We start from the raw sequence: 230,686 nt of genomic DNA, 5'->3' as shown, positions 1-230,686 counted from the left end.
AATTATGAACTTCATAATTTCATGCTTAAAGCAGCAGAAATGCCGGAAACATTTTTAGTAAAAGCTTAAAAATATAATACATTCAAATATCAGGAGACTGTATCATAATCCATAATTTCCATTAAGATCTGTGATGTTAAGCTTGTCAAAACATCATAAGGGACATTTTTTATAAGTCCTTCGGCAAGCTCAGGATGACATTTCGGATTTATGATACAGGCTCTTTTTGCTATTACTTACCCTTAAATTTATCATGATCTATAATTTAAAGCACACCTTGTCAATTGGCTTTGTTATGCTGTTGCTAAACTTTAATGATGCAAGCGGGCAAGAAAACAATAAATCGAAATTAATTGATTCGGGTGCCGGCGTTTGGTTAAAAGGTGATTTGCATGTCCATTCCAGGCACAGTACAGAATCTTCCAATAACGCAGTAGCGAAAATTATCAACTTTTCGAAAGCTGTAAAAATGGATTATGTATGCATCACGGATCATGATAACCATGTCAATGGCGATGTAGCGCACCATACCTGGACCGATCCGGAATTTAAATCAGATACTTTGTTATTGCTGTATGGTGCCGAATGGACCACCACCAGGGGCCATGGAAATGTATTTTCAGCAAAGCCATATGATCATCAGCGACTGTTTGATGTAAGAGATCAACGTGATGTCAATATCGGCAAGGTTAAAAAATCTTTAAATATCCATTTATCAGCCAACCACCCGAGCGGTAAAGATAATTTTGGATTTTCTTACGATTTGGTGCAATCAATTGAAGTATGGAACTCGGCCATGTGGACTAAAAATGCAAATGCCATGATGATCTGGGATGATATGCTTTCTTCAGGGAGGATGATGACGGGTAGAGGAGGAAGTGATGCACACCACGGAACGCCAACCGCTTCAGAAAAACCAAGCCAAAATACCTATCAGGCAGCCTATAATTATATTGGAACGCCAACTACCTGGGTATATGCAAAGACACGAAGTTTGAGTGCCGTTGTTGATGCCTTAAACCATGGAAGGGTAGCTGTGAGTGCAAATCCAAATTCGCCACATATAGCTTTTTATGCCGATGTTACTGGAACCGGTAAATTCGACATGATGATGGGAGACAACACCGTTTCAACGGGCAAGCCAGTAAAATTTCAGATTCAGTTGATGGGAAACACTATACCTGGTGAAACCTATTCGGTTACGGTGATCAAAAATGGAAAGACATTTAATACCTATCAAATAAAGGGGGACGCTCCGGTTACTACCTTTACAGATGTTCCTGATTTAAAGGGAAGAACGTATTATCGGGTAACTGTAGAAGGTAAAGTAAATGATTATCCTGAGGTTCCAAAATCAATGGCATTAAGCGAGAAGATGGTAAGCTTGTCTAATCCAATTTACTTTAATTTTGATCCCAAATTCTAAAGTCTGATCAGAAAGCGCATAAGTTTATCCATAAACTGATAAGGTAAAAAAAAGATTTCGAAAAATAATAACAGATAAAAAGACTGACTTATTGATATGGGCACACTGGCTCAATGAAGATCAATTGATCGACCTAATGAGGCCGCCTGGCTCCTCATTCTTCACTATATTATATTTCGCTTGCAAATAAATTAACCGGCATCAAATATAATGATCAATCTAAAAGCCCGTTATATCATTGCGCTTTCCCGTTAATGAAAACAATAAATATTCAGTTTTGAAATGTAATTACTCAAAGCTTAAATAAATTTTTGTAAGCTTAATTTTTATTTTATGTATTTATTTTTCAGTAATTAAATGTATGATTAATATTTGCTTTTGAAGCTTCAAGCCTGGCGTGCTATGAGGATGGGAATTTGCCTCTTATGATGATATAATGAATTTATTTAGTCATTTACTCATTAGAAATGTACAAAATTGTAAGCCGAACAACCTTTAGGAGGTAAACATATTTGCTAGAAAATTAGTTAATCGATCCATTTATGAAATAGTGGATTGGCTAATTTTATATGAATTAAATGTTTATCTAACCAAAAAAAATTACATGAAAAAAAAACTATTCAGTGTATTTGCCATTGCACTTATCATGGCAGGTTGTTCAAAAAATGATATTGACAACGTAAAGCCACAAGATCTATCGGATAAGAACGTCAATGTTCAGGCAGATTCCTCAAAAAAGGCTACGGCAGAAGGAAACGCATCTATTGATGCATCAGCAGTACAGCAAACCATTAAGGGTTTTGGCGGGGCAAATATTGTGGCCTGGACAGGAGATCTGACCAGTGCGCAGAGAACTACTGCGTTTTCACCAACAAACGGTATCGGTTTAAGTATTGTTCGTGTACGTGTGCCTAATTCCAGTTCAGAGTTTGCTGCTGAAAAAGCAACTATCGATGCCTGTAAATCATTTGGCGGATCGGCTATTGCATCAGCATGGTCTGCACCCGCTTCCATGAAAACAAATGGCAGCATTGTTGGTGGTAAAATTAATACCGGTTCTTATGGTGCTTATGCGGCACATTTAAGTGCTTTTAACAGTGCCGTTGGCGGTCTCGCAGCCATTAGTCCTACCAATGAGCCAGATTATAAGGTCAACTATGAATCAATGGAACTTACTGCGTCAGAAGTTGCCGATTTCGTAGCTGCACAAGGTAGCAATTGTGGTGCCCCTATTATGGCACCAGAACCTTTTCAAATGAATCAAAGCTACATCAATACCTATCTCAGCAATGCCACTGCAAAATCGAAAACCAGTTTTGTATGCGGCCACATCTATGGTAAAACGCCTTACAACTTAGGGAATGTGGGCAAACCGGTTTGGATGACAGAACATTATACCAATTCCAGCATCAGCGGTGATGACTGGGCGAATGCCATGAATGCGGCCAAAGAAATACACGATTGTATGAATGCCGGCTGGAGCGCCTATGTATGGTGGTACATCAGAAGAAGTTACGGGCCAATGAGTGAGAGCGGAAATATCCAGAAAGTAGGTTATGTGATGGCACATTATGCCCGTTATGTGCGTCCGGGATACAGCAAAATTTCCTGCACTTCTAATCCAACACCAGGGGTTTACGTAACGGCCTACAAAAGCGGATCTAAACTGGTTATTGTAATCGTAAACCAAAATAACGCCGTCACCTACCAGACATTTGGTTACAGCGGAATAAGCGTTAGCGGATTTAACCGTTATGTTACCACCAGTACTTCTAATCTAGCTTCTAACAGCCTCACTGTTTCAGGTGGAAATTTTGGGATTAACCTGGCTGCTTCAAGCGTAACTACACTGGTATCTAATTAGTATAAAATCTATATTTAGTTTATTTCATTTTTTGCAACCCCGCCCTTTAGGTATCTTTCTTTTTAGAAAGGTACCTAAGCTGGTGCATGCGTTTCGCGAGGGAGAGATAAATAAAATTGTAGTAAGGCCAGGCAGAGATGTCGGGCCTTACTATTTATTTAGTGAAAGCTCACCGCTGTTCAATGATGTGTTTGGTCGGTTTGCTGGTGCCAGCCTGTGACTGGTGTTTAAATTTCTTATCAATTTAGACCCAGCTCATTAGCAGAATAAGAAGTAATTAGACCATAAACAAAATAGCGTATTATTCAGAGATAACAAATCAATAACATGTTGCAAAAAATCACTATTATTACGCCATTATTTTATGACTAATTTTATGCTTAGACATTGCTTCAATCGTATTTTAATGGCTTTTTGTTTACTCTTCAGTTTTATTCTGGTAAAGGCACAAGAAGTGGAAGAACCTAAAAATATCCCTGCAGAATGGTCCGAACCTTACCAGCCTTTCCGCATTGCAGGTAATTTATATTATGTGGGGACAGCCGATCTGGCTTGCTACCTGATTACTACACCAAATGGTAATATCCTTATCAATACCGGGCTAGCGGCTTCACTGCCTTTAATTCAATCGAATGTAGAAACGCTGGGGTTTAAATTTAAGGATATTAAAATCCTGCTGACCACGCAGGCGCATTATGACCATATGGGAGCCATGGCCAGGATTAAAAAAATTACGGGTGCTCAATTTATGGTGGATGAAAAAGATGCTTCTGTTGCTGCAGATGGCGGACGTTCGGATTATGCATTGGGAGGTCATGGCACAGCCTTTCAGCCCATTAAAGCCGATCGCTTGTTGCATAATGGTGATGTCGTGCGTCTGGGTGGCATGCAACTGGTAATGCTGCATCACCCCGGACATACCAAGGGTTCATGCAGTTTTTTATTTGATGTTAAAGATAAAGACAGGAGTTATAAGGTATTAATTGCCAATATGCCGACCATTGTTACTGAAAAGAAATTTTCTGAAATTACGGATTACCCAGACATTACTCAGGACTATGTTTATACCCTGGCCGCAATGAAAAAACTGAATTTCGATATCTGGCTTGCTTCTCATGCCAGTCAGTTCGAACTTCATAAAAAGCATCAGCCCGGGGATGCCTATCGCCCGGCATCATTTTTTGATAGAAAAGGTTATGATGAATTAATCAAAGAACTGGAAGAGGAATTAAATCAGAAAATCCATTAATAAGGCTTTTAATTGATCTGAGGATGACAAAAGCGCACAGGATTGTTATTCTTGTGCGCTTTTTGTTTTAAGGAACTGGTTAGAATCCTTTTATTAATTAAAGATTAATTTCTGTCAATCCGGTATAACCTTCCGCCATCCGTTACCGCATATAAGGCATTATCTGTACCTTGCGTAATGTCTCTGAAACGCTGTCCTTCGCTGGCAAGCAACCTTTCCTCACCGGTAACTACATTATCTTTAATAACAAGCCTTGCAATATGTGTAGCAGAAAGGGAGCAGATAAACAGGTTATTTTGCCATTCGGCGATGCGGCTGCCGGTATAAAAAACCATTCCACTTGGCGAAATGACCGGATCCCAGTAATACACGGGCTGTTCCAATCCGTTTTGTTGCTGGATGGCAGCACCAATGGCAGCACCGCTGTATTCAATACCATAGGTGATGGTTGGCCAGCCATAGTTTCGTCCACCTTGTAACCTGTTGAGTTCATCCCCGCCACGCGGGCCGTGCTCGCTCTGCCAGATGTCTCCCGTAACCGGATGAACTGCCAATCCCTGAGGGTTCCGGTGACCGATACTATACAGTTCAGGAAGTGCTCCACCCGTTGAAAAAACAGGGTTTCCTGTTGCTGCTTGTCCATTGGTATTAATGCGGATTATTTTTCCGAGTCCGGCAGTAACAGATTGTGCCAGTGGCCTGGTAGCCAGGTCTGAGCGTTCGCCGGTACTGACAATCAGGTTGCCTGTTCGATCAAAAAGAATACGTCCACCATAATGAAGTGTACCGTTATAGGCTGGCCCCGCACGGTATATAACGGTTGCATTTTCAATGCTTTGTTCATTTTGTGCTAATCTGCCCTTGGCTACTGAAGTTTGGTTACCCCCTGCAACATTTTCGGAGAATACCCAATAAACCATCCTGTTGGTGCTGAACTGGGGGTCGATGCAAAGCCCTAAAAGCCCTCCTTGTCCGTTGGCATTTACCGCCGGAAGTCCGGTGATGGCACTACTTAATGTTCCGCTTGTGGTGGCGATACGCAAGGTACCTGCCTTTTGGGTAATTAATAACCTTCCATCAGGTAGTGCGGTGATGCCCCATGGTGCAGTGAGCGCCGTGGATATAGCCGTACCCTGAATGGAAGTACCGGTACTTACAGCTGTGATTCTGGTTTGGCCTGCAAAAGCTGGTGTGTAACTGGTATTGGGCGGGTTGGTTTCTACACCAGGGCCAATTACGGAGCCTGTTTCCGGATCCTTTGAACAGGCAGCGGCCATCAGCATGCATCCTGCTAAGGCAATCAGGTTAAATTTTGTTTTCATGGTAGTGATTTTAGGTTTTCTGTTAATGATGATCTGATACCTGTTACAACCGATAGGAGGGTGGATTGGTTTTTCAGAATGACCTAAAAAATAAAAACAATTACGGATGCTTACGTTTTGAGCATCAGTGGCTTGCTGGCTGGGAAATGAAAAGGTTTGTCGTGCTAATATTGCTGAGCAGGTAAACATCAGTTCCCCGTCTAAAGTACGACAGGGAACTAAAATTTAAAAGGTTGATGATATTTAAAATGTTGCTGGATCAGGCAAGAGATTAGATTTTAACAAGTATTTGCTAGAGGTTACCTTATTGAAAAAGTTGAGGAGCAAAAAGTACCAGGTAATCGCGCCAGTTCGACCAGGTATGACCGCCTTCGCTTTCTACATAGGTATATTTTGCATTTATTCCGTCGAGTTTTTTTCTGTAATCACTTACCGCCTGATACAGGAAATCAGTTTTACCAATACCGATCCAATACAATTTTACACCGTTTTTAAACTGGTTCTGTAGTGTTGCATCCACATTGGCATAAACAGGTGATTCTGTTTTACCAAATGGCATGATGGCCGGAGAAAACAGGCCAACATAATCGAAGGTTTTTGGGTAAAACCTGGAGGTATGCAGGGAATGAAATCCACCCATTGATAAGCCTGCGATTGCCCGTTGTGATGGCTTTGCATTTACGCGGTAATTGCTTTCTACAAATTTGATAATATCGGGAAATGTTTCTTCCATTTTGCCATCCATGGTATGAGGCAATTGCATCGTAGGTTTATAGAAACCCTTTATATCTTCGCCTGGTGCAGCCTGCTGGGCTACATTGCCATTTGGCATCACTACAATCATGGGCTTTGCTTTACCTGCTGCAATCAGGTTATCTAAAATCTGAGGGGTACGGCCAAGTGCGGCCCAGGCTTCTTCATCGCCGCCCATGCCATGCAATAAATACAGTACCGGATATTTGGTTTTACCGGTTTCATATCCTGGCGGGGTGTAGATCGTCACTCGTCTTTCTATTCCGTTGCCAGGAGAATTGTACCACCTTTTGGCCACAGTACCATGTGGCACATCAGCCACTAAATAATTATCGGCCTTGCCACCGCCCACAATTAAAACATTTACTACTGAAGCTACATCCCTGATCTGGTATACATTGCTGGCATCTCTGATTTTTAAGCCATCTACTATAAAAGAATAGCTGTATAATTCCGGCTTAAGTGGCGAAGTGGTGTAGGTCCACAGGCCATCTGCCTGTTTTTTCATCGTAGCAATTCCAGGTGCAGCCAATAAATCGCCCTGTAATTCAACTTTTTTTGCCTGAGGCGCTGAGAGTCTGAATGTCACACTTTTATCTGCATGGATTTCTGGTGATGTAATTTCTTTCTGGTTGTTGAAGTTTAAATTCTCCTGGGCATAAGCGCCGAGAGAGGTGAAGAGGAGGAAATTCAATATTATTTTTTTCATATCCGGTAGGTTTATAGATGAGGCTATATCTTTTTTCGTTACACCGTCAATATACGAATCAGAATTGAAATAACAGTGTACTGCTTCGTTAGCACAATTAAAACTTAATTCATAAAACAAAGAACCCCTGCAAGTCTTTTCTTGCAGGGGTTCTTAAAATTTTATGGAGAGAAAATATAATTAGTAAACTTTCTTTACCCTGCTTTCGCCTGAACCGTAGTAAAAGTTAATGATCTTTTTATCACCCTTGTTAGGCAACGAGTAGTTTAAGCCCGTAATCAAATTTGAAGCGAAATTTAAATTTGAACTGTAATTTAAAATATATGAGTTTTGGCTAACATCATATACCGCGGCTTTTGAAAATAAACCTTTGGCATTTGCTACTAACTTCCCGGTAGCATCTCTTCTTAAATGCACAGACCCATATCCGCCTTCTGCAGAACTGGTCATTGCAATTTTTCCGGCACTGTTGGTGGTGGCGCTTAGCAGTGGCTGACTTTTGATAATATTACCGATAATATCAACCATTGTAACATCTAATTTTGTATTGGCATCAAACGTGCTTTGATTCAGGTCGTAATACACTCCATTATAGTAGTTGTAAGCATTTACGTTAAGGCGTTCCACCTGAAAGCCATCTGTAACAGCACTTAAATAAACAGTACTGTTTGTATATCCGTTTACCGGTATATAAAGTTCCCTTCCCAGCTTATCTTTTGGAAATTTCAGAAAGACAGGGCCAACAACACTAGGAATATTCACATTGGAAGCATTAACATTAAAATAGGTTTTAACAGTGGCTAAATAAGGTAATTGATAAGGAACTGCGACGGTACTGTCTTCTGTGCCATAGATGTATAATTTCTGATCAGCTTCAACCTGTGCAAAACTAAAGGTATATGCGCCTGGCGCAGCTGGTAATTTTAAGGAATAAGCACCCGTTGCTGTGGTATAAGTTGGAAATTGTACACTATAGGAACCATTAAAGCCGTTAGGAACAGATGTGGAAGCTGTAACCAATACATTTCCGCCAACCTTTTCAGGTGTGGTATTGGTTAAATCGGTTTCGATGTATAATGTCCCTGAAATTTCGTTTGAAAGTTCTGCAGTATTCCACAATTTTGCTGTCCCTAAAGTGATGTCCTTGCGCATAATTTGCGTGGCAGCATAGCCGGTTTTGGTAATTAAGAATGTACTGGTAGGAAACAAATACAAAGAAGAAAACGTTGCGATACCCTGTGCATTGGTTTTGCTGGAAAAGAGTTTGCCTTCTGATGAGACAATCACCTCAGCATCAACAACTGGTGCATTGGTTACTACATCAGTAACAGCTACGCTATAATCCTGTTTAGCAGCGGCAACGGCACTTGCACGGGCCAGACTGTCGTTCATTTTAAGTTGTTGAAGCGCAGCGGTATTTATAAGTTGTTGCAATGCGCTTGCACCTTTTTGTTTTAGGGTTTCTAAATCCAGCTCATGCTGATACTTCAGGTTTAATAATTCTTTCTGTGCAGCAATGGCATCTGCTTCTGAAAACTCATCTTTTGAACAGCCTGTAGCATAAAGCGCCAGGACAACTAAAAATAGTCTGGTAAATTTTAATTTCATATAATTGGTTCTTGATTAAGAATTTTTGGCTACTGTACCGGAATGATCAGGCCTAGTTTGGATATAAAAGAGTTGGATCTGATGTTGCTTCCGAAACCTACCTTCTCCATGTAAGAATAATTTTCTCTTGCAGGAGTTGCACCGGCTTCATATCTAAAGTCGAAGAGTAATTTCACCTTGCTAAACAGGGGTAAACGCAAATCTGCCCCAATAATCAGGTTTAGCCTATCCCGCTTATACCTGCCGGTAACATGCTCTGAATCTGTAACAGTGGTGATGACATCTTCCCCGGGAAGCAAGTTGCCGGTTTTTTGATAATGCTCCGTGACATTAAAGTTATAGGCATAACTTCCACCAGCATATAGGGCCGGTTGCCAGTCTTTGTTTAATGGAATCGTGTACTTTAACAATAAGGGAAAATTCAGGCTGTTTAAATATGCTGAACTGTTCTTTACATTTTTGGTACTAAAATCCTCGGGTAAACCATATCTGGTATCATCTTTAAAGCTCAATAGCTGGCCACCTTGTTGGATAAAGTTTGTCTCCAGCTGGATACTCCATTGCTGATAAACATTATAGGTGAACAAAAGGCCGGCAGTATAACCGGTATGGGTTCCGGTGTGAGGCTGACCATTGCTAAATTTATTTACTGTTAATCCACCAGCCACACCGATCTCAAATTTGGATGTATTGGTCTGAACTTTAGTGGTATCAATTTTATTTTGGGCGTAAACAGTATTGAATGATGCAAAAAGAATAGCTATACCTATAATGATAGCATGTAATTTACCAATTGCAGAAAACTGCAATTTAGAGGTGAGAGGGCGCATGAATTATTTTGTTTGGTCGCCAAAAATGGAAATTTATATGATAATCTACAAAATTTTTCTGAAAAAATTATTTGGTTTTGATTTAAATGACTGATTAGTAATACGATTTTGTTATTGGTATGCCTTGTTTTTTACTCATTGGTATGAAATATGCCGGCACTTTTGTGCACGAAAACACCATGAACCAATGTATCATGGTATTTAATTCCATGTTAGGCCTACTGATGTTGGTCATTTCTCTAGTGAACTTCCTTAAAAGGTTACACTTTTATCGAGTATTTACGGATGCATTTAAAAGATACATCACATTTCTGATCTGCATGTTAATACCACGCACGTTCACCTTTATGATAGGGCACACAACCCTCATAGCGGGTAGGAACCGAAACAAACCGCAGTGCTTCAGTTGCGCCAATCTCTGAATTGAAATAAGCCCAGAGGATCAGTTGTTTTAAACCGGTAAAGTAATGGTTTGGGGTGGCAACAAACTTCTCATTATCTTTTTTGCTTTCCCTGTCTTTCTGCTGTTTCTCTTTTTGAAAATTATAGGCCTGCTGATCCAATACTGTTAAAAAATTGTGTTTTTCTGCTTTACTGGCACTTAAAAATGGCTTTTTAAGGCTTTTTAAAATATCAGCATTAACTTGTGTCAGGCTTGTTAAAAATGTGGTTTGTTGTGCTTTGGTATAACAATCAGATACGATGGTATTAATTAAGGCACCCACATTAGCAGCCCTGGCACCCTGAGATTTAGCAGTTCCAGGTAAAATGGTTTCACCAAGTTCATTGAGCAAACTGATCTGGTTTTGGGATAATATGCCAATGGCTTTACTGTTTGGATAAGTAAAGCTACTAAGCAAGGCATCTGCACCGATCAAAGTTCCGCCGGTTAATATGGCGATTGATTTTAATAAATCTCTTCTGTCCATGTTCGTTTCCTTAAAGGTTTCCTTTTTTCAATTCCCTTACCGCAAAATCTGCAGCCCTTGCGGTAAGGGCCATATAAGTTAACGATGGATTCTGGCAGGCAGATGATGTCATACAAGCGCCATCGGTTACAAATACGTTCTTGCAATCCCATACCTGGTTCTGACTGTTCAATACGGATGTCTTTTCCGAAAGGCCCATTCTTGCCGTACCCATTTCATGTATACCATGCCCCATGGCGTGGCCGCTATCCCAGCTGCTGATGTTTTTAATACCGGCAGCTTCGAACATGGCTTTGAGCTCTTTCAAAATATCTTTACGCATTTTAATCTCATTTTCCTGCAGTTCGGCATCCATGTTTAAAACGGGAAGTCCCCATTTATCTTTTACCTGCTGGTCCAAAGATATTTTATTGCGGTGGTCGGGTAAAATTTCACCAAAGCCGGTGGCACCAATCGACCATCCTCCGGGTTCGGTAAGGGCCTCTTTGAAGGCACTGCCTATGCCCAGCTCGGGTATGTTGCTGCTCCAGCCAGTTCTGCTTGCACTGCCCTGAAAACCAAAACCCCTCAGGTAATCCCGTTTATCATCACCCATATTCACAAACCGGGGGATGTAAAATCCATTGGCTCGGTTTCCGTAATAATATTTATCCTCAAAACCCTCAACGGTTCCTGAACAACCAAGGTTATAGTGATGGTCCATTACATTATGGCCAAGCTCATTACTGCTGCTGCCCAGGCCGCCCGGCCAAATGTCCTTTGCCGAATTCATTAATACCCAGGCACTGTTTAATGCGGAAGCACAGAGAAATACAATTTTAGAATTAAACGTATAGGTTTGATTGGTTTCGGCATCAAGCACCTCTACACCCCTGGCTTTTTTAGTGTCTTGATCATAGAGGATCTGCGTAACAATCGAAAATGGCCTGATGGTTAAATTACCGGTTTTTAAAGCTGCAGGCAAAGTAGAAGATTGCGTACTGAAATAGCCGCCAAAAATGCATCCTTCCCAGCAACGGTTTCTGAACTGGCATTTGGTTCTGCCCGGAATGGCTGCGGTAAGGTTTGCCACGCGGCCGATAATTAAATGCCGTTCATCTTTATAATGTGCTTTTAGTCGTGCTGCTACGTCCTTTTCCACACAATTCAAATCCATAGGCGGGAGGAACATGCCATCCGGTAAATGTGCGAGGCCTTCTTTGGAACCGCTTATTCCTGCAAACTTTTCTACATAATCATACCATGGGGCTATATCTTTATAACGGATGGGCCAGTCGACAGCGATACCGTCTTTTTGATTGGCTTCAAAGTCGAGATCACTCAAACGATAGCTCTGGCGGCCCCAAAGCACGGAGCGGCCACCCATCTGATAACTGCGCCACCAGGTAAAGGGCTTGGTTTCTACATAAGGACTATCTTTTTCATTTGCCCAATAATCCATGATCGGCTCATGTGCTGCCCATCCACGATGGATAACAGGATAATTTTTTTGTTGTGCTACAGTTGTTTTACCGCGATGCGGAAATGAAAAAGGATCACCTTGCGCAGACTTGTAGTCTTTGATGTGTTCGAAATTCCTTCCACGTTCCAAAAGCAATACTTTCATTCCCTTTTCAGTTAGCTCTTTCGCAGCCCATCCACCACTAATGCCGGAGCCAACAACTATCGCATCATAAACCGTTTTGTTATTCATCATAGATATTTGGTTAACTATCAAATATAATATTCCTGAATAAAATACTGGTATAAAGGAAAAACTTTTTGTAAAGATTTAATTGTAAATAATAGGCTTCAGGTTAGTAAAACAAAACTGAAAATACAATATATTTAGTTTGTATAATTAAAGCTACAATTGGGTTCGGGTAAAAATTTAATCTGTGATAGAAAGTGATTTTAGTTCGATCCAATATTTTCCTTTTCTTTTTAAATTGATGTAAATATGCTTTTATGCGCAATTTGAAACGTTTTTGCTGAAACAAAAAAAAGTTTCCGTGAAAAATGTTTCAAGTTTTCGAAACAATTTTTCCCGAAACAAAAAAATGTTTCCAATAATTTTGTTTCGAAAATGGCGATTGGTATCAAAAATTTGATTGACATAGAAAAAATCAGGAAGCCATCAGGTTTATTGCAGACCTACATGGCTAAACTTACCAGCACAATAATATCATCGTAATTTTATGTCAAAAGGTTTCCGTCCACTCAATGCTAAAACGTGAGGTGTGTTAAATATCCTCGAACTTTGATGCAGTATGGAGGGGAAACCCAGGCAACTGAAAAATCAACTTAAATGATCAAAAAAATGGTTTTCAGTTCATCTGCAGCCTTTTCCTGAGGTACTTATCCGGAATTAAGATGTTAAGCAAGTGTATTTTAATTTGGGATGTTTACGTGATAATTTTTCCTAATCAGCAGCCGATAGATGGCAATACAACCAGGAATCATGGGAAGGATTGCGGTCCACATTCCAGGAAAATAATAATGTCCTGTGGTTTTGAAATAGAAATTAGGCATTTGCGGGATTGAGTTTCCATTAATGACAGTCGTAATGGAATGAGGATCATGCGGCAGTATTTCCGGTGAAAGGAGTGGAAAGATAAAATGAGTAAATTCTGCAACGCCGGGACCGATAAAGATAAACCAGGCCACAAATCCCGCGATATGAACTTTATAGTACAATCCGAGTGATGTAAGGGTATAAATGACTGGACCCACCAGTGCAAAGACCATCAAAAAGCTTTTTTCACTCCAGGAAATACCAAATAGGCGGCTCATGGCCGGTGCAAAGCCCATCAGGTACTCTTCTACAATGTGGATCTGTAAACCGGCTACGGTAAGAATGAAAAGCGGAAGGATCACCCCAGGTTCAACAGGGTTTTTCAGATAGGTTTTGTACCAGCAGATTAGTCCTATGAGGGCGGAGCCTCCCACAATTATTACGGGAGCCAGACCAATGGATAGATAACCCATAACCGGAGCAACAACTGTAAAAAGACATGCTGCTAAAAGGCTTATTGTCTGAGGAAAGGAAAGTGGAGTTTTCATCGCGATGTTTAATATGCGTGAAAGGTACATTGCTAAGCTAGCTCTGCATTTATCAAATGATAAAAACTACTTTATTCCCCTGATTCTGCTTAACGAAACCTGCGTAATTCCCAGATAGGAGGCAAGGTCTGCCAGGCTGATCCTTTGCAGTAATCTTCCGTGTTCCTTTAGGAAGTTATGATAAGCGCCCTGTGCTTTTTCTTCCAGGGTGCTGCTGATCCTGTCCATCATATTTACGGCGGCCAACGACACCAGTTTTCTGAAAAATGTTTCCACCGAATGGTAGCGGGCACAAAGTGCTTCCATATCATCGTGGTTCAGGCAGGTAAGTGTTGTAGCTTCTAGGCTTAAGATAGAATAGGAGGAAGGTTGCCGGGTCAGGAAACTATCCAACACGGTAAACATATTTCCTTCAGGAAAAAAGCGCATGATAAATTCGCGCGTTTCCGTATAAAAAAAGGTCTTGAGCAGGCCGCTGTCTACAAAGTAAATTCGGTTGCAGACAGTTCCTTTTTCCAGGATCAATTCTCCTTTGTCATATTGCTTTTTATACAATCTGCAAGCCAGGGCAGCTTTTGCATCCTCTTCCAGGTTGGCCAGCGACGCTGCGAAATCCAGGAAACTGGTGTTAATAGTATATTTGTTGGTATCCATGGCTTCAAATTACAGAATCTTTATGGCGCATAATAGGGGGTAATGATGAAATTCCATAGTCAGGCATTTATTTGGCCGTGTTTGTATCATTTCAAGAGGACTATGATTTTAAGGTGGTGGAAATACTCAATTTATAATCAAGCTGCAGTTAAAAGAAGAAAAAAAATATGAGTATTGCATCGCGGTTGCAACCTATAGCTTATTAAGCCGTAATCGTGCTCTGATTTCCCTTATCCAAGCTATTTTATCTGCGAGACTATCCTCTTTCCAGGTGATTGACCATAGAATAACTTGAATGCCCGGATAAATGAGGAATCGGATGTGTAACCCAAAATGGCAGCGATCTCCCCGATATTAAGCTTAGCATCCCTGATTAAGGAATCAGCATGCTGCATCCTTAATTCATGGATATAGCTGAACACCGTTAACCCGAAAATTTGTTTGAAGCCTTTCTTTAACTTAAATTCATTCAGAAGGAATTCCCTACTGATGCCTTCCAGGGTCAAAGCAGATAAGTAATTTATGGACAGGTAGTTTTTCACAGCTTTCAACTTATCAATGTCTATGTTGTTTAGTGATTTAACAGGTTGGTTGCTGTTTGTGGAGTAGGCATTCATGCAAAGTAAAATCAACTCCTTCACTTTCGATTTCAGATAGTTTTCTTTCAGGTTATTGGCTATTGGCGGGTTTTGTAAAAGTCGTAAGGCCGAAAATTGGAAAGCATTGGTATGCATAGGTGAATCAAAAACCGCAAAGCTTTTCATGTCCTCGCCCCGGGCTATTAATTCCTGGTATGGAGTACCGCATTCATGCAATACTTCATTAAAAAAAGAAGTTTTTAATCCAATGCACATATATTCGTACTGCTGTTGTTTAGGGAAAATAAAGGAACTGGTTGGGTTTATACAATTTAAAACATTGAATTGTCCTTGACGCATGGACTGATCCTTTGGCATGCCTGAAATGAAGGCACCAGAACTACCTGCGAGTTGAAAGTGCAGGCTTACATGTGTGTTATCCTGAAAATGGTTTACCCGGGTATCTTCATTAAAAGTACCATAGAAATTTAATAGGTCGAAATCTGTGGTCCTCAAACTTTTCGTTTGACAGCTAAAAACATCAGGCAGCGTTACTGATGAATCAGTTGTCATGATATCTGTAGTAAATTCTCTTTTAACTAAGTTTTTAAACTCATTTCCTGATAATTGGTACATAATCCGTTTTGGTATATTCTTAATCCTTTTTGGTATATCGCATTAAAATCATAAGCCGCAAATTGCTGACATGGAAATACCTACCAAAGATATAATAGATATCAGTACCTGGAAACGCAAGGCGCATTATAATTTTTTCAGCACGTTTGATCAGCCTTTTTTTGGCGTAACGAGTTTGATAAATTGTACAGAAGCATACCACTTTTGTAAAGCATACCAAATACCATTCTTTTTGTACTATCTGCATAAATCACTTTTGGCCGCAAACCACATTAAAGAGTTTCGGTACAGAATTGAGGCTGACGAAGTTGTTGAGTATAGCTTGATTTCAGGCTCCATTACCGTGTTAAGAAATGATGAAACATTTGGTTTTGCTTATTTTAATTACCACCGGGATTTTAAAATTTTTAGTCAGGAGACCAGGAATGTGATCATGCTGGAAAAAGCTGCGGTTGGATTAACCTTAAAGCCGGATGTGATGAATATGATACATTACTCTATTCTGCCATGCATAAATTTCACCAGCATGCAACATGCACAAATGCTTAAAGCGGGTGATCATGTTCCTAAAATCGTATTTGGTAAACTCTTATTTAAAGACGGGCAAGTGCTGTTGCCTGTTTCTGTACATGTACACCACGCACTTTGCGATGGCGTACATGTCAGCAAATTTTTATCAGCATTTGAACAAAGCATGCAAGTTACCGGTACCTGAATGTTTGATGAAATATGATAAGAAATTTATTATCATCAGTGTTTGAGAGCTTAGTTTAAGGATAGTTTCAATTGGTCCATTCGCACTTTCAAATGCCATCTGGGTATATTTTCTATTGCTGCCCGGCTGGCTGAATGGTGTTCAACATAATTGCTATTAATGATCACCATTTCTAATTTTAACGCCATATTGATAGAGTTCGTTGTAGATACCAAAGAATTGGGCCTCCTCTGTTTCCAGCAATGAGGTATTGATGAACATGATCACCGCCACTTCCTTTTTAAGATCAGAAAGCATGAAAGTCCTTACACCAAAGTCGGAGCCGTTGTGCCCGATCCTTTTTCCACCCATCTTGGTAGACCAGAAAATACCGGAGTTAAGTTGAGCTGGTGCTATATTTTCAGGCTTATGCGCGTCATCAAACTGAAACCGGAGCATCTCCTGCACCGTTTTCTCCCTGAGCACCTGTCTGTTTTGAAATTTTCCGCCATTTAACAAGCAGATAAAGAAGTGGGACAGGTCATTGACCGATGTACGTACGCCACCATCGGGATAAGTGGTCAGTCCGTAAAGTGGTATTCTTTTAATACTGCTATCCACCTGTTTCTGGTAAAGCCTGGCGTGCTTTTTCAGGTTGATCTCAGACAGGAACCATCCTGTATCATTCATTTTCAATGGCTTGAATAGATATTCCCGGCTGTAGTCGTTCAGCTTTTTACCTGTCTGCACTTCGATAATGTAACCTGCCAGGGCGGTCGCGATATTGGAATACTCCCGAAATGTACCCGGCCTGTGATTGATAAAATTTTCTTTAGCATAATGTGTTCCGCCAGGCAAAAAATAATTGCGCAGAAAATCTGCCAGCGTCTCCGGCGAATCTTTTCCGTTAACATATAAACTGTCGGAGTTATAAAAAGGGAACCTGTCATTCAGACCGGAGGTGTGGGTAGCCAGGTGACGCAAAGTGATTTTCTCTTTTGGAAAGAAAGGGTGATGAATCTTAAAGGGGAGGTAGGTATTGATATCTTCATCAAGGGAAAGTTTTCCCTGCTCCACGGCTTTCATCAGGCAGGCCCCGGTAATGGTTTTGGATACAGAGGCTATATTCATGACGGTTGATGTGGTGAATGGTATCTTGTTCTCCCGGTCGGCATAACCGTAGCCTTTAGACCAGGCGAGTTTTTTATCGATGATAATGGCTGCACCCAGGCCTACGAGCTGTGCATCACTCATTTTTTTCAGGATAACACTATCAATTGCATCGGTGGATTTTAAGGGTAATTGCTCAATCTGCTGCCCGCGGGCGGTTGCACTTATGAGCATGCCTAGCAGCAGGGAAATAATATAAATTTGTGATCTCATTCTGATGATTTTTGAAAATTTAGCTGAAAATCGAACAAAATAATTGGTCTGAAACATGGCCCTGCCGCAAAAGCCAAAATGATGTATAGAAACTGTTATTTAGCGAAATATTCCATTTCATCTGTGTATTTGCCGTTTTCAGGCTGGTTTTCGGTTATTCCGTCATGTTTATTCAGGATAAGCGGCCTATGTGTTATCTTTGGTTATGCCATTGATTGAAAGAATTGTTAAGTTCAGCCTGACTCACCGTTTTCAAACTCATGTCATCTTTTGGCTGATCGTCGCATTGCTTTTTATGAACCGGTATGATATGGAAGAATATAAGCAATTCGACAACATTATGTACCGTCAGATTTATTATATCTCCGTGACCATGCTGGCCTCTTATTTTCTGGCCTACCTGATCATTCCAAAATTAATGCGCTCAAAAAACTATTTTGAGGTGGTCGTCTTTTTTATTGCAGGTGCTTACCTCATTTCTGCCTGCTCACGGGCTGCGGTAATATATCTCCTGGAACCACTCATCAGAACACCACCTTTCGCACAGGAATCACTATGGCAGATCCTATCTGATATCCCCAAATTAGTAACACATTACTTTACCCTGTCATTCTCTGCGGCATGGGTATTCGCTTTTGTCAAACTGATCCGTGACCAGTACGTGGTTCAGCAACGTTCATTGATGTTGGAGAAAGAAAAGGCAGAAACGGAACTTAAAGCTTTGAGAAGTCAGCTCAATCCGCATTTTTTATTCAATACCTTAAACAACATTTATTCGCTGTCGCTCATGAATGCTCCGGTTGTTTCAAAATCGATTGCCGGATTATCCGAGATACTGGATCATGTACTTTACAGGTGTAATACGGCTTATGTTCCGCTGTTATCAGAAATTAAACTGATTGAGAATTATCTTGCATTGGAAAAGCTCAGATATGATGAACGGCTAAGGATAAGTTTTGATTATGTTACCGACAAAGCGGCCACTATCGCACCATTGATTTTATTATCATTTGTGGAAAATGCATTTAAACATGGTGCGGGTATGGATGCCGGCAATCCCTTTATTGATATTGATCTCCACCTGAAAAATAACCGCCTCCGTTTTAAGGTGACTAACAGTATTGTGGAAGAGAAGCCCGCAACAGGTGGGAATGGTCTCGGCCTGAACAATGTTACGCGGCAGCTTGGTCTGCTTTATCCTTCGCGGTATAAATTAAATATAAAAATGATCAACCATACTTATGATGTGGAATTGGAAATTGATCTTGTGGATGTATAACCTAATTGCTTTAACGCTATGAAAATAAAATGTCTTTTGGTTGACGATGAACCGCTGGCGATTAAGTTGTTACAGAATCACCTTGCGCAACTGGATGCTTTTGAAGTGGTGGCTACCTGTTCTACGGCAGTAAAGGCCCTGGAGCTGCTGAGAACTCTTGCGGTAGATCTGATGTTTCTGGATATTGAAATGCCCCAAATAAAAGGTATTGACTTTTTAAAAGGCTTAAAGGATCCGCCAGCAGTGATCATCACAACCGCATATCGCGAATACGCCATTGATGGTTATGACCTGGACATCATCGACTATCTGCTAAAACCCATTACGTTCGAGCGGTTTTTTAAGGCTGTTGACCGGTATCTGCGGTCGCGGAATGCTGAAAATCCTGTAACTGCTGTCGCAACACAAAATTCTTATTTATTTTTAAAATCAGGATTGAGAAGTCACCGATTAAATATGGCTGATATTTTATATATTGAAAGTATTAAGGATGATATACGGGTGGTTTATGAGAACAGTTCGATCAACATTAAATATAAGATCAGCGATCTGGAAACGGATATCAGGTTATTTTCGCTGTTGCGCGTTCACCGGTCGTTTATTGTCAATATGGCTAAGATGACCTCTTTTACCGCCAATGATATTGCGATCGGTAACAAAACGATACCCATTGGCCCGAACTATAAAGCGTATGTGCTCAGGAAGTTGCAGGAACTTCGGTTGAATTTGTAAACTTCAAAACCCAGAGTGAGTTCATTTAACATCGTTCCCAATATCTTGTCAGTTGTTCAGTTAAGATATGATCAACAGCTGTGCTAATGAATGCTGTTAATTATCGTTAAATATCTTCATATGTTTTTCTATTTAGCTATTTTGAACAAGTTTCAGTTTTAAATGATATACATGTATAAATTAATTTTTCTCTTGTTTTTTTTGATCCTGTCGAAGGATGGTTTTTCCCAGCATCTTACCTATAATAAAGGTGGAACAAAAGCAACAAATTACTTCGAAGAAATTCCTTATCAAGATATCAATGGCAAAATAATAGTAAAAGTAAGGATCAATCAGGTCGATTATAATTTTCTGTTCGATACAGGGGCTCCGACTTGCATCAGTCCGAAGATCCTGAATGCGATAGGTATTGAGAAAGGTAAGCGTGATCAGGTAAACGATGTAAATGGAAAGCGGGTATCTAGCCAGGCCGTAATTATTAAGGATATTGCTTTAGGCCATCTTAACTTCAATGATATACCCGCTGTTACAGGGGTGCCGGATTTTTTTCGATGCTGGAATGTTGATGGCATTATAGGGAGCAATTTGCTCAGGCATTCGATCATTGAAATGAACAGCCAGAAAAAAACCATCGTCATTACTGATCAGATTGGTAAACTTCAACTTGGTCAAAGGACCGGAATCAGCCTTTCTTTGGATACCATCCAAAGTTATCCTGTATTTAATGTGCAGCTATCAGACAAATCAACCATGCCGGTCCATTTTGATACAGGAGATAACGGCTTGCTTTCTCTTTCTGAAACATCAATGGAGCAGTTTAAAAAAGCAAAAGTTTATAAATCAATAACAAAGGGCTACGGCGCCAATCAGATAGGAGCATTTGGCATGGAAAAAAATAATCAAAAATTTTTATTGAAATTTCCGGTCCTTGACATCGATGAAATACATTTAAGAAATGTATTCACTGTAACCGGTAGAGGTTCAGGAGCAAGAATGGGCTCCAAAATACTCAATTATGGCATTGTGACGATTGACTTTATCAACCGGAGGTTTTATTATAAAGGTGACGACAAAGAAATAGACCTGGCCGAAAAGCAATGGCCTTTTCAGCCGGCATTTAGTAACAACAAAATGGTTGTAGGTATCGTTTGGCAGGAAGCAGGGGAGAGCGTAGCACCTGGGGAACAAATTGTCGAAATTGACGGTATTTCCTTTAAAGATGTTGATCTATGTAATCTGCTTATTAACAAGCCAATTCTTGAGGGGAAAGAACACGCAACGGTAACTATAAAATCTAAAAAAGGCGACCAGCGAAAATTAAAAATCGAAAAAAAATATTTTTAAGTGAAGAGATGCACAAAACCTGCACATATCAAGTTCTACTTATTTACTTTTAATACAAAGCGGCTATATCATCATTCATGTAGATTAAATTTGATGTTGAGCTTATCGAAACACTGTTAACGAGATGGTTTTACAAGTCTTTCGACAAGCTCAGGATGATATTTCAAATTTAGCATCCCGACCAAACTCCAGCCTGGTGATACCAATTTTATATACAATTATTGCTCAGCTTCTTTGCCCTTAAAGTGCGTAATTGATTTTTGCTGTCCGTCAGGCAGGCTGGGATCATAACGGTACACCCCCTTCAAACCGCCAAACCAGATATTGCCATCCTTAGCTTCTAAAATTCCGAAAAGCATTTTATCATTTGTTTTAATTTCGGTGACCATCGGTTTTTTATTTAATAAAGACTTTTCATCATAACGTGAAAGTACCCAATTCTGGCTCTTCGCACTTTCTGAACTGGTCCATATATTACCTTTTCTATCTTCGTAAATATAACCCACAAATTTTTGGGTAAAATTGGTAAATGTTTTGCCGTCATAGCGCCAAAGCCCATCGGCACCACCAAGCCAAATATGGCCTTTTTGATCTTTGATAATCGAACGAACATTTGAAAAGGGTTTGCCCTCGTTATTGTTGATCTTAGTGAATGTTTTCCCATCATACCAGTAGCTATGGCCCCTCGTAGCCAGCCAAAATTTTCCGGTATTGTCTTCAATGACCGCATTCACATCATGATTCATCCAGCTCACTTCAGGAAGTGACTTTTGGTAAACAGAAACATGGACAGAATCAGCCGCTTTAAAGGGAGGAGCCTCATTCATTTTAAAATTGCGAAAGGATTTTCCATTATAAAGACTTGCACCACCTTCAGTACCAAACCAGATCTGACCGGTTTTATCTTCATAAATATTAGTTACCCGATCATTGGCAAGCCCGTCTCTGGTGGTGTAATTTCGAAAAGATTTTCCATCATAGTGATAAACTCCTGAACCAATAGAAGCAAACCAAAAATTTCCCATTCTATCTTCGAGGATAGAAAAAAAGCGGGCCGGGCTAACCTTACCGGTGATATTGCTGAAAGATTTTCCATCGTATTTAATAACACCCGCCCATGAGGCCATCCAGATGTTTCCATGGCGATCTTGTTTGATGGTACGAACGATGCTGTTTGGGGCATGAGAAATGTTTAGCACTTTGGTTTCAATGACATCCTGAGCATCTTTTTTTTGCTGGGCCTGTACAGGTAAATAAATTCCGCCTGCCAGAATGATCAGCAGGCTGTAACAAAAGTTTCTGTTATTTTTCATCTTGATATAATTTTTTTTGCGGGATGAAGCCATCACTGGCAATCTTTATGATTATTTGTAGATGATGGTTTATTCCCTGTTAAAATTGATTCAGCGAAATTACTTTGGTATCTTTCCGTCGGCAGCATCAGGATTGTAAATAAAAATGTAAACTTTGTAAATAAAGGCTTGACAATATGCAACTTAGTCTAAAACCCCATTCCGGAAAACGCAAATACCTGTTCGCAGGAATATTTATATCATTTATTGCTGTGCTCTGTGCCGCTTTAAGTGTAACGGGGAATGATAGCTTCGACTTCGCCAGAAGGGAAATTTTACTCCGCAAAATCGGACATGAACTGCTTCTGCAGTCAGGCGACAGTACATCCAGGGTGCTTCCGGTAAAGCGAACCGGAGAAAATAATTACCAGATCAGGTTTGAACATGCGCTTAGTTTTCAAACAGATGCTCTGGTGAATATCAGCCGGCGTTGGCTGGATAAAGATCCGCTGGCCGGTGATTATGTGGTGAATGTACTGAATCGTGGCAACTCCAGCGTGGCCTATGGATATGCGATATCCAAAAATAAAAAAGATGATATAGTAGCCTGTATCGGAAGAAGGCAACCCAAAGCATATTATATGATCAATATTACATTCAAACCGGAAGGAATACGTACAACAAGGCATGTATACCTGCTCAGCAGTCTGCCATTTTTAGCCTTTTTTGGGTTTATCTTTTTGAGCGCCGTTAAGCCGCTTCGGGTTTTAACTCACCGTGAGCATGATGAAATGATCACTTTAGGCACCATGTTATTTGATGCGAAAAACCGGAAGCTCGTGATACATGGAAACACCATAGACCTGACCGGAACAGAAAACCGTCTATTGCGCATTTTTGCCTTGTCTCCGAACGAGACCATAGAGAGAAGCCGGTTGCAGAAAGAGATCTGGGAAGATGAAGGTATTATAGTAGGCCGAAGTCTGGATATGTTCATTTCAAAACTCAGAAAAAAACTGGAATCAGATCCTGATCTCAAAATTGTGGTGATACGCGGAAAGGGATATCGGCTTGAAGTTGATTCCCGGTACAGTTGAAGAATTATTTAAGCAGTAAAATATCAAATCACTTTAAATATGAATACTTCTCTCACGGGAGCATTGGAAGATGATCCGAATGAATTATCTTTAAACTATTTAGACTTATTAAATATAATGGTTTATATTTGCCATTCTGTATAAGCAACAAGCGCATTTGTGAAAATTTTTAAGGGTAATAAAAATGGTCAATTACTGAATCAAATTGATGATTCAAGTTTTCGCACCTTATTTGAACAGTTCTGGAAACCCTTACTTGCATTTTGTCAGCACCATATCCATCATGATGAAGTGGCGATGGATATTGTTCAGGATATCTTTTGTTCTCTCTGGCGGCGTAAAGATGCTCTTCATGTGGAAACCCGGATGGAATACTATTTATTTCGGGCAGCACGGATTAAAATCAGTGACTATTACCGTGAAAAATTTAAAAGGGAAAGCCAGAACCAGTGTCTGTTAGAAAATTTCTGCGAAAGCATCAACAATACAGAAGAAACTATTCTTTTTAAGGATCTGGATCATTTTGTTGATGGACTCGTGAACAGGCTGCCCTGCCGGTGCAAACAGGTGTACACGTTAAGTCGCAACAGTGGTTTGACTATACCAGAAATTGCAGAACAGCTTGAGCTTTCAGAAAAAACGGTAGAAGCACATTTAACCAAAGCATTGCGTTTTCTCAAAACTCATTTACATTAAGTGCCTATTTTAATTTTTTGTAACAGGAATAAATAGCCTTTTGTTGTCACAGGAGGGATAATTTATTGTGTAAAAATCAATATCAATGACAGTAGAATTTAATCGAAATATCTCCTGGAGGGATCGTCATTGAGGGAAGACTTTTTCAGCCGACAAAGTAATCTATCATGCTGGTAATCCTTGCTATAAAGATTGCTTCCTCGTTCCTCCTGGAAATGACGAGTTTTTTTTGGGAGTCTGTCAATGGTAGCCTTGGTCGATTGCTTTATTAATGCATTGAAATGGTCTTTGAATACACTCATACTGACATACGAAATAAGCTTTATTTTAAACAGGCTTTAACCAATAGCAAAAATTTTTTTTTTTAACTAAGGGTAAATCTCCCGATCTCCGACTTGTATTCTAAAAGCAGTTCATGTCGGTAGATCATCATTTGTTAGAAAAATATTGGGCGGGTTTATGTAACCCTGTGGAAAGGAAGATCGTAGAACAATGGATGCTGGATGGAAGTCCCGAAAAGCCGTATGAACTTCGTTCCTCAGAAGAAGAATTAAAAATAAAGGAGCAGTTGTGGCAACGTATTGCAGGAGCGCATCCGGAAGTAAAAGGCTATGATGAACCGGACAAGGTTATTCGAATGCCGGTATGGTATAAAAGAATATCGATAGCGGCAATATTTATTTTACTGGCAGGCTTGGGCTTATATCTGTCAAACAAACAATCACCTGCCGGTGCTTCATTCACTTATAGGGAAGTAATGCTTCCATATGGAAAAAAAGCCAGGATTACCTTAGCTGATGGCACCCTGGTGTACCTTAATGCAGGAAGCAGGTTGAAATATCCCGATCATTTTTCAAAAACGGAGCGAAGAGTGTTTCTGAAAGGAGAAGCCTTTTTTGAGGTGACTAAAAATCCAGACAAACCGTTCTACGTTCAAACTCAACATACCACTACACGCGTGCTGGGCACCCGTTTCAATCTTCAGAGCTGGGAAGGCTCTTTTGATCAATTGGCTGTAGAAGAGGGCAGGGTACAGTTAACAGCTGCCGGATGTATGGATACGCTGATTTTATATCCCAATATGCAGGGCACATTTAATGGTCATTCACTAAAGCAAACCACGATTAACAGTGCGCATATCGTGGCCTGGACCAAAGGTATCATGATTTTTAATGATCGTAAATTAAGCGAAGTTGCGGCTGAGCTGGAACGCTGGTATGGCGTTAAAGTTCACCTTCATGATCCGGCTTTGCTTCATTATAGGGTAAAGGCCCGATTTGATAATCCCTCACTGACTGATGTACTTCAGGATATCAGTTTTGCACTTAATATAAAATACAACATAAAAGATAAGGAGGTCACATTGTCCAGATAAGTAGATATTTAACATAAATACCCGGTGTACGCGTCGCTAAAGTTGTTCACCGGGTATAAGCAATGCACTATAATCAATCACATTACTTCAAATCAAAAATATGAACTTTTTGCTATTTAGCACAAGATTGTTTTCACGCATGGGGAAAACAATCATTTTAATTTTACTCACCATTTTAATTACCAAATCAGCTATGGCACAAACCACAGCTTTGAAAAAAAGAATCAGCATTCAGCTTAACAATGTCTCTATCGCCCAGGCTTTGCAAGAAATAGAAACCAAGGCAGGTTGCAGTTTTATTTATAGTCCGGATTTGTTGAATGCAAATAGAAAAGTGAACTTAACTTATCAAAATGCCACTGTAGAATCTATTCTTCATGGAATTTTTGGAGAAGAGATCAGGAGAATAGAGGTAAAAGGAAACCAGATTAACCTTCAGCCTTCAAATGGTAAGGGAACGATTAAAGGGCGGGTGATTACGAGCGACGGCCTAGCTGCGGCATATGTTAACATCGATATGGGCGGCAGCAAAATTCAGGCAGATGAAAATGGTCTATTTAGTTTTAATAACGTAGAAGTTGGAAGCTATATCATCACAGCCAGGTATGTTGGGTTAAAGGAGCAGGAACAGCGCGTTCAGGTTACTGCAAATGCTACAGTGGAAGTTTTATTCACTTTATATGAGGATATGCGGGCACTGCAAGAAGTGGTTGTGAATGGCGAGCGCGTAAATAGATTTGCAAACAAAACGACTGAATATGTTTCCCGTTTACCCTTAACAAACCTGGAAAATCCACAGGTGTATAGCGTAATAACCAAACAGCTGATGCAGGAACAGGTGGTGGTAACCGTGGCAGATGCCATACGCAATGCCGGGGGTGCCGTTTCTATCACCAACCCTTCTGGCGGTGTCAGCGCATATTTCAGGGGATTTGGAACCGGAATTAATGCCCGTAACGGCATGGAATCTACTTCAGACCGTTCTGCTGTAGATTTAGCGAACATCGAACGCATTGAAGTGATGAAGGGACCTTCAGGTACTTTATTTGGTGCGTCGGTTTCGTCCTTTGGCGGGGTTGTGAATGTGGTGACAAAAAAACCGATAGAAGCAAAACGTACGGAATTTAGCTATACTTCGGGGAGTTTTGGCTTAAACCGCCTTACACTAGATATTAATACACCGCTTGATCAGGAAAAAAAAGTGCTTTTCCGGGTAAATTCTGCCCTGAATCGGGAGAGGAGTTTTTTGGATTATGGTTTTAACAACACTTTTTTACTGGCACCAAGCATTACCTATCACGTCAATGAAAGGCTGTCATTAAATGTTGATGCAGAGTTGTTGCAGGTACATAATACGCAGCCGATGAACTATGTATTCCGATCTGCAGCCATTAAACAACCGAGCGATTTATTACTGGACTACCGGAAAACATTGTTTCATGACAATGTTGATGTTCAAAATTATGCGACACGTATATTTGCTGAAGGGGTGTATAAACTATCAGATAACTTTAAGTCGACTACACTGTTTTCTTTTGTTTCTGAAAATGTAGATCACAGTTATCAGCGTTTGGTGATTTGGTCTTCTCCCAGTAATGTAACCCGGGCTTCCTATGTGTATGGTCCGGTTTATAACGGATACACAAATATCCAGCAGAATTTTAATGGCAAGTTTAAAACAGGGAGTTTCACCCATAATCTTTTAATTGGTGCAAATTACCGTCATTATACTTCAAGTTTTCTATTTGCGGATATCCAGCCCATTGATCAGATTGACGTTACAAAAGCCTTCAAGCCAATTGTTAGCCAGCAAATTGATAAACTGGTAAGCTTTGCACCTTTTCCTTCCCCAACGCAGCAAACGGCCAGTGTTTATGCATCAGACATGATTAACCTGTTACCGCGTCTTTCGGCCATGTTATCACTGCGTTTGGATCGTTATAAAAGGCAGGCCGTTGAAGGTGATGAAGATGGTTATAATCAAACTTCTTATGCACCTAAATTTGGTCTGGTTTATGAATTGCTGCCTAAATCAGTTTCACTTTTTGCCAATTACATGAGTGGTTTCCAGAATGTTGCTCCGGTATCGCAGCCGAATGGCAGCCGGCAGGTTTTAGATCCCTTATTCGCTACCCAGGCAGAAGGTGGGATCAAAACAGAGCTTTTCGAAAAGAAACTCAGCTTTACCGCCAGTTATTACCGGATCAATATTGATAATGCTACCCGTTTGAATGAGGAGTTATTTACCATACAAGATGGGAAGCAATTAAGTAAGGGCTTAGATCTGGAACTGATTACGCAACCCGTTGCCGGTCTGAACATTTTGGCGGGATATGCTTATAATGATAATCGTATTGTTAAAGCAGCTCTGGATGCTAATATTGATGGAAATAAAGCTGCAAATGCACCTGAAAATGTAGCGAATTTCTGGGCTTCATATGTTTTTCAGAATCAATTTAAGGGACTGGGATTTGGTGCAGGAATGAATTATGTAGATAAAATGTACAAAGCTTCAGATAACAAATTTTTTATTCCGTCATACACCCTGGTTAATGCCGTAGTATTTTACAATAGGCAGGCCTGGGGCATACAGGTTAAAGCCAACAACGTTTTTAATAAAAAATATTGGGACAGTTGGGCAAATGCGCAGGCACCGGCAAATTTAGCGGCGAACCTTTCCTTCCGATTTTAAATGCGTGAATAGGCAACCAGGGTTTAATTCCCTGGTTGCCTGATTAGTATATGGACTTAAGAAAAAGACTAATTGCCATCCACTTATGGATCGGGCTGCTATCAGGGCTGGTTGTGATGATATTGGGATTAACGGGCTGTATCCTTGTTTTTGTCGATGAAATCAAGCCCCTGGTTTATGCAGACCGAATGCAGGTTTCACCAGCATCCGGCGAACCATTATCCATAACTGTAATGATGCAGAAGGCGCAGGAGATCTGGGGTAAAGATAAGCCGGTATCGGCCTTAGAGATTGATAATGATCCCATGCAAACATGGCATTTCAGGGCTTACCGGGAAAACAATACCAACGCTGGAAATTGGTATTGGCATGAGAAAAAGTTCTATGAATCCCTGTTTATGAACCCTTATACCGGTGAATTGGTTTTTCATGAACAGTCTGAATTTGAATTTTTCAGGATTATCTTGTATTTACACTGGAGTTTGTTATTAAAAACAGAACTGGGTCAGCCTGTTGTTGGCGTGGTAACCCTGCTGTATGTTATTTCCTTGCTCACCGGCCTTTATTTGTGGTGGCCAAAAAATAAAAAGGCCCGGCGGGTTCGGTTTTGGTTTAAGTGGAAGAAGAATACCGGTTTAAAACGCAGGAACTATGATCTCCACAATATTCTTGGTTTCTACGTGATGAGCCTGGGGCTGGTCATTGCCCTCACCGGAATGATGTGGGCATTTCCGATGCTGGATAGGGGACTGCAGAAGGTACTCAATTTGAGTGAAAGTTCGAACAAGACAAAAGTAGCGATGGTACATCGATTGCCTGAAAAGGCTGAAAGTAAGGGTTTAGATCTTATTTTTAAGGAGATCAAAAAGAAATATCCTACAGCAAAGGCCTACCATTTTTATTTTCCGGCTAGGCAGCTGTCAACAGTAATGGTGCTTGCCAGCTATGCTCAGACTTTTAAAACAGTTACGAACCGTTACGACGTGCTTTCAGGGCAATTGTTAGAAACCAGTAGGTTTGAAGACGAACGTATCGGTGAGCGATTCAGCGCAATGAATTATGATATCCATACCGGAAATATTCTGGGTTTACCCGGTAAAATACTTGCTTTCCTGGGATCACTGATTTCTGCATCTTTACCCTTAACTGGTTTTTTGATCTGGTACAACAAAAAGAAAGGCAAAAGCACTTAGCTGCTGTTTCAGGTGGGGGAAAGCAGTGCTTCTTTTTTTAGGAAAACAAATGCTATGGGTTTTTGATCCAAGCCATGTACTGCTCTAATCCTTTCCTTTGCGATTTCGCTTCAATCGCAGATCGAGCAAAAAAATATAGAGACCTTGCTAAGGGTAATCTTGCGTATCGTGATGCCAGGTTAGGCCTATGTAATTTAAAAGCCTTCAAATGCACCAATAGCTTTAGGAACAACTTGCTCTTTTTTCAGGATGGTTGCCTTTCTTTCGTCTGAAAGCAAAAATTTTCTGGCATTAACGTTTATTTAGGCAATCTTTTATGGAAGTTAAGGGGTTCCATTGTGTTAAGGCAGCCGGTTTGCCATCTTTGGTCTAACCTTCAGACTGTTAAATTCAATTCCAATTCACCGCCGTTTTAAGTGCTTTTGGATCCAAGAACGGAGCAAGCCATGATCAGCCCGCAGGGTGCCGGTTATGTTGAAAATTATATCAAATTCCTGAAAGCCGGATTATAGGCGTACCGGAAAGTTAAACTGGCGTTTTGTAGAAGTTAAGCCAGCATTTTTAGTTAGTTAATGATGAATAAGGGGGCAAGCTGGATGGCTTGCCACTTATTAACGTCGAAGCCTGCTGATATGAAGAATGTTCAGGATATAAATCTTTGATACAGGTGAGATCGATATTCAATTCAATGATTTACCTGCCAGCTTTTAAGTTTTTTCAGCTAATCAGGTACAGGCGCAAACATCCATTCATATGGCGTAGTCAATAGGGTAAAGCCAGTTATATTCGAGGTAAATCCGATCGTTTATGAGATCGGATAGGCGGTATCGCTTTTGGCTTCAGAGAGTACGAAAAAACTTTGTACAGTGGTTATATTAGGCAATGTTGCCAGTTTTTGACGATAGAAGTCGTGATAGGCATCCATATCACGGGTGGCAATTTTCAATACAAAATCGAAGCTTCCGGTCATTTGAAGACACTCCATTACTTCCGGAAATTTTACGACTTCATCTTCGAAGCCTTTAAGTGTTTCCGCGGCATGGTCATTTAACAGTACCTGACTGTATGCGATCAGGTTCCTTTCGATCTTTCGTCTATCCAGAATCACGACCGTCCGCTTGATGTAGCCTAACTTCTTTAGCCTTCTGATTCTTTCATGAATAGTGGCTACTGATTTATACAGCTGGCCTGAAAGCTGCTTGTGTGTGATGCTCGCATCCACCTGGAGAATTCTTAGAATTTCTTTATCTGTTACATCTAGCTCTGTCATATGATTATTGATCTGTTTAAAAGGATAAATGCCGGATTATTTTTGCAATGATCGAATGGCACGGAATCTCCGGTACATTTTATGCTTCTGTTGTATCCGGCCCAATTCATTATTAACATGAAACGTATGAACCGTTATCCATCACCGCAATATACCAAATACTCTTCGGATGAATCAACTATCTATTGAATTTCAAAATTTTACCGGCTGGATGTTTTTTTGATCCTTTTAATGTCATCATTCGCCAGCACTGACGCATTCCTGTTATGGATGAATTGCCTGTATCCATATCTATTATAAGATGACAGCCTGATCCTTAGGTAACAACATACTGCTGATGAATTCAAGCGTGAAGTCGATAGCCTCCACACTGGTCATTTTACTAAATGAAAACCGGATGGTTGCACCTGGAAGATCCTTCTTTAAGGCGGTGATCACGTGACTTCCACCATCATCACCGCTACTGCAGGCACTCCCGCCAGATGCGTAGATTCCTTTCCTGTCCATCAATGCCAACATTAAATCGGTATGAGTTCCGGCAGGAAAATTGACACTCAGAACCGTATAAAGTGAATTTTCTGAACTGTTGAAGCTGATATTTTTCGAGATAGCTTTAAGTCCAAGCCTCATTCTTTTGTTAAGAGATTTGATGTATGAATGATCATGTAAAAAGTTATCCATAGCCAAGGCAAGTGCTTTTGTAAAACCTATAATTCCATGAACATTTTCTGTGCCAGCCCGTTTCTTACGCTCCTGGCTTCCGCCATGGATAAGCGCACCGAACTTTGTTCCATCGCTAACATAAAGAATGCCTGTCCCCTTAGGGCCATGAAACTTATGCCCTGATGCCGAAGCAAAATGAACGCCATAGTCAATCAGGTTGATGGGGTAATGTCCTATGGTTTGTACGCAGTCTGAATGAAAAATTGCACCATGCCGGCGGGCAATAACGCCAACCGCCTCAATTTCCAGCAAAACACCTATCTCATTGTTCGCATGCATCAGGCTAACCAGGCATTTATGACCTTGTTTGGTATATGCTGCCAGTTGATTTTCCAGATCCGGGAGGTCAACTTCTCCCATCGCATTGAGCTTAACCAAAGAACAGCTGAGTTTATTGTACTGACAGTAGTGTTCAACAGTATGGAGCACAGCATGATGTTCTATCGGTGACGTAATGATGTGTGTGCAGCCCAGTTCATTAACTGCAGCCGCAATTGCTGTATTATTGCTTTCTGTTCCTCCGCTTGTAAAATAAATAGAAGTGGCTTTAACACCAAGCATTTCTGCAACCTGTTTTCTTGAGGATTCAATTGCCAGCCTGCTCTGTCTGCCCAAAGCATATATGGATGATGGATTTCCGTAATATTCCTCCATATAAGGGATCATCGATTCGAGAACCTTTGGGTCAAGCTGAGTCGTAGCCGCGTTATCTAGGTATGCAATTTGGTTCATTATGGGAAGTTTATGTTAAACTTATTTTAGCTTCACAAAATTGATGTTGTTGGCGTTCACAATCAATCACCTGTGAATTTTCCATGATTATTCCGGAAATCTGGGGTGATTTGACCCTTATGCCAGAATTTTATGAGGTTTGCCGGGCTGGAAGCATAAATTTTTCAGAATTATTTTTGATTTCAGCGGCATTTAAACAGGAAGTTGAGGCGAAGGCAAATCACCGTATGCCTGAAGCCAATAATACAGAAAGATATAGTTTAGAGCACGGCAGTGTCTAAGGGGCGTTCAAAATACTTTTCTACCTATCAGGGAAAAGACGACTAATTTTGTTCTGCCCAGCTGTAAAAACTTATTCGATAAAATTCGGTATTGGATGCTTTAAAATAGAGCATATGGGATACGGAAATAATCATATCTATGATTTGACTTTGCAATAGCCGTGGCGAAGAGGATGGTTTTACGTTCCACCAGAACCCAGTGGTGATTTGATAAAGAAGAAGATGACCTGTCAAAGTCGGGTAGGATGCTATTTAAATGGGTGTAGAAGAATATAATTTTAATTGAACATAGACCAAACCTAAACCTGTAACTTTTATCTGCAATTTCTATCTAAAAGGAAATTCATTCAACAATTTCATGAGATACTTTTTGCCGATTCTTTTCCTTTTCAGCAGCACCCTTAGCAAATCCCAAACTTTACCACAAAAAATAGATACCCTCATCAGTACTTATGCAAAGCTCAATAAGTTCAACGGCACCATTTTAATTACGAAATCCGGACACACTATTTTTGAAAAGGCATATGGATACCGCAATGCGGAAAAACATATTAAGGCAACAACAAATGATATCTTCCAGTTAGGTTCGCTGACAAAAAGCTTTACTGCTGTTTTGATTATGAAGCTTGTGGAAGAAAAGAAACTTAGTTTAAACACCAGGATTATCACATTTTTTCCCGCAGTCCATCCCGAAAAGGAAATCACCATAGCACAACTGCTGAACCATACATCGGGGATCCGCGAAGAGCTGCGGAATGCAGAATTCCGTGCTAAAGTATTATCCGGCCAGCGTGTAAGCAAACGGGAAATGCTCGGCCTGTATGCGGCCGAACCGCTGGATTTTGAACCTGGAACTGAATTCTCTTATAGCAATTCAGGTTATAATCTTTTAGGAATGGTTATTGAAAAGCTAACGGGAATGTCATACGGAGCAGCCATGTACCAATCTGTTTTTAAGCCATTGGGCATGAGCCATAGTGGTTTTGATTATGCTCAACTAAAAAGCAGCTTAAAAACAAAAGGTTATGCCTACATTTCTTCCACCCGCATTGTCCCTGCAAAAGTATGGGATGCCAGTACAACCTATTCTTCTGGCGGATTGTATAGCAACGCCAGAGATTTAGCGGTATGGAATAGGGCACTCAAAGAAAATAAACTGATTTCTGCCGCCAGCCTCAACAAATCTTACACGTCAGTAAAAGGAGATTATGGATATGGATGGTTTATAGATAGCGTGGCACATCGGAAGATGGCCTATCATGCAGGTAATGTGGAAGGTTCAACAAGCTACTTTTGCCGGATCCCGGAAGATGATATTTGTATTATCATGTTGATTAACCAAACCAGTACGACTATAGAAAGCATTGGTTCAAAAGTTATCGCCTTGTTATATGGCCAAAAATATAGCCTACCCAAACCAAAACAGGCGATCGCACTTACTACTGACCAGGTAGCGAAGTACGTCGGGAAGTATGATATTTCTGATGAGTATATCACTACCATTAGTTTAAAAGACAATCAGCTTTTCATTGCAACCAACCATAAGCCGCCGGTAAAGATGCTTGCCGAAAGTGCCAGCAGGTTTTTTATTGAGGATGCTAATATGAGTTTGATATTCAGCACTACTGCTGAAGGGAAAATTCAGCTGAGTATTCGTGACGGTTTGTGGAGTGGTGCGGGCGATAAGAAAGGAAATGATTGATTACAATTCGAATAGTTGCAGATGTAAATAAACAGCGCCACCGTGCCGTTGACTACATCAATAACCTTAAGGCATTTAATTATATTTTCACCATTTTTTATAAAAACGCCATTGACTGTTCCATCGCTATTTTTTGTAGAGAAAACTGTTGCATCCAAATCCATCAGGAAAAAATTATCTTCAGTTTTTGCCAGCAAATGAAGAAGAGGTATTCCAGACATTCTCAGAACCAATCCATTATCATATGATCTTTAGCCTTAGTGTCTATAGCATAGCAATTATAGACAGGAATTAGTGAAACCTGTATTGCCAGATAAATTTCCAGAAAATGGTTATTTGCGGAGATGGTCATGTAATCTTTCGAACACACTTGAATTTTGTAAAAGACGTCCGAAAACATGCCAGAGCTAATATCTCATTTATCAAAGTTGACCAGCATTGTGCCGATCTGATTATCCTCAATTGTGATGATTCTATAGCCAAATATCCGGTCATTAATCATAATGGATGGAACCGTCTTTTCTATTTGATAGGCGCATGCAGGAGTTGAATACTGGATAATATTTTGTTCGGCACATCTATCTTCCATATGATAGTGCCCGCAAAAGATAGTTACCTCATTTTTAAAGGCCAGCAACACCTGTTTTAATTCGTCACGTCTGCCCAGTGCTGCGCCAAGATGATCTATGGGCGTGGTGATTCCCAAAATTGGATGATGAATGAAGATAATCACTTTTTTCTCTGTCCTCAATTCGTTTTTAAACCAGGCCAATTGTGTACCGCTAATGGAATTTGAAGAAGTATCCAGATAGATGTACTTGTAATGTTCATCTTCCTGTGCATATTTTAGTTCTTGTGTATCATCTGTATCCTCATGGCGATAATATGTTGAAACTATTGCATAAGTATCATGGTTTCCCAGAATAATCCTGGGTTTAAGCCTATATGTATTCATGAGATCAAAGAAGTGCTGATTGGATTTTTCGGAACCAATATCGCCACCGAATACCACTTCAGAGATTCCTTTTTTTACAATGTCCTTCAGAACAGTCCGTAAATTTTCCTGATGCGCATCAGCCGCTTCACGGTAAACCATTTTTTCTGAACCAGACCCTTCATTTATCAGGAAAACCTGTTGCCCCAAATGTGTATCCGTTAAAAATGCTATCTTCTTCATGGTATTGTATCTCACTGAATAAACAAAAATAGGAGTTTCCCTATAAACGCTGATATGGAATAACTGAGGTGTTTTGATTTGGCAATTAACACAACATTAATTTCAATCCCTGGTTATACCAGGAAGTTTTATTTGTAGCTTAATTTACAAAAATGTAATAAAAGTTTAGGAAAAATTATTCACTCAATAACTGTTTTTTTTGCAAAAAAAATTCATAAAATAAAAAATACAGCTTCAACTATATGGACGAACGGATTATAAAAATGCAAAAAGATTTGAGGCTGCTAAAGTGGTATGCTTTAGGTATTACACTACTTTTTATCGGTGCATTGTTTTTTCTTTTACGCCTTCAGGAGTTAAACATTTTGAAGAGATATCAGTAGAAAGAATCAATATACTTGAAAAAGAAGGTAAGTTAAGGATGGTGCTTTCCAATAAAAGCCGGTCACCAGAGTTTCTTGCTTGTGGAAAAGGTTTGACGCCTCCTATACCAGGTGGATTAAGACCGGGCTTAATTTTTTTTAATGATGAGGGTACGGAGAATGGCGGGTTAGTATTTATGGGTGGTAAGGATAGTATTGGAAATTACAATGCTACAGGCCATTTGTCATTTGATCAATATAACCAGAATCAGGTAATTTACCTTCAATACTCAGATACGAATGGTAGTCAAAATACTGGGCTGCATATCGATGATTGGCAAAATTCACCTGATTTTTGGGATTGGCGAACGGCGTACAAGAAGGCTCAAAAACTTCCGGAGGGTAAGGAAAAGGAAGCACTGCTTAAAAAATTGATTGAGCCCAAAGCAGGCCACAGGTCAAATGCAGGTTGATTCAAATGGTAATGCACAGTTGAATTTTTTAGATCAGAAAGGAAAGGTAACATATCGTTTGCCAAGATAATCAATTTATCATATCAGCACATTTTGGAACGACACTTTTTTGCCAATATCATGATGATCGGTGCTGCAATGGCATTTCAGCAGAGGCATGCATAGGAAAGCAAAACTAGGCTGTATTTAAATCATGAAATAAGAGGCATGGTTTAACGGTTTGTGTATAGTTAGGTGGCGGATTTATAAGTACTTTACTTTTTGTTTAACGAGAAGATTATTAGATGTTAAAAACCTTTAATTAGCACAAAACCGCCGTTAACTATACACACTGTACCGCTTTTCTATTATTCAATTGGTATGCAAAAGTCAACAATTGCCTTTCTTTCCGGATGGTCATTAAAGTTGTTGTGATAAATCTCAAAAGGCTTTTTATCCGCTTTTTTATATCCATTTTCGTTCATCCATAAAAACAATCCCGTCCATGATTTCTCAAATTCATTCAGGCCAATTTCAAAACTACCTACAATAAATTTTCCTTTTTGAATTGAAGTTAATCCAATTTCGCCCTTTACTTCAACCGGTTTATTTAGCAAAATTGAAGCACTCCTTCTTACTTTGCTGGCTTCTGTAACCTTAAAACTGTTGTGGTAAATCGTAACCATTTTAGTTTGCGCATTTATCAAACCTTGAGGTGTAGCCCATTTCATTAATGTTTGATAGGCAGATTCAAGGTTCTGTGTTCCAATACTTGACACATAAGCCAAATCCATTTTTGGCATTTCTTTAATTTCAATTTTTGCATTCATGTTGATCCATTTTTTAAGGTTATCAATGATGCAAATGTATTTTTCATAGCTGGGATAGGCTTGTCCGTCCTTGCTTTCAAGTTGACAAATCTTGCTATGTCTATTCGGATTTTGCAGTTTAAATTCTGTTGGACTTATTCCGAAATACTTTTTAAAAGCTCTTGAAAATGAAGAATTATCACTAAATCCGTATCGATATGCTATCTCAGATGTTGTTATATTTTTATGCAACAGGGCCAAAGTTGATTTTTCTATCTTCTGTCTGTTTACGTATTCGTTCAATGTCTCACCTGTAATAAATTTGAAAATCCTATGAAAGTGGAAAGGAGAGAAAAAAGCAATTGCTGCAATTTTATTTAATGACAAATCAGCATCCAGGTTTTCATCAATAAATTCAAACACCCGGTTAATTCGATTTTGATAATCAGCTTGTATTTCTTGATCTGTGATGGTCATTTTTTTAAATGCTGTACAACTTATGCCGATAGTCTATAATATGAGGTATTTTCTATATGCCAAATCTAGAAATAAATCCTGCAACATTAAATTTAGGCGGCTTTTTATCACATTGTCCCATGGTGGATAGGCGCTAATTCTATGTTTTTCCTGTTTATTACTTCTAGTCATTATTCCCTTTTCTGCCAAAACAAATTTTGGAAAAATAGATTGCCCAAAGTCATTTTCGCTGCAATACTTATAAATCCAGATCATCTGATGTAATAAAAGGTTTAGTTATTCTTTCTTAAAGTAATGCCCCATTTATGCCTGTGGATTTCCTTCAAATAATACTTAATTTCGTGATATGAGTAACCTTAACCTACATTCGTCATTTTGGGAACTATTGCCGCTTAAAGGCCTAGGGCCGATACGGTTTTTGACGGATAAATCAATGCTGCAGACACATCACGAAGAACTCGGTTCGATCACGGCAGAAAAAAACGAAAATTTGCAGGAGCAGCAACAGCAACTATATGATACCTTTAATCAGTTCAGTGAATTTTTCAGTCAGGAGGATTTAAATAATGTACTTGAAGCAATGCAGGTGGTCGGAGATAGCCGGGATGATATCTCGAGGGTGTTCATGGATTCAGGAATATCACTGGAATATAAAGGCAATCAATTGGTGGAGGTTTTTGCTGACGACAGGGCGAAACGGCTTCATTTTCAGGGTATGCCCCTTTTTGCTTCAGACCCGACGCAATTGGTGATGTACATCAGCAAGCAATTAAAGGAAGTCCCTTGTATCAAGGACGAGGAAATTGCTTTCCCTGAGCACCATCTTTTTTTATTTTCATTCCTGAGTGAGCAGCCAGGTGGTGCATACCAGGAGGGGAAAAAAAAGGGTAGAACGGTTAGCTGGTGGAATACTGCAAGGCCATATGGTGAGGATCTATCTGCTTACCGTACTTTAGAACTGATTTGAGATCAGGTATTGGCGCAAGCAAAATGAGCTTCTTCCACAACAGGAGGTACATCCCCCTGAGTGTTTGAATACATGCACATCACTTGTTCAATTTTCTACTATTTTCAACGTACTGTTTTATGTCTACGAATTAGGGATAAAATCTTCCCTGTCAGTCGCTATGAGTATTCTCATCAATATAAAATAACCGATACTCAGTGAAAATGTTATCCGAATGGATATGGCCGGGCACTAATTTTCAAACGTATAACAGGATATATAAAAATAATGTTGAAGTGGCTGCTTTACGTTACCTTATTCACGGAGGATTTCTTTTTAAATGTGATTGTTCAGAGTCGATATTTAACAGTTCTTGTTTCTGAATGCAACTGATCGAAAACTCATCATCAAAAACCAAAATTTTGATTTGAACAATGGCATAAGTTTATGACAATAGGTTATGAAGAAATATTTTTTAGGAATGCATGTGACAATTATAGCCCAAACAGATTCAACCCTACCTTAATTATAATATTTTCTTTCTGGCCGCCCGTTCGGCATAATCATCATCACCAACAGCATCCAACCATACCGTGGCTCCTTTTTCCCTGCCTGTAAGGGCAACCTGAACAAATGCCGTATCCGGGCTGGCACCATGCCAGTGAGGAATGTTTGGCGGGCATTTTACTACATCACCCTTGCGAAGGATAATTTTTGATTTACCTTTTTCCTGATAATAGCCCACGCCATCCGTCGCTAATAGAATTTGTCCGGCTGGATGGATGTGCCATTTACTCCTTGCTCCCGGAGCAAAGGTCACATTACCAACTGCTGTTTGATTTATGCTGTCTGCATCTACAAGGGATTTTACCCATACATCTCCTTCAAAATTATAAGTTGTATTTTTATCGCCCCGGGGAAAGAGAAGTTCATTTTTCTGACTTATGCTTTCTGCTTTTTTATTGCCGTTACAAGCTACCAGAAAGATGACCACCAATGGCAGGATGTATTTCAGATGATGTTTCATATTCATTCTATTTAAAGGTTGGCCTGGTAAAATTCAGTCAATTTATTTACGGCCTGTGATACATATTGCGGTTTCCAATAGCTTTGTATGTGAGTAGCGCCTTCGATAACAAAAAGCTCCTTGTTTTTCGCTTTTGTTGCTTTAGGAAATGCCTCATCTGTCATGTACTTTGTATCTGCCTTGCTTCCAACGATCATGAGTAGGGGCTGCTCAATCAGATCCATATTGGATGTAGCATCCCAGGTCATTAAGTCAAGCAGACTGCTCGTGGTATACAAAAAGGTAGAATTTGGATGTGCATGCGTGCGATAATAATATTCATATCCTTCCCGGTAGAGGTCAGTAGGTATTTTGGCGATTTCTTCGTCTGTGATGCTTGCTACTCCGGCATAAGTTATTTTTTTTCCGGCAGCTTCCGCTGCACGTGCATGTGAAGCTTTCAACAAACGCTCCTGGATAGTGGCAACCTGAGAGTTCTGAAAGCCATTACGCCTTACTTCACCCGAATTAAACATACTTAGAGTCGCCACCGCCCTGAATCGTTTGTCAGACTGGACAGCCTTCAGCGTATAGCCGCCACCTCCACAGATCCCCAAAACACCCAGGCGGCTCGCATCAACACCTGGATACCGGGTGATAAAATCTGCCATGCCATGAATGTCTTCCATCCTGGAAGCTGGTTTATCTGTATGACGTGGTTCGCCACCACTTGCACCCTGGTAAGCGGCGTCGGCCGCAATGGTGATATAGCCTGCCTCTGCCAATTGCTGCGCATATAAACCTGCCGTTTGTTCTTTAATCCCACCATTTGGATGAGCCACCGCAACTGCCGGATATTTTTTTGATGCATCATAATTGGCAGGTGTATAAACGTTCGCAGCTATTTCAATACCGTTCAATTTATATTTCACCGGATGAACATTTACTTTTCCCTTTTCATTTTTTGTAATCGCTCCCTCGTATACCAGCATGTAGGGGTTTTGCTGTTTTCCCTTTTGACCGGATTGAGCACATACTACATCCGTAGCGCCCACTGAAATGGCCATTGCGATTATTGATGTTATTTTTTTCATCGTCTTCCTACTCAGTTTAGTTCTTACTTTTTAGCACTTCGCTCAATACCTGTTGTACCTCGGTGGCTTCATTTTTACCCAATTCTTTCTTGATGACTTCAGTAAAATGCTGTAGCTGACCGTCGCTTAGTCCCATATTGAGACAAATTTTCAGGTGCGACTGCAGCATTGGTTCAACACCTCCGATACCAGCTAGTACAGAAATTGTCGCTAACTCCCGCTGCATATAGTTGATGACATCCCTTTCAAAAATATCTGAAAACAGATGTTCTTTCAGAAATACCTCTATGATAGGGGCAAATGCAGCATAACCGGATTGGGTGGAGCCTTTCGGGGCGCCTAAAAGTGTATCTAAAATGGCTTTGCCCCGGTCATATTTGCTGCGCCCGTCTTTGATCGCTGAAGCTTCTCTGCCAGGTACATCATGAATTCCTTTGGCTTTACGCTCATCCAGCACAGTCATGAATGTTTGTAATCCCCTGATACTTCTGGGAAATCCGGCATATGCATAAACATGAACAATTATCTCTCTGATCTCCTTGATCGTCAATCCCTGATCCAGCCCTGCATTCAGTGCCGGTTTAAGTTTCTCTAACTCCCCCTTGCCGGTGAGTGCCGAAATACGGACAATTGCCTGCTGTTGACCGTTTAAAGTCTGCCCGGCTTTTGTTTGGGCATTTACAGCAGTGGATATAAGTACCGAGATCATCAGTGAGGTTAATGCCGGTATTATTTTAAATAGCTTCATAGGTAAATTATTATTTCATAATCAATCCTTTAATGATGTAAAGATCCGAAAGATTGATCAGATAGGAGTAGACGGGTTACGGAGATGATGACCAATATTACTGATCCAATTTCTTATCCTTTAGCCATTTGGACAGCTCATCCGCTACTTGCACATTATTAAGATCAGAAAATGGGAAATGGGTATTGCCTTTAATTTCAATTTCAGGTAGATGTATGACCTGCGCATCACCTCCATGCTTGTTTATGGCCGCTGCCCAGCGTTTTGCCATTTCCAATCCTGAACGCCAATGATCCATGTTCCAAACTGGAGTTGGCTCAGCGGCGATGTTATCACCATAGTACATTACAATCGATATTTTAGTCAGTTTATCAAAGTCTGACTTCGGTATTTCTACTCCCTTCAGTTCCCCAAAAAGTCCTGCAGATTTGATGGGATCTGGCAGTTCTCCTGCCGGAAACACAAAACCGCTATAGGGTTCGTAGGCTATGATGGCCTTAACTTTATCATTTTTAATGGCTGTTGTCCAACCGGGGCCACCTCCCTGGGAATGGGTGACTAAAATCCCATCGCCGATTTTGTTAAATAATTGTGAAACCGCATTAGCAACAACATTGCCATCGAAAGCGCCGGTGTTCGGGGTCATCTGCCTGTAAAACTGCTCCAGCGAGCCATTGTCCTTAGGGAATTGAACGCCGGGAAAATAATCCGGATAGTTGCCTATTCTGAACTGGGTAAACCAGAACTGCTCATCAGCGGTTGGCTTTACCTCAGCAGCGACAGTGCTTTTACCGGCTTCTCCGCGCCGGGGCTGATCCAATAAGTAAACACCATAGCCTCTGCGCAGGAAAATATTTTGAAAACCCTCCCTTCCGTCGGGGGTGGTTTCCCATGTTCTCTTAGACTGACCCGCACCATGCAGAAATACCAGGGGATATTTGTGTGCCTTCACAGGAATTTGATAAAAAACATAAGCATGGTCTCCATGAAAAGTTTGTCCCTGCGGCTTTAGTGCATTAGCTAACTCAAACTCACCAGGCTGTGAAACCTTTATGCCGCCAATGGCAAAACTTCCTTGTTGGCGAATGACTAACTCATTATGATCAACTCCGGCATTTATAATAGTACATGCTGACAATATTACCGATGTTATCACCACTGTTAATCCGACCTTTATCCTGATATTTCCTGCCTTCATTTTCATCGTTGATTGATTTTTATTTTTTATCGTGTTTACAACTATTTTTTTTCTTTGTACACCACATCAGATACCCGTTCAAGCCAAGTGGTTTTCCCTTTTTCAGTAGGTGAGGTGGCAATATAGGTTACCCCGGTTTCAGAAGTTGCTCCATGCCAGTGTTCAACTCCGGGCATACAACGGATGACCTGTCCTTTGCGCACTGTTTGTTTGGTTTTGCCTCTTTCCATGTAATAACCCACTCCTTCAGTAATAATTAAAATCTGTCCTCCGGGGTGGGTATGCCAATCCAATCTGGCACCGGGATCAAATATGGCCACAGAAGTACCATAGCTGAAAACGCTGTCTGCCGGCTGAAGCTCCGTAAGCCAGACATTACCTACATGATGGACATTTGGCGCCTTTTCTCCTTTCGGAAATATCGGCGTTTGCTGTGCTTTAACTGTAATACCTGCTAATGCCAGCATAATCAGTACATATAATTTTTTATTCATTTTCTTATTTTAAAGTCTACGCATAATTTGTTCTGTTTATTGAAATTACCCACCTACCATTTTTTGACTCTGCGCCGGGTAGCGATGTCCATGTATTTCAATCTGATTCAAAGCAGCCTGTATTTCAGTTAGTTCGATTTCAGTAAGACTGATGGCTGCCGCAGCAAGATTCTCTTCCAGTCGGGGTAATTTGGTTGTTCCGGGAATTGGCACTATCCATGGCTTTTGTGCCAGTAACCAGGCAAGTGAGATTTGTGCCGGACTGGCGTTTTGTTTTGATGCGATACTTCCCAGCAGGTTTACCAATGCCTGATTGGCTTTGCGGTTTTCCTCAGAAAAACGTGGTACGGTGTTTCGGAAGTCAGTGGTATCGAACCTGGTGTTTTCATCAATCCTGCCAGTTAAAAATCCTTTGCCAAGCGGACTAAACGGAACAAAGCCAATTCCAAGTTCTTCCAGAAGAGGGATTATCTCTTTTTCGGGTTCACGCCACCATAATGAATATTCACTTTGCAATGCCGCTATTGGCTGAACAGCATGTGCCTTACGAATTGACCCCTCACCAGCTTCAGAAAGTCCGAAGTGTTTTACTTTGCCCTCAGCAATCAGCTCTTTAACTGTTCCCGCCACCTCTTCAATGGGTACGTTCAGATCTACGCGATGCTGGTAAAATAAATCAATACGATCTGTTTTTAGCCGGGTTAAGGACGCTTCTGCTACCGCTCTTATTGTTTCTGGACGACTATCCAATCCTTCGCTGGTGCTGGCATTTTTAAAACCAAATTTAGTCGCGATAACCACTTCATCACGAAAGGGTGCAAGTGCTTCACCTAGAAGTTCTTCATTGGTATATGGTCCGTAAACTTCTGCGGTATCAAAAAAGGTCACTCCAAGCTGAAATGCCTTTTGGATCAATTCGATCGCCTTACTTTTATCGGCAGCCGGGCCGTAGCCAAAGCTCAATCCCATGCAACCTAATCCTAATGCTGATACTTCCAATCCACTTCCACCTAATATTCTCTTTTGCATAATCTCTAATGATTAAATTTTATTCACCTACTTTTCTTTCACCAAGCCATTTAACCATAGCGGGATCGCGATGGTCAAAAAACAAACTTTTCCCGGTATCCAGCGTAGCGATTTCTTGCATATCCTCTTCGCTTAACCTGAAATTAAAAACATCAAAATTTTCATTGATCCTTTCCTTTCGAACTGATTTCGGAATAACAACAATGTCGCGCTGAATCATCCAGCGAAGTATGACCTGGGCGACACTTTTGTTATGTTTACCTGCAATGGAGGATAGCAACGGATGGCTGAATATTGCGTTCTTGCCTTCTGCAAACGGTCCCCAGGACTCAATCTGCACGCCGTTTTCTTTTAAAAAAGCTTGTGTATCTGTTTGCTGGTTAAAGGGATGTGTTTCTACCTGGTTCACTGCCGGTACCACTTTGTTGTGTATAATTAAATCCATAACCCGGTCAGGATGGAAGTTACTTACACCAATAGCCTTTATTTTTCCAGACCCATAAATTCCTTCCATTGCCCGCCATGCCCCATGCACATCGCCGTAAGGCTGATGGATCAGGTAAAGATCGAGGTAATCCAGCTGAAGTTTTTTTAGTGATCTTTCAAAGGCCAGCTTAGCTTTTTCATAACCCGCATCTGAAACCCATAATTTAGTGGTGATAAAAAGTTCTTCCCTGGCAATTCCGCTTTCCTTTATGGCCTTGCCTACAGCTTCTTCATTTCCATAGATGGCCGCAGTATCAATTAAACGGTATCCTGCCTCAATTGCCTGTAAAACACTTCTCTCACATTCATTCAGGTCAGTTACCTGAAATACGCCAAATCCTAAAACAGGCATTTGCAGTCCATTATTTAATTTTACATGATTCATAACATTCATTATTAATGACAATACATCATAAGTTGTTTTTAATAACTAAACCCATTATCAGGTACAAAGTTCGTGTCTTAGAAACCCCAAACAGGTAGATAAATTACTGCTTATACTACCAATATTACTGATCGGGCTGCTGATGGTAAATTAACGTGGCAGTAATGATTAACTTTGATCAACAAATTTGAAAAATGTATGGAAAGAGAATTTAACTTTCAGACGGTCAGCGAATACAATGATTTCAATAATCATGAAACCGGTCATCCTTTGGTGAGTGTTATTGATTTTTCACAGGCAGCGAAAAGAACAGGATCAAAAATGCACTTTGAACTGTATTGCATTTTTTTGAAAGACGTAAAATGCGGCGATTTGAAATATGGTCGTCAGCATTACGATTACCAGGAAGGAACGCTGGTGTTCATCTCGCCCGGCCAGGTGGTTGACGTTGAAAACAAGGTAGACGAATACCAGCCAATGGGACACGGCTTAGTTTTCCATCCTGATCTGCTGCTGGGCACTTCATTGGGGAAAAGCATCAGTGATTACAATTTTTTTAGTTACTACACCAATGAAGCACTGCATCTTTCAGCAAAGGAGCGTAAACTGGTGCTTGATTTATTTGCTAAGCTACACAGCGAATTGCATCAAACCATCGACAAGCATAGTAAAAAAGTGATTGCCTCGGGGATTGAATTACTTTTGAGTTATTGTGAGCGATTTTACGACAGGCAGTTTATTACCAGGGATACGGTGAATAAAGGAATGCTCGAAAAATTCGAAGGATTGCTGAATGGCTATTTCAATTCAGAAAAGCCTTACACTATCGGACTACCCAGTGTGGCTTATTGCGCCGATGAACTACACCTTTCTGCCAATTATTTTGGGGATCTTATCAAAAAAGAAACAGGTAAGTCTGCCCAGGAATTTATCCAGGCCAAGATCATTGAAGTGGCTAAAAATAAAATCTTTGACAGCAGTAAGACGGTAAATGAAATCGCTTACGATTTAGGATTCAAGTATCCGCAGCACTTCATCAGATTGTTTAAAAAGCGCGTGGGCAGTACCCCGGCTGAATATAGAACCCTCAATTAAAGCACAGATCATGAAAAAACTAGTTTATGCATTGTTTATCCTCTTCGGAGGTGTTCAGTACGCTCATGCACAAGCGTCAACCGCAAATGTAGCTACGCCCACAAAAGTTGAACAGGAACTACTGGACCTTTCCAGAAAGAAATGGCTTTGGATGGCAGATAAAAATGTAGATTCACTTGCACTGTTATTTGATCCAAAAGCCATGTTCGTACACATGGGAGGCAGTTGGGGAACAACTCAGGAACTGAATATCATTAAATCAGGAGGCATTCACTACAAAAAAGCAGAGGTCTATTCGGCTTCGGTTAAAATCATCGACAATACTGCCATTCTATTAAACGACATCGATTTGATAGCTGCCTTGGGTAATAATGAGGTGATCAATCCTTTCATGGTAACAGAAGTATACATCAGAAAAAATGGCAAGTGGATTATGGGTTCTCTCACATTTTCTAAACTCTCCAGACCTGTGAAACTTAAACAATAAACTTCCACAGAAGAAGATGGAAAAAAACTGATTTTTTAACGTTTCCTTGCGTCTCCTGCTTTTTCTGACAATACTCTTCTTTGCTTCAAGAATTGCTATTCATCTATCAGTTGGCCGCTCATCAACCTAAAAATTCATGGCTATACATCAATGGATATGAACAGATTGACGAGATAAAACTTAGGTTGATGGGTGAGAAATCAAACAGCAAATTAATCTTTTTAAAAATACTTTCCATATTCGCCGGACAGAAAGCGAAACGTTTTTTCCCGAAACAAAAAAAGTTTCGGAAAAGAACGTTTCGGGTAGGAGAAACAATTTTACGAGAAACAAAAAAAAGTTTCTCCTGAATTTGTTTCTCTTCGAAATTGGCCGCTTCAGTCTAAAATTGTCTGCATAGAAAATTCCGCACTTCTCAAAAACCAGTATTATTGAAGATTTTATGTGCTAGCCGGGCTCGAACCAGCGTCCAAAAGAAAAGTATTCAAGTCTATTCCTCAACAATCAAAGAGGTCATCAGAAAGGCAATTTTAAATTCCTCAATAATAATTTAGTGTAGTGATCCATAGGTACAGGTGTTCGGAATCAACTGGCCGGCACAAACAATGCTACTTGAACAGGGTAAAATCACCTGCTTTATTTACGTATAATCACCTGTTTTTTAAATATTTAATAGGAATTTAAAACTATATGAATAGATTTAATTAACCACCTTTACAACCCCCTTGTGTAAACATTAAATGTAAACCGACAAAGGATAAGACAGAGGGGGTGGGAATGCATTTTAATCGTATAAACCTTAAACAAACAAGATATGACAGAGAAATTAAACCGTTTCGGCATGGGTGCACAATTTGTGCCTGCTGAAGCACTCGGGCTTGCAGAACTTGGCCCTTTAAAACAATTGGTAGGCGAATGGGAAAGCGTAGTCATAAATGGAACCGGCGGCGTTACACCAAGTGGATGGAATGTAATATCCGTACCGCACCCTGACGGATTTATTTTTGAGGTGATACCTTATAAAGAAAACCTGAAATTCTCCACCGTGGCTGTTAGCGCAGGGAACAGGGGGCCTGTTCTGAATGGAAAGGAATTTGATCAGCAGATATTCGGCCTGTTTTATGAGCAGCAGATCATCAGCGTATGCGATACCGACTTTTGCAACACCAGGGGCTTTGGCAATGGCCAGATCATACATGCTGAAACAGGTTTAATGCTTTTTATAACAAATTTTAACGGCGGCTTTGATATTGCCCGCTTAGGTACCATCCCTCATGGTAACGCGGTATTGGCGCTTGGTAAAGCTTTAACAGTACCTGCGCCGGATACGAATTTCTTCGAAGTGGCCTCTGCAGAATGCACGCATCTTGATGGCAGCCCGATTACGGCGCTTGGGTATAATGATAAGATCATCGGTGTTCCTCAGTTCCCTGGCTTTGCACAATCTGATCCGAATAGCTTCCTGAAAACAACACTTGATGGCATCGTAGGAAAAGGCTCCATTACCGATATGACGGTTCTTCCGATGTCTACCAAACACCCTGATGCCACGGGTGGAATTCTGAACATCCCGTTTATTCAAACCAATGTTACAGCAACATCCATGGATGCAATTTTTTGGATTGAAAACATCACCGGCGGCAGCGAAACGGAACTTCTGCAATACACTCAAACCATTAACCTGGTATTTCCGGCCACCGGCACGGTTGAACCTATCATTTGGCCGCATATCACCGTGAGTACCCTGAAGCGCATGCAGGGCGTATCCGAATTAGGAGCTGTGGAAAGCCTGAAAGCTTCTGCCGCTGAGAATGTAATAGACACTCCGGGCGTTCCGCAATTATAAGTTTGACAATTTGCAGCTATACAGATCAATTGTATTACCAAACTGATAATCCTACTGTTATTATGAAAGATCAACCTCAATACAGGTTATGGAAAGATGCGGATCCGGATGTAGCCATAGTAGGGGCGGGTATGTCCGGCCTCTATTCGGCTTACCGTTTATGCACCGGCACCACTACAGGCGAAATCCAGGTTGGTAGCTCACCAACTGCAAAACTCAAGGCTGTACATTTCAAAAAACAGCATTTAAACTAATATTAAAGCAGATTAATTTTTTAACTAAAAAACAAAACCCTCTTTACGGATTGTAAAGAGGGTTTGTGGGCCCAGCTGGGCTCGAACCAGCGACCAAAAGATTATGAGTCTTCTACTCTAACCAACTGAGCTATAGGCCCCGAAAAAACATTTGTTTTTTGCGAGTGCAATGTTACAAATTTGCATCCGCTTTTAAAAAACTTTTTTTCAAAAAATAACGTAAATGTGTCATCAATCTAATTTTCAGGTGATTGTATTGATAACTTTCAGGACGCACCTGATTGAGTAAGAAACAGGGAGCATAATCCACCAGGTCCGGATTTTGTTAAATGTTTAAAGGCTTGATTTTATTTAAATTTAACGTAGTTTTATATCCGGTATCACCCGTCATTTTTTTTTGTTTTCAAGAAGCAGAAAACTGCGTGAGTGAACCATAAAAAAAGATCACATTAGAGCACTATGTCCCAAGACTATAAACAATTGCAACTTGAGGTAGAAAAACAGGTTAGTAATTATTTTCATACCCATCATGATCCACGCCTGGTTTATCATAACCTGGAACACACCCGTGAAGTGGTCAATGCTGCGCAGCAAATTGCCAATCACTACCAGTTAAATGAAGCGGATTTTTTCACCATTACTGTTGCGGCTTATTTTCATGATACCGGCTATTTCGATGATGCATTGAAACATGAGGAAAAAGGAGCAGAGCTGGCCGAAAAATTCTTAAGCGAACACCAGGTGGGGGAAGACATCAAAGAAAAGGTTAAAAATGCGATTTTAGCCACCAGGATTCCACAAAAGCCTAAAAGTCAGCTCGACAAAATCATTTGCGATGCTGATTTATTTCACCTGGGCCTGCCCGATTTCCGCAAGAAAGGAAAGCTGATGCACAAAGAAGTTGAACTGATATACAAAAAAAAAATCAGCAAACTGGATTGGCGCAAAAGAGACATCCAGTTTATGGAGTCGCACCATTACCAAACCGACTATGCCGCCCTGTTGCTCAACGATCAGAAACAGGCGAATATCAGTAAGCTTAAAAGCAAGCTGACTGCACAGGAAGAAATCGCCACCGAACAGGAGGAACCTAAAAATTTTGCACCTTCATTGGTGCTGGATGATAAAGAGGGTAAAAAGAAAGGCAAAGGCGACCGGCCGGATAAAGGAATTGAAACCATGTTCAGGATTACCTCGGCCAACAACCAACGCTTAAGCGATATGGCAGATAATAAAGCACACATCCTGATAACGGTAAATTCCATCATGCTTTCACTGATTGTAAGTTTGTTGCTCAGAAGACTGGAAGACCACGGAAACCTGATTATTCCCACGTTTATCCTGCTCATGGTGAGTTTAACCTGTGTGGTGGTATCTATCTTATCTACCCGCCCGTCAATTCCACAGGGAGAGTTTACCCAGGAAGACATGGACAATAAGAAAGTTAACCTCTTGTTTTTCGGTAATTTTTATAAAATGAGCTTACCCCGCTATACTGATGGCATGATTCAGGTCATGAATGATAAGGACTTTTTGTATGGCACATTGATCACAGATGTCTATTCTCAGGGGGTCGTTTTAGGTCGGAAATATAAACTGATCCGCCTGGCTTATAATATTTTTATGTTTGGGTTAATTGCGGCGGTATTGGCTTTTGTTATTGCATACGCAGCTTACGGTAAACTTTAATGGCGCAAACTACAGAAACTGCTTTTTTCAACAGAGATCTAAGCTGGCTGAAATTTAATGAACGAATTTTAACAGAAGCAGGACGCAGCACGGTTCCATTACTGGAGCGGATTAAATTTCTTTCCATTTTTTCCTCCAATCTGGACGAGTTTTATCGCGTCAGGATGCCTGTATTACTGGCACTCGAAAAATTAAGCAATAAGGAAAATAATGATATTCATATTGAAGAAGACCTGCTGAGAAGTGCCAATCATTTAATTACCCGTCAGCAGCAGCAATATGGCAGAATCCTGCAGCTGGAGATTATTCCGCAGTTAAAAGAAAAGCAGATTAACCTGCTTTACGGACAGCCATTTCCACCGGAGATTCAAAAACCAGTTACCAGATATTTTTTGAGCCAGGTGATGGCCTTTCTTCAACCGGTTTACCTGGATCAGGAGACCAATTTTTTTCCTGCAAATAATGAGCTGTATTTCCTCATTACTTTAAAAAATGAGCATGAAACCAAGTCGGTAATTTTAAATATCCCATCCAATGAGTTGCCGCGGTTTTATAAAACAGAAGGGGAAAATGAAACTTTCGTGGTGTTTCTTGATGATATCGTACGGTTTCACCTGGATCGGGTATTTCCGTTGGATGAGGTACTGGGTTGTTTTAGTTTTAAAATTACAAGAGATGCGGAGATTGACCTGAAGGATGAGTATTCCGGAAATTTATCCGATCAGCTGGAAAAGCAGCTGATGAAGCGGGATTTGGGTTTAGCCACCCGTTTTCTGCATCAGCCGGGCATTCCTCCAAATGTTTTTGAGGAGATGACAAAGCTCTTCAACCTTAAAAAAGCAAACAGGGTAGAGGGTGGTCAGTACCATAACCTGAAAGACCTGATGGCTTTTCCGGTGAAAAATGATCAGCTTTTAAATGCATCATGGCGCAAAATCTGCAATACTGATTTCGTAGAAAAGACACTTACAGCAGCCATTACCAAAAAGGATATCATCATTCATACACCCTTTCAAAGTTATGATAGCGTGCTGCGGTTCTTCAATGAAGCCGCTATAGATGAAAATGTCAAGGAGATTTATGTAACACTTTACCGGGTAGCGAGCGATTCAAAAATTGTGAATGCCTTAATCAGTGCCGCTAAAAACGGGAAGAAAGTAACCGTTCTGGTGGAGTTGAAGGCCCGGTTTGATGAAGCGAATAACATCAAGTGGGCTAAAAAAATGAAATCAGTTGGAGTCGACATTATTTACAGCGTAACAGCCCTTAAGGTGCATGCAAAGGTAGCATTGGTAAAACGTGAAATAGCGGGCCGGATGCATTATCTGGGATTGTTTGCTACCGGAAATTTTAATGAAAGCACGGCTTCTTTTTATACAGACCATATCTTAATGACCGCCCATAAAGAAATGCTGCGCGAAGTGGAGTTATTGTTTATTTTTCTGGCAAAACGCATAAAGCCTGCTTCTGCTGATCTTATTCCTTTTCAGCATTTGCTGGTGGCCCAGTTTAACCTGCAGCAGGCTTTTCTTCAGTTGATTGAGCGGGAAATTGAACATGCCAGGCAAGGTAAACCGGCAACCATCACCATTAAAATGAATAACCTCGAAGAAAAGGTTTTAATCAATAAACTATACGAGGCATCGCAAAGTGGGGTAAAGATAGACATGTTTGTGCGGAGCATCTGCAGGTTGATTCCGGGGGTGAAGGGAATGAGCGAAAATATTACAGTTACCAGAATTGTAGACCGTTACCTGGAGCACGGACGGATTTTTATCTTCCATAACGAAGGTAAAAACGATGTTTATCTAGGGTCTGCCGACTGGATGAACCGGAATATTTACCGCAGGATAGAAGTTTGCTTTCCTATTTATGACGAGCAAATTAAAAAGGAAATCCTGGAAATTATCGAGATTCAAAAACAGGATAAGATGCAGGCTGTTATAATAAATGATCAAATGGAAAATGTTCCCGTTCAAACTGGTGAACCTGCCATTGCTTCACAACTGGCCATCTATCAATTTTTAAAAAACAAGTATTAAATTTTCATTTTATGAATAAGAATAAAACAAAACTAACCGCTATTATTACACTTTTCACCGTAGCATTTATCGGGGTTTCATGTGTAAACGGAAAGCATGATGATGAGGGAAAGAAGAAGGATAAAATGACAACAGAAAATGCTGTTTCCACTATTGAAAAAGCAGATTTTCCTTATGATCTGGCTAATCCGGTAAAATATAATATGCCACAGAATTTATTTGAAATTTCGGGCATTACTTTTCATCATGGAGATCCGAAACAGGTTTTTGCCATTCAGGATGAAGATGGTGATTTATTTCATTTGGGCTTAAATGATAAAGATGCACAATTTACCAAATTTGGAGGGAAAGGTGATTATGAAGACCTGGCGATCATTAATGATCAGGTAATTGTGCTTAAGAGTAATGGAGAACTGCATACTTTTCCCATTTCAAAAATTAATACTCCGGAAGTAGCTGACGTTATTAAAACAAAAGACCTGGTGCCAAAAGCTGAATATGAAGGTTTGGCTTCAGATGAGAAGGCTGGTATGGTTTATCTTTTAACCAAAGAAGTGAAAAAAGGTAAAAAGTCGGATACCGAAATATTTGCTTTTAAATTTAATGAAGGCACTTTTACGCCTGCAGGAACTTTTAAACTTTCTCATCAGGAAATTGCTGCTGCAGCAGGTACATCTAAAATGAATTTCCGCCCTTCGGCATTGGCCAAAAACCCGAAAACAGGAGAGTGGTATATCCTTTCTTCCATGAATAAGTTATTGGTGATAACTGACACCGACTTTAAGATAAAATCAACTCAAGCCTTAAAGGGAGATGCTTTTAACCAACCTGAAGGCATTGCGTTTGATCGGGACAATAATCTTTATATTTCAAATGAAGGTGGGTCTTTAGCTGCAGGAAATATTTTAATGTTTAAGGTCAGATAGCCTTTATTAAAATTAATTATCTTTATCTGAAATAACCCCTAAGCGATGATCAAAACGTTTACCCTATTTATTGCCTTCTTTCTTTTATTTGTTTTTAATTCTTTCGCTCAGGATGATGTTAAATACCGTGTAATTCTTTTCGGTGATGCCGGAGAAATGAATGCTGCCCAGATGCAGGATTTAAAAAATGCCGCCAAGCAGATTATTCCAAAAAAAACCACTGTGGTTTATCTTGGCGATAACATTTATCCCACAGGAATGGGTTTGCCTGGAAGTATTGAAGAAGAGGAGACAAAAAAAATATTACGGTCACAATTTGAACCCATGCGCAGTATGGGCGCAACCGTTTATTTCATCCCGGGCAATCATGACTGGGATAAATCCGGACCAGATGGTTTGGCGAAAATCAAAGCACAGGATGATTATTTAAAAGCGCAGAACGATCCATTGCTTAAATTAATTCCTGCGAACGGGTGTCCTGATCCGGTAGCCATCAACCTCACCGATAAACTCACCATCATTGCTTATGACAGTGAGTGGTGGCTATTTCCATATAAAAAATCAAATCCGGCAGGTGAATGTGATTGCAATACCAAAGATGAAGTGCTGGTACGCATGGAAGAACTGCTGGAACAGAATAAAAACAAGGTGATCTTATTGGCTTCACACCATCCATTTCAGAGTTATGGGCCACATGGCGGCTATTTTAATTTAAGAAATCACCTTTTTCCATTGACTTCCCTAAATAAGAATTTATATATCCCGATGCCGGTTTTGGGCTCGGTTTATCCTTTGTTAAGATCTACGCTTTTAAGTCCTGAAGATTTAAATCATCCGGCATACAAAGACATGATCAAATCTGTAAATGGTGTTTTTGGCGATTATCCGAATGTAACTTATGTGGCGGGTCATGAGCATGGTTTACAAATGATTAAAGGGAAACAACTGCAGATCATCAGTGGTTCCGGATCAAAGGTTTCGCCGAATAAAAAGGGCAAAAATTCCTTATTTCAGGAAATGCAGCAGGGCTATGTTATTGCTGATCAGTTGAAAAATAATGATATGCGCTATGCGTATTACATTTATTCGGATACCAGCGTTAAACAGGTTTACAGCTATATTAAAAAGTTTGCCGAAATTCCTTCAAAAATTAGAAATAGGGATAAGCCGCTTACAGCCGATAGTATTTTTGTACGCATTAAACCGGAGTACGATAGCGTAGGGCGTTTTCATCGGTATGTTTTTGGTGAAAATTACCGGAAGGAATATGCCGAAAGAACTAAAGTTCCGGTGTTGCATGTCTCAAAAATGAAAGGTGGCCTTAAAGCCACTCAACGCGGAGGAGGTAACCAGTCGCGCTCTTTAAGACTGGAAGATAAAGACGGTAAGGAATATGTGTTGCGTAGCATAGAAAAATACCCGGAGGTTCTGCTGCCTGAGGCCTTGCGGAATACCTTTGCAAAAGACGTAATTAAGGATAACATGTCTGCCCAGCATCCCTTCTCAGCTTTGGTTGTTCCTGACCTGGCAGATGCAGCTAAAATTCCACATACCAATCCGGTTATCGGCTGGGTTTCTCCTGATGATGGTCTAGGCGAGTTTGAATCTGCTTTTGCCAATACACTATGCTTATTCGAGGAGCGCGAGCCTGTAGGAGAATCAGACAGTTCACCGAAAATGGATAAAAAATTAACGGATGACAACGATAATAAATTAGATGGCCCGGCCTGGGTAAAGGCAAGATCACTTGATGTATTGCTTGGCGATTGGGACAGGCATGAAGACCAGTGGCGCTGGAAAGAAACCAAAACCAAAGATGGTTCAAATTATACACCTGTACCAAGAGACCGCGACCAGGTTTTTTTCCGTTCAGATGGTTTTTTACAACGTTTTACACAATCATCCTCTTTGCTCCCAATGATGCAGGGCTACGAACGCCCCATACAAAATATTAACTGGTTTTTATGGGAAGGCAGGGAAATCAGCAGCCGCTGGACCGCAAATATAACGGAAGATGAATTTAATCAGATAGTGAAAGATTTCTGCGCCAATTACAATGATGCCGTTTTTGAAAAGGCCTTGCGGAAACTTCCTGAGCCAAGCTATTCATTACATCATGACGAATTTTTAAAAAGGTTGCGTGAGCGGGTAGCCAGTTTGCCTAAACTGATGAATGATTACTATCATTTCTTTAACCGCATCGTTGATATAGAAGTAACCAATAAAAATGAGCGCATTAAAATCAGCGATACCAAAGAAAATGGTTTGCGGGTGAAGATTAATAAAATATCAAAAGAAGGCAATATAAAAGATGAATTGTTTGACCGGAAGTTCGATCCCAAAGTGACGAAGGAAATTCGGGTGTATATGCACAACGGGAATGACAGCTTAATCCTCGACAATAAAAATTCTGCCATTAAAATCCGGATAATTGGAGGCAAGGGGGAGAAATATTACGATTTTGCAAATAGCAATGGCAGGGTAAAATTATACGGTCGTACAGATAAGGCAACTTACGCTGGTAATGATCAGAATAAAATCAACAAAATTATTTCCAATGATACGGCAAACTTCAGTTACATCCCTAAAGATATGTATGTGCGGAGATCATATAATTTAAACGCAGGTTACAACAGGGATGATGGGATTTTACTGGGTTTAATTTACAAGCAAACCAATCCGGGGTTCCGTAAGCAACCCTGGGGCAATTCACAAACGGTTTCATTTTTGCATTCTTTCTCTACCAGGGCATTCCGTTTTAATTATAAGGGCGAATGGTTAAAAGCATTGGGTAAGGGAGATTTATTGGTAAACGGTTATGCTTTTGCCCCCAATAATAACCAGAATTTCTTCGGTTTAGGTAATGATACTCATTTTGATGAACATGGTGATGATATCCGCTACTACAGGGCCAGGTTTAACCTGTACCAGGTAGATGCAGCCATCAGGTGGCGTAAACCCAAATCAACCTTTTCTGTAGGACCCTCTTATCAGTATTATAAGTTCAACCGCGAAGATAACGAAGGCCGTTTTATCCTCAATGCTGATCAGTTGCACTCTGCAGATAGCTTAACGGTGCGTAACGAAAAAATGTTTGCCGGGGCGATTGTAAACTTCACCAATAACACCAGGGATAATGACCTCCTACCTACCTTGGGAAGTTTTGTAGATTTTAAATTGCTTGGCTATAAGGGTGTTAACCAATATTCAAATTCTTTCGGGCAGTTAACAGCAAGTATTGCCTTATATAAAAATTTAGACGGCAGGAAAAATTTTATTCTGGCCGATCGTTTTGGTGGTGGTGTAACGGTTGGAAAACCGGCATTTTATCAGGCCTTATACCTTGGTGGGCAGGGTAATCTTCAGGGTTACCGGCAGTTCAGGTTTGCCGGTGAACATATTTTTTACAATAATTTAGAGTTAAGGGCGAAACTGGGTGATTTGGTCAGTTATGTTTTACCCGGACAAATTGGCTTGCTGGGCTTCTATGATGTTGGCCGGGTTTGGCAACGGAATGAAGTGTCTACCACCTGGCATCACGGTGTAGGTGGTGGCTTGTATTTTGCACCGGCATCACTCACAGTTGTACGATTTGTAATGGGACATTCTTCAGAAGGATGGTACCCATACGTTTCTTTAAACTTTAGGTATTAAATTTGTAAAGCTTTAGTCAGGGGACCATCTCCAAGTATTACGTTATAAAGACCTATTATTAAAGGAAGAGGTAATATCTTTGTACTGAATAAGATAACTGTAAATATTCCAAGAAAGGAAATCCGTCATGAATACCAACGTAATTCAAATACATAAAAACGAATGTTTTAAGCATCAGATAGATTCGTCGCTTTCCTTTCGCCCGCTGGTGGAGTATTTAAAAGGAAGGTTGAAAACGGAGAAATCCGTAAAATCTGAGTTTTACAGGTTTCTGCTGGAAAAAATTGAGAAAGAGAAGTTACTCCTAAATAATATCAAGGCAAAAGATCTGGTTCAATATAAAGATACTTTAGAACTTATTTTTACCATCCTTACACCATTGATGGATAATGAGGATGATTTGTTCTGGGCCTTGAGTACCCCGGTTCCGGATGAAATTTTCTTCAGTACAAATGCATTTTACAATTTTTTTAAGGATCACGATCCTAAAAATAAGATTACCAAGGATAGCGAACCGGTTGAAAAGAAACAGCTTAAGTTTATTTATAATATTATTTTATTGCGCTTTTATAACTTTACCTCTGTAATTAAAAATGAAGTTATTTATGGACATGTAAATGAGAAAACCAAGCTTACGCAATATTACAACATTCAAACGGATACCAAGTTTGTAGACATCCAGTATAAAGGAGAACTTCCTGAACTTAATTTTGAAGAACTCGGAAAATATTTTCAGGAGGATAATGAACTGGAATACCTGCTGAAGCATTTGCCACTAAATGATTTTTCTTTCGATGGATTCAGTATCATTTCCATCACCGATGTAACGCTACAGCATGCTATTGATGGTATTCGTGATGCCCTCGTTAATCATGATTATCAGAATGATGCTTATACGCACGTTATCCAGGCACTGAAAAGCTTAAGTGGCGATGGCAACCTGGAATTTGGATTAATGCCATTTTTAACGGTAAATAACAAACTGGTTTTTGATCACCTGGAATTTTCTCAAAGCAAGCTGATCAATTCGGCAAAAGCTTCCTATGTAGAAGAAGAGGTGTTCTACTCCCTGGTTGATAAATATATGGAAAACCCCAAAGCCATTTTTGTAAGTTCCATTAATGATGAGCTGATTTTGAAAGATCCTTTCTTAAAGGTATTGAAAGAGGCGGGGGTATGTTCTTATTCTGTATTACCGGTTTATTATAATACCCAGCTGGCCGGTGTACTGGAGGTTTATTCTGATAATGAAGTAATTATTGATGATAGGTTATTGTCGAGATTGCGCCCGGCTATGCCTTTGATCGGGCAACTTTTCCAATATAATATCGAGGATTTTAATGCTAAAATGGATGAAGTGCTAATGGATAAATTCACGGCCTTACAACCTTCTGTACAGTGGAAATTTAATGAGGCCGTATGGCACTTTCTTCAAAAGAACAGCAGTAAAAACAAGATTAAAGAAATTGAAACGGTTACATTTAAACACATGTATCCATTATTTGGTGCCATTGATATCCGTAACTCCACCATTGAGCGGAATAAAGCTTTAAAGGATGATTTGAGTGTGCTGCTGGAGAGTTTAATACAGGCATTGAAAGCAATCAGGAAAGTTGTTTCCCTTGAAATTACAGAGAAAATTTTGTTTAACTGTAAAGACTGGACTAAAAGGATAGATCATTTGACTTCTTCAAATGAAGAGAGTCAGCTCAACGAATTCCTTGCTGCTGAGGTTTACCCTTTCCTTTCCATTATCAAGGCCAACTATCCGCAAACGGCTGAAATTGTAGATGATTATTTTAAGGTCATTATTCCTGAAACCGGGAGTGCTTATTCTAACCGCAGAAAGCTGGAAGTTTCCATGCAGATGATCAATACCGAGGTAAGCCAGTACCTGGAAAAATCGCAAGCCAACCTGCAGGAATCTTATCCTTGTTATTTTGCCAAGTTTAGAACAGACGGGGTGGAGTATGACATTTATATCGGGCAGGAAATTGCGCCGCAGAAACCTTTTGATTTATTATACTTAAAAAATATCCGCTTATGGCAGCTGACTTCAATGGTGGAGATTGCCAGGCTGTCCAAGGGTTTAATCGGAGAAATCCCTTTTCCGCTGGAAACGACTCAGTTAATTTTTATTCATTCAAACCCCATCGACATTAGTTTCAGGAACGATGAGCGAAGATTCGATGTAGAAGGTGCCTATAATATCCGTTATGAAGTGGTGAAGAAACGGATTGATAAAGTATTAATCAAAGGAAAGAATGAACGCCTGACCCAGCCGGATAAAATTTCAATGGTTTATTTTAATCCGGATGAAGCCAAAGAATATATGGAGTACATCAAATACATGCAGGTTCAGGGCTATTTTAATGATGATTTAGAACAACTTGAACTCGAAGAGTTGCAAGGTGTTTCCGGTTTAAGGGCATTGCGTGTGGGGGTTAAATACGTTGAACCTAAAAAGGAAACCGTAAAAAAATTAAAGGCGAAAGAACTGGAATCTATGGAGAAAGAGATTGCTTCCATAATGGAAAGCTAAATTCTTACTGTTTACCTTTTATTATAGTTTCAATTTACCATCTTTGAACAAATCAAAAGCTGTTTGATAATTGGCAATGCCTTCATTTATCATTTGTTTAGATAGCTGATGCGGTTTTTGTGTATTTTTCAATGGATTATACAAATAGGTATCAATCTTTCGGTGCGGACTGAGTAAAAGCAAACTATCGCCCTTCAGGTAGGCGAGTTTTTGGTAAGTACCTAAAAATGCCCTGGGCTGATAATGATCCGCCAGGACATTCTGACCATAAAATTCACTATCATAACTCCAGCCTAATAAATACCAGAGTGTTGGGAATAAATCAATCTGCGAAGTCATTTTACTGATATTCCTATTCGGCTGGTGGCTTAAATTTAAAATCATACAGGGAATCTGATATTTAGAAATATCAACCTCGTTTTTTCCGGCACTGCTGGCGCAATGATCTGCAACAATAATGATCACCGTATTTTTAAAATAAGGTCGTGTTTTTATCTTGTCGATGAATTTTCCAATGGCATAATCTGTATACCGTACGGCGGCTTCTCTTGTTCCTACGGGTAGGTTAATTTTATTTGCCGGAAAAGTAAAAGGCCTGTGGTTGGAGGTGGTCATGATGAAATCATTAAATAGCTGGTGCTGCTTATATTTTTCGTCGGCGTCCTTTATCGCCACATTAAAGATATCTTCATCACAAATCCCCCAGGCATTTTCAAAGGTTACTTCCTGGTCGGCAATTAATGTCCGGCTGCCCTGATAGGTTTCATCCAGTAATTTTCTTCCGCGGTCTACAATATTATAACCATTGTTGCCAAAGAAATGGTTCATATTGTCAAAATAACCATCTCCACCATAAAAGAAGGTATTGATATAACCTTTATCTTTAAAGACATGGCCAACAGTAAACAAGTTTTCGTTGTCATTTCGCCTGATAATGCTGCTGCCGGGAGTTGGTGGGATGGATAAGGTAAGTGCTTCCATTCCCCTCACTGTCCTGGTTCCGGTTGCATACATATTGCTGAAGAAAATGCTGCTGTCTGCCAGGGCATCTATGCGGGGAGTAAGTTGCTGTTTGTTACCATAGTGCGCTAAAAATTCAGCACTCAGGCTTTCCACCGTAATCATGATTACATTTGGACGGTAAGTGGAATCTGTACCCTTAATATTTCTTGAAATCGTCAGTCCGTTTTTAAAGCTTGTACCATTTTGTGCCAGTTGGTTTCTGACGATGGCAAAAGCCTTTTGGCCATCAATAAGCTGATAAAATTCATGGTAATTTAATTCATTATTTTTAAATGCCGCAAAAAAGGAATAAATACCAGCTTTACCGAGTTCATTGGCATAGCGGTTATTGCCCTGTTCTGCAGCACTGTTTTTTACAAAGAGTGAGAACAATATAGCTGTCAGCATCAGCGAAACAGTATAAACAAGGCGTTTTTTGAAAGGCATTTTACTTTCAGCATTTAAGCTGAAAATTTTTAACCTGTTAAACAGGTAGGTAATGATTAAGGCAATAGCGAGAATACCAGAAATTAAATAGGGAAGTGGGTAAGATTCATTAATGTTATGGACCACCTCATAGGTATAGATGAGGTAATCAACAGCGATAAAATTAAATCTGCTTTCAAATTCCTGCCAAAAGGTGATCTCGGCGAAGAACGAAAAAAGTGTTAGTATGACGAAGATAAAAAATATGGAATGCGTTAAAATGCTATTCCATTTCTGCCTGTAAAGGCGATCTGGAAGAAGCAATAAATATAAGGCATAGCATGAGGTCATGATCAAGGCTGTTCCGGCATCAAAAAATAAACCAACAGCATAGCACCTCAGGATTTCGAAAAAACTGAAATCAGCATGTGAAAAAGATAAGATAAGCAGGATGGTGCGGATAACAAAAGAGCAGGTTAAAAAATAGGCAATAAAGCTTAACAGAATTGAATACCGGCCTTTGATTAAATGGTTCATTGGGTTAATAATTTGCACAAGATACCCTTCAATTCTGAAGATTGTCTGAATGTTCAAAAAAAATGGCTTTCTGGAAAGTCAGAAAGCCATTTTTATGTGGGTATTTTTTGGTTAATATACAGCGGCAATTTCTTTACCTGTAGCCGTAATTTCAGTAGGTTTGATATTGGTTTTTAGTGCAGCAAATTTATCAATGGTAAGTTTTTGTGTGTTGCCCATCACTAAAGTATGAGTATCTGTTGAGCCACTTAATTTTAAATCGGCATCATCCTGAATTACGGTGTATAAGCCTTTTGAAATGGTATTGATTTCAGCATGTGCGTTTCCTTTTAAAAAGATTTGAAGATACAGTGAATTTAACTTGCCTTCAGTTTTAACTACTGCATTATCTGTAGCTTCAATTCTATAAATATCTGTTACATATACAATTAATTTTGCAAAAGTTCCATCAGTTGAAGTGATGCGGAGCATATCGCCGCTTTGTAAAATTTTTGCAGTGCCGGTATTATCTTCTGCATAAGCCACGCCGCTGTTTGCCCTTTGAATTAAGATAACTTCAACATTTCCTTTCACAGAAACTTTTTTAAAGCCATTAACAGCCGAAACTTTTAAAGGATGAGTTTCTGAAGCAGAAACGCTTGTTGAAAATACAGCTGTTGATAAAACGATGGCTGTTAATGTTGTTGCAATCAGGGTTTTGATTGAAGTTTTCATAATATCTTTTGTTTAATAATTTAATGTTAATTAATTGTTATTGAATTATTTAAGTAATTTATTTGTTTGTAGATAAGACGTAACGGACACCAAAACGTTGCAGACCATTTCTCGCTTTTATACCATTGCTGTAAAATTCTCGACGAACGGGCTTTAATTCAAGACGAAATTTTGGTGCTTCCTTTTACGGATTGTAAAAAAACGGGCAATTGGATTTTGAATACTTCCTTTTTCCTATATTTAAAAAAATATTCTTACAATCAATATGAAGAAAAAGGTTGTGCTTATTCAGGATAATAAAGAAATTCTTGAAATAATGGACCAGGTGCTGGAGGAGGAGGGATTTGATGTTACGGCATCATTAACGACCGATCCGGTTGAAAAAATAGATGAGATTGACCCTGATGTAGTAGTAGTGGATGACCACATTAAAGGTGAAAAGAAAGGGTCAGAAGTTATTAAGGACTTAAAATCTGACCCGGAAACAGAAGATGTATCTGCAGTGCTTACTTCCACATCCAATAAATTGCCAGAAGAAGCAAAGGAATGCAAAGCGGATGATTATATTGAAAAACCATTTGACATTGATCACATGATCAATGTGGTGAAAAAAAACTGCTAATTACCGGTTTAAGGTTGGCTCATAAGTGTCTGTATTCACCATTGCTTTTAATTCGTGTAAAATTTGATATAAACCAAAGTTTGTACGGTTCACATAAATAAAATGTTTTACACCTCTGGCCTGTTTAAATTCAGGCATTTTTGAAATCTTCTCACCATAAAGATATAGTTGCTCAAAAAATTCTGTTTTACTGAAATCAAACACCTTGCTGATATAAGGTTTTGCAAAGAGACTGATCATTTCCTTATATGCTTTATAGTAGAATTCTACCTGCTCTTCAGTATCATCGGTATGAATCATGTCTAGTTTTCTAAAGGCATCAATCGTTTTGGTTTTATCGTTGATTACATCTGTAGAAATGAGCGAGAAGAAAGGGTAATAGAAATCATTGGGCAATTCTTTAATGCATCCAAAATCAATGACACCCAGGTCTTCATCTGGCGTGATCATAAAGTTGCCGGGATGCGGATCTGCATGCACAGCACGAAGCTCATGTTGCTGGAAGTTATAGAAATCCCAAAGAGCTTGGCCAATTTTATTTCTCAGTTCCTGAGAAGGATTAGTTTTTAAAAACTCTTTTAAATGTAATCCATCCAGCCAATCCATGGTAATGATTCGCTTACCAGATAACTCAGGATAGTATTTAGGAAAAATTACGTGATCAAGGTTTTTGCAGTCTTCAGAGAACTGGATAGACCTCCTTACCTCAAGCTCATAATCAGTTTCTTCCAGTAAGCGTTCTTCAACCTCTTTAATATAAATATTTAATTCCCGCTCAGACATTCCCAATAGGCGGAAAGCAAATGGCTTTACCAGTTTTAAATCTGATGAAATACTGTCGCCAACACCCGGGTATTGAATTTTAACGGCAAGTTTTTTGCCATTGAGCGTAGCCTGATGTACTTGTCCGATAGATGCAGCATTGCTGGAATTCAGATTAAAGGTGTCAAAAATCTGCTCAGGTGTTTTGCCAAAGTTTTTGGTAAATGTACGCACAATTAAAGGCCCTGAAAGGGGAGGTGCATTGTATTGCGACTGGGTAAATTTATCTACATATGATTTTGGCAGGATATTTTTATCCATACTTAACATCTGCGCTATTTTTAAGGCACTACCCTTAAGTTCGCTCAGCGATTTATAAATATCAGTTGCATTATCTTCATTTAACTGATCTCTATCCATATCCGGATTAAACAATTTCTTTGAATAATGCTTGATATAGTTTCCGCCAATCTGAAAACCTGTTTTCACAAATTTTGCCGAGCGCTCTACTTTAGTAGTTGGAATACTCTGTTGTGTCTTCATTAATGATTATAATCCCATTTTTTCTTTAAACTTCCCGTTTCTGGAAAGAAACTTTCCATAATCAATCAGGTTATCAATAGGTGAATGCTGAAAAAGATCGAACGTAACGTTGATTCCCTTTTCAATGGCCTCATCGCTTTTCTCAAAGCCGTCACTGTCATCATTAATCCAAAAATTAAGGATAAATGAAAACTGAATCCAAAGGGCATCCTTATAACGTTTAGTTAAAAATTTACGTTCAGCCAATTCGCCACTTTCCAAGCCGTCATCAATAATTTCATGTGCAAAGTTCTCAAAAATTGGCTTTACACCCGCCAATATATCAGGTGTGGAAAATTTACCCCTATAATTTTTTAAACTATAAATAACAAAGCTTCGTTCGCTTTTCAGATTTTCCAGAAAGCTGTAAAAAAAAGAAAGCATTTTCTCACGCGAAGTATATTGTAGCCAAACTTCCTGCTCCTTTATTTTACGAATGGTTTCAAAAGTGAATTCAAACCAAATGGTTTTCTCTATACTTTCAAAAGAAGAAAAAAACTGATAAAATTCAGCTTCGGTAATTTTAATCTTCTTTGCAAAAGAATAAACCGTTTTTGGTTTTTCATCATGGGTTAAAACATAATCTATATATGCTTTTCTAATCTGTTGAGCAGTTGCCATATTATCGTTTATTTACAATAATAACGTTTTATTAATTTGCTTGTTTTATATCTTTTTAATTGTAGATCATTATTTTGTAATAATAGCTTTCAAAATATTTGAAAGTTGTTTTTTGACTAATTTAAATAGCAAATTAAAAATCAAAAGAAAATATTTTTAGTTTATATGCTAAATAAATTAGTATAATTGTGCTTTGGTATTTATTCTCATCAATATGATTCAGCTGAATGATTTTTTATACGGAAATATGGAATTTCCAAAGGTATTTGAAGCGCTTTTGCAAACAGATGCTTTAAAGCGTTTAGCTGGCATACACCAGAGCGGAGCAATTTTCCTGGTTAATCCATCTATTTGCCATTCACGTTTAGAACATGCAATAGGAGTAGCCATGCTGATCAAGAAAATGGGAGGAACTGAACTTGAACAAATTGCCGGATTGCTACATGATGTTTCGCATACGGCTTTTTCCCATGTAGGTGATTATGTATTTGAGTATGTTGAAGAGGATTACCATGAGCAGATTTTTGCTGAGGTGATCTATAAATCTGAAATTCCGGATGTGCTGCTTAAATATGGCTATACTGCTAATCAGATTATTCATGGTGTTTTTAATATTTTAGAACAGCCGATGCCATCGCTTTGTGCAGATCGTTTGGATTATACGTTGCGTGATGGCATTCATGGGGAAATCATTACCCGCCAGCGGGCCAAGCAGTTTTTAAATGCGGTGGTGCTGAGTAATGGTATAATTGCCGTAAATAATGATGCTGAAGTGCAATGGATCAATGAGACATTTAAAAAATTAAATGATGATGTATTTAAACTCCCGGTTCATCTCTATGCAAATGGAAAAATGACTGAACTGATTAAACTCTTCTTAAAAAAAGGATTACTTACCGAAAGTGATATGTTTAAAACGGATACACTATTGCTGAATAAAATCAGAACAACATATGAAGGGTATGAAGCCATAAAATCCATCAAACAATTGCGTGGACTTGCAGAATTTATCAGGCATGGCAAAGTTCCTGTGATTAAAGATAGGGCATTAAAAGCGTTATTGGTTTAGTATAAGTCATATTTCAAAAACAATATTACTTATTTTAGCGTATCTTGTTTAAAAATAATTTATGTCGACTATAGAAATCATATTAATTGGTGTTATAATCCTGTTACTTTTTGGCGGTAAAAAGTTGCCGGAACTGATGCGCGGAATCGGCAGAAGTATGAAAGCATTTAAAAATGCGAAGGATGAGCCTGCTCACAAATAATCAGCACGAAATAAACTTTTCTACTATTGGGGTGTTCTGAATGTAAACTCACCGCAATGGAAAATCAAAACAAAGATCAGGAAAAATCAACATTTTTTAAGCAAGCCCAGGAAAATCCTTCTACAGGTTTAAATGACTGGAATGACCGCCTGGATGAAAACTTAGAACCAGAAAAACAGGGCGATACTGCTGCAGATGATCGGGCAAAAGATTTCTCAGAAAAACTGGGCAGTGGTGACCAGTCAGATCAAGCCGGTAACTAATAATTTACCTATCGATTATTCACTTAACATGGAAAAATCATGTCTATATTCCTGTATATGACAGATTGATGAATAAAGTGCAGCTGCCTGGCAAGATACCAACCAGGATGAGAATGATGAGTCAATAACAATTATTTATCAGTTGGGTGTCTCGCCAATCGAAATAATGATGTCTGTATTTTATTAGTATTTGCCTGGAAAAAAATCGTCTCTAACCAATACCCAAATAAACAACTATAATTCTTTCCTTAACCTGGCCACCGGAATGTTCATCTGTTCCCGGTATTTGGCTACAGTTCTTCTGGCAATATTATAACCCCTTTCTTTTAAGATCTCAGTCAGCTTTTCATCGGCCAGGGGCTTGCGTTTATCCTCATTCCCAATACAATCTTCCAGAATTTTTTTAACTTCCTTATTGGAAACTTCTTCACCATTTTCAGTCTGAATGGCTTCAGAGAAAAATGATTTTAATAAAAATGTACCAAATTCGGTTTGAACATATTTAGAGTTTGCTACCCTGGATACCGTAGAGATATCCATGTCGATTTTATCGGCAATATCTTTTAAAATCATCGGACGCATTTTACGTTCATCAGCAGTTAAAAAGTATTCATACTGATAGTGCATAATGGCATTCATGGTTTTAAGCAGCGTCTGTTGTCTTTGCTTAATGGCATCAATAAACCATTTGGCAGAATCTAATTTTTGCTTTACAAACTGAACCGCTTCTTTTAGCTTTTTATCTTTTGAAGATGCTTTATCATAATGCTCAAACATTTCCTGGTAGGAGCGGCTTACTTTAAGTTCGGGTGCATTTTTGGAGTTCAGGGTTAAAATAAGGACGCCATCATTATTGCTGATGTGAAAATCAGGAATGATTTGCATTTGCTTAGTGGTTACCTGGTTGGCATCTCCAGGTTTTGGATTTAAGCGGAGAATTTCATTAACAACTTCTTTTAATTCCTCACTATCCAAACCCAGGCTTTTCTCCAGTTTGTCATAATGTTTGCGTGTAAATTCATCCAGGTAATTTTCAACCACATTCATTGCCTTTATGATGATCGGATTTGCCGGATCTTTCCTTTTTAACTGGATCAGCAGGCATTCTTTTAAATCGCGTGCACCAATGCCCGGAGGATCAAAGCTTTGAATCAGCTTCAGCATTTCCAGTACATCTTCCTCTTCCACCATTACGTTTTGTGAAAATGCAAGATCATCAATCATCGAGCCTAAGGGACGGCGTAAATAACCATCATCATCCAAACTTCCAATAATCTGTTTTCCGATAATAAAATCCTGATCTGAAAGGGGAACCAGGTCTAATTGTTCCTGAAGACTTTCGAAAAAAGTACTTTCTATTGCAATAGGTGTTTCCTTTTTCTCCTCATCATCATCGCCATTATTGTAATTGGTGCTGTAGTCATTGGTATTGTCATCCTGCAGATAATCATCTACATTAAACTCATCCGTATTATTATCTTCAGCCTGACTTTCAAATTCTTCCGGACCATCATTCAGGTCATCATATTCACCTTTTGGTTCTTCCTGCGTCATTAAACTCGGATCTTCCAATGCAGGATTTTCTTCCAATTCTTCCTTAATCCTGGTATCTAAAGCAACAGTTGGTACTTGCAACAATTTTATAAACTGGATTTGTTGTGGTGATAACTTTTGTAATAATTTTTGTTGTAAGTGTTGCTTTAGCATATGATATAGTAGAATGGCGTCAAAAATAAACAAATCATTTCAGATTTTTTTGGAATTACACCAAATGACTTGGTTACGGATTAAATTATTCGCTAAACGTTTGTATTGAGTTTAATGTTTGCTACTTTAGTAAATAAATTAAAACAGATATAATGGGCTTTGTAAAAGAATTTAAAGAATTTGCAATCAAAGGCAATGTTATGGATCTGGCTGTTGGTGTAATTATTGGAGGCGCTTTCGGAAAGATTATTGACAGTGTGGTTAATGATTTAATTATGCCGCTGGTTGCCGGAATCATCGGGAAACCAGATTTCAGCAATTTATACCTGGTATTAAGGGGGGCTGTACCAGAGGGTACTGCTTTAGCAGATGCGAAAAAAATTGAAGGGGCAGCAATTTTTGCCTATGGTAATTTTATAACAGTAGCAATCAATTTCATATTACTGGCTTTAGTTATATTTATGATGATTAAGGCTATTAATAAAATGAAACGTAAGGAAGAGGCTGTTGCTGCTGCACCAGTAGCTCCACCAAAAGAAGAAATGCTGTTAACTGAAATCAGAGACTTGCTTAAAGCAAAGTCTTAACATACATAGGGCTATATCATAAATTTGAAATGTTACCCTGAGCTCATCGCCAGCATATAATACCCCGCTTTCATAAAGGGGGATAAATAGCAGTAAATAATTATTGAACTTCAGGTTAATAGCTTCTTTTCAATTTTGGATCAGTGATGATGATGTAATCGCCTAAGTTGTTAAATTTTTCCCAATCTGGTTTTTCAAATGCAGGGTCTGAAAAGGCTGATATATTCAGGATCTTAATTTTTGGCGAATATTGCTGTAGTTTCGCCAGTGTTCCCAATTTTTCGTCACTGTGGAAACGGCCGTTAATGTGAAAGACTTTGATGCCTTTATTGGCATTGATAAATTTTGAAACAGACCAGGCCATGGTAGCGTCCCAGAAATTCTGCGTTTGATAAACTTTCATTGTGCCCATGCCGTGGCCACCCAATAATTGGTTAAATTTCTGATAATATCTGCCTGTTGCAGTATCTATTGGTAAGGGCGGCAAAAAGCTTAATGATGTTGCAGGAAATTTTTCAAGCACAACCAAGCCTTCTTTAGTAACGGCATTACTGTATCGGGCTGCAGCATTTCCTGTAATAACCTGTAATTTATTTGCTTTTGAATATTCAATTAAAGGCTTATAATCCTTATAATTCTCCCAGGCCCTGCCTTCTTTAATAAAGTTTTTTTCAGAAATTAAGCCAGCCAGAAATTCGTTCATGATCGGCTGAACATCAGTATGGAACATTTCCATACTAAGTGCTACTTGTTGTGGGTAGGTTTTGTTGAGCTTTTCAAAAATCTTTGCTTCCAGATCATGACCAACTGAATCATTATGCTCTTCGCCGAAAAATAATACATCCGTATTTTTCATGTCAGCAATAATATCATCAACAGAGATTACCTTTTGTTTTCTTACATCATATATTTTATAAGGCAAATTAAGGTTTTGTGCCTTCAATCCAATAGCAGCAGTTAGAAAAAGTAAGCTAAGTAAATATTTCATGGGCTCAAATTAAGAAATATTTTTTACCGATAGAATAAGGCTGTTCACCGCTGTTTAGCCATTTTTTATGGTGCAGGTATATTGAAGGACTTAATTTATCAACATCTTTGGTGTATAAATAGTAAGTAATCGAAATGGAAAACATCAATCATAATAATCGTCAGAATACTTCGGGTAGGGTTGTTGGCGGCCTCGTCATCGCGGCAATTGGCTTCATTTTTTTATTAAATAACCTTGGCTTGGATTTTCCGAGGTGGATATTCAGCATCTGGAGTCTGCTTATCGTATTGGGGATATATTTAGGTATTCGCCGGAATTTTAAAGGTATAGGCTGGCTGATTCTAGTTTTGATAGGTACGTATAATACCATTGATAGGATGGATTTTGATTTTGACCTTTCAAAATATGCACTGGGGTTTGGTTTGGTGATTATTGGTGCTTTTTTAATCATGAGACCTAATGATCGCGTTAAAGTAAAACGAAAAATGAAAGCTAAATTCAAAGATCAGTTCAATACTGCCGATACAAATGAAGAAGAATTTAAAACAGCTGATCAGCATGCTTTTGATCATGATGTTATAGATGTTGTGGCTGTGTTTGGAGGGAACAATCAAACGGTTTATTCTAAAAATTTTAAGGGTGGCGATATTTCAGCTGTATTTGGCGGCGCAGATATCATCATGACTCAGGCAGATTTTGCTGAAACGGCCAGTTTAGATGTTACGGCAATTTTTGGTGGGATAAAATTAATCGTTCCACAAAACTGGGCCATTAAATCAAATGTTACAGCAATTTTTGGCAGTGTAGAAGATAAAAGATCGCATTTAACGCCTACAGGTGATATTCAAAAAACCTTGATCTTAGATGGAACAGCAATGTTTGGCGGGATAGAAATTAAAAGTTTTTAAGGGATTCAAGGTATTGAAGCATAACATCTGATGGTGAACCAAGGATAAGTGATTTACCACCATTTACCATAAACGCATACTTTCGGCTTTTTACCAGGGCCGACTGCATTAAACTAATCATTACTAAACTAAACCAAACTGTTTTGACAACCAGACCTTTATCTATTCCGCAGATACAAAAGATCTCCTTCAGCTTTGCTATAGCGTGGACTATATTGTGTGCCATAGGGTTGCATTATGTAATTCACTTTTCATGGATAATCGCCTTTACTGATAGCGCTGTCAGTAATGTGCTTTTAGCAGCGGCCTGTATCGGAATCAGCAATATGCTGGGTTATTATCAGCCTAAAAATGAACGTATTCTTTATGTGCTCATTGTCAGTCTGGCTTTAACATTTGTGGTTATTTTCACGGCAAAGTATATCTTGTTTTATTTGTTCGCCGAATTTAAGGAATACAAGGAATTTTATAATTTTTCTTTTGCTTTCCGCGGACTGATTACATTTATGTGCCTCGGATGGTGCGCCATAGCCAATATTCTATGGTACCGGCTGGAAGAGCAAACAGAAACCCACGAACGCCTTACGGCTGCCAAAAGCCTCGCCAAAGAAGCTGAATTAAATAAGCTAAGGCATCAGCTGCAGCCACACTTTCTTTTTAATAGCCTGAATTCTGTTTTCGCTTTAACGATGATTAATCCTAAGGAAGCAGGTGTAATGATTACGAAACTGGCTTCATTCCTCAGGGGTACGCTTAAGCGTGATGATGAATTATGGGTTACGGTGGAGGAGGAGATGGAATATATTCAACTTTATCTTGATATAGAGAAAGTGAGATTCAGCCACCGTTTGAATATAGAAGTTAATGTTGCCGAGGATACGTTAAACTTAAGCCTGCCCGGAACATTGTTACAGCCTATTGTAGAAAATGCCATAAAATTTGGATTGTACAATACATCAGCCGGAATCACCATTAAGGTAGATGTTACTTTAGCGAATCATGTTTTATCCTTAAGGGTGCAAAATCCATTCGATCCGGAAATGAAGGCCGCTGGCGGAACGGGTTTTGGCTTAAGTGCCATCAAGCGGAGGCTTTATCTTTTATTTGCTAATCCGCACTTATTGCAAACAGAAATTGAGGCAAATAATTTATATATTACCACCTTAAAAATTCCACAAAAAAATGATCAGAGCGATACTCATTGATGATGAACCTTTAGCCAGAGATATTGTTAAGTTTTATCTTTCTGATCATACTGAAATAGAGGTGGTTGCAGAGTGTTGCGATGGATTTGAAGGATTAAAAGCCATTACGCTGCACCAGCCGGATCTTATTTTTCTGGATATCCAAATGCCTAAAATAAGTGGCTTTGAAATGCTGGAACTAGTAGATGATAAACCTGCAGTAATTTTTACCACTGCCTTTGATGAATTTGCAATTAAAGCTTTTGAGGTAAATGCTGTTGATTATCTGCTTAAACCTATTGATAAGGGCAGGTTTGAAGCAGCCATGAAAAAACTTCCCGGCCGGTTGAATCAACAGCAAAATACAGAAGCTGTTTTAGATGCGGCAGCTTTGAGCCCTGCGCAAAACAACAGGGTGGTGATTAAAAAAGATGGTGTAATCAAAATTATTCCAACAGCTGATATTAATTACCTGGAAGCCGATGATGATTATGTGAAAATGAATACGGTGGATGGAATTTTCTATAAAAATAAAACCATGGCCTATTTTGAGCAGACTTTAGATGCCGGTCAATTCATTCGTATACACCGTTCTTATATTATTAACCTGGCGCAAGTGACTAAGATAGAACTGAAAGAAAAGGATAGTTACGTGGTCTTGCTGAAATCGGATATCTGGCTGCCGGTAAGTAAAACGGGTTATGTGAAGCTGAAAGCAGCTTTGGGATTATAATTAGCGTATATTAAATCTTAAATGTTTTTAAAAACGGTAAGATTTAAACGGAATTAAAAATAAAAACTAAACACGCTTGCATTTGTAGAGAAATCACTTTATATTTGCACCTCTTAATTTTGAAATTAATAAGATAATATACAGTCATGAAAAGAACATACCAACCTTCGCAAAGAAAGAGAAGAAACAAACACGGCTTCCGCGAAAGAATGGCAACAGCTAACGGCAGACGAGTATTAGCATCACGTCGTGCTAAAGGAAGAAAAAGATTAACAGTTTCTGACGAACGCAAGCATAAAGCATAGTTTTTGATTGCTTTTCCGGATTCGGAATCGGCAGAGCAAAATCTGCAATTATCAATCAAAAATATATGTACACATTCAGGAAAGAAGAACGGTTATGCAGCAGAAAACATTTAGATCTGCTGTTTAAAAACGGTTCTTCTTTTTTATTATACCCCTTTCGCATTTCTTATCTTTTTTTGGATGAACCAGCAGGCATTCCTGCGCAGGTGGTTATCAATGTTCCTAAGAAAAGATATAAACGGGCGGTAGACCGTAACCTGCTTAATCGACGCATCCGCGAAGCTTATCGCCTGAATAAACAGGAATATTTTTATAATCAATTGTCAGCCGATAAAGGGTTGTTATTGTTTTCTATTCAATATGTAGGAAAACAGAAATATGAGTTTACCTTCATCCAAAAGAAATTAATTGCTACTTTCAAGCGTTTTAAAACTTTAATTCAGCCAAATGAAGTTGTTGAATAAAGCTTTTGCCTGGCTATTCTTAGGCCTGATTAGGATTTATCAATATGCCATATCCCCAATGCTTGGGGCAAACTGCAGGTTTACGCCAACTTGCTCGCAATATGGAATTGAAGCAATTCGCAAACATGGGCCATTTAAAGGCGGCTGGATGGCTCTGAAGCGAATTGGCCGGTGCCATCCCTGGGGAGAACATGGCCATGATCCGGTTCCTTAGCTGAGTTTATTGGTCAATGGTTAGTTGTTTATTCATTCACAAACTTCTGACTTAGGACTTCAGACTTTGGACTCCAAATTCCAAACTCAACACCTTCTTACATTTTTTAATACCTTTGCGATATGGCTAAAATACTCCAGATAGAAACTGCTACGCAGGTTTGTTCAGTGGCTTTATCAATTGATGGAAAAACAATTATACTGAAAGAGGAAAGCGGACAAAACCTACATGCCGCTAATCTGACGCTCTTTATTGAAGAAGTAATCAGGAAAGCTGGTTTAACTTATCAGGATGTGGATGCCGTGGCTGTTAGTAAAGGACCCGGATCATATACCGGATTAAGAATTGGCGTTTCCACTGCAAAAGGTCTATGCTATGCCCTCGAAAAACCTTTAATTGCCATTGAAACATTGGAAATGATGGCTGCCGGCTTTATGATGGAAAATCCTGCATACGAGGCGCTGATTTGTCCCATGATTGATGCCAGAAGAATGGAAGTTTATGCGGCCACATTTGATGCATCTTTAAAATTGCTGGAGCCTACTTCCGCAAAAATTATTGATGAAACCAGTTTTGCTGATTTACTGGCACAACATCAGGTTAGCTTTTTGGGTGATGGTGCAGCGAAATGTGCTGAAGCACTGAATCATCCAAATGCAGTCTTTCATCCATCCAACTTTAATTCTGCCCAATATATGTCGGCCTTAGCCTTTAATGCCTTTAATCAGAGTTGCTTTGAGGATGTAGCTTACTTCGAGCCTTTTTATTTAAAAGATTTTGTGGTGACCCAGCCTAAACCAAAAGTTTAATTATTTTCTTTTAAAGATAGAAAACAGGTTTTTAAAGAAACTTCCTTCTTGCTGATCATTGATTCCGGGTATTACATCACTAAATTGAGGATGGTTAACAACATTGCCAAACTTAATGCCTACCCCCATATAAACCGAAGCACCGTTAGGGCCTGTGCCTACATCTGCCGTTTTGTTGTAAATTCCTCTGGCCTGGTTAAAGGTTGAAAATAAATTATCGGTACCAGCAAAAAGTTCAAAGTTTGGGGTTTGATACTTCCCTTGCAGCCCGATCATTAGGATGTTGTTCAGGTTATAAACCGGGGTTACGCTGGCGGAGAAATTATTATAGATAATGGTGTTGACAAATGCAATATCACCCCCTTTATAAAATAGATTTTTTGAAACAACCAATGCCGGCTTATAAAAGCCATATCGCCGGGAAACATAGACGTCAAATTTGGCATTGGTAGCTGCTAAAAACTTTCCGCTTGGTCCGCCTAAAAATATATCTCTTATTTCCTGATTGTTGTTAGATGATTCATCATTCAGCTCATTAAGCGTTGTTGTCCGGTTGTTAATGGAATTATTGATGGTGCCGCTCCTCCACCAGATAAATCCTAAATCTTTAACATTAGCCATTAGGAACAAGCCCTTTTTTGTGGTATAATTTGTGCCGAAGCTTAATGATAAACCGGGGTTTTTGAAATTTGGGAAAAAAGTATTTTTGTTTATTTCATCAGTGTCTGAAAAGTTACTCGCATAGTTCCCATTAAAAGTAATGTCGAGTGAGTTTAATGCCGGATTTACGCGTAAGCTTGAACTGGTGATATCCAGTTTGTTGTATAAAATGCCACTCAATACACTCGCTTTTAATCCAAAGGCTAACCGTTTATTATAATTTTCTCTGTAGGTAAAACTGAATTGATGATAAGATTGCTGATAACCTTTTGTATTAAAAATTCCATTTAGCGGTGTAGCTGTAGGAAATCGATCATAATTATCAAATATGGCCAGTGTTTCGTTAGTGTAATCAATATGTGAATCTGTTCTTACCTGCCATGCTAAGCCTATTTCTTTCTGATATTTGTAAGATTTGAAAAGGCGAAAAGTTGCGACATAAACGTTGCTATTTAAGTAGAAGTGATTGATAGCGCCTGTACCTAGCGGAAGATTTCTGGTATCATTAACACCTTCCTGCGTTAACTTTCTGATGGAATACGCTGCTTCGCCAATATTGGCTGAATTGGCACCAAAATTTGGAAGAAAGAAATTTGATGAAAATTTTCGCGAAGAATCCAATGTGAAAGATTTTTGAGAAACGTTTTCGAAAGCATCAAACATGGTTCTGGTTCCAAATAAGGCATATTGTTGCGCGTTAGCAAAATAGCCACAGCCCATTAATGTGATGGTAAGTAGAAATTTCTTCATTTAAATTGGTTTTAGCTATCGCTTATTTAACGGGTACTTGCCGAATCTGACGGGTTCGGCTTGATGTATTTATTTAAAAGCATGTTTGTGATGAATTTGTTTTGATCAGCACTCATTTGATAATAAAAGCTGTCGAATTCTTTCCATCCGCTATCTGCTTGTAAATGTTGATAATACTTTAACAGAAGCTGACTTCTGAAGATATTCTTTGCGTTTTTCAGGTTAATATAAAAACCAATATTTGAAGTATTTGGTAACTGATTCAAGGCGTCCAGATAGGCTGGTTCCTGAATCAGTAATTTATTGTTTTTATAACTATTTAAAAAAGACTGAACGGTACTTGCATTATTGGCAATAACAAATTGATTATCAATAATAACATAATAAGGCTTTACAAAATTTTTAAAAGGTTCACCCAGGTAAGTAAAAAGAATATCAGCTGTTTTAAAATGTTTAATCTCTTCACTATAATCCTCACTTACATCAAATAAAAGTTGCTTTACCTTTTCGCCGTTAATCAATGAGATTGCAGCTAATTTTTCTCCGGTATTTAACTGAAAGGTGATAAATTGATTTTTTAGATATAACGGAAATATAGCGTTTAAATCTGTGCGGTATTCTGTTTTAACCTTCTTGATCAATACATTTCTTTTATCGGTTAAGTTTTTAAGTGTTTGCCAGCGGGCTAATTTTTGCTGCCAGGATTGGTAATTATCATAGGCATATATGGTGTAGCTTGCTGTACGATCGGGAATAATATTCTGAATATTGATGCTTTGAACAGGTATCTGCTCAAACAATTTTAAGTAGTTATCTGCCGACTTAATTTCTGTATTGCCATTAAACAAAATTTTCTCTTTGCTGAAATTATAATTCAAGGTAGCAAAGCTGTTTTGTGTTTTAAATAAGGCCATTTCGCCATTAATACTTCCGGCAATAATATTCTTTAATAGTAACGGTGCCTGATTGAAATTAATGTACAGTTGTGCCAGAATGTTTTTGTTTAGCAGCCTGGATTCTTTAATATAGGCTGTAAAAGGGTTATCATTAAGCCTGATTGCCGCATTTTTGATTAACTTTAAGGAAGTTGATACGGTTAAAACCTGATGTTGCATGCCCAAAAATACATTCAGGCTATCATTCACTTGGAGCGTATAAATATTTTTTTCTTTTACTACAGGCTTAACGATCGATTGAAGTTTGTTTTGAAAATTGATGAGCTCCTGATCTGACCTGATCTGTACAGTAATTAGAAAGTTGAGGGTTTGATTTGTATCGGGCAGTAGACTGATGTAAATCTCCTGGTCCTGCACAAAATTATTGATCAGCTTTTTATTAATAAAACTTTCTTTCAGTTGTTTAAGTAAGTTTGTCTTTTCTTCACCAATAGCTTGCTGTAAAAGGCTTTGTCCTGCCATAATTTCATAAAAGGCTTTATCATTCTGAAAGGAAAAAAGGATGGCCGCATTGTTGGTTGCAGATTGGAGGGCCAGGTCTTTGGCATCATTTTCAATCCCTAATTTAGAAAAGTATAAATAGGACATTGATGCCACACCCAATAACAATACGCTTACTAAAATTATGATTTTTCTCATCTGCTAGGCAACAAATTTAATTTATTACATTGATTAGTGAGAAGTTCTTGACCAATTTATTAATTTAGCCACTGCTTAGGGCAAAATACCTATGAATAAACGAATAATACTTACTGCGTCTTTTTTTGGACTAGTTGCTGTTTTGCTAGGGGCATTCGGTGCGCATGCATTAAAAGCTTTGGTTGATGCGTCAGCTCTGGAAATCTGGCAGAAAGGTGTGAGTTACCAGTTCTATCATACCTTTGCACTGTTATATTTATCAACCTTCGCCCGCTACAGGAATAAGCTCATCAACATTGCTTATTTTTGTTTTACCTTCGGCATTATCCTGTTTTCGGGTTCGCTTTATTTACTCGCTACGCGAAGTATTTTACAACTGGATTTTGTAAATTTAATTGGCCCTTTAACACCCATCGGAGGATTATTATTTGTACTCGGTTGGATCATGCTGTTTTTTGCTGCCTTTAAAGATAAATAATGGAAATTTTTGAGAACGATATTTTTACAGAGAGAGAAACACTTTTTGTGGAAGTGATTTTGCCTTTATCTTTGGCGATAAACTACACCTACAGAATTCCTTTCGATTTGAATGATCAGGTGGCGATAGGAAAAAGGGTAGTGGTTCAGTTCGGGAAGCACAAAATTTATTCTGCATTAATTTGCGCCGTATCTAAAAATCCACCTGCAGCTTACGAAGCTAAATATATCATTGATGTGATTGATGCAGAACCGGTTGTAACGCCCACGCAACTCAAGTTCTGGACCTGGATGACCAACTATTACATGTGTAATGAGGGCGATGTTATGACCGCGGCATTGCCAGCCAGCTTAAAGCTGGCCAGTGAAACCATCCTGATGCTTACGGAAGGTTTTAGTGAGGACGTAGTGCTCAATGAAAAAGAAGAAATGATCATTACTGCGCTTAAAGGGCAGGGAAAGTTAACCGTTAATGAAGTTTCCAAACTGCTGGGGCAGAAAACAATTTACCCCATTATTAATAATTTGTTGGAAAAAGACCTGATACTGGTGGCAGAAGAAGTGGTACAGAAATATAAACCATTACTTAAATCGTTCATTCAGTTAAACGATTTTTACAGCGACCAGGAAAATTTAAAACAACTTTTTAATGTTTTGGAGCGTGCGCCTAAACAACTGGATGCCTTGCTGGCTTATCTGAAGCTTCAAAAAACAAATCTGCCAATTTCAAAGGAGCAACTTTTAGAAGAGAGCAATTGCGGAGCAGGCGCTTTAAAAGCACTCACCGATAAAGATATTTTCGTGATTACTAAACGACCAGTAAGTCGTTTGGCTGCACATGATGAGGAATTTAGCGTAAATTTTAAGCTTAACGAAGCCCAAGAACATGCACTTTCGAAGATTAACGGCCACTTTAAGGAAAAAGATGTGGTATTGCTGCATGGCGTTACGGCATCTGGCAAAACCCAGGTTTATATTAAACTGATTGAAAAAATTATTCAGAATACAAATGGTCAGGTACTATTTCTATTGCCGGAAATTGCCCTTACCACACAGATTGTTGAGCGAATTAAGCGTTATTTTGGAAATGCTATTGGCGTTTACCACTCAAAATTTAATAATAGTGAAAGAGTAGAAATCTGGAATAAGGTTAGAACAGGTGCTTATAAGGTTGTTCTTGGCGCACGTTCTGCCGTTTTTCTTCCCTTTCAAAACTTGAAATTGATAGTCGTGGATGAAGAGCATGAGCCTTCATACAAGCAATATGATCCGGCACCGAGATACCAGGCGAGGGATGCTTCTATTTACCTGGCACACCTGCATCAGGCCAAGGTTATCCTTGGGTCAGCTACTCCATCTCTTGAAAGTTATTATAATGCTTTGCAAGGCAAATATGGCCTGGTAGAAATGAAGGAGCGGTTTGGTGGTGTGCAATTGCCTAACCAACAGGTGGTGAGTATTTCTGAAGAAACCAAGAAAAAAACTATGGTTTCCTATTTCTCCAGTGTGTTAATTAAAGATATTGACCTGGCACTTTCTAAAAAGGAGCAAATTGTTCTCTTCCAAAACAGAAGAGGATATGCAACCATTCTGATTTGTGCAACGTGCGGATATACACCAAAGTGTGTGAATTGCGATGTGAGTTTAACTTATCATAAAAGCAGTGGCAAACTACATTGCCATTATTGTGGCTACCAGCAAAGCAGTGTAAATATTTGTCCGGCTTGTGGCTCAGTACATGTTGAGCAAAAGGGTTTCGGTACCGAAAGGATAGAAGAGGAGTTAAAATTATTATATCCCGATATTTCTATTGCCAGGCTGGATATGGATAGTACCAGAACAAAAAACGGATTGCAACAAATTTTGAACGATTTTCAGGATAAGAAAACAGATATCTTAATTGGCACTCAAATGGTAGCCAAAGGATTAGACTTTGATAATTTAAACCTGATTGGCGTAATTAATGCAGACACATTGTTAGGTTATCCTGATTTCAGGGCTTATGAAAGAAGCTACCAGTTACTCGCGCAGGTAGCAGGTAGGGCCGGCAGGAGAGCTGACCAGGGAAGTGTATGTATCCAAACCTACGATGCCGGAAACCGGATTATTAAACAGGTGGTGGAGAATGATTATGAGGGTATGTATCATGATGAAATTGCAGAACGGGAGAGGTTCCTGTACCCACCGTTTTCAAGAATGATATTTCTCTACATCAAACATAAAGATGCACATGTGCTTGATCATGCCGCTCTTTCGCTGGCCAATATTTTAAAAGCAAAATTTGGAAAACGTGTACTTGGTCCGGAGCAACCATTGGTAAGCCGGGTGCGGAATCTCTATATCAGGCAAATCATTATAAAGGCAGATAAACATACCGCCATTCAAAAGGTTAAAGATGCCTTACGCGAGACCCTTACACAATTTAATGCCACGAAAGAATTTAAAGGTATTTTTATGCAGATTGATGTAGATCCTTATTAGTTTTTCCCATTTAAACTAAACTGTAAGCCTAGGGAAACCGGATTTAATAAAAACTCCCATTTTTTATAGGTGGTAACTGTTCTGGCTACACCACCGGTTCCAGTAATATCCTGCTTTTCGTAAGAATAATAAAAATCCAGATTGCTTTCTGCAAAGAAGTTTAGCTGTGAAATGATGTTTACTTTTAAACCGATTAATGGGGTAAGAACCAAACCATTTTTACTGGCATCAGCCGTTTGTGTAGCACTGTTTGTTTGTTGGTTTCGCTGTGCTATGGTTCCGGTAAAGCGGTTTGAACGATAACCTAGATCGAATCCAAAATAAGGCTGAACCCTGGAATAGTTAAAGTTTTTTTCAAAACCAACTTTAAAAGAATAATCGGTTACCTTTCCATAAGCGATTTCACAGGTTGCACAGGTATTATCAAACTGAATATCATTGCGGTAATAGGAACCGCTCACCCGGTAACTGATCTGGTTATCATTGAACTTAAGCATGGCACCATTTGCATAAGCCTTGGTGTAATCCTGTGTATTGGTTTGATTTAATATTTTAGGCAGTTGCATTAAACTAAAGGCACGGAAGCCTATGGTATAATTATAATCTGCTCCTGTTTGTGCAAATGAGGTGATGGAGATAAACAGTGCAAATAAACTAAGTAAGATTTTCTTCATATATGATATAATGATACTGATTTTCTTTAAAATTTGTTGATTCCAAAAGTAGAAATAATTCCGCACTTCAGTATGATGATTCAAGCAAACTTATCAATGGCATATTTAGCTTTTGATTTTCTGCAACTTAGGCTAATGTGGATTTCTTTATCTTGCATCACCATATAAAAAAGTTAATTTTGAGACTTCATGGCCTATAAATTTGTTGATAATTACCGAGAGCGTGGTGCGAGAAAGAAACTGGTAGAACTGTTAAGATCTCGCGGAATAGAGGATGAGCATGTATTAAAAGCAATGGGCAAGGTTCCCCGTCATTTCTTTTTTGATGAAACGTTCTGGAACCAGGCTTATAAAGATATTGCCTTTCCGATAGGAGATGGGCAGACCATTTCACAGCCTTACACCGTGGCTTATCAAAGTGAATTGCTACACATTAAAAAAGGCGATCAGGTATTAGAAATAGGAACAGGTTCTGGCTACCAAACTTGTGTTTTAATGGAACTTGGGGCCAATGTAGTTACGATAGAAAGGCAACAAAACATATATAACCGTACCATTAGGGTTTTGCCGGGCATGGGCTATAAACCAGTTTTTTGTTGTGGCGACGGCTCAAAAGGAGTGGCAGAACATGCGCCTTATGATAAGATTATTGTAACCGCAGGAGCGCCACTGGTTCCTGAAATTTTGTTAAAGCAGCTTAAGATCGGCGGGATTCTGGTTATTCCGGTAGGTGATGAAAAAACCCAAAAAATGGTTACGGTAATCAGGGTAAGCGAAACAGATTACGAAAAAATAGTACTGGATACCTTCAGGTTTGTACCTTTAGTAGGCGACCAGGCGTGGTAGTAGTTGAGTATTTAGTCCAAAGCCCTCAGTCTTAAGTCAATTTGGACTCAGGACTAAAGACTCCAGACTGGAAACTAACTATCTTTTCATCGCCCGGTCCAGCTCACGTTTGGTATCTCTGTCTTTAATGCTGTCACGTTTGTCAAATTCTTTTTTGCCCTGTGCCAAAGCGATTTCGATTTTCGCGAAGCCCCGTTCATTAACAAAAATACGAAGGGGTACAATCGTGTAGCCTTTTTCTTCGCCCTTTAATTTTAGCTTCCGGATTTCCTTTTTTTGCAGCAGCAAAGCACGGTCTCTTTTAATGTCGTGATGATAAAATGAGCTGTGGCTATATTCAGAAACATGGAGGTTTCGTACATAAAGGTTTCCACCAATAAACATGCAAAATGCATCAGTCATATTGGCTTTACCTTGCCTGATGGCTTTTATTTCAGTTCCAAGAAGTGCAATTCCGGCTACATATTTATCCAGTAAATTGTAATCGAAATAGGCTCTTTTATTTTTTATATTAATGTCGTTTTTCAAAGCTGATATTGTTATTAATTTTTGCAGCAAATGGCGCTACATTTATCCAGACTCATTTGCCGGGTTGCAAATATCTTAAAAATTGATGTGATATTTTGATATTATTCCATTTCGTCAACGGCTAAATTAACAATTAGAATGTTCATCTGTTTGTAAAAGCTGAAAGGAATTTGATTATCTTGCTCATAAATCAATTAAGTTTGGATTTAAATGTTAAAAATGAAAGTTAAAAGCTTCCTCCTAGTTCTTCTTATAGCCATTACCTATCAGGTTAAAGCGCAACAGCCTACTTTACTGCCTCAGTTTACCTTCTTTAAATTAGATGGTAAATCATTTTCTAATAAAGATTTAAAACAGGGCAAGCAAAATTTATTTATTCTTTTTGATTGTACATGTGAGCATTGCCAGCGGGAAATAAAGTCATTAAATGCCAATTATAAACTGTTCCAGAAGGCTAACATTTATCTCATTACCCTAGATGAAGCCTATATTATTCCTCAGTTTTTTGATACTTATGCAAAAGGATTAAACAAGAAACCCAATGTTACCGTGATGCAGGATAAAAACCATATGTTTATTCCGGCATTTCTTCCTAAGATGTATCCTGCCATGTACCTGTATTCACCTACCAATAAATTATTGGTTTATAACGCTGGTGACGGTGGCATTAAAAAAATCATGAAAGAAATTAATAAATGACCTTATCTGATGATAAGTACAGGGATGTTGACTTTATGTCTGACTGAATCAACCGTGGTTCCGAAAATCAGGTCTTTCAGGCCCTTGTGTCCATGAGCACCCATTACTAAAAGCTCCAGCTCATTTTTATTGCTGATTTCTGCAATGGCTTTTGCTGTGCTTCCAAAGCCAATAAACGGTGTGGAATCAAATCCCAAATCTTCCAGATTGACCCTGTATTTTTCCAGATTTCTGGCATCACTCTCTGTTTCATGATCCATCACATCCTGGCCATGATAACGGGCAGCAGCAGTTTCCACCACATGGATCAGGTAATAATGTGCATCTTTACCACCCTGAATAAGTGCATGCCTGATCGTATTGCCATCATTTTTAGAAAAATCTACGGCGATACCAATTCTGTTATAACTGATTTTTTCAATTTTACCAATGTCAAGGGCATTGCCATGAGGCACCATTTGCCTGTCGCGATTTTTCTTTTCAATCAGAGGATGGAAGAATACATACAAAAGCAGAAATACGATAAAAATTAATGCAGGTACGACAATAACATAAATCCACCAGTTGTTTGCGTCCTTTGCCCAACCACTTATTTCTTCTATAACTAATTTTACGTTTAATGCAATAATGGTTATCGCACTGGCCCAGGCTAGAACTTTTACCCAGGTTTTGATCGCGAAATCCTTCATCAGCTTTTTATCTGAATTGAAATGGATTAAAGGAATAACGGCAAAACCTAATTGTAAACTCAGCACCACCTGACTTAATACGAGTAAGCCTCCAAGTGCATCATCGCCATAATGTAAAATGGTAAAAAATGCCGGAATGATAGCCAATAAACGGGTAATCAATCTGCGTAACCAGGGCTGAATACGAAGATTAATGTGGCCTTCCATAATGATCTGACCTGCCAGTGTACCTGTAACAGTTGAGCTTTGTCCGGCGGCAATTAGTGCAATTGCAAATAGGGTTGGGGCTATATTTCCGAAGATATTGGAAAGCAGTTTATGTGCATCCTGAATCTCTGCCACCTCATGTAATCCATTTTTATAGAAGGCGGCGGCTGCCAGTATTAAGATGGCTGCATTTACAAAGAACGCCAGATTTAGGGCAACGGTCGTGTCAATCAGGTTAAATTTCAAAGCTTCTTTAATGCCCTTATTACTGCGCTCAATTTTTCTGGTTTGAACCAGTGAGGAATGTAAATAAAGATTATGTGGCATAACGGTTGCCCCGATAATGCCGATGGCGATATAGAGTGCATCTCCGTTGAGGACAGAAGGTTCAAATCCTTTTGCAATTTCTTTTAAAGAAGGCTCTACAATAAACATTTCCACCAGGAAAGAGATGCCTACAATAAAAACCATGGATACGATAAAACCTTCCATGGCCCGCATGCCTTTATTTAGTAAGAATAATAGTAGTATGGTGTCAAAAATTGTGATTGAAATTCCCCAGATTAAAGGCAGACCGAAGAGCAATTGTAAACCGATAGCCATGCCGATGATTTCTGCTAAATCACACGCAATGATGGCCGTTTGTGCCAAACCAAATAGCGGAATATTTGCCCAGCGGGGATAAGCCTGTTTAGAGGCCTGTGCCAGATCCAAACCCCTAACAATGCCTAATCTTGCACTGAGTGACTGAAGCAATAGCGCAATCAGATTAGACATCAGTAATACCCAGATCAGTTGGTAACCAAATTTACTTCCTCCGGCCAGATCGGTTGCCCAGTTTCCAGGATCCATGTAACCAACACTAATTAGATAGGCAGGACCAATAAATGCTAAAATTCGCCGCCAACCTTTTCTTTTACTGGTATTTACACTCTGATGTACTTCGCTAAGCGATTCAGTTTTTGCCATTACTGCTTGTTAAAATGTGTTTTGCTACTTCTCTACTGATGTTGATTTGCTTCCCGGCGATCAGGATTTCTACTGAACCATCGAAATCGGTAACATCACTGATCTCAATTTGTTTGCCGAGGGTTAAGCCCAATTTTTCCAGGTGCTTTAAAAAAGCAGAACTGTGCTGACTTACGCCGGTAATCGTGCCTTGATCACCAACTTTTAAATCGATCAGTTTGATAAATTGTGTTATCGCAAAGCGTCCGTTCTTATCTGGAATAGGATCGCCATGTGGATCTGACTTTGGAAAACCTAAAAATTCATCAAGCCTTTCTATCAGCGCAGTAGATTTAATATGTTCAAGTTCTTCAGCAACATCATGTACTTCATCCCATTTAAAATTAAGCTTATCCACTAAAAAAACTTCCCATAAACGGTGTTTGCGCACAATCTCGATGGCAGCATTTTTTCCTTTTTCGGTAAGGGTAACCCCCTGATACTTGATGTAATCTACAAAGCCTTTTTCAGCTAATTTCTTAATCATATCAGTTACAGATGCAGGTTTGGTTTGCATCTGCTCTGCAATGGCATTGGTTTGAACATTACCGGTTTTTTCTGCTAAGTGGTAAATTATCTTTAAGTAATTCTCCTCAGTGAAACTTTGCATTTATATTTATCTAATTATATTTTTAGGTAAATCTAAAAATAATTTATTAAAATTTATTAGATAAATTATGTTAAAATTTAGAATTTAATTTGGTTATGTTTGTGTTCTCAATACCTTTGAATTTATATGGCATCAGAATTAGATAAAATTGATTTTAAAATTTTAAGAATTTTACAAGAGAACGGCCGCATTACGAATTTGCTACTATCTCAGGAAATCGGATTGTCTCCAGCGCCAACACTAGAACGCGTTCGTAAATTGGAAACGGCTGGTTTTATCAAAAGCTATCATGCCCTGGTAGATGAAGAGAAACTTGGTTTAGGTATTAAAACTTTTATCCAGATCCAACTGGATTTTCATAAAAATAATACGATTCAAATCTTTTTGGATGAAGTGAATCAGATTAAGGAAATTACGGAATGCCATCACGTTACCGGGCAGGCAGATTTTCTTTTGAAAGTTTATGTGAAGGATATTAAATCGTATGAGCGTTTAATTATGGAGAAGATTAGTAAAATTTCTGTAGTTAAAACTTTTCAAACAATGATGATCATGTCGACTACAAAGAAGGAACCTATTGTGCCTTTGGAATATTAACTCCAAAAACTTAATTGCCAATCATTAAGCGAAGCAACTTAATAATACGGCTGGTCGTCATTGCGAACCGAAGGGTATGGCTTAGCAAATGGAGTGAAGCAATCTGATTCGTGAAAAGAGATTGCTTCCCCGAGATGTCGGGTCAGGCTGTCGTTCCTCCCCACAAAGACGATCATCTCGTGGATTCATCATTGCGAACCGAAGGGTAGGACTTAGTAAGGGAGTGAAGCAATATAATTCTTGAAAACAGATATCTTCGTCGTTCCTCCTCTTATTGACAAAATCAATTAAAGGAACTCCGAGATTAATTCATCAATAATTTCTGAAATTTCCCTTGCGTTTTGATAAACCATAAAATGTGTTCCATATTCAATTGTGAAATCAACCGTGGCACTTTTAGAATACAAAATTCGATCATGATTACCATGAATTTGAATCAGATTATCTGGTCTAATATTGTTTTTCCAGGTTATAATACTGGCGATTGCCCATTTTAAAAATACAGGGTCGGTATCTTGTATAATTTTGGTTAATAAGTTTTTTTCTTCAGTAGATTTAATACCAAAAAAGAAGTTTTGACTGAACTTGTTTGACGACTTCATTAGGTTTGGTGGAATTAATCTTATCAAATGGAGTTTGCCAGCCAATCTGTAAAGAAAAGGTAATTCGTTACTTAATATTGTACTTGATATGGCTATTGTCATTAAAGGTTTTAAAATCTTTGAAATTTCAACAGCGATCATTCCTCCAAATGAAACGCCAACCAATATAAATGGTGATGAGACGTCTATAATTTCACTCAATCGTTTTGCATAATCTGGAAGTGATTCTCTTTTTAATGGCACGATCCAATCTACATGAATGATACGAATCCGTTCATCAAGTTTAATTTTGGAGAAAATTCTTTTATCGGCACCTAAACCACTAATAAAATAAGCGTTCATTAAGCGGGCAATTTCCAGTCAATAGGTGTTAAGTTATTCTGGATCAGCAACTGATTTGCCTTTGAAAAATGTTTTGATCCAAAGAAACCATTATAAGCAGAAAAAGGAGAAGGGTGAGCCGCAGTGAGCACATAGTGTTTTTTCTGATCGATTAAGGAAGCTTTTTGCTGCGCATATTTTCCCCAAAGTAAAAAAACAAGGTGTTCACGCTTTTCAGAAAGGGATTTTATAATCTCATCGGTAAAGATCTCCCATCCGCGATTCTGATGTGAACCGGCTTCGGCGGCACGAACAGTCAGTGTGGCATTTAAGAGCAATACACCTTGTTCTGCCCAATGCATTAAGTTTCCGTGTGGTGGTGATTTAAAACCTTCAATATCAGTTTCTAATTCTTTGTAAATGTTTTTTAGGGAAGGTGGGATGGTCATGCCGCGTTGTACAGAAAATGAGAGGCCGTGCGCCTGACCAACTCCATGATAGGGATCCTGACCTAAGATAACCACTTTAACCTGGTCAAAAGGAGTGGTATTCATGGCCCTAAAAATATCCTGACCTTTCGGATAAACCGTTGCACCTTTTTCCTTTTCTTCCTTTAAAAAAGATTTTAGATTTTTCATGTAATCTTTCTCAAACTCTTGATCTAAAACGGCTAACCAACCGGTTTCTAATGCAGCAGACATAATGTATATATTAATTAAATTTAGGCTGATCTAAGTAAGATATTAACTCCAATCAGATTGAAATAGTTTATGATTTCTTTTTGTAAATAGCCAATAAATCTCCTTCGAGTGTTGTTTTCGGACCTTCAACAATTCTGCCCAATTCTATTCCTTTTTGATCATAAATAATAAATGTAGGAACCATTTTAATATCCAAACCATCTATGATTCCATTTTCAGCTTTCTTATTTCCGTCAACCGCAATAAATTCAATATTCTTTTCTTTAACATGTAACGCATCCATGATCTTCAAAAAGTTTGGAACATTTACCTTACTGTCTCCACACCAGGTACCAAAAACGATTTTTATTTTTTCCTTTTTAACCAGCTTTTTTAATTCAATCATGGTAGCAGCGTCTGGGGTATATGCTGCATACAATGGTTCGTACATCTCTTTAAATTCCGGAAAGGTAACCATGCCATCCCGGGTGCAGGCATTAATCAGAATATCTTTATTGTGAACCTGATCATGTATTTTTTTATTTATTTCTTGTGCGGAAACATTCATTGCGGATATGATTAATATAATAGTGAAGAGTTTTTTCATGTTAAAGAGGAGAATTGTTGTATGAGTGAAATTTTTAATGAAATTATTATTTTAAAAACTAATTTCTGCCATTTAAAAACGATATTTGCAAAAAAAAAATAATTAGAATAAAATTTATGCCAAATATTATCAGATTAATTGCGGGGTTTGCTTTACTGGGTGGCGCAGTAGCTTTATTTGTTTTTGGTTTCTGGCCTTGGGGCATCGTTTCTATTTTATTAGGCCTAATCGTATTGGTAACTTATTTCTTTAATGAAAACATGTTATTGGCACAATGGTTTTTAAGAAAAGACAATATGCCTAAAGCAAAAATGTTTTTGGACCGGATTACCAATTATGAAAGGCAGTTAATTAAAGTTCAGCATGGATATTACAATTTATTGGTGGGTTTAATTGAAAGCAGAACATCGCCAATGAAATCTGAAAAATACTTTAAAACAGCTTTAAGCTTAGGGATGCAGATGGATCACAACATTGCATTGGCTAAATTGAGCCTGGCCGGAATTGCGATGGCTAAACGTAATAAACGTGAAGCAACACTTTATCTTGCTGAAGCTAAAAAGGCCGATAAGAATAAGTTATTGGCCGATCAGATTAAACAAATGAAAGATCAGATGGGCATGATGGACAAACAGCAACAAGTTCGTTATCGTTAATTGATATTATATCAAGATTAAGGGAGCCAAATGTATTTGGCTCCTTTTTTTATGTTTATAAACGGCTTATTGATGTCATAATCTAAAAATAATTTTAGACGAGTCGAAATTATTTAATATTTTGGGGTTTTACCGGTACTCAATCAAATTATGGAATTATATTACTCCTTTTCGGTGCTTATTGTTTTAGCATCATTTTTTTCTTATCTAAATCTCCGATACCTCAAACTTCCATCTACCATCGGAATTATGATCATTGCGATGATCAGTTCAATTGTATTGGTTTTAACGGGTAGTTTATTTCCGAAAACTTTCGATCATTTTTCTACATTGCTTCAGGATGTTGACTTCACGGAGGTGTTAATGGGGGCAATGTTAAACTTTTTGTTATTTGCCGGTGCCATTCATATTAACCTGGTTGATTTAAGGGAGCAAAGGGCACCGGTGATTATATTCTCAACGGTAAGTGTTGTGATTTCAACCTTTGCTGTCGGTGCATTGGTTTTTTATATTGCGCCGTTCTTCGGTTTTAAAATTCCTTTCATTTATTCCTTATTGTTTGGTGCGCTTATTTCCCCAACTGATCCTATTGCCGTAATGGGTGTGCTTAAAGATGCCAATGTGCGTAAGTCACTGGAAACAAAAGTTGCTGGAGAATCTTTATTTAATGACGGGGTGGCTGTAGTAATTTTTGCTGTAATCCTTCAACTGGCACAGGGCAGTGATATTGATATCAGCGCGACCAATATTTCATGGTTATTAATTAAGGAAGCCTTGGGCGGCTTTGCTTTAGGAACTATTTTAGGTTTAGGGGCTTCCAATGCCATGCGGAAAATTGATGATTATAAAGTTTCGGTATTAATCACCCTTTCAGTGGTGATGGGTGGTTACCTCATTGCCCATTCCATTCATATTTCAGGGCCTTTAACCATGGTTGCCGCTGGGATTGTAATTGGTAACTATGGAAAGAGAACCGCCATGTCTGCCGTTACAAAAGATTACCTTAACAAATTCTGGGAACTGATCGATGAGATTTTGAATGCCATTTTATTCCTGTTTATCGGATTCGAACTGCTGATTATTCATAACATTACCGACTATTGGTTAATTGGTTTATGTTGTATCATCATTGTGTTGTTTTCCAGGTTCTTATCTATTTATATTCCGGTGGTGCTTATTCCGTTTAAAAATAAATTTAGCAGCGGTACCATTAAGGTTTTGGTTTGGGGAGGTTTGCGAGGAGGGGTTTCCATTGCTTTGGTTTTATCTATGGATGAAGGCCCGTATAAGCCTTTGTTGGTAGGGATAACTTATTTTGTAGTGGTATTCTCTATCATTGTGCAAGGTTTAACGGTGGGTAAACTGGCTAAGAGAGTGCTTTCTGTGGAAGAGGTTTAGTGTGTTTGATGTTAAGGATTTGGGATTCTATTTGCAATTTCATATCATAAAGCTTGTTAGCACAAGTTTGCTGTTATGAAGTATCTCTAACCTGTGGAATTTGGATGCTCGTTCACTCACGGCACTAAATCCCCGGATTGCTGCAATTACTTGTTCTTTAAAAGGAGTATACATACCCTTCGGATAAAAGATTCTGAATCCAGATGAGGAGGACGGGCGAGGGATATAAAAGATTTTGATTCAAGTTCATTTCTGAAATAGTTAAAACCAAATCAAAAAATATTTTGTAGTCTATAGAAAATATATATCTATGGCAACATCACAAGAAGGAAGTACTAATCATACTCAGGAAGAAGATAACATTCAGGATTTAGGGGGAAAAGAAGCTGTTGAAAAACTTAGAAACCTCGCAGAGAAGGCAGAGAGTTGTTTTTTCTGTACCAATATCAAAACGGGGGTGCCTCTATCAGTAAGGCCTATGGCCATTCAGCAGGTTGACGACGAAGGCAACCTTTGGTTCATGAGTTTAAAGGATAGTCATAAAAATGATGAAATTTCATCTGATCCGTTTACGCACCTTTTATTTCAGGCTGGCGCACATTCTGGCTTCGTGAATATTTACGGAATTTCAGAGATCAGCAGAGACCAGGCGAAAATAGATGAGTTATGGACTCCGCTACTTAAAACCTGGTTTCAGGGTGGAAAAGAAGATCCAAATATTACCCTGATCAAAGTTATTCCTTCTGAAGGTTATTATTGGGATACGAAAAACGGTGCTGCTGTTGCTTTCTTAAAAATGGCAGCCTCTGTAGTAACCGGAAAAACAATGGATGATTCAGTAGAAGGATCTTTAGATATCGACTAAAACTAAAATCATTCAAAGTTAAAGGTTAAAAGGTGCACGTTTAGGTTCAGCTCATATTTTAAGATTTTAACCAGAACTTGTAACCCGAAACCTTTAACTTATTTATCATCTAGGTTATCATAGCCTTCCAGCTCTTCTCTCTGAGATCTTTTGCTTAAGATATCGTCATCGTCATGCTGTGTTCTGGAGAAAAATAAGGCTTCAGCCTGGATTCTCTTGATCAGTTGGCGTACCAAAGTTAGATCAAATGCATCTTTACTTAGTTTGATGCAATATTCTCTTTCGTTAATTTCTAAACTTGAAGTATTCATATGGCAGTGATTTAGTTATCAATTGCCGTAAATATATAAAAGGCCTGCTAAACAGTTGTTAGCAAGCCTTTTAATTTTATGTTATGTTTTTGTTAAGATGCATTACCTCATGGTATACGTTTATTTATGTGAAAGGAATAAACCATCATCTGTTTTAGTTACTTTTAAAATACCTTTTGAAGTTAATGCTTTTAAAGTAGTATCCCATTTCTTGTTGCTCCAGTCGGCTAACTTACTTTTAATATCTGTTAAAAGATGTTGCTCATCTTCATTGATCAGTGAGTAAAGTTCTGTTTCCTCAGCAGTCATCTCAATTTTCTTTTTCTCCGGGCGCATTTGCGGGAAGAACAATACTTCCTGAATGGTACTCTGATTGGTCATTAACATCACAATACGATCGATACCAAAACCTAAACCTGAGGTAGGGGGCATCCCATATTCCAGTGCACGAACAAAATCATCATCCATGGCCATGGCTTCAGCATCACCACGATCAGCAAGTGTTAACTGATCCTCAAAACGTTCTCTCTGATCAATGGGATCATTTAATTCTGAATAGGCATTGCCAATTTCTTTACCATTTACAAATATCTCAAAACGCTCTACCAAACCTTCAGCTGAACGGTGTTTTTTAGCCAACGGGGTCATCTCAATAGGATAATCAGTAATGAAGGTTGGCTGAATTAAATTGGCCTCAACCTTAGCACTGAAAATTTCATCGACTAACTTGCCTCTACCCATAGTAGAATCAGTTTCAATGTCTAAATCTTTGCAGGTTTGAATAAGTTCATGTTCCGTCATGGCAGAAACATCTATACCGGTATATTTCTGAATGGATTCATACATGGTAAGCTTCTCGTATGGGCCTTCAAAGTTGATGTCATTTTCGCCCACTTTAACCACAGCAGATCCATTGGTAGCAATAGCTACTTTTTCTAAACATTCTTCTACCATAGCCATCATCCAGATATAATCCTTATAGGCTACATAAATTTCCATAGAAGTATACTCTGGATTATGTGTGCGGTCCATTCCTTCATTACGGAACATTTTCCCGAATTCATAAACACCATCAAAACCAGCAACAATTAATCTCTTTAAATACAATTCATTTGCAATACGCAAATAGAGCGGCATATCCAAAGTATTGTGGTGTGTGGCAAAAGGACGTGCGGCAGCACCACCGTGAATGGGCTGTAAAATAGGTGTTTCCACTTCCATCCAGCCTTGATTATCGAAATAATTACGCATCGAGTTAATCACCTTACTGCGCTTGATGAAGATTTGTTTGTAATCCGGGTTTACCGTTAAATCGACGTAGCGCATGCGGTAACGCAATTCAGGATTGGTGAAACCATCGTATACGTTTCCGGCATCATCACGTTTTACAATCGGTAATGGGCGCAAGGATTTAGCTAAAACCTTAAATTCGGTTACGTGTATAGAAATTTCTCCGGTTTGGGTGGTAAACACATAGCCTTTTACACCGATAAAATCTCCAATATCCAATAACTTTTTAAATACGGTATTATATAAGGTTTTATCCTCATCCGGACAAAGTTCGTCTCTTTTTAAATAAACCTGGATACGGCCCGTTGAATCCTGTATTTCAGCGAAGGATGCAGCACCCATGATATTACGGCCCATAATCCGGCCCGCTAAACTTACCGTCTTATAAGCAGTTTTATCTTTTTCGTAGTTTGCTAAAATATCTGCGGCAGTTACATTAATGTCGTAAGCCTCTGCCGGATAAGGCTCTATACCTAACTGACGTAATTGTTTTAATGATTCACGTCGTAATATTTCTTGTTCTGATAATCCTATACTCATTTCGGGTATTTTTTGCAAAAGTAATGATTTTGGAAATATAATCGCACCTGATCAAAATATTTCATTCACCTGATTCCATAAATAATACTGATCCGTTATTTTGACAATGTTGGCTTTTCCCGGAGGTAAAAAGTCAGGAAACCTCCACTTACTAATTGTTGATGCGTGATCTCATTTTTGCGCATGATTTTTCCATTTAACATAATCTTCGAAATGTAAATGGCATTTTGGGTTGATCTTACCGTTTTAATATTTAATTTTTTACCTGTATCGAAGGAAATGATCATTTGATTAAAAGAAGGACTGGTGATTTGATACATCCCGGAAACCGGATCCACAGGGTAAAATCCCAATGATGCAAATACATACCATGCTGACATTTGTCCTGCATCATCATTTCCACTTAAACCGCCTGCACCTTCATCATATTCTTCATCCAAAATTCTGGACACCTGTTTCTGTGTTTTCCAGGGACTAGAGGTATAGTTATATAAAAACGGAATCTGATGTCCGGGTTCATTTCCGTGCCAGTATTCTTTCTTTAAAAAAATAGAATCCAGTTCGTTTTCTAAACTTTTTTTGCCACCCATCAGCGAGATTAATCCGGGCATATCATGAGGTACATAAAAGGTGTATTGCCTGGGTGTTCCTTCTGTAATATAAGGTTCACGGTGATCGGGAAGATAGGGTTTGTACCAATTGCCATCGCTGTATTTACCTCTCACCATTCCAACTTCATTATCAAAAATATTTTGATAGTTTAATGATCTTTTGGCCAGTAAATTATAATCATTTACCTTTCCTAAGTCTTTCGCTATTGTGGCAAGTGCATAATCATCATAAGCATATTCCAGTGTTCTGCTTACCTGCTCCTTTTTGTGAAAAGCATGGGGAATACTGTCTTCCATTGGAATGTAGCCATATTTTAGATAGCTGTTGATACCGCGTCGGCCTTTACCATTCAGGTAATCTGCAGAATCCGGCATTTCAAAAGCATTTTGCCGCATTAAACGATAGGCTTCTTTTACATCATAATCCCTGATCCCTTTTTGATAAGCCGAAGCAATAAAGGCCGTGCTATGATCGCCGATCATGGCGGCAGTATAGCTATTCCAACAGGGGAAAATAGGAAGCCATCCGCCTTGACTTCCCTTCAATATTAATGAATTGACAAAAGAACTGGCCAGTTCGGGATGGAGCAATTCAACCAGCGGTAATTGTGCCCGGTAAATATCCCACATGGAAAAGTCATCGTAGTAGCTGCCTTTATTTAGCTGTTCTGTCTGATAGTTGCCTGCAAAGCGGGGATAGGTGCCATCAACATCATTAAAAAGCCTTGGATGTTGCTGGGCATGATACAAAGCCGTATAAAAGATTCTCTTCTTTTTTTCATTGCTGTCATTGATTTTAACTTGCGCTAAAGATTTTTCCCAAACTGCTTTGGTGTTTTTTCTTACCGCTTCAAAACCAGCAGAATTGATTTCTTTTTGGAGGTTTGCCTTTGCCGCTGCAATGCCGGTAAATGAGGTTCCTGAGTAAATTACGAGTTCTTCGCCCTTTTGAAGTTTAAACCCGGCGAATACGCCAATATCTTTTTTATTGCCGATGGATGGCTGATTTGAAACCGCTCCTTCAGTATAGGTGCCACTTACTGTGAATGTCCTTTTAATCTGAATAAAGAAATATCCACTGAAGCCGGCGGGTTGTCCCCAACCCTGATAAATCCGGTGCACCGGATTATAACCTGAGATTTCACCTTTTTTCTGATCAATTTTAATAAATCCTTTATGTTGATCACTGTTCGGGCTGATTAAAATATAAACACTGTCAGTTTTTAGTGCGGTAATCCTCATTACGCCACTGCGAAGGGTAGCTGTAATTTCGGTTTTAAGCTGATGTTTTGGCAAAATAATGCTGTAATAATCAGGCCTAGCCACTTCATTTTGATGGCTGTAATTATCAGCCACCTCATTCCACCTGGTTTTTAGTCGGCCTGAGGTGGGCATGATCGTGAAACTTCCATAATCTTGCGTACAGGAACCACTAATCCAGTGTGTAGCCCTGAATCCGTAAATTTTCCTGTTGTTATAATAATAGGGTGCAAGGCATTTTGTTTCTGTAAGCTGTGTTTGCGGCGTCCACTGGGTCATGGCGAATGGAGGCGCAACCGCGGGTATGGTATTCGCTAACCTTTCCGTTTTATCTTCGATATGTTGACTGGCCAATGTGGTACTGGCTGAAGTACCTGAAAATGGTTGTACATACTTTACAAGAGATGGCGTTTGGCTATAAGAGAAATAGCTCAAAAAGATAACCTGTAAGAAAACTATTAAAAGGATATTGATACCGTATTTAGTGCGATGTTTTTTTATCATGGTATTCAATACGGTATCTTTTTTTAATGGGTTAAATTACAAAGGAAAATGAGGTTATTGATGTGCTATAGCCATTAACTTACGGTATTTCTGGTACATTTCAATTGAAGTATTTACCGGGTTACCGATAGGTTGAACGGAATAATCTTTTCTCTGGTTTACCCATTTCCATTCCCAATCACTTACCTCTTCGTTAAATTTTTTAAGGTCTAAAGTTGTTTTTTCATTTAATGATTTTACTGCACGGTTAAAGAAAAGTTCCCATCGTGGTTTATAGAAATCATTTAATAATCCGCTCCATTGCCTGCAGGCGTATTCATTAAGCGGACTTTTCTTATCGCCCCAAAGCGTGATCAAGTCTTTAGCGTTGAATTCATACCGTGCCCTTTCTTCCGGATTCGTACCCCATTTTCTGGCTTCGCTTACCCATGGTCCAAGCAGGAAATCCTTTCTGGTGGCGAGTAGTTTATCCATATCTGTAATAAGCTGAAGAAAGTTTTGGCTTTCCGCATTAAACTTTTTAAGGTCTTTGTTCAGGTAAGCATCAACCACTTTTCTTTGAACTGAAAGTGCATAATTGGCCATTACCTGGCGGGTTACATCCACAATATCATATTGAAAACCATCGCTTTGTTTACATGTTGGTGCTGCTTTTACAAACTCATCCCAGGCTGGTAATAAATCACGCTCATTATAATTGAGTGTTGTTTTGGCCCAGCGCGTAAGTGAATCAAAAGTCGGCCTGGCCTGGATAATGGATTCCGCACCATCCCTTATGTATTTATTTTCAGGAACGGTATATACTGTTTTTCTTAAAATTCCCCAGGCTTTTAAGGCATTGGGGTTTTTGTTTCCGTATCTATTGAACACGAATTTTGGTAACCAGGTATTCAAATCAATAGGAGTGGATTGCCAGGTATTTTCCATCATCAGTTCATACAGGACAGGGTTTTGCTCAATGCCTTCCATCGTTAGGCCAATTCCCTTCATCTTCCCACTCTTTGGATCATTTAGGGCCTGGGCCGGAGCAGTGGCCACTACATCCATTCTACCAAACAGGTTAGTGTTTCCACCAAAATTATGGAGCATATTCCAGATCCAGGGCTTGCCATAAAACCCTGCTGTGCGTTTCCAAACCGGTTCTATTTCTGTTGCCAGATCAAGCAGAATCATCTTGTCATTTGGAACAGCTTTTAAGAGTGCTTCTGTTTGTGCCTCTTTCCAAAATTTTCTATCACTGTAAAAAAGCCATCCCTGCATTACCCAAACAGCTTTCGGATCTGCTGCCGACATGCCATCATATATTCTGGCGCTTAACTTACTCAAAAATTCAGGTTCGGCAGATGGCGGTTCATTTTCGTTGAAAGTATCTGCAGAGTAGAGGTGATCGGTACCTAACATTTCTGTTTGTTTTTGCAGGAATTTTTTTCCAATCATCGCAAACATCGGATCTTCTGAATCCAGAATGTACGTGTCAGCAAATCCATTGGTCCAGTTGGTAGCCTTTAGTTTAGCATTAGGGAACTTATTTTTAAATGCCGCTGGTACATGACCGGTAAATGCCGGTAATACAGGTTTCATTCCCAATGAACGTTCTCTGTTTAAAATTTTCTTTTGCAATTCGAAGTGGCTCTTCATCCATGATACCGGAAGCGGACCGCCCCAGCCATCTATATTACCCATCCAAAACCACGAAAAATAAGCTGGCCCGGTGAAAAAGCCTTTAAGCTCTTCATCCGAAAATCCCATTTCTTTGTAAAGTAAATACCAGGTGTATTCCTCACCAGTAATCGCCAATGGCATATTAATGCCATGTAAGGCCATCCAGTCGATTTCTTTTTCCCATCGTTCCCAATCCCACCAGCTCATACTGTAATTAAAAGTGCAGTAGTTCAAATAATACCGATATTCGTAAGGCGTTTCTTTTCTTACTTTTTTTGCAACCATCGGAAGCGTTTTAGGCATATTCATATTGGTGCCATTCCAGGTAATCTGGCAATGTGCATATTCGGTGAGGTAATAATAAAAGGCAGAAGCCAGGGCTACACCACTGCTTCCCCTTAAAATAATCTTCTTATTTCTGCTTTCTATTTCGAAAACATCCATTCCGTTCTTAGCAGCTATACTTTCAGTAATAAAGGAATTTTGTAATTTAGGTAGTACCCGTTGAATTAAGTGCTTAGCAGATTCAACATCATTTTGCGACCAACCTTGGCGGGAAGTCAGAATGAAAAGTAAGGCAGCGAATATAAATTTTAATTTCATGTTAGATTTTTAGGAACCACTTTTTATCGTAAAGAAATTTTAACAGTAATAATTGTACAAGCAAAACACCTGTCCATAAGCCCACTTGTTGCCAGGCCATTGGCATATCGCTGATGAGTCCTCCGAAAAGAAATTGTGATGTAGATTCAAAATTGAAAAGGCCATGTGCACAGATATAAATGAGAATGGAATTGGTACCTATCCAAACAAAAGGCATACTCCATTTTTTTAGTGACTTTACATCAATGATGTAATAGAAGATGGTGAAAAGTAAAATACTCCAACCGCCTGCAAAAAGGACAAAAGAACTGGTCCACATGGTTTTGTTAACAGGGAAGAATAATCCCCAGACTAAGCCAGCAATTAAGCATAAAGTACCGGCAATAAATAAACCTGCCAGCTTTTTGGAGGTATTTAAAAGAGGAGAGGCAGACTTGATAAAAGTACCAACAAAAATACCCATCATTGCAGAACAGATTGCAGGGATGGTACTGAGCAAACCTTCTGGATCATAAACCACCCGGTGCAATTTACCTGGTAATAACAACCTGTCTATATAGGCGGAGAGATTACCTTCTGGGGTTAAAATGCCACCGCCAAAATGCGGTACAGGCACGTAAACCATAATCAAATAGTAGGCTATAAGAATAGAAAAAAACCAGATGATTTGCTTAGGTAGTGAAAAATTGAGGTAAATTAATGCTGCAAAAAATGTTGATAGGCCAATTCTGGCCAGTACACTGGCAAACCTGGTATTTTCATATCCATTCCATTTAAATAAGCCATTTACAATGATACCCAATAAAATTAAGATCAGTGTTCGCTTTATTAAAGCTTTGTAGATGGCTTTTGATGAATGATTTCCTGCTTTCTTCTGGTCAAAATATTTCTGATAAGAGAATGGCATGGATACCCCCGAGATAAAAATAAAAAGCGGGAAAATAAGGTCGTAAAAGGTAAAGCCATTCCAGGGTGAATGGTGTAACTGATTGCTGATATTAATTAAGATCCGCTCCAACATAGATAGGTGCTCATTTGTAGCGATGGTCCAATCTTTAGGGTTTTGCACCAATGCGTATTTTTCTTTTACACCATTTGCCAATCCATGAAAAATGCCTTCGCCACTTACAATCCAGAACATGTCAAAACCCCTTAATGCATCCAGTGAAATTAACCGTTTGCTTTTCTGATCAGGTAATACTGCTGTGGTGATTGGTAAAGTGTCCATTTATTATTTTTTGATGAGGGTATTGTAGATGATATAACCTTCATCGTTAATTACTTGTACCCGTAATTGGTTATTGGTAACCGAAAATAACATGAAGCCATATTCTGAAGCCACCATTTGTGCATCGGGAATTAGTTTTACCGGAGTTTTTTCAGATGCTGCACCAGATATAAAGTGATGTGTTTTGCCTTCTGGTTTAAGGTATTGCAAGCTATGTTCATGACCGGTAAGATAAACATCTACGCCATAACGATCCAACATCGGTTTAAGCGAACTTCTAATGGCTTTGGTGTCATATCCATCTGTTCTGCTACCACCGGTATACATGGGGTGATGGCCAACCACAATTTTCCATTTAATAGAAGGATCTTTATCTTCCAGGGTTTTAGCCAGCCAGCGTTTTTGCGCAGTGGTATCCTGACCTTTTACATTAGGACCATACTCAGCATTTTTATAAAATTCCGGAATAAGGGGATTGGTATCTATAAACGCAACTAAAACCTGACTGTTGAGGTCGCCATTAATTGGGAATTTTTTGGCAAAGTAACGGGCGGGCATTTTCCATCTCCGGCTGATTTTTGAATAAGCTACCTGTGCGTCCGGATTAGATTTATAATCATGATTACCTAAAATTACATACCAGTCCCACTGTAATGAAAAATCAGTATAAATATCCTCAAATGAATACTTAAAAGATGGATCCTGCGGACTAATCACACCACTGGGATAGAAATTATCACCTGTAGAGATGATAAACTGTGCTTTTACATCAGCCGCAGTCATACCCATCTGTTTAGCAACCTGTTTTTGATGATCGGCGCCATTACGACCCCAATCGCCCATGGCAATAAAGTTTAAGGCAGCAGGTTCTTTAATTAATGATTTGGTTGTGATATTGATTTCTGCCGGAGATTTTGTTAAAACCTGTGCCTGTAATAAGGCAGAGGCAAATAGTGGGAAAAAGAAAAGTAATCGTTTAATCATAGAGATGAATTTGGGTAATTTTTCTGAGATAAGCTGTAATGAAGAAGAACTTTCTCTAAATAGTTTTCAGAGAAAGTTCTTTATCAAAAATTAAATTTAGTTGTAACCAGGATTTTGTTTAAGTTTAGGGTTTAAGATCATAGCTGATGCTGGAATGGGCATCAAACGATGGAAGGTTTGTGCATCGGTTTTAAAGCCCCATTTATCTTCATATTTCCCAAAGCGAATCATATCGTTCCGGTGCCAGCATTCCCACGACATTTCTCTGCAGCGTTCTTTATATAAATCTTCCAGCGTTAATGATGTCCAGGCTGGTGATGTGGTACGAACCGCTCTTAGTTGATTAACCAAAGATAATGCAGTCTGACCTAATGTAGGTGATGCACCTCTAAGTATCGCTTCAGCTTTCATTAGCAAAATATCAGAATATCTGAAAACCGGTACATCATTATTCTGGTTTCTGCTGGATGAGGTGCTGTCACAGTAAAATTTATTATTTCTGTATCCCATATTCCAGGCAATTTCATCATTTCCTGCGTCAAAAGGCCTCGATGCATCTCTTAGGGTAACATCAGGTGTGATATTCACCTGATAGGTAAGTGCAGCTGAACCATCAGAACCTGCATAAAATTGGTCATATCCTTTTTTTGTGGTAGGTACTGTTACCGGTGAGCCATCATAATAAGTCTGCAATCCCTTTATCCATTGTCCATTTCTTTTATCATTAGGATCATTGAAATTAGCATAATATTCAGGCAAGGTACTCATTGGTGCACTTGGCGTAAATTTTAAGCTGTATTTTTTCTGTAGGGAACGAGGCATGGAGTAACGCGAAAAAATCATGGTACCATTACTAAAACCCGGATCGAAAGGGATTGCGAATATAAATTCTTTGATTTGCGGCCCATTATCAATAAAGAACATCTTTTTAAAATCGCTTTCTAAACTATAAGGAGAACCTGAAGCACCAATAATGGCATCGCACATGGCTACCGCTTCATTGTATTTTGGTGTATTAATATAAACTTCTGCATTCAGGTACATTTTGGCCAGAATAGCATAGGCTGTATATTTATTCGGGCGGCCATAGGTAGCAGCTCCAACAACATTACTTAAATTAGGCAATACTTCTTTGAGTTCTGTTTCAATAAAGTTGAAAACTTCCAGGCGAGATTTGGTTTCAGGCGGCGTTGTTTGCCCGAAAGTGGTTACAACAGGAATATTGCCCCATAAATCCATCATCATGAAAAATGCCAGGGCTCTGGTAGCCCTAACTTCTGCTACTGCTGCTGTTTTTCCCTGAGATTCAGGCGCGTCTTTCAGTAAGAACAAGCTTTGATTTGCTTTACTGATGGTTGCGGAAAGCCACGACCAGCCACTATTCACATGGCCGTTATCCTTATTCCAGGTATGCTTATGATGGTTTTCAAATACGCCACCATCGTACCAGTTACCGCCCCTGGCCGGCATAATCGCTTCATCAGTACTTAAGGACTGCATAAAGAAATAATCGGTACTCCAGTTTTGGCGAAGCTGTACATATACCTGACCGGTTAGCTGTATAAAGTGTTGGTCTGTTTGAGGAAATGTTTCAGGCGTTAGCTGTGTTTCCACTTTCAAATCCAGTTTATGGCAAGATGTTAACAGGCTTAGAGATAAAGCTGTACCTGCTATGTATTTAATAAGATTTTTCATCTTTTGTATTTTTTAATTAAATGATACGTTTAACCCGAATAAAAATGTTCTGGTTTTAGGATAAAAGTTATTGGTATCTACCCCTGGAGCAGTACCGCCCTGGTTGATCTCCGGGTCGATGCCTTTATAGCCCGTAATTACAAACAAGTTATTAGCTGTAGTATACAAACGGATAGAATTTACACCAGGAATAACTCCCTTCTTAAAAGTGTAACCTAGTGTAGCATTATCCAGACGCAGGTAGCTTCCGTTTTCGATAAATCTGCTTGAATATTTATAAGAGTTGAAATCAGCTGTTGACTCATTTTCAACCTCTACAGGAATATTGGTGAATTGGGCAGTGCTCGGTCTGAATAAATCAGCACGTGTAACGTTCATAATTTTAACGCCTAATGCCGCTCTCATAAATACACTTAAATCAAAATTCTTATATCTGATATTGTTTGACCAACCCAATAAAGCTTTCGGTTGTGCATTTCCAAGAATATAATAGTCTGTTTTATTAAGCAGGTTCTGTGTTTTTATGTTTCCTGCAGCATCATAATACTGTGAAACACCATTGGCATTTTTACCTGCATATTTATAAGTGAAAAAAGTTCCGATTGGTTGGCCTGGCTTAAGTATTTGCAAGGTAGCACCACTTTGTCCTGCGCCGTCAGGAGAAACGGTAAGCCGATCTTCGATATTGAATCTACTATCATCAGATAAGGTGATGATTTTATTTTGATTATGTGCCAGATTAAATCCGGTAGTCCAGCTGAAGTTATCAGTGCTTACTGGTGTACCGTTTAAAACCACTTCAATCCCTTTATTACTCAGTTTACCCACATTGGCAGTATAAAGTGGCCCTGGATACAAGTTATTATCTACAGGAAATGTCAAAATCAGGTCTGTTGTTTTTTTATCATACACGTCTACTGATCCGGTTAATCTGCCATTAAATAGTCCGAAATCTAAGCCAAGATTGGTTGTAGCGGTTCTTTCCCATCTTAAATCAGGGTTTTCATTTTGGATTGCACCATAGGCACCTTCTCTTGGCGAACCGTTATAATAAAATTGTCCTACCTGTCCATAAATGAGTTTAGTAGTCAACGGGGCAAAACCAAGCGAGTTACCGGCAATACCATAACTACCTCTCAATTTAAGGGTTTTGATAACGCCTGCGTTTTTAAAGAAATTTTCCTGATCAATGTTCCATGCTGCACCAACAGAGGGATAATAGCCCCAAGTTTCATTTATTCCGAATACATTAGACCCATCTCTTCTGATCGATCCCTGAATGAGGTATTTGTTTTTATAATTATAATTTACCCTTGCAAAATCAGAAATCATCAAAATTTCCTGATACGTTACATTTGGATTAAAATCGACTCTAAAATCAGTTACCGCATACGGGTTTCCCAAACTTAAATTATTATAACTAACCTGGTTAATTGGAAAATTTGTAGAGGTAGCCTGAAAACCATCATTATTTAACGATTGCTGATAAGAATACCCAACCACGGCATTAATGTCATGGTCGCCAAATTTTTTATTCCAGGTTAAATACGTTTCTATAATTTTATTGGTGTTTTGATAGGCATTTCTTACTGCCAAACCATCTTTACCCACCAAGGTTACAAAGGATGGAGTTGCAGGTGGCTCTGGCGTATTTCTAACATTGTTATACCTGGAAGTATAAATGCTATTATAAAATGCACCGTAAACGTTTTGGCTATTCTGGTATGATGCTGAAACATCGTAAGAGAAGCCGAATGGTAATTTTAAGTTAACAGTTAAATTCCCTAAGATATTTTTATTCTTTAAGTTCTCTCTACCGTTTTCAAGCATAGAAACCGGATTGTAATAACTGGTCTGGATTAAGTTATCGAAATAAGACCCATCTGCATTCTTTACCGGCGATGTTGGCAGGTAGGTAAGCATTTGCGAAAGTACCGTATTGCGATACGGAACCAGATTAGCGTTGGTTATAGAATTGCTAATGTTCAATCCAATTTTTAACTTATCATTTAATGCTTTTTGTTCAATTCCGATGCGGCCGATAAATCTATTTAAATCACTAGTTTTAATAATTCCATCTTGTTTAAAATAATTTAAGCTGGCATTGTAAGTAGTCTTGTCGGTACCTCCACTTAAAGAGATATTATGATTATATGATAAAGCATCGCTTCTTTGAACCTCATTTTGCCAATTGGTATTGGCACCTTTATCATTTGCTGGGGTAAGGGCAGAATTGTTCTTTGCCAGAAATGCCTTCAATTGATCAGCATTCATCATGTCATATCGATTAGATACGTTTTCAATACCAAAGTACCCATTGTAAGTAATTTGTGTTGCACCTGCAACACCTCTTTTGGTGGTGACCATAATTACACCATTTGCAGCCCTGTTACCATAAATAGCGGCAGCGGCAGCATCTTTCAGTACATCGATTGAAGCAATATCATCTGGCGCAAGAATAGAAATATCTGCACCAACTACGCCGTCAATAACAAATAATGGCGATTGCGCACCTTCACGAAGGGTTGATGCACCACGCATAATGATTGCTGCATTTTGACTTGGATCTCCACTTCTGGTAATGTTTAATCCCGGTACTTTACCTTGTAACATCTGGCCAATATCACTAATTGCACCTTTATTTAAATCATCACCTTTAACCGTAGAGATAGAGCTGGTTAATGCTTTTCTTGAACTTTTACCATAACCTACTACCACCACATCAGTTAATGAAGCGGTTGATTCGGTAATCATTACCTGATAGGTTGACGGTGCACCTACGGTAAGTTCTTTTGTTTGGTAACCTAAAAAACTAAAAAGGATTTTATCGCCGGTTTTAGCAGAAATGCTAAATGAACCGCCGGCTCCTGTAGAGGTAACTTTTTCCGTTCCTTTTACGGAAACTGAAGCGCCAATAATCGGTTGGTTAGTGTTGTCTAATAAATTTCCAGAGATTTTTCGCTCTGATTGAGCATATGCAATATTAAAAGACTGCCCAATGAAAAATAGCAACAAAAATATGCTACTACGTTTTAAGCTGATCATTTTAATGCGCATGGTAGGGTAAAATTAAGTTCATAAATGGTTTGTTTTATTTGTTTATATTGTTTTTTACTTAAAATTTAATGGTAGCAGGCAGGTATTTTGCCACCAATGCCTGATAATACGGCTTTAACTCTTCCCAGCTTTTTTGGTTCGGGTTTTTGGAATACAAATCATATGGATTAAATAACCTTACCCATTTAAATAGCTCATGGTCTTTTTCATTCATCAGATGATCATAGGCATTTTCGCGGTGCTGCGCATAAAAGGAGTGGTAACGAAGCATATATAATCCCTGTTCCGGAAGGTATGGTTTCATCATGTGGTATACATATTCATCATGGCCCCACGACATATGCACCTGATCCAAACCACAGTTTTGGGTATATACACCCAGTTTGGTTTGATAAACGGGATTGTTAAAATCCGGATTTGCACTGAAAAATTCTGAATAAACAATTTTATCTGAATAGGCACAGCCCACCGGAAAGGTATCTCCAACCACTGCCCACTGTGGTTCACCATATAAGCAAAGTACTTTTCCCATATCGTGGATCAATCCCACTAAAACCATCCAGTCCGGGTGCCCATCATTGCGTATGGCTTCAGAAGTTTGTAAAAGATGCTGCATCTGATCTAAATCTGTATCCGGATCAGAATCATCAACGAGTTTATTTAAGAAATCAAAAGCACTCCAGATGGGCATTTCTTCTTTATCAAACTTCAAATAATCAGCTTTTTTCTGCTGCACAAAATCATAGGTTTGGTAAGTATGGTTCAACCGGTAAAATTCTCTTACACCATCTTTTTCAGTTTCTTCATAATTTCTGAACTGATCTTCCTTTTTATCTGCATTAATGCTGGTTGGATCAGGATAACGGACTAATAAATCTTCTTCCCATTGATCAAGGTTTTTTAAAGGATTGTGATCATCCTTCGAAACTATATTTTCGTTTCCCATAAGATTAGAAATGATTTGGTTAAATTTTTTATGGTATAAAATTGAGTTTTTGAATGCTTAAATTTTCATGATCAAGGGTTTTTATTTACTTAAACGATTACGTAAAATCAGATCAAACCTACTAGTAAGGAAATTAATTGTTAGATAAATATTGTTGAATTTATGGTTAGTTTGCTTATAGTCAGTGGGTTTTAATAATGTCTTTCCTGTTTTGGTTGAAGTATTATTGTGACAATTATTTTATATTTTCGTAATTGAAATCAGATAAGGTTAAGGGAATTAGTATTTTTATGAAGTTCAGCCGGTTATCGCTGATAAGTTCATTTCATATTCGGCACTTCAAGAATGGATTTTGGAACTATCTGAATAATAAATCAAACAAAACATAAATAATAAAGAATGTCTGGAGAGGTTAATATTAAGCGATTGGCACAGGAACTCAATATTTCTATTGCAACTGTTTCAAAGGCACTTAATGATAGCTACGAAATCAGTTTAAAAACAAAAAACAGGGTTTGGGATCTGGCCAAGCAGCTCAACTATACGCCAAATCCTGCAGCCAGTAATTTAAGAAGTAATAAAACTAAAACCATTGCCGTAATCATTCCGTTTGTGGCGAATAATTTCTTTTCGCGCGCCATCAAGGGGATTGAAGAAATTGTCAGAAAATATGGCCATCATGTACTGATTTATCAAACCCACGAAGACATTGAAATGGAAATGTCTTTCATTAATAGTTTGCTGAATGGGAGGGTAGATGGGATTTTAACATCAGTATCAAGCAGCGAATACAATGGCGATTACTACAAAAACCTGGTTAAGAAAGTACCTTTGGTTTTTTTTGACCGGGTTTATAAAAATCTTGATGCCTACAATGTGACCACTGATGATTATGAAATTTCATTCGACGCAACCGTTCATTTAATTGAGTGCGGTTGTAAAAAAATAGCTTATCTGTATGGTTTAGAAAATTTGCCTGCCGGTAAAGCCAGGTTTTCAGGTTTCAAAGATGCCCTTGAAGCCAAGGGATTAACGGTAGATACGAATTTGATTATTAAATATGTAAATGATGAGGAACAAAATCTGCATCAGATCAGGGCATTATTAAGTCTGCATCAGCCAGATGCCCTTTTTTCATCAATAGAAGAGTTTGTCATTCCTGCCTACACGGCATGTAAGGCACTCCGGTTCCGGATTCCGGAAGATATTAAAATTATCAGTTTTTCTAACCAGGCTACGGCGCACTTGCTCAACCCCGCATTGACAACGATTACACAACCCGCCTTTGAGATTGGGCGTGAAGCTGCCATTTGTTTGTTTAAAATTTTAAATAAAAAAGGCCATGGTGATAACCAGGATATTATCCTTAAATCAACATTGATTAAAAGGGAATCTACCAGTTGCTGAATACCTGAATAGTAAAATTTATCATCGCTTAACCGAAAACGTTTAAGTAATTAAATAAAAGCATTCGGCAGTTAACATTCAATTTTTTTCTGATTTTTAGAAAAAACCAAATATATAAGGATCTAATATGAATCACCTTTCTGCACTTGATTGTGCCGTATTTTTTATATACTTTATTATCGTATCGGCCTACGGTTATTGGGTTTACAGAAGTAAGAAAAAGAAGCAGACAGATACGAAAGATTATTTTTTGGCAGAAGGTTCATTAACCTGGTGGGCAATCGGTGCTTCCATTATCGCTTCCAATATTTCGGCTGAACATTTTATCGGGATGTCTGGTTCTGGTTTTGCTATGGGGCTGGCTATAGCCAGTTACGAATGGATGGCTGCAGCAACATTGATTATTGTTGCGGTATTTTTTCTGCCCATATACCTGAAGAACAAGATTTATACCATGCCGCAGTTTTTGTCTCAGCGCTATAACAATACCGTAAGTACGCTAATGGCTGTTTTCTGGCTTTTGGTTTATGTATTTGTTAATCTAACATCTATCTTTTTTCTGGGTGCAATTGCCATTGAAACCATTACCGGAATCCCTTTTAGTACCTGCATCATATTTCTGGCGATTTTTTCTGCCATCATCACCCTTGGCGGAATGAAGGTGATAGGATACACAGATGTGATACAGGTGATTGTTTTGGTGGCTGGCGGATTGATTACCTGTTACATGGCATTGAAACTCGTTGCTGAAAAACTGGATACGCAAACGGTGCTGGGTGCACTTCCGCTTTTGCGATCAGAAGCTTCAGATCACTTTCACATGATTTTTTCTAAAGGAGATAAGTTTTATCATGAATTGCCAGGCATTGCAGTATTAGTTGGTGGACTTTGGATCAATAACCTGAACTACTGGGGATGCAACCAATATATTGTACAACGGGCATTGGGTGCAGATTTAAAAACCGGCCGGAGTGGATTAATTTTTGCCGCATTCTTAAAACTTCTGATTCCTGTAATTGTGGTTATTCCAGGTATTGCTGCTTTTGTACTCTATCAGCGCGGCTATTTTCAACAGGAAATGCTTGATGCGAGTGGCATTGTCAAGCCAGACCATGCTTACCCTGTATTAATGAATTTATTGCCGGTGGGTATAAAAGGTCTGGCTTTCGCGGCGTTAACGGCCGCTATTGTAGCTTCACTTGCCGGAAAATCAAATAGTATAGCGACTATCTTTACGCTTGATATCTATAAAAAATTTATTAAACCAGATGCTTCTGAGAGAAGATTGGTTGCCATCGGACGGTGGTCGGTTGTGGTGGCTTCCTTAATTGCAATAGTTGTGGCACCGGCATTACGTAGTTTTGATCAGGTTTATCAGTTTATTCAGGAGTACGTAGGGTTTATTTCTCCAGGCATCTTTGCGATTTTTCTATTTGGCTTTTTTTGGAAAAAAACCACTTCACGTGCCGCATTATCAGCAGCACTTGTCACCATTCCATTGTCAATGCTATTTAAATTTTTACCCGTATTAACTGAAGGATGGATCGCTCCGATTCCATTTCTGAACAGAATGTCATGGGTATTTGTCATTATTATGATACTAATGGTACTGGTAACCTTAACTGATCCCAAAAGTAAAGACAATCCACAGGGTCTTGAGATTGATCGCAGCATGTTCAAAGTAACACCTGCTTTTACAGTTGCTGCGGTAATCATTTGTGGTATTTTGGCTGCACTTTATACCGTGTTCTGGTAGTCTTTCTCATAATGATAATCTTTAAAAATGAACCAACTTTAACTAAAATGAAATTTAAGATCCTGATTATTTTTTCGCTGTTGATTTCCTTCTATGCCACTGCCCAACAAAAGTTTAATATCAAAAATTATGGTGCTATCGGCGATGGCAAAACGAATGATGCCAAAGCCATTCAAAAAGCTATAGATGCCTGTTCTGCTGCTGGTGGTGGTCAGGTATTGGTTCCCGCCGGTCATGTTTTCCTTGCTGGCCCCTTCGATCTAAAATCGTTTGTGGATTTAAAAATTGAAGGTGGAGCAAAAATTCTTGCCAGTCCGGATGAGAAATTATATACCAAAAGTGCGTTCAGGGAAAATAAAGGAGAAGGAACCATTTGGATAGGAGGCGAAAAACTACAACAAGCGAGTATTACCGGGACCGGAATTTTGGATGGTAATGGCATATCCTTTATGGGAACAGAAATTGAAGACTCTTATGTATTAAAGCCTTTTGAAATCGTAGACCCGAGGCCACATCTGCTTACGCTTACTGATTGTAAAAAGCTAAATATTGATGGCGTTACCTTTCAAAATTCAGCCTACTGGACCGTTCACCTCATTGGTTGTAATGATGTTTCGATCTCTAATATTACCTTATTGAACAGCATCAAAATCAGAAATAGCGATGGGATAGACTTAGATCATAGTAAAAATGTAAGAATCACAAATTGTTACATCGAATCAGGTGATGATTGCATTTGTCTTAAAAACAGGCGTGAGTTTGAGGAATATGGTGCTTGTGAAAATATTGTAATCAGTAATTGCACCATGACTTCCAGTTCTTGTGCCATTAAAATTGGCTCAGAGAATATGGATCGGATCAGTAAGGTTCTGATCAATAACTGTAATATTGTAAACAGTAATCGGGGTGTGGGTATCCAAAACAGAGATGAAGGAACGGTAAGTGACGTTATTTTTTCAAACTTAATTATTGAATCAAGGCTTTTTACAGATGTTTGGTGGGGGAAATCTGAACCCATTTATATTACTGCTTACCCGAGAGCAACCACCAATAACAAAGATGCGGGCTGGCGTTTACCTAAGGGACAAACCAAAGGAAATGTTGGAGCGGTAAGTAATATTTATTTCAGCAATATCCGTTGTACAGGAGAAAGCGGCGTTTATATCAGTGCTGAAAGTCAGGATAAAGTGTCCAATATTCATTTCGACCAGGTGAGTGTGAAGATAAATAAAACCACGAAAGAAACAGGTGGTATTTATGACCGCCGGCCAAGTAATGTGGAAGGTTTGGTGAAAAGTGCAATTGCTGGCTTTTACTTTGAAAATACCGGAAACATCAGTTTGAATAACAGTGAAGTTATTTGGGGACCAAACAAACCATCTTACGCTGGAAAAGCACTGGTGCAGAAAAACGTAAAAAGGATTGTTTTATCAAACTTTCAGGAAAATACAGCTGCTCAATAAACAGATTTGAAGTTTTTCCTATCTCTGATTATCGGGTATTTGCATAATTTAATCATTAAGACCATCCAAAACTCTGCTTTTATTTTTTAAAGCAATTTTGTTGCATTTGTTTGGAATAACCAATTGTGATCTTTATTTTTGATGAGTTTATTAGGTTAATTAGTTGATTAATAGTGGAGGGGTAGTGGTTCACCCCTCCTTATTTTAATTTTTGACAAGCAGTTTCTTTCACATTATTTCTTATTTCGTGAGACTACTCATTAAGCCATAGGAGAGCAGATTTCAATTAGAAATCCATTAATATCCTGAACATAAGCTACAGCTTGCCCCCAGGGTTTTATTTTCATTTTTTCCAGTGGAGTCGCGCCCATTTTCACTGCCTGATTAAAAACAATTTCTACATTTTCCGTTGTGAAACCCAGTTCTATGCCAAATGGTTTTTGGTTTCTTTTACTTAAGTTAAAGCCACTTGATAGGTTTGAAGTGGCAAGTTGCACATCAGCAAATGAAATAATTGTATCACCACTTAATAATTCACCATAATTATTTTCGGGAGTAATCAATTTTCTTTTAAAACCGAATGCTTTTTCATAAAACTCAATCGATTCGGATACGTTTTTAACGTAAAGTATTGTGTAGCTAAATTTTACCATAGTTATTTTTATCAAATATACGGCGTGGTCAAGGATTTCACTTTGTAAAAAAGCGACAAAATCTATAGTTGTGAAGGAACCGATCCGGTAAATCTTTTGATTTCTTTTGTAAGATGCGCATGATCGTAGTAACCAGATTCGAATGCGAGTTCGGCTAAACACTTGCCTGAAGTATTGGTTTTAATTTTCGAGCTGACAAACCGGTAGCGCACCAGGCTGATAAAGTCTTTTGGACTTACGCCAACTGAATTTTTAAAGTGTCTTTCCAATTGCCTTGGTGTGGTAAAGTGTTTCTTAGCAATATCACCTACTCTTGACTGGCCATTTTGATTCTGTATTTCTTTAATGATGTGGATAATTGAATATTTAGGTGGAGATAATTTATGAAGAAGAAATTGATCAAGATATGCAGGCGTATATTCGTCGATGCGATGAATTACAGGAAGTGCAATATTTTTAAGTTCAATGCTTTGATCTGTAAATTCGTGTAATGAAGAAAGGTTAAAAAAATAAGAAAACGCTCCGGGTTTAAAACGGATACCTAATAGTTTGGCTTTACCTATCGTTTTGTATTCTTTGAAGCGCATCATGGTGCCTATAAGGTAAATGGCTTCACTTTTCATTAATATACGGCCTGCTTCGGTTCGGTATTCATTTTCAATATTAAAAATGATGTCCACACAGCCATCAGGAAGGATTTTGGTTTGGTTAAGTGTATATTCTGTAATTTCAGAGATCCAATAGGCATCGATATAAGGTTGCAATGCCGGGTGGGGCTGTATTTCTAAATATGCCAATGAAATAAAATTCCTGTTTTTTTATGATTCGACTTCAATACCTTCCTCATACATTTCGTTAATGGCTTCAGCATATTTTTTTTCTACCACGCGGCGTTTCACTTTCATGGTAGGGGTAATTTCACCTTCATCAATATTAAATGGATTACGTTTGATTTTGAAGTTTTTAATCCGTTCAAACTTTGCCAACTCACCTGAAATTTTCTTGATATCAAGTTCCATCCAGTCGATAATTTCCTTCTCACTGATGAAAGCTTCGGGCTGTTCAAAAAACGTTGGCTTTAGTTTAAATGTTTCTTCCAGTGTTTCCTTGTTGGGAATAATGATTGCCGTAATGAATTCACGTTTATCGCCTATTAAAAATAGCTGATCAATTTTCGGACTTTTTAAATAAATATTTTCAACTGGAGTAGGATAAACGTTTTTTCCATAGGCATTAACAATCATGTTTTTTAGGCGATCAGTAATTTGAAGATTTCCTTTATAAAACCGGCCAATATCTCCGGTATGGAACCACATGTCTTTATCTATAGCTTCGGCTGTTTCTGCAGGTTTATTAAAATAACCTTTCATCACACAGTGGCCCCGAACAATCACTTCTCCCTCTTCACAATCAAATGTTTCATCAAACGTATCATGCGTTTGGATATTGATAATTTCTTTCGTTTCTACATCCTGTATGCCAACTTCAATGCCAGGGATCACACGGCCAACAGTGCCATAAACCTGCCGGTGATATTCGGTAACCGACATAACGGGTGAAGTTTCTGTTAAGCCAAAACCCTCTAAAATTTTAATACCTAAATCGCCAAAAAATTCACCTACATTTTTAGGCAATGCTGCGCCACCCGAAATCATAAACTTTAAGCGGCCACCGGTTTTCTCTTTGATTTTACTAAAAACCAGTTTTTCTGCAAGGGCTTTTTTCCCGGATAAAATTAAGCCCGGGCTTTTACCTGCTTCTTTGATCACACGGTAGTTTTTTCCTGTTTCTAATGCCCATGTAAATATTTTAGCTTTAGTACCACCTGCTGCAGTTCCGGATTTTATGGCCTTATCATGAATGCGTTCCAATAGTCTGGGTACGCAACTCATCACGGTCGGGCGAACTTCACCCATATTTTTAGCCAGCAATTCTAAACTTTGCGCAAAAGCAATTTTACATCCTTGAGCGCAACATACGTGATAGGTAGCCGTACGTTCAAACACATGAGATAGGGGCAGGAAAGAAAGAAAAGTTTCTGTTTGATCGATTACAGGAATCTGCTGCAAGCAAACTTCAACATTCTTAACAAAATTATAATGGGTGAGCATAACTCCTTTAGGCGTGCCGGTTGTACCGGAAGTATAGATGAGTGAGGAAATGTCATCCGGCTCGACCAAATTTCGGCATTGTTCAATCTCTGCTTTTTCAGCGGCGGTAAGCTGGTGCTTAAGTGCAAGAATATCTGAAAATGCAATCACCTCAACATTCACATCTGCCGGGATGGTCACTTTTTCAAAATCTTTAAATACCGGAATGATATATTTTAAGGCTTTGCAGTTCGAAGCTACCTTAAGCACCTTTCGATATAAAAAATTATTCCCTACAAGAATTCCTTTTATTCCTGAATCGTTAATAATATAGGCAACTTCCTGTTCAGAAAGCGTTGGATAAATGGAAACATTAACAACACCTATTTGCTGAATGCCCTGATCGTAATAAACATATTCTGGCGAATTTTCAATCATCAAACCTAAGCAATCACCTTTTTTGATACCCTTGCTTAAAAAGTATGCAGATACGGCATCAGCGCGTTTGAGGGTATCTTCATACGAAATTTCAACCCATTCAGTTCCCTGTTTGTGGATTAAAAAAGTATCCGCAGGTTTATGAATGTTTTTTACAACATTTCTCAACAGGGTAGGGACTGTTGAAAATTCATTAATTAATGGCATTGCTCGTTATTTGGTGTTCGTTATAATTAACAATAATAATACTTTTAGCTTTAATAATGGCAACAGTATGATAAACCTATTCTAAAATTAAATAAAAAAATGTAAAATTTATGGCGACTACAAAAAGACCATAAGAAAAAAGGACAGCAGTTTTGTTTAAAAATTAATGGAAATACCTGATTTTAGGTAGATCTATATAGTAGTTTATAGTTGTTTTTAATCTATTTGAGACAGATTATGGCTATTGGCACTACAGTTGCAATTGGGCATTTTAATAAACTTAGAATTAAAAATTGCATAATGAAAACAACAACAAACTTAACAATGGTAGCCAAGGGATGTGCATTTGCTTTAATAGTAGGTGTAGTGCTGCAATTTGCAGCTTGCTCCAAAAACAAAGATATTAATCCAAGCGATGAAGATATCTTGACTAAGAAAATAGAAGATATTATTCCTCAACAGTATGTAGATAGCTTAACCAAACTGGGTTTTACTATCAATAAGGGTACTACGCCCCCAAATATTGATGGCTCTTACTTATTTAAGCCTTTCACCATAAAAAATAGTAATATACCCAACGACTCTTATACGCCTGGTTATGTACTTATGGATGGCGTAGTTAAATTTTATGAGCAAAGTACTAGCGATTTCAGTATTAAAATGTTGGGCAAAAACTTTATTGGTGCAGCAGATACCAGTGTCGTAACCGCCATTAGCGGAAGTGGAAATAAATTTACCGTTTACGGAAAGGTAAAAGCGTACAGAAATGGTGGTTATAATTTTTACGCTTTTTTAATGTCTGGAGAAAAAGATGGAAGTAATATTAAAAACGGAATTGGTGGCATCATAAACATCGACGATTCTCACAGCGGACCTTTTACCATTGGAGAGGGACAAGGCAGAGTTGCCTTTGATGGCGATTATACTTCTGAACCTACAGATTTTAATAGCAAAACCACTGCGATTATCGAAAGAAACACGATGAGCAGTAAGCCATCCCAACTCAAATAACAAAGAAAGCGGCCTGAAAAATCTCTCAAGCCGCTTTTTTCTTTTTGCTGTTAAATTTATACTGAAAAACTTTCACCACAACCACAGGTGCGGCTGGCATTGGGATTTACAAAATTAAATCCTTTTCCATTTAAGCCATCAGTGAAATCTAATTCCGTTCCGGCCAGATAAAGGAATGATTTCATATCCAATGCAATTTTGATTCCTCTATCTTCAAAAAACTGATCACCTTTTTGTTCTTCGTTATCGAAATCCAAATTATAAGATAAACCAGAACAACCACCACCTTTTACAGAAACGCGTAAAAAGTAATCAGAACCCATTTCAGAATCCTGCATTAAGTGGTCGATTTTATCTTTTGCTTTATCGGTTATCGTAATCATAATGATATAGATTTGAGATATGAGATATGAGATTTGAGACTTGTGAAGTCATACTCACATCTCAAATCTGAATTCTCACATCTATTTTAATGATGTGATTTTTCTAAAACAATTGCCTCTAAGCCATTTTTTACACGGTAATCGTTAATGGCCGATTTAATTGCATCTTCTGCCAATACAGAGCAGTGAATTTTTACCGGAGGTAAAGCCAATTCTTCAACAATATCCATGTTGTCGATAGATAAAGCCTCATCAATGGTTTTACCTTTTAACCATTCTGTTGCCAGAGATGAAGATGCAATAGCAGAACCACAACCAAATGTTTTAAATTTAGCGTCAGTGATAACATTATCTTCACTTACTTCAATCTGCAAACGCATTACGTCGCCACACTCAGGTGCGCCAACTAATCCTGTTCCGACAAATTTACTGTCTTTATTTAGTGTACCTACGTTACGTGGGTTATTGTAATGGTCAATTACTTTTTCTGAATATGCCATGATATTTTAGATTTTAGATTTACGATTTTAGATTGCCCCTCCACCGTAAATTATTAAATTTTTTATTTTATTGGATTGTAGCTTTCAAATCGCAATTCGTCAATCTACAATCGTAAATTAATTTAGTGTTCAGCCCATTCAATTTTACTCAAATCGATTCCTTCTTTAAACATTTCCCAAAGTGGAGAAAGTTCTCTTAAGTGATTTACCGCTTTTTCAGTAACTGCAATCGCCTGATCTATTTCTTCTTCAGTGGTAAAGCGTCCTAATCCGTAACGGATAGAAGAGTGTGCTAAATCATCTGATAAACCTAAGCTCTTTAATACATACGATGGTTCTAAAGAAGCAGATGTACAGGCTGAGCCTGATGATACCGCTAAATCGCTCATGGCCATCATTAAGCCTTCACCTTCCACGTATTTGAAAGAAATATTAGCCACATGTGGTAAACGGTGTTGTGTATTACCATTCACATAACTTTCTTCCATTTTATTTAAAGTCGACTCTAAACGATCACGCATGCCAGATAAACGAATGGCTTCGCTTTCCATTTCCAAGCGGCAAAGTTCACAGGCTTTACCTAAACCCACAATACCTGGAACATTTAAGGTACCGGAACGCATGCCACGCTCATGGCCACCGCCGTCCATTTGTGAAGTTACTTTAACTCTTGGGTTTTTTCTACGAACGTAAAGTGCACCAACGCCTTTCGGACCATACATTTTATGCGCAGAAAAAGCCATTAAATCTATTCCATCTGCATTTACATCAACCGGAATTTTACCTACCGCTTGAGTCGCATCAGTCATGAATAATGCACCAAACTTATGTGCAATAGCAGAAATTTCTTTAACCGGCTGAATAACGCCAATTTCATTATTTCCATACATGATCGAAACTAAAATAGTTTCAGGAGTCATCGCTGCTTCCAATTCAGCTAAGTCGATTAAACCATCTTCTTTAACGCCTAAATAAGTTACTCTTGCACCGTTTTTCTCCAGGTGCTTACAGGTATCCAATACGGCTTTATGTTCAGTAACTGCAGTAATGATGTGGTTACCTTTTTCTTTATACATTTCGAACACACCTTTAATCGCCAGGTTATCGGCTTCAGTAGCGCCTGATGTAAAAATGACTTCTTTTTCAGTACAGCCGATTAATTTGGCTACCTGCTCACGAGCATAATCTACTCCTTCTTCAGCCACCCAACCAAAAGCGTGATTACGGCTTGCGGCATTTCCAAATTTCTCAGTAAAGTAAGGTAGCATCGCTTCCAACACTCTTGGATCTAAAGGTGTTGTGGCGTTATTATCTAAATATATCGGCTGTTTCATCTCTATTCTGTTAATTATAATACAAAGATACAAAAAAACTTTCCTAAGAATTATAAATAATAGCTATGAGGTTATAGAGAAAAGCCGCATTTTTACATTCAACCAACCTTTGTAAACGATGAATAAGATAGAACATATCGGAATAGCGGTAAATAACCTTTCCAGGTCCGTTCCACACTATGAGTTATTGTTGAATACTTCCTGCTATAAAACGGAAATAGTTGATTCAGAGCAGGTGAAAACCGCATTTTTTAAAACCGGAGAGAATAAAGTAGAACTACTTGAGGCAACAGATGATGATTGTGCAATTGCCAGATTTCTGGAGAAAAAAGGAGAAGGAATTCATCACATTGCTTTCGCAGTAGATAATATTCTGGAAGAGATGGAAAGGTTAAAATCCTTAGGTTTTGTGCTTCTAAACGATGTTCCGAAAAAAGGTGCGGATAATAAGATGGTCTGCTTTATTCATCCAAAAAGTACCAATGGCGTTTTGATCGAGCTTTGCCAGGAAATTAAATGGGTGTAGTGGGTAAGGAGTGAGAGGTAAAGATAAGGGAACAAAGATTAAGGAGCAAAGAGAAGTAATGACTATCGGTTAGAAAGAAAGACAATAAACAGTTAGCTAAAACAACAATCAACTAATACGAAAAAACGATCAAAAAAAAATGTCTATTCTTAAAATCATCAGCAAAGATTTTGATATCGAAGAGCGTTTATCTGAAGAGGAATTGCGCAATGTGCTGATTGATGCATTCGCTTACCTGATCGATAACGATTTTCCAAAACTGATTCAAATCCTTTATAAAGCAGATGTAGATCAGTATAAATTAAAAGAATTGCTGGAAACGGTTGAAGGTTCAAGTGCTGCAGAGGTAATAGCGGACACCTACATGGCGAGGCAAAAAGCCAAGGTAGAAACCTGGGAAAAATATAGCCGAAAGAATTAGCTTAAGTATTACTCCTGTACAGGATTAAATCGGTTGTACATATCCATATCAAAAAATGAAACGGAATTGATTTTATCCGCTTTAAGTACAAGATCAGTTTTCAGTTCATTGGTGTTGGCAACAGAACCATCTTCAATATAACTGGCGTAAACGGTTAAATACTGAGTGGTAAAAACGAGTTCTTTATCATTGTTTCTGTAACCACTAAAGGCGGGCGTAATGCGGATATAACTGGTAGTAAAGGGTTTTGGTAACTCTTTCACCCAGCCAATATAAAATTTACCACTATCCATCGTAAATTGTAAAAGGTGTGCATCAAAAAAGGATGAACTCAATAAAAGTTCAAACTCATTGCCTGAGGTAAATATGGCCTTTTTGATCGCGTCAAGCCGGTTAATAAACAGGTTGGCAAACTCAGTTGCACCTACCGCAACAAACAATGACATACTGGTGGTACCAAAATATGGTGTGCGAATGGGTAATAATGTGCTTAAATAAGCAACTGTTTCAGGAAATATTGCGATGAATAGTGTTCTTAACAGAAAACACACAGCTAATAGCATGATGCCGGCAATAGCAGAATTTAGTAATACACGCTGACTCTCAAGCCGGTATTGAATATAACGGAGGTATCTAAACCTGATTAGAATATAGTAGCCACCCACAAGCGGAAACAAAAGCAGGTTAAAAGGCATCTACAGGTTATTTCTTATTTTTATCTTTTTCTATTTTTTTAAAAATACTGGATTCCATTAATGCGCCAACCATTTCTTTAATGCGTGGCTGTGCAAAAAAATCAGGACTTTTAATATAAAGCTTCCCACTACTATTTGAGTGGATAATGCCATCAAATGCGCCGTCTTTTCTCATATTTCAAATTTAGTTATATTTTTTAAATATCGGATAAACAATTTTGAATTCAAAAAAGTTTAAGTTTGTAGCCTGATGAGTTAATAGTTAAGGAGTTGGCATTGCTTCTATCAAAGATAATTATCGTGTTCTCTGTAAGGGATGGGCCTATAAATTAAAATTCTCAATTTTGGCTTGTAAATCAAAAATAAAATTAGGATATTTGCATCCTCTAAAATAGAAGTAGAAAGATTAATAGAAATTGTCATAAGCGTTGTTGCCAGCAAATTGCAAAAATGTTCTTGATGCTTTCACACAAATAACTTAAAATAATATTCAAATGAAAAAAGATTTGCACCCAACAAGCTACAGACCAGTTGTTTTTAAAGACATGTCTAACGAATATGCCTTCTTAACAAAATCTTGCGTAGATACTAAAGAAACAATTAAATGGGAAGATGGTAACGAGTATCCTCTTTATAAATTAGAGATTTCTCATACTTCACACCCTTTCTATACCGGTAAAATGAAATTGGTTGATACAGCAGGACGTATCGATAAATTCAAAAACCGTTACGCTAAGAAATAATTTTAGCAACAAAAAGCATTTTTTGAAGTCCCTTTGCCAAAAGCATCGGGACTTTTTTTATTTTTGCTGCTTATGACAATCAATTTATTTGATGATGCCAGCTGGATGTCTTTACGTCCGCTAACCTTTACCCGGCCCGTGGCCGATTTGCGCATTGGTATTTTAACCATTGCCGAAAAATGGGGAAAGTACCTGAAAGCCGATTATGGTTTTATCACTCAAAACTATTTAACTGCAAAATTTGCTTCGGTTGAAGCTTCTTTATATATCAATGGTGCCTTATGTCCGGATGAAGATTTACTTCAATCTATAGCAGCACTTAAAAACGGTGAGGTCCTTTTAGCTGGTGATATCGTTCTTGCTTTTAATTCCAGTGATGTCTTCACTTATCAGCAGGCCCGACATCAGTTAAAACCTATCGAATTTAATTCGAAATTTTTAAAAATGACCTATCCGGAACAGATTTTTTCAAATAATCCAACGGAGATCAGAAAAGACTTTGAGTTGTTAACTAAAGGACGGAGTTCAGCGGCAATCAGCAGTACCAATCAATTAATAGGCCATGATATCTTTTTAGAAGAAGGGGCGAAAGTTGAATGCAGTGTGCTGAATACCACTTATGGCCCGATTTACATGGGCAAGAATGCTGAAATCTGGGAAGGTAGCCTTATCCGCGGTTCTTTTGCACTTTGTGAAAATTCATCCATCAAAATGGGCGCGAAGATCTATTCAGGAACAACGATCGGCCCCAATAGCCGTGCAGGTGGTGAAATTAATAATTCAGTGATTTGGGGGAACTCGGCAAAAGGCCATGAGGGCTATTTAGGTAATTCTGTATTGGGCGAATGGTGCAATATCGGTGCTGATACCAATAACTCCAACCTCAAAAATAATTACGCAGAAGTGAAACTTTATGATTATGAAAGCCAATCTATGCGAAATACACAGCTTCAATTTTGCGGTTTAATCATGGCCGATCATTCCAAGAGTGGCATCAACACCATGTTTAATACAGGAACCGTAGTTGGCGTAAGTGCCAATGTTTTCGGAGCCGGCCTTCCTCCAAATCATATCCCTGATTTTAGCTGGGGTGGCGGAAATTGCTTCGAATCTTATAAATTAGAAAAAATGTTCGAAACGGCAGAAAAAGTGTTTGCAAGGAAATCTTTGCCGTTTGGTAGCCTAGAAAAAGATATTTTAACGAAAGTTTTTGAATTAACATCCGCTCATAGAAACTATTAATATTAATAAGATCTTTTTAATGGGATCTTCAAACCAATAAATTAAATAAAATGAGAAAACAAATAGTAGCCGGTAACTGGAAAATGAATTTAGACTATAATGAAGGTGTTTCGTTATTTAGTGAAATTGTAAATATGGTTAAAGATGAACGCAAAGGCGATCAAATTGCTATTATTTGCTCACCTTTTATTCATTTAAACAGCCTGGTAAAGTTGGGTGGAAATGATGTTAAAATTGGGGCTCAAAATATCAGTGATAAGGAAAATGGTGCTTATACCGGCGAAACATCCGCTAAGATGGTAAAGTCTGTTGGTGCAGAATATGTTATTTTAGGCCACTCAGAGCGCAGGCAGTATTTTGCAGAAAGTGATGCTTTACTGGCTGAAAAAACTAAGGTGGCTTTAGCCAATGGCTTAACACCAATTTTCTGTATCGGCGAAACTTTAGATGAACGTAACAACGGAAGTTATTACGAAGTATTGAAAAAGCAATTAGTTGAAGGTATATTTAGTTTAAGCGATACTGATTTCGCTAAAATTGTTATTGCTTATGAACCGGTTTGGGCCATTGGTACAGGTTTAACCGCTTCACCAGAACAAGCACAGGATATTCATGCATTTATCCGTTCAGAAATTGAAGCCAACTATGGTTTTAACACTGCAGATGATACGACCATTCTTTACGGAGGAAGTTGCAACCCGGGTAATGCTGCAAGTTTATTTTCACAAAAGGATATCGATGGTGGTTTGATAGGTGGTGCATCTTTGAAATCACGCGATTTTACAGACATTATTAAAGCATTAAACAGCTAGATGCAATATATAAAAGCAATATTTAAATTCAACAGTATTGAAGAATTTCAGCAAGATCTACTCATCAGTGATCTTGCTGATTTAGGTTTTGATACTTTCGAAGACAGTGAGGGTGGTTTTACGGCCTTCGTCATTAAAGATAACTTCAACGAGCAAGAATTAAAAGATTTGCTTGGCGGGTATGCTGACGATTTTGCGACCACATACATTTTAGAAGATGTGGCAGATGAGAATTGGAATGCCGAATGGGAAAAAAACTTCAGTCCGCTGATTATTGATGACGTTTGTTATGTGCGGGCAACTTTTCATGAGCCGAAACCATCCTATCCGTATGAGATAATCATTGATCCGAAAATGGCTTTTGGAACTGGTCACCATCAAACTACAACCATGATGATACAGTATATTTTATCTGCCGATCTGCTCGACAAAAATATTCTTGATATGGGTTGTGGTACAGGAATTTTAGCTATCCTGGCAGGTAAGCTTGGTGCTAAAAGTTTAATGGCCATTGATTATGATGACATTTGCTATGAAAGCACCATAGAAAACGCTACTTTGAATAACGTCATCAACTTAAAAGCACTTTGCGGCAGTAAGGAAGTGATTCCGGATGAAACATATGATCTCATTTTTGCAAATATCAATAGAAATATTTTGCTTGATCAGATCCATCGTTATGCAGAAGTATTGAAAGCTGAAGGAAAAATTTTCTTTAGTGGCTTTTACCTGGAACCCGACTTAAGCATGATTACCGCTGAATGTGCCAAGTATGGCATTAAATATCTTGATCACAAACAAAATGACGATTGGGTTGCGGCTCAGTTTGAAAAGAAATAATGATTGAATTTTTGAATGAGTTATTGATAGAATGTTTTAGTTTATGACGCACTACCATTCAATCATTCACTAATTCCCTCATTCAATAATTAATTAATATGCGTATACATTTCATAGCAATTGGTGGCAGTGCGATGCACAACCTGGCCATTGCCTTACATAAAAAAGGATATCAGATTTCAGGTGCTGATGATGTGATTTTCGAACCTGCTAAATCACGTTTGGATCAATATGGTTTACTACCTGCTGAAATGGGCTGGGAGGAAAGCCGGATTTCTGCAGATTTAGATGCCGTTATTTTAGGAATGCACGCCAGAATTGATAACCCGGAGTTGTTAAAAGCTCAGGAACTTGGCGTAAAAATTTACTCATACCCCGAATATATTTACGAGCAAAGCAAAAATAAGTTGCGCGTAGTAATTGGCGGCAGTCATGGTAAAACCACCATTACCAGTATGATTCTGCATGTGCTGAATTATTATAATCGTGATTTTGATTACCTGGTTGGCGCCCAATTGGCTGGTTTTGAAACCATGGTGAAAGTGACCGAAGAGGCACCTGTTATGATCATAGAAGGCGATGAATATTTATCTTCGCCAATTGACAGAAGACCAAAATTCCATCTTTACAAGGCCAATGTGGCTGTAATTAGTGGTATAGCCTGGGATCATATTAATGTTTTCCCTACCTATGCTGATTATACTTCTCAGTTTGATAAATTTATAGATACCATTGAAGAAAATGGTACTTTGATTTATTGCAAAGCTGATCAGGATTTGAACAATATTGTAGATCAATCGAAAGCAAAAGTCAAAAAGATCGGTTATGCTATTCCTGATCACAAAATTAACAATGGAATTACTTATTTATTGCCAGAGCAAACGGCTTTAAAAATATTTGGTGATCATAACCTGATGAATTTAAATGCTGCCAAACTGGTTTGTGCAGAACTGAATATCAGCCAGGCCGACTTTGATACTGCGATAGCATCTTTTACTGGTGCAGCTAAAAGATTAGAGGTCATTTCTGCTGATGAATCAACAAATGTTTATAAAGACTTTGCACATTCACCATCTAAACTGAAAGCCACTATTGATGCGGTTAAAGCTCAGTTTGAAGCCAGAAAATTAGTTGCTTGCATAGAATTACATACTTTCAGCAGCCTGAATAAAGATTTCCTGAAAGAGTATGCTGGTGCGATGAATCAGGCGGATGAAGCCATTGTTTTTATCGATTTAAAAAGTTTTGAACAGAAGAGGATGGAGCCATTTTCTGAAGAAGACGTACAGCAAGCTTTTGCTAACCCAAAGCTTAAATTTTTTAATGATGCAAAAAAACTAAAAGATTATTTGTTGAGCCTGAATTATAGAAATAGTAATTTATTGATGATGAGTTCAGGAAATTATGCGGGTTTCGATCTGCCTGAATTGGCTGCTGCTTTAGAGAAATAGATAGAAGACGTGAGATATTAGACGGATCAGGTTCTCTTATTTCACCTCTAATTTGAAAAACATGAATAGCATTGGAGATCGGATTAAAAAGAGCAGGGTAGCACTTGGTTTAAGTCAGGCAGAAGCTGCCAAACAGCTGAATATTTCAACTCCTGCTTTTTGCAAAATTGAAACTGGCCAAACGGATCTTAATATTTCCAGGTTACTGCAAATCGCCAAAACATTTAAAGTGCCTGTAATGATGTTATTGACTGGTGAAACCGTAGATCAGGGTTCATCTGTCAATTCAAATGAATTACGCGAGCAACTGACAGCAAAAGACGAGGAAATCAATAAACTTCGCAAGAAGGTCATCGACTTGTATGATAAATTGGGAATGTGAATTGAAGCATAAGGAACAATGAGCAAGGAGTGAAGATATTATGGTTTAATTTGCTCCTTGCTCATTGTTCCTTGATCTTTAATCCTGTTTATTAAAAACCTTTTGCATGGTTAAATGCTTCTTGCCAAAAGTAGCACCTGTAGCTTTATGGATGGCAATCATTTGCGCGTTGAAATCTCCCACCCAGCTTAATTCTAGTTCTTTATATTGGTTTTTAGGCAGTACGTATTCTCCTAATCTGATGAATAAAACCGATTCTAAGCCATGTTTCTGAAATTTGGGTTTGGTTCCCATTACAATGGCACGCATCCTGGTTACCCCAACCCATCTGCGGTAAGCAAATTTTAGTTTTTCAATCAAACCCAGTTTCCCGTCAAAACCCTTAATCATTTGGTTTGCATCCGGAATTAATACCACAAAAGAAGCAGGCTCCCCATTAAAATAGGCGAACTGGATCAAATGTTCATCCATGATAGGTTCCATGCTTTTAAAACTCGCCTCTAATGTTTCTTTTTTAATGGGGACAAAATTTTCAAAGTCTTGCCAGCCGTCATTATAGATTTCCATCAGATCATTAATGTATTTCTCAGCATTTGCCTTACTGAAATATTCAAAAGTGTAACCTGGTTTATTTCTTACCCAATTTGCAATTTTGGTGAATCGCTCCGGAAAAGGAACGGTTAAATTGATGTGATTGGTCAGTTGTTCGTATGCCGTTGTAAAACCATAGGCATCAAAAAACTTTTTATAATATGGGAAATTATAATTCATTCCAAAAGAAGGAGGAGTAAAACCTTCCACCAGTAAGCCCCAGAAAGAATCATTTTCTCCGAAGTTAATTGGTCCGTCCATGGCTTTCATCCCATTTTCCATTAACCAGGCTTTTGCGGTATCAAATAACAAAAAAGCAGCCTGCTGATCATCAATGCATTCAAAGAAGCCCATTCCACCTGTTGGCTGGTCATATTGAAATGCTTTTTTTTCATTGATAAAGGCAGCCACTCGACCAATCAGTTTTCCTGACTCATCCTTTAAAACCCATCTGGTACATTTACCATGGGTGAAAAAAACATTTTTCTGCGGATCAAAAACATTTTCAACTTCACTATCTAAAGGACAGATCCAATTCTTATCATTTTTGTAAAGCACTTTCGGAACGTCTAAGAAATCTTTTTTAAGGGCTGAATTATTTACCTGTATAATTTGCATGAAATGTTTTTAAAATTAAAAAGCATCCAACCAACAGGCAGGATGCTTTTTCAAATATATCATTTTTTAAATATTAATAATCGTCATCATCATCATCAAAGTTGTCAAAATTGTCCAGGTCATCTAATGGAACATCAAAATCATCTTCATCATCATCATGAGACTTTACTTTCTTTGTTTGAATGTCGTCATCTTCAAGATCGTCATCTTCGTCTACCTGTTTTTTGGTAGTTGGCTTGTTTGGGAGTTTCTTTGGCGCTTTCATAACACAAAAATAAAGATTGATTTTATAGTTTAAAAATACAAAAAAAAACTTTTTTAATAACAATCTGACAGCAAAGAAATTAAATTATTTTACTCTATGTTTTCACCGACTGCATTTTCATCTTTTGCGATATCTTTTAACTGTGGAAGTTGGTTTAAATGGTTTAAACCAAAATAATCCATGAATAATGAACTGGTCCGGTAAAGAATTGGACGGCCGGGCGTTTCCGCTTTTCCTTCCATGCTGATGAGTTCTTTTTCCAGCAAACGCTGCACAGAATAATCTGAATTTACACCTCTGATTTGTTCGATTTCCAGCTTGGTAATGGGTTGGCGATAAGCAATAATTGCCAGGGTTTCCATAGCGGCCTGACTTAATTTTTTCTTGGAACGGTGTAACTGAAGCTGATTAACGGTTTCATGAAAATCCTTTTTAGTGAGAAACTGGTATCCATTGTTTAAATTTACCAGTTCAATCGCAAATTCATCCTGCTTATATTTTTCCTCAATCATCATTATACACTCCAGGATATACGTTTCAGTATATTCCTCTTGTAATACCGAATTTAAAGCCAGATTAATCTCCTGGATGCTGATACTCTGAACAGAAGAAAAAATAAGGGCTTCAATGTGTTTGCTAATGTCTTGCTGGAGCATATACAAAAATATAATTTTCAGGCATAAAAAAAGCGGTCTCGCTTTTTAAAAAACAAGACCGCTTTCAACACACAAATGAAACCTGAATTAAGATATAGCTTTAGGTTAGGTTATTAAATATCTATATCAATCCTATAAGAACGTCTTTGATAAACACTATCGTTTATTTCTAACACAAGTTTAAGGCTAAACCATGATCCCGGGAAGTTCTATTTAGTGAGTGGTATTAATAATTGAGTAAACGGTAAATTATTATTTTAACGATATGGAAATTGACACGGTTGTACCATTTATAGCATTTTGGTGCACATTTAAGTGTATAGGTTTTGCTTCAATCTGCGCCAACAGGTTCAGTCGTTCTTTCGTCAGTTGCATACCTTTACTGATATGGGTATCCTTTTTATTTTTTAAAGAGTTTTCGATTCCAATACCATCATCTATAATTTCGATGTTCAGATAAAAGGAATCAAGCATTTTAATGTTGATCTGGATTTGGCCTTCCGTTTCCTTTGGCATAATACCATGCCAGATGGCATTTTCTACATAAGGCTGCAACAGCATGGAGGGAATAAAAGTATCGCCAAGGTCTATTTCCGGGTCAATTGAAAAAATATAATGTAGTTTATCCCCAAAACGGTTTTTTTCCAGTTTCAGGTAAAGATTAAGGTATTCGAGCTCTTCTTCCAGTGAGATATAGCTTTTGGTACAAATTTCCAGATTTTTTCTGATCAGGCGTGCAAAACCAGTTAGCACTTTATTTGCCGATGCCGTATTTTGCGTATTGATGTAATGCTGGATGGAGTTCATTACATTGAAAACAAAATGCGGATTCATCATGGCCTGAAGTGCCTGTTGTTCGAGCATCAGCACTTTATTTTTCAGGAGTAATTGTTCCTGTTCTTTATCTTTCTGCTTGCGGGTAATGTAAACAGCCACCTTATAAAAGATATATGCCACTAATAAAATCAGAACTGACAGGAACCATAGGCTTTGCCAGAATTGCTTTTTAATCGTAAAAGCGATCTTGGCTGACGGGCCCCAGTTTCCGTTTTGGCTTTTTGCACATACTTCGAAAACATAATCTCCGGATTGCAGGGATGAAAAATCTAACCTTCTGGTTCTGGTTTCCAACCAGGCAGAATGATCGTTTAAGCGATAGCGATAGGTAATATCGCTGGTGGTAAAATCTACAGCGCTAAAGGTAAATAGGATAGTGCTGTTTCCGGTTTCGAAGGTGAAGTTTTCCTTATCAATAGGTAAGCGTTCATTATCTTTGATTACAGAGGTAACGTAAACCTTTGGTAAATTCCTGCTAATATTTTTATTGTTGTATTTAAATAATATCAGCCCTTTATTCGTAGCGAAATAGGCGGTACTATCATCAATAAATAAGCTATTGATGTCATCACTCAGCAAATCTTTCCCATAATCGAAATTGGCTACTGCCGGGGCCTGCGGGTAATTGGTAATCTTGTTTACGCCTTTATTCGTAAGTACCCAGATTTCGTTGTTTTTAATAAAAAGTTTGGTACAGATGTTATTGGTTAACCCATTTTCCTGGGTAATCTGTTTGGTTATTTTGCCTTCGTGATAGAAGATTAAGCCATAGCCATCTGTTGCCAGAATCAGCGTGCCGTCAGCCAGTTGCTGGATATCATTAATCCGTTTGGTTAAAAGCGGTTCATGTTCATAATGTTTAATCAGGCGGCCATTCGAAAATTCAGATAAACCATTAATATTCGAAAACCATAAATTTCCTTTATGGTCATAAAAAACGTGGTAAGACCTGTCTTTAAAAAAATCTTCTTTTTCTTTATATTTCAGTGAATTAAATTCAAATTTTCGTGCTTTATCGGATAAGAAAACAACACCGGATGATAATGCCAAAGCCAGGTGATTATTATTTCCACTTAAACTAAAATGCTTAATCACAAACATGGAATTATTTGCTTCTTTCAGGTAGCTGACATCATCTGTATTTTTATAAATGTTTTTAAAAACACCCATTCCGTAATCAGATGCAAAATAAATCGATTCATTCTGTGCATCGAAGGAGAGTTGCTTGATGGTTTTGTACTTTTTAAAATCATCTAAACCTACTTCCATAATCTGGTAATTATGAATATTCAGAATATCAATAACAGCGTCATCAGTGCCCAGCCATAAGCGGTTTTTCGCATCTTTGGTAATGCTCTTGATGACATTGCTGCTCAGGCCGGATTCTGCATCTATAATGGAAAGTCTGTTACTGGCATTCGGCAACATATAAATTCCTGTGGTTGTGGCAAACCACATATTCTGGTTACTATCCTTCATTACCTGATTTACCGCAATATCCTGAAGGTATTGTATTGTTTTTCCGCTTTTATTCAAAGCAAAAGTGCCATTCGCATTGGCCAACCATACTTCTTTTAATGACTGATCATAATAAAAATAGCCTGACATGTTTTTAATCAGGTTCTGTGGAATGGAAATCAGGTTATTTATTTTGCCCGATTTTAACACTTTAAGTCCTTCCTGATCAAGATAAATGAGAGATTGGTCAGGCATGTTACAGGCCGTCATATATGAAATGGGGCGTACTTTTGACCGGAGGATTGAAAATGTTTTGCCATTAAACCGTTGAACGCTTAAATCACTATAGGCCAGGATATTTCCCTGTTCGTCTTCATGAATAAAAGCATTGATAAATTTATCATCAGGGTTAGGAGAAATGTACTTTCTGATCATTTTTCCATCCCAGCAAACAATTAAATTGGAGTTGGTACCCAGCCATATTTTTCCGCTTTTGTCAATCAGAAAAGATACAATTACGGTATTGAAATTAAGTTTTCTGAGCAGCTGGTCATTATTTTTATTATAAAATTTACCATCCTTTAAATAACTGAGTTGCCCGTTTAGTGAAAAGAACCATAGCCGGCCACTTTTGTCTTCCTTCATCTGCAGGATCTGTGTATCAGGCAAGCCGTCTTCAATGGTGAAATTTTGAAAGTTGGTTCCATCAAAGCGACTAACCCCATTGTCGGTAGCAATCCAGATGAAGCCTTTTTTGTCTTGCAGAATATAATAGCAATTATTACTGGCCAGGCCGTTTTTCGAAGTATAATGTGGCAGGTAGGTTGTTTGAGAAAATAGGTCAGCAGGCTGCAAAAGCAATAACAGCAAGGCGAAAATGAAAGAATAATGATGAAAAACCTGCATTTTCTTAACCATTTGATCTGCTTTTAATAGTGTTGAAAGGAAATTAGTGGTCACTTCCAGCCTTGATAAAAAGTTTAATTTTCTCAAAAAAATCGCTTGCTCTTCTTCTTGATATATTAATGCTCTCTCCGTTTTTTAAGAAAACCTGCAATCCGTTTTTAGAATTATATTCTTTTAAATGATTGAGGTTAATAATACTCGATTTATGGATGCGTACAAACTGATCAGAAGGAAGAAGTTCTTCAAACTCCCTTAAAACTTTCGAAACGGTAATTTTATCCTGATCGGCAAAATGAAGTACAGAATAGTTGCTGTCTGCCTCAATATAAATGATATCATCAACATCAACCATTTTAAAGCCCTGTCCGTAGGGTAGGGTTAACTTTTTAATTTCCGATTTATTGTTGAGGGTTGAGGCCAGATTAGAAATCCGTTCATCAATTTCATTCTGGTTTTGAAAACGTTTGAGGTATTCGGCAACTTTATCAACAGCTATTTTTAATTCATCAATGTCGATGGGCTTCAACAGGTAATCCAGTGCATTTGCCTTAATAGCCTTTAAGGCATACTGATCATATGCGGTGGTGAAAATTACTACAGCATGGTGTTTTTGGGCATCAGGAATGAGTTCAAAACCATTACCACCCGGCATCGCAATATCCAGAAAAATGAGATTGATGGGATGATGGGCTAAAAATTCCCTGGCCTCGGCTACCGATTTAGCGATTCCTGTGATTTCTACCTGCGGACAATTTTGTTGTAATAAAAAAAATAACGACGATCGCGCGAACTCTTCATCATCAACAATAATGGCTTTTAGTGTAATCATAGCTATAGGTTGGTGAATGTATTAAAATCACTTAATAAAAAAAAATCAAAAATGAAAAACCAGCGGATTAATTGTCACGTATGTATCATCAAACGAATTCAAAAACCTAAAACATAGATGACTATGAAAAACAATGAACTAGAAACAAAAAGTGAACTTCAGGAAGAAAGTTTATTTAAAGGCTCACTAGGCAGAAGATCTTTTCTTCAGTATGCCGGAGCAAGTGCAGCTGGTATTGCCTTGGTTGCGGCCGGTTGTAGAAAAGACCGTGGTGTTGAAAACGTAATGACTGGGGCGACCTTAGATTTTAAAAATGAAATTGGTGTTTTAAATTATGCTTATGCATTAGAACAACTAGAAGCTGCATTTTATGTTAAAGTGGCATCTGCACCACCATCGTCATTCACTACTGCTCAAAAAGCTTATTTCCAGGATATTCAATTCCACGAAATTGCACACAGAGAGTTTTTGAAAAATGTATTAAGTACAGCTGCGATTGGAAGCCTTGAAGTAGATTTCTCTTCTATTGATTTCACAAGTGCTAGCAGCGTTTTGGGTGCAGCAATGACATTTGAAGATTTAGGTGTAGCCGCATATAATGGTGCTGGTGTACGGATTACAACAGACGCTTACCTGGTAGCGGCAGGTAAAATCGTATCAGTAGAAGCACGTCACGCCGCTTATATCAGAGACATCATTTCTAATGGAAGTTTTGCAAATTTAAATGAATTGACTTCATTAGGTGCTAACGTTGCTGGTGGATTAGACGGGGCACTTACGCCAGATAAAGTGTTAGCCGCGGCCGGAAAATATATCAAAACAAAAATTAACGTAATTAACCTTTAATCTTTAAAACTCAGCAATCATGAATATCTTAAATATATTAGACCAAATAGAAAAAGTGGATGGAGAGATCTATGAAAGATTAAGTCCGCGACGCAGTGCAATGAAAGATTTTTTCAATGTTGGAAAGAAAATTTCTATGGCTGCATTACCATTAGCAATGGGTTCATTATTTCAAAAAGCTTATGGACAAACTAATCCATCTTCTGTTAATGATGTACTAAATTTTGCTTTAGCATTAGAATACCTGGAATATAATTATTATAACCATGCCTTAACATTGGCCAATTCTACTTATATCCCTGACGGACCTGCAAGACAAGCAATCACAACCATTCGTAACCATGAACGTGCACACGTAGATTTATTGAAAGGTGCTTTGAACATCAGTGGTGCTGATCAATATGTATATGCTGATTTTGATTTCACAGCCGGTGGTGGTTTTGCAGACGTAGATACCAATTATCAAACATTTTTAAAAGTAGCATTGGCTTTTGAAGATACAGGTGTTAGGGCTTACAAAGGTCAGGCACCAATTTTGAAAGGTATGCCAGTATTAACAACTGCTTTACAAATTCACTCTGTAGAGGCTCGTCACGCATCACATATCCGCCAAATGGTGGCTGCGAATGTATCAGGTGCATCTGCGTTAAAGCCTTGGATCGCTTACACTTCAAATGGTAATGATACTGGTGTTTCGGCAGTAGACGCAGTTTATGCAGGAGAGCAAAATACAACTCAGGCTGGCGTTCAGATTACAGGTATTAATGGTACAGCAGTTACACAATCTCACGCAGCAGAATGTTTCGATGAATTCTTAACAGGTTCTGATGTGAAGAAAATAGCGAATTTATTTATCAAGGCGGGTAAGAAATTAGCATAATAAAAACATTTACATTATTGATTAGGTAATGTTTAGTTTGAGGTAGAGAGGCAGAACGGAGTTCTGTCTCTTTTTTTTGGAACAGGATTTTTAGGATTGGTTATACACAATTGCAATAGGGAATCTAAACCTGCAGTTGGCCATATTACGGCAGGAATAAAAGCACATTGATCATTCAGTACCTTAAACGGACATTAGTTATGCTCTTATGAAGAATGATGATGGGCATTATTAAATAAAGTTCTTTTCATTTTGATTCCTTTACAAATGACAGTCATTCTGTAATTTATTTCTGTGATTATTCCCCCAATCAGCTAGTGTATTTACAATGGAAATAACTGTCTTAGCATATTCAATTGGCTCGTAAGTAACAATAACAATCAATAGTATTTCAGCTGCCCATTCTGATAGCTGGTTTAGAGCTACATTGTGAGGGTAAATAATAGCTGATTTGATTTGGAAATCCGGTCAGAATTTGGCTATATTAGTGGCTATGGTAATGTAGGATGCTTTTATCTTTCTACAATTGTCAGACGCTAAATTAAGGACTCTTCATCATTAACATAAATGGAACTATCCATAATCGACGTTACCGGTGCCGGTGAACGGATCCCGTTTTCAAATCCTGGATACAACGGTACCATGCAGCTAGATAAGTTGGGTGACGAATATCAAAAACAGTTAAACCTTAATGACCAGCAGGTACATATCCTGAACCAGTTATGGTATCCCAGCAACAATTTCAGCAGCATTCCTTTCTGCAGGAAAGAAATCGTTAAGCTTTTCGTGCTCATTTTGGAAGATCTGTCCTATAAATACAGGAAACAGGGGACGGCCATCGAAGTTGAATTCAACACGGTAGCCGACCTGATGACCCGGAATCGTTTTAAAACCGGACTGAATGATTATAGCTATAAACTTACGATGCTATCTTCCCTATTGGATATCCACTATAATATTTTCAAGCATGCCGAGAATGCACTGCGTGCTCATTACGGGCACACCCGCAAGATCAATACCGATCTGGATATCAATGATGAAGAGGTCTTGCGTGAATACAATTCCCGGATAAGCGATAAGCTCTCGCAGGTCCTGCAGGTATGGATTCCCCGGGTCGATATGCCCGATCGGAAAACAGAGCGGTTACTGTATGCCCAGAGCCCCGGAAGATGGAAGCAGGCTTTTGAGGTGATCAGCAGGGATTTTAAAAAAGATACGCAGCGTTATATTGACATGGTACTGGACCTGGCGGAATTGAACAGCTCCAATCCATCTAAAGAGATGATCTATTATGAGGCGTCCAAGGACATCGCTACCATAGACCCACAGGCGGCATTGAGGTTATATGTGCATTATATCCATTGCGATCTGTTATCAGAAACTTTTGATAACAGGCCATTGAACAAAACCAATATCAAAAAGCTGTTTAAAACCGATGAGCAATTGCATGATTTCCAGGTGGTGATCGAAAACCTTATTGCAAACAGGGATTTAGCACAGGCCCTTTCTGCAGTATCAACGGTATTGCTTCCCAAACGCAGGAAAATCTCACTCAACGCTGATGCAATCGAGGCGATCAAGCAAAAGCATTCCGGTACAGTAAAACTGCTGGAAAAATATCTACAGGATGAAGATGAACAGGTTGTCATGCCGGTTTTGACCGTGCCTGATCTGCCGGACCTTGTGCTGGTATCTGTTGCCCAGGACAAAACCAAGGTGTTTACAGATGAGGTTAAACTCTCTGCTATTCAAAGTGAAATTCTTATTCATTTTGAAAGGAATAATTTTGCGGTACCGCAGGATGAGATCGAAGAGATAGCCAGGAAAAAAGGTGTTTTTAAAAACCAGCTTATAGACAGTATCAATGAAAGCTGTTATGATTTTATCGATGATGTCCTGATTGAGGAAGAGGAGGACAATTACGTGATTTACAAAAATTATTATCAAAATATTTTAGCAAAATGATAGAAAATTTAAAGCCAAAAGAGGCTACAGCGATCATCAATTCACTTATTGGCGGTGTAGTCCCAAAGATCGGGATACAGCATATTACTGTGGGAAGGTCCGAAGAGATCGATGCAGTTGTTGCTGCACTTGAAGATGTAAAGAATGGACACAGTATGGTAAAGTTCTGGATTGGGGATTTCGGTTCGGGGAAATCCTTTATCCTGCACCTGCTCAATACGGTCGCCTTGAAGCAAAAATTTGTGGTAGCAAAAGCCGATTTTACCCCAGATAACAGGCTGTATGCCAATGATGGGAAGGGACTTGCACTTTATGCTGCCATCATGGATAACATCGCCATCCAGACCAAACCCGAAGGGGGCGCATTGCCGACATTGCTTGAGAAATGGATTGAGCAGGTGGTGAGCAGAACGGCAGAAGAAAACCAGCTACCGATCCATTCGATGCGTGAGGAGGCCAACCTGCCGCTTGTGCAGAATGCGATTATGAAAACGATCAATGAACTTTCGGATAGCGGTGGATTTGATTTTGGGACAGTAGTGCTAAAGTATTACCAGGCCTATATTTCAGGCGATGATATGCTCAGGAGAAATGCGTTAAAATGGCTAAAGGGTGAATATAGCACCAGGACCGAGGCCAGACAAGACCTGGGTGTGCGCGAGATCATCAATGACCTGAACTATTATGATATGCTCAAGAACTTTACCAGACTTTTTGTGAGCATAGGTTATAGCGGCTTTATGATCAATCTTGATGAGGCGATTAACCTTTATAAGATTTCCACTGCTGCCATGAGGGAGAAAAACTATGAAAAGATATTAAGTATTTATAACGACTGTTTTCAGGGAAAGGTTTCCCACCTGTTTTTCAACTTTGCCGGCACTTTTGAATTCCTTCAGAACGAGCGCCGGGGACTATTCAGCTATAATGCGCTGAAAACAAGGCTTGAAACCAATAAGTTCGAGACTGTAGGGATCAGGGATTTTGCCCAACCGGTGATCAGGCTATTGCCGCTGGATAACAATGAGATATTTGTGCTTTTAAAGAAGCTCAAGCTGATCTTTGATTTTAACTATAAATCGGAAATAGCGATCACTGATGAGGACATTTTAAGTTTTATGGAAGAGCTGTTCAATAAGCCCGGGGCAGATGAATTTTTGACGCCAAGGGAGGTAATCCGCGATTTCCTGAATATCCTCAATATACTGCGGCAGAACCCGGGACTGGATAAAAACCGCCTGTTCTCCCAGGTGCAGATTTCCGATGAGAGGCCTGATGACCTGATCCTGGACGGGATCGAAGAGCTGTGACAGCATTCGACCTGTTATCTCCTGCGGTAAGAAAATTTGTCAGGGATAAACGCTGGGAAAGCTTCCGTGATATCCAGTCAGTCGCGATCAAAAAGATCATGGGCGATGACCGACATTATATCCTTGCATCCAGGACTGCTTCAGGGAAAACCGAAGCGGCTTTTCTGCCGATATTGTCCAAGTTGGATTTCAACCAGGGCGGGGTTGCCGTGCTTTACATTTCCCCGCTCATCGCGCTCATCAACGATCAGTTCATGAGGGTGGAAGACCTCTGCTCTGATATGGAGATTACAGTGACCAAATGGCACGGAGAAGCAAACAAATCGCTCAAAAACAAATTGCTCAAGGCTCCGCAGGGTATAGTGCTGATTACGCCCGAATCACTGGAGGCCATGTTTGTCAATAAACCATACGATGTTAAGAATCTCTTCTCGCAGCTGAAATATGTGGTGATCGATGAGATCCATTCGTTCATTGGTTCGGACAGGGGTGTTCATTTGAAATCGTTGCTCTCCAGGATTCAGGATATCAATTCGGGCAGCTTTTCGGTTGTTGGTCTATCGGCCACATTGGGCGATTTCGCCGAGGCCAAAAAGTTTACCGGTGAAGCCGAAAGAACGGTTGTGCTGAAGGATCCGGCCGCAAAGGACCTGGATACCGTTTTTAAATATTTTGAGCAGACTGGTAATACCCTGCCGCTGGAACTGCTAAAGGATCTTTATAGGGAAAGCAGGGATTCCAAAGTATTGGTTTTTCCCAATAGCAGGGGAAGGGCCGAAGAGGTCGCGGTCAGCCTGATGAAAATAGCGGAGCGGGTAGGCGGACATGCGAATTATTTTTCTCACCATTCTTCCGTTGATAAACAGGTAAGGGAATATGTGGAGGAATTTGCGAAGAGCAAGTTACGGAGGAATTTTACCATTGCCTGTACCTCAACGCTTGAACTTGGAATTGATATCGGATCGGTTGACCAGGTGGTGCAGCTAGATGCGGCGCATAGTATTGCGTCGCTCATACAGCGTGTAGGCAGAAGTGGGCGTAGGGAAGGGGCGAAAAGCAGGCTTTTATTATATGCAACGAATCCCTGGAGCCTGTTGCAATCACTTGCAGGCTGGCTTTTATACCTGGAAGGCTTTATCGAACCTCCTGAAATCATTGACTACCCCTATGATATCCTGCTCCACCAAGCGCTTTCGATCACCAAGGAGCATTCAGGAAACACAAAAAAAGAGCTGGTCGGGAGTTTAAAATCCAATTATGCTTTTAAATTAATAGCGGAGGTTGAAATTGTAGAGATTGTAGATTACCTGATTTCGATAGATTTTTTAGAAGAACTCGGAAGGGAGCTGATTATTGGGGTAGAGGGGGAGAAGATTGTGAACGGACGTGATTTTTATACCGTTTTCAATGCGCAGACCTATTATAAGGTCGTCAGTTCCGGTACCGGGATCGGCCAGATCCCGTTTACTGCCCAGGTGAGGGAAAATGAGAACATTTTACTGGCGGCTAAAATCTGGAAGATCAGGTTTGTGGACCATGATGCCAAAAAGATCGAGGTAGTTCCGGCAAATGATGGCAGAAGACCTTTGTTTTTTGGTGAAGGAGGAGATGTACATCCGCGGATCCGTGAAAAAATGATGGAGATCCTTTACAGCAAGGAAATATATCCGATGCTCGATGAAAACAGTGCAAAAGAGATCGAAAAATTAAGAACAGAATTTAGTGTTTTTCTTATCGTGGATCCCAATTTACAGCGTCCTATGCTTATTGAAGCAAAAGAAATCAGCCTGTATTCATTCAGTGGATCACGTATCAATAGGACGCTTTCTTTCTTTTGGAATCTGAGCGGTATTGATGTTAGTCTCAATGATGATCAGAGCCGTTTTAAAATTGAAAGTGAGGTGCTGGATACCGGAGAATTTGACAAGCTTCTCATTCCCTCATCAGACGATCTGGATTTTCACCTGGAGAATTTTCTTTATGCAAATCCCGGAGCATTGACAGCATCGAAATGGGCAGTTTATCTCCCAGTCAAATATAGATTGCGGTTATTAAAACAGCGGTATTTTGATTTTGAGGGAGCCGGGCACTTTAAGAATATGACTTGGGTAAGCAACCTGACTTTGGATATACAATAATCTCATTGGCTTTTTCACTTTGCGGGTATACGGGGCTTTGGGTAATGTAAGATAATAAAAGGGCTACTGATCAACCATCGGTAGCCCTTTTATTTAATCGTTATTTACACTGCGGTAAACTTAAAAGGTTATCCTTTTGGGTTCTGTCCGGAACTGTTCTGATGTAAGCCCTTCTGCCCGCAGGGCGTTCGACTTTAACATAAGCAGTACCCTGGGGAGTGCTGACATAAAATTCATATGAATTTCCATCAATACGCTTGATAGCATCCTCCACGCTGATGATAACTTTCAGTCGTAATGCCGATTCCTTGTATCCAACCAGCCCACTATGGTCGAGCGAGACTGGATGACCTATTTCTTTAAAGCGCCTGTTGTAGATAGTTCACCCTGTTCAATCTCGAAAACAATCTGATGTTTAAAGGATAAGAATAGTCTTTTTGGGTATGCTTTTGGTATCCCAATTTGTAATAATTGTCATAACGATGCGTTTTTGCATCGCTATTTCAGGACTAGACAATGAAGTGAAATAAAACGCTTGTAATTTTACAGGCGTTTTAACTTTAATGAAGTTCTATTTAAAGGCTGCTTTCAATTGTTCTGCAGCATATGCCTGGGCCGCTTTAGCTTCCGGTACAACAGCTGCCATTCCAAAAAATTCATGTGTTACGCCCTCATAATTTCTGCTATTTATATTTACGCCTGCCTCAGCCAGTTTATTGGCCAACATGGTGCCATCATCATGCAAAGGATCTATTTCTGCAGTAATAATAGTGGTTGGTGGCAATCCTTTTAATTTGGCATTTACCAAGGAAATTTTAGGGTTTTGTGCTTCAATCATTGTGGTCAGGTATTTTTCCGTAAACCAGGCCATCATGGCTTTATTTAGTGGTTTGGCATTGGCGTACATTTTATAAGATTCCGTATTCATATTGGCTTGTGCAATAGGATATACCAAAACTTCGTGTACCGGAACCATAATATTTTTATCTCTGGCCATAATGGAAACGTTTGCAGCCAGGTTTCCACCAGCACTTTCTCCAACAACAGCAATTTTAGCCGGGTCTCCTTTCAGGCTCACTGCATTTTTAATCGCCCATTCATATGCGGCAAAGGCATCGTTATGTGCGGTGGGGAATTTGTTTTCTGGTGCCAAACGATAGGCTACTGACACCACAACTGCATTAACCTGTTCTGCAAGGCCTTGAGCAGAAGCATTGTAAACATCAAGATTTGCAATAACGAAACCACCGCCATGATAATAAACAATTACAGGAAAGGGACCATTGCCTGATTTCGGTGTATAAATGCGTAAATGAACTTTTCCACCTGGAACATCAATGTCTTTTCCGGTAGTATCAACCATTGGAGCAGGTAATTTTATGTGATTTACTTTGATCAGATCCATAACGGCATCAGTAGGCGTATGATTTTTTCTGGCATCTGCAGCACTAAGTGTTTCTATGGGTTTATCACCATAGCTTGCTAATTTTTCAATCACTGACTGCATTTCCGGCTTAATGCTTTGTCCCCATTCTGGTGGCGGACCAGCAGGTTTTAAACCGGTACTCGCTGTTGAATCTGCAGTTAAAGAATCAGTAGAAGTGTTGGTCTTGGTCGTGTTTGTACAGGCGGAAACTGTAATGGCTACAGACAGTGCGGCTATCAGTAGCCTATTTAAATTGCTTTTCATAGTTTTAATTTATTGTTTTTATTAAAGTTGTTTTAATAACGTTATCAGGAAGATAAGAGTTTTAAATGCTTTACAACTTTCCAGATTTTTAATATTATTCAAACTTCTTAAGTGTTCGTGCTGTTCTAAGTAAAACCATTTTATATGTTAACTGAAATTACGGGATTACCCGATCATATTTTTGGCGTTCGGGCTACTGGTGTGGTAAGTGCCGATGATTTGAAAGACGTTCTGCTTCCTGGCCTGGCCAGAACATCAGATCGTTTCGGAGAAATCAGGTATTTACTGGTACTGGATACTGAAGTTAAAAATTTCACTACAGGCGCATGGATTCAGGATGCTAAAGCAGGTTTGCAAAACTTTACCAAGTGGAAGAAAATTGCTGTGATAAGTGCTGAAAAAAGTGTAGAATGGTTTTCTGATTTTTTTACTTTTTTAACACCAGGCAACTCCAGGGGATTTAAACCTGATGAAATAGATGAAGCCAAAGCCTGGATTGCCACTGAAGATTAAATTACATTAATTAAAATATTATTATGAAAGATTCAAAAACAGCAGCAGAAAAAAATAAAGCAACAGCACCCAAAAATGGGAAAGCTAAAAGTGCAGATGAAAAGGTAACTTCAGCAAAAGATGCCAAGAAAGTTGATGTAGCTAAAAAGAAGGATTAATCTGTAAAATTGTAATTATGCAGGCAGGAAATAAATGATTATTGCAAGGTTTATTTCTTGCCGATAACTGAACACCTAAACTAAAAGGAGTAAATTACGCCTTTTTGGAATAAAATTTATGTGCTAAGCTTTTAATAATGCGTAAATTTTATCCATTAACTCATCAATATTAAATGGCTTTGCCATGAAATCGTCCGCAGAAACATTATCGAGAATATAATTATTTGAGTGATAACGTGCAGAAATCATCAATACAGGTATATGACTTGTAGCCTTTGCTTTTTTTAATTCTTTAAGGAGCACCCGACCATCAATATCAGGAAGCATAATGTCCATTATGATCACGTCAGGTTTGAATTCCTGTACATGATTTAGAAAATTTGTTCCATTATTTAAGCCTTCAACATGGAAAGCTTCACTTTCTAGAATGAGCGTAATTACATCTAAAATAGCATGGTTATCTTCAACAACCAGAATGTTTTTTTTTGCCAAGTTTTGCAATTGATTTTTTAAAATTTTAACAAATATAAAATAAAAAATAAATGTTAAGCTCAATCATTTAAATTGCACTACTGCTAAACCTATGCTTCATACTTATTAATTGAAAAATTCTAATATTTTTGTAGCATCTAAATTTAATATGAATCAATTTTCTGTAGATCTTACAAATTGCGATAAAGAGCCCATTCATATCCCTGGAAAAATTCAGGCACATGGTTTTTTAATTGCCGTACATAAAAACGATTTTCACATTACCTATGTAAGTGAGAATATTAATTATTTTTTGAGCAAACAGGCGAGTGGTCTTCTTGATCAGCCGCTTTCGGCACTGGACCATCTTTTAACGCAGCAGGAACCAGAATTCAACATAGAGGATTTACTTAAACTAGGTATAATCAGGAAAAATTTTGATGCCATTAATCCTCATCCGATAAATATTGATAAAAAGCCGTATTATATTACAATTTCCGAATCTGAAAATAACTGGTTGATAGAATTTGAACCTGTAACCTTACAATATGACATTCAAGGCATAATCGGACGTTCGGCATCTGCCATGTTGCAGGGCAGGAGTGTTTCCTCTTTATTAAAAGGTGCAGCGCTTGAAGTTAAAAAACTCATCAATTATGATCGTGTCATGATTTATAAGTTCTTAAATGATGGTCATGGAGAAGTAGTTGCAGAAGAAAAAAATGATGAGCTTGAACCTTTTTTCGGGCTTCATTATCCGGCATCCGATATTCCAAAACAGGCAAGGGAATTATATAAACTAAATTTAACCAGGTTAATAGCTGATGTTAATGAGCAGGATTCCGATATCTTAACTTATTTAACCGATCAGCCATTAGATTTAACAAAATCTAATTTAAGGGCAGTTTCACCGATTCATATCCAATATCTAAAAAATATGGGTGTGTATTCCAGTTTCAGTATTTCGCTGATCTCTCATGGTGAACTATGGGGATTAATTGCCTGCCATAATTATTCACCTAAATTTATTGATTATAAAGCAAGGGAAGGTGCGAAACTGATTGGTCAGATCTTGTCATCCGCATTGGAATATCGCCAGGACGAAGAAGATTCTGAAATGGTTGAACAGTTTAAAAGCACTGCAGCCATACTTTCTGAATACCTCAGCCAGGATAAGTATTTGATTGATGCCCTTACCGATCATCAAAGAAATATTTTATCTATTACCAATGCAACGGGTGCAGCTATAATTTTTGAAAAGAGACTAAAAACAATTGGGCAGGTTCCGGTTGATGAAGATATTTTAGAATTGGCAGAATGGTTGAAAACCAGCAACGATGAATCCATCTACTATACCCATCGTTTATCAGAAATACATTCGCCGGCAAAGAAATATAAAGACATTGCTTCAGGAATCTTGGCCTGTAATATCAGTAAAGATCTTGGCGAAATGATTATTTGGTTTAAGCCTGAACTCATAACAACCATAAACTGGGCTGGAAATCCAGATAAAGAAGTTGTATTGTCTGAAAATGGTTTACTTAATCTATCACCCAGAAAATCTTTTGAAGCCTGGTCGGAAGTGGTCAGCAATACCTCTGAAAAATGGATGGCAGAAGAAATTGCCTCCGTTTTAAGGATTCGTGAAATTATCATTACGGATGTAAATAAAAAGGCCAATGAAATCAGGTTATTGAATGAAAAATTGCAATCTGCTTATGAAGAGCTTGATACTTTCAGTTATACCATCTCTCATGACTTAAGAACACCATTAACTTCTATCAAAACATATGCAGAATTAATGCTGAAAAACAAAAGTCTTGATGATCATGCAATCAAGATGTTGAGCAGGATTTTAATTGGTGCTGATAAAATGAATTTCCTCATTAAGGAAATCTTAAATTTAGCAAGGGTAGGGCGTTCTGAAATTAATTTTGAAACCATTGATATGCCATCCTTGATACAAGAAATCAAATCTGAAGTATGGGCGGCTTTCAAAGCAGACAAATCCGAATTGATTTTAGGCCATTTGCCAAATATAAAGGGAGATAGGACCATGATTGCGCAAGTATTTACCAATCTGATGAGTAATGGGGTCAAATACTCTTTAATGGTAGAAAAACCTGTCATAGAGATTTCTGCGTATATTGAGGGAGGAGAAACGGTTTATGCCATTAAAGATAATGGTATAGGAATTGATAACAGGTATTACGACAGGGTTTTTGAACTGTTTAAGCGCATGGATAATGTTAAGGAAATTGAAGGGACTGGTGTTGGTTTAGCCATTGTTAAACGAGTGGTTGAGCGGCATCACGGCCGCGTTTGGTTTGAAAGCAAGCTGAATGCCGGGTCTACGTTTTACGTAGCTTTTAAAAATTTACAATAATGAGTACACCAGATATATTTTACGTTGAGGATGATGAAGATTATGCTTTTTTTATGCAGAGTGCCATCAAGGAGGTAGGAGATACATTGAATATTGCAATTGTTGAAGACGGCGCCAAAGCTTTGGCCAAACTGCAACAGTTTGCAGAAAGTAAAATCAAACCCAAATTAATTTTATTGGATTTAAACCTGCCGGGATTGTCCGGATTGGATTTGCTGAAATTTATACGCGATATTCCTTATTTAAAATCTATACCAGTAATTTTATTTTCTACTTCGGATAATCCGGATGATGTAAAAGCATCTATTGAATTTGGTGCCAATGCATATCTTACTAAGCCTGATGGCTATGATAACCTGGTGAAATGTGTACATTCGGTACACGATTTCTGGTTTAACAAGCACCTGAGAATGAATTAATTCAATATAATAAAATAAAAATAAAAGATTCGGATGGTTTATTCGAATCTTTTATTTTTATATCCATTTTAATTTAAAAATAACGAATAGAATGATTGCCGATATATTAAGAACAGAAACAGCAGAAAAACATAAAAAACTGGAATCGTTAATGTTTGTTCACGACATTATGAATCACACGCTAAGTGTAAATGATTATAAGAAACTCCTTACCATCAATTATATTATCCATCAAAGGCTGGAAAATAAGCTGGCCAACATGCTTGAAACCAATCTCGCGCAGGAATTGGATATGAATAGCCGATTAAAACTTAATGCACTGGAAAAAGATTTAGCATATTGGAATATTGACAGCTTAACCTTACCGGCTTTAGATTTTGACTTATTTATTCCTGACCAGAACAATGCAGCGATTTTGGGTGCATTATATGTTTTAGAAGGAGCTACATTAGGCGGAAACGTAATTAAGAAACATATCTTAGCTAATCCAAATTTTAAAGATAATGGGGATGGTTTGCATTATTACGGTGTTTATGGGGCAGAATTAGGTGCTAAATGGAAAAAATTTGTAAGTATAATAAATGAAAAGGTTGAGGAAGCTGATTATGAAGTTTGTGTAAATAGCGCTAATCAAACTTTTGATAATCTGATCAGGCTTTCGAAACAAATAAATTAAGTGAACATATTTTCTCACATTATTAAATAAAATACTTGTATAATACGCCAGGGGCATTTTTAGATTGTGAATATGTGTAAAACTTATTTTAAATTAAAATATGCTTTCTCTTGTTAATTCAAGGTAAATATGTATTATTGGAAAAAAATAAATTTTTTAAACCTTAAAAACATCAATTAGCGATGGAAAAATTCTCAAAAGTTAAAGCTGCTGTTGCTGCTATCGAAGCAGATGTGGAAAAATTTTATAATGCTGGCAATGCAGCTGCTGGTACTCGTGTACGTAAAGCGATGCAAGATCTTAAAGTATTAGCACAAGAAATCCGTGCAGAAGTAACTGAAAAGAAAAACTCTGAAAAATAATATTTCGTGAGTATGAAACAAAAAGGGTCTTGGTTAATGCTGAGACCCTTTTTGCTTGAAGCTATAATTCTAACTGTTGGTTTAAAAAAACACTCAAATTTTTATAGATATGCATGAATTTGCAAACTTAATTCTTTGAAGCACTTATTTTTTGCAAACAACAAACATGTTCGTTATATGTTCTGACCATTGGTCGTAATTTGCTTGAATGCTGCCGAACTGCTGATATTTACAATAACTGCAATACCGTGCTTTCCGGTTGGTCCTTGGTAGCGATTTGCTTTCATTCTTTGAACTACTGATATTTACAACAACGATCTGCTGGTGCGGATATTAAAGTAACTTGTTGTGATTTGCTTTCATTCTTTGAACTACTGATATTTACAACAACTCGCCACCGTGCGGACAATTGGTTTTTCCAGTTGTGATTTGCTTTCATTCTTTGAACTACTGATATTTACAACAACATACATGGTTTCAAATAACTATCCGTCAGTAGGTTAGTTCAAAAATTAGAATTAAAAAAATCCTGGTGCAATTGCGCCAGGATTTTTATTCTAAGTATTTATTAAATTGTAATGTGCTTTTTTTAGAATAGTTCGAGCTGTTGAGGTGTATCGGGGAGCTCCTTTTCTTTCCGACCGTAAAATAATTCCATCATTCCAAATTGTTTATCGGTAACGGTCATGATGCCAATGTGGCCCTTTTCCGGTAATAATTTTTTAACTCGTTTAATATGAACATCTGCATTTTCTCTGCTGCTGCAGTGCCTCAGGTAGATGGAAAATTGAAACATTGCAAACCCATCACGCATAATGTCTTTACGAAACCTGCTTGCAACACTTCGTTCCTTTTTGGTTTCAGTAGGAAGATCAAAAAATACTAATACCCACAAAATTCGATATTCATTTAAACGCATGCATTAAAAAGGTAATTTGTCTTCGCTAGTATTTTGACCGGTAGCTTCCAAATTTTCACTATTCATGATGGAAAGCTCATTAGAAAAATTATAATTATATGGCCGCCTGGTATCGAAGTTTTTCATCATTGGATAGATGATTTTTCGAGTCGTTCCTTCATAACATCTCGCCAGAGAAGAAGTTGTGCTCTGTAATCCAACCATCAGCGGACTTTTGCTTTTCTGAAATTGTACATCAGCGGTAGCAATCCCCAAAAGCTGCATTTTAATAGAAGTTCCCAATTCTAAAAAGTTTTCGCCTCTATCTATAATTCCTAAAACGATCTCATCAACATAAGGCCTATAAGGTTCCATAATATCATCCGCCAGACAATAGGCGTTGTATTTATTCCGGTGGTGTATGCCCAGAGTAGGGAGCAGGCCCGAACAAACCAATCCACGGGCAACAATAGCTCTTAAAATTGCATAGCCATAATTAAGTAGATTATTAGGTGGATCGCCCTCCCGGCCACGAAAGAAGTCTAACTTTTTAGGAAATACATTTTTCCAGTAATAGGCTGCGGCCCGGCCTTCATAATTATCAGGGTCTCCAGAACGAACTGATTTGGCCAAATGCACCATATTGTCGCAGGCAATGCCTCGATTGAAAAGTACAGCTGCCTGATTTAGAATTTTAGCTTGAACGGTTTGTTGCCACAGTTGTTTTTTAAGCGGTTGCGAAGCGTCAATCTGATAGCGGAACCGTTCACTTTGGGTGTTATGACCGTCTATAGGCAGCATCATCCCGGTAGGATGACGACTTTGATTACAGGTGATGATGGCCGCATTATTTTCCAATAAAGCCGCAATGCATCCGTGGGTAATGGTTATTTGCTGATTGTCTAAAATGATAATGCCAATGTCTTCTATCGGAATAGATTTTTTTGATTCCTGCTCTCCAAGCGATTTTAAGTGTGGTAAATCGATAGCTAGCTGATTTTTTTGCAGACTTAAATAGGCCGGATTGCTAAAATGAAGTGTCCTTTTGATCATCTTATAATTCTTTTATCAGTGTTAATGCTTTGCTGACACTAAATGTGCCATCTACCTGATTATTTTCGAAAACCATGAAATAGTTAAACCTTTCTCCGGCCAGCTCAGCCCATTTATTTCCTAATCTACATTTAGATTGACTGTCAGAATTATCCCTGTCATCGCCTTTAGTTTCTAATAAAATGATTTGTCCGGATTGTGTATATAAAATATAGTCAGGATAGTGATTTGATTTGTATAAAACATTGAAAGGTACATCATGATGATGGTTGATGACCTTTTCTTTTCCAATCCAGTGTAGTGAGGGCATGAGCGTTGGGGTTTAATGTTTTAAATTAAACACCCAGAAAAAGGTGGCCCTTTGCTTAAACATACGACAGATGGTACCGCGAAGAACCGAGCGTATTAAAAAGCATAGGAAACACCTCTTTCCAGGTGCAACCATTCTGATTAAATCTTCCCTCGTCGAAATTCGCGGTTTTTTTGTGGAAGAAGTTTTAGGAGTGGCTTGTTATTTGTTTAGCAATATTTTCTGATTAATATTCTCCTATTTTTACAATTTCACCGATATGGTTTATACGAACCTTAATAATTTTACCAATTCCTCCTAAACCTTCTCTTCTCCAGGTTGTCCCTTTTAATTTTGAGTTATCTTCAACATTAGTTTCAAGATGGTGTCTGAAAAAATAATCTTTTGTGGCAATTTTCTGTACTCTAAATAAGTTAAGGCTAATTTCCTTATTGTTTTTAGGGTCTAATAAATCAATACTTTTAGGATCGAAACCAGTTTGTTCATTAGGGAAAATAAAGTATTCATTTTGTTTCATGGTAAATAAAAATTGCCATCCTAAACCTTGGTTATAATCTTTAGATATAACTGGTTCTCTATCGTTTACTAATTGAATGGCATCAAAAAGCGAAACTACTCTTTCCTGTAAATTGCCCTTTTCGTCTTTGTAAATTGCTACATGATGATTATTACCAGTACTTACAAAGTCAACAGGTATTCGTTTGTTATTCTCATCTAAAATCTCATTACCTAAATGATCTTTTTTATAATGTAAAGCTTCTGCATTGTTAACGCCACTAATCTTAACCTTTTTAATTGAAATACCCTTTTCCTTATTCAGCCAAATTGGATTTTTATCTAAATCAGAAAAAGCATCTTTCGTGTTATTATTGTATTCTTCTAATCTTTGTTTTAAAATGCGCTTTATATCCTCATCTAAAATCTTCTCAATAATTTTAGTATCCTTGAAATTATCAGGAGTGATGTCTTTTCTTATTGAGTAATCATCTTTTAACCAGATTAGCTTTACCGTTTCGGGTAAGATTTCCGTTTTATTATTGTCTAAATAAATAGGGTTTTTGACTAATGTATTTTTTCCAGTAAAAGCCTTTTTAGGATCGTTACTATGTTCTGCTAAACGTTGTGATAAAAGCTTTTTATAAGTTGGATTCGACACTTTATTAATTGTGTCCTGATCAAATTTAATGCTTACTTTCTCTTCTTTGCTAACATAGTATTGATACTTCCCATAAACCGTTTCTTTATGTAATTGCCCTCTTGGAGTAAGTTCAATTTTTGTTTTTTCGCCTTTGGCAGATTTAGTTTTGTTCTTGTTTTTGGTGACTACCTTATTTTTTGCTTTGAACGAAACCAATACATTTTCTAAATGCCTTTTGGCTTCTTCTCTGAAATTTTGTAATGGCAAATTAAATACACGCTTTTTGTTTCCCTCATCATCGTATCTCCAAGTAGTTTCTTTGCCTTCAATACCAATAATGGCGTTATGTTCTTTGTGATTTTCATTTTTTCTGGCATTTAAAAAGTTGAGGTATTGAATATGGCTTTGTTTCGTAAAAGCAATGGTTAAGGCATCCATGGCATGGTGCCGATGGTCGTTTCGTTTACTCCAATCGATAATACGTTCTTTAAAACTGCCATCTTTTTTCTCTACCTGTTCAGTTAAACCTAATTTCTTAAACTTATCGAAATTGAGTTCTTGCATAATATTGATTAAATCCCAGTCTGATCGAAGTTTATCAGTTATACTTCCGGTTGTGGGTGTAACAACTCTACAGATTTCATAAAGCATGTTTCTTGCTTTCTTTGCAATGTACTGGCTATCTCTTAAATCACGTTCAACAAAGCCATCACCAATTTCAGCTTCCATTTTTAATAATTTCTGATATTTAGCTTTTGAAATTCCCTCTTCTTTATTTTTTTTACCTTGCTCAAAAAGAAATTCTATCCTCTGCTCAAAATCAGCTAGTTTATCTTTTCCAAATTTGCTATCTACATAATCATAAGCAGTTTTATTTCCTTTATCTAAATTATTTTTTCTAAAAATTACCGTTTTATTAGAAAAGCTATCATCAAATACTTTGGATTGAGGAATAATGTGATCAATATCTATTTGTTTACTAAATAAGATTTCTCTTGCGATATAGGTATTTGTATATAAATCCTTGTATCCATTGTTTTTTAATTCTTCGTAAAGCTTGTATCTAATTATATCATTTCTGGTTGGATTTTTTACGCCGAATTCTGTTTGCAATAGTTTGAAAATCTTTTCATGAGCAATTTTTGCCGAATTGATATTTGTGGTCATTTCTGCCCGCTCTTTTGCATTTTTCTTTAAATCTCTAGCCAGCTCAATTCTTATTTCATCAAATTTGAAGTGTTTAATAATTTTGCCATCTGCATCTTTTTCACTGTTCGTTTCAATTAAAGTATTTACTACATTAACTACCTGATTAAGGATTTTCTCAACAACAGGATTACGTAAGCTATTTTTCTTTAGTAAATCTAACTTGTCTTTTAATGGTCGATTGGCAATTTCTTCTTTAGTTAATGATGAGGCAGAATGTTTATAGCCAGCCTGAAAGCAAGCCTTATCATATTGTAATTCTCTTATATATGGATAGATTTTTCGTATCGCTTTAGCACTTAAGTTCCCATAATCATCAGATAAACTTACGTTAGCTAAAATTTTAGCATGCTCTTTTTTAAAACAGAACTTTTTTACGAGTAAATCGTGCAATTTATCATTACCACTTGCAGAATTATCTCCCTCATAAGCATATAGTAAGTGCCACAACTGATAAGATGGCTGTTGTTCAAAATCCTTACCATCTAACTCTGCATCGAATTCTAAAACATTTTGGTCGATTTCTAAAACTTCAAAAATACGCTTAATCATATCTTTGATTTCTGCCACGGGTGTGCTTAATTCGGTAATATTAATTTCATCTTTGTCAGATAGTTTTAATAAATCTTCATTATAACCTTCTGTTTCCAATATTTTAAGATATGCATCATAAAAAGCTTTATTGGTTCGATTGCCTTCAATCTCACTATAATTGATCTCCCATTCTTTGGTATCCCGGCCCAGTAATTCGATAATCTTATTGGCTTTTAAATTTCCTTTGATGTTTAATTCGTTGAACAAAGCTTGTTTATCTTCTAAGCTTAAGCTGAAAATTTCTTCTTGATTGGCATCTTTAAGTACACGCTTTTTGCTGCCTTTTTTTCTGATGAGCACATTGTTAAGTACCTGCCAAATCTTAAATTCCTGAAATAGGGGAGAAGATTTCGGCGCAACTTTTAAACCAATAGTTTTTTTAACTTTTTGTCCATTTCTATCAATCTCAATCTCTTTATTTTCAAATTCGCAAAAACTAACCAGACCTTTCTGTGATTTTAATTTTCGTTGATAAAAAATAATAATATCCCGAATTTCTTTTTTTAATTCTTCCGTTAACTCGGGATGAAACTTTGATTGCGTTTCCCAAATGGTTTCAAACTCATCAAAATAATCCTGGCGATAGAACACTTGATTTTTTAATCTTGCATGTGGATTATCCTGAATTTGTTTATACAAGTACTGACCAACAGTCTGTTTATTAAAATATAATTCTTTACTTCTGTCGCTAATTGCACCAAGATAACCACTAGAATTATTTAAATTATTGTTGATCTCCGTAATTACATAGGCAACTTCTTCTTTATCTAATTGTTGACTGATCGCGTTATTTCGCCATTCGTAAGCTTTTAATTTTTTTTCTTCTCTACTGCCTTTTATATCTGAAGTATTGAAATTGTATGTTTTCCAAAAAATAGCAGATGTTGCTCGTTGCCCTTTTCCAATCAATTCTTTTTTAAATTGATCTGTTAAAATTTCAGGATGAAATTGTTTCTGAAATTCCCACACTTTATCAAGTTCTGCCTGTAAATCAGATCGATAAAAGTCTGGTAATTGTTTCTTTCCTTCTATTAGTAATTGATAGGAGAGTTGACCAGGAGTTAAATTTTCATCATATAATTTTTTAGCATTTAACATTCCATCAATCGCCTGGCCCTCATCTTCATTATTAGCCTTACGACTACTTTTGTAACCTCTCTTTTTATTTATGGCTAATAGAATCCTTGCAAACTCATCTTTTTCTACTTTCTCAACAGCAGATTTTGCCCTTAGTGCAAAAGTAGAATGAGTAGTATTTTTTCCATCTTCTGCCAGGATGGTATCATTAGTAATGATATTTGCTTTGGCTAATGCATAAATTAAATTAGAACGCCTGAGTTGGTAACGGTCTAGTGTTCTCCTTGCTCCTCGTTTTAATGTTCTGTCTGCATTAATAGTAATAGGCTTGCCCTTTTCAAAGTTGGTTTGCTCATCTGTAATTAGTGGATTTACTCGAACACCAATTTTTTCAATAGAAGAATTTGATAAATCATCACTTTCTTTTACATATGCAAAACCAATAGATGTTGTTCCTAAATCAAGTCCTAATATTTTCTTCATGAGCGATTATTTTAAATATCTTAACAATATCTGGTTTAATTTTTTCAATCCCAACAAACCAACATCGTTAATATCATAATCAAACTTAAATTCATTTAATTCTAATTCATTACGGTTTCCCGTATATGGTATATTAAAATTAATTATATCTTTGACTTGAAAGCAAATCACAATAAGGATTATTCCGTTGTGAAAACATTTAGCGCCTCGCCTATCTGCGGGGCTTTTTTATTTCCTTTTTACATTTCCAAAACACAATCTAGTTTTAGAAATCAACTTATTTATCTTATCTTTGCCTGGCAAATAATAAATCGTAATTTATTTGCTATGCAACTCGACTCCACAAAATTTATTGCAACAGGTTTAACTTATGACGACGTACTTCTGGTACCCGCATATTCTGAAATTCTTCCCCGCGATGTAAATACAGCCACTTTCTTAACTAAAAAAATTAAGCTTAACGTCCCATTGATTTCTGCTGCAATGGATACGGTAACAGAAGCTGAACTAGCCATTGCCATTGCGCAAAATGGTGGTATCGGGATGTTGCACAAAAACATGACGATCGACAGACAAGCCGAAGAAGTTCGTAAGGTTAAACGTTCAGAAAGCGGAATGATTCAGGATCCGGTTACTTTGTTAGAAACCGCGGTAGTTGCCGATGCTTTCAAAATTATGAAAGAACACAAAATTGGTGGCATTCCGGTAGTGAGTAGCGATAATAAATTGGTTGGCATTATCACCAACCGTGATTTGCGGTTCCAGAAAAATATGGCGAGGCCAATTGCTGAAGTCATGACAAAAGAAAATCTGATCACTGCCCCGGAAGGAACAAACCTGGTACAGGCAGAAGAAATTCTTCAAAATTATAAAATCGAGAAATTGCCAGTTGTTTCTAAAGATGGTTATTTAAGTGGTTTAATCACTTTCAAAGATATTTCAAAAGTAAAAAATTACCCTGCTGCCTGTAAAGATGAACGTGGTCGCTTACGTGTTGGTGCCGCGGTTGGCGTAACTGCCGATACCCTTCAGCGAGTTGATGCTTTGGTTAGTGCGGGTGTTGATGTCATTACTATTGATACCGCTCACGGGCATTCGAAAGGTGTTGTTGATAAATTAAAAGAAGTAAAAGCAAAATATCCTGATTTGCAGGTAATTGTTGGTAATATTGCTACCGGTGCAGCAGCTAAGTTTTTAGCAGATGCTGGTGCTGATGCCGTTAAAGTGGGTATTGGTCCGGGCTCAATTTGTACCACCAGAATTATTGCTGGTGTAGGTGTGCCACAATTATATGCCGTTTACGAATGTGCTAAGGCATTAAAAGGAACAGGTGTTCCGGTAATTGCCGATGGTGGTATTAAACACACTGGCGATATCGCAAAAGCAATTGCTTCTGGTGCAGATACGGTAATGGCTGGTTCGTTATTCGCCGGAGTAGAAGAGTCTCCAGGTGAAACCATTATCTACGAAGGACGTAAATTTAAATCTTACCGTGGAATGGGTTCTATTGAGGCCATGGAGCAAGGTTCTAAAGACCGTTATTTCCAGGATGTGGAAGATGATATTAAGAAATTAGTTCCGGAAGGAATTGTTGGTCGTGTTCCTTTTAAAGGTACTTTGGCAGAGGTGATGTATCAGTACATCGGCGGACTTCGCGCAAGCATGGGCTACTGCGGTGCAGCTACGATTGAGGCATTACAGGAAGCACAATTTGTTCAGATTACAGCAGCCGGGATGCGTGAAAGTCATCCACACGACATCACCATTACCAAAGAAGCACCTAATTATACGAGATAAGCTGAAAGCCAAAAGCGTTAAAGCTTTCCATTCAATTGCATATTCAGCGGCATTGGGAAATCTTCTAAACGAACAATATTACTACGTGGGGCATCCTAAAAGATAGCCCCACTTTTTTATACTTTTTTCTCCCATCAATAAGTCAAATCTGCATAGAATTCATCACGTACTGAAATGATGAGTTATCTAAATCTGCGGCCATTACATGCAAATTAATTCATTATCTAGCTACAAAATTGTTTACGTTACTACATGTTTATGAAACATAGCTTTTTCTGCAGCAAAACGTCAAATCACAATTTTTGCAGCATAAAATTTGAAGAATGCTTTTTTTTAATATATTTGTCTACTAAATCTATAGATTTAATATAAAATGTATAATGAATTGCGCTAATTATTATTGTTGTTTAAACACTCTTGGAAATTTTTCCCACGGCACGGCAATTAAAAATATAAACCAAACACCACTAAATTAATCATGAAGAAAAGTTTACTTATTTTATTTACCATCATCATTTCCACAAGTACAATATTCGCTCAAAATACGGTAAAGGGTATTGTCAAAGGCGCCAATAATATGACCATTCCTGGAGCTACCATTACCATCAGGGGGACCAAAACTGCCACCCTAACCGATGCAAACGGTGCCTTTACTATTGATGCCAGGCAACAACCGCCATTTTATCTCAGAATCAGTTATGTGGGCTACAAACCGCAGGATTTTCAGATTTTAAATTTCCAGGAAACACCTATTGAACTGATTTTGGTAGAAGATACTCAGCTAGACGAGATTGTGGTAACTTCCAGAAGACGATCTGAGGTTCTGCAGGATGTACCTATCCCCATTACGGTGATTGGCGGTCAGGCTGCAGAAAACGCCGGCGCTTTTAACGTAAACCGTTTAAAGGAACTGGTGCCATCTGTACAGCTATATGCTTCAAACGCCCGAAATACGACGTTAAATATCAGAGGCTTGGGTTCTACCTTTGGTTTAACCAATGATGGGATTGACCCAGGAGTGGGTTTTTATGTTGATGGCGTTTATCATGCCCGTCCAGCTGCCACGTCGACAGATTTTCTTGATATTGAACAAATAGAAGTTATCCGCGGACCTCAGGGGACGCTTTTTGGCAAAAACACTACTGCGGGTGCCTTCAATATCACCACAACAAAACCAATGCAAACACCTACCGCTAAAGTGGAAATGAGTGTAGGTAACTATAATTTCATACAAGCTAAAACATCAGTTTCCGGAGGTGTGGCAAAAAATCTCGCTGCAAAAATCTCCATCTCCGGTACACAGCGAGATGGTACCATTTACAATACGAGAGAGGAGCGAAGATACAGCGGGCAGAATAACCTTGGTTTTAAAGGACAATTGTATTTCACACCGTCAGATAAATTGAAAATTTTGTTGAGTGGTGATGTCAGTATTCAGCATCCTGCAGGTTATCCGCTAGTAATTGCCGGGGTAAGCCCCACTGAAAGAAGTGCATATCGCCAATATGCCAGGATCGTATCAGACCTGGGTTATCAGCAACCTAAAATTGATCCTTTTTCCAGAGAAATTAATACCAATACGCCTTGGCGACACAATCAATCTATAGGAGGAATATCTTTAAACGTTGATTATAAAATAGGAAATGGAACATTAACATCAACAACAGCCTGGAGATTCTGGAACTGGGATCCAACCAATGACAGAGATTTCTCTGAACTTTCAGCGTTAACAAAATCGCAGGGAAATTCGCGACACGATCAGTATTCTCAAGAAATCAGGTATGCAGGTAACATCACAGAAAAGCTGAGTGGTGTTATTGGAGTTTTCGCGTTAAGTCAAAATCTTCAGGGTTTAGGGCAGACGGAAGAAGTGGGTAAAGATCAGTGGAGGTTTGTACAAACAGGTAACACAGGTGCTCAGGCACTATACTCGACACCAGGTTTGTTGGATGGTTATGGAATCAGAACCAATTCAACCATTAAATCATTAAGCACCGCCGTTTTTGGTCAGGTAGATTGGGAAGTGATTGATCATTTACATGTGCTCCCAGGGTTAAGGTTTACCTATGATAAAAAAGACGTTGACTATGACAGAAATACTTACGGTGGTTTACAAACTACTGATGCTGCACTGCTGGCGCTGAAAGCAGCTGTTTACAGCAACCAGCAATTTAATACCAGTACGGAAAATAATAATTTATCAGGTAACATCACAGTATCCTACAGACCAAACCCTAAATTAAATGTATATGGAACCTTTTCTACTGCTTACAAACCAGTTGGCGTAAATGTAGGTGGTTTGCCAACCACACCTAACGGACAAGCCGATTTATCATTAGCGGTAGTAAAACCTGAATATGTGGAGCACTATGAACTTGGCGTTAAAACGAAACCTTTCAAAGGCGCAATCCTGAATGTAACCGCTTTCAATACCGATATTAAAGATTATCAAACCAATGTGCAATCGCCGCAATTGGGTGTAAACAGGGGGTACCTGGCCAATGCGGAGAAAGTGAACGTTAAAGGTTTGGAGATTGATGGAACCTATCAGCTGGAACGTTTCTTAACATTAAATGCGGCATTGGCTTATCTTGACGGAAAATATGTAACGTTTACCAATGCACCGCTTCCGCTGGAAGAAACCGGTCATACCGAATTAGTGAATGGCGTGGCTACTCAAGTAGCTTTTAAAGATGCATCTGGTGGAAGGTTGCCCGGGATCTCAAAATGGAATGTTTCTGGTGGTGCAGAGTTTAGCACACCCGGAAATTTGGCTACTAAAGCAGGTCGCTATTTTATTGCCGGTGACGCCAGCTACCGTTCTACTTATTCTTCTAATCCAACACCATCAAGCGTACTAAATGTACAGGGCTATTCACTTTTGAATGCGAGACTTGGCTTTAAATCGGATAAGTTTTCGGTTTTTGTTTGGAGCAGAAACTTAGCCAATAAAAACTATTACGAGCAGTTACAGGCTGCAGCAGGTAATTCAGGTTTATACGCCGGGGTATTAGGTGATCCAAGAACATACGGTGCTACTTTCCGATACAGTTTTTAATTTTCTCTTTTTGCACTTGCTAGAAGCGCCAATTTTTTGGCGCTTTTTTATTGATTTCACTTCAGGTATGTGCTAATTAAATTTATAAGATAAAACTAAATTTTCTATAATTACTGTTGCTACAATTGACATGCGTAGGCTTAAATATACCTGCAACAGTTTTTTGCAGAATAAAAATTTACAGAGCGCCCGGAAAATATTAACTTCGGTAAATTTTTAGAATCAAATGAATAAGCTTAAAGCAGTTTGCGTATACTGTGGTTCAAACTTTAATGGTGATGCACAGTTACGTAATGCCATTAAACAGTTAGCAGAGATATTAGTTAAAGAAGAAATCAGACTCGTTTATGGCGGAGGAAGTGTAGGTGTGATGGGGCTTTTAGCCAATGATGTATTGGATTTAGGTGGGCTGGTTACAGGGGTAATTCCTCAGTTTCTGATGGATAAAGAAGTAGGACATAAAGGCGTTACCGAAATGATCCTGACTGAAAACATGCATCAGCGGAAGCAGAAAATGGCCGACTTAAGTGATGGTTTTATGATTTTACCTGGCGGTTTTGGTACCCTCGAAGAATTTTTTGAAGTACTTACCTGGCTGCAGTTAGGCTTACACAATAAACCTATCGGGGTATTGAATGTCAATGGATTTTATGATCCACTGTTTGCTCAGATGGAAATAATGGTCCAACGTAAATTTTTAAAACCTGCAAATCGTGATTTGGTTTTCAATGAATCGGATGCCACCGTATTAATTGAAAAAATGGATCATTTTTCGGCTGTTCCGGATGAAGTTTGGTTTAAAGAAAAAGACCTCATATAAGATGGTTTTATTTTAAGGTTTAAAATGTTATCAATTAAAATTTAGTAATAAAATAATTCATAAAAATGCAAATTATTACATCTCACGCAGAATTTGAACAACATTTGGGTAAAGAACTTGGTGTTTCTTCGTGGCATACGATCACTCAGGAACAGATCAACAAGTTTGCAGACGCCACGCTTGATTTTCAATGGATTCATACCGATGAAGATAAAGCCAAAAATGAGGGGCCTTTCGGCTCTACTATTGCTCATGGCTACCTGACACTTTCACTTATTCCATATTTATGGAAAGAGATTGTAGATATTCAGAATCTGAAAATGGAGATCAATTATGGTATCGAAAGTTTAAGATTTGCACAACCTGTACTCGTAAATGCAAAAATCAGGCTTAAAGCTAAACTGGCTTCTATTGTCAACTTAAGAGGAGTAACAAAGGTACACATGGCGATTGAAATGGAAATTGAAGGTCAGAAAAAACCTGCTTTTACAGGTGAAGTGGTTTTCTTGTATCACTTTATTGCGGAATAGAATAGTAAGTTGATTTAAAATCTAAAATTCAGATCGTTTTTCGCTAAGGTGGGTGTGTAAATTTTTAACCACCGAGTTTACCGAAGAGCACAGAGATTCTAACCTTTATCTCTGTGTTTACTTGGAGCTTTTTTCGCTGTTTCATCAGTGGTTATTTTTATTTCTAATCGCAATTAAGACATTAGGTTTTACCACAAAGAAGGCTGAGATTTATAGATCACATAAAGTAGATGCAAGAATCTAATGCGCTGTGTTAACACCAACTTGGTGTTCCTTGTATCTTCCTCTCTGCTTTCTTAGCGATTAAAATCGGGTATAGACCAGAAACCAATTTGGTCGCTATGTTTAATTCCAAAATAAGATTTAAATTGCCTCCATGGATATCGAATTCAACAAGAACGAAGATGTAAACAAACAGTTGGTTTACGAACTGAAAACCAGACTCAAAAAAATCTATCAGGGTGGCGGTGAAAAAAATGCTGCCAAACAAAAAGAGAAAGGGAAGTTATTGGCTCGTGAACGAATTGCCTATCTCATTGATAAAGATTCAGAATTTCTGGAAGTTGGTGCCTTTACTGCCGACGGCATGTATGCAGAACAAGGTGGCTGTCCATCTGCTGGTGTAGTTTGTGGAATTGGTTATGTGAAAGGTAGACAATGCATGATTGTGGCCAATGATGCAACCGTAAAAGCTGGTGCCTGGTTCCCATTAACCGCCAAGAAAAATCTTCGGGCGCAGGAAATCGCGATGGAAAATCGACTTCCAGTAATCTATTTAGTGGATAGTGCTGGCGTTTATTTGCCCATGCAGGATGAGATTTTTCCGGATAAAGAACACTTTGGAAGGATGTTTCGCAACAATGCGATGATGTCTGCAGATGGAATTGTACAAATTTCGGCCATTATGGGGGCTTGTGTAGCTGGAGGGGCCTACCTTCCCATCATGAGTGATGAAGCCATGATTGTTGATCAAACAGGTTCGGTGTTTTTAGCCGGTTCTTATCTGGTAAAATCAGCAATAGGAGAGGACGTTGATAATGAAACCTTAGGTGGAGCCACCACACATTGCGAAATTTCCGGTGTTACCGATTATAAGCATCCAAATGACCAGGCTTGTTTGGATAGCATCAGGAACATCATGAGTATGTTAGGCGCACCACAAAATGCGGGTTTCGATCGCATTCAGCCTGCAAAACCTAAAGAAAATGAAGCAGAACTTTATGGAATTATTCCGGAAAACCGGGATAAGCAATACGAAATAATGGACATCATCAACCGCTTGGTTGATCATTCGGAATTTGAAGAATATAAAAAAGGATACGGGCAAAGCATTGTTTGTGGTTTAGCTCGCATTGATGGATGGGCTGTCGGAATCGTTGCTAACCAACGGAAGGTAGTGAAATCTAAAAAAGGAGAGATGCAATTTGGCGGTGTGATTTATTCTGATAGTGCAGATAAAGCGACCCGATTTATTATGAACTGCAATCAAAAAAAGATTCCGCTAGTATTTTTACAGGATGTTACTGGATTTATGGTAGGAAGTCGCTCAGAACATGGTGGCATTATTAAAGATGGTGCTAAAATGGTGAATGCAGTAGCCAATTCCGTCGTACCTAAATTTACCATTGTGATTGGCAATTCTTACGGTGCTGGTAATTATGCCATGTGTGGAAAAGCTTACGATCCACGACTAATCTATGCCTGGCCAACTGCTAAAATTGCAGTGATGGGTGGTTCACAGGCGGCAAAAACGCTGTTGCAGATACAACAGGCATCTTTAAAGGCAAAAGGTGAGGTAATCACACCAGAAAAAGAAACTGAATTGCTGAAAGAAATTACAGATAAATACGATAGCCAGACTACGCCTTATTATGCTGCTGCCAGACTTTGGGTTGATGGAATTATCGATCCACTGGAAACCAGGAAGGTAATTTCCATGGGGATTGAAGCGGCGAATCAATCACCAATTACCAGGAAATTTACTGTTGGGGTTATACAAACTTGAGCTAGAGCATCAGTGGTATAATCTTTGTTGATTGGGAAAGCTAAAATGACTAAATATGAAAAACTTTAAAAAAACGATTGTAGGCTTAGCTCTTGCCCTTTTATTCACCACGCCGCTGTTGACCAAAGCCCAAAAAGTAAGCACAGGAACACAGGAGACAGGCGAAACCATCAACGTTACAGGTAGTAGTCTTAACAAGAATATAGAAGCTACAGGAAAGGAAAATATCAATATCGTGGGCAGTAGCATTAATGTGGTAATTACCGGAAACTGTAATAGCATTAAGGTAACCGGGGCAGGTATAAAGGTTAAAGCGCAGGGCGTCAAAGTAATCCATGTACAGGGAGCTGATTCTGGTGTTACCTATACGTCAAGCCCAAATAAAAATGGTAAGGCCATTTCAAGAGTTTCCGGAGCGGCAAGTTATGTCACTAAAATAAAATAAAAATTAAACAGGTTTAGTGTAATGGTTTGTCTTTGATTTAATCTACCTGATTATTGCAATGTTAATAAGTAAACTATGTTGACAATGTATATTTGTTAACAAATGTTTAAAGCATTAAATTTGTTCCTCAGTTTAAGAATTTCAAAAACACACTATAATGTCACAAGAAAACGAGCACGTTCAGTGTTTAATCATTGGTTCTGGTCCTGCAGGATATACAGCAGCAATATACGCCGCCAGAGCTGATTTAAAGCCTATAATGTACACTGGCATGCAAGCTGGTGGTCAGTTAACCCAAACTACAGATGTAGAAAATTTCCCTGGATACCCACAAGGCATCATGGGGCCGGAAATGATGGAAGATTTCCGTAAACAAGCAGAACGTTTTGGTACAGATATCCGTTTCGGTTTTATCAGTTCTGTAGATTTTTCTTCAACGCCGCACAAGGTAGTGGTTGATGAAATTAAAACCATGACGGCTGATACTGTTATTATCGCAACAGGTGCCACAGCAAAATGGCTGGGCCTACCAAGCGAACAACAGTATAATGGCTTTGGCGTATCCGCTTGCGCAGTTTGTGATGGTTTCTTTTTTAAGGGGCAGGACGTAGCCATTGTTGGTGCCGGTGATACTGCTGCAGAAGAAGCCACCTATCTGGCTAAACTTTGTAAAACGGTTCACTTATTGGTTCGCCGGGATGAATTCAGGGCCTCAAAAGCCATGGTAGCCCGTGTATTGGCCACACCAAATATTATAGTACATTATAATACCGAAACACAGGAAATTCTGGGTAACGGTAAAAATGTGACCGCAGTTAAGGTGGTTAATAACCAATCTAATGAAGTTTCAGAAATTGCTGTAGAAGGTTTCTTCGTAGCTATAGGTCATAAACCAAATACTGATATTTTTCAAGGTCAGCTGGATATGGATGAAACCGGTTATTTGTTAACCAAGCCAGGTTCAACTTTGACTAATATTGAAGGGGTTTTTGCTTGTGGAGATGTGCAGGATATGTATTACAGGCAAGCCGTTACTGCTGCAGGATCTGGTTGTATGGCTGCTTTGGATGCAGAAAGATACCTGGCCGCTAAGGAACACCCTGTTGAAGCCTAAAATTATTTAGCAATATTTATGCAGAGAAGCCCTTTCAGGTTTCTCTTTTTTTTTGCGTAACAAAAAAGTGTGATGGAGATTCTTTAGGTAATTTCTATATTAGATAAATTTAATATAAACCTTAAAATTAAACCTGAATATGAACAAAGCATTACACGTTTTTATTGGTGTATTAATGAGCATAAGTGTATTTGCACAAAGTGATCCAAACCTGGGCATCATTCCGGCACCGGTGTCCATTACCAGGGCCAATGGAAATTTCATCCTGGACAAAACAACAGTATTGGTCAACCAGAGCATTGATGGCCCCAGGATGAATGATTTATTAAATGCCTTTATTGTTAACAAAGCAGGTTTTGCTTTAAGAGAAAGTAAAATTATTCAGCCCAATCAAAAAAGTATTCTGTTAACTTCTGTTGGAGCAGATCAGTTACCAAATGAAGGATACACCATTAAAGTTAATTCTAATCAGATTGTTATCACAGGCAGAGGTGCAGGTTTATTTTATGCTGTTCAATCTGTGATGCAAATGATGCCTGAAAAAACCGGTGATAAAATTACGATTCCGGCAGTTACCATTAATGATTATCCACGTTTTAGCTATCGTGGAACGATGCTGGACGTTTGTCGTCATTTCTTTCCGATTTCTTTCATCAAAAAATATATTGATCAGCTTGCTTATTATAAAATCAATACTTTCCACTGGCATTTAACGGATGACCAGGGCTGGAGGATAGAGATTAAAAAATATCCAAAATTAACATCCGTGGGTTCAGTAAGAAATGGATCTATTATTGGTCGTTATCCCGGAACGGGAAATTATCTTACAGAAGTAAAAGGTTTTTATACGCAGGATGAAGCAAAGGAACTTGTGAAGTATGCAGCTGAACGTTATATCACCATTATTCCTGAAATTGAATTGCCCGGACATGCATCAGCAGCAATTGCCGCTTACCCTGCTTTAAGCTGTTTTCCAGACCGTGATACTTTTGTAAGTGATAAAACTGCCTGGGCCGGATCAAGAAAAGGCAAACAGGTACAGCAAACCTGGGGCGTTTTTGACGATATTTTTGTGCCATCAGAAAATACATTTAAAATGCTGAATGACGTTCTGGACGAAGTAATTGCCATTTTTCCATCTAAATACATTCACATCGGCGGCGATGAAGCACCCAAAACCTATTGGAAAGAATCTCCATTTTGCAAGGCCTTAATGAAAGAGAAGGGCTTAAAGGATGAGCATGAACTGCAGAGTTATTTCATTCAGACTATTGAGAAACATGTGAATGAAAAAGGTCGATCCATTATTGGATGGGATGAAATTCTGGAAGGTGGCCTCGCGCCAAATGCAACGGTAATGAGCTGGAGAGGCGAGGCTGGTGGAATTGCAGCTGCACAACAAAACCACGATGTAATTATGACGCCGGGTTCTATGGGATTATATATCGATCATCAGCAATCCGAATCGCCTGATGAACCTGTAACCATCGGTGGTTTGGCACCTTACCAAAAAATTTACGCTTATGATCCTGTTCCAAAAGTGCTGACTGCTGATCAAAAAAAATACATAAAAGGTGTTCAGGCAAATATGTGGACCGAATACATCAAAACCACTAATAAAATAGAAAATCACGCTTTCCCACGTTTGATGGCGCTTGCTGAAATTGCATGGAGCCCGGTTGAGCGTAAAGATTTAAAAAACTTCTCTGAAGACCGTTTGCCCGTTCACCTGGCCCGCCTGGATAAAATGGGTGTTAACTTCTGGGTGCCTACACCAATTGGTCAGCGTGACAAAGCCTTAAATGGCGACGATTTTATGATCGATCTGAAAGTGCCTGTTCAGGGTGGTAAAATTTATTACTCTTTGGATTCATCGCGGCCATCAGAAAATGCATTTTTGTATAGCGTTCCATTTAAAGTAGTGGTACCAAAAGGAGAGAAAAGAGTATTGAAAACCATCGTGATTGCACCAAGTGGAAAAAGAAGTGTCACCACGGAAACACTTTTAAATAATGGCGCGCCTGAAATAAAGACAGAAGCGAAGAAATAAAATATAGCTTGTAATAAAATGCTAAATTTATTATTTTGGAAGGGTTAAATATAACCTGATAAAATGAAACCATATCGATATACGTTACAGCATCTCTTGCTCACTGCAGGGATGCTGTTTTGTTTTGCCTGTACGGATGAACAGTCCGTTACTGCTAAAATTGAGCCTGTAAAAGTGGAAAAAAGTCCTTTCAGATTCTATAAAGACATCGAAGTAAAGCCAGGTTTGAATTTCGAAGTATTAAGCTGGGGTAAAGGCATAGATTCAGTTGGTGGCTACCAGATTCTAATGTCGGATTCAGTTCGAAATAATTACAAATCTCAATCTGTTGAAAGAAATGGCATTTTAAACGATGCCTGGAATATGGATCTTGATAATGATGGCAGCCCGGAGATTTATGTGCAACTGCAGCGGAAAAAGAATATGCTGGATTTAAATGTGTTTGAGTATGCTGGTGGTGGTTTTAATAAAATCAGTTTCCCATCGCTGACTTCAAACCAGAAAAAGGGATATTCCGGGAATGATAAGTTTTTCATAAAGAATGGAGATCTATTCAGGTCATTTCCTGTTAAAGATGCAGCGGATTCAACGAAAATTGCGACGAAAACCTATCAATATAAATTGAGTGGCAATAGCTTCTCTGCGAATGAAGTGAAAAAATAGTACCAGAAAATATGATAACTTTATTGGCTGAAAGAGCCATCCTGCACTGATGGGTGATGGAATAAGGTAATTGAAAATACAATAAAAATTATTCCTGGACTTCTCCGAGCTAATCGATAAATATGAAATGAACGAAAATCAGAAATTCTCCATTATTGATCGGGCTAAAAGTTTTAAATATGCGTTCAATGGATTGAAATTATTCTTTATAAACGAGCACAATGGCAGGATTCATTTATTTGCAGCCATTGTGGCCATTGCATTATCTTTCTGTTTAAGGCTATCTGCTTATGAATGGATTGCTGTTCTGCTGGTTATCGCTATGGTTATCATTGCTGAAATCATTAATTCAGCAATAGAAAAGCTGGCAGATGTCGTTTCTCCCGAATATCATCCTAAAATTAAAACTGTAAAAGATTTGGCTGCTGCAGGCGTATTGGTTGCAGCTTTTGTGGCCGTTGCGGTCGGATTGATTATTTTTTTACCAAAATTATTTGCCTGCATCGGCTAAAGTGGCCGCTCTTGATTCTTCCATTTTATCTTGAATAATCTGATCCCAGCGGGCCTGCATTTTGTGGTTGCTACCATGCTCGGTTTCATCATCGTAATTGCGCTGCATGGTGTCAAAGTAAGTACTTACTTCATTTGCCAATTGTGAAATTTGTGCCTTATAATTATTTACAGAATAAGTTCTGTTCTTTAAAACCCTTTCAGCTTCAGAAAGCAAAATATATTGAATGTTTACATGGCCCTGCTCATGGTGAAGCAAATCAGCATTGACCTGCGGATTTCTGATTCTATCCCATTTTACCCAAGAACGATCTTTGTCAATCCTGACTTCGTTTTTCAGCTTAATAGTAACGCGGTTTCTGTAAACAACAGATTCATAACTGTATTCCCAGGTCATTGCAGTTAATGCAAAAAAAGGAGAATTCATATCGGCTTGGCCCTTGAAATGCGTTTCCCAGTTAATCTGAACAGGTTCAGTAAAATCTGTTTTAAACCCAAAGTTAAAGGGGAGCACAAGCAAAAAAAGAATAGGTATAATCAGTTTTTTCATTCTGCTTTTATTATGAAAAAACCGTGCCTAAATTTTATGGTGTAGCTATCTGCTGGCTAATCCGTTCAAATTTTTCAATCAATAAGGATATTCTTTCTTTTTCCCGCTCCATCACTGCCTTACGCAGAATGGTTGAGCAAAACAAAATCCATATAAAAGTGAAGCCAATTGCACCTACTTTTTGAATCATATTCAGGTAACTCAGTATCTCAATAAAATAGAAGATAATACCTGTAGAAAGTGCTATTGTATAGAACCAATATAATGAATTGTAAAGTTTAAAACGGTTTAACTGGTAAGTTTTTAAATTATTCAGATACTCCTGCGGATGAGCCGTAAAATCTGCTTTAGCAATCAGCCTGTAATCCCTGTACAGAATTAGTGTATAAACTCCGATGGTAATAATAGTGATACTGATTCCTAAATGGGTTGTCCAGGAATCAAAGTGGAAGAATAACCATAAAGCTGCAATGGCAATACATGAAACTGCCATACCTATAATATTGAGCGCAGATTTGAACTTCAAACCATTTACCTCCTTTTTAGCCTGTTGCAGCATTTCATCAGCAGAAAACTTAACTTCTACCTCGTGCTTTTGCCACAACTCCTGTATTTGATCAAACGCTTGCATATTGGTTGTATAGTTCTGTTAATTTTTGTTTAATACGGTGAATTTTAACCCTTAAATTGCCTTCGCTAATGCCTGATATATCGGCAATTTCATGATAGGGTAGCTCGTCAAGTACCATGGTGATGATGAGACGATCGTTTTCTTCGAGTTTAGAAATACATTTATATAAAAGGGCAACCTGCTCATTTTTTTCAGAAAACTCTTCGATTTTATTTTCAATAATATTTTCCGTTAACTCATCCTTAGCCTGTCTTTTTTCTGATCTTAAGTAGGTCAGGCAGGTATTTACCGCAATTCTGTAAATCCAGGTTGAGATTAAAGACTTGTTTCTGAACTTATCTAAATTCTGCCATACTTTTAAGAATGTTTCCTGCAACAGATCATTTGCGGCATCGGTATCACCGGTATAACCATAACATAAATGGAATATCTTTTTGGAATTGGCATCAAAGATTTCTTTAAATAATTTGTCTTTTTGTTCCATTTAAGGGCGTGTAACGGTATTTAGATATAATTTAGATATTAATGTTACAGCGAAGATAAAATTAAAGTATTTAGGATTGCAGTAGAAAATCAAATTTGTTACACCACGTAATTATCGTAGTTTTACCAAATTAACAGGGCTACAAACTTTTTTATTCATGAAGAAAAACAAACTCACGCTTTTTATTTTCATTGCGCTGATTGCCGGTATTGCCTTAGGCTACATTTTAAACGTTAATTCAATTGATGTTTACAATCAGAATATATTGAATGCTGATGCGAAAGTTAAAAACATTGAAGTCAGTATTGCCAAAACTACTGATACTACATCTGCTGTTTATAGTCAGCTCAAGGCCCAAAGGAAATTGAATGCAGGTATCAAAAGAGAGAATGAGGATATCAGGGAAAAGAAACTGGAGTATTTCACGCTGTTAAGTGATATTTTTCTCCGGTTGATTAAAATGATTGTAGCACCACTCGTATTTACCACATTGGTAGTAGGGGTTGCAAAAGTTGGCGATATAAAGGCTGTGGGCCGTATTGGCGGGAAAACATTAGGTTGGTTTATGGCAATGTCTTTAATGTCGCTCGTGCTCGGTTTAATTTTGGTGAACTTATTTGAGCCGGGAAAACACATGCAGTTAACCCTGCCGGATCAATTGGTAAACACCGGAATCCAGAAGGCTTCTATGAGTGTAAAGGATTTCATTGCGCATGTGTTTCCTAAAAGTATTGCCGAATCCATGGCCACCAATGAGATTTTACAAATCGTGGTATTCTCCTTATTCTTTGGGGTAGCTACTGCTGCTATTGGTGATTTAGGTCAGGTGGTGATTAAAGCTTTTGATGCCATTGCACATGTGATCCTGAAAATGACGGGCTATGTGATGAACTTTGCACCATTAGCGGTTTTCGGTGCCATGACGGCTATTGTAGCCAAGCAGGGCTTAAATGTGTTAAATACTTATGCCATATTTATTGGTGAATTTTACCTCGGTTTAGCCATTTTATGGGTTTTCTTGATCTTTATAGGATTCTTAATCTTAAAAAAGCCGGTGTTCCGTTTAGTGAACGACATGAAGGAGCCTGCAATTCTAGCTTTCAGTACGGCAAGCAGTGAAGCGGCTTATCCGAAAACGATGATGCTTTTGGAACGTTTCGGCTGTAAGGATAAAATTGTAAGTTTTGTACTTCCCCTGGGCTACTCCTTCAACCTGGATGGCTCGATGATGTACATGACATTTGCTTCATTATTTATTGCACAAGCTTATGGGATTCACCTGGGTTTCGAACAACAAATTTCCATGTTACTTATTCTGATGCTCACCAGTAAAGGAATCGCAGGTGTACCTCGTGCATCGCTGGTCGTTATCGCAGGTACCATTGCCAGTTTTAATATTCCAGAGGCTGGTTTGGCCTTGTTAATCGGGATTGATCCTTTGCTGGATATGGGGCGTTCTGCCACTAATGTGGTGGGTAACTCCATTGCAACTGCAGTAGTAAGTAAATGGGAAGGGGAGTTGAAGGAGTCCTGAGTCTGGAGTCCTGAGTCAAGCATCTGTATTTCTATAGCTTATTAGGCCATTAAATGATTTTGGGATGAGAAGATTTTTCAGGAAAAATGCAAACTTTGCAGCGTTTTAAAACCAACTGTTTATTTACTCCATCTGTCCATTTATAATTCAATAATTCATTCATTCAACAATTCATTCATTCAATAATTCAAATTGTGTCAACCAGAGGAAAAAAAATATTCTTAGCCATTACCATCATCGTGCCGATGATCATCTATTGTTACATCTATTATAAACCCATTATTCAGAATGCACCTTTCAGGAAGGATGATTTTGTGTCGATGCAGTTTAGCTATGGTTTGAAAGATACGTTGGAAAATAGTTATGATTCAAAAACAGGCGTATACCATTATGTAAATACCAAGGATTCTGTGATCACTAAAAAGTTTTTTTTAAAAAGCGATGATATATTATACATGCACAGAAAAGCAAATGAAATAGGCTTATGGAATTTTCCGGATACAATTGGTAAGAAAAGCGATAAATCTAAATTGGTTCCACGATATGATATTACCTTTAATTATAAAGAGAAATCAAAACATGTAACCATTTATGGCGATTTTGATGGCAATCCGAAATTGCTGGATGCAGCTGTTCAGATGAGAAAGATTATTCAGGAAACATTGGTACAGGCAGAAAGAAGATCAGGTAAGTAGATAGATAAAATAATAATGTTAAGAGACTTAATAAAAGGCTAATTATTTGACCTTTGTTAAGTCTCTTTTTTTTAGGATGATTTCGTATATTTACGATATATTCGTAATAAATGGAAAAGTTAACATTACAGGAAGAAGAAGCGATGCTTGCCGTTTGGCAGATCGGCAGTGGGTTTATAAAGGATTTTATGGATGCCATGCCAGAGCCAAAACCACCATACACAACTTTGGCATCCACTATCAAAAACCTGGAGCGCAAAGGTTATTTAGTGAGCGAGCGTTTTGCCAATGCAAACCGATACAGTGCCAAGGTGAAGGAGATAGAATACAAAAAACGCTTTATGAGTGGTTTTGTGAATAACTATTTTCAAAGCTCATATAAAGAATTGGTAGCCTTTTTTGCGAAGGATAAAAAGATCAGTGCAGCAGAATTAAAAGAGATTATCAACCTGATTGAAAACCCTGATAAGTAAATGCCATGCCTCATTTCTTTCTCATTTTATTTAAGATCAACATCGTTCTTATACTTTTTGCAATGGCGTATTACCTTGTTTTACGCCGATTAACGTTTTATGTCATCAACCGGTTATTTTTAATTTTCGGGATTATATTTTCCTCCGCATATCCTTTTATAAACCTCACTGAACTTTTTGCCAATAACCAGTCATTGCCAGCTTTTGTGCCACAACTCAATCAGGGTGTAAGGCAGATCGTTCAGCAAGATGATATCTCTATGTGCTGGCAAGTTTTAACCATTCTGTTTTATTTGGGTGTAATTTTAATGGCATTCAGGTTAATCTTACAGTTTGTTTCGCTAAACAGCATGCACCAGAAATCGAAACCCGGTCAGTTGAAAAATATCAAAGTTCGGCTTTTGGATGATCAGGTAAGTCCCTTTAGTTTCTGGCAAACGATTTATATCAATCCAGGTCTGCACAAACCACAGGACTTAAGCAATATTCTCGAGCACGAAAAGATACATATTGAAGAATGGCATACGCTTGACATTATTCTGGCTGAAATATGCGTGGTTTTTTACTGGTTTAATCCTGGTGTTTGGTTGATGAAAAAAGCGGTAAGGGAAAATATTGAGTTTATGACAGATGCGAAAATACTGAACAAGGGAATCGATAAAAAAGCCTATCAGTATAGTCTGCTTGATGTTGGTGCTTTGCAAGCCTCGGTTTCGATCGTAAACAACTTCAACTTATCAGATCTTAAAAAAAGAATAAAGATGATGAATGCCAAACGCTCATCAAAAATAAACTTAACCAGATATGTGTTTGTGTTGCCAGTTTTGCTGATGGTAACACTCGCTTTTACGATCAATAAAAAAGATGTTCAATCAGGTTTGATGCCAATTAAAGATATCGTTAAAAATGTTTTGCCACAAAGCAAGTCGCAGCCTGTAATTGACAAACCATTAATGAAAAAAATCACTGTAAACAGGAAAGCTAAAACAGGCATAAAGTTATCTACAGATGCTATAAAACACTTTACATTTGTCTTTAAAACCAATTTAGAAACTGAAGATACTACCCGCCAATCCATTGCAGACGGATTAAATAAGCTTGCTGGGAAAGTTAAAATATTAAGTTTTAAAATGAATGGTAATGTTGGTGAAAAAGAGACCATGCGTCATTTCATTTTAAAAGATAGCTTAAAGTTCGATTCAAATCTGAATAATGTGGTGGTAACATCTTTTCAGAATACAGATTTATCTTCATCTGAAGAACCGAAAAAAGGTACCATAAAACAGATTGTTATCGTAAGAACAACTGATCAGAAGCCGGATGTAAAAAATGGAATTGTGAAGGAACTGGCTGGAAAACGTCTTGTTGCAAATGCCCGGTATAACTTTGTGCTTAATGGTAATCAATTATCTAAGGAAGAAATAGATAAGATTGATCCTGGTAAAATTTCGGATATTAAAGTGAGTAAAAACGATATAACGTCATTTCAGTTTACCACTAAACAGTAATTGTAAAATACATAAGGTCTCAAGAGTAATTCTGATGAGACCTTATGGTTAAAAGTTAAAGGTTGCCTTCAACATGGCCACTCTTCCTGGAATTTCATAAGTTCCGGTGGTAAGTGAATTGGAAGAAAGATAAACCGCATCAAACCTTTTAATGTTGGTCAGGTTGGTTATGCCGAATTCCAAATCGGTTTTCATCTTTAAAATCCTATACTTTACATTCAGATCTGCAAAAAGATATTTTAAGTTAGGCTGGGTAGATTGATGTGTAAATAAATGTTCTGCCAATATATTAAGATATACATTTTTAACCGTGGTTATCGCCAAAGCCGATTGCTGCCTCAATTGCTGAAAATTAGTTTGAATGGCATCTGCAATTTTAGCTTTATTATTCGTGACGGAATAAGTTGCCGTATAAGACCAATTGATGAAATTGTTCAGCTTTGCCTCAATTCCTGTGTTATAAGAAATGCTTAAGGTATTAAAAGGAAGCAAGTCGCCATTTTGTAACTGATTATATTTACTTTGAGAAATGTTCAGGCCTGCATTAACAGTACTCTTCCATGCAAAAAGATATTTACTGGCATTTACATTAAAAGACAGGGTTTTAAAATGATTTTGTAGTGGAAGCACCATTCGCTCTTGAATGTTATTGCTTAAACGATAAGATGATATGGTATTCAGTTCCATGTCATTATAGTTCGCAAAAATGTTAAAGAAAAACATCTGCATGGCTTTTCTAAAGTTAAAGCCAGCACCGACATTATGTGTTTCTGATTCTGAAATTGGCGCATTATTTGAAAAAAGAGATCGATAGTTTTTTAAGACTGTTCCACGATAAACATCATCAATTCCACCCAAATCATTCTTAAAAGTGTAATTCGCCACAACATAGTTTTCGGTTCCGGTTTGGTATTTTACATTGACTGATGGATTCAGAAATACTTTATTCAGGTTTTTATTTAAATGATTTGACGGATCATGATAAGCAATATAATTATAACTTAAAGGAAGACTTAAGCCCGCTTTCCATTTTTCGTTGGAGTACTCATAGGTGGCATCTGCATAAATCCTGGTTTTAAGCCAGTTGAGGTTATTTACCGTACTATCAGATACAATTTCTTGGGTTTGGTTATTTTGTGTGCGGTAAAGCGCAGAATTAAGTTCCTGAAGCTGAATGTTGAAGCCCGTTTTGTAAGTTTGCACAAAACTTCCGTTAACAAAAGCAAATGATGCATAATTATTTGTATACCAGGATGGTAGTCTGATATGCTGTGTTAAACCCGAATACGGATTTCCATTATTTAAGATATCAGCATTTAAACCCGGATTAATATTTAGTGTTTCAGGCTGCGTTGTTCTGTTTAAATAAGAATATAAGTTGATTATGTTTTCAGATTTAAGTTTCTTACGGTAATTGAATTCATTAGAAATATCCAGCGTTTGCTGCCTCAGCATTTGGTTTGCAGCAATATTGTTGATAGAAAAAGCCGATTCAGTTTTAAATGGAATATAATCTAAAATAAAATTATTATTCAGGTAATATGCTTCGGCATTACCATTCAGGTTAAACTGGGTTCTCAACTTTTGGGGGTTGATTTTATTATTCTGATATTCAGTGTAACTGATGGTTTGATCTGATAAATAGGTTTGCGAAAATTTATTATACTGCTGTTTGCGTTGATCGTATAAGTAAGAAATATTGGCCCTGAGTTGTAAATCTTTGTTGAACTTGTACAGATTATTCAGGTTAATTAAACCTGCTTGGTTAAATAAATACCGGCTTTGTGGTAAAGATGGAACGCCTGCTGCACCTATGGATAGTAATCCATTAGGTTTATTGTTACCTATCTTTTGGAGGTAATCTGATAAGTTATGCGAGGTTAAATCAATACCAGGATCGTTGCCAATATTATTTGCCTTCACATTATTAATAAATTTCAGTTTTTTGTTGAAGAGCATGGCTGAAAGATTTTCATCGAAGCGATCGGGCATGCCGGCACCAACAGTTGCATCACCCATAACTTTAAGTTTAGCATCGTCTTTAATAACTAAATTCAAGGCAACATCGTCGCTCATGTTATTCTTCCGCATCATCTTTATCGGCTGATCATTCTGAATAACCTGCACTTTATCTACTGCACCTTGCGGAATGCTTTTCGTTCCGATGTTGTATTTATCATCCAACAAGTTATCGCCATCAACATATAAATTCGAAATCGATTTTCCATTGTAACTGATTTTTCCATCTTCGGCAACTTCAATTCCAGGCATTTTTTTAAGTACATCGCCAATACTGCGGTCTTGCTTGTCGGCAAAATCAGCAGTGCTGTAGTTAAGGGTGTCGCCTTTTGCCGTTAATGATGGCCTATTTTTGACCGTTACGGTTTCCAGACTGGTTTCACTTGGCTGAAGCATCAAATCCTGACTTTTGCTTACATCTGCAATCGAAACAGTTTGTTTTTTATAGCCTATACTTGATGCCTCGATTTGATAACCAATAAGCTGATCGTTATTTATGGCAATGGTAAAATCACCATTTTTGTTGGTCCGCGTATAGCCGATGATATTGCCTTCAGGATCTTTCAGGCTTACATTCACAGATTCCACACCTTTACCAAGATCATCTTTTACCGTTCCCTTAATTGATTTTTGAGCAAATGAGGCACATAAGCCGGTAAAGAAAACTAATGCGAATAAAAGGAACCTGCTCATTTTTTCTGGAGAATTTCAATGGGATTATTTTCTGTTGCCTTTACTGTTGTTGAAGTTCCGCCTGGGCGAGGAGTATTGTTATTCATTTTAAAAGAGCCTTGCATGCCATTTGCAGCCATTTGTGCTTGCAGAAAGCCTTGTGGATCTTTATCTCGGGCAGCTCTTAATTTATCAAGTTCTTTGCGGGTGGTTTTAATGGCATCGGCAGGCAGTTTTATTTCCGGACCCAAATAAGCAGTGCTTGTTTCGATCCCCATGATTTTGACTGTGCCAACAGCACCATTTCCCATCGTTATTTTGGCATCTTCTTCAGCATTTTTTTGTTCATCCTTTACCTTTTCCAATCCTGCAAATTCAAACTTTACTTCTTTCTTTGTGTCGTACGCTTCTATAATCAATCCGGGTAAACCATTTAACTTCCATGGACCACTTTGAAAAGGCAATTCGGTTGCGAACCATGCCACCCAGTTTCTGCCTTTAAAGTTAGCCGTTGCTTTTTGGCAGGAAATACCTGAAAAGCTCAAGGTATCTTTTAAAATTTTCCAATCGATTTGTGATGCAGGTTCCTCCACCAGGTAATTGTTGAATAATTTTTCTTTGGTTATCATTTTATGTTCATTGGCAAAGAAGAAATAATCGACCTGGGTAAGCGGCACTTTCGTTTCACTCTTAATGTTGAATCTGACGTTATTATTACCGGTCTGGTTTTTCATCTGCTCCTGAATCTGCTTTTGTGTATTGATTGCCTGGTTCAGTTTGTCATAGCTGGTGTAAACGGATGCATTTTTTCCGGTAATGAGCAACATATTTTCTATATGGGGCTTATCCCGCTGAGTAGTATCCCAAACATGTGTAAAGGTATATCTTACTCTGGCCAGCGCTTTATCAGGGTTTTGCGCATACGAAGAAATAGCAGCCAATAAGGCGATTGAAGTCATTAAAATTTTTTTCATAAAAGTTTTATTAATCAGGTTAACTATTTAATTTTCGTAAATCTACGAATTATTCGTAATAAAGAAATGTTTTAACATTTTTTAACCAATTGGTTTGTCGTTCTGCTTTTCTTGAATGCTTTTAAAAAGAAATATAGCTGAATGAAAATTTAGGCATGTAATGAAGGTCTGGCACACAATAGGGCAGAAGTTGTCTCTGTAGTGCCTGAATTATTTCAAGATGTTTAAGGAGATTATATCTTGAACTGAATTAATCTGGAGAAACCTAATACTTTAAAATTTGGTTCCTGCGGATTTTATAAAAATATTTTTGATATGTGTTTGTGTGTTAATTGAATTTGTTCTATATTTGCACCTCGTTAAATAAAAAATTAAAAAACTAATATTTAAACAATGTACGCAATAGTAAATATAGCAGGGCAGCAATTTAAAGTTGCGAAAGACCAGCACCTTTTTGTACACAGATTGCAAGGAGATGAAGGCGCTAGTATTGAATTTGATAATGTATTGTTGGTTGATAATGGTGGTGCAATCACTGTAGGTGCTCCTGCAGTTAAAGGTGCTATAGTTTCAGCTAAGATCGTATCTCATTTAAAAGGTGATAAAGTAATCATTTTCCACAAGAAACGTAGAAAAGGTTACAAAAAGAAAAATGGTCACCGCCAGTTTTTCACTAAGATTCAGATCTCTGACATCACGTTATAATTAATTGTTAACCCAATAATTCGCTTTTAGCGAGTTACAAAATATAAAATCATGGCACACAAAAAAGGAGCCGGTAGTTCGAAAAACGGACGTGAATCGCATAGTAAGCGTTTAGGTATTAAAATTTTCGGAGGTCAGTTAGCTATCGCTGGAAACATTTTAGTACGTCAACGTGGTACAAAACACCATCCAGATAAAAATGTTGGCTTAGGAAAAGACCATACATTATTTGCTTTGATTGATGGTACAGTAGTTTTTAGAAAGAAACAGGATAACAAATCTTATGTATCTGTACTTCCGATCTCTGATGCTGAAATTGAAGAAGCATTAGCTAAAAAACCAGCTGTTAAAAAAGAAGCAGAAGCGAAAGAAGTTGTTGCTGAGGCACCAGTAAAAAAAGCACCTGCTAAAAAAGCAGCTAAACAAGACGAAGCTGCTGAAGAAGCTGCAGTTGCAGAATAATCAATAAAAAAATAACGCAAAAAGTCCTGGTGAAAACCGGGACTTTTTGCGTTAAGCTGATTTTTTAACATCGTTAAATTCTGTTAAATAACATATTTTAACCAATCAACCGTATAAATTCGCCTGTAAATATATCAAGATGAATTTTAAGTTGATTGCCTTGTCCCTTTTCGCTATCATCTCCTGCAGTTATTCTTTGAGTGCCCAGGAAGTGGAAAAAAATATCCGGATGGATAAATCCTTTAAAGCTGATGGCATCTCAAACGAATGGAATGAGCCCCTTAACCAGTACAACGATGCCACCAAACTGGCTTTTGCATTGGCCAATGATGATCAGCATCTGTATATCATTATTGAATCGTTAGATCCCCAAACTACGTTTAGTGTTCTGCGTGGCGGAATTACGCTGAATATCAATACCCAGGGTAAAAAGAAGGACGGAGTAAAACTGTTATTTCCTCTAATGGAACAATCGCCGATACCAGCAACAGCTGAATTAAAAGACCGGCCCCGACCAGGTGAAAGCTCTGAAATGCATGATCCAAATGCCATGACTAAAAGCATTAAGGTTTCCGGATTTAAAAATATTACAGATGGGAATTTGCCAGCCATCAATCCTTACGGGATTACAACGGGTATGCATATTCATCCCAACAAAGATCTGATTTATGAATTAAGTATTCCTCTCGCTCAATTGCAGGTAAATCTTGATTTTAAAAAAACACTTGTGTATAATATTAAAATTAATCAACCTGGTCCGTCAGCTTTCAGAAAAGACGGCAACCGATCAATGAGTGAGGGCATGCCTGGTGGAAAAGGAGGTAGAAGCAGGATGGGTGGGAATCACGTTGGTATGAGTGGCGGCGGAATGGGCGGTAACCGGGGTGCTGGACGGCAACGTCTTCCTGAAGGAGCTGGAGAAAATACGGCCGGTATGAAATCTTCAGATTTCTGGATCAAATATAAACTCGCAAAAGCCTGAGGGGGCAAAAATTAAAGTAGGATAAAAATGGGAGAAATGAAGTACAGAATTGTTTTCCTGCTGATTAATCATGATGATTATTTCCCTTTTACTTTTGTCCTTTAATGTGTTTGGAAATATAGCTTAGTGCCTGATGCTCCAGTTCCATCTGTGGCAGGATACTGCTTTCAAACTCAATAAACATGTAATAATCACCTTCATTAAAGGCATAAGCCACTCCCTTGAATTGAACGCCAGCCTGGATAATGCTGTAGGAAACCAGTTTTGTATTTTTGCTAAGTTTAAGAAAATCTCTGTATTTTTTTATTTTATTCCCTGATTTTAATTTTTTAAATGTAGTGTTTACAGCGAACTTACTTTCAAAATCATGTACAAACACATTTAAATTTTTAGGTGTTTTAAAAGCAAATTTTAATGAATCATCATGCGTGTTTTGGAAAAGGGAACCCTTGCTATTTTTAACCAGGTATTTACATTCAGGCCCACCAATGAATCCTTTATGAGTTTAGTTATATAGGATGCCTTTAGCTGCGATGGACTAAGCTGGTTGAGTAATTGATAGTCTTGATAAAGCCGTTTATTAAAAGCTTTTTTAGAAATGGTTGATGACTGAGGAGGCATAGCCTGAAAATCAGATTCATTAAAATTAATTTTTACACCATCATTAGCAGGCCTCGAATTCATTTTATGGCATAAAATGCCAAAACGGACAATGGCAAACAGGCCGAAAGCGAAGGCTAAAATCGTTCGCCAAACTGGTCTTTCCTTATATTCTTCGTCTTCCATTTCTACTGTTGAATATCGGCAGCTGTTAAACGCACTTCATTCAGTTTTTTTCCCTTCAGATCGTAGTATACATATTTAATGGCTGATATATTAAACCTGCTGAACTCATGCATGATTTTTTGAAGGTTACCGTATCTCAGCATTTCACTTCTCATTAATTCTATTCCGGCCTTTGTTTTAACCGGTGCTTCAAGTGCTTTTGGGGTATGTACATGGTAAACCAGATCACCCGTGCTGTTCTGGTCGACTTTGAAAATTATCATCCCTGAAGATTTATCTGTAAAAGGCAGACTTTTGTTTAATGTGACGAGCATCATATCCAGCTGACTTGCTGGTTCATTTTTTCCAGGATTGTTAAAACCAGGTTCATTAAGTGAGTTTGATTTAACTTTGTCCAGTTCCTCCAGTTTCTTTTTATCGATCGTAACAACAGAAATTTCAGACAACGATTGTGTAAAATAGGTGATTTCGAATTTGATGCCGGCTTCTATCAGTTTTTTAGCTAAGGGTTGCGACTTTAATAAGTCCATCATCATGCCTGGCATTACCTGTTTAATGAATTCATTTTCAGTATCATTCAGGTTATAAGTGGTGACCACCCTGATCTGGATAATCCGTTGCCGGTAATCTGCCTTAGCGGATGTGCTCCTTACAAACTGACTGCTGACGTATGCTGCCTCTTTATTGTAAGCCGTTACGAAATCAGTCATCCTGCTTTTTGTATCCTGACATCCCGTTGCAAGGAGAAAGGCCGAAGATAAAAAAGCTATTATTTTTAAAAATCGTTTCACCTGGAAGGATATTTCCGGGTTTGGTAAGTTGACGTACATGAGGGTTAATTTAGATGAATGCTGAAGTTAATTATTTCGTTTTAAAATTTGTTCTGCCAATTGATGTAAATCTTGTTTATATATAGGAGATGCGCTAATCTCATTCAGGTTTTTAAACGCAATTGCGGCATATTTTTTCATTTCCTTTTCAGCTTCATCCGGTATACCCAACTCATTATAGATCTCGGTTACGGCCTGAATTTTCTCCTGATTCTCGAAGTCTTTTCTGTTGATCCAGTTTTGAAGTACGAAAGAATCAGTTTTAGATAAGGCTTTCAACAATAAAAATGTCTTTTTATTGGCAATGATATCGCCACCTACCTGTTTGCCAAATTTTTCTGGATCAGCGTAAACATCTAAAATATCATCCTGCAGCTGAAATGCAATCCCGATATTTTCACCAAACTGATAAATGAGATCAGCATCTTTTTCTGATGCACCAGCGATAATGGCACCTAATTTTAATGCACCACCCAATAAAACAGCCGTTTTCAATCGGATCATATTGATGTAATCCTCAATACTGACATCATCACGATTTTCAAATTCCATATCCAGTTGCTGCCCTTCGCAAACGCCCTGAGCTGTCGCATTGAAAGTATCCAGAACGTCTTTCAAGAAGATAGGATTAACCTTCGCCAGGTTTTTATTCGCCTCAACCATCATCACGTCACCGCTGAGAATGGCTGTATTGGTGCTCCATTTTTCATGTACGGTTGCTTTTCCCCTGCGTAGGGGTGCATTATCCATAATGTCATCATGAACAAGTGTAAAATTATGAAAAACTTCAATAGCCATGGCGGCATGGATAGCATCATGTGCATCCTTACCAAATAGTTCGGTAGCCATTAAGACCAATAATGGGCGTATACGTTTCCCGCCAAGATTAATGATATAGGTGATGGGATCGTAAAGCTGTCTGGGCTGATCCGGAAACCTTAAATTTTGTATTGCTGTATCTAAAATTTGTTGTAATTGCTCTGTTGTATGCATGCACTGTTTATTATTGAGGTTTCTTTCAAATCTATAACCTCTTCTTCTCGTTGTTTATGGTTGGATTCTATTTCAAAAATCAACATTATTAATCATATTTTATGTTGTTTTTACGTCAATCATTTCATACAATAATGCGCGATGATAGAAGATATAAAGTATTTTCTATTCATCAGACAGTTAGTCTGCAATAAGCGTAAAGTCAATCTGACGTTTAGCCAGGTCGACTTTTTTTACACGGATCATCACTTCATCACCAAGCTGATATTTTTTCTTTTTACGCTGGCCTACAATGCAATAATTTTTCTCGTCAAGCACATAGAAATCATCAGAAATATCACGCAGACGGATCATCCCTTCACATTTGTTCTCTTCAATTTCAACATACATGCCCCATTCGGTCACTCCAGAAATAATGCCTTTGTATTCTGTACCAATATTTTCCTCAAGGTATTCAGCTTGTTTATACTTGATAGAAGCTCTTTCCGCATCAGCGGCTCTTTTTTCCATGGCAGATGAATGTACGCAGGCTACTTCATAAAATTCTGCATCTGCTGATTTACCACCATCCAGATAGGTTTGTAAAAGTCTGTGTGCCATCACATCAGGGTATCGACGGATAGGTGAGGTAAAATGGGTATAGTATTCGAAAGCCAATCCGTAGTGACTGGTTTTTTTTGTGGAGTAAATGGCTTTGGCCATTGAACGGATAGCCAGTGAAGTCAGGATATTCTGTTCTTTTTTGCCTTCTACATCCGCCATGAGGTGGTTAAGTGATTTTGCAATTTCCTTGTCTGATTTTGTATTGATTTTATATCCGAAACGGGAAGCAAAAGTGGCGAAGGTATTCAGGGTTTCCATATTAGGGGAATCGTGTACGCGGTAAACATAAGTGAGTTTTTTTTCTCCCTTTTGTTTCTTGGCTACATATTCGGCCACTTTCCGGTTGGCTAAAAGCATGTAATCTTCAATGAGTTTATGTGCATCCTTACGTTCCTTCACATAAACACCAATAGGTTTTCCAGATTCGTCCAATTTAAATTTAACTTCTGTACTTTCAAAACTGATGGCACCGTTTTTAAATTTTCGGTCGCGTAAGATATATGCCAGCTCATTAAGTTTAAGGATTTCTTCTGCATGATCGCCAGCTTTGTTTTCTATCACTTCCTGCGCTTCTTCATAGCTGAATCTTCTGTCGGAATGAATTACGGTGCGGCCATACCATTCGTTCTGGATATTGGCCTGCTCATCTAATTCAAATACCGCAGCAAAACACAATTTATCTTCATGCGGACGAAGGGAACACACGCCATTGCTCAACCGTTCAGGTAACATCGGAATCACACGATCTACCAGATAAACAGAAGTAGCACGACTATAAGCCTCTTTATCTAAATCAGTTCCCTGGATTACATAATGTGAAACATCAGCAATGTGTACGCCAATCTCGTGGTTGCCATTGGGCAGTTTCTGATAAGAAATGGCGTCATCAAAATCTTTGGCATCTGCCGGATCAATGGTGAAGGTGAGTATATTTCTAAAGTCTTTACGTTTAGCTATTTCAGCTGCCGGAATTTCTTCCGGAATGGCATTGGCTTCTTTTTCTACCTGCGGTGGAAACTCCAGCGGAAAACCATATTGTGCCAGGATGGCGTTCATTTCGGTATTGTTTTCGCCCTGATTGCCCAATACATGTTTTACCATACCGATTGGATTTTTTGCACTTTCCGGCCAGTCGGAAAGGGTTACTAAAACCCGCTGGCCATTTTTAGCTTCAAGGGTATCTGCCAGCGGCACAAAAATATCGTGCATCATTTTCTTATCATCAGCAATGACGAAGGCAAAGCGATCGGAGATTTTGATTACGCCGGTGAAATCAGATTTTGCCCTTTTGATGATTTCAACCACCTCGCCTTCATTTTTACGTCCGCTTTTTTTGGCGAAAACATAAGCCTTTACAGTATCGCCATGCAAAGCATTTTTGAGCTTCTTTGGTGCCACAAAAATATCTTTTTCAAACTCATCTTCCGGAATAATGTAGGCCGAACCATCAGCAGTCATGTCCACCGTACCGATGATGAAATTTTGTAGCTCTTTAAGTTTAAATTTTCCCTTTTCAGGTTCCAGAAAAACACCGGTGCCTTTTCCTTCTTTCAGAATTTCCAAAATCGTTTCTCTCGATTCCTGATCATTAAGATTTAATTTGGCTGAAACCTGTTTATAATTTAGCAGTTGATTGTTGTTTTTTTCGAACACATCACTAACCAATTGATTCAGAACGAATTTTATATTTGCCGATTTTTTCTTTGCCATAGTTTAAAACTGAATTTACCGAAGATACAGAAAAGATGCTGAAGCGGCCATTTTTGAACGTCAAAAAAAGCAATTCTTACTGCCTCAGTCTTACTGGATTTAAATGATTAGTCTGCTATCTTTAGCATGACATATTTAATTTTTGTACGTAACGCTGTGTAGCTTAAATGTACATTCCCTTGCTGATCCTGAATAATTGCCGGATAGCTATATTCCCCAGTGTCATGGTTTTCCAATGTATAAATGTCCTTCCAGGTTTTACCATCTTTTGATATGGCGAGTTTTAATACCGATCGGCCTTCCCACCAGTTTTTTCTGGCCCTTAAAGGGTTATAAATGAGTAACTGCCGACCATCTTTTAAAGTGACAGCATCGCTGCCGGAATTGGGATTGGGGAGTTGAGTGGCTTTAATTTTAGACCATGTTTCACCCTGATCGGCTGACCAGCTGTCTGCAATTACATTTTGCCGGCTTCGGCAAAGGAGTTGCATGCGGCCATCCGCATAAGTAAGTATGAATGGTTGGATAACACCAAAAGTATCACAATCTATTTCAATCCTTCTCCAGTTGTTATTTTTTGCATCTGTTTTTTCAAGGTGAACCTTCCATGATTTCTCATCTAAACTCTCCGTGCTGGAGGGGTAAAGAATCGTGCCATTATTCAGTTGTATGGGTTTGTTTTTAATCGGCCCCAGAAATCCGTCAGGTAACCTCATGGCAGCAGACCATGTTTTTCCATTGTCTTTAGAAGTTTTGTACATGGCCCACCATTCCCTTGGGTTTGGCCCAACCTTGTAGTGCAAAGTTAACATTCCATTATTTGATTTGAAAAGTACCGGATTCCAACAGGCAAACCTCATGGTATCCTGCAGTATTCCGTTTGCGATTTCAATAGGCGCAGTCCATTTATTGCGGGTTTTAAGTGCTGACCAGATCACAACATCTTTACTGCCTTCATGTTTTCCGCCAAACCATGCGGCCATTATGTTTCCGTTACCCAAATCTACAAGGGTAGAGGCATGGCAGGCAGCAAATGGTGCATTTTCGAAAAGATAGGTAGATTGAATGATTTTGACGCTTTGTGCTTTAGTTACAGTCGTAGCAATGCACAACATAATAAGAATATGACGTAGCATGTATTTGTTAACTTCCTGGGATGGCTTCTATTAATTTTCGGGTATAAACTGCTTTTGGTGCATGGAAAATTTGTTCAGGAAATCCTTCTTCTTCAATTTTGCCTTTATTCATCACCAGAATGCGGTCGGAGATGTGTTTAACCACAGCCAGATCATGAGAAATGAAAATATAGGTCAACCCGAATTCATGTTGCAGGTCTCTGATTAAATTTAACACCTGTGCCTGTACCGAAACATCCAGTGCAGAAACAGATTCATCACAAACAATAAATTTAGGTTCCAGTGCCAGTGCTCTGGCGATGACTACACGCTGTCGCTGACCTCCACTAAATTCATGTGGATAGCGGTTAAAGTGTTCAGGTTTCAGGCCAACTTTAGCCAATAAGTCCATCACTTTTTGTTTCCTTTCCGTGTCATTCCGGTAAAGCTGATGAACCTGTAAAGGTTCCATTATAGACTGTCCAATGCTGAGTTTTGGGTTCAATGAGGCGTAAGGATCTTGAAAAATGATCTGAATGTCTTTTCTCAGTTTCCGTAATTCAGATTTGCTGATATTCGTAATATCCAACCCATTAAAGCTAATGCTACCGGATGTTGGCTGAATTAACCTTAAAATTGTTCGGCCCAGTGTGGTTTTGCCGCAACCAGATTCGCCAACCAGGCCTAGGGTTTCTCCTGGAAAAACCTGGAAACTGATTTTATCTACAGCCTTTACATAATCAGTAACTTTGCCAAACAATCCATTGTAAATCGGATACCAGGTAGACAGTTCTTTTACCTCGAGTAAAGGTTGGCTGGCATAAAGTAGTGCTCTTCTGGATGCAATTTCCTCATCCGTTAATTGATTAGATACCTGCAAATGTGTATTTAAATCCGCTGTTTTTCCGGTGAGGAAATCAGCAACTACAGGAAGTTTTTTTAACTGCAGGGCAGGTGATGGACGGCAAGCCAGCAATCCTTTTGTATATGGGTGCTGTGGATGTTCGAAAATCGTTTTGGCAGGGCCCTGCTCCACAATTTCGCCTTTATACATAACAGCTACTTCATCTGCAATTTCATTAACTACGCCTAAATCATGCGAAATGAAAATCATGGCCATATCGCGTTCTTCTTTTAGTTTTAAAAGCAGCTGCAGGATGGTCTTCTGAACGGTAACATCCAGTGCAGTTGTTGGTTCATCTGCAATCAGCAATTTAGGATTGCAGCTCAAAGCCATTGCAATCATCACCCTTTGTTTTTGCCCACCGGAGATTTGATGCGGATAACTGTCAAATATTTTTTCAGGGCGTGGAAGCTGAACTTCGTTAAACAGTTTAATGGTTCGTTCCTTAGCGGTGAGCTTATTTACTTTTTGATGCAGTATGATGGCTTCTGCTACCTGTTCTCCACAGGTAAATACAGGGTTCAGGGAAGTCATCGGTTCCTGGAAAATCATAGAAATCTGATTTCCTCTGATCTGGCGAATTTCATTCGAACTTAAATGAAGCAGGCTGATGTCTTCAAAATCTATTTTCCCGGAGATATGGGCTGTACGTTCGTCATGCAGGCGCATAATGGAAAATGAAGTAACGGATTTTCCAGAGCCTGATTCACCCACAATTCCTAAAACCGTTCCCTTCTTAACATTAAAATTAATAGTTTTTACAGCTTTGAACCAGGTCTTTTCATCCCGGTTGTAAAAATCGATCGTTAAGTTTTCAACATTTAGCATCAGTTTACAATGGTAATGTTTTCTGCTGAAATTATATCCATGCCTTTAAATTTTAACAATACCTGGGCCGTGGTGACAACATCCTTCTGGCAATAGGTTACAATGCGCTCCAGATTTTTCTCTTCATAATATACTTGTCGCACCTGGCTACCGTCAATATCATCTTTCGGTGTCGGAATATCCAGAATAGCAGCCAGCAAGCTTAAGGAGGTATAATGCTTGTAGTCGCCGAATTTCCACATTTCCATCGTATCCAGGTGCTTTACTTCCCATGGTTTTTTACCTGAAATATCCAGATGTGCCGGAATTTCCAGTCCGTTTATCAATAATCGCCTGCAGATATAGGGGTAATCAAATTCTTTTCCATTGTGTGCACAAAAGAGGAGTGAAGGTGACTGTTTTTCAATCAGGCCTGCAAATTGATTTAATATTTCCTTCTCGTTATCGCCGGCAAAAGACTTCAGCCGCAAGGAATAAGATTGGTTTTGAAAACTGAAAATCCCGAGACTGATGCAAATTATTTTACCGAATTCTGCTAAGATGCCGGCACGCTCATAAAATTCATGGGCACTTTGCTCAGGTTTGCGCTGATGACTGGTTTTATGATCCCAAAGCTCCTGCAGATGGGCGGGAACATCCTCATAAGATTGGTATTGCGGAACAGTTTCTATGTCTAGTACAATTACCTGACTTAAATCTAGGTTTTTTAGCATAAAACAAGATAGAAAAATAATTTTCAGTTATCAATTTTCAGGTTGAATTTTATATTCATCTCGTAGAAATAATGCTATTATATTTTTTAAATTTGAGTATGGCAAAAGGTAAATTTGAGCAATCAATGGAGGACGGCGCTCACCAAAAGATTAAAAGTTTAGCAGGCAACTGGAAAGGAACTTCAAAAACCTGGTTCGAAAAAGATGTTTTAGCTGATGAATCTCCTTCAATTGCAGAAATTACATCGATTTTAGATGGTCGGTTCATTTCTTATGATTACCAAAGCAGTTTAGGGGGGAAACCATTAACAGGCAAAATGATCATTGGCTTTGACATTCCTTACCAAAAATTTACATTGAGCTGGATTGACACATTCCATATGGGGACGCAGATGATGCAGGCAACCGGTGAGGCTACAGAAAAGGGATTTTCGATCTTAGGTTCGTGGGGAAATCCTGAATATGGCGATCAGTTATTTGGATGGCGTACAGCACTCGAAATCATTAGTGATGATGAAATCATTTTTAGTGCCTATAACATCATGCCCGGAGAAGCAGAAACAATAGCCATAGAAAGTAGCTATAAGCGTATTTAGGTAGTTTATTAGTGTGTTTTTCAAGCGAAGTTTTTACCGAAAGTCATCCCTGATCTTTTATAAGTATTATTTGTATAATTTTAAACAAATTTGCAGCTGCAATACACATTTTATGCAAGCTGAAAGCCAAAATACGACCAGGCAAAATATTAACTTAACCATTATTAGTTATGTTACTTTTACTTTTTTAGGCTATTTTACCATTGGCCTTACGCTAGCCGTATTGCCTGAATATCTGCATGGTCCTTTGGGATTCAATACTATGGTGGCAGGCATTGTGATCAGCCTGCAATATGCAGCCACTTTCTTGTTCCGTGGTTTTGGAGGGAAAATAGTAGATAAAAGCGGACCGAAGCCTGCGGTAATGATGAGCATGGCAGGTTTTATCGTAAGTGGAATCATATTGTTTGCGGTGGCTTTCCTGCAGGATTTCCGGATGATCAGCTTAGGCTTAATGATGGTGATGCGCTTAATAACCGGTTTTTCTGAAGGGCTGGTTGGTACAAGCCCGATCAACTGGGCTATCTTGAAATTAGGTCGTCAGCACACTGCAAAAGCAATCAGTTATAATGGCATTGGTAATTATGGCGCTCTTGCCGCAGGCGCGCCGCTTGGTGTGATTATCAGCAATACTTTCGGTATTGTCTACATTGCCGTTTTTATCATCCTCATTGGTATCGGAGGATTGATTTATGCCCATAGTAAAATTAACCTGATGGGAACGAGCAAGGAGGCACCACAATCCTTTTTGCATGTGCTTAAAAAAGTAACACCATACGGACTTTGCCTGGCTGCAGGAGGTGTCGGCTTTGGTGCCATTTCAACTTTTATCACCTTATATTATAATTATTTACACTGGACAGGTGCCGTGCTTTGCCTTTCATTGTTCAGTGTGATGTTCGTTTTAGGCAGGTTGATCTTTGCAGGGGCAATTAATCAATATGGAGGGATGAAAACTGCTATTGCCTGCCTGGCGATGGAATTGGTCGGCTTGAGTATTATTGCACTGGCCGCAGATCCGGTGATTACGCTCTTTGGAGCCGGTGTTGCGGGCTTAGGGTTTTCACTGGTGTTTCCGGCACTTGGAGTAGAAGCGGTTCGCTTAATTCCCGCATCCAGTCAGGGTTCAGCATTAGGTAGTTATGGCTTGTTTATCGATCTTTCCTTAGGTATCACCGGACCTTTACTGGGTACTGTTTCTACTGGATTTGGCATGGATTATCTTTTTCCAGTTAGTTTATGTATTGTAGCTCTGGGGCTGATTCTGGCTATTGCCATCGCCTGTAAAAGAGAGAAACTGCAGTTGGTGAACTAGAAAAGTCTTGCAGGTTTTTATGCTGCAAGATGCTTCGTATATTTAGAATAAGGTAGCGGGTTTTGAATTGGCCATAAACGGAATTTTAAGATCAGTTCCTGCAGCTTTGTTTAACTGCTCAGTAAAGTAAGCTGAGAATAATGGTGAGGAAAGTTCTACATTCTGGTGAACGAAAAAGTACAGGTTTTCCAAACCTTGTTTCTTCCATTCTACAATTCTTTCCACCCAATCATCCAGGCGTTTTTTATCAATATGATCATCATTGGCTCCAACAAACCGGATAAAAGCAGTTGGTGTGGTTAAGCGCATATGAAGCATATCTCTTCGTCCGGCGGTATCAACAATAATATTCGTAATGCTATTATCTTCAAATAACTTGGCAAACTCATTTCCAATAGCCGGATTGGAAAACCATTCAGCATTTCTGACCTCAACAGCCAGCGGAATTACTTTTGGAAACTCCTTGACCACTATTTTCAGCCGCTCCAGGTCTTTGGGTTTAAAATTATCATGAAGCTGAAGAAAAGCCATTCCGAGTTTATTTTCAAAATTACTGATGGCATCGCAATATTGCGCTACAGGCTCCTTCACATTAATTAACCTTTTAAAATGGCTAATGGTATTGGTTAGTTTTGGAAAGAATTTAAAATCATCCGGAGTTTTTTGCGTCCAGGTGATTACCTGTTCACTACTTGGCATTCCGTAAAATGTGGCGTTTAATTCAATGGAATTAAACTGAGTAGAATAGTAGGTGAGTTCGTCTTTTGTGCCCTTTGGATAAAAACCTTTTAGGTCTGCTTTATTCCATTTCGCACAACCTACGTATGCCTTGAAATCCTGCCTGGCTTTATTTGCTTTCAGGATAGCTTCCGTTTCCGGCGCATCAGCAGGAAGTGTGAAATCTATAATTGATGGGTCATCTACTTTACCGAATTGCATAATGTGTTATGGGTTAAAAGTTTTGAGTTACCAGTCTGGCAATTTTATAAAATTAGAATATCCTTTGTAAATAAAAAAACTCGAAGCACATTTACCTCGAGTTTTTGATTTTCTTATTTAAGAACTGTTGCGCATCATCCGTAAGAGACAACTGATCTAGTAACCCAGAATCTTCAATACCTGCTTACTGTTTTGTTCCTCACCAAAAACTTCAAAATTGAAGCTTTCATCCCGGTTTCTGCGAATCAGTACATGTTTCGGACTAGGTAATAAGCAATGGTGAATACCGCCATAACCACTCAACACTTCCTGGTAAGCACCAGTGTGGAAGAAACCTAAGTATTGCACTTTACGTGTTTTTGGCATAAACACACTGTTCATATGTGCTTCCTGGTTGTAATAATCCTGACCATCGCAGGTGATGCCACCTAAATTCACCCGTTCGTATTCTGCATCCCAGTTGTTGATGGGCAAAAGAATATATTTTTGATTTAATGCCCAAACATCCGGCAGGTTGGTAATGAAAGAACCATCCAGCATTAACCAACGTTCACGGTCGTTCTGTTGCTTACGGCCTAAAACTTTATATAAAATACCAGATGCTTCAGCGACTGTATATTTGCCGAATTCGGTAATGATATCCGGCTCCATTACTTCATGGATGGCGCAGATTTCTTTAATCCGTTTAACAATTTCGTTTACCATATATTCGTAATCGAAATCGAAAACCAACGAGTCTTTAAATGGCATGCCACCACCAATATCCAAAGTGTCTAAATCAGGATTGATCTTTTTGAACTTGCAGTAAAGCGTGACATATTTCTCCAACTCATTCCAGTAATACGGTGAATCGGTAATGCCAGAGTTGATGAAAAAGTGTAATAATTTAACGCGAAAATTCGGGTTATGAACGATTTTATTGTTGTAGAAATCGATAATATCCTCCATACGCACACCTAAGCGCGAAGTATAAAATTGCGAATCAGGCTGCTCCTCAGCTGCTATACGAATACCCAGGTTACAAGGTGTATCAATATCTACTTCATCATCAAAAAGGTTAAATTCCTCTTTGTTATCCAACACCGGAATGATGTTTTTATAACCGTCATGCAGCATATCAATGATGTATTGCTTATACTGATAAGTTTTAAATCCGTTGCAAATGATCGTCGTATCCTTAGTTAAGTGTCCTTTTTTCTCCAAAGCATCAACCATAGGCATATCAAAAGCCGAAGAAGTTTCCAGGTGGATATTGTTCTTCAAAGCTTCTTCAACAATGTGGCGGAAATGTGAACTTTTTGTACAATAGCAATACTTGTAATCACCACGGTAATTGTTCTTTAAAATGGCAGTCTGGAAAAGAATCTTCGCTTGCTGAATTTTCTTAGTTACCATTGGTAAGTACGTGAAACGCAGGGGTGTACCGTATGTTTCAATCATTTCCATCAGGTTTAAATCCTGAAAATATAATTCATCATCTATCACATCAAAGCCTTCTTGTGGAAAGCCAACGCTTAGATCGAGAAATTCTGAGTAACTCTGCATTTACTTTAAATAATTTTTGCAAAAATGTAATTTTAAATCGAGAATTAATCGGTATTGAAAATATTTTTACGGTAGAGCAACGCAATAGTTTTTCTCAACACATGTTCACATTATGTTTATAAACAGGAACAGGCAGTATGTGTTTAAATTATAATGAAAAGGAAGGTCTCCATTACTACAGATTTTATTGTTCTGCGTAAATCAATTATATCTGCGGGAGTATATTGAGCACCCTCAAATTTAGCATTTATACTCATCGTAATCAGGTTTCCCGCGGATTAGGATGATTACCGCAGATTTTATTGTTCTGCGTAAATCAATTATATCTGCGGGAACATATTTAGTAACCTCAAATTTAGCATTTATACTCACCGTAATCAGGTTTCCCGCAAATGAGGATGATTAACGCAGATTTTATTGTTCTGCGTAAATCAAATTATATCCTCGGGAGTATATTTAGTACCCTTAAAATCAGCATTTATACTCACCGTAATCAGGTTTCTCGTAGATCAGGATGATTACCTCGGATTTTATTATTCTGCGCAAATCAGTTATATCTGCGGGAGTATATTTAGCAACCTCAAATTTAGCATTTATACTCACCGTAATCAGGTTTCCCGCAAATGAGGATGATTAATGCAGATTTTATTGTTCTGCGTAAATCAATTATATCTGCGGGAACATATTTAGTACCTCAAATTTAGCATTTATACTCACCGGAATCAGGTTTCCCGCAGATCAGGATGATTACCTCAGATTTTATTGTTATGCTGCACAAATCAATTATATCCACGGGGGCATAGTTATTATTCAATTAAACGATAAATCTGATTTAAGTGTCTTAATTAAAATATTGGTTAATAAAGCTTTATGTTTAATCTAAAAATTTTTAAAGTAATTTTAAAGTTCATTCGTCTTTATGTAATAAAACCTTACAGATTATTAAAAAATGCGCTATGATCTCGATTTTTAAAACCAATATTCAAACAGGAGTTGAGTTAAATAAAATTGCTCAACATTTAAATAACTTACTCTCAGGAGCTACCTGGAGTGTAGACCTATCAGATTCAGATAAAATTTTGAGAATAGATTCGAGTGTGGACAAAATTGGTGATGCCGTATCTTTGATTACCAGGTTTGGCTATGATTGTGAGAATCTGCAGAATTTCTATGCACCACCGGTGTGGTAAATTATATATCCTGTCAAATGCAGCTTGTCGAAACACCTTTCTGTGAATGTTCTTCGACAAGCTCAGCATAACAATTAAATTTATCCCTTTCTCAGGTATTTTGTCAGAATGACGATGGTTTGGCCTTCTACTTTACCTTCAATTTGTTCGGTATTGTCGTGAACCAGGCGAATATTTTTAACTACGGTCCCTAATTTAGCACTTATTGTTGATCCCTTTACATCCAGCGTTTTAACCAATACCACCGTATCACCTTCATGTAAGCGGGTACCGTTGCTGTCCTGATGAAATGCTACCGTTCCATCTGATTCGTGATCGCCTGTTTTCTTTGCCCATTCCAGGGTCTCTTCATCAAGATATAGGATATCTAAACTATCTGATGCCCAGCCTTCATTTCTCAATCGGCTTAACATCCTCCAGGCCATTACCTGTACAGGAGGAAACTCAGACCACATGGTTTCAGTTAGTATTTTCCAGTGATTGGCATCAAGTTGCTCTGTTTTTTCAATCTGATCCAGACAGGTTTTACAAACTAAAATGCTATTATCGCTATTTGCATTGCTCGTTGGGGGCACTTCGTAAATGTTTAAAGCATTTTCCTGATTGCACAATTCACATTTGTTACCTGATCGCGCTTGTAATTCTTGTACTAAAGACATATTGATATTAGATTTTTCGCGAAAATACTAAAACTATTCGGAATAAATAATGACGTAGCTATCGTGAATGTGATTCGTGAATTAATTTGATCACAAAGAACGTTAAGTTCTATGCAAAGGAAAGAATAGCCCATAAATTCAAGATTTACGCAGATAAGAGAGCGGTTTCTCTGCGTAAATCTCCGAAATCAGCAGGAGCAAATAATAAAGTCTTTTAAAACGTGTTATATAGTTTGTTTAGATGGAATGACCTGAAGCTGCCTGATTTCCAAAAAAGTTTTACCTTTCGGGCAAGTGAATCTCTGCCAGCATACACCTTGCACTGCCGCCTCCATTTTTTTCGATGGTATAAAGTGGGGCGCAAATTATTCTGGCATATTTTTCTAAAATATTGATTTGATCTGCAGTTAAAGATAAATAAGCTTGCTCGGACATCACCAATAAACTTTCTCCGCTTTGGTTAGCAACTTGCAGCATATTGCCGGCGAAGTGATTCATCTGATCTAAAGTTATTTCAATTATTTGTTTTCCTGTGCTGTTCAGGCTCAAGGTAACAGCTAATCTTTCTTCTTGATTTGGAATAGCATCTAAACAAATTACAGCAAACTGATCTCCAATACACATCATCACATTGGTATGGTAAATCGGAAAATTGGTACTGTCAACCGCCTGGAAAGAAACGGATTCATATCCTGTTAACAGGCAGAAGTTATCTAGTACTTCCTGGTCGGTACGTACACTTAAACAGGCATAGGCTATTTTATTTACGCGATCCAGTACCATGCTTCCTGTACCTTCTAAAAAGGCATATTGGGTTTCATAAAAGCTTAAATCGCTCACATGATTCACTTCGAATTTCTCTTTCAATCCGTCCAGTATTTCCTTTCTACGCTCCAGTCTGCGGTTTTCTGAAAACATAGGGTAGAGGTATACCGAACCATCATCATGAAAAGACACCCAGTTATTCGGGAAAATGGAATCAGGTGTTTCCGGTTGTAAAGTGTCGTCAACTACAGTAACATCTACGTCGTTTTTCCTCAACAGATCCACAAATCCATCAAATTCATTCAAAGCCAGACTTTGTACATCACTTTGGCCTGATGCTACCTGAAATTTATTATTGCCTGCCGTTTGCTCGTTAAATTTGAAATCAACCGGTCGGATCATTAAAAGATGCTTGGTTATTTGGTTCATTAGTCAATAGTTAATGGTTCAGCAGTTCATTAGTCAATAGTTTATTGTTAAAGCAAATCACTAATAAACTTTTTATAAATCGTACTAAGCTCAAGCTTGTATCTCTGCGAACAACGATTTGCTTTGCTGCTTTTGATAGACAAAGCGAAGCCAGCATTTCGTTCTGGCCTTATTGCTTTATCCTCGCTCTTTGCTCCTTTATCTTAAAGATTATCTCTCCATATTGGTAAACTCATACAATGAAAACCTCCACGGGCACGGGATAGTTCTGCCGATGGCATTAAAATTAACGTATCGGTAATGGTTTCTGCATTTGCCTTACCACTTTCCAAATCCTGAATCAGATCTTTCACATCTATCACATCAAATCCTGCAGCTTTAAATGCTTCAACAGTTTTATCATTTCTGTCATAGCCCAAAACCACGCCTTCCTTAATGGCCAGGAGGTTACAGGAGTCGGTCCATTGCTCTCTTGAATCATAAGGAAACTGGTTATTTCCACTATAAATGATTTTGGTAGGTTCCGTGCTTTTTAAATCATTCTGACTGATGTCGTTAAGCAAAGCTTCCACGTGCTCAAAATGTTTGGGTGCCTGTGGATTAGCTTTGGTAAACTGAATGGCAGTTGTCGCTTCTGATTTTTCAGGTTCCTTTAAGAAGTTGATCGGCTCGTAAGGATTGTATTTTGGTGAATGGGCAATAGAATTTAAAATCACCCAGGTATTGCGTTTAACCTGCGTAAAAACCGTATCCAGGTGCATATAGTCACGCTTGCTCGGGATTTTAACTACCGTCACTTTCTCTACCACATCATTGTCGAATAATAATTTTATGGCTTCATTGGCGCCATGCTCTGAAGTTCTTTCGCTGCAACCAATTAACACATGGTTCGGACTCACCATCATCACATCTCCACCTTCTAAAGTGGTGCTAAACGCAGGTTCATCACCCGGACGCAGGAAGTGCATGGTTACATCCGGGATTTCCAATACATTGTTCTGATAATCAGTAAACAGTGGATGGTTGAAGAAAATATAACGCATTAAAAGCGTTTCGCGAACACGTGCCTTTTTTGCCGGCTTATTTAATAAAATGTAATTGTTAATGGTAGTACCCACATCCCTGGTAAAAATTAAGTTGGGAATAGGTGCAAAAATCATGGTATCATTGGCCAGTGTTCCCGAAATAAGAATTTCGGCAAGTTCTTTGGGATCAGTATTACTCAACTCGATCTGAACTTTATACGTACATCCTTCAATGGCACATACAGCAGCAACTAATTTTTTACGGATAGATTCATTTTCCAGCATTTCGCTCAGCAAGTTCTGAATTTCTATTACCGAGTCTGAATGGTGAAAATCAGCGTGATTGGGCTTGTAGAAATTTCGGTTTCCTTCCTCCGAATCAATCTGGGCGAGTTTTCCTTTGATTTTTTCAGGATCAAGGAAGTACATCAATAGCTTAATATAGTAGTCGTATTCACCCTTACGGATGGTATCCAGGTGTACAATATCTTCAAAAAGCCAGTCTTGTGCTTTTGAAGGCACCACTTTGCCAAGGCCACTATCCGGACTATGGATTAATAATTTGCGTAACCGACCGATTTCGGTAGTTACATTTACTTTAAAATTCAGATGCTGCTCGCTCATAAAATAAGTTAGTTATTGCAAATCTATTTAATTTTAGAATAGTATCAAGTTTTAGAGCAGTATCAAGTAGTAAGTATCGGGTATCAGGATGATGGCTCGCTTTAGCTTTATTTTAATCGCCCGGGTGTTTCTGTCTGGGTCTCTCCGCGACAATTTAATCTGCAATTGAACTTCAGACTTCTCACTCCCGACTTCGGACTTTTTTCTTATTTTTACGCCATGAATTTTATTATTACCGAAACACAGAAAGCTATTCTTGCACTTTATCAGGAAGAAGTTGCTGAAAGTGTGATCAATATACAGGAAACGCGTAAAGAATTTGAAGGACAGGTTACGATTGTGGTTTTTCCGATAACCAAACTTTCTAAAAAATCGCCGGAGCAAACGGCTAATGAAATTGGCGAATATCTAGTAACTAATGTTGAAAATGTCACTACATTCAATGTGGTTAAAGGCTTTCTAAATTTAAGTATTGCAGAAAGCTATTTTTTAAACCAGTTTAATGAAGAAATTTTAGCGGCTGATTTTGGTGTATTTCCGTCGAATGGGAAAAAAGTAATGGTGGAGTATTCTTCGCCAAATACCAATAAACCACTTCACCTGGGGCATGTACGTAATAATTTATTGGGTTATTCAGTTTCTGAATTACTCAAGGCTTATGGTTATGATGTGGTAAAAGTTAACCTGGTCAATGACCGTGGAATTCACATCTGTAAATCAATGCTGGCCTGGCAAAAATGGGGCAATGGTGAAACACCAGAAAGTTCAGGCTTAAAAGGTGATCACCTGGTGGGCAAATACTATGTGATTTTTGATCAGGAGTTTAAAAAGGAAATCGAAGCTTTAAAGGCTGAAGGCGAAACCGAAGAAGTAGCAAAGAAAAATGCGCCTTTAATTAAAGAAGCGCAGCGAATGTTGCTGGCCTGGGAGCAGGGGGATGAGGCTGTCGTTTCACTCTGGAAAACCATGAATGAGTGGGTTTATGCCGGCTTTAATGTCACTTATCAAAACCTGGGCGTTGATTTTGATAAGTTCTATTATGAAAGTAACACGTATTTGTTGGGTAAAGATACAGTTGATGAAGGCCTGGCGAAAGGTGTTTTCTTTAAAAAAGAAGATGGTTCGGTTTGGATTGATTTAACTGCAGACGGCCTGGATGAAAAACTGGTCTTGCGTGCTGACGGCACTTCAGTTTACATCACCCAGGATTTAGGTACTGCCGAAATGAAGCATGACGATTTCAATATGGATGAGTCGATTTATGTGGTGGGGAATGAGCAGGATTACCATTTTAAAGTATTGTTTTTAATTCTCGAAAAATTAGGGAAAAGCTGGGCGAAGGGTTTATACCATTTATCTTACGGGATGGTGGATTTGCCAAACGGAAAGATGAAAAGCCGGGAAGGAACAGTGGTGGATGCAGATGAGTTAATTGAGAGTATGATTACCACAGCCCGTGAAAAAACAGAAGAACTGGGTAAAACCAGTGATTTTCCGGAAGAAGATAAGGCAGAACTGTATAAAAATATTGGTTTAGGCGCACTGAAATACTTTTTGCTAAAGGTAGAACCCAAAAAACGCTTGTTGTTTAATCCTGCAGAGAGTATTGACTTTCAGGGGAATACCGGGCCTTTTATCCAATATACACATGCCAGGATTAAGTCTTTATTGAGCAAAGCGGAATATCAGTCTGAAATCAGCAATTTAAGACCAGGCGATTTATTGCCTATAGAACTGGAAATGATTTTACAACTGGCTAAATATCCTTCAGAAATTGCCATTGCAGCCAAAGCATACAGTCCGGCGAGTTTAGCGAATTACTTATACGAGTTGGCTAAACTTTTCAATAAGTTCTACCATGATGTTCCGCCGATTGTAAAAACGGAAGCGGGCGATACCAAACAGTTCCGATTAAACCTTTGCAAAAAAACGGCCGATGTGATTTTTGCCGGAATGCTTATTTTAGGCATTACCTCACCGGAGCGGATGTAGGGCGAGTATTGAATTGGGAATCCTGAATAGGAAGTGAAGAATCGCAAAACGGGAGATCGCAAAATAGATAACAAGGAGTAGAGAAAGGGAGAACAGAACATAAAGGTGTTGATCAAAAAAAAGATATTTCTTGATAAATGAACTGATTTTACTTTGCCTCGTTGCTTTTGCCGCAGGTTTTATAGATGCTATTGTAGGTGGCGGAGGCTTATTGCAAACCCCTGCCACCTTACTCATTTTACCACATTATCCTGTTGCCACCTTATTAGGAACCACTAAAATTCCTTCCCTCGCTGGTACCACCTTAGCGGCCTTCAAATATTCCAAACACGTTAAATTCAATTTTAAAGTATTGGCAATATGTGCGATCATGGCATTTATTGCAGCGCTTTACGGTGCTTTTCTGGTGAGCCGTATTGATAATGCGGTGATCAAGCCTGTCATTCTGGTCGTGCTGATAATGGTTGCGCTTTACACTTATTTCAATAAGCAATTTGGCATTCATCAGGAAAAAAATCATGCTGTAAAAAAGCAGGTATTCATGGCTGCGCTATTCGGCTTGGTTATTGGCTTTTACGATGGTTTAATTGGTCCGGGTACAGGCTCTTTTTTGATTTTGGTTTTTATTGCTACATTAGGATTTGACTTTGTCGGTGCCAGTGCACATGCCAAGATTGTAAATATGGCTACCAATTTAGCGGCGATTATTTATTTCAGTTATTCCGGACATATCCTTTACGAATATGCATTGCCCATGGCACTTTTTAACGTGTCAGGTGCATATTTCGGCACGCGTTTGGCCTTACTTAAAGGCAATAAGTTTGTTAGGGTCTTTTTTCTCATCGTTGTTTTCGGAACAATCCTGAGATTTGCTTATGATATTTTATTAAAGTAAATGCCCGGATTTAAAGTTTTTGACATCGACAACTATCATGCGCTTTGCAATACATTAGCGGCACAAGATCCTGATCTTAATCATGTTCTGATGAAATATGGCTATCCACCATTCTGGTCTAGGGCTAATACTTTCGAATCACTGGTTCATATTATTCTGGAACAACAGGTTTCACTGGCATCGGCACTTGCCGCCCTGAATAAACTGAAGGCTAAAATCGGAGAAATCGATCCTGTGGCCTTCCTCAGGCTTACTGATGAAGAACTCAAAGCTTGCTATTTCAGTCGACAGAAAACCGTTTACGTTCGGGATCTGGCACAAAAGATCATTAACGGAGAACTCTCCTTAGCGATATTGGCATCACTTTCTGCAGATGAAATCCGACTGCAGCTTAAAAGGGTGAAGGGTGTGGGAGATTGGACAGTAGATATTTACTTATTATTTATCTTACACCATAGTGATATTTTTCCATTGGGTGACCTTGCTGCCGTGAATGCCCTTAAAAACCTGAAGAACTTACCAAAAGATACGAGTAAGGAGGAACTTTCTGCTATAGCCACACAGTGGAAGCCCTACCGAACCATAGCCGTCATGATATTGTGGCACTTTTACCTGGAAGAACGAAAGATCAAGGGTGCGATAGCTAAACGCTAAATCAAAAAGCACCGCTAGTATTCAACAACGATGCTTTTTGATTGCATTCAATAAAATCAGGTTAATGTCCTACATAAATTTTTAAACTGTCAGTCATTACAATTCCACTCACAGTAGCTGAATTGTATTTAATGGTATAATTTCCGGCTTTGGTGATGTGATAAGCATCTGCCAGGTTAAAATCTGCACTGGTACTGTCGCCGGCATTTAATTTCCGGTAACTGTCTGCCGGTGGTGGCATCATTCGTTTTGCCATGGCACCCTTATAATCAACAGGAGTATAGTCTTCTAAGTTCACATCCAGGTATTTACTGGATAATTTTTCAAAAGGTGTATGCCAGATGCAAAATTTGGCAACAGTATCCGAGTTATTGTACACTGAAAAACGCATATTTATCGGTCCGCCAAGTTTAGGTTCACCAATTACCGATAATTTTCCTGTAATAGGATCGGTCTTTTTCTGCACTGCGGCTTCAGGCACCAATGTGGTGTCTTGCTGGCCGCCGGCCGCTTCTTTCTTTTTGTCGCTGTTACAGGCAGAAAATAAAATGCTGCAGCACGCGATGATCAGGCTTATTTTTTTCATAAAGTTATCATAAAGGATGTTATTTTTCTGTACCGGACCGGGTTTCTATATTTTTCTTTTTTCTAAAAGCAGGGAATGTCATCGGGCTTCTCGAAGGGCGTTCATCACCTAATAGTACACCCCATTGTTTGAAAGATTCGGTACGGTCGAACACGATTTTCAATACCGCTACAATCGGGAGTGCGAGGAACATTCCGGACACGCCGGCAATGCTTCCACCGATAAATACCCCGAGAATGGCAAAGAGTGCATTGATCTTTACTTTCGATCCTACAATTCTTGGCATCAGGATATTATTATCAAGGAACTGAACAAAAGCAATAACACCTAAGACCGTGATAACCGGCCATAATTCCTGAGATGAAGTCAGCGTTAACAATACACCAATCAGGTTTCCGAGCAAGGCACCCACATATGGGATCAGGTTCAGAATGGCAAATATTACCCCGATTAACAAAGCGTGCTTAATACCGATCAACATTAATATTCCGCCCAATAATACGGTCATATAGGTAATCTGGATCAATAGCCCGATCAGGTAACTCTTGATGATGGATTCCGTTTCATAAATGGCTTCCTTCACTTTAGGGTGGTCATCATTTTTGAACCACATGAAAATAAATCTCAGTAAAATATCCTTGTAAAAAAGCATTAAATAAATATAAATCGGCAATAGCCCGATGAAAACAAAGACCCCACTTAAGGTAACAGCTGCACCACCTGCCAAAGAGGTACCCATGTTCATCAGGTCATCGCTTTTATCCTGAATAAAAGCCTTTTGCTGTTTATCATTATAGTGCGTGATTCTGCTCACCCAATCGCTTAACGAATTGATGTGCTGTGTTACATTGGCTTTAATCTGCGGGAAATCTTTCGCCAAAATTCCAATCTGGTTGGAGAAAAACCATACAATCAGGGCTACAAACAGGGCCACCAGAAGGATAGGTAAAACAATAGCTAAAGTTTCAGGTACCTTTTTTCTTTTCAGGAAACGGTATACAGGAAGCAGCATAATGCTGATGAAAAATGCCATGAGCATGGGCATAATAATATCTTTTGCAATGACCATCACAGTCACTACGGCCATCAATCCGAGGAGTTCTATTGATCGCTTTACAGTTAGGGGAAAATTATTTATCATATACGGTTTATCTGATTGATGTGTAAACACGCACCTGTAGAAAATGTTTTATTAATGGAAAAGTGGGGCAGAGGGTGAGCTAGGTTAGGCACTTAAGTTTTATCTAGCATTTATACCTTTACAGTTTTTCCTTGTGAAAAATTACTTCTCGAAAACGATAAAGCCGTTAATAAGCCTTAATTTTACATTTTTTAAATTGAACATGAACGATCAGGATACCATCATTGCTTTATCTACCCCTTCAGGGTCTGGCGCTATTGGCGTAATCCGCCTGTCAGGCCCGGATGCCATTTCGTTGACCAACGAGGTCTTTGCAGGGAAGGATTTAGCAAAGCAAGCTTCTCATACCTTACATTTTGGATTAATTAAAGATGGTAATCATATTATAGATGAGGTAGTTGCAGGGTTATTTGTTGCCCCCAAATCATACACCAAAGAGCATGTGGTGGAGATTTCCTGTCATGGGTCAAATTATATCATTCAGCAGATTATTAACCTGCTGATCAGCAAGGGTGCACGTGCAGCAAAGCCTGGCGAATTTACCTTAAGGGCATTTTTAAATGGGGCATTTGATTTAAGTCAGGCAGAAGCAGTGGCCGATTTAATTGCTTCCAATTCCAAGGCATCACACGATGTAGCCATGCAGCAGATGCGTGGTGGCTTTGCAAATGAACTCAAAGCTTTAAGAGAGCAGCTGATCCATTTTGCTTCGATGATTGAACTGGAGCTGGATTTTGCAGAAGAGGATGTCGAATTTGCCAACCGCGAACAGCTTACGAATTTAGTGAACAAAATCAACCATGTGCTGCGCAGATTAATTTCTTCATTCGAAATGGGAAACGTCATTAAAAATGGTGTTCCGATTGTGATTGCGGGAAAACCGAATGTAGGCAAATCGACTCTTTTAAATGCCTTATTGAATGAAGAGCGGGCAATTGTTTCTGATATCGCCGGAACCACCCGTGATACCATTGAGGATGAGCTTACTATCGGTGGCGTGGTGTTTCGCTTTATCGATACTGCGGGTATCCGCGATACTGCCGATATTATTGAGGCCCTTGGGGTAGAGCGGACGCTTGAAAAAATGAAACAGGCCAAGCTGATCATTTATATGGCTGATGTGGCACAAACCACTGCCGAAATTGAAGAGCAGGTAAGGGGCTTAAAGCAACTTGAAATTCCTTATCTCATTTTACTCAACAAGGCAGATCTGATTTCTTCCGAACAACGCAAGGCTTTCGAGGCTTTAGATGTTGTTTTCTTATCAGCGAAAGAAAAGGTTGGCATAGATGAATTGAAAACCACCTTACTGGAACAGGTGAATCTGCATCATATTAATACAAGTGAAACGTTGGTGACCAATATCCGCCATGTGGAAGCACTTAAACAAACTGAAAATGCCTTACAGCGGGTACTGGATAATGTAGATAACCCGGTAACTTCTGATTTCCTGGCGATGGATATCAAACAGGCTTTACATTACCTGGGCGAAATCACCGGAACGGTTACCACTGATGATTTGCTGGAGAATATTTTTACGAAGTTTTGTATCGGGAAATAATAAGGCTAAATAAAATAAACTGATCGTAATTGTCTGTCTATTTTTCGTTTTGTAAAAAAATGATCTCTGATTGTCTAAATGATAAGTTGTACAGCCAAATAAATTTTTTGCACCCCGTAAGTATTTGAGCTGCTGACTAAAACTTTTAAATACCAATCGCCAAAAAAAAAGCCCTGCAGCTCTGCAAGGCTTTAATTTCATGTTATGCTTTTTTTGGAGGCAGATCAAAAGCGATGGCTTCATGTTCGAAATGTCCTTTATGTGCACCATCGCAAAATGGTTTATTCTGCGATAGACCGCAACGGCAAATAGACAGAACTTCTCTACCCTGTAAGCCATAAGCATTGCCGTTTTTATCTACAATTTCGAAATCTCCCTCAATTTTTACTGATCCGTTGTTGTTAATGGTAAGTTTTGTTTTAGACATGATGTTTTGTTTGTATGCGGCAAAACTAAAATAATTCTGATGATTTGGCAGATACGGATTGTAGTTTAGAAACATTCCGCTTTAAGTTGGGCAGGGAGCTGCTGAACTGAAACTTCAATGCTATCATAACGTGGATTTTACAGTGCTTATCTCTAACAGCTGTTCTTCTGCAGGCTTGTAAGTGATTAAAATGAGATATAATGGCTCAGGTGCGTTTATTCGTGCTTAAAATATAAATTTACCCCCCTTTAAATATCATATTGCCCCCATATTATGTGCAATATTTATAGTTACTTTGGTATAACCAAATATACATATTATGACAAAGAACTACTAGCTCTAATCATGGCCTCCGTTGCCTGAAAAAATACCTGTTTAATAACAGGTGAAACGAAAGTCGGTTTCAATATCGATTCATTCCAAAAAAACTAACCAAATTTATGATGCAAAAAAAATTACTAATCCCTTCAAGATGTATTGCTGTGCTATTGTCTATACTTCTTTTTTTAAGTATCAATGGCAATAGCTTGTATGCGCAAAACAGTAATACAGAAATTTCAGGTGTCATCCTGGATGTAAAAGGTATGCCCATTCCCGGTGCAACCATTAAAAATGAAAAAACAGCTAAGGTGGCCATATCAGATGGAAACGGGCGATATAAAATTGCAGCCCTTAAAGGAGAAACTTTAGTGGTTAGCTTTGTTGGTTACGCGCCAAAAACTGTTGTGTTAGACAACCAGACTCAACTTAATTTTTCATTAACAGAAGAATCTGATAAAACACTTAACGAGGTGGTGGTAGTGGGCTATGGTACACAGAAAAGATCTGATGTAACCGGTTCGGTGGTATCTGTACCGAAATCCAGATTGTCGCAGCTTCCGGTAACCAACATCCTGCAGTCTATTCAGGGTGCTGTAGCCGGTGTTAACATTACTTCATCTTCATCTGTTCCGGGCAGTCAGCCTACTGCGCTGGTGAGGGGACAAAACTCTATCACTGCCGGAACCAGTCCTTACGTGGTGGTGGATGGTGTGCCTTTAACCAAAACAGGCGGTTCTTTAAATGACATCAACCCGAATGATATTGCATCAGTAGAGATCCTGAAAGATGCCAGTGCCACGGCCATTTATGGTACGAACGGTTCAAACGGTGTTATTTTAATCACCACAAAAAGGGGAACCACGGGTAAACCGGTCATCCGTTACAATGGATATGCTGGTATCGATAACATTGCGCATATTCTGGAACCTCGAAGTGGGGCAGAATACGTACAGAAATATGCCGACTTCCTTAAACAAACCAATCAGACCCAAACGCGGCCCGTTCCAAACCTCGGCGAATTAGCAGCCTATAATGCCGGTACCACAACCGACTGGGTGGATGAAGCGACCCAGCAGGGGGTGATTCAGGATCATAACGTCAGTATTTCAGGCGGAACACCTGATGTGAAGTATTTTATTTCAGGAGATTATCTTGACCAGCAAGGTGTAATTAAAGGTTACCAGTTTAACCGCATCGGTTTACGCTCCAATTTAGATTTAAATGTGACCAGTTTTTTAACGGTTGGTACATCCTTATTTTTAACCAGCAATAATTTTGATGGCGGCAGGGCCAATCTGCTGCTGGCTACAGCCATGAGTCCTTACGGACAGGAGTATAATGCCAATGGTACTTACAAGATTTTTCCAATGGAGCCTGAACTATTGTATACCAATCCGTTGTTGGGTTTAAAAACTACACAGATCAGCAGAACCACCAATATCAATGGAAATGGTTATGCAGAGATCAAGTTTCCGGGGGTATTAACCGGATTAAAGTTCCGGTTAAATGCAGGTTATACCTATTTTCCTGAAAGACGTGGCAGTTATGTTGGTCGTTTAGCCAATGATAATAATGGTACGGCCAGTAGTTTCAATGCATCGACCAACAGTTACACCATCGAGAACATCCTGACCTATTCAAAGGATATTAAAAAACATCATGTTGATTTTACAGCATTGTACAGTGCGCAGGAACGCAAATACAATTCGACCACTGCCGGTGCAGTGGGTTTTATCAATGATGAGCTGGGGCTTGATAATATTGGTGCCGGAGCAACGCAAACCAGTGGCTCATACCGTGATCGGTATGGATTAAACTCGCAAATGGGCCGTTTATTTTATTCTTACAACAGCCGCTACCTCTTAACCTTAACAGCCAGGAGAGATGGTTCATCGGTATTTGGCGTCAATACCACCAAGTATGGTGTTTTCCCATCAGCAGCACTGGGATGGAACGTCATTAACGAAAGCTTCATGAAAGACATCAAAGCCATCAGTAACCTAAAGTTAAGGCTTTCCTATGGTAAAACAGGTAATGAGGCCGTTGGTGTTTACAATACCATCACCACTGAAGGGTCTGTACGCTCGCCATTTAACGGTATCAGTACCATTGGTGTCATTCCAAATAACCTGGGCAATATATTATTGCAGTGGGAAACCACTAAAACAGCCAATGTTGGTTTAGATTTTGGTCTCTTTAATAACAGAATTACAGGTAGTGTAGAGGCATATCAGAATAAAACGAGTGGCTTATTATTAAACAGGAGCCTTCCCATCATTACAGGGTATTCAAGGGTGCTGGAAAATATCGGTAAAACCACGAACAACGGTTTAGAGCTGACCCTGAATACTCAAAATTTTGCCGGAAAGAATTTCCGTTGGGAAACCATGGTTGTTTTTGCCACCAACAAGAATAAAATCAACGATTTATATGGCGATGGAAAGGACGATTTAGGAAACAGGTGGTTCATTGGTCAACCTATTAATGTGGTGTACGATTACAAAATGACGGGTGTCTGGCAAACGGGTGAAGATGTGTCTAAACAGGATCCGACAGCTAAACCCGGCAGCTTAAAATTCGCGGATTTAAATGGTGATGGTAAAATTACGGCTGACGACAGAACGATTTTAGGACAAACGGCTCCAAAATGGACCGGAGGTATTACCAATACTTTTCATTATAAAAACATCAATTTAAGTGTGTTTATCCAAACAGCACAGGGCATGACCAGGAATAATCCTGACCTAACCTACGGGGATGAAACAGGCCGGAGAAACACACCGGCAGAAGTGGGCTACTGGACGCCGGAAAACCAAAGTCAAACCCGCCCGGCCTTATCCTATAACAATACCTTAGGATACGGGTATGCCTCTGATGCCAGTTATACCCGAATTAAGGATGTTACCCTGAGTTATGTATTTGCCCAACGCCTGCTTGATAAACTGCACCTGGGTAGTTTAACCATTTATGCCAGCGGCCGTAACCTGGCTACATTTACCAACTGGATAGGCTGGGACCCTGAGCAAACCACATATGGCCGGGGTACTGGTAATTCAAATGCCAACCAACAGGCATTCGCTGCTGACTGGACCAACAACTATCCGGTTACCCGGACATTTGTTTTAGGTTTAAATGTTTCACTACGTTAATCTTATCATCATGAAAAAAAATATCATCATACTCACTTCCTTATCCATATTGTTTTTTGCCTTTTCCTCCTGTAAAAAAGCTTTCCTGGATGAGAAACCATTTTCGGCCTATACACCATTAACGCTTACGGATTCATTGGGCTTTGAGGCATCCTTAATTGGATTATATAACCATACCAGCACCATTTTTTCATGGAGCGATCAGCAGGGTTGGCCGAGTGTGTGGCAAGTCGGAACCGATGTGGCCAATGCCACCAATAACCAGCAGGGCGTAGAAATTCCTTATTACAATTATGAAACGTTAACGCCTACAGATAATGGTGCGGCCCGTACCTGGAACAGAAACTACATTATGGTGAATTTAACCAATATCATTGTAGACGGGATTGAAAACCCTGCCACCAGCACCATCAGTGCGAGAGGCAAAAACCAGATCAGTGCCGAAGCTAAATTTTTCAGGGCTTATGCCTATAATAACCTGGCAACACTATTCGGAGGGGTACCTTTAATTACACATGCTTTATCCGGTCCGAAAATCGATTTTGTCCGCGCACCCATCACCGATGTAAATAATTTCATCGTGTCAGATTTAGTGTTTGCCGCGGCCAATCTTCCTGATATTGAATCTGTAAAAACCAATACCAAAGGTAAAATGTATGGCAGGGCCAATAAATTTATGGCCATGCAGCTTTTAGCAGAGGTTTATTTAAGAATTGGAAAACCAGATTTAGCCGAGCAGCAGGCCCAGGCGATCATCAGCAGTGGCAGGTTTAGCCTGATCAGGAATCGCTACGGTGTTAAAACCAGCCAGCCCGGAGATTATTATGCTGATATGTTTCAGTATGGTAATCAAAGAAGATCGCAGGGCAATACCGAAGCCATCTGGGTATTGGAGCAGGAAAATCCGGCTTCCGTAGTGGGTGGTATTACCGACAGCCCGCAGCAAAGGCGGGTTTGGGGTGCAGCTTATTACAACATTGCCGGCATGACCGTGGCAGATTCCCTGGGTGGCCGTTCCATTGGTCGTTTACGTTTGAGCAACTGGGTTTTGTACCGCCTGTATAAAGGCAATGATATCCGCAATTCACAGTATAACATCCGCCGTAAATACTATTACAATGATCCTAATCCGATTTATGCCGCAAGGTATGGTAAACAGGTGCCTTTTACCGGTCCGGATACTTTAATTAACATTTGCCCGAGCACCACCAAATGGGGCGCATTCGATCCGAATGATACCTTTGGTTATGCCATGGTGAAGGATTTTATTTTAATGCGCCTTGGCGAAACTTATCTGCTGCTGGCTGAAGCACAGGTGGCGCAAGGTAAAACCACAGAAGCCGCTGCCAGCATTAATGTGCTGAGAACAAGGGCAAACGCTGTACAGGTAACGGCAGCGGAGATGACCAAAGATTTTATCCTGGACGAGCGTGCCAGGGAGCTGATCGGAGAAGAAAACAGGAGAATGACGTTGATGAGAACCGGCACACTGGTAGAGCGGGCGCTCCGTCTGAATGCAAATGATGCGGTCAAACCCATTACAGGTTTAACGTCAAAGGCTTTGCTATTGCCTATTCCTTTAAATGAAATTCAACTGAACAAGGATGCGGTGTTAACACAGAATCCTGGTTATTAACATACATTGGTTAGTTTATGGGTCGTCTCCGGATGGCCCGTAACTAACCTTCTTTAAAAATAGCAGGTCGCGAGGAGCGACAGTCCTTTTCCCTGGCTGTTCTTCTTTTTATTGCTTTTCAAATTCCACCCAGTCTTTCCGGATATAAAGCGAAGTCTCTACTTTTTCTGCCTGGATCAGGTTGGCTTTGATAAAATTACCGGCATCACCGATATATTTGATGGTGGTTTGTGGCATATCCGATGTGGCATAATAAGCACCATAGGGGCATTGGTATGGGTTTTTCTCCACATCCGTGGTAAACACAGAAAAAAATATAAGTTTCCTGGAATTGGTATCGGGTTGTTCATACCCGAAGATCCGGTAATCAGCCCTGATGTTTCCATATACCCGCAACAGGCTGTCGCGAAGGCTAACAGTTGCCTTCTGAAAAGCCGCTTCAGTCATCCTGGTGGTTTCCATATTTCTGATGGTATCCGGTTGAGGCATTGCTTTCGGCACTTCAACTGCTTTTTCCGCTGGCCTGATGCGATCCGGAATGCTGCTTTCCGCGGGCGTTTTGGTTGCTGTTTTTTGGGTTGAGGTATCGTGGCAGGCGAGGGCGCACATCAGCGGGATGATCAGTAAATAACTTTTAAAAACCGGTAAGGTATCTGGTATGCGGATTTTAATCATATCGGGTTTTTGCTTACAGTACATGCGCAGGTATTGCTTGCCGCTAAAATATAAAAATATGGCGTATAACCGGCAGCCATTGCTTTTGCTCACCTGAAAGGCGATGGATAAACTTAATGCTGTAGTTGTAATTTTCATGATCAAAGTATATATTTAGCCCTGCTTTAATCTGTATTAATGGAGATTCCTGACCAAATTTTATTAAAAGACCTCCAAAATGGCAATCAATCGGCTTATGAACTGGTGTTCAAAAAATATTATAAGGCGCTGGCTTTAAAAGCATACCTCATGCTCGAGAATGAAATGGAGGCGGAAGATCTGGTGCAGAACCTTTTCATCTCCATGTGGGAAAAATCACAGTTTCTTTCTGTCAATACGGCGCTGAAGGCTTATCTGTTTAAGGCGGTGCATAACCAATGCCTCATGTGTATCAGAAAAAGAAAAACGGATCAGCAGCGGCTGCATGATTACAGCCATACCCTCGATCTGGCTGCAGCCGAAGAAGTTTCAGCAGATGACGGGCACGAACAACTGATTCAGCATGCTTTGGAAAATCTGCCTGCACAACGCCAGAAAGCTTTTCAACTGGTGTATCTGGAAGATAAGAAATATAAAGAAGCCGCCAATGAAATGGGCTTATCGGTCAACTCTGTGAAAACACACCTGAAACTCGCCGTTAAAATGTTGCAGGAAAAATTGATTTCATTCAGATAAACATTCACCTAATTTACACATTAATGCATCTATCAATTAGCGATGGAATATAAAGAGGAATATATTAAAGGGCTTCTGTTTGAAAAAATGGCGGGAACGATCAGTGATGGCGATGATACAATTGCAGAAAAAGCAATCGCTGATATTCCTGAAATTAAAGCATACTGGCTGAAGCTGAAAGCGAAAATGGAGGAGCCTGATGCCGCAACATTTTTATCATTATTGGATGAAAAAGCAGCGTGGCAAAAGCTAAGTCCAAAACTGGAGGATCAAAAAACAAAACCACTTTTTTACCGGAATTTAAAATACATTGCTGTTGCTGCCACACTCTTGATCGGTATGCCGCTGGTATGGCGTTTTTATGCAGATAAAGGCAGTAGTCATGGTCCTTCGCCATCAGCTATCCAAACCAATCAGGTATACCTCAAAACCAGTGATGGCCGAGCTATTGAACTCAACACTGACCGTCACATTAACCAGGATGGTTTAAGCGGACAAGCCAAAGAAAATGAACTGACTTATCAGGCCGATCAGGCAAATGATACGGATCAGGCCACCTTATATGTGCCAGCTACCAAAGAGTATAAGATCAGATTACCCGATGGTACACAAGTGTGGCTGAATTCGGCTTCTACTTTGAAATTTCCCTATAACTTTAATCAGCAGATCAGGGAAGTTTATTTAACCGGTGAGGCTTATTTTGAAGTGGCACATGAACAAAAACGGAAATTTGTGGTGCACACGGCTTTTGCCGATGTTCAGGTTCATGGTACTTCCTTTAACGTCAATGCTTATGATCAGCGAAGCTTTTCTACTGCACTGGTGGCAGGATCAGTATCGGCGGTAAAAGACAGGAAGGTCATTGATTTAAAACCCGGTGAACAGGTGAATGCCACCCCGGATGGCTTAACCAAACAACCTTTTGATGCCCAGGAACTGTTATCCTGGCGCAAGGGCCTTTATAATTTCCACAACCGCTCCTTAGGCGACATTGCTCAGGTGCTTGGGCGTTGGTTTGATGTGAAGGTGGTTTTCCTGCAGCCTGATCTGGCCGGACAAACCTTTACGGGCGAGATCAATAAAAGCTTGCCGCTGGAGGTGGTCATCTCCAACCTGGAGCTCAGTTCGGGCATTCAGGCCACCCTTAAAAATGGTGTGCTGACTTTTAAATAAATTTTTTGTCCCGCCCTTCACCCGTTTCAGTTAAAGTTGCATCTTATGCAAAACCACTTATAAACTTTTAACTGTTATGAAAAAAAATCTTACCCGAAGGGGTCGGCTTTGCCTGCCAATTATTTTGATGCTGCTTTTTACCCTGGCCACGGGCGCACAATCGCAGGCCATCGGGAAAATCAGCATTGAAGGCAAAAACATCACCTTTGCCTCAGTATTTAAAAGCATAAAAGCACAAACCGGGCTGACGGTTTTCTACAGCAATAAAATTCTTGACGATGCAGAGAAAATCACCATCAGCTTTAAGCAGGCCGAATTAAATGAGGTTCTGCATGTCAGCCTGAAGGGAAAGGGGCTCGACTGGACAATTAAAGAACAGTATATTATTCTGCAAAAGACCACTCCAAAGCCAGGCCCTGAACCGCGCAAACCGGCAGCCTTGAGCAGCCCCAAAGTGGAAGATAAAACTGGTGTGATCACAGATGAAAACGGATCACCTATTCCAGGTGCAGGCATTAAGATCAAGGGAAGTAGCAGCGGCGGAACGGTTAGTGATCAGAATGGCCGCTATAAGATCAATGCCAATGCCGGCGATATCCTGATTTTTTCCTATGTGGGCTATACCCCACAGGAAATACCGGTAGGAACGAATAACCAGATCAACGTGAAATTACTTCCCCTGAATGAGAATTTAAATGAGGTGGTTGTGGTAGGTTATGGTGTTCAAAAGAAAGTGAATTTAACGGGGGCCGTTTCGCAGGTTTCAGGTAAAGACTTGGCTGCGCGACCTGTCGGACAAACTTCAGCAGCACTGCAAGGTATGGCACCAGGGGTTACGGTAAGGCAAAGTTCGGGCCGGCCGGGTGGCGATGCCGGTACCATCAGGATCAGGGGGATCGGAACACTCAGCGATCCTAACCCGCTGGTGATGATTGACGGGATTGAGGGCAGTATGAATAATATTGATCCAAACCTGATCGAATCCATCTCCATTTTAAAAGATGCTGCGTCGGCCTCTATTTATGGTTCAAGGGCAGCAAATGGTGTGATCCTCGTGACCACAAAAAGAGCCGCTGCTGATCAGGTCAGCATTTCCTATAATAATTACATCGGCTGGCAGGAGCCGACCAATATGCCCGATCTGGTGGATGCGCTTGACCATATGCTCTTAACCAATGAGGCCTACGTCAATACCGGGCGTACACCCTTATATTCGGATGCACTGATCCAGAAATACCGGGAGCAGAATGGCGCCAGTTCTGATCTTTACCCGAATACCGACTGGCAGAAGGAAACCTTAACCGGTTCAGGTTTGCAGCAAAGTCATTTTTTAACCATACAGGGCGGCACCCAAAAGGTAAAGCTGCTGGGTTCATTCGGGTTGCTCGACCAGAAAGGCATCATCGAAAATTCAGGCTTCAAAAGATATACCATCAGGAGCAATGCGGATATTGCTTTTTCAGATAAGTTGAAGGCCAGGATAGATCTTCAGTACGTCAATGCCATCACCACTGATCCTTCTGCAACTTCTGATGCCATTTTCCAGTGGATGAACAGCATTCCAGCCAATCAGATCGGGGTGAACCAAAGTGGCCAGTGGGGGGTGGGATGGAATGGATTCAATCCCATTTCAGCCGGTAAAGAAGGGGGAGCTAACCGTACCAATGCACCTTTTGGCAGCATTAACGCAGCATTGAATTATAAACCTGTGGAATGGCTGGAGATGGAAGCCGTTTATTCACCCAAATATGCCTTATCTTCATCTAAAAATTTCCGGAAAGCCATTCAGTCTTACCTGCCCAATGGGGCCACCAGCTATTTAACGCCTGCACTCAGTTCATTAACGCAATATAACAGTCAGTCTTTTTTTAACAATATGCGTGCAACGGTAACGGCTTCCAAGACTTTTGGAGACCATAACCTTAAATTACTGGCCGGTGCATCAAGGGAAGACTATTTTAATCAATGGACCAATGCCTACCGCGATACCTATATTTTACCAGATTACCCGGTATTAAATGCGGGCTCTGCCCAAAACCAGCAGGCTACCGGCAGTGAAGAAGAATGGGCCCTGCAATCGCTGTTCAGCAGGTTTAACTATGTATACAAGGATAAATACCTCCTGGAAATCAATGCCCGTTATGATGGTTCCTCCCGTTTCTCTGCCGGTCATAAATATGGGTTTTTCCCTTCTGCTTCTGCAGGCTGGCGCATATCGGAAGAAAATTTCATGGCCGGTTTAAAAAATGTAATCAGTGAGGCTAAACTCCGTGTATCATGGGGTAAACTGGGTAACCAGAACATCGGTACCTATCCCTCCATTACCACCATTTTACTGGAATCTTATACACTTGGAAAGCAGATTGTGAATACGGCGGCCTTAAATACCCTGGCCAACAAGCTCATTTCATGGGAAAGTACCGAAGAAAAAAATATTGGTTTGGACCTGACCCTTTTTAAGAACCTGAACATCACGGCCGACTATTACCGGAGAAGAACGAGCGACATCCTGTTACCGCTGGATATCCCCTTAATTGTGGGCTTTGAAAAGCCTTACCAGAATGCAGGGGTGGTGGATAATATCGGCTGGGAGCTGGGACTTGCTTACCGGGGAAAGCTGAACGAATTTAATTACAATGTGAGTGTCAATATCTCCGATGTGAAAAATAAGATTATCGACATGCGGGGAATTAATCAGACTGGTTTAACCGTTAACCGGGAAGGTTATCCCATTGCTTCCCTGTTTGGTTACCAGGCAGATGGATTGTTTGCTTCTGATGCCGAGGTGGCTGCTCATGCCAAGCAATTCGGATCAGTTAAGGCAGGTGATATCCGATATGTTGATCAAAACGGAGACAATATCATTAACGAATCAGATAAGATTGTGATGGGCAGCACCATTCCACGCTACACCTTTGCAACCAATCTGGGCGGTTCATACAAAGGCTTTGATTTTTCAGTGGTGATCCAGGGCGTGGGCAAGGCCAATGGTTACCTGGCGGGGCCTGGTATCTTGCCTTTTAATGTGGGCGGAGCCATCGGTGGAACCATCCGCGAGGACAATAAAGACCGCTGGACACCCGGCAATCCAAATGCCGCATACCCAAGGCTGGCCTTTGGTGAAACCAATAACGAACAGGTGTCTACCTATTTCCTGAAAGATGCATCATATGTGCGGGTAAAGAATGTTCAGATCGGTTATACCCTTCCGGTGAGCATCGCGCAGAAGGTGGCCTTGAAAAGGATCAGGGTCTTTGCCAATGGATCAAACCTGGGCTCTTTCGATCGCTTTTGGCAGGGATATGACGTAGAGGCCCCTGTGGGTGCCGGAAATATCTATCCGCAGGTAAAGGTTTACAGTTTTGGTTTAGAAGCATCTTTTTAATTTTAACACACATGAAAAATAAAATATACTGTTCGATCATTGTTTTTTTACTGCTCGGATTATCATCCTGCCAGAAAAATTATCTGGATAAAACACCGTTGAGTGGCCCCTCTGATGAAACCTATTTCAGCAATCAGGACGAACTCGTACTGGCGGTGAATGGTTTATATCGTTATGCCAATTACGCTCCGCTGGATAACATGCCGTTGAACCTGCTCCTGGATAATGGTACGGATATCGGTTGGGACCGTAACAATAGCCCATTGCAAAGCCTGGGCAAAGGAAACCAGGACAGCAATAACGGTCTGGCGATCAGCGTATGGACAGAAGCCTACAAGGTCATTGCAAAATGCAATTTCATCCTCGATAATATTGACAAGGTTAAGGACAAATCCACGGTGGCCATCTACAACCGCTCAAAGGCTGAAGCACGTTTTATAAGGGCTTATACCTACCAGTACCTGACCGATTATTTCGGCAGTGTGCCCCTGATCACCAATGTGCTCACACTCGAAACTGCCCAGGTAGCCAAAACAGAAAAGGCAGCTATTGTGGAATTTATATTAAAAGAGTTTACAGAAGCCGCTGCAGATTTGCCACTTAACTATTCAGGTGCTGATGCAGGGCGGGCGACAAGGGGTACGGCCCTGGCTTTTAAAGCCAGAACGGCATTAAACAATGCCAGGTGGGCAGAAGCTGCAGAAGCGGCAAAGGCCGTCATGGATTTGAAAATATATAGCCTGCACAATAACTACGGCACACTGTTTTCTTATGCCGGGCAAAGCTCTCCTGAAATCATCTGGGCTTTCCAGTACCTCAAGGCATCCAGAACGAAAACACATTCCACCCCAAATGCGCTGCTTTCCAGAAACGGACTGGGTTTTACCAATAAAGTGCCCTCGCAATCGCTGGTTGATGTGTATCCCTGCACCGATGGTCTTAACATCGACCAGTCGCCCCTGTTTGATCCGAAAGCACCATACAAGAACAGAGATCCGAGGCTTACCTTTACCATTGCGGTGCCGGGTTCTGTTTTTTACAACTACCAATTTGAAACCCATCGCGATAGCGTAAAATGCTGGAATTACAATACTACTCCGGCCACGCGCGTGGATAACCAGGATGCGCTAAATGCCTTTGCTACCTTTACCGGCTATTGCTGGAAAAAATATGTCGACCTGGATGATAAGGCCGACCGCAGTAATTCAGAGATCAATGTGATCCAGATCCGGTATGCCGAAGTACTGTTAATTTATGCCGAAGCCAAAAATGAGCTTGGCCAGCTTGACCAGTCGGCCTATGATGCCATTAACCTGGTAAGGGCCAGACCCAGTGTGAACATGCCCCTTATCCCGGCCGGACAAAGCACGGCATCATTCAGAAGCCTGGTGCGTAAGGAACGTTTGTATGAACTGGCGATGGAAGGGCTCAGGTTGTCTGACCTGAGAAGATGGCGCATTGCCGATAAAGCCATGACCGGTAATTTTTATGGACGGGTACAAAGAGGGCTGCTGGCCGGTCCGCCACAGATCGATGAAAACGGCCTCGCCAGTTATAATAACGTGGCCAACCGGGCAGATATGCGGGTGATTGAAACCCGGGTGTTTGATACCGGCAGAGATTACCTTTGGCCGATTCCAAACATTGAAACCGTCACCAACCCCAAACTGATTCAAAACCCTAAATATTAAAGATGAGCAATAAAATCAAATTGACCGTTTTAGGTCTGCTGATCACTTTGAACAGCCTGAAGGCGCAGCAGACATCAAATAAAAGTTATGATGTTTGTATTTACGGTGCTACCTCAGCAGGGGTAGTGGCCGCCTATACCGCCGCTAAATACGGAAAATCGGTATTGCTCATTGAACCCGGAAAACACGTGGGTGGAATGAGTTCCGGCGGACTGGGCTTAACTGATATCGGGAATAAATACGCCATTAGTGGAATCGCGCTTGATTTCTACAGGCGGGTAGGGCAGCATTATGGTCAATTTGAGCAATGGATTTTTGAACCTCATGTGGCTGAAGATATCTTCCATACTTACCTTGAAAAGGCAAAGGTGCCCGTATTGTACCAGCACCGGATAACCGCAGTGAAAAAACAGGGTAATGTGATTACTGAAATCCTGCTCGAATCAACTGGTCCCCGTTCGGTTGGCCGCGTGAAAGCGAAAATGTTTATTGATTGTTCTTATGAAGGCGATGTAATGGCGAGGGCAGGTGTTTCCTACGTGGTGGGAAGGGAAGCCAATACCGCCTACGGTGAAACCTTTAACGGCGTTCAGCTCACCAATGGTCACCAGCTTCCTGATGGGATTGATCCTTACAAAGTTAAAGGCGATGCGAAAAGCGGTTTGCTCTGGGGTATCACCAAGGGTCAGTTGGCCGAAAAGGGAAGTGGCGATAATAAGGTACAAGCCTACAATTTTAGGATTTGCCTCAGTAACGACCCCAAAAACCGGATCCCGATCACCAAACCGGCCCATTATCAGCCCGAGCGCTACGAACTGCTGATCCGCCAGATGGAAAAAAGAACCTGGAAATCATTACAGGATGTGTTTATCTGGAGCAGGATGCCCAACCAAAAAACGGATATCAATAACCGCAACGGATTTTCGACGGATATGATCGGCATGAACTGGGATTATCCGGATGCAGATTACCGGAAGCGGCAGGAAATATGGTCTGCCCACACCGATTATACCAAGGGTTTACTTTACTTTGTGGGCCATGATCCGCGCATTCCGGAACACATCCGGGCGGAGATGAACGAGTGGGGATATCCCAAGGATGAGTATATGGATAATGAAAACTGGACACATCAGCTTTACGTGCGCGAAGCCAGGCGAATGAAAGGTGCGCTGGTGATGACCCAGCACCATTGTGAAGGCCGGGAAATGGTACAGGACGGCATCGGCATGGCGGCGTACACCATGGATTCTCATAACTGCGAGCGGCTGGTGGTAAATGGCATGGTTAAAAATGAAGGCAATGTAGAAGAAGGTGGTTTTGGCCCTTATCCCATTGCTTACCGGGCTATTACGCCTAAAGAAACGGAGGCAGCTAACCTGTTGGTGCCGGTTTGTCTTTCTGCCACCCATATTGCCTATGGTTCCATTCGCATGGAGCCGGTATTTATGGTATTGGGACAATCTGCTGCCCTTGCCGCAGTAAAGGCAATTGACGGAAAATCAGCGGTTCAGGAGGTTGATGTGGCCGCTCTTCAGCGCCAGCTGAAGGAAAATCCGCTGGCTGATGGCAGTGCACCGGATGTATTGATCGACAACAGTGATTCTTTCAGGGTAAAAGTATCCGGGAAGTGGTCAGTACAAAAAAGGGGTGGTTACGGCCCGGATTATTTCCTGTCTGACGGCCATACCGACAGCAGCAGCTTCATTCGCTATTATCCCGATCCGAATATTAAAGGCCGTTACGAAATCTACACCTATTATGCCAAGCTTCCGGAACGAAAGGCGGTCACCGCTGTAAAAGTATTTGATGGAAAAAGGCTTCAGGAAGTGGTCATAAAGGATGAGGAAGTGAAGGTAGTGGGGCAGACCTCCGGCGAATGGGTAAAGCTGGGCGACTACATTTTTTCCGGAAATGGAAAACCCTACGTGGAAATTACCGGTAACGGGGAAAAAGTGGCGGCAGATGCGGTGTTGCTTGTTGCGGCTTCCAAATAAAGCCTGATTACATATGAATAACAGGAGCCATACGATCGCGGCTCCTGTTATTGACTATCTGAAGCATAGTTTCCGGATCAGGTTGCCACTAACGATGAACATTTGGGGTCATGGATGGGGTGGCGGGTGGAATCAGCATCATATCATAGTGTTCCATATAAGATCGCATCGCTTCAGAAAGCTTCAGCTTTCCCTGCTTTGCATCATTTCTTAACCGGTTTAAATCGATCAGGCTCCAGCTAGCTGCAGTGGTATATTTGAGCAGTTCTGCATCTGCTTCTTCCAGTAAATCCACCAGTTTACCTTGGGCATCAATGCGGTACCGCGCAAATGAAATCACAGAAAAAACTTTCTTTTTATTCTTTTTGGCTAATTCATCAATCAGCTGTCCCACTTCCTCAAATCCGCTGGAACTGGTTCCACGCGCCAGGTGCACAGCCCCCATTTTAACAAATACTTTTGGATTTTTATTCGTCTCCAGTGCCCGGTTATAGTGCAGCATGAAATTATCTCTCATATTTTTAACCCTGGCATACCAGTTCTTCCGGCTTTGCGCATCGTATATGTACCACGAGCGCAGTTGCTGACTAATGATGTACCTGGCTTGGGGTGTGGTGGCTACCCGCTTAAAAAAAGCTTGTACAGTTGCGGCATGCAGCAGATTCCCGGGAAGATTGTATGTCTGATCCTTTCTATCCTTTGCATATTCTGCAATCACGATGTGTCGGGCAGCTTGATACGAGCGATCCAGTTCGCTGCTTTTTTTTGATAAGCTGTAGAGCTCATCCAGGATAAAGAGTGCTGCATTATAATTTTCAAAATCCAGGCCCCAGAGCCTGAATCCGTTTCTAAAGGCCTGGTTGCTGAATTGTTCTTCTTCCTTCCCTTCAAAAAAGCCAAAAGGTGATCCTTTGACATCAGAATCATATCTGGTATTAAAATCGGTGATGGTTTGTTTGTTTTGATACATCGCCCTTATTTTTTCTGCGGAAAACGGCCCGATTTCGAGCGCAAGGTTTTGATATCCGCTGCTTTTAAGAAAGGGGATGATGGCCGTTGTAAAATCCTGTAATGCTTTCATGTTATGTTCTTCTCCAATGAGGAAGAACTGGGCTTGTTGAATATACTTCTTAAGCGTATCTGATCCGTTGCCGGTGAATAGGCTCTCTTTAACCTGGAAATGATAAGTAGCTGCTTGAATGGGATCGTCCTGCCCGAAAGCCGTATTAAAAAAACATAAAAATATAAAAATCAACAATGAAGATCTCTCCATAATACAACCTGAAATGAATACAGTTTAAGATAGGACAACTTATTGTATTTATCGTTGCACCATAATAAAAAATGTCTCCGCATTCTTTTTAAGAAAAAGTCTGTTTGGCCAGGTTAATTGCACAACGCCTACCGGAATCTTCTTTATTCCTTAAAATAATAACTTTTGTCTATTAACCCAATTCAGTCAATTTAGCCACCAACTTACTGGCATGTGCTTCAGCTTTTCCTCTTACCTCATCCGCTGTGTAACCAGCGGCTAAAGATGTTCCATGGAAATAAATGGGATTGATATAGTTCATCTGTGCATAGTAAGCTGTCTGTTCCAGGTTTTTGCAAAATTCATAAACCCTAAAATGATGGTCGCCCAGTGTATGGTATTCATTTTCAGGTGCGCCAACGGTAAAGCTGGGCAGGAAGTTTTTGTTTTTGAGTTTGTCGCCCTTGGAGCCGTAGGCAAACTGATAGTCGAAAACCACATCAAACCATTGTTTTAAAATAGCCGGCATGTTATACCAATAAATGGGATATTGGAAAACGATAGTCTGGTGTCGCAATAATGCCTCTTGTTCTGCTATTGCATCTATATTGTAATCTGGATACAAATCATGTATATTCCTGATTTCCAATTCCAGGTTACTGTTCTTCAATACCGCTATAATTGCGCTATTGGCAAAAGATTTTTCGAAATTAGGGTGTGCTAAAATGATTAATGCCATACTATCATAATTATAGTTGCAAAACTATCTGTAGTAGATTAGATTTGCAATAACTATCCAAAACGATAGGTTAAAAATAATCCATGAAAACAGAATGTATTGCTGATGCGATTAAATTAGAAGGAAAAATTTATCCCTGTACGGTAAGCCTGGCGATGGATTTAATAGGGGGTAAATGGAAAGCCGTTATTCTGTATCACCTGAAAGATGGCGAAAAACGTTATCATGAACTTCGGAAAGCGGTACCCTACATTACTGAAATGACTTTAAGTTTGCAGTTAAAACAGCTGGAGAAAGATGGCCTGGTCGGCAGACAAGTATATGGCGAAAAGCCGCCCGTTAAAGTGATTTACAGCCTGACCGGTTTTGGAAAAACATTCCTGCCGGTATTAGACACCATTACGACATGGGGAAATCAGATTGCATCCGAAAAAGGGGAATTTGTGACATCTGCCAGATAGCTTTCAGCCATCTGCATCACCTTAAGTTTTAACTGTTTTCATCTCCATGGCCTAAGCAGGGGGAGATTGAAGATTTTCGTTCCAATGAACTTAGGCTGGTTTGACTATACCGGCTACCGGTTCAAGAAGCATTCACGCGGGATTCCTTTTCAAATGACTTTATTTCTGCTATACTTAAAATCTGTTGTTCACCATATGATGGCAGGGTGAAGGTAAAAGACAGATCTTTTAATACCCCAGAGGCACCGGGCAATGTCGGGAATTGTCCTGATTTGTCTGGTTGAATGGCCCTTGTTCGACAGTTGTTCGAGGTTTGTTCGGCTCATGGTGCTTTAAAGGCCATTTTCCCGAAGGAAAGTCGAAGCAATATCGAAGAAAAGCATCGTTCATGCTAATACTTCAGAAAATTAGGCTAATGTTATTGCTTCTAGGTAGCATCAGTTTAATTCGAAAATATTTTTTTAATATATCTCTTTTATTGGATAAATTTGTATATTTAAAATAGTATAAATTATCTATAAAATAATACATAAAAATTATTAAAATCCATTAAAAAACCGTTTTAATCAATCTATACAAATTAACAACTCATCATGAAAAATCAATTATTACCAATTTTTATAGTCTGCATTTTCCTTGTTTCGTGTAAGGATAGTTTGCTGACAGAGTCGAATTTATTGTCACGTAAAACCAGTGCATCTAGTATGTCTAATAGGCTCCTAAGTCCAAAAGCATTAAATGGAAGAGCTTATTTTGAAACTAAAACTTTGCTTCAGGAGACTTTCGATGACCTCAAGGATGCCAAAGATCAGACAGTGGCTGATTATATCGATGCCCTAGGCATCACTTCATTGAGACCAATAGTGACTGAAAAAAACGAGCAGAATATTTACAATAAGACTAAAGATCGTATCGCTCAATTAAGAAAAAATGCCAGATATATGAATTCTTTCAGGGCTAAGGCGTCAATAGACAATATAGAGGTTATGGTTGATCAGATTAACGGTTTGGAAGAAATCATGGGGGACGATACATTTTCTGCCCTGCTCAACAGCAATGGAGAAATTCAGGTCGGTGATGATATTTATAAATATACAGATGTCGGTATTTTTATCGTGAAAGATAAAAATTACGAAGCCTTAAACAGATACCTTGAAAAAAACAGGATAGCAGATAACCTGTTATACCTTACTGATGATGGACTGAGAACCAGTTATGTTTCCTCTAGATATCTACCTATGATTTATGTAGTGTCAGTAGATGATGGAATTAGTTATTACCCTGTGACTTTACCCTCTGCGGGCGGGGGATACTCCGGCGGATCATCAACAAATTCTCCTCCAGTTACTGACCCGAATATACAAATGGCTAATTTCATTAATTCCCTACCGTCTTGCAGTACCTATACTACATTTCTTCAAAGCCTGTTCGGAGATTCAGATATGTGTGTTGATCAATACGAAAGTAAGAGAAGGGTGAAGTCAAAGGCTTATAATTATAATTACTACCTGGCCTATAACCTTGGGGTAAAGGTGAAGCATCAGTATAAGGGATGGACTGGCTTTTGGAGAAAAGAAGATGTCGATGAAATCAGATTAGGGGTCATTGCAGGCACATTCTATTATGATTATTCTTCCTACTTTAACCCAGCACCTTCACAGAATAGAATTACGACCATCTATAATAATAATAACAGAACGATTTTCGATGCTAACACCTTCTGGACGCCTAGCTATTATCCTGGTGTTTATTCCATGTCAGGTTTTAGTACACAAGGTTATCCAACCATTTTCAAGGATGACATTTACATCGAAGATATACTTCCCTTTAATTATCCTGTAACCAATAATGTGGCAGATTATGGCCTTTATGGCGCATTACAGGCCGGAAATGGGCAATTAAAACATGAAAACCTCAATAAGTTGTTCTGGAATGAAACCATAAAGCGTGTAGGCAACTTTTGGCAATCCCTGGGCAAATCAAAACCTGATAATAATATTACGTACTCTTATAATGCTGCGCCGTTGGGCAAATTAATGGTTGCTAAAACTTTTTATAATCATCAATATGGTACATCTGATGTTCATAAGACCTTTGACTGGGGCTTTCAGATCGGATTTACTATTAATTCTAATGGTGGTATCAATCCCAGTGCTTCGCCAGGTGCACTAAAAAAGCCTCAGGAATTTAAGACCCTGATGTATGGTATTGTTAAACGTAATGGTCAGTGGCATGGAAGTAAGATTGCAACAGCGAACTATTAATAAAATATTAAAGTTTTTGTCGACCATTTATAGCCCAAGTAGGGTTTCGCACTGAAGTTCAGTTTGGCTGGACCAACGCCATTTTCAAATAAAGGTATGGGTTAGTGAATAAAAGTTGATGAAAAGGATTTTGAACGACTCATTTTGAATAAAATGAGTCGTTTATTATATCAAAAATTAGTATCGAGCTTTTTGTCCATTTCTTTCTGTACCAAATTAAATGTAGGCAGCATTTATCAATAAGGGTTTAAGACCCGCATTCGTTGGCATTTACCATTCTGGCGGACATTTGTTAAAGACTGAATTGGCATACTTTGAGATTGAAAGTCGGCATATGTTTTGTATCGTGAGGTTGCCATAGGTATATTGCGGCACTTCCATTTTGATCTTGTATTTTCCGTCTTTAACGACAATAGAAAGCAAAGCATTGAAGTAATATTGATCAGTACTTGGGTTTCAACCGAAGGCACTTAAAGCAGTTATATCACTGATATCGTAGAAATTGTTTATACTGCATATTCCTGCTTCTGGATCATAATTAGATGTACACATTGATATTATAGCATATTCTAAAAGAGTTAAATTTAGTTTATTCTGAAAATAGATGTGTCTTACAAATCTATTTTAGATCGTCCTAATCATTAAAATTTCCAAAAGCTTATATAAACCTATAAACAGATAGTAAGCCTTCCATTATTGAGAATCATAATCTGTTAGAAAGCATATATTTATGCTAAATTAATGAATAAATACATCACCTTTTTTGGAACTGTACGCATAGCCATTGTTGTAGCGGAAAACACTTTAAAACCATCAGGATCAGTCATCATAAATAAAACGATAAAAGGAATTTTCTGACTCCCGGGTTACTGCGGCTGCTATTGAACCTTTAGAAAAGTAATCACACAAAACCCGCTCTCAGAGCGGGTTTTGTGTGTGATGGACCGTACATTTCTTTAGGTACGCGCCATGCTAAACGCCTATTATGGCCTCCGCAGTTTGTAAACCTCCGGTACAGATACTGGCCACTACCATGATGCCGATGGCAATGGCTTTCGAATCAGGGTCTTCATCATTTACGGCTACGGTATAGGAAATGCGGCTGATGTAACCAGTCATGTTGGACGTTTCTCCGATAATGGCATTGGAACGTACATCTCCGCTGGTATCTTGCGACAATTCGTAGAAGTGCCAGCAGGTGCAGAATAGCGCAGGTATGATCAGCACACTATTTATAATAGCACCTGTTGATCGACCATCATTGACAGACAGGTATTTCATGTTGCTGGCAGATGCTGCGAATTTTCGCTGTGCCGGACCGCTGAATATGATTTTCGAAAGAATGGTTACACCGGTTGTAAAGTTACTGATCCAGCTGACTGCCGAATTTTGGATGGCATCCTGAGGGACCAGGAAATTGGCGATTCCATTAGTGCCTGCACTCAGTACGCCCAGTATAGCAGAAGGCGTAGAGAATGGATTATCACCGGTTTCTGAAGCGGCTTCAAAGCTGGTGATAAAGCACGACACAAAAGTAAAGAAACCTGAACCACCATGTAACATAACAAAAACCGCATTTTTTGTGTCCTGCGACATGCTTACCGGGCCGGTTGATGTATTCACAGCCGCAAAATCAACAGTGGCCAGGGATGTTGTTTCCATTGCATTTACCGGGTTTGATGCTGCGGGCGGTGTAGTCGCCGTTCCGCTAAAGGCACTCATCAAGCTGTTGAAGTCAGTTGTATTTATCAGATAGGTGGTTTCTGCATTGTCAGGAAATGGTGCTGCGCCTTCCGCTACCTTATACGCTATGGTAACAGGTACCGCAGTGATCCAGCAAAACAAATCAATAAATGAAACACTGGGTACGCCAAAGGCACTCAATATATCGCTGACCACAGGAATGTATATCGGTGTATCCAGGATATTCAATATTGTTTGCGACACCTGTTGTATGACGTCCAGCAAGGCATCGAGAATATTCTCTACACTTTCAAGCACCGTATCTGCTAACAGGGCAATGATCTGTTTTAGTATATCCACTAGCGACATGCTTTTATAATTGCTTGCCAGTTTTTCCAGCTGATCGATAGTGGCATCCAGAAGGGTGCCTTCGTTTTGGATGGCTTGTATCAGGATATCAATGTACGATTGCCCGGGAATAGGCGGAGCGGGAGGATTGGTGAGTGTCAGGTTATTGGCATTATACTGAAAATGATGCGACAATAACGTGCCGGGAGAACTCTGCCCCAATGAGGCGCTGGAACTGGCGCTGACAGATGACGTACCGGCGGTTCCCAGTCCCGACCAGTCGGTGATGTCCGCCCATCCGTTAATGGCAGCCACCAGATTTTGAATACCTGTATTGATTCCCTGTTGGTACACACTGATCTGATCTACCTCATATTGGAGGAAAGAGGTAACCAGGTTTTTAAAAACTTCCTTTGTGCGGGTGATATCAGCCCATTCAAACAAGAATTCCAGGAATTTAATCAGGTCTTCAATGGCTGTTTTAATGGCATTGAATATCCATTTTAGCGCGCCCACCACTTTCTCTACCGCATCGAGCACGGCATGGTACACCGTATCGGCAATCTTTACCACAAAATTCCATGCATCTGTAGCGTCATCTTTTATTACCTGGACAATACTTTCAACCCCGGATTCGAGCCAGCTGAACAAATCGCCGATATCTGTTTCAATAGCACCTGCAAGACTGACGGGGGAAGGCATCGCTATCATCACCATTGCTGACGGATTTCCCTGCCCTGGCGATGATAAACTGGTATAGGCCTGTGATAAATTGCCTAACGATGTAGCCGCTGCCTGCAGGTCGCTTTGCGAATTACCGGAGGGTACAAGCGGATAGGTGCTCCCATCGGGATTGGTCACCACGGCACTTTGCAAGCTGGAAACGGTATTCAGTTGTGTGGCTTGATTAAATGGCTTTTCCATGGGATTAATATTCGTAGGCGTACCATTTTGTGTCGCCACCTGTATTTGTGTGCCTGTTATATCATCTACTGTTTCGATCAGTATAATAAAGCCCTGGGCATCTGTTTCCACCGGAATCGGATTGGTATCCAGCACATAGTATAGGTTATTGATGTAGAATGTTGCCCTGGTTTTGGCACTTAACATCAGGGTGGCCTGGGGTACAGCCGTATTGGTATCGTCAACCAACTGGATACGTGTGGTATAAGAACTGAAACTTTGTGCCGGCGATTGCGGTCCCGGAGCGGGTAATGTGATCTGCTGTGTGGTCCATAAACCACTTACTGGCGATTTGATCATTTTGTATAAAAAATTACCGCCTACGCCAAAGAAAGTATTACCGCCATCTGCCACATTCAGATACGGCGAAATCAGGTCCACCTGACTGAGTACAGGAAGTGGCGTGCTCCAGGCGGAACCGGTGCCTGCCTGAGCCAATGGACAAGTGGTATAAAACACCTGATTCGCCTGGTTTAGTCCCCACACGACTACAGTGGCGCTATTGCTTGCCGCGAATACATGTGTCACGCCCGTCAGCAGGCTATTATTAAATAACAATGCACCCACGGCCTGGTCTTGCTGATTGCTGCTGTCAAAGTAATAGAGTCCGCCGCCGGCAGCACAGTATAAATCAGTTGACTGGTCTGCATTGCGGCAGGATGCGATAGCATCTGGCTGCAGGTTCTGTGGCAATGCCAGTCGGGCAGGATTTGCTGGTAATGCAGGATTCCAGATATTGTACAGAGGTTGATAGATAAACTGTGGGCTGCCGTTTATATTTCCTGCCGTATAAACACCATCAATGGTTTGCCCGGCCTGGCGGCCAAGGCAGCTTTGGTAGCCGGTTGTTTGGAGGTCAATGGTAATGCTGTGTACATTCCATGCAGTACCTCCGGCATTAGCCGTATGGATATAATATCTCGAAACCAATTGATTGGCGCTGGCCGGATCCTGGACAATATCCACCAATATATACTGGCCCTGTGTTGTTTCGCTGATGAAAATATTTACAATCTGAACAGGTGAGGGAGGAGGTGACGGGGCTGCAGCATCATAAGGATAATAGACCCACTGCGGATTGGCCAGCCAACTGGTATCCGAATTGGAATTGCCTAAACAAAGGTATAAGTGATCGTTCGTGCCATCGCTGATGGCCATAGCCATTCCAATGGTTCCATCGGTAATGTTTTGTGCCACATCAAACGTTTTACAGAACATGCCTGATTTGCCGGCAAAGTCTTTGGCTATCTGCGCTGAACTTAAGTCGAGTTTCTGCCAGCCGCTTGCTGAAGCCCCTTGTGTTTCTTCCGTTACATAAAATACGTTGTCCGTACCCGTCGAAAACAACAGCGATAAGCCGGTACTGGTTTGTAATGCTTCGAATTTTGACTGTGGAGACATGATCTCTGCCTGCACATAATTCTGCATGAATTCCGAAGTAATATGAATTGTATTTGCCATTGTTGGTGGATTTTGAGATGAATGACTAATCCGATACAGGGAACAGGCCTTTGTCTTTGATGCTTCAACAAGTTCAGTAATGGTGTAAAAAAATAAGGCCGGTGTTTCAGGTATCGGATAATCAGATTAAGATAGAAGGAATATGTTGTTGTTTACACCTGTACATAAGTGATGTGCGAAACCAGGTCCCGGTTTTCAGAGAACGATACATCATCAAATGTGAATGTATTGCCACCCGGAAATACAAAACTCTGGACTGTATTCAGCGGAATATCCGTAAAATTGGTGGCTGCGAAATCTTGGACCCAGGTGGCGATATCATTCATGAGGCTATTCACATCGCTGCCCCAGAAATTGCTCCATCCGTTGGTGCTTGGGTCAACCGAATTATCCGTTTTTACAGAATTTAAGGTAGCCGTAAGTGATCCGCTGGCATCTACACCCAAAGTATAGGTGTCTGTATAGGTAATATCCACTACATTGCCACTCAGGGTAACACCGAATGTTCCGGTAATTTCCACGTATATAACCAGATGTTGTGTAATCACAATGGTTTTTCCGGTGAATACCACAGTGGCATTCATAGACGGTGTAAGCGTCATCGATCCCATATCTCCGTTTAATCCGGCCTGATCAGAAGCATTTCCACTATAGGTAAACGTGGCAACTGTTGATCCGGTGGATGGCATGTTTACCGTAGGTGTCTGATTGCCTGAAAGGCCCCACTGGTAATTTACGGTGGTATCGAACGTTCCTGAAAGCCAGACTCTTACTAATGGAGAAAAACAACACTTTGATACGGTCGGATATAACTGGGTCTCGAAGAAATTTGCAAATGTATTCCTGTTAATAGCCACTACGCCATTATAACTGGATTCTTCTGAAGGGTCAATCCAGTTCCATGAAAATTCGTTCGCTACCGGCAATTGTACGCCGTTGGCTGCACAGAGATAACATAAGGAGCTCAGCCCTTGCTGATCTGTTGTCGGCGAAGATACCGGTTGTCCGTTGGTACCCATATATGGGTTTACTTCAAAATTCAGATCGGTGAGGGTGATGGAAGCCGGAGGCGTGGTGGATTGCTGTATAGAATAACCTAACACAGGTTGACCGTTGGTTTTCAATTGTGTCATGTAAGGGCCCAGGAATGCACTTTGCAATCCATTATATAAGGGAGTGCCCGGTACCACACCTGTAATAGTCGGAGTTGACTGCAATGCTGCATTGTCCAGATCAAACAACAACTGCTGTACACTGAAAGCATTGCCACCCAGGTTTTTTATTTGTGCCTGTACGGCAGGAGGCAGGTTTGCGTAATCACTGTTCGGTGTTAACTGCATATCCACTAAAGATGAAAATATCCATGCTTGTCCGGCGGGTTGCGATTGATTTAACCAATTCGCAATGCCACGTGGCCCGTATGTGGCTTCGGTTACCTGAAATTCACTGCATGTCAGATTGAATTGAACAGTTGCCGTGCTGCTGCCTAACACAACAATGTTGGGCAATGCAGGCCCTCCGGGTGTAAGCGGCGCATAACCTGCCGGTAATCCGATTTGTGCCTTGAAAGCATACATGAAGTAGGCCTTTGACAGGTTTTGAATGCGCGGATCAGTGACAGGTGTTCCATCCGGCACAGAAAAAGGATCTGTTCCATTAGCCTGGGTAATTAATGTCTGATAATCAATGGACTGCGGATTACCGTTCTGGTCCATGATATAACACATCATGATTTCGGGGGCTTTAATACCATTCATGTATTGCTGCATCGATGCATTGATACTTTCCTGTGTGGTGGCTACCACAAAGCTGTAGCCATATGCCGCAGCCGAAAGATTTGAAGATGAAAATCCCATTGTTTGTTTTTTAAGAGGTTAATAATGATATTAAGGTACAAAATTTCAGAAAAAAAAACATGAAAATTGAACATTTTAATAGGTGTATTAAAATGATACTTTTTTAGACATGCTGCAGCTATCGATTTTGATCTGGCCTTTCAAATCAAAAAAACATCAATCAAGCCATGCATAGAAGAATTAGGAAATTGGAAAGATTCAGTTCAGCTTGAATTTCACATCAAAGACTTTAAACCTGGAAAATTAGCATTTTAACGGATAAAATTTATGCTAAATAAACAAGAAAAATAACAATCAATGCGTATCATGAAGCAGCAGGACGCAGAAAAAAAGGTAACCATGAAGAGACGTTAAATCATGACTATGCTGATCTATGTATACGCTTAACAGGCGATTTTAGGGATGAACAATTGCCCAGCCTTCTGCCGAAAGGATGATTATTTCTCCATTACCACTGGGTACATAGTTTATAAAATCAAACAAACCCGATTTATCAATTTTGCGCTCACGAATGGTATTCTCACATTGTGCTAAGCGCACACCTTTGTTCCTGAGCAAATTAAGCTGATCAAGAAATTTTCCATCTTTGAGGTAAACCGCCACGCCATCTCCAAAAGCAATCAATTCTAATGCTAATTTTCCCTTTAATCTTGGATCTTCCAGGGCATTATTCATATTCCTAAGTGTCGCGGAGATGTGTTTTTCATCGGCACTATTGAGTACATAAAGGGCACTATACGTTTTCTTTTTTGCGATGGCGCCCACATAGTTATTAGCTTTTTCTTGTGCATACAGGCCCGAAGAAATGGCTGTAATTAAAATAAAGGAAACGAAGATTAATAATTTTTTCATGTTATCTTTTTGTTTTTAAATGGGTGTTGTTTTGCTATTTCACTAAAAGGCCCATATTTGTGTTGTTTCTCACTAAAAGCATCTGCATATGGCCCAAAAGGATAATCGATAGGTTTTGTTGAGATATCTTTATAATCATTTTTCGGGTTAAGATGAGGCCTAGGCTGCGCATTTACATATGCCGCCACATTCCAGGCCTCTTCGTCGCTTAAATTCGGATCTAGATAAGTTGAACCATAAGGCATATTGTTCTTGACAAAACCAGCAAAATTTCCAAGCCTGAACATTCCCGCACCATCATTATAACTGTCAGGCCCCCAAAGGGGTGGGTAAATATAACCTTTTCCGCCTGGAGCTGCCATTCCTTTACCTTCGCTACCATGGCAGCTCATGCATTTGGAAGTATACACAATTTTTCCTTTGATCGGATCTGCAGGAATATTTAAATAGGGAACTTTTTTTACCGAATGATCAGCAAGTGGCGTTTCTGAACTTACTTTTTCTCCAACCCATTTTAAATAGGCCAACATGGCCTGCATTTCTTTTGAATTTCTTTTTGGTGCCATCCCGTTCATGCTTCTCTCAAAGCACTCATCAATTCGTTCAAAAGCTTCTTCTTTTCTGCCGCTTCTTACGCTCCATTTTGGATAGTTTACATAAAAAACGGAAAAATTATTTGCGAAAGGTTTGGTTCCTGCATCCATATGGCAATTTTGACAATTCATACCATTTGCGAGCTTTCCTACTGTACCTTGCGGCCCTAAATAAGATGCCGTATTCACCATTAAATTTCTCCCATATCTGATCAGGTCTGCATCGGGTTTATCCTGTATTTTAATGGTGTCAGGCGCCATCCAATAGCCAGGCCCTGCAACTCGGCCAGTTTCAGGCTTTAATTGGTTTTTTGAAGATACCTGATCGTTTGTATTCGTGTAAAGCGTTTTCGGAAAATGAAAGCCTGTTAACAAAAGAACCAGGCAACACATCATGCCAACGGATATCAATCCGATCCATGACAGATATTTTCCAAGACTTGAAAAGGCCTTAAGCTTTTCTTCAGCGTTTATTTCAGGTTTCATCTGGTAAATCCTATTTCTCACCAATTGATATAACGTGACTTGGCTCGTTCTGGTCTATTATTATAGTAAGCTTTGTCATCGGGTGATGTTTAATCATTAATGTGGCAGCTTGTTTTTCATCACACCGTATAAATATGTTCCGAGGAGGGCACCCAGGATAACCACTGCCATCCCGGCATATCCGCTACCGAGGTTAACAAACATTGGCCCCGGACATGCGCCAGTTAGTGCCCAGCCTAAACCAAAAATGGTTCCTCCCATCAGGTATTTGCGGTACGCTTGATCTTTATCATGAAAGCGGATTGGATTTCCGCAGATATCCCTGATTTTGAATTTTTTAATGAGCAATACAGCGATTACACCAAGTACGATTGCAGTACCGATAATTCCATACATGTGGAAGGACTGGAAACGAAACATTTCCTGTATTCTATACCAGGAAACAGCTTCAGATTTGGTCATGATGATGCCGAAAAGTGTTCCGGCCAGAATATATTTGATAAATTTCATTGTTGTGGGTTTAGAAGATGAATGGCATGATCAGGAAAGTCATGATCAGGCCTCCTATAAAAAAACCAATTACCGCAACGAGTGAAGGTAGCTGCAGGTTGGAGAGCCCGGATATGGCGTGGCCTGATGTACATCCGCCTGCATAGCGGGAGCCAAAACCTACAAGCAGTCCTCCAATGAGTAAGATGCCGAGTGTTTTTAAATCTTTCATGGCTTCGAGAGAGAAGAGATCAGCTGGATTCAGGCCACCATCAAATTTTACCCCCAATTGTTTTAAATCGGCAATGGTTGCTGCAGAGAGCTTGATTGGCGCTGGTTCGCTCAGGTAATGCGTAGCGATAAACCCGCCTAAAATAGAACCGGCTAAGAACATCAGGTTCCAAACCTGGTCTTTCCACTTAAAATCGAAGAACTTTACTTTTTTTCCTGCTCCTGCTATACTGCAAATGGTGCGTAGGTTAGCAGAGAAGCCAAATGACTTGCCAAAAAAAAGCAATATCAGCATGATCAACACGATCATTATACCCGAAAAATACCAGGGCCAGGGTTGTTTAATAAAATCAATCATCATATTTTAAATTAAATATTATAAGGGTATTTTCGAGTTTGCCCATTAAAGGGATAAGGTCAGCACTGGTATAAACCTGAGCAGACCATTGATTTATTTTAGGGTATCTGGGCATACAAATGCAGTGGTAGGGATAGGACTATTTTCTTTAATGGCTTTAAACCCACCGGCCACATCGATCAGGTTATGGTACCCTCTTGCCCTCATGATGGAGTTGAAAATTACAGATCGGTAACCGCCGGCATAATGAACAAAGTAAGTCTGGTTCTTATCCAGATCCTCAAAGTTTTCATTGAACGCATGTTCTGCCCGGTCTGCATCAACATATCTCCTCCCTGAAAATCTTTAAGCAAGGCATTTTCAATAAGGATATCCCTTAGTGCAGGTTCAAATTGTGGGAAGAGACGGTTAATGTATACGGCTACTGTGGTATCTTTCATTTTGGTGTTTTGGATTTTAAAGATAGGTATACTAAAGTATCCCATCAAAATTTCTGTTCATCTTCACCAATACTATTCTTTGTGATCTCAGTGCTCTTCCACCGAACCTTTATTTTTACTAATTGCCGTAAAACAGTTATGATCATTGACTAACAAATAGGTCAATTATGTATAACTTGTTGTTAATATACGATCAGCATAATCGCCTTTTGTGGTGTATATTTAAAAATTAAATATTTTTTATACAACACTGTAATCAACCATAGAATCAAGTGGGCCCACGCCTTACCACTTTTATTCTGCATATGGACGTGTATGGTAAAATCTGTTATTTTAAGCATTAACCCGTCATAAAAATATTTTTCGCGAAAAGCCTGTTTATCTTCTGAGGAATCAACAACCTAAAGATGAGCATGCTGTGTGATGAAATTTAATCAATCTATAAACCTAATCAAACAAAAACCAAAATGAAAAAACAAATTTTATTATTCCTGATCATTGTGATATTATCAGGCTGTAAGGATGAATTTAAATCCATTCAGCCCTCTCCGCTAACTAAACCGCAAAAGCAGGCCACAACAGCAGCACTTGCAGCTGCAGCTCCGGATGTCTATATTCCGATGGAACTACGCTCAAATGATTTTAATAATTCGGCTAGCACATGGAGTTGGTCAAGATCCCGTTCTTCCGATCACTTTATTGTTTTCTGGGCCAAAGGCTATGGCAGTAACGATCCGAATTCAACGGCCGTGCCAGCCGCATACCGGGTAAATATTACCGACCTGCTGAGCAAAGCGGAAGGCTTTTTTCAATTAAATGTAACTGAATTAGGATTTGCTAATTTAGCTACATCCAAGCTGAATAAATATAAGATGATGATCTTTATCAATTATCAAACGGAATGGCTGGCTACTGGTTCAGGCTATGATAACGTTATTGGTGCCCTGTGGGTTAGTCCAGCTACCATGCAGCCGGTTGGCCATGTCATCGGTCATGAGATTGGACATAGTTTCCAATACCAGGTTTTTGCTGACCAGGGTGTTGGTGGGTTTCGCTATGGGTTTGGTGGCAATGGCGGTAACGGCTTCTGGGAACAAACGGCTAATTTCCAGGGGTTCCAGAGCTATCCTTCAACGGTTTTTACCGCATATGATTTCACTGTTTACAAGGATAATTATCACCGCCATGTTCACCATGAATGGTACCGTTATGCCAGTTACTTTATCCTCTACTATTGGGAATTTAAAAGAGGGCGC

At 39.1% G+C, this 230,686-nt stretch carries 202 protein-coding genes and 1 tRNA gene (2 of these 203 only partly in view); 103 read left to right on the top strand and 100 right to left on the bottom strand.

Annotated elements, in window-relative coordinates; translation table 11 throughout:
- From CBW18_RS07120 to bla, 4 genes are all read left to right on the top strand, one after another.
- On the top strand, positions 1-69 hold the 3' portion of the coding sequence (locus CBW18_RS07120; RefSeq protein WP_088300604.1) for an alkaline phosphatase. It extends 1,335 nt beyond the left edge of the window; 69 of the gene's 1,404 nt are visible here — the last part of the coding sequence; the start codon falls outside the window, past its left edge; it ends in the stop codon at positions 67-69.
- A gap of 184 nt (positions 70-253) precedes the next feature.
- Positions 254-1,426 carry a CehA/McbA family metallohydrolase gene (locus tag CBW18_RS07115; RefSeq protein ID WP_140418643.1) on the top strand — a complete coding sequence of 391 codons (1,173 nt, stop codon included), beginning with the start codon at positions 254-256 and terminating at the stop codon, positions 1,424-1,426.
- 604 nt (positions 1,427-2,030) lie between these two features.
- Entirely contained in the window at positions 2,031-3,290 is a 1,260-nt protein-coding gene (locus CBW18_RS07110) for a hypothetical protein (protein WP_140418642.1), read from the top strand.
- A 364-nt stretch (positions 3,291-3,654) separates the two neighbouring features.
- On the top strand, positions 3,655-4,539 hold the full coding sequence (gene bla / locus CBW18_RS07105; RefSeq protein ID WP_371566448.1) for a subclass B3 metallo-beta-lactamase: 885 nt from the start codon (positions 3,655-3,657) through the stop codon (positions 4,537-4,539).
- Between the two features lie 104 nt (positions 4,540-4,643).
- On the opposite strand, the gene CBW18_RS07100 is transcribed toward bla, so the two are convergent.
- The 9 genes from CBW18_RS07100 to CBW18_RS07060 all read right to left on the bottom strand — a co-directional run bounded on the left by CBW18_RS07100 (position 4,644) and on the right by CBW18_RS07060 (position 15,600).
- Positions 4,644-5,861 (bottom strand): PQQ-dependent sugar dehydrogenase, encoded by a 1,218-nt coding sequence (locus CBW18_RS07100; RefSeq protein WP_088301319.1) that lies wholly within the window; start codon positions 5,859-5,861, stop codon positions 4,644-4,646.
- 304 nt (positions 5,862-6,165) lie between these two features.
- A complete protein-coding gene (locus CBW18_RS07095) occupies positions 6,166-7,323 on the bottom strand; it encodes an esterase (protein ID WP_088301318.1) in 1,158 nt (385 codons plus the stop codon).
- 180 nt (positions 7,324-7,503) lie between these two features.
- On the bottom strand, positions 7,504-8,931 hold the full coding sequence (locus tag CBW18_RS07090; protein ID WP_088300601.1) for a hypothetical protein: 1,428 nt from the start codon (positions 8,929-8,931) through the stop codon (positions 7,504-7,506).
- 29 nt (positions 8,932-8,960) lie between these two features.
- Positions 8,961-9,761: a porin family protein gene (locus tag CBW18_RS07085; protein ID WP_088300600.1), complete on the bottom strand. Its 801-nt coding sequence runs from the start codon at positions 9,759-9,761 to the stop codon at positions 8,961-8,963.
- Between the two features lie 323 nt (positions 9,762-10,084).
- Positions 10,085-10,690 carry a gluconate 2-dehydrogenase subunit 3 family protein gene (locus tag CBW18_RS07080; protein ID WP_088300599.1) on the bottom strand — a complete coding sequence of 202 codons (606 nt, stop codon included), beginning with the start codon at positions 10,688-10,690 and terminating at the stop codon, positions 10,085-10,087.
- 10 nt (positions 10,691-10,700) lie between these two features.
- Complete coding sequence (locus CBW18_RS07075; RefSeq protein WP_216359209.1) at positions 10,701-12,386, bottom strand: GMC oxidoreductase; 1,686 nt, start codon at positions 12,384-12,386, stop codon at positions 10,701-10,703.
- 674 nt (positions 12,387-13,060) lie between these two features.
- Positions 13,061-13,732 (bottom strand): hypothetical protein, encoded by a 672-nt coding sequence (locus CBW18_RS07070; RefSeq protein ID WP_088301316.1) that lies wholly within the window; start codon positions 13,730-13,732, stop codon positions 13,061-13,063.
- Between the two features lie 66 nt (positions 13,733-13,798).
- Positions 13,799-14,386, bottom strand: coding sequence for a Crp/Fnr family transcriptional regulator (locus CBW18_RS07065; RefSeq protein WP_088300598.1), 588 nt, complete (start codon positions 14,384-14,386; stop codon positions 13,799-13,801).
- 239 nt (positions 14,387-14,625) lie between these two features.
- Positions 14,626-15,600, bottom strand: a complete 975-nt coding sequence (locus CBW18_RS07060; RefSeq protein ID WP_088300597.1) for a helix-turn-helix transcriptional regulator — start codon at positions 15,598-15,600, stop codon at positions 14,626-14,628.
- A gap of 70 nt (positions 15,601-15,670) precedes the next feature.
- Between CBW18_RS07060 and CBW18_RS07055 the strand changes: the two genes are divergently transcribed.
- Positions 15,671-16,315, top strand: coding sequence for a chloramphenicol acetyltransferase (locus CBW18_RS07055; RefSeq protein WP_088300596.1), 645 nt, complete (start codon positions 15,671-15,673; stop codon positions 16,313-16,315).
- Between the two features lie 156 nt (positions 16,316-16,471).
- On the opposite strand, the gene CBW18_RS07050 is transcribed toward CBW18_RS07055, so the two are convergent.
- Entirely contained in the window at positions 16,472-17,677 is a 1,206-nt protein-coding gene (locus CBW18_RS07050; protein WP_216359208.1) for a serine hydrolase, read from the bottom strand.
- A 310-nt stretch (positions 17,678-17,987) separates the two neighbouring features.
- Between CBW18_RS07050 and CBW18_RS07045 the strand changes: the two genes are divergently transcribed.
- From CBW18_RS07045 to CBW18_RS07035, 3 genes are all read left to right on the top strand, one after another.
- Positions 17,988-18,956 carry a sensor histidine kinase gene (locus tag CBW18_RS07045; protein WP_172406465.1) on the top strand — a complete coding sequence of 323 codons (969 nt, stop codon included), beginning with the start codon at positions 17,988-17,990 and terminating at the stop codon, positions 18,954-18,956.
- Positions 18,957-18,974: 18 nt separating this feature from the next.
- Entirely contained in the window at positions 18,975-19,688 is a 714-nt protein-coding gene (locus tag CBW18_RS07040) for a LytTR family DNA-binding domain-containing protein (RefSeq protein ID WP_088300594.1), read from the top strand.
- A 171-nt stretch (positions 19,689-19,859) separates the two neighbouring features.
- Entirely contained in the window at positions 19,860-21,032 is a 1,173-nt protein-coding gene (locus tag CBW18_RS07035; RefSeq protein WP_172406464.1) for a retropepsin-like aspartic protease, read from the top strand.
- A gap of 218 nt (positions 21,033-21,250) precedes the next feature.
- On the opposite strand, the gene CBW18_RS07030 is transcribed toward CBW18_RS07035, so the two are convergent.
- Positions 21,251-22,345: a two-component regulator propeller domain-containing protein gene (locus CBW18_RS07030; protein WP_088301314.1), complete on the bottom strand. Its 1,095-nt coding sequence runs from the start codon at positions 22,343-22,345 to the stop codon at positions 21,251-21,253.
- 176 nt (positions 22,346-22,521) lie between these two features.
- On the opposite strand from CBW18_RS07030, the gene CBW18_RS07025 reads away from it, so the two are divergent.
- From CBW18_RS07025 to CBW18_RS07005, 5 genes are all read left to right on the top strand, one after another.
- Positions 22,522-23,421 carry a winged helix-turn-helix domain-containing protein gene (locus CBW18_RS07025; protein WP_088300592.1) on the top strand — a complete coding sequence of 300 codons (900 nt, stop codon included), beginning with the start codon at positions 22,522-22,524 and terminating at the stop codon, positions 23,419-23,421.
- 159 nt (positions 23,422-23,580) lie between these two features.
- Positions 23,581-24,117 (top strand): RNA polymerase sigma-70 factor, encoded by a 537-nt coding sequence (locus CBW18_RS07020; RefSeq protein WP_088300591.1) that lies wholly within the window; start codon positions 23,581-23,583, stop codon positions 24,115-24,117.
- 415 nt (positions 24,118-24,532) lie between these two features.
- Positions 24,533-25,492 carry a FecR family protein gene (locus CBW18_RS07015; RefSeq protein ID WP_088300590.1) on the top strand — a complete coding sequence of 320 codons (960 nt, stop codon included), beginning with the start codon at positions 24,533-24,535 and terminating at the stop codon, positions 25,490-25,492.
- Positions 25,493-25,592: 100 nt separating this feature from the next.
- Entirely contained in the window at positions 25,593-28,184 is a 2,592-nt protein-coding gene (locus CBW18_RS07010; RefSeq protein WP_088300589.1) for a TonB-dependent receptor, read from the top strand.
- 50 nt (positions 28,185-28,234) lie between these two features.
- Entirely contained in the window at positions 28,235-29,377 is a 1,143-nt protein-coding gene (locus CBW18_RS07005; protein ID WP_088300588.1) for a PepSY domain-containing protein, read from the top strand.
- Between the two features lie 805 nt (positions 29,378-30,182).
- On the opposite strand, the gene CBW18_RS07000 is transcribed toward CBW18_RS07005, so the two are convergent.
- Positions 30,183-30,647 carry an Lrp/AsnC family transcriptional regulator gene (locus CBW18_RS07000; RefSeq protein WP_088300587.1) on the bottom strand — a complete coding sequence of 155 codons (465 nt, stop codon included), beginning with the start codon at positions 30,645-30,647 and terminating at the stop codon, positions 30,183-30,185.
- A gap of 294 nt (positions 30,648-30,941) precedes the next feature.
- A complete protein-coding gene (locus CBW18_RS06995; RefSeq protein WP_088300586.1) occupies positions 30,942-32,102 on the bottom strand; it encodes a cysteine desulfurase family protein in 1,161 nt (386 codons plus the stop codon).
- An 83-nt stretch (positions 32,103-32,185) separates the two neighbouring features.
- On the opposite strand from CBW18_RS06995, the gene CBW18_RS06990 reads away from it, so the two are divergent.
- Both CBW18_RS06990 and CBW18_RS06985 read left to right on the top strand, forming a co-directional pair.
- Positions 32,186-32,383: a hypothetical protein gene (locus tag CBW18_RS06990; RefSeq protein ID WP_088300585.1), complete on the top strand. Its 198-nt coding sequence runs from the start codon at positions 32,186-32,188 to the stop codon at positions 32,381-32,383.
- Between the two features lie 358 nt (positions 32,384-32,741).
- Positions 32,742-34,085 carry a serine hydrolase gene (locus tag CBW18_RS06985; protein ID WP_088300584.1) on the top strand — a complete coding sequence of 448 codons (1,344 nt, stop codon included), beginning with the start codon at positions 32,742-32,744 and terminating at the stop codon, positions 34,083-34,085.
- Positions 34,086-34,500: 415 nt separating this feature from the next.
- Here the strand turns inward: CBW18_RS06985 and CBW18_RS06980 are convergent, their stop codons facing one another.
- Complete coding sequence (locus CBW18_RS06980) at positions 34,501-35,262, bottom strand: metallophosphoesterase (RefSeq protein WP_088300583.1); 762 nt, start codon at positions 35,260-35,262, stop codon at positions 34,501-34,503.
- Between the two features lie 421 nt (positions 35,263-35,683).
- Between CBW18_RS06980 and CBW18_RS21545 the strand changes: the two genes are divergently transcribed.
- Complete coding sequence (locus tag CBW18_RS21545; protein ID WP_216359207.1) at positions 35,684-36,097, top strand: hypothetical protein; 414 nt, start codon at positions 35,684-35,686, stop codon at positions 36,095-36,097.
- Positions 36,098-36,444: 347 nt separating this feature from the next.
- On the opposite strand, the gene CBW18_RS06970 is transcribed toward CBW18_RS21545, so the two are convergent.
- Positions 36,445-37,362, bottom strand: coding sequence for a GyrI-like domain-containing protein (locus CBW18_RS06970; RefSeq protein WP_216359206.1), 918 nt, complete (start codon positions 37,360-37,362; stop codon positions 36,445-36,447).
- A 33-nt stretch (positions 37,363-37,395) separates the two neighbouring features.
- Positions 37,396-37,617 carry a MepB family protein gene (locus tag CBW18_RS21835; RefSeq protein ID WP_088300582.1) on the bottom strand — a complete coding sequence of 74 codons (222 nt, stop codon included), beginning with the start codon at positions 37,615-37,617 and terminating at the stop codon, positions 37,396-37,398.
- 91 nt (positions 37,618-37,708) lie between these two features.
- Here CBW18_RS21835 and CBW18_RS06960 point away from each other — a divergent pair, with 91 nt between their 5' ends.
- Positions 37,709-38,329 carry a hypothetical protein gene (locus CBW18_RS06960; RefSeq protein WP_140418641.1) on the top strand — a complete coding sequence of 207 codons (621 nt, stop codon included), beginning with the start codon at positions 37,709-37,711 and terminating at the stop codon, positions 38,327-38,329.
- 505 nt (positions 38,330-38,834) lie between these two features.
- On the opposite strand, the gene CBW18_RS06955 is transcribed toward CBW18_RS06960, so the two are convergent.
- The 7 genes from CBW18_RS06955 to CBW18_RS06925 form a co-directional block, all read right to left on the bottom strand.
- Positions 38,835-39,335, bottom strand: a complete 501-nt coding sequence (locus tag CBW18_RS06955; protein ID WP_088301312.1) for a cupin domain-containing protein — start codon at positions 39,333-39,335, stop codon at positions 38,835-38,837.
- An 11-nt stretch (positions 39,336-39,346) separates the two neighbouring features.
- Positions 39,347-40,408, bottom strand: a complete 1,062-nt coding sequence (locus CBW18_RS06950; protein WP_088300580.1) for an alpha/beta hydrolase — start codon at positions 40,406-40,408, stop codon at positions 39,347-39,349.
- A gap of 16 nt (positions 40,409-40,424) precedes the next feature.
- Positions 40,425-41,156: a carboxymuconolactone decarboxylase family protein gene (locus CBW18_RS06945; protein WP_088300579.1), complete on the bottom strand. Its 732-nt coding sequence runs from the start codon at positions 41,154-41,156 to the stop codon at positions 40,425-40,427.
- A 97-nt stretch (positions 41,157-41,253) separates the two neighbouring features.
- On the bottom strand, positions 41,254-42,360 hold the full coding sequence (locus CBW18_RS06940) for an alpha/beta fold hydrolase (RefSeq protein WP_216359205.1): 1,107 nt from the start codon (positions 42,358-42,360) through the stop codon (positions 41,254-41,256).
- A gap of 35 nt (positions 42,361-42,395) precedes the next feature.
- On the bottom strand, positions 42,396-42,848 hold the full coding sequence (locus tag CBW18_RS06935; RefSeq protein WP_088300578.1) for a cupin domain-containing protein: 453 nt from the start codon (positions 42,846-42,848) through the stop codon (positions 42,396-42,398).
- A 45-nt stretch (positions 42,849-42,893) separates the two neighbouring features.
- Positions 42,894-43,877, bottom strand: a complete 984-nt coding sequence (locus CBW18_RS06930) for an aldo/keto reductase (protein ID WP_088300577.1) — start codon at positions 43,875-43,877, stop codon at positions 42,894-42,896.
- A 19-nt stretch (positions 43,878-43,896) separates the two neighbouring features.
- Positions 43,897-44,748 carry an aldo/keto reductase gene (locus tag CBW18_RS06925; RefSeq protein WP_088301310.1) on the bottom strand — a complete coding sequence of 284 codons (852 nt, stop codon included), beginning with the start codon at positions 44,746-44,748 and terminating at the stop codon, positions 43,897-43,899.
- Between the two features lie 198 nt (positions 44,749-44,946).
- Here CBW18_RS06925 and CBW18_RS06920 point away from each other — a divergent pair, with 198 nt between their 5' ends.
- The 4 genes from CBW18_RS06920 (at position 44,947) to CBW18_RS06900 (ending at position 48,430) form a co-directional block, all read left to right on the top strand.
- Entirely contained in the window at positions 44,947-45,843 is an 897-nt protein-coding gene (locus CBW18_RS06920; RefSeq protein WP_088300576.1) for an AraC family transcriptional regulator, read from the top strand.
- 10 nt (positions 45,844-45,853) lie between these two features.
- Positions 45,854-46,330 (top strand): nuclear transport factor 2 family protein, encoded by a 477-nt coding sequence (locus CBW18_RS06915; protein ID WP_088300575.1) that lies wholly within the window; start codon positions 45,854-45,856, stop codon positions 46,328-46,330.
- 814 nt (positions 46,331-47,144) lie between these two features.
- Positions 47,145-48,176, top strand: coding sequence for a heme-binding protein (locus CBW18_RS06905; protein WP_088300573.1), 1,032 nt, complete (start codon positions 47,145-47,147; stop codon positions 48,174-48,176).
- Between the two features lie 62 nt (positions 48,177-48,238).
- Positions 48,239-48,430, top strand: coding sequence for a hypothetical protein (locus tag CBW18_RS06900; RefSeq protein ID WP_140418640.1), 192 nt, complete (start codon positions 48,239-48,241; stop codon positions 48,428-48,430).
- Between the two features lie 66 nt (positions 48,431-48,496).
- Here CBW18_RS06900 and CBW18_RS06895 read toward each other — a convergent pair.
- Positions 48,497-48,570 (bottom strand) — tRNA-Ile (locus CBW18_RS06895).
- A 319-nt stretch (positions 48,571-48,889) separates the two neighbouring features.
- Here CBW18_RS06895 and CBW18_RS06890 point away from each other — a divergent pair.
- From CBW18_RS06890 to CBW18_RS06870, 5 genes are all read left to right on the top strand, one after another.
- A complete protein-coding gene (locus CBW18_RS06890) occupies positions 48,890-50,119 on the top strand; it encodes a Pycsar system effector family protein (RefSeq protein WP_088300571.1) in 1,230 nt (409 codons plus the stop codon).
- Positions 50,119-52,161, top strand: a complete 2,043-nt coding sequence (gene ppk1 / locus CBW18_RS06885) for a polyphosphate kinase 1 (protein ID WP_088300570.1) — start codon at positions 50,119-50,121, stop codon at positions 52,159-52,161. Before CBW18_RS06890 ends, ppk1 begins: the two co-directional genes overlap by 1 nt.
- 11 nt (positions 52,162-52,172) lie before the next feature.
- A complete protein-coding gene (locus CBW18_RS06880; RefSeq protein ID WP_088300569.1) occupies positions 52,173-53,087 on the top strand; it encodes an SdiA-regulated domain-containing protein in 915 nt (304 codons plus the stop codon).
- A gap of 45 nt (positions 53,088-53,132) precedes the next feature.
- Positions 53,133-56,741 (top strand): BamA/TamA family outer membrane protein, encoded by a 3,609-nt coding sequence (locus tag CBW18_RS06875; protein WP_088300568.1) that lies wholly within the window; start codon positions 53,133-53,135, stop codon positions 56,739-56,741.
- A gap of 127 nt (positions 56,742-56,868) precedes the next feature.
- Positions 56,869-59,283, top strand: coding sequence for a GAF domain-containing protein (locus CBW18_RS06870; protein WP_088300567.1), 2,415 nt, complete (start codon positions 56,869-56,871; stop codon positions 59,281-59,283).
- A 21-nt stretch (positions 59,284-59,304) separates the two neighbouring features.
- Here the strand turns inward: CBW18_RS06870 and CBW18_RS06865 are convergent, their stop codons facing one another.
- Both CBW18_RS06865 and CBW18_RS06860 read right to left on the bottom strand, forming a co-directional pair.
- A complete protein-coding gene (locus tag CBW18_RS06865) occupies positions 59,305-61,248 on the bottom strand; it encodes an LTA synthase family protein (RefSeq protein ID WP_088300566.1) in 1,944 nt (647 codons plus the stop codon).
- A gap of 111 nt (positions 61,249-61,359) precedes the next feature.
- Positions 61,360-61,962: a GIN domain-containing protein gene (locus CBW18_RS06860; RefSeq protein WP_088300565.1), complete on the bottom strand. Its 603-nt coding sequence runs from the start codon at positions 61,960-61,962 to the stop codon at positions 61,360-61,362.
- A 265-nt stretch (positions 61,963-62,227) separates the two neighbouring features.
- Between CBW18_RS06860 and CBW18_RS06855 the strand changes: the two genes are divergently transcribed.
- Positions 62,228-62,584: a two-component system response regulator gene (locus tag CBW18_RS06855; protein ID WP_088300564.1), complete on the top strand. Its 357-nt coding sequence runs from the start codon at positions 62,228-62,230 to the stop codon at positions 62,582-62,584.
- On the opposite strand, the gene CBW18_RS06850 is transcribed toward CBW18_RS06855, so the two are convergent.
- Together CBW18_RS06850 and CBW18_RS06845 are read right to left on the bottom strand one after the other, a co-directional pair.
- On the bottom strand, positions 62,585-63,889 hold the full coding sequence (locus CBW18_RS06850; protein WP_088300563.1) for an AarF/ABC1/UbiB kinase family protein: 1,305 nt from the start codon (positions 63,887-63,889) through the stop codon (positions 62,585-62,587).
- Between the two features lie 6 nt (positions 63,890-63,895).
- Positions 63,896-64,549, bottom strand: a complete 654-nt coding sequence (locus tag CBW18_RS06845; protein ID WP_088300562.1) for a TetR family transcriptional regulator C-terminal domain-containing protein — start codon at positions 64,547-64,549, stop codon at positions 63,896-63,898.
- A 214-nt stretch (positions 64,550-64,763) separates the two neighbouring features.
- On the opposite strand from CBW18_RS06845, the gene CBW18_RS06840 reads away from it, so the two are divergent.
- The 3 genes from CBW18_RS06840 (at position 64,764) to CBW18_RS06830 (ending at position 66,083) form a co-directional block, all read left to right on the top strand.
- Positions 64,764-65,618 (top strand): HD domain-containing protein, encoded by an 855-nt coding sequence (locus CBW18_RS06840; RefSeq protein ID WP_088300561.1) that lies wholly within the window; start codon positions 64,764-64,766, stop codon positions 65,616-65,618.
- 61 nt (positions 65,619-65,679) lie between these two features.
- The gene (gene tatA / locus CBW18_RS06835; RefSeq protein WP_088300560.1) at positions 65,680-65,820 is read left to right on the top strand and encodes a twin-arginine translocase TatA/TatE family subunit; all 141 of its coding nucleotides are present in this window, start codon (positions 65,680-65,682) and stop codon (positions 65,818-65,820) included.
- Between the two features lie 56 nt (positions 65,821-65,876).
- A complete protein-coding gene (locus CBW18_RS06830; protein ID WP_088300559.1) occupies positions 65,877-66,083 on the top strand; it encodes a hypothetical protein in 207 nt (68 codons plus the stop codon).
- Between the two features lie 234 nt (positions 66,084-66,317).
- Here the strand turns inward: CBW18_RS06830 and rpoN are convergent, their stop codons facing one another.
- Complete coding sequence (gene rpoN, locus CBW18_RS06825; protein ID WP_088300558.1) at positions 66,318-67,790, bottom strand: RNA polymerase factor sigma-54; 1,473 nt, start codon at positions 67,788-67,790, stop codon at positions 66,318-66,320.
- A 152-nt stretch (positions 67,791-67,942) separates the two neighbouring features.
- Between rpoN and mscL the strand changes: the two genes are divergently transcribed.
- Entirely contained in the window at positions 67,943-68,377 is a 435-nt protein-coding gene (mscL, locus tag CBW18_RS06820; protein WP_088300557.1) for a large conductance mechanosensitive channel protein MscL, read from the top strand.
- Between the two features lie 115 nt (positions 68,378-68,492).
- Here mscL and CBW18_RS06815 read toward each other — a convergent pair whose 3' ends face one another.
- The gene (locus CBW18_RS06815) at positions 68,493-69,365 is read right to left on the bottom strand and encodes a ChaN family lipoprotein (RefSeq protein WP_088300556.1); all 873 of its coding nucleotides are present in this window, start codon (positions 69,363-69,365) and stop codon (positions 68,493-68,495) included.
- A 134-nt stretch (positions 69,366-69,499) separates the two neighbouring features.
- Here CBW18_RS06815 and CBW18_RS06810 point away from each other — a divergent pair, with 134 nt between their 5' ends.
- The 7 genes from CBW18_RS06810 (at position 69,500) to tsaB (ending at position 73,982) form a co-directional block, all read left to right on the top strand.
- Positions 69,500-70,273 carry a LiaF domain-containing protein gene (locus CBW18_RS06810; RefSeq protein WP_088300555.1) on the top strand — a complete coding sequence of 258 codons (774 nt, stop codon included), beginning with the start codon at positions 69,500-69,502 and terminating at the stop codon, positions 70,271-70,273.
- 143 nt (positions 70,274-70,416) lie between these two features.
- Positions 70,417-71,478 carry a sensor histidine kinase gene (locus CBW18_RS06805; protein WP_253248980.1) on the top strand — a complete coding sequence of 354 codons (1,062 nt, stop codon included), beginning with the start codon at positions 70,417-70,419 and terminating at the stop codon, positions 71,476-71,478.
- Positions 71,456-72,190, top strand: coding sequence for a LytTR family DNA-binding domain-containing protein (locus tag CBW18_RS06800; RefSeq protein WP_088300554.1), 735 nt, complete (start codon positions 71,456-71,458; stop codon positions 72,188-72,190). The genes CBW18_RS06805 and CBW18_RS06800 overlap by 23 nt, the downstream gene beginning before the upstream one ends.
- Before the next feature lie 146 nt (positions 72,191-72,336).
- The gene (rpmH, locus tag CBW18_RS06795) at positions 72,337-72,495 is read left to right on the top strand and encodes a 50S ribosomal protein L34 (RefSeq protein WP_010601723.1); all 159 of its coding nucleotides are present in this window, start codon (positions 72,337-72,339) and stop codon (positions 72,493-72,495) included.
- A 65-nt stretch (positions 72,496-72,560) separates the two neighbouring features.
- Complete coding sequence (locus CBW18_RS06790; protein ID WP_088300553.1) at positions 72,561-72,959, top strand: ribonuclease P protein component; 399 nt, start codon at positions 72,561-72,563, stop codon at positions 72,957-72,959.
- Positions 72,943-73,173: a membrane protein insertion efficiency factor YidD gene (gene yidD, locus CBW18_RS06785; protein WP_088300552.1), complete on the top strand. Its 231-nt coding sequence runs from the start codon at positions 72,943-72,945 to the stop codon at positions 73,171-73,173. The genes CBW18_RS06790 and yidD overlap by 17 nt, the downstream gene beginning before the upstream one ends.
- A 122-nt stretch (positions 73,174-73,295) precedes the next feature.
- Positions 73,296-73,982 (top strand): tRNA (adenosine(37)-N6)-threonylcarbamoyltransferase complex dimerization subunit type 1 TsaB, encoded by a 687-nt coding sequence (gene tsaB / locus CBW18_RS06780; RefSeq protein ID WP_088300551.1) that lies wholly within the window; start codon positions 73,296-73,298, stop codon positions 73,980-73,982.
- Here tsaB and CBW18_RS06775 read toward each other — a convergent pair whose 3' ends face one another.
- Both CBW18_RS06775 and CBW18_RS06770 read right to left on the bottom strand, forming a co-directional pair.
- Complete coding sequence (locus tag CBW18_RS06775; RefSeq protein ID WP_088300550.1) at positions 73,983-75,392, bottom strand: DUF5723 family protein; 1,410 nt, start codon at positions 75,390-75,392, stop codon at positions 73,983-73,985.
- Positions 75,393-75,418: 26 nt separating this feature from the next.
- On the bottom strand, positions 75,419-76,987 hold the full coding sequence (locus CBW18_RS06770; RefSeq protein WP_088300549.1) for a hypothetical protein: 1,569 nt from the start codon (positions 76,985-76,987) through the stop codon (positions 75,419-75,421).
- Between the two features lie 91 nt (positions 76,988-77,078).
- Here CBW18_RS06770 and CBW18_RS06765 point away from each other — a divergent pair, with 91 nt between their 5' ends.
- Positions 77,079-77,465 carry a DUF423 domain-containing protein gene (locus tag CBW18_RS06765; protein ID WP_088300548.1) on the top strand — a complete coding sequence of 129 codons (387 nt, stop codon included), beginning with the start codon at positions 77,079-77,081 and terminating at the stop codon, positions 77,463-77,465.
- A complete protein-coding gene (priA, locus tag CBW18_RS06760; protein ID WP_088300547.1) occupies positions 77,465-79,945 on the top strand; it encodes a primosomal protein N' in 2,481 nt (826 codons plus the stop codon). The genes CBW18_RS06765 and priA overlap by 1 nt, the downstream gene beginning before the upstream one ends.
- On the opposite strand, the gene CBW18_RS06755 is transcribed toward priA, so the two are convergent.
- Positions 79,942-80,619, bottom strand: a complete 678-nt coding sequence (locus CBW18_RS06755; RefSeq protein WP_088300546.1) for a hypothetical protein — start codon at positions 80,617-80,619, stop codon at positions 79,942-79,944. The two genes, priA and CBW18_RS06755, sit on opposite strands and share 4 nt — an antisense overlap.
- Before the next feature lie 189 nt (positions 80,620-80,808).
- Between CBW18_RS06755 and CBW18_RS06750 the strand changes: the two genes are divergently transcribed.
- Positions 80,809-81,465 carry a protein-L-isoaspartate(D-aspartate) O-methyltransferase gene (locus tag CBW18_RS06750; protein ID WP_088300545.1) on the top strand — a complete coding sequence of 219 codons (657 nt, stop codon included), beginning with the start codon at positions 80,809-80,811 and terminating at the stop codon, positions 81,463-81,465.
- Between the two features lie 78 nt (positions 81,466-81,543).
- On the opposite strand, the gene smpB is transcribed toward CBW18_RS06750, so the two are convergent.
- Positions 81,544-81,993, bottom strand: a complete 450-nt coding sequence (gene smpB, locus CBW18_RS06745; RefSeq protein ID WP_029284382.1) for an SsrA-binding protein — start codon at positions 81,991-81,993, stop codon at positions 81,544-81,546.
- A 219-nt stretch (positions 81,994-82,212) separates the two neighbouring features.
- On the opposite strand from smpB, the gene CBW18_RS06740 reads away from it, so the two are divergent.
- The gene (locus CBW18_RS06740) at positions 82,213-82,692 is read left to right on the top strand and encodes a redoxin domain-containing protein (RefSeq protein WP_172406463.1); all 480 of its coding nucleotides are present in this window, start codon (positions 82,213-82,215) and stop codon (positions 82,690-82,692) included.
- A gap of 2 nt (positions 82,693-82,694) precedes the next feature.
- Here the strand turns inward: CBW18_RS06740 and CBW18_RS06735 are convergent, their stop codons facing one another.
- Together CBW18_RS06735 and CBW18_RS06730 are read right to left on the bottom strand one after the other, a co-directional pair.
- Positions 82,695-84,557, bottom strand: coding sequence for an Nramp family divalent metal transporter (locus CBW18_RS06735; protein ID WP_088300543.1), 1,863 nt, complete (start codon positions 84,555-84,557; stop codon positions 82,695-82,697).
- Positions 84,544-85,206 carry a metal-dependent transcriptional regulator gene (locus CBW18_RS06730; protein ID WP_088300542.1) on the bottom strand — a complete coding sequence of 221 codons (663 nt, stop codon included), beginning with the start codon at positions 85,204-85,206 and terminating at the stop codon, positions 84,544-84,546. Before CBW18_RS06730 ends, CBW18_RS06735 begins: the two co-directional genes overlap by 14 nt.
- A 126-nt stretch (positions 85,207-85,332) precedes the next feature.
- Here CBW18_RS06730 and CBW18_RS06725 point away from each other — a divergent pair, with 126 nt between their 5' ends.
- Positions 85,333-85,803, top strand: coding sequence for an Lrp/AsnC family transcriptional regulator (locus CBW18_RS06725; protein ID WP_029284374.1), 471 nt, complete (start codon positions 85,333-85,335; stop codon positions 85,801-85,803).
- Between the two features lie 287 nt (positions 85,804-86,090).
- Here CBW18_RS06725 and CBW18_RS06720 read toward each other — a convergent pair whose 3' ends face one another.
- From CBW18_RS06720 to CBW18_RS06710, 3 genes are all read right to left on the bottom strand, one after another.
- Positions 86,091-86,747 (bottom strand): alpha/beta fold hydrolase, encoded by a 657-nt coding sequence (locus CBW18_RS06720; protein ID WP_088300541.1) that lies wholly within the window; start codon positions 86,745-86,747, stop codon positions 86,091-86,093.
- A complete protein-coding gene (ung, locus tag CBW18_RS06715) occupies positions 86,747-87,427 on the bottom strand; it encodes a uracil-DNA glycosylase (RefSeq protein ID WP_088300540.1) in 681 nt (226 codons plus the stop codon). Before ung ends, CBW18_RS06720 begins: the two co-directional genes overlap by 1 nt.
- A gap of 67 nt (positions 87,428-87,494) precedes the next feature.
- Complete coding sequence (locus tag CBW18_RS06710) at positions 87,495-88,013, bottom strand: thioredoxin family protein (protein ID WP_088300539.1); 519 nt, start codon at positions 88,011-88,013, stop codon at positions 87,495-87,497.
- 116 nt (positions 88,014-88,129) lie between these two features.
- Here CBW18_RS06710 and CBW18_RS06705 point away from each other — a divergent pair, with 116 nt between their 5' ends.
- From CBW18_RS06705 to CBW18_RS06695, 3 genes are all read left to right on the top strand, one after another.
- A complete protein-coding gene (locus CBW18_RS06705) occupies positions 88,130-88,669 on the top strand; it encodes a DUF2892 domain-containing protein (protein ID WP_088300538.1) in 540 nt (179 codons plus the stop codon).
- A gap of 150 nt (positions 88,670-88,819) precedes the next feature.
- Entirely contained in the window at positions 88,820-90,067 is a 1,248-nt protein-coding gene (locus tag CBW18_RS06700; protein WP_029284363.1) for a sodium:proton antiporter, read from the top strand.
- Between the two features lie 310 nt (positions 90,068-90,377).
- Positions 90,378-90,932, top strand: a complete 555-nt coding sequence (locus CBW18_RS06695; protein ID WP_088300537.1) for a pyridoxamine 5'-phosphate oxidase family protein — start codon at positions 90,378-90,380, stop codon at positions 90,930-90,932.
- A 98-nt stretch (positions 90,933-91,030) separates the two neighbouring features.
- Here CBW18_RS06695 and CBW18_RS06690 read toward each other — a convergent pair whose 3' ends face one another.
- The 9 genes from CBW18_RS06690 to CBW18_RS06650 all read right to left on the bottom strand — a co-directional run bounded on the left by CBW18_RS06690 (position 91,031) and on the right by CBW18_RS06650 (position 105,623).
- Positions 91,031-91,243, bottom strand: a complete 213-nt coding sequence (locus CBW18_RS06690; protein WP_088300536.1) for a hypothetical protein — start codon at positions 91,241-91,243, stop codon at positions 91,031-91,033.
- Positions 91,244-91,363: 120 nt separating this feature from the next.
- Complete coding sequence (gene lysS / locus CBW18_RS06685) at positions 91,364-93,073, bottom strand: lysine--tRNA ligase (protein ID WP_088300535.1); 1,710 nt, start codon at positions 93,071-93,073, stop codon at positions 91,364-91,366.
- 95 nt (positions 93,074-93,168) lie between these two features.
- Positions 93,169-95,448 (bottom strand): GH92 family glycosyl hydrolase, encoded by a 2,280-nt coding sequence (locus tag CBW18_RS06680; RefSeq protein WP_088300534.1) that lies wholly within the window; start codon positions 95,446-95,448, stop codon positions 93,169-93,171.
- Between the two features lie 54 nt (positions 95,449-95,502).
- Positions 95,503-97,713, bottom strand: coding sequence for an alpha-N-acetylglucosaminidase (locus tag CBW18_RS06675; RefSeq protein ID WP_088300533.1), 2,211 nt, complete (start codon positions 97,711-97,713; stop codon positions 95,503-95,505).
- A gap of 1 nt (position 97,714) precedes the next feature.
- Complete coding sequence (locus tag CBW18_RS06670; protein WP_088300532.1) at positions 97,715-98,941, bottom strand: acyltransferase family protein; 1,227 nt, start codon at positions 98,939-98,941, stop codon at positions 97,715-97,717.
- Positions 98,942-98,944: 3 nt separating this feature from the next.
- Positions 98,945-99,925 (bottom strand): tartrate-resistant acid phosphatase type 5 family protein, encoded by a 981-nt coding sequence (locus CBW18_RS06665; protein ID WP_088300531.1) that lies wholly within the window; start codon positions 99,923-99,925, stop codon positions 98,945-98,947.
- Between the two features lie 96 nt (positions 99,926-100,021).
- Complete coding sequence (locus tag CBW18_RS06660; RefSeq protein ID WP_088300530.1) at positions 100,022-101,620, bottom strand: RagB/SusD family nutrient uptake outer membrane protein; 1,599 nt, start codon at positions 101,618-101,620, stop codon at positions 100,022-100,024.
- Between the two features lie 12 nt (positions 101,621-101,632).
- Entirely contained in the window at positions 101,633-104,635 is a 3,003-nt protein-coding gene (locus CBW18_RS06655; RefSeq protein ID WP_216359204.1) for a TonB-dependent receptor, read from the bottom strand.
- Positions 104,636-104,735: 100 nt separating this feature from the next.
- Positions 104,736-105,623, bottom strand: coding sequence for an inositol oxygenase family protein (locus CBW18_RS06650; RefSeq protein WP_088300528.1), 888 nt, complete (start codon positions 105,621-105,623; stop codon positions 104,736-104,738).
- Positions 105,624-106,022: 399 nt separating this feature from the next.
- Between CBW18_RS06650 and CBW18_RS06645 the strand changes: the two genes are divergently transcribed.
- The 3 genes from CBW18_RS06645 (at position 106,023) to CBW18_RS06635 (ending at position 110,249) form a co-directional block, all read left to right on the top strand.
- Positions 106,023-107,030 (top strand): LacI family DNA-binding transcriptional regulator, encoded by a 1,008-nt coding sequence (locus CBW18_RS06645; RefSeq protein ID WP_088300527.1) that lies wholly within the window; start codon positions 106,023-106,025, stop codon positions 107,028-107,030.
- A 127-nt stretch (positions 107,031-107,157) separates the two neighbouring features.
- Complete coding sequence (locus tag CBW18_RS06640; protein WP_088300526.1) at positions 107,158-108,786, top strand: sodium/sugar symporter; 1,629 nt, start codon at positions 107,158-107,160, stop codon at positions 108,784-108,786.
- 47 nt (positions 108,787-108,833) lie between these two features.
- Positions 108,834-110,249: a glycoside hydrolase family 28 protein gene (locus tag CBW18_RS06635; protein WP_088301308.1), complete on the top strand. Its 1,416-nt coding sequence runs from the start codon at positions 108,834-108,836 to the stop codon at positions 110,247-110,249.
- A gap of 260 nt (positions 110,250-110,509) precedes the next feature.
- Here the strand turns inward: CBW18_RS06635 and CBW18_RS06630 are convergent, their stop codons facing one another.
- The 3 genes from CBW18_RS06630 to CBW18_RS06620 all read right to left on the bottom strand — a co-directional run bounded on the left by CBW18_RS06630 (position 110,510) and on the right by CBW18_RS06620 (position 113,637).
- Positions 110,510-110,902, bottom strand: a complete 393-nt coding sequence (locus tag CBW18_RS06630) for a VOC family protein (RefSeq protein WP_088300525.1) — start codon at positions 110,900-110,902, stop codon at positions 110,510-110,512.
- A 62-nt stretch (positions 110,903-110,964) separates the two neighbouring features.
- Positions 110,965-111,699 (bottom strand): helix-turn-helix domain-containing protein, encoded by a 735-nt coding sequence (locus tag CBW18_RS06625; protein ID WP_088300524.1) that lies wholly within the window; start codon positions 111,697-111,699, stop codon positions 110,965-110,967.
- Between the two features lie 21 nt (positions 111,700-111,720).
- The gene (locus tag CBW18_RS06620; RefSeq protein ID WP_088300523.1) at positions 111,721-113,637 is read right to left on the bottom strand and encodes a long-chain fatty acid--CoA ligase; all 1,917 of its coding nucleotides are present in this window, start codon (positions 113,635-113,637) and stop codon (positions 111,721-111,723) included.
- 300 nt (positions 113,638-113,937) lie between these two features.
- On the opposite strand from CBW18_RS06620, the gene CBW18_RS06615 reads away from it, so the two are divergent.
- On the top strand, positions 113,938-114,648 hold the full coding sequence (locus tag CBW18_RS06615; RefSeq protein WP_140418639.1) for a hypothetical protein: 711 nt from the start codon (positions 113,938-113,940) through the stop codon (positions 114,646-114,648).
- A gap of 56 nt (positions 114,649-114,704) precedes the next feature.
- On the opposite strand, the gene CBW18_RS06610 is transcribed toward CBW18_RS06615, so the two are convergent.
- From CBW18_RS06610 to CBW18_RS06600, 3 genes are all read right to left on the bottom strand, one after another.
- Positions 114,705-115,031 carry an iron-sulfur cluster assembly accessory protein gene (locus tag CBW18_RS06610; RefSeq protein WP_088300521.1) on the bottom strand — a complete coding sequence of 109 codons (327 nt, stop codon included), beginning with the start codon at positions 115,029-115,031 and terminating at the stop codon, positions 114,705-114,707.
- An 86-nt stretch (positions 115,032-115,117) separates the two neighbouring features.
- Entirely contained in the window at positions 115,118-115,531 is a 414-nt protein-coding gene (gene iscU / locus CBW18_RS06605; protein WP_010602054.1) for a Fe-S cluster assembly scaffold IscU, read from the bottom strand.
- A gap of 122 nt (positions 115,532-115,653) precedes the next feature.
- Positions 115,654-116,865, bottom strand: a complete 1,212-nt coding sequence (locus CBW18_RS06600; RefSeq protein ID WP_088300520.1) for an IscS subfamily cysteine desulfurase — start codon at positions 116,863-116,865, stop codon at positions 115,654-115,656.
- Between the two features lie 118 nt (positions 116,866-116,983).
- Here CBW18_RS06600 and mce point away from each other — a divergent pair, with 118 nt between their 5' ends.
- Both mce and CBW18_RS06590 read left to right on the top strand, forming a co-directional pair.
- Entirely contained in the window at positions 116,984-117,391 is a 408-nt protein-coding gene (gene mce, locus CBW18_RS06595; protein ID WP_088300519.1) for a methylmalonyl-CoA epimerase, read from the top strand.
- Positions 117,392-117,530: 139 nt separating this feature from the next.
- Positions 117,531-117,812: a hypothetical protein gene (locus CBW18_RS06590; protein ID WP_088300518.1), complete on the top strand. Its 282-nt coding sequence runs from the start codon at positions 117,531-117,533 to the stop codon at positions 117,810-117,812.
- Between the two features lie 8 nt (positions 117,813-117,820).
- Here CBW18_RS06590 and CBW18_RS06585 read toward each other — a convergent pair whose 3' ends face one another.
- Complete coding sequence (locus CBW18_RS06585) at positions 117,821-118,507, bottom strand: hypothetical protein (RefSeq protein ID WP_088300517.1); 687 nt, start codon at positions 118,505-118,507, stop codon at positions 117,821-117,823.
- A 7-nt stretch (positions 118,508-118,514) separates the two neighbouring features.
- The gene (locus CBW18_RS21340; protein WP_172406462.1) at positions 118,515-118,682 is read right to left on the bottom strand and encodes a hypothetical protein; all 168 of its coding nucleotides are present in this window, start codon (positions 118,680-118,682) and stop codon (positions 118,515-118,517) included.
- A gap of 319 nt (positions 118,683-119,001) precedes the next feature.
- Here CBW18_RS21340 and CBW18_RS06580 point away from each other — a divergent pair, with 319 nt between their 5' ends.
- The 6 genes from CBW18_RS06580 (at position 119,002) to CBW18_RS06555 (ending at position 123,977) form a co-directional block, all read left to right on the top strand.
- A complete protein-coding gene (locus CBW18_RS06580) occupies positions 119,002-119,250 on the top strand; it encodes a type B 50S ribosomal protein L31 (protein WP_025142617.1) in 249 nt (82 codons plus the stop codon).
- 72 nt (positions 119,251-119,322) lie between these two features.
- Entirely contained in the window at positions 119,323-120,492 is a 1,170-nt protein-coding gene (locus CBW18_RS06575) for a GlmU family protein (protein ID WP_088300516.1), read from the top strand.
- A 50-nt stretch (positions 120,493-120,542) separates the two neighbouring features.
- A complete protein-coding gene (gene tpiA / locus CBW18_RS06570; protein ID WP_088300515.1) occupies positions 120,543-121,304 on the top strand; it encodes a triose-phosphate isomerase in 762 nt (253 codons plus the stop codon).
- Positions 121,305-122,144: a 50S ribosomal protein L11 methyltransferase gene (gene prmA, locus CBW18_RS06565; RefSeq protein ID WP_088300514.1), complete on the top strand. Its 840-nt coding sequence runs from the start codon at positions 121,305-121,307 to the stop codon at positions 122,142-122,144.
- Between the two features lie 98 nt (positions 122,145-122,242).
- Positions 122,243-123,595: a UDP-N-acetylmuramate--L-alanine ligase gene (murC, locus tag CBW18_RS06560; protein ID WP_088300513.1), complete on the top strand. Its 1,353-nt coding sequence runs from the start codon at positions 122,243-122,245 to the stop codon at positions 123,593-123,595.
- A 61-nt stretch (positions 123,596-123,656) separates the two neighbouring features.
- Positions 123,657-123,977, top strand: a complete 321-nt coding sequence (locus CBW18_RS06555; protein WP_088300512.1) for a helix-turn-helix domain-containing protein — start codon at positions 123,657-123,659, stop codon at positions 123,975-123,977.
- Positions 123,978-124,055: 78 nt separating this feature from the next.
- Here the strand turns inward: CBW18_RS06555 and CBW18_RS06550 are convergent, their stop codons facing one another.
- The 5 genes from CBW18_RS06550 to CBW18_RS06530 form a co-directional block, all read right to left on the bottom strand.
- On the bottom strand, positions 124,056-125,186 hold the full coding sequence (locus tag CBW18_RS06550) for an N-acetyltransferase (protein ID WP_088300511.1): 1,131 nt from the start codon (positions 125,184-125,186) through the stop codon (positions 124,056-124,058).
- Between the two features lie 73 nt (positions 125,187-125,259).
- Entirely contained in the window at positions 125,260-125,451 is a 192-nt protein-coding gene (locus tag CBW18_RS06545) for a hypothetical protein (RefSeq protein WP_088301307.1), read from the bottom strand.
- 89 nt (positions 125,452-125,540) lie between these two features.
- Entirely contained in the window at positions 125,541-126,107 is a 567-nt protein-coding gene (gene scpB / locus CBW18_RS06540) for an SMC-Scp complex subunit ScpB (protein ID WP_088300510.1), read from the bottom strand.
- Positions 126,108-126,359: 252 nt separating this feature from the next.
- On the bottom strand, positions 126,360-129,320 hold the full coding sequence (locus tag CBW18_RS06535) for a two-component regulator propeller domain-containing protein (protein WP_088301306.1): 2,961 nt from the start codon (positions 129,318-129,320) through the stop codon (positions 126,360-126,362).
- 31 nt (positions 129,321-129,351) lie between these two features.
- Entirely contained in the window at positions 129,352-130,137 is a 786-nt protein-coding gene (locus tag CBW18_RS06530) for a LytTR family DNA-binding domain-containing protein (protein ID WP_088300509.1), read from the bottom strand.
- A 123-nt stretch (positions 130,138-130,260) separates the two neighbouring features.
- On the opposite strand from CBW18_RS06530, the gene CBW18_RS06525 reads away from it, so the two are divergent.
- From CBW18_RS06525 to CBW18_RS06505, 5 genes are all read left to right on the top strand, one after another.
- A complete protein-coding gene (locus tag CBW18_RS06525; protein ID WP_088300508.1) occupies positions 130,261-130,983 on the top strand; it encodes a ferritin-like domain-containing protein in 723 nt (240 codons plus the stop codon).
- Between the two features lie 19 nt (positions 130,984-131,002).
- Entirely contained in the window at positions 131,003-131,863 is an 861-nt protein-coding gene (locus tag CBW18_RS06520) for a ferritin-like domain-containing protein (protein WP_088300507.1), read from the top strand.
- Positions 131,864-132,430: 567 nt separating this feature from the next.
- A complete protein-coding gene (locus tag CBW18_RS06515; protein WP_088300506.1) occupies positions 132,431-133,828 on the top strand; it encodes a tellurite resistance TerB C-terminal domain-containing protein in 1,398 nt (465 codons plus the stop codon).
- A complete protein-coding gene (locus tag CBW18_RS06510; RefSeq protein ID WP_088300505.1) occupies positions 133,825-135,138 on the top strand; it encodes an ATP-binding protein in 1,314 nt (437 codons plus the stop codon). The genes CBW18_RS06515 and CBW18_RS06510 overlap by 4 nt, the downstream gene beginning before the upstream one ends.
- A complete protein-coding gene (locus CBW18_RS06505; protein WP_088300504.1) occupies positions 135,135-137,276 on the top strand; it encodes a DEAD/DEAH box helicase in 2,142 nt (713 codons plus the stop codon). The genes CBW18_RS06510 and CBW18_RS06505 overlap by 4 nt, the downstream gene beginning before the upstream one ends.
- Before the next feature lie 100 nt (positions 137,277-137,376).
- On the opposite strand, the gene CBW18_RS21830 is transcribed toward CBW18_RS06505, so the two are convergent.
- Together CBW18_RS21830 and CBW18_RS06495 are read right to left on the bottom strand one after the other, a co-directional pair.
- Positions 137,377-137,598, bottom strand: coding sequence for a DUF3892 domain-containing protein (locus tag CBW18_RS21830; RefSeq protein ID WP_371566714.1), 222 nt, complete (start codon positions 137,596-137,598; stop codon positions 137,377-137,379).
- A 249-nt stretch (positions 137,599-137,847) separates the two neighbouring features.
- A complete protein-coding gene (locus tag CBW18_RS06495) occupies positions 137,848-138,966 on the bottom strand; it encodes an alpha/beta hydrolase (RefSeq protein WP_088300502.1) in 1,119 nt (372 codons plus the stop codon).
- 144 nt (positions 138,967-139,110) lie between these two features.
- Here CBW18_RS06495 and CBW18_RS06490 point away from each other — a divergent pair, with 144 nt between their 5' ends.
- Together CBW18_RS06490 and CBW18_RS21730 are read left to right on the top strand one after the other, a co-directional pair.
- Positions 139,111-139,479, top strand: coding sequence for an STAS/SEC14 domain-containing protein (locus CBW18_RS06490; RefSeq protein WP_088300501.1), 369 nt, complete (start codon positions 139,111-139,113; stop codon positions 139,477-139,479).
- 23 nt (positions 139,480-139,502) lie between these two features.
- Positions 139,503-139,637 carry a hypothetical protein gene (locus tag CBW18_RS21730; protein WP_256387651.1) on the top strand — a complete coding sequence of 45 codons (135 nt, stop codon included), beginning with the start codon at positions 139,503-139,505 and terminating at the stop codon, positions 139,635-139,637.
- 123 nt (positions 139,638-139,760) lie between these two features.
- Here the strand turns inward: CBW18_RS21730 and CBW18_RS06485 are convergent, their stop codons facing one another.
- Positions 139,761-140,129, bottom strand: a complete 369-nt coding sequence (locus tag CBW18_RS06485; RefSeq protein WP_088301305.1) for a response regulator transcription factor — start codon at positions 140,127-140,129, stop codon at positions 139,761-139,763.
- A 148-nt stretch (positions 140,130-140,277) separates the two neighbouring features.
- Between CBW18_RS06485 and CBW18_RS06480 the strand changes: the two genes are divergently transcribed.
- From CBW18_RS06480 to CBW18_RS06465, 4 genes are all read left to right on the top strand, one after another.
- The gene (locus CBW18_RS06480; protein WP_088300500.1) at positions 140,278-142,494 is read left to right on the top strand and encodes an ATP-binding protein; all 2,217 of its coding nucleotides are present in this window, start codon (positions 140,278-140,280) and stop codon (positions 142,492-142,494) included.
- A complete protein-coding gene (locus CBW18_RS06475) occupies positions 142,494-142,913 on the top strand; it encodes a response regulator (protein WP_088300499.1) in 420 nt (139 codons plus the stop codon). The genes CBW18_RS06480 and CBW18_RS06475 overlap by 1 nt, the downstream gene beginning before the upstream one ends.
- Positions 142,914-143,004: 91 nt before the next feature.
- Positions 143,005-143,589 (top strand): biliverdin-producing heme oxygenase, encoded by a 585-nt coding sequence (locus CBW18_RS06470; RefSeq protein WP_088300498.1) that lies wholly within the window; start codon positions 143,005-143,007, stop codon positions 143,587-143,589.
- 182 nt (positions 143,590-143,771) lie between these two features.
- On the top strand, positions 143,772-143,951 hold the full coding sequence (locus CBW18_RS06465) for a hypothetical protein (protein ID WP_029285984.1): 180 nt from the start codon (positions 143,772-143,774) through the stop codon (positions 143,949-143,951).
- A gap of 589 nt (positions 143,952-144,540) precedes the next feature.
- Here the strand turns inward: CBW18_RS06465 and cas2 are convergent.
- The 4 genes from cas2 to cas9 all read right to left on the bottom strand — a co-directional run bounded on the left by cas2 (position 144,541) and on the right by cas9 (position 150,710).
- Positions 144,541-144,846: a CRISPR-associated endonuclease Cas2 gene (gene cas2, locus CBW18_RS06460; RefSeq protein ID WP_253248979.1), complete on the bottom strand. Its 306-nt coding sequence runs from the start codon at positions 144,844-144,846 to the stop codon at positions 144,541-144,543.
- 27 nt (positions 144,847-144,873) lie between these two features.
- Positions 144,874-145,902, bottom strand: coding sequence for a type II CRISPR-associated endonuclease Cas1 (gene cas1 / locus CBW18_RS06455; RefSeq protein ID WP_088300496.1), 1,029 nt, complete (start codon positions 145,900-145,902; stop codon positions 144,874-144,876).
- A gap of 1 nt (position 145,903) precedes the next feature.
- Positions 145,904-146,212 carry a hypothetical protein gene (locus CBW18_RS06450; RefSeq protein WP_088300495.1) on the bottom strand — a complete coding sequence of 103 codons (309 nt, stop codon included), beginning with the start codon at positions 146,210-146,212 and terminating at the stop codon, positions 145,904-145,906.
- A gap of 226 nt (positions 146,213-146,438) precedes the next feature.
- Positions 146,439-150,710, bottom strand: a complete 4,272-nt coding sequence (cas9, locus tag CBW18_RS06445) for a type II CRISPR RNA-guided endonuclease Cas9 (protein ID WP_088300494.1) — start codon at positions 150,708-150,710, stop codon at positions 146,439-146,441.
- 327 nt (positions 150,711-151,037) lie between these two features.
- Between cas9 and guaB the strand changes: the two genes are divergently transcribed.
- From guaB to CBW18_RS06395, 10 genes are all read left to right on the top strand, one after another.
- Positions 151,038-152,507 (top strand): IMP dehydrogenase, encoded by a 1,470-nt coding sequence (gene guaB, locus CBW18_RS06440; protein ID WP_088301304.1) that lies wholly within the window; start codon positions 151,038-151,040, stop codon positions 152,505-152,507.
- A gap of 478 nt (positions 152,508-152,985) precedes the next feature.
- Positions 152,986-155,565 (top strand): TonB-dependent receptor, encoded by a 2,580-nt coding sequence (locus tag CBW18_RS06435; protein WP_088300493.1) that lies wholly within the window; start codon positions 152,986-152,988, stop codon positions 155,563-155,565.
- 226 nt (positions 155,566-155,791) lie between these two features.
- Positions 155,792-156,385: a TIGR00730 family Rossman fold protein gene (locus CBW18_RS06430; RefSeq protein ID WP_088300492.1), complete on the top strand. Its 594-nt coding sequence runs from the start codon at positions 155,792-155,794 to the stop codon at positions 156,383-156,385.
- Positions 156,386-156,450: 65 nt separating this feature from the next.
- On the top strand, positions 156,451-156,915 hold the full coding sequence (locus tag CBW18_RS06425) for a MaoC family dehydratase (RefSeq protein WP_088300491.1): 465 nt from the start codon (positions 156,451-156,453) through the stop codon (positions 156,913-156,915).
- A gap of 376 nt (positions 156,916-157,291) precedes the next feature.
- Complete coding sequence (locus tag CBW18_RS06420) at positions 157,292-158,920, top strand: acyl-CoA carboxylase subunit beta (protein ID WP_088300490.1); 1,629 nt, start codon at positions 157,292-157,294, stop codon at positions 158,918-158,920.
- Positions 158,921-158,975: 55 nt separating this feature from the next.
- Positions 158,976-159,365 carry a DUF3060 domain-containing protein gene (locus CBW18_RS06415; RefSeq protein ID WP_088300489.1) on the top strand — a complete coding sequence of 130 codons (390 nt, stop codon included), beginning with the start codon at positions 158,976-158,978 and terminating at the stop codon, positions 159,363-159,365.
- A 157-nt stretch (positions 159,366-159,522) separates the two neighbouring features.
- Positions 159,523-160,479: a thioredoxin-disulfide reductase gene (trxB, locus tag CBW18_RS06410; RefSeq protein ID WP_088300488.1), complete on the top strand. Its 957-nt coding sequence runs from the start codon at positions 159,523-159,525 to the stop codon at positions 160,477-160,479.
- 139 nt (positions 160,480-160,618) lie between these two features.
- A complete protein-coding gene (locus CBW18_RS06405; protein WP_088300487.1) occupies positions 160,619-162,529 on the top strand; it encodes a family 20 glycosylhydrolase in 1,911 nt (636 codons plus the stop codon).
- Between the two features lie 63 nt (positions 162,530-162,592).
- Positions 162,593-163,192 carry a hypothetical protein gene (locus CBW18_RS06400; protein WP_088300486.1) on the top strand — a complete coding sequence of 200 codons (600 nt, stop codon included), beginning with the start codon at positions 162,593-162,595 and terminating at the stop codon, positions 163,190-163,192.
- Between the two features lie 127 nt (positions 163,193-163,319).
- Entirely contained in the window at positions 163,320-163,703 is a 384-nt protein-coding gene (locus CBW18_RS06395) for a diacylglycerol kinase family protein (RefSeq protein ID WP_088300485.1), read from the top strand.
- Here the strand turns inward: CBW18_RS06395 and CBW18_RS06390 are convergent.
- The 3 genes from CBW18_RS06390 to CBW18_RS06380 are packed head-to-tail and all read right to left on the bottom strand — an operon-like array spanning position 163,683 to position 165,367.
- Entirely contained in the window at positions 163,683-164,252 is a 570-nt protein-coding gene (locus CBW18_RS06390; RefSeq protein WP_088300484.1) for a DUF922 domain-containing protein, read from the bottom strand. The two genes, CBW18_RS06395 and CBW18_RS06390, sit on opposite strands and share 21 nt — an antisense overlap.
- Before the next feature lie 34 nt (positions 164,253-164,286).
- Positions 164,287-164,883 (bottom strand): hypothetical protein, encoded by a 597-nt coding sequence (locus tag CBW18_RS06385; RefSeq protein WP_088300483.1) that lies wholly within the window; start codon positions 164,881-164,883, stop codon positions 164,287-164,289.
- Positions 164,870-165,367, bottom strand: coding sequence for an RNA polymerase sigma factor (locus CBW18_RS06380; protein WP_088300482.1), 498 nt, complete (start codon positions 165,365-165,367; stop codon positions 164,870-164,872). Before CBW18_RS06380 ends, CBW18_RS06385 begins: the two co-directional genes overlap by 14 nt.
- Before the next feature lie 157 nt (positions 165,368-165,524).
- Between CBW18_RS06380 and CBW18_RS06375 the strand changes: the two genes are divergently transcribed.
- The 4 genes from CBW18_RS06375 (at position 165,525) to CBW18_RS06360 (ending at position 169,577) form a co-directional block, all read left to right on the top strand.
- A complete protein-coding gene (locus CBW18_RS06375) occupies positions 165,525-166,901 on the top strand; it encodes a dicarboxylate/amino acid:cation symporter (protein ID WP_088300481.1) in 1,377 nt (458 codons plus the stop codon).
- Between the two features lie 194 nt (positions 166,902-167,095).
- Entirely contained in the window at positions 167,096-167,596 is a 501-nt protein-coding gene (locus CBW18_RS06370; RefSeq protein ID WP_088300480.1) for a hypothetical protein, read from the top strand.
- Positions 167,597-167,706: 110 nt separating this feature from the next.
- Positions 167,707-168,069 carry a BlaI/MecI/CopY family transcriptional regulator gene (locus CBW18_RS06365; protein WP_088300479.1) on the top strand — a complete coding sequence of 121 codons (363 nt, stop codon included), beginning with the start codon at positions 167,707-167,709 and terminating at the stop codon, positions 168,067-168,069.
- Between the two features lie 62 nt (positions 168,070-168,131).
- Positions 168,132-169,577 carry a M56 family metallopeptidase gene (locus CBW18_RS06360; RefSeq protein WP_172406460.1) on the top strand — a complete coding sequence of 482 codons (1,446 nt, stop codon included), beginning with the start codon at positions 168,132-168,134 and terminating at the stop codon, positions 169,575-169,577.
- Between the two features lie 48 nt (positions 169,578-169,625).
- On the opposite strand, the gene CBW18_RS06355 is transcribed toward CBW18_RS06360, so the two are convergent.
- Positions 169,626-172,289, bottom strand: a complete 2,664-nt coding sequence (locus tag CBW18_RS06355; RefSeq protein WP_088300477.1) for a TonB-dependent receptor — start codon at positions 172,287-172,289, stop codon at positions 169,626-169,628.
- Entirely contained in the window at positions 172,286-173,242 is a 957-nt protein-coding gene (locus CBW18_RS06350; protein WP_088300476.1) for a GLPGLI family protein, read from the bottom strand. Before CBW18_RS06350 ends, CBW18_RS06355 begins: the two co-directional genes overlap by 4 nt.
- A 393-nt stretch (positions 173,243-173,635) precedes the next feature.
- Between CBW18_RS06350 and rplU the strand changes: the two genes are divergently transcribed.
- The 3 genes from rplU to CBW18_RS06335 all read left to right on the top strand — a co-directional run bounded on the left by rplU (position 173,636) and on the right by CBW18_RS06335 (position 175,391).
- Entirely contained in the window at positions 173,636-173,947 is a 312-nt protein-coding gene (gene rplU, locus CBW18_RS06345) for a 50S ribosomal protein L21 (RefSeq protein ID WP_088300475.1), read from the top strand.
- Positions 173,948-173,998: 51 nt separating this feature from the next.
- Positions 173,999-174,409, top strand: coding sequence for a 50S ribosomal protein L27 (rpmA, locus tag CBW18_RS06340; RefSeq protein WP_088300474.1), 411 nt, complete (start codon positions 173,999-174,001; stop codon positions 174,407-174,409).
- A gap of 139 nt (positions 174,410-174,548) precedes the next feature.
- Positions 174,549-175,391 (top strand): hypothetical protein, encoded by an 843-nt coding sequence (locus CBW18_RS06335; protein ID WP_088300473.1) that lies wholly within the window; start codon positions 174,549-174,551, stop codon positions 175,389-175,391.
- A gap of 88 nt (positions 175,392-175,479) precedes the next feature.
- Here CBW18_RS06335 and CBW18_RS06330 read toward each other — a convergent pair whose 3' ends face one another.
- The 8 genes from CBW18_RS06330 to CBW18_RS06295 all read right to left on the bottom strand — a co-directional run bounded on the left by CBW18_RS06330 (position 175,480) and on the right by CBW18_RS06295 (position 183,873).
- On the bottom strand, positions 175,480-175,770 hold the full coding sequence (locus CBW18_RS06330) for a hypothetical protein (protein ID WP_088300472.1): 291 nt from the start codon (positions 175,768-175,770) through the stop codon (positions 175,480-175,482).
- A 32-nt stretch (positions 175,771-175,802) separates the two neighbouring features.
- Complete coding sequence (locus CBW18_RS06325; protein WP_088300471.1) at positions 175,803-176,177, bottom strand: hypothetical protein; 375 nt, start codon at positions 176,175-176,177, stop codon at positions 175,803-175,805.
- Positions 176,178-176,179: 2 nt separating this feature from the next.
- Positions 176,180-177,007: a hypothetical protein gene (locus CBW18_RS06320; RefSeq protein WP_140418638.1), complete on the bottom strand. Its 828-nt coding sequence runs from the start codon at positions 177,005-177,007 to the stop codon at positions 176,180-176,182.
- 27 nt (positions 177,008-177,034) lie between these two features.
- The gene (locus CBW18_RS06315) at positions 177,035-178,000 is read right to left on the bottom strand and encodes a polyprenyl synthetase family protein (protein WP_088300469.1); all 966 of its coding nucleotides are present in this window, start codon (positions 177,998-178,000) and stop codon (positions 177,035-177,037) included.
- A gap of 180 nt (positions 178,001-178,180) precedes the next feature.
- Positions 178,181-180,313 carry a ribonuclease R gene (gene rnr, locus CBW18_RS06310; protein ID WP_088300468.1) on the bottom strand — a complete coding sequence of 711 codons (2,133 nt, stop codon included), beginning with the start codon at positions 180,311-180,313 and terminating at the stop codon, positions 178,181-178,183.
- Positions 180,314-180,420: 107 nt separating this feature from the next.
- The gene (locus tag CBW18_RS06305; RefSeq protein WP_253248978.1) at positions 180,421-181,449 is read right to left on the bottom strand and encodes an exo-alpha-sialidase; all 1,029 of its coding nucleotides are present in this window, start codon (positions 181,447-181,449) and stop codon (positions 180,421-180,423) included.
- Between the two features lie 7 nt (positions 181,450-181,456).
- Entirely contained in the window at positions 181,457-183,160 is a 1,704-nt protein-coding gene (locus CBW18_RS06300) for an ABC transporter ATP-binding protein (protein ID WP_088300466.1), read from the bottom strand.
- On the bottom strand, positions 183,160-183,873 hold the full coding sequence (locus CBW18_RS06295) for a 3'-5' exonuclease (protein WP_088300465.1): 714 nt from the start codon (positions 183,871-183,873) through the stop codon (positions 183,160-183,162). The genes CBW18_RS06300 and CBW18_RS06295 overlap by 1 nt, the downstream gene beginning before the upstream one ends.
- 98 nt (positions 183,874-183,971) lie before the next feature.
- Here CBW18_RS06295 and CBW18_RS06290 point away from each other — a divergent pair, with 98 nt between their 5' ends.
- Positions 183,972-184,469 carry a DUF1579 domain-containing protein gene (locus CBW18_RS06290; RefSeq protein ID WP_088301303.1) on the top strand — a complete coding sequence of 166 codons (498 nt, stop codon included), beginning with the start codon at positions 183,972-183,974 and terminating at the stop codon, positions 184,467-184,469.
- Between the two features lie 112 nt (positions 184,470-184,581).
- Positions 184,582-185,784: an MFS transporter gene (locus CBW18_RS06285; RefSeq protein ID WP_088300464.1), complete on the top strand. Its 1,203-nt coding sequence runs from the start codon at positions 184,582-184,584 to the stop codon at positions 185,782-185,784.
- Between the two features lie 42 nt (positions 185,785-185,826).
- Here the strand turns inward: CBW18_RS06285 and CBW18_RS06280 are convergent, their stop codons facing one another.
- Both CBW18_RS06280 and CBW18_RS06275 read right to left on the bottom strand, forming a co-directional pair.
- Entirely contained in the window at positions 185,827-186,723 is an 897-nt protein-coding gene (locus CBW18_RS06280; RefSeq protein WP_088300463.1) for a DUF72 domain-containing protein, read from the bottom strand.
- A gap of 156 nt (positions 186,724-186,879) precedes the next feature.
- On the bottom strand, positions 186,880-188,268 hold the full coding sequence (locus CBW18_RS06275; RefSeq protein ID WP_088300462.1) for an arginine decarboxylase: 1,389 nt from the start codon (positions 188,266-188,268) through the stop codon (positions 186,880-186,882).
- A gap of 956 nt (positions 188,269-189,224) precedes the next feature.
- Between CBW18_RS06275 and CBW18_RS06270 the strand changes: the two genes are divergently transcribed.
- The gene (locus tag CBW18_RS06270; RefSeq protein ID WP_088300461.1) at positions 189,225-189,458 is read left to right on the top strand and encodes a hypothetical protein; all 234 of its coding nucleotides are present in this window, start codon (positions 189,225-189,227) and stop codon (positions 189,456-189,458) included.
- Between the two features lie 80 nt (positions 189,459-189,538).
- On the opposite strand, the gene CBW18_RS06265 is transcribed toward CBW18_RS06270, so the two are convergent.
- The 3 genes from CBW18_RS06265 to CBW18_RS06255 form a co-directional block, all read right to left on the bottom strand.
- Positions 189,539-190,117 carry an alkylphosphonate utilization protein gene (locus CBW18_RS06265; RefSeq protein ID WP_088300460.1) on the bottom strand — a complete coding sequence of 193 codons (579 nt, stop codon included), beginning with the start codon at positions 190,115-190,117 and terminating at the stop codon, positions 189,539-189,541.
- A gap of 279 nt (positions 190,118-190,396) precedes the next feature.
- On the bottom strand, positions 190,397-191,311 hold the full coding sequence (ctlX, locus tag CBW18_RS06260; RefSeq protein ID WP_088300459.1) for a citrulline utilization hydrolase CtlX: 915 nt from the start codon (positions 191,309-191,311) through the stop codon (positions 190,397-190,399).
- 203 nt (positions 191,312-191,514) lie between these two features.
- On the bottom strand, positions 191,515-192,960 hold the full coding sequence (locus CBW18_RS06255; protein ID WP_088300458.1) for an arginine deiminase family protein: 1,446 nt from the start codon (positions 192,958-192,960) through the stop codon (positions 191,515-191,517).
- A 219-nt stretch (positions 192,961-193,179) separates the two neighbouring features.
- Here CBW18_RS06255 and argS point away from each other — a divergent pair, with 219 nt between their 5' ends.
- The 3 genes from argS to CBW18_RS06240 all read left to right on the top strand — a co-directional run bounded on the left by argS (position 193,180) and on the right by CBW18_RS06240 (position 196,501).
- Positions 193,180-194,952 carry an arginine--tRNA ligase gene (gene argS, locus CBW18_RS06250; protein ID WP_088300457.1) on the top strand — a complete coding sequence of 591 codons (1,773 nt, stop codon included), beginning with the start codon at positions 193,180-193,182 and terminating at the stop codon, positions 194,950-194,952.
- Between the two features lie 130 nt (positions 194,953-195,082).
- A complete protein-coding gene (locus tag CBW18_RS06245; protein WP_088300456.1) occupies positions 195,083-195,847 on the top strand; it encodes a TSUP family transporter in 765 nt (254 codons plus the stop codon).
- Entirely contained in the window at positions 195,848-196,501 is a 654-nt protein-coding gene (locus tag CBW18_RS06240) for a DNA-3-methyladenine glycosylase (protein WP_088300455.1), read from the top strand.
- A gap of 61 nt (positions 196,502-196,562) precedes the next feature.
- Here the strand turns inward: CBW18_RS06240 and CBW18_RS06235 are convergent, their stop codons facing one another.
- Both CBW18_RS06235 and CBW18_RS06230 read right to left on the bottom strand, forming a co-directional pair.
- Entirely contained in the window at positions 196,563-197,087 is a 525-nt protein-coding gene (locus CBW18_RS06235) for a protease (protein WP_088300454.1), read from the bottom strand.
- Positions 197,088-197,106: 19 nt separating this feature from the next.
- Positions 197,107-198,225, bottom strand: coding sequence for an AI-2E family transporter (locus tag CBW18_RS06230; RefSeq protein ID WP_216359221.1), 1,119 nt, complete (start codon positions 198,223-198,225; stop codon positions 197,107-197,109).
- Between the two features lie 205 nt (positions 198,226-198,430).
- Here CBW18_RS06230 and mnmE point away from each other — a divergent pair, with 205 nt between their 5' ends.
- Positions 198,431-199,789 (top strand): tRNA uridine-5-carboxymethylaminomethyl(34) synthesis GTPase MnmE, encoded by a 1,359-nt coding sequence (mnmE, locus tag CBW18_RS06225; protein WP_088300452.1) that lies wholly within the window; start codon positions 198,431-198,433, stop codon positions 199,787-199,789.
- A gap of 202 nt (positions 199,790-199,991) precedes the next feature.
- Here the strand turns inward: mnmE and CBW18_RS06220 are convergent, their stop codons facing one another.
- Positions 199,992-200,216, bottom strand: a complete 225-nt coding sequence (locus CBW18_RS06220; protein ID WP_088300451.1) for a CDGSH iron-sulfur domain-containing protein — start codon at positions 200,214-200,216, stop codon at positions 199,992-199,994.
- Positions 200,217-200,656: 440 nt separating this feature from the next.
- Here CBW18_RS06220 and CBW18_RS06215 point away from each other — a divergent pair, with 440 nt between their 5' ends.
- Entirely contained in the window at positions 200,657-203,686 is a 3,030-nt protein-coding gene (locus CBW18_RS06215; protein ID WP_253248977.1) for a TonB-dependent receptor, read from the top strand.
- A 10-nt stretch (positions 203,687-203,696) separates the two neighbouring features.
- On the top strand, positions 203,697-205,322 hold the full coding sequence (locus CBW18_RS06210; RefSeq protein ID WP_088301302.1) for a RagB/SusD family nutrient uptake outer membrane protein: 1,626 nt from the start codon (positions 203,697-203,699) through the stop codon (positions 205,320-205,322).
- Between the two features lie 108 nt (positions 205,323-205,430).
- On the opposite strand, the gene CBW18_RS06205 is transcribed toward CBW18_RS06210, so the two are convergent.
- A complete protein-coding gene (locus CBW18_RS06205; protein ID WP_088300449.1) occupies positions 205,431-206,135 on the bottom strand; it encodes a hypothetical protein in 705 nt (234 codons plus the stop codon).
- Positions 206,136-206,174: 39 nt separating this feature from the next.
- Between CBW18_RS06205 and CBW18_RS06200 the strand changes: the two genes are divergently transcribed.
- The 5 genes from CBW18_RS06200 (at position 206,175) to CBW18_RS06180 (ending at position 214,954) form a co-directional block, all read left to right on the top strand.
- Entirely contained in the window at positions 206,175-206,711 is a 537-nt protein-coding gene (locus CBW18_RS06200; protein ID WP_088300448.1) for an RNA polymerase sigma factor, read from the top strand.
- A gap of 42 nt (positions 206,712-206,753) precedes the next feature.
- Positions 206,754-207,884, top strand: coding sequence for a FecR family protein (locus CBW18_RS06195; protein WP_088300447.1), 1,131 nt, complete (start codon positions 206,754-206,756; stop codon positions 207,882-207,884).
- 76 nt (positions 207,885-207,960) lie between these two features.
- Positions 207,961-211,269, top strand: coding sequence for a TonB-dependent receptor (locus CBW18_RS06190; RefSeq protein ID WP_088300446.1), 3,309 nt, complete (start codon positions 207,961-207,963; stop codon positions 211,267-211,269).
- Positions 211,270-211,280: 11 nt separating this feature from the next.
- Entirely contained in the window at positions 211,281-212,960 is a 1,680-nt protein-coding gene (locus CBW18_RS06185; protein ID WP_088300445.1) for a RagB/SusD family nutrient uptake outer membrane protein, read from the top strand.
- A 2-nt stretch (positions 212,961-212,962) separates the two neighbouring features.
- Positions 212,963-214,954, top strand: a complete 1,992-nt coding sequence (locus tag CBW18_RS06180; protein ID WP_088300444.1) for an FAD-dependent oxidoreductase — start codon at positions 212,963-212,965, stop codon at positions 214,952-214,954.
- 88 nt (positions 214,955-215,042) lie between these two features.
- Here the strand turns inward: CBW18_RS06180 and CBW18_RS06175 are convergent, their stop codons facing one another.
- Entirely contained in the window at positions 215,043-216,227 is a 1,185-nt protein-coding gene (locus CBW18_RS06175) for a hypothetical protein (RefSeq protein WP_088300443.1), read from the bottom strand.
- A 172-nt stretch (positions 216,228-216,399) separates the two neighbouring features.
- On the bottom strand, positions 216,400-216,945 hold the full coding sequence (locus tag CBW18_RS06170) for an NAD(P)H-dependent oxidoreductase (RefSeq protein ID WP_088300442.1): 546 nt from the start codon (positions 216,943-216,945) through the stop codon (positions 216,400-216,402).
- An 83-nt stretch (positions 216,946-217,028) separates the two neighbouring features.
- Here CBW18_RS06170 and CBW18_RS06165 point away from each other — a divergent pair, with 83 nt between their 5' ends.
- Positions 217,029-217,406 (top strand): helix-turn-helix domain-containing protein, encoded by a 378-nt coding sequence (locus tag CBW18_RS06165; RefSeq protein ID WP_088300441.1) that lies wholly within the window; start codon positions 217,029-217,031, stop codon positions 217,404-217,406.
- Between the two features lie 704 nt (positions 217,407-218,110).
- The gene (locus CBW18_RS06160; protein ID WP_088300440.1) at positions 218,111-219,670 is read left to right on the top strand and encodes a hypothetical protein; all 1,560 of its coding nucleotides are present in this window, start codon (positions 218,111-218,113) and stop codon (positions 219,668-219,670) included.
- Positions 219,671-220,642: 972 nt separating this feature from the next.
- On the opposite strand, the gene CBW18_RS06155 is transcribed toward CBW18_RS06160, so the two are convergent.
- From CBW18_RS06155 to CBW18_RS06125, 8 genes are all read right to left on the bottom strand, one after another.
- Positions 220,643-224,125, bottom strand: a complete 3,483-nt coding sequence (locus tag CBW18_RS06155; protein ID WP_088300439.1) for a hypothetical protein — start codon at positions 224,123-224,125, stop codon at positions 220,643-220,645.
- A gap of 152 nt (positions 224,126-224,277) precedes the next feature.
- Positions 224,278-225,981, bottom strand: coding sequence for a hypothetical protein (locus CBW18_RS06150; RefSeq protein WP_088300438.1), 1,704 nt, complete (start codon positions 225,979-225,981; stop codon positions 224,278-224,280).
- 396 nt (positions 225,982-226,377) lie between these two features.
- Positions 226,378-226,833 (bottom strand): DsrE family protein, encoded by a 456-nt coding sequence (locus tag CBW18_RS06145; protein ID WP_088300437.1) that lies wholly within the window; start codon positions 226,831-226,833, stop codon positions 226,378-226,380.
- Positions 226,830-227,912, bottom strand: coding sequence for a c-type cytochrome (locus CBW18_RS06140; RefSeq protein WP_088300436.1), 1,083 nt, complete (start codon positions 227,910-227,912; stop codon positions 226,830-226,832). Before CBW18_RS06140 ends, CBW18_RS06145 begins: the two co-directional genes overlap by 4 nt.
- 96 nt (positions 227,913-228,008) lie before the next feature.
- On the bottom strand, positions 228,009-228,422 hold the full coding sequence (locus CBW18_RS06135; RefSeq protein ID WP_088300435.1) for a DUF6691 family protein: 414 nt from the start codon (positions 228,420-228,422) through the stop codon (positions 228,009-228,011).
- Positions 228,423-228,432: 10 nt separating this feature from the next.
- Positions 228,433-228,993, bottom strand: coding sequence for a YeeE/YedE family protein (locus CBW18_RS06130; RefSeq protein WP_253248976.1), 561 nt, complete (start codon positions 228,991-228,993; stop codon positions 228,433-228,435).
- A gap of 90 nt (positions 228,994-229,083) precedes the next feature.
- A complete protein-coding gene (locus CBW18_RS21825) occupies positions 229,084-229,266 on the bottom strand; it encodes a rhodanese-like domain-containing protein (RefSeq protein WP_371566712.1) in 183 nt (60 codons plus the stop codon).
- On the bottom strand, positions 229,212-229,430 hold the full coding sequence (locus CBW18_RS06125; protein WP_088300434.1) for a hypothetical protein: 219 nt from the start codon (positions 229,428-229,430) through the stop codon (positions 229,212-229,214). The genes CBW18_RS21825 and CBW18_RS06125 overlap by 55 nt, the downstream gene beginning before the upstream one ends.
- Before the next feature lie 467 nt (positions 229,431-229,897).
- Between CBW18_RS06125 and CBW18_RS06120 the strand changes: the two genes are divergently transcribed.
- Positions 229,898-230,686 carry the 5' portion of a DUF6055 domain-containing protein gene (locus CBW18_RS06120; protein WP_088300433.1) on the top strand. It continues 597 nt past the right edge of the window, so the window shows 789 of its 1,386 coding nt (coding positions 1-789); the start codon lies at positions 229,898-229,900; its stop codon lies beyond the right edge, outside the window.

It is taken from the genome of Pedobacter sp. AJM, assembly GCF_002197755.1.
GTDB lineage: Bacteria > Bacteroidota > Bacteroidia > Sphingobacteriales > Sphingobacteriaceae > Pedobacter.
Note: the sequence above shows the minus strand (reverse complement) of the source record. Positions and strands in the feature narration are given on the sequence as shown.

Bases quoted from the DNA above. Each gene is read 5' to 3' on its own strand.
- CBW18_RS06800 (WP_088300554.1), top strand. From the start codon at position 71,456: ATGATCAGAGCGATACTCATTGATGATGAACCTTTAGCCAGAGATATT.
- CBW18_RS06160 (WP_088300440.1), top strand. From the start codon at position 218,111: ATGTCTAATAGGCTCCTAAGTCCAAAAGCATTAAATGGAAGAGCTTAT.
- CBW18_RS06925 (WP_088301310.1), bottom strand. From the start codon at position 44,748: ATGAATCATGTAAAATTAAATAATGGACTGCAAATGCCTGTTTTAGGA.
- CBW18_RS06290 (WP_088301303.1), top strand. From the start codon at position 183,972: ATGGCAAAAGGTAAATTTGAGCAATCAATGGAGGACGGCGCTCACCAA.
- CBW18_RS06765 (WP_088300548.1), top strand. From the start codon at position 77,079: ATGAATAAACGAATAATACTTACTGCGTCTTTTTTTGGACTAGTTGCT.
- CBW18_RS06705 (WP_088300538.1), top strand. From the start codon at position 88,130: ATGCCAAATATTATCAGATTAATTGCGGGGTTTGCTTTACTGGGTGGC.
- CBW18_RS06390 (WP_088300484.1), bottom strand. From the start codon at position 164,252: ATGAAAAAACTGATTATACCTATTCTTTTTTTGCTTGTGCTCCCCTTT.
- CBW18_RS06900 (WP_140418640.1), top strand. From the start codon at position 48,239: ATGAAAGATCAACCTCAATACAGGTTATGGAAAGATGCGGATCCGGAT.
- CBW18_RS06170 (WP_088300442.1), bottom strand. From the start codon at position 216,945: ATGGCATTAATCATTTTAGCACACCCTAATTTCGAAAAATCTTTTGCC.
- CBW18_RS06850 (WP_088300563.1), bottom strand. From the start codon at position 63,889: ATGAAGACACAACAGAGTATTCCAACTACTAAAGTAGAGCGCTCGGCA.
- CBW18_RS07040 (WP_088300594.1), top strand. From the start codon at position 18,975: ATGAAAATAAAATGTCTTTTGGTTGACGATGAACCGCTGGCGATTAAG.
- CBW18_RS06750 (WP_088300545.1), top strand. From the start codon at position 80,809: ATGGCCTATAAATTTGTTGATAATTACCGAGAGCGTGGTGCGAGAAAG.
- CBW18_RS06635 (WP_088301308.1), top strand. From the start codon at position 108,834: ATGAAATTTAAGATCCTGATTATTTTTTCGCTGTTGATTTCCTTCTAT.
- CBW18_RS06645 (WP_088300527.1), top strand. From the start codon at position 106,023: ATGTCTGGAGAGGTTAATATTAAGCGATTGGCACAGGAACTCAATATT.
- CBW18_RS06725 (WP_029284374.1), top strand. From the start codon at position 85,333: ATGGCATCAGAATTAGATAAAATTGATTTTAAAATTTTAAGAATTTTA.
- CBW18_RS06675 (WP_088300533.1), bottom strand. From the start codon at position 97,713: ATGAAATTAAAATTTATATTCGCTGCCTTACTTTTCATTCTGACTTCC.
- CBW18_RS06995 (WP_088300586.1), bottom strand. From the start codon at position 32,102: ATGAACCAAATTGCATACCTAGATAACGCGGCTACGACTCAGCTTGAC.
- rnr (WP_088300468.1), bottom strand. From the start codon at position 180,313: ATGGCAAAGAAAAAATCGGCAAATATAAAATTCGTTCTGAATCAATTG.
- CBW18_RS06200 (WP_088300448.1), top strand. From the start codon at position 206,175: ATGGAGATTCCTGACCAAATTTTATTAAAAGACCTCCAAAATGGCAAT.
- CBW18_RS06700 (WP_029284363.1), top strand. From the start codon at position 88,820: ATGGAATTATATTACTCCTTTTCGGTGCTTATTGTTTTAGCATCATTT.
- CBW18_RS06650 (WP_088300528.1), bottom strand. From the start codon at position 105,623: ATGGGAAACGAAAATATAGTTTCGAAGGATGATCACAATCCTTTAAAA.
- CBW18_RS06855 (WP_088300564.1), top strand. From the start codon at position 62,228: ATGAAGAAAAAGGTTGTGCTTATTCAGGATAATAAAGAAATTCTTGAA.
- CBW18_RS06495 (WP_088300502.1), bottom strand. From the start codon at position 138,966: ATGAAAAGCAATTTAAATAGGCTACTGATAGCCGCACTGTCTGTAGCC.
- CBW18_RS07075 (WP_216359209.1), bottom strand. From the start codon at position 12,386: ATGATGAATAACAAAACGGTTTATGATGCGATAGTTGTTGGCTCCGGC.
- CBW18_RS06695 (WP_088300537.1), top strand. From the start codon at position 90,378: ATGGCAACATCACAAGAAGGAAGTACTAATCATACTCAGGAAGAAGAT.
- CBW18_RS06395 (WP_088300485.1), top strand. From the start codon at position 163,320: ATGAACGAAAATCAGAAATTCTCCATTATTGATCGGGCTAAAAGTTTT.
- CBW18_RS06960 (WP_140418641.1), top strand. From the start codon at position 37,709: ATGAGTAACCTTAACCTACATTCGTCATTTTGGGAACTATTGCCGCTT.
- CBW18_RS07070 (WP_088301316.1), bottom strand. From the start codon at position 13,732: ATGAAAACTCCACTTTCCTTTCCTCAGACAATAAGCCTTTTAGCAGCA.
- CBW18_RS06135 (WP_088300435.1), bottom strand. From the start codon at position 228,422: ATGAAATTTATCAAATATATTCTGGCCGGAACACTTTTCGGCATCATC.
- CBW18_RS06325 (WP_088300471.1), bottom strand. From the start codon at position 176,177: ATGGAAGACGAAGAATATAAGGAAAGACCAGTTTGGCGAACGATTTTA.
- CBW18_RS06355 (WP_088300477.1), bottom strand. From the start codon at position 172,289: ATGAGCAGGTTCCTTTTATTCGCATTAGTTTTCTTTACCGGCTTATGT.
- CBW18_RS06890 (WP_088300571.1), top strand. From the start codon at position 48,890: ATGTCCCAAGACTATAAACAATTGCAACTTGAGGTAGAAAAACAGGTT.
- CBW18_RS06990 (WP_088300585.1), top strand. From the start codon at position 32,186: ATGATTATTCCGGAAATCTGGGGTGATTTGACCCTTATGCCAGAATTT.
- CBW18_RS06950 (WP_088300580.1), bottom strand. From the start codon at position 40,408: ATGAAAAAAATAACATCAATAATCGCAATGGCCATTTCAGTGGGCGCT.
- CBW18_RS06580 (WP_025142617.1), top strand. From the start codon at position 119,002: ATGAAAAAAGATTTGCACCCAACAAGCTACAGACCAGTTGTTTTTAAA.
- CBW18_RS06550 (WP_088300511.1), bottom strand. From the start codon at position 125,186: ATGCAAATTATACAGGTAAATAATTCAGCCCTTAAAAAAGATTTCTTA.
- CBW18_RS06875 (WP_088300568.1), top strand. From the start codon at position 53,133: ATGATCAAAACGTTTACCCTATTTATTGCCTTCTTTCTTTTATTTGTT.
- CBW18_RS06530 (WP_088300509.1), bottom strand. From the start codon at position 130,137: ATGATTACACTAAAAGCCATTATTGTTGATGATGAAGAGTTCGCGCGA.
- CBW18_RS06790 (WP_088300553.1), top strand. From the start codon at position 72,561: ATGTACACATTCAGGAAAGAAGAACGGTTATGCAGCAGAAAACATTTA.
- CBW18_RS07080 (WP_088300599.1), bottom strand. From the start codon at position 10,690: ATGGACAGAAGAGATTTATTAAAATCAATCGCCATATTAACCGGCGGA.
- CBW18_RS07115 (WP_140418643.1), top strand. From the start codon at position 254: ATGATCTATAATTTAAAGCACACCTTGTCAATTGGCTTTGTTATGCTG.
- CBW18_RS06350 (WP_088300476.1), bottom strand. From the start codon at position 173,242: ATGAAAAAAATTTTAATGACTTCAATCGCCTTATTGGCTGCTATTTCT.
- CBW18_RS06520 (WP_088300507.1), top strand. From the start codon at position 131,003: ATGAATATCTTAAATATATTAGACCAAATAGAAAAAGTGGATGGAGAG.
- CBW18_RS06315 (WP_088300469.1), bottom strand. From the start codon at position 178,000: ATGCATACAACAGAGCAATTACAACAAATTTTAGATACAGCAATACAA.
- rpmA (WP_088300474.1), top strand. From the start codon at position 173,999: ATGGCACACAAAAAAGGAGCCGGTAGTTCGAAAAACGGACGTGAATCG.
- CBW18_RS06150 (WP_088300438.1), bottom strand. From the start codon at position 225,981: ATGGGATTTTCATCTTCAAATCTTTCGGCTGCGGCATATGGCTACAGC.
- CBW18_RS06870 (WP_088300567.1), top strand. From the start codon at position 56,869: ATGAATACCAACGTAATTCAAATACATAAAAACGAATGTTTTAAGCAT.
- CBW18_RS06880 (WP_088300569.1), top strand. From the start codon at position 52,173: ATGAATAAGAATAAAACAAAACTAACCGCTATTATTACACTTTTCACC.
- cas1 (WP_088300496.1), bottom strand. From the start codon at position 145,902: ATGATCAAAAGGACACTTCATTTTAGCAATCCGGCCTATTTAAGTCTG.
- CBW18_RS07065 (WP_088300598.1), bottom strand. From the start codon at position 14,386: ATGGATACCAACAAATATACTATTAACACCAGTTTCCTGGATTTCGCA.
- prmA (WP_088300514.1), top strand. From the start codon at position 121,305: ATGCAATATATAAAAGCAATATTTAAATTCAACAGTATTGAAGAATTT.
- ung (WP_088300540.1), bottom strand. From the start codon at position 87,427: ATGTCTGCTGCATTAGAAACCGGTTGGTTAGCCGTTTTAGATCAAGAG.
- CBW18_RS06300 (WP_088300466.1), bottom strand. From the start codon at position 183,160: ATGCTAAATGTTGAAAACTTAACGATCGATTTTTACAACCGGGATGAA.
- CBW18_RS06360 (WP_172406460.1), top strand. From the start codon at position 168,132: ATGGCGTATTACCTTGTTTTACGCCGATTAACGTTTTATGTCATCAAC.
- yidD (WP_088300552.1), top strand. From the start codon at position 72,943: ATGAAGTTGTTGAATAAAGCTTTTGCCTGGCTATTCTTAGGCCTGATT.
- CBW18_RS06710 (WP_088300539.1), bottom strand. From the start codon at position 88,013: ATGAAAAAACTCTTCACTATTATATTAATCATATCCGCAATGAATGTT.
- CBW18_RS06740 (WP_172406463.1), top strand. From the start codon at position 82,213: ATGAAAGTTAAAAGCTTCCTCCTAGTTCTTCTTATAGCCATTACCTAT.
- CBW18_RS21730 (WP_256387651.1), top strand. From the start codon at position 139,503: ATGAAAGATTCAAAAACAGCAGCAGAAAAAAATAAAGCAACAGCACCC.
- CBW18_RS06385 (WP_088300483.1), bottom strand. From the start codon at position 164,883: ATGCAAGCGTTTGATCAAATACAGGAGTTGTGGCAAAAGCACGAGGTA.
- tsaB (WP_088300551.1), top strand. From the start codon at position 73,296: ATGGCTAAAATACTCCAGATAGAAACTGCTACGCAGGTTTGTTCAGTG.
- CBW18_RS06860 (WP_088300565.1), bottom strand. From the start codon at position 61,962: ATGAAAACTTCAATCAAAACCCTGATTGCAACAACATTAACAGCCATC.
- CBW18_RS06425 (WP_088300491.1), top strand. From the start codon at position 156,451: ATGCAAATTATTACATCTCACGCAGAATTTGAACAACATTTGGGTAAA.
- CBW18_RS06285 (WP_088300464.1), top strand. From the start codon at position 184,582: ATGCAAGCTGAAAGCCAAAATACGACCAGGCAAAATATTAACTTAACC.
- CBW18_RS06450 (WP_088300495.1), bottom strand. From the start codon at position 146,212: ATGCCCTCACTACACTGGATTGGAAAAGAAAAGGTCATCAACCATCAT.
- CBW18_RS06155 (WP_088300439.1), bottom strand. From the start codon at position 224,125: ATGGCAAATACAATTCATATTACTTCGGAATTCATGCAGAATTATGTG.
- CBW18_RS21835 (WP_088300582.1), bottom strand. From the start codon at position 37,617: ATGATCTGGATTTATAAGTATTGCAGCGAAAATGACTTTGGGCAATCT.
- CBW18_RS06270 (WP_088300461.1), top strand. From the start codon at position 189,225: ATGATCTCGATTTTTAAAACCAATATTCAAACAGGAGTTGAGTTAAAT.
- CBW18_RS06320 (WP_140418638.1), bottom strand. From the start codon at position 177,007: ATGTACGTCAACTTACCAAACCCGGAAATATCCTTCCAGGTGAAACGA.
- CBW18_RS06255 (WP_088300458.1), bottom strand. From the start codon at position 192,960: ATGAGCGAGCAGCATCTGAATTTTAAAGTAAATGTAACTACCGAAATC.
- CBW18_RS06830 (WP_088300559.1), top strand. From the start codon at position 65,877: ATGGAAAATCAAAACAAAGATCAGGAAAAATCAACATTTTTTAAGCAA.
- CBW18_RS07055 (WP_088300596.1), top strand. From the start codon at position 15,671: ATGGAAATACCTACCAAAGATATAATAGATATCAGTACCTGGAAACGC.
- CBW18_RS06940 (WP_216359205.1), bottom strand. From the start codon at position 42,360: ATGAAAATGAAGGCAGGAAATATCAGGATAAAGGTCGGATTAACAGTG.
- CBW18_RS07010 (WP_088300589.1), top strand. From the start codon at position 25,593: ATGAACTTTTTGCTATTTAGCACAAGATTGTTTTCACGCATGGGGAAA.
- CBW18_RS06490 (WP_088300501.1), top strand. From the start codon at position 139,111: ATGTTAACTGAAATTACGGGATTACCCGATCATATTTTTGGCGTTCGG.
- CBW18_RS07050 (WP_216359208.1), bottom strand. From the start codon at position 17,677: ATGAGATCACAAATTTATATTATTTCCCTGCTGCTAGGCATGCTCATA.
- CBW18_RS06555 (WP_088300512.1), top strand. From the start codon at position 123,657: ATGAATAGCATTGGAGATCGGATTAAAAAGAGCAGGGTAGCACTTGGT.
- scpB (WP_088300510.1), bottom strand. From the start codon at position 126,107: ATGCTCCAGCAAGACATTAGCAAACACATTGAAGCCCTTATTTTTTCT.
- CBW18_RS06585 (WP_088300517.1), bottom strand. From the start codon at position 118,507: ATGCCTTTTAACCTGCTTTTGTTTCCGCTTGTGGGTGGCTACTATATT.
- CBW18_RS06985 (WP_088300584.1), top strand. From the start codon at position 32,742: ATGAGATACTTTTTGCCGATTCTTTTCCTTTTCAGCAGCACCCTTAGC.
- CBW18_RS06535 (WP_088301306.1), bottom strand. From the start codon at position 129,320: ATGGTTAAGAAAATGCAGGTTTTTCATCATTATTCTTTCATTTTCGCC.
- argS (WP_088300457.1), top strand. From the start codon at position 193,180: ATGAATTTTATTATTACCGAAACACAGAAAGCTATTCTTGCACTTTAT.
- ctlX (WP_088300459.1), bottom strand. From the start codon at position 191,311: ATGAACCAAATAACCAAGCATCTTTTAATGATCCGACCGGTTGATTTC.
- CBW18_RS06465 (WP_029285984.1), top strand. From the start codon at position 143,772: ATGGAAAAATTCTCAAAAGTTAAAGCTGCTGTTGCTGCTATCGAAGCA.
- CBW18_RS06470 (WP_088300498.1), top strand. From the start codon at position 143,005: ATGATTGCCGATATATTAAGAACAGAAACAGCAGAAAAACATAAAAAA.
- guaB (WP_088301304.1), top strand. From the start codon at position 151,038: ATGCAACTCGACTCCACAAAATTTATTGCAACAGGTTTAACTTATGAC.
- CBW18_RS06375 (WP_088300481.1), top strand. From the start codon at position 165,525: ATGAAGAAAAACAAACTCACGCTTTTTATTTTCATTGCGCTGATTGCC.
- tpiA (WP_088300515.1), top strand. From the start codon at position 120,543: ATGAGAAAACAAATAGTAGCCGGTAACTGGAAAATGAATTTAGACTAT.
- ppk1 (WP_088300570.1), top strand. From the start codon at position 50,119: ATGGCGCAAACTACAGAAACTGCTTTTTTCAACAGAGATCTAAGCTGG.
- CBW18_RS06735 (WP_088300543.1), bottom strand. From the start codon at position 84,557: ATGGCAAAAACTGAATCGCTTAGCGAAGTACATCAGAGTGTAAATACC.
- CBW18_RS06930 (WP_088300577.1), bottom strand. From the start codon at position 43,877: ATGCAAAAGAGAATATTAGGTGGAAGTGGATTGGAAGTATCAGCATTA.
- CBW18_RS06915 (WP_088300575.1), top strand. From the start codon at position 45,854: ATGAAAAAACTAGTTTATGCATTGTTTATCCTCTTCGGAGGTGTTCAG.
- CBW18_RS07045 (WP_172406465.1), top strand. From the start codon at position 17,988: ATGGAAGAATATAAGCAATTCGACAACATTATGTACCGTCAGATTTAT.
- rpoN (WP_088300558.1), bottom strand. From the start codon at position 67,790: ATGCTAAAGCAACACTTACAACAAAAATTATTACAAAAGTTATCACCA.
- CBW18_RS06865 (WP_088300566.1), bottom strand. From the start codon at position 61,248: ATGAACCATTTAATCAAAGGCCGGTATTCAATTCTGTTAAGCTTTATT.
- mscL (WP_088300557.1), top strand. From the start codon at position 67,943: ATGGGCTTTGTAAAAGAATTTAAAGAATTTGCAATCAAAGGCAATGTT.
- CBW18_RS06545 (WP_088301307.1), bottom strand. From the start codon at position 125,451: ATGAAAGCGCCAAAGAAACTCCCAAACAAGCCAACTACCAAAAAACAG.
- CBW18_RS07000 (WP_088300587.1), bottom strand. From the start codon at position 30,647: ATGACAGAGCTAGATGTAACAGATAAAGAAATTCTAAGAATTCTCCAG.
- cas9 (WP_088300494.1), bottom strand. From the start codon at position 150,710: ATGAAGAAAATATTAGGACTTGATTTAGGAACAACATCTATTGGTTTT.
- lysS (WP_088300535.1), bottom strand. From the start codon at position 93,073: ATGAGTATAGGATTATCAGAACAAGAAATATTACGACGTGAATCATTA.
- CBW18_RS06430 (WP_088300492.1), top strand. From the start codon at position 155,792: ATGAATAAGCTTAAAGCAGTTTGCGTATACTGTGGTTCAAACTTTAAT.
- CBW18_RS06510 (WP_088300505.1), top strand. From the start codon at position 133,825: ATGATAGAAAATTTAAAGCCAAAAGAGGCTACAGCGATCATCAATTCA.
- murC (WP_088300513.1), top strand. From the start codon at position 122,243: ATGCGTATACATTTCATAGCAATTGGTGGCAGTGCGATGCACAACCTG.
- CBW18_RS06690 (WP_088300536.1), bottom strand. From the start codon at position 91,243: ATGAATACTTCAAGTTTAGAAATTAACGAAAGAGAATATTGCATCAAA.
- CBW18_RS06575 (WP_088300516.1), top strand. From the start codon at position 119,323: ATGACAATCAATTTATTTGATGATGCCAGCTGGATGTCTTTACGTCCG.
- CBW18_RS06235 (WP_088300454.1), bottom strand. From the start codon at position 197,087: ATGAAAAAAATAAGCCTGATCATCGCGTGCTGCAGCATTTTATTTTCT.
- CBW18_RS06815 (WP_088300556.1), bottom strand. From the start codon at position 69,365: ATGAAATATTTACTTAGCTTACTTTTTCTAACTGCTGCTATTGGATTG.
- CBW18_RS06335 (WP_088300473.1), top strand. From the start codon at position 174,549: ATGAATTTTAAGTTGATTGCCTTGTCCCTTTTCGCTATCATCTCCTGC.
- CBW18_RS06945 (WP_088300579.1), bottom strand. From the start codon at position 41,156: ATGAAGCTATTTAAAATAATACCGGCATTAACCTCACTGATGATCTCG.
- CBW18_RS06920 (WP_088300576.1), top strand. From the start codon at position 44,947: ATGGAAAGAGAATTTAACTTTCAGACGGTCAGCGAATACAATGATTTC.
- CBW18_RS06420 (WP_088300490.1), top strand. From the start codon at position 157,292: ATGGATATCGAATTCAACAAGAACGAAGATGTAAACAAACAGTTGGTT.
- CBW18_RS06600 (WP_088300520.1), bottom strand. From the start codon at position 116,865: ATGAAACAGCCGATATATTTAGATAATAACGCCACAACACCTTTAGAT.
- CBW18_RS07005 (WP_088300588.1), top strand. From the start codon at position 28,235: ATGGACTTAAGAAAAAGACTAATTGCCATCCACTTATGGATCGGGCTG.
- tatA (WP_088300560.1), top strand. From the start codon at position 65,680: ATGTCGACTATAGAAATCATATTAATTGGTGTTATAATCCTGTTACTT.
- CBW18_RS06265 (WP_088300460.1), bottom strand. From the start codon at position 190,117: ATGTCTTTAGTACAAGAATTACAAGCGCGATCAGGTAACAAATGTGAA.
- CBW18_RS06730 (WP_088300542.1), bottom strand. From the start codon at position 85,206: ATGCAAAGTTTCACTGAGGAGAATTACTTAAAGATAATTTACCACTTA.
- CBW18_RS06845 (WP_088300562.1), bottom strand. From the start codon at position 64,549: ATGGCAACTGCTCAACAGATTAGAAAAGCATATATAGATTATGTTTTA.
- CBW18_RS06525 (WP_088300508.1), top strand. From the start codon at position 130,261: ATGAAAAACAATGAACTAGAAACAAAAAGTGAACTTCAGGAAGAAAGT.
- CBW18_RS06970 (WP_216359206.1), bottom strand. From the start codon at position 37,362: ATGACCATCACAGATCAAGAAATACAAGCTGATTATCAAAATCGAATT.
- CBW18_RS06980 (WP_088300583.1), bottom strand. From the start codon at position 35,262: ATGAAGAAGATAGCATTTTTAACGGATACACATTTGGGGCAACAGGTT.
- CBW18_RS06935 (WP_088300578.1), bottom strand. From the start codon at position 42,848: ATGAATAAAAAATTATATGTACTGATTATGCTGGCATTAGCAGGTATT.
- CBW18_RS06145 (WP_088300437.1), bottom strand. From the start codon at position 226,833: ATGAAAAAATTATTAATCTTCGTTTCCTTTATTTTAATTACAGCCATT.
- CBW18_RS06640 (WP_088300526.1), top strand. From the start codon at position 107,158: ATGAATCACCTTTCTGCACTTGATTGTGCCGTATTTTTTATATACTTT.
- CBW18_RS06610 (WP_088300521.1), bottom strand. From the start codon at position 115,031: ATGATTACGATAACCGATAAAGCAAAAGATAAAATCGACCACTTAATG.
- CBW18_RS06240 (WP_088300455.1), top strand. From the start codon at position 195,848: ATGCCCGGATTTAAAGTTTTTGACATCGACAACTATCATGCGCTTTGC.
- CBW18_RS06515 (WP_088300506.1), top strand. From the start codon at position 132,431: ATGGAACTATCCATAATCGACGTTACCGGTGCCGGTGAACGGATCCCG.
- CBW18_RS06435 (WP_088300493.1), top strand. From the start codon at position 152,986: ATGAAGAAAAGTTTACTTATTTTATTTACCATCATCATTTCCACAAGT.
- CBW18_RS06140 (WP_088300436.1), bottom strand. From the start codon at position 227,912: ATGAAACCTGAAATAAACGCTGAAGAAAAGCTTAAGGCCTTTTCAAGT.
- CBW18_RS06660 (WP_088300530.1), bottom strand. From the start codon at position 101,620: ATGAAAAATCTTATTAAATACATAGCAGGTACAGCTTTATCTCTAAGC.
- CBW18_RS06175 (WP_088300443.1), bottom strand. From the start codon at position 216,227: ATGGAGAGATCTTCATTGTTGATTTTTATATTTTTATGTTTTTTTAAT.
- CBW18_RS07015 (WP_088300590.1), top strand. From the start codon at position 24,533: ATGTCGGTAGATCATCATTTGTTAGAAAAATATTGGGCGGGTTTATGT.
- CBW18_RS06615 (WP_140418639.1), top strand. From the start codon at position 113,938: ATGAAAACAACAACAAACTTAACAATGGTAGCCAAGGGATGTGCATTT.
- CBW18_RS06195 (WP_088300447.1), top strand. From the start codon at position 206,754: ATGGAATATAAAGAGGAATATATTAAAGGGCTTCTGTTTGAAAAAATG.
- CBW18_RS06130 (WP_253248976.1), bottom strand. From the start codon at position 228,993: ATGATGATTGATTTTATTAAACAACCCTGGCCCTGGTATTTTTCGGGT.
- CBW18_RS06380 (WP_088300482.1), bottom strand. From the start codon at position 165,367: ATGGAACAAAAAGACAAATTATTTAAAGAAATCTTTGATGCCAATTCC.
- CBW18_RS06775 (WP_088300550.1), bottom strand. From the start codon at position 75,392: ATGAAGAAATTTCTACTTACCATCACATTAATGGGCTGTGGCTATTTT.
- iscU (WP_010602054.1), bottom strand. From the start codon at position 115,531: ATGGCATATTCAGAAAAAGTAATTGACCATTACAATAACCCACGTAAC.
- CBW18_RS06480 (WP_088300500.1), top strand. From the start codon at position 140,278: ATGAATCAATTTTCTGTAGATCTTACAAATTGCGATAAAGAGCCCATT.
- CBW18_RS07060 (WP_088300597.1), bottom strand. From the start codon at position 15,600: ATGTACCAATTATCAGGAAATGAGTTTAAAAACTTAGTTAAAAGAGAA.
- CBW18_RS06180 (WP_088300444.1), top strand. From the start codon at position 212,963: ATGAGCAATAAAATCAAATTGACCGTTTTAGGTCTGCTGATCACTTTG.
- CBW18_RS06210 (WP_088301302.1), top strand. From the start codon at position 203,697: ATGAAAAAAAATATCATCATACTCACTTCCTTATCCATATTGTTTTTT.
- mce (WP_088300519.1), top strand. From the start codon at position 116,984: ATGAATAAGATAGAACATATCGGAATAGCGGTAAATAACCTTTCCAGG.
- CBW18_RS07090 (WP_088300601.1), bottom strand. From the start codon at position 8,931: ATGAAATTAAAATTTACCAGACTATTTTTAGTTGTCCTGGCGCTTTAT.
- rplU (WP_088300475.1), top strand. From the start codon at position 173,636: ATGTACGCAATAGTAAATATAGCAGGGCAGCAATTTAAAGTTGCGAAA.
- CBW18_RS07110 (WP_140418642.1), top strand. From the start codon at position 2,031: ATGAAAAAAAAACTATTCAGTGTATTTGCCATTGCACTTATCATGGCA.
- CBW18_RS06840 (WP_088300561.1), top strand. From the start codon at position 64,764: ATGATTCAGCTGAATGATTTTTTATACGGAAATATGGAATTTCCAAAG.
- CBW18_RS07085 (WP_088300600.1), bottom strand. From the start codon at position 9,761: ATGCGCCCTCTCACCTCTAAATTGCAGTTTTCTGCAATTGGTAAATTA.
- CBW18_RS06185 (WP_088300445.1), top strand. From the start codon at position 211,281: ATGAAAAATAAAATATACTGTTCGATCATTGTTTTTTTACTGCTCGGA.
- CBW18_RS06215 (WP_253248977.1), top strand. From the start codon at position 200,657: ATGATGCAAAAAAAATTACTAATCCCTTCAAGATGTATTGCTGTGCTA.
- CBW18_RS06475 (WP_088300499.1), top strand. From the start codon at position 142,494: ATGAGTACACCAGATATATTTTACGTTGAGGATGATGAAGATTATGCT.
- CBW18_RS21545 (WP_216359207.1), top strand. From the start codon at position 35,684: ATGGTGCTTTCCAATAAAAGCCGGTCACCAGAGTTTCTTGCTTGTGGA.
- CBW18_RS06365 (WP_088300479.1), top strand. From the start codon at position 167,707: ATGGAAAAGTTAACATTACAGGAAGAAGAAGCGATGCTTGCCGTTTGG.
- CBW18_RS06275 (WP_088300462.1), bottom strand. From the start codon at position 188,268: ATGCAGAGTTACTCAGAATTTCTCGATCTAAGCGTTGGCTTTCCACAA.
- CBW18_RS07025 (WP_088300592.1), top strand. From the start codon at position 22,522: ATGCAACTTAGTCTAAAACCCCATTCCGGAAAACGCAAATACCTGTTC.
- CBW18_RS06720 (WP_088300541.1), bottom strand. From the start codon at position 86,747: ATGAACGCTTATTTTATTAGTGGTTTAGGTGCCGATAAAAGAATTTTC.
- priA (WP_088300547.1), top strand. From the start codon at position 77,465: ATGGAAATTTTTGAGAACGATATTTTTACAGAGAGAGAAACACTTTTT.
- CBW18_RS06305 (WP_253248978.1), bottom strand. From the start codon at position 181,449: ATGCTACGTCATATTCTTATTATGTTGTGCATTGCTACGACTGTAACT.
- CBW18_RS06630 (WP_088300525.1), bottom strand. From the start codon at position 110,902: ATGGTAAAATTTAGCTACACAATACTTTACGTTAAAAACGTATCCGAA.
- bla (WP_371566448.1), top strand. From the start codon at position 3,655: ATGACTAATTTTATGCTTAGACATTGCTTCAATCGTATTTTAATGGCT.
- CBW18_RS06590 (WP_088300518.1), top strand. From the start codon at position 117,531: ATGTCTATTCTTAAAATCATCAGCAAAGATTTTGATATCGAAGAGCGT.
- CBW18_RS06220 (WP_088300451.1), bottom strand. From the start codon at position 200,216: ATGTCTAAAACAAAACTTACCATTAACAACAACGGATCAGTAAAAATT.
- CBW18_RS06400 (WP_088300486.1), top strand. From the start codon at position 162,593: ATGAAACCATATCGATATACGTTACAGCATCTCTTGCTCACTGCAGGG.
- CBW18_RS06665 (WP_088300531.1), bottom strand. From the start codon at position 99,925: ATGATTAAACGATTACTTTTCTTTTTCCCACTATTTGCCTCTGCCTTA.
- mnmE (WP_088300452.1), top strand. From the start codon at position 198,431: ATGAACGATCAGGATACCATCATTGCTTTATCTACCCCTTCAGGGTCT.
- CBW18_RS06620 (WP_088300523.1), bottom strand. From the start codon at position 113,637: ATGCCATTAATTAATGAATTTTCAACAGTCCCTACCCTGTTGAGAAAT.
- trxB (WP_088300488.1), top strand. From the start codon at position 159,523: ATGTCACAAGAAAACGAGCACGTTCAGTGTTTAATCATTGGTTCTGGT.
- CBW18_RS06125 (WP_088300434.1), bottom strand. From the start codon at position 229,430: ATGAAAGATACCACAGTAGCCGTATACATTAACCGTCTCTTCCCACAA.
- CBW18_RS07100 (WP_088301319.1), bottom strand. From the start codon at position 5,861: ATGAAAACAAAATTTAACCTGATTGCCTTAGCAGGATGCATGCTGATG.
- CBW18_RS07095 (WP_088301318.1), bottom strand. From the start codon at position 7,323: ATGAAAAAAATAATATTGAATTTCCTCCTCTTCACCTCTCTCGGCGCT.
- CBW18_RS06680 (WP_088300534.1), bottom strand. From the start codon at position 95,448: ATGATAAAAAAACATCGCACTAAATACGGTATCAATATCCTTTTAATA.
- CBW18_RS06295 (WP_088300465.1), bottom strand. From the start codon at position 183,873: ATGCTAAAAAACCTAGATTTAAGTCAGGTAATTGTACTAGACATAGAA.
- CBW18_RS21340 (WP_172406462.1), bottom strand. From the start codon at position 118,682: ATGAGAAAAGACGGCGCATTTGATGGCATTATCCACTCAAATAGTAGT.
- CBW18_RS06190 (WP_088300446.1), top strand. From the start codon at position 207,961: ATGAAAAAAAATCTTACCCGAAGGGGTCGGCTTTGCCTGCCAATTATT.
- CBW18_RS06955 (WP_088301312.1), bottom strand. From the start codon at position 39,335: ATGAAACATCATCTGAAATACATCCTGCCATTGGTGGTCATCTTTCTG.
- CBW18_RS06280 (WP_088300463.1), bottom strand. From the start codon at position 186,723: ATGCAATTCGGTAAAGTAGATGACCCATCAATTATAGATTTCACACTT.
- CBW18_RS06755 (WP_088300546.1), bottom strand. From the start codon at position 80,619: ATGAAGAAAATCTTACTTAGTTTATTTGCACTGTTTATCTCCATCACC.
- CBW18_RS06205 (WP_088300449.1), bottom strand. From the start codon at position 206,135: ATGAAAATTACAACTACAGCATTAAGTTTATCCATCGCCTTTCAGGTG.
- CBW18_RS06405 (WP_088300487.1), top strand. From the start codon at position 160,619: ATGAACAAAGCATTACACGTTTTTATTGGTGTATTAATGAGCATAAGT.
- CBW18_RS07030 (WP_088301314.1), bottom strand. From the start codon at position 22,345: ATGAAAAATAACAGAAACTTTTGTTACAGCCTGCTGATCATTCTGGCA.
- CBW18_RS06905 (WP_088300573.1), top strand. From the start codon at position 47,145: ATGACAGAGAAATTAAACCGTTTCGGCATGGGTGCACAATTTGTGCCT.
- CBW18_RS07035 (WP_172406464.1), top strand. From the start codon at position 19,860: ATGTATAAATTAATTTTTCTCTTGTTTTTTTTGATCCTGTCGAAGGAT.
- CBW18_RS06770 (WP_088300549.1), bottom strand. From the start codon at position 76,987: ATGAGAAAAATCATAATTTTAGTAAGCGTATTGTTATTGGGTGTGGCA.
- CBW18_RS06165 (WP_088300441.1), top strand. From the start codon at position 217,029: ATGAAAACAGAATGTATTGCTGATGCGATTAAATTAGAAGGAAAAATT.
- rpmH (WP_010601723.1), top strand. From the start codon at position 72,337: ATGAAAAGAACATACCAACCTTCGCAAAGAAAGAGAAGAAACAAACAC.
- CBW18_RS06670 (WP_088300532.1), bottom strand. From the start codon at position 98,941: ATGGACACTTTACCAATCACCACAGCAGTATTACCTGATCAGAAAAGC.
- CBW18_RS06415 (WP_088300489.1), top strand. From the start codon at position 158,976: ATGAAAAACTTTAAAAAAACGATTGTAGGCTTAGCTCTTGCCCTTTTA.
- CBW18_RS06810 (WP_088300555.1), top strand. From the start codon at position 69,500: ATGGAAAACATCAATCATAATAATCGTCAGAATACTTCGGGTAGGGTT.